The following is a 167273-nucleotide window of genomic DNA, read 5'->3' as shown; positions in this document are numbered from 1 at the left end:
GAGTGCCTCCAACGGCACCGGCAATGTGCTCGCGAACCTGATCACCGGCAACGACTCCGTGAACACGCTCGCCGGCGGCAGTGGCAACGACACACTCAACGGCGGCGCTGGCAGCGATACGCTGATTGGCGGCGCCGGAATGGACACTCTGGTCGGCGGCGCTGGATTGGACGTGTTCCGGTTCGCGTACACCCTCGGTGCCGCAAGCAACGTCGATCGCCTGAGTGACTTTGCCGCCGCCGACGACACCATCCAGCTGGAGAATGCCATCTTCACCGCAGTCGGCCCGACGGGAGAACTTGCCGGTGCGGCGTTTCGCTCCGGAACGAAAGCCGGCGACGCGAGTGACCGCATCATCTACGACCAAGTGTCCGGCCAGTTGTTCTACGACAGCGACGGCACAGGGGTCGGTGCACAGGTACTCTTCGCGACGCTCATCAGCGGGACTATTCTGAGTTCGGCTGACTTCGTCGTCACGTGAAAGCGCGCGGTGCGGCGATGCCGTGAGCCGATCGGACGTCGATCGACGACACACAACTGGGTATGAACTGCGGCTCCGGGTGGCGGACAACCATCAAGGGCCATGGATCGATCCGACGACTCGTTCCGGCGAGCCGAACAACACTGCGGCGACTTCCAGCGCGGCAGCACCTTGACGCAAGACCCGGGCTTGGGGTGTGATGCATTCCCTTGCCCTTCCAGCCCCACCCGTGACCACCACCCTGCCCCCGCTCGACACGCCGCTGCAACACCTGCTGCCCGCCGACGCCGAACAGGCCCTGCTGATCGGCCGCGCCTGGCTGCCCGAACAGGGCCCGAGCCCGGTGCTCGTGCGGCCGGACGCGGCCTGGGACCTGGCGCGCCTCGCCCCCACCGTCAGCGAGCTGCTCGAGCGCGACGGGCTCGTCGCCGAGCTGCGCGCCGCGCTGGCGGCCGGCACGCTGCCGAAGCTCGCCGACACGCCGGCACTGCTGGCCCACTCGCTGGCCGAGCCGCGCGACCGTAGCCGTGCCTGGCTGCTCGCGCCGTGCGACCTGCAGGCGGTCAAGGCTAGCGGCGTGACCTTCGTCGCCAGCCTGCTCGAGCGCGTGATCGAGGAGCAGGCGCGCGGCGATGCCGCCAGGGCGCAGTCGGTGCGCGCCGCGCTGCACGGCGTGCTGGGCGACAGCCTGGCCGACGTCGTGCCCGGGTCCGAGAAGGCCGCCAGGGTGAAGGAGGTGCTGCTCGCGCAAGGCGCCTGGTCGCAGTACCTCGAGGTCGGCATCGGGCCCGATGCGGAGATCTTCACCAAGGCGCAGCCGATGTCGGCCGTCGGCCTCGGTGCCGAGGTCGGGCTGCACCCGGGCTCGAGCTGGAACAACCCGGAGCCGGAGGTGGTGCTGGCGGTCACGAGCCGCGGCGAGACGGTCGGCGCGAGCCTGGGCAACGACGTCAACCTGCGCGATTTCGAAGGCCGCAGCGCGCTGCTGCTGGGCAAGGCCAAGGACAACAACGCGTCCTGTGCGATCGGCCCGTTCATCCGCCTGTTCGACGAGCGTTTCGGCATCGCCGACGTGCGACGCGCCGAGCTGGCGATGAGCGTGGACGGGCCCGAGGGCTTCCACCTCGACGGCCACAGCTCGCTGGCGAAGATCAGCCGCGACCCGCTTGCCATCGTCGCCCAGGCGATCGGGCCGAACCACCAGTACCCGGACGGGCTGATGCTGTTCCTCGGCACCATGTTCGCGCCGGTGCAGGACCGTTTCGGCCCCGGCCAGGGCTTCACCCACGCGCTCGGCGACGTGGTGCGGGTGGCCACGCCGCGGCTCGGCACGCTGGTCAACCGCGTGACGACCAGCGACCGTGCCGAGCCCTGGCGCTTCGGCACGGCCGCGCTGATGCGCAACCTGGCGCGGCGCGGCCTGCTCTGATCAGAGGCCCCCGGCCGCCTGGCGCTGCGCCGCCAGCGCACCGACCTGCTTGCCCATCGCCGTGCCAACCTCGGTCGAGAAGCGGTAGTGGATGCCGCCGTAGATGCGCGACACCGACACCTCGTTCACGAAGTCGTCCACGCTCGTCCAGCGGCGCGTGGCCCCCTGGGCGGTCGGGCTGCTGGTGGCGAGTTCCGGCAGCGCCGCGCTGCCCACCTCGGCCTGCAGGATGGTGCCCACCGTGCTGGCCAGGATGCTGTGCGCGCTCGGGTACTCGGGGTGCATCGGCGCGTCGATCAGCGACACCCAGCCCGCCTCGCCGGCATCGGCCGCGCCCTGGCGGATCGCCGTCACCGGGCGCCAGAAGCGGTAGTGGTACTTGGCCTCGAACACCGCGATCATCGCGTCGTCCATGGCCTGTGCCACCGTGGCGAACAGCCGCGCGTTGCGCGCCACGTCGCGCCCCGGCGCGAGTGCCACCGAGCGCACCACGCCGTGGTAGACCGGCGGCAGCGAGTAGTCCCAGAAGCGGCCGATCGCGGTCTGCTCGGGCGTGCGCGTCGTGCTGGCGCGCGCGCCCAGCGCCTTCACCTCGGCGAGGTCGCGCTGCCAGGTCGGGCTGGTCAGCGCCGGCGGCGCGGGCGGACGGAACTGCGCCGGGCTCTGCAGCAGCCAGGGCTTGCGCTGCGGCCAGGTGCTGGCGGCGGCAGCGGCCGTCGGCACCCAGTGGCCCGCGCTCGTCTGCGACGCGAAACGGTCCGGCGCGGCCGCGCCGTCGTCGGCCCGTGCGGCCAGCACGGCGGCGGCGGCCTGCTCGCCGGCCGCGATGCCCGCGGCCCGCGCCGGGGTGTCGGGCAGCGCGGCGAGCGCGGCCTGGTAGGCGGCCTGGATGCTGGCCTCCTGCGCCGGCATCAGCTTGAGCAGCGTGACGCGGTGCGCGGCGGCCACGGCGGCCTCCAGCGCGCCGCCGTTGCGCGCGAAGCCGGGGCGCCGACCGACCGCCTCCACCGCGTCGGCCGCGGCGGTCTGCACGATCGCCATCGCGCGCACCGCCGGCGGCGTGCCCATCTTCGATTCGGCCAGGATCGCCCCGGCCTTGATGTTCCAGTCGGTGATCACGTCGGCCCGGGCGGGCGGCAGCGCGGCGATCGCGGCGGCCAGCGCCAGGGCGGTGCGGGTGAGGTTCTTCATGTTCGTGCTCCTGTTCAGGCCTTGGTGACGATGATCTCGAGGTAGTCGCTCGGCACCACCAGCGTGCCGTCGCCGGCGCGGTTGAAGCGCGCCATCAGCTCGCCGAGGTCGTGCGCCAGCGCGGCCTGGCCGGCCGGCTCGAGCGCCGCGAAGGCCTTCAGCACCGGGCCGTAGAAGGTGCGGAAGATCTCCAGCCAGTGCTGCGGCGAGCGGTAGCGGAACGTGAACTGGCGCCGCTCGATCGTGATGTCGGCGGCCTGCGCGCCGAACAGCGCCTCGATGCGCTCGGGCGTGCCCCACAGTGCGGGCGACTCGACGCCGGCCGGCGGCGCCACGTGGCGACCGATGGTCTTGAACAGCTGGCCGATGAAGCCGTCGGGCGTCCAGTTGGCCAGGCCGATCTTGCCGCCGGCGCGGCACACGCGCAGCAGCTCGGCGCCGGCACGGCGCGGGTTGGGCGTGAACATCACGCCGAAGGTCGACAGCACGGCGTCGAAGGCGCCGTCGGCAAACGGCAGCTGCTCGGCATCGGCCTCGCGGAACTCGATGTCGAGCCGGTCGGCGGCGGCGCGCTCGCGCCCGCGCGCCAGCAGCGCACCGACGTAGTCGGTCGACACCACCTCGCACCAGCGGCGCGCGGCGGCCAGCGAGGCGTTGCCGTTGCCGGCCGCGACGTCGAGCACACGCTGGCCGGCGCGCAGGTCCATCGACTCGGCGAGGGTTTCGCCGACGATCTGCAGCGTGGTGCCGACCACGGCGTAGTCGCCCGAGGACCAGGCGGCTTGCTGGCGGGTCTTGATCGCGGCAAAGTCGGGGCCGGCCGCGGCGGTGGGGGTGGAAACGGTCATCGAGAGGCTCCAGGGGAAGGGTTGACGGCCCGCCCGGCGGCGGGATGTCCGGAACTCTCCGGCCCCTGCGTGGAACCCGGCATGGAAGCGCACGTGGAATCGACCGTGGAATCGTTCCCGGACCGGCCCGACCCGGCACCGCCCGGCGGCTCGCTGCGGCTGTGCCTGCTCGGGCCACTGACCGTCTGGCGCGGCCGGCAGGCGCTGGCGCTGCCGCCCTCGCGCAAGGTGCGCGCGCTGCTCGCCTACCTGGCGCTGGCGCCGCAGGGCGTGCCGCGCAGCCGGCTGGTCGAGCTGCTGTGGGACGGCCCGGACGACCCGCGCGGCGAGCTGCGCTGGTGCCTGAGCAAGCTGCGCGCGCTGCTGGACGCGCCGGGCCGCCCGGCCGTGCTCAGCGAGGGCGAGTCGGTGCGGCTGGCGCTGCCGGAGGCGGCCATCGATGCCCGGGCCCTGCTGAACGCCGCCGCCCCCGCCGATGCCGCCGGCTGGCGCCAGCGCGCCGCCGCGCTGGACGGCGAGTTCCTGCAGGACCTGGCCATCGAGCGCAGCGCGCCGTTCTCGGCCTGGCTGCTGGGCCAGCGGCGCCGCTTCCGCGAGCTGCACGCCGCGGCGCTGGAGGCGCTGGCGCGCGCGCTGCCCGAAGGCGACGACGAGGCCGTCGGTGCGCTCGAACGCTGGCTCGAGATCAACCCGTTCGAGCGGCGCGCGCACCTGGCGCTGTTCGGCGCGCTGGCCGCACGCGGCCGTCTGCGCGAGGGCGACGAGCACCTGGCCGCGGCCGCGCGCGCCTTCGAGGCCGAGTCGCAGGACTGGGCCCCGCTCGGGCGCGCCTGGGCCGAGGCCAAGGCGAGCCGCGGCCGGGCGCTGCCGTCGGCGCTGCCGGCCAGCGTGGCCGAGAGCCCGCTGGCGGCCACGCCGGCCGCGCTGCGGCGCGCCTCGATCGCGGTGATGCCGTTTGCCGACCCGGGCCGCCACGGCGACTCGCGCGGCGGCCTGGCCGACGGCCTGGTGCACGACATGATCACCCGGCTGGCCAAGCTGCGCAGCCTGTTCGTGATCGCGCAGGGCACGGTGTTCGCGCTCGACGAGCGCCGCATCGACGCCGACGAGGCCGGCCGCGCGCTGGACGTCGACTACCTCGCCAGCGGCACGCTGCACCGCGAGCCCGGGCGCATCGCAGTGGAGGTGCGCCTGGTCGAGGCGCGCAGCAGCCGCGTGCTGTGGGCCGACCGCTTCGCCAGCCCGCTGCAGGACACCTTCGCGCTGCTGGAGGAGATCGGCAACCGCATCGTCGCCTCGATCGCGCAGCAGATCGAGGTGGCCGAACGCAACCGCGCGGTGCTGCTGCCGCCCGGCTCGCTGGACGCCTGGGCGGCACACCACCGCGGCCTGTGGCACATGGTGCGCTTCAACCGCGCCGACAACGAGCAGGCGCACCACTTCTTCGCGCAGGCGGCCCGGCTGGACCCGACCTTCGCGCGGCCGCACGCCGGGCTCTCGTTCACGCATTTCCAGAACGCCTTCCTCGGCTGGGGCGATCGGGCGCAGGAGGTCGAGGCGGCCTACCGCTGCGCCGCGCAGGGCGTGCTGGCCGACGAGCGCGACCCGGCGGCGCACTGGGCGATGGGCCGCGCGCTGTGGTTGCGCGGCGCGCTCGACGCGGCACTCGGCGAGCTGGAGACCTCGGTCGAGCTGAGCCCGAACTTCGCGCTCGGCCACTACACGCTCGGCTTCGTGCGTGCGCAGTCGGGCGACCCGCGCGCCGCGATCCGCGCCTGCGACCAGTCGCGCGACCTGAGCCCGTTCGACCCGCTGCTGTTCGCGATGCTGGCCTCGCGCGCGCTGGCGCTGATGCGGCTGGGCCGCCACGACGAGGCAGCCGACTGGGCGGCCCGTGCGATCGCGCGGCCCAATGCGCATGTGCACGTGCAGTGCATCGGCGCGCACTGCCTGGCCTTGGCCGGCCGGCTCGACGAGGCGCGCCAGGTGGCGGCCTCGATCCGCGCCGCGCGGCCGGACTACCGGCTCGACGACTTCCTCGCCTCGTTCCGACTCGGCGAGGATGCGCTGGCGCTCACGCACCAGGCGGCGCAGCGCATCGGGCTGGATCTCTGAACGGGGCGTTCTACGCCTCGGCCAGCGATCTCAGGGTGGCCACCTGCCACGCGAACTCGGGCTCGAACGACGCCCGATCGGCGACCGCACCGTACCCTCCCATGGCATAGACGCTGGCGTAGGCAGCGTACTCGGCCGCCGCCAGCGCCTTGCCGGCCAGTGCGTTGGCCACCGCATAGGTGGCCGAGACTGCCGCATGGCCGCAGCCGTCGATGGAACGCGAGCCTTCGTGCCGATTGGCCAGGCGCGCCGCTTCCGCCGCTGCCTCCCGCAGGCGATCCGCCGACTCCGAGCCTTGCACCCGGCGGCCGAGCACCGCCAGGCACTCGAGGACGGCCGGCTCCTCCAGCAGGTGCCGGACGCGAATCACGCACGCGTATCCGAACTGCAGCCGCAGCGGGAGTTGGGCGGGGGCGTCGAGTCCGAGCTCCCGGGCCAGGCTTTCAAGGGGGTGGTTCATCGTGGCTCCCGAAGTGACCGGACGGCGCAACGGCTTCGCCCAGGACCTGGACCATGCCGCGCGGGCCCGGCTCGACGCGGCACCGCAGGCCCGCCGCCTCGGCCGTGCGCCGGACGCCGTCGGGTGAGAGCCGAAGCTTGGCATAGCTGCCGACCCTCATCGACCAGGTGGCGCCGGTCCGCTCATGCAGGATGTCGTGCACCAGCACCCGCGTGCGGCGCACCTCGAGGCCGCAGGTGAGGATCCGGTCCGCATCGCTGCGAACCGGGATGAAGCGCAGCTCACCCTGCGGCAGCTGCCGATAGTCCCTGAAGCTGGCCACGAACCGTCCGCCCGGGCGCAGCGACCGGGCCACGTCCTGCATCAGGCGCTCGACCTGCCGCAGGCTGCGCAGGTGCGGCAAGGTGTCGCCCATGCACAGGATGAGATCGGCCGGCCGGCGCAGGTGTGCGGTGAACCGCAGCAGGTCGGCTTCGACGGCCTCGGCCGGCCATCCCGCCACCTGCGCGCGCAGTTCGGCCAGCAGCTGCGCCGAGCGGTCCAGCGCCAGCACTTCGAAGCCGGCGAGCGCCAGCGCCATGCTGTGCATGCCGAACCCGGCACCGAGGTCCACCGCGTAGCCCGGCCGGGCGAGGAACGGCGCCATGTCCTGCGCCCCCAGCGCGAGTGCCTGCTCGATGCCGCCGACCATCCATGGGTAGATCGGTGCCAGGTGCCTGGCGTAGTGGTCGTGAACGGTGTTCATGGCGCGATGCACCGGTGGTCAGGTGGCAGGCCGCAGCGGCAGCGTCGCCCCCGCGCTGCGGGCAGCGTCGCGGCCAGCGGCCCGCGCGAACAGCGTGCCGGCCGTGCGGGCGATCGGCCGGCGCAAGCGCTCCACCGCCTGCAGCAGCGTGAGGTGCAGCACGTCGCGCTGGGCATGGCTGCCGCCGAGGCCGTGCGCCGTCGCCGTCAGGCCGGCCAGCAGGGTGATCGCCAGCGTGTGGTCGCCGCGGCCGAAGGCCGCCAGCGCCTGGCAGGCCGGCAGGCCCAGCTGCCGCGTGGTGCGGCCGTGGCGGGTGGGCCGTCCGGCCGCCGCCGCCAGGGCACGCAGCAGCCGGCGCGCCCGCCCCTCGTCGCGCGCCCCCACGAAGGCGAGCATCGCGTGTACGTCGCTGAAGCTGCAGTAGCCGTCGTCGATGTGCGCCGCCCAGGCCTGGGCCAGCGCCGGCCAGCGCGCGCCGACGTCGACGCCGCGCAGCGCCATGCGCCAGAGCAGGGCCGAGGCGTCGATCAGGTCCGCGAGCTCGCCGCTGCGCACCGCCGGGATCCCCTCGTCGTACAGGGCGAGGGCCTGCGCGGCCTCGCCCAACGCCAGGTGGAAGAGCGCCATGTGCCAGGTGCAGTGGGCGGCGACCACCGCGCTGGTGCGCCACACCGGGGCGTGCTCGGCCATCCAGCGCAGCCCGTCGGCGGCGCGGCCGGTGCCGTCGAACACGTGGGCCATCACGTGGTGGGCCCGGGCATCGGCCGGATGCAGTGCCAGGGCAGCGCGGGCCTCGCGTTCGGCGGCAGCGCAGTCGCCGCGCTCGACGAGGCCGAACGCATGCATGGCCCGCAGGGCATGCTGGCCGGGCCGCGTGCTGCCCGCCCAGGCCGGCAGCACCCGCGCCACTCGGTCGAGCAGCTGGTCCTGGTCGCCGCCGAGGTAGTCGAGGGAGTGCGCCACCTGCAGCGCCAGCAGGTCGTGCGGATCGTCGTGCAGCACCCGGTCGAGCAGGTCCTGCGCGCGCCGGTGGTCGTCGGCCAGCACGGCGCCGATCGCCTCGAGATGAAGCCGCTCGCGTCGCGAACCGGTGGGCAGCTGCATCGCCCGGGCGTAGGGCGCGGCGGCCCGGCGGACGCGCCGCGGGTCGCGGCTCAGCAGCAGCAGCCAGGCCTGCGTCGCGTGCGCCATCACGAACGCGGGGGCGGCGCGCACGGCGCGCGCCAGCAGCTCGTCGACCCCGCCGCGCCAGGCGCGGAAGGCGCAGAGCGCGCGCTCGTAGTGCAGCAGCGCCTCGGACGTGGCGCCGCTCGGCCACTGGCCCGGGGCCTGCCGGCTGTCGATGGCCAGGCTCACCATCGGATCGCCTCCGGCCCCCCGGCGCGCGCGGCGCACCGGGCCGCCGCGGCGGAGGGCGTGAAACCTGCCTGCATGTCGATCTCTCCTGTGCCGGGATGCGGACCCGTGCCGGGCCCGTTGCCGGCGCCGTTGGTGGCCGCGGCCGTCAGGCCACGGTGATGACGACCTCGGCGTACTCGCTGGGCACGACCAGGCCACGGCCGCCCCCGACGTCCAGTTCGTCCAGCAGCGCGCTGATGTCGCGTGCCAGCGCCTGCTGGCCGGCCGCGTCCAGCGCGCCGAAGGCCTTGTGGGTGGGGCCGTAGTACTCGCGGAAGACGGCCAGGAAATGCGCGGCCGACTGGTAGCGGAACGCGAAGTGCCTGCGTTCGATGCGCAGTTCACGCGCGCGCGGACCGAACAGCGCGGTCAGGTGCGACTCGCTGCCCCACAGCGCCGGCGAGCGCACGCCGGCCGGCGGCGCGACGTGGGCACCGATGATCTTGAACAGGCGGCCGATGAAACCTTCCGGGGTCCAGTTGGCCATGCCGATGCGGCCACCGGAACGTGTCACGCGCAGCATCTCGCGCGCGGCGGTGGCCTGGTCGGGCGCGAACATCACGCCGAAGGTCGACAGCACCACGTCGAAGCGGCCGGCCTCGTAGGGCAGCGCTTCGGCGTCGGCGACCTCGAAGCGCACGTTCGCCAGGCCTTCGGCCTCGGCCCGCCGCCGCCCCTTGTCGAGCAGGGCGGGCACGTAGTCGGTCGAGGTCACGTCGGCGAAGCGGCGTGCCGCGGCCAGCGTGGCATTGCCGTTGCCCGCGGCAATATCGAGCACCCGCTCGCCGGCGCGCAGGTCGGCGGCCTCGGCGAGGGTCTCGCCGACAATCTGCAGTGTCGTGCCGACGACGGCATAGTCGCCGCTGCCCCAGGTGGCCTGCTGGCGCTGCTTGATCGCGGCATAGTCCGGCGCGACGGCCGGGGCGGAGGAGGTGGGAGCCATGGTGGATTCCTTGCGGGTCGATGGGGACCGACGGGTCCGTCGGCGGTGTGGCCATGATTCCCGCGCGCGCCCGGCGGCGCTTCGCCCCGCGTCGCCCGACCTTGCTCGTGCGTCCGCCCACCCGCCGCAGGCGGCCCGATGAACGTGGCGGATCCGCTGTCCGACGTGCTGCGCAGCGTGCGGCTGCGCGGCTCGGTCTTCTTCCATGTCAGCTGCCGCGACGAGTGGGCGGCTCAGGCCCCGTCGTCGAAGGTGATGGGGCCGGCGGTGATGCCGGGCGCCGAGCACGTGATCGAGTACCACATGATCGTCAAGGGCGAAGGCTGGGTCGCCGTCGACGGCGAGCCGCCGCTGCGCCTGCGCGAGGGCGACATCGTCATGCTGCCGCACGGCGACGAGCACGTGGTCTCCAGCGCGCCCGGGGTGACGCCGGCCGATGAACGCGGCGACTGGCTCGTGCGCATGCGCGACGACCCCAAGCCCATTCCCGTCACCTACCGCGGCGGCATGTTCGAGGCCGGCCGGGGGCTCCCGCCCGACGAGGCGACGGCCGTCATCGTGTGCGGCTTCATCGCCGTGGACCTGAAGCCCTTCAACCCGCTGATCGAGGCGCTGCCGCGGCTGCTGCACCTGCCGGCCGAGGGCGTAGGGGCCTGGGTGGCGCCGATGCTGGAACACGCGGCTGCGGAAACCGGCGCCCGCCGCGCCGGCAGCGCCGCACTGCTGCAGCGGGTCAGCGAGATGGTGTTCGTCGACGGCGCGCGCCGCTACCTGGACTCGCTGCCCGCGCAGTCACGCGGCTGGCTGAGCGCGCTGCGCGACCGGCAGGTGGGGCGTGCGATCGCGCTGATGCACGGCGACCCGGCCGCGCCCTGGACGCTGGACGACCTGGGGCGCCGGGTCGGGCTGTCCCGCTCGGCGCTGCACGAGCGATTCGTCGCGCTGATCGGCATGCCGCCGATGCAGTACCTGACCAGCTGGCGCATGCAGTGCGGCGCGCGGCTGCTGCGCGAGAGCCATCTCAGCGTGGCAGCGGTGGCGCTGGAGATCGGCTACGACTCGGAGGCCGCGTTCTCGCGCGCGTTCAAGCGCGCCACCGGGCTGCCGCCGGCCACGTGGCGGCGCGGCCAGGCCGGCGCAGCCACACCGTCGGGCGCGGCCGGGCTCAGCGCGAGCGGCGCCGCGACGGAGCCGGATCGAAGCGGAACCGGGGCGAATCCTGCAGCCTCTGGACGATGAAGTCGATGAAGGTGCGCACGCGCCGCGGCAGGTTCCTGCGCTGCGCGAAGTAGAGGTGGAAGCCGACTTCCGGCCCCGGATGCGCCTCGAGCAGGGGCACGAGCCGGCCGGAGCGCACTTCGTCGGCGCCGGTCAGGCCGTCGATCAGACCGATGCCGACGCCGGCCAGCACGGCATCGAGTTCGACCTCCGAATCGTTCGCGCAGAACACCACCGGCAGGTCGATGCGCCGCATCTCGCCGTCGACGAGCAGCTGGCAAGGTGCGAGGCGCCCGGTCGTGGCGAGGCGAAAGCCGGTGCAGCGGTGCCGGGCCAGCGCGGCCACGTCGGCGGGCCGGCCGTGCCGCGACAGGTACGCCGGTGAGGCGCACAGGCGCTGCTCCACCGAGAACAGCCGGCGCGAGATGACCTGCCCGGTCGGGGCCGACCCGCCGCGGAAGCCGACGTCGATCTGTGCCGCGACGATGTCGGTGTAGTCGTCCTCGATGCGCAGGTCGAGCTGCACCTGCGGGTGCAGGGTCGAGAACTCGGCCAGCGGCGCCAGCAGGGCCTTGCGGGCGAAGCGCGGCGCGGTGATCCGCAGGGGCCCCTCGATCGCTTCGGTGCTGGCGCGCGCGCGGCCGACGGCCGCATCGATCGCGTCGAGCCCGGGCCGCACCGATTCGAGGAAGGCCAGGCCGTCGGTCGTCAGGCTGCTGCGCCGCGTGGTGCGATGGAACAGGCGCACGCCCAGGTGTTGCTCGAGTTGGCGGATCGCCTTGCTGACCGCCTGCGGCGTGATGGCCCGCGCGAGCGCCACGCGCTGGAAGCTGCCGGCCGCGGCGGCGTCGACGAAGAGCGTGATGGCGCGCAAGGTGTCCATGGCGGCAGGGTCGCATTCACAACCGTTGGTTGGTACTGAAACCGGATCGTAGGCCTACATGGATGTCAATCGCGGGCCTAGATTCACCGCGTGGGGACTGCTCGAGTCCTTCGTGGAGAACAACATGCACAGCTCGACGACGATCCATCCGACCGCAGCACGCCTGCCGTCGCGCCTGCGGTTCCCGGCACGCGAACCCATCACCTGGCTGACCGCTGCCTGGCAACGCTGGCAGACCCGTCGCGCCGCCGTCGCCCTGCGCCGCCGCGCGCTGGACCTCGTGGCCACGCACCCCAGCCTGGCAGCCGACCTGGCGGCCGCAGCCGGCTGCACGCTCGACGATCTCGCGAGCTGACGGACCGGGCCGGCGCGATGCCTGCGCGAGGGTGGAAGTCAGCGCACCAGCGCGGCCCGCGCCGCGGCCTCGACGGCCAGGTTCAGGGCGCGCAGCACCTCGGCCTCGAGGCGCCAGTGCTGCCAGTGCAGCGGCACGTCCAGCACCTGGCCGGGTGCCAGCTCGACCAGGTCGCCGCCGGCCAGCAGCGGCGCGACCAGCGCCTCCGGGTTCATGCCCCAGGCCAGGCCATGCAGTGCCGCGTGCACGAAGCCGTGCGTGCTCGGCACGCGGTGACGCGGCGGCACCGGCGGCTTGCGCAGCAGGCGGCGCAGGAAGCGCTCCTGCAGCCGGTCCTTCTCGTTGAACACCGCGCAGGGCGCGGCCGCCAGCGCGGACTCCTCCAGGCCACGCGGGAACCAGCGCGCCACGAAGGCCGGGCTGGCCACGGCGCGGTAGCGCATCGCACCGAGCCGGCGCACCGCGCAGCCCTGCACCGGCTGCGGCTCGGCCGTCACCGCGGCGATCACCCGGCCCTGGCGCAGCAGCTCGTGGGAATGGTCCTGGTCCTCCACCTGCAGCTCGAAGCCGACCGGGTGCACGCGCTGCACCTGCGCCAGCGCGGGCACGAACCAGGTCGCCAGCGAGTCGGCGTTGACGGCCAGCGCCAGCGGCAGCGCGGCCGCCGCGGCGCCGCGCGGGCGGCCCTCCGCTGCGGCCAGCCCGAACGGCGCCAGCGCCTGGGCCTCCAGCAGGGCGACCTGCTGCGCGTGGCGCTGCAGCGACTCGCCCGCCTCGGTGGCGACGCAGGGCGCACCACGCCGGATCAACACCCGGCCGAGGCGCTCCTCCAGCGCCTTGATGCGCTGGCTCACCGCCGAGGGCGTGACGTGCAGTGCACGCGCGGCGGCTTCGAAGCTGCCCTCGCGCAGCACGGCGGCGAAGGCGGCGAGCTGGCGGGAATCGAGCTGCATCAGTTCTGCTAATCCAGGATGAGAAAGTTTAGCTGGATCGATCCGGGGTACGGGCCGACACTGGCGTCATGTCCTTCGCCCTTCCCTTCGCCAGCGGCTTCGCCAGCTCGGCGGCGCTGATCGTGGCCATCGGCGCGCAGAACGCCTTCGTGCTGCGCCAGGGCCTGGCGCGTGCGCACGTGCTGCCGGTGGTGCTGCTGTGCGCCGCCTCCGATGCGCTGCTGATCACGCTCGGCCTGCTCGGCCTCGGCACGCTGGTGCAGGCGCACCCGTCCGCCCTGGAACTGGCGCGCTGGGGCGGCGCGGCCTTCCTGATCGCCTACGGCGCGGCGGCGGCCCGGCGGGCCGCATCGCCGCACACGCTGCAGGCGGGCGGCCGCGCCACCACCGACCTGCGCGCCGCCGTGGCCGCCTGCCTCGCCTTCACCTACCTGAACCCGCACTGCTGGCTCGACACGGTGGTGCTGCTCGGCGCCATCGGCGCACAGCAGCCTGCCGATGCTCGCGCCAGCTTCGGCTTCGGCGCGGTGCTGGCCAGCGCAGTCTGGTTCGCGGCGCTCGGCTACGGCGCCCGACTGCTGGCGCCGCTGTTCGCGCGCCCGCTGGCCTGGCGCCTGCTGGACGGCGCCATCGCGCTGGTGATGTGGGGCATCGCGGCGGCGCTGCTGGCCGGCGCCTGACCCCCCCGGGACGCGGGGCACGGCCCGTTGACTTCCGGTTTCGCGCGGCAGAGAGTGGTCTGCGCCGGCCGGTCTCGATCGGCCGGGCCGCATCTCACTGCGCCGTGCCGGGGAGGGAGCCATGGGTCGGATCCGCATGCTGCACCGCCTTGCCGCCCTGCTCGTCCTGGCCGCACTGGCGGCCTGCGGCGGGGGCCCGGCCGACGACGACGAGCAGGAAGCCGCGCCCGCGCCGGTCTCGGCCGACGGCCGCACCCCGCGCACGACGGTCGACGCGGCGATCGCCGCCGCCCGCGACGCCGGCGAGATCGACGCTCAGACCGCCCTCGCCTACCGCGTGTTCGCGCTGGCCGGCGACGCACGCCTGCCGGAGCGCTTCCGCCCCGCCGCCGACGCCGCGGGCGAGCCGATCGACGAGGTCGACGGCAACGCGGTGATCGCCGATCTGCGCCTGGCCTGGGAGGGGCTGTCGGCGTCCATGCGGCAGCAGCTCGCGCCTTTCACCTTGCGGCCGTCCGCCGCCACCGGCTGGGCGGGCGCCGACGCCGGGCGCGTGCAGGCGGCCGCCGTCGCGCGGCCGGCCTGCGCCGCCAACGCGACCTGGGCCAGCCTGCCCGGGGCGGTGGCACGCGTGCGGGTGTGGTACGACAAGTCGCGCACCGCTGACCTGACTCAGGCGCAGGCCATCGTCGCCGCGTTCGACGCCACCATCTGGCCGACGCTGGTCACGGGGCTGGGCTTCAAGGCGCCGCTGTCCGATCTCGCGCTGGCCTGCGACGGCGGCGACAACCGGCTCGACGTCTACATCGTCGCCGGCTTCGGCTCGCGCGGCGCGACCTATCCCGAATCGGCCTCGACGCGCCAGAGCAGCAGCTTCATCGTCGTGCGCAGCGGGCTGGCGGCCGGGGTGCTGCAGTACACCCTCGCGCACCAGTTCATGCACGCGGTGATGTGGTCCTACCTGATGGCGGCGGACCAGCTGAGCTACGGCTGGATGCGCAACGCGCTGGCGAACTGGGCCGTCGAGGCGAGCTACCCGGGCAACGCGACGCTGCTGGCCGACGCCAGCTGCCACATGAACTCGAACTTCCTGTCCATCACCAGCCGCGCCGCCGGGTCGTGCGCGGCGAGCACGACACGCACCCGCGACTACGGTGCCTACCTGCTCTACCAGTTCATCGGCCGCACCATGGGCAACACCACCGTGCGACAGCTGCTCGCCGCGACGACGACGCAGCTCAGCGCGCTCGCCGCGATCGAGGCCGTGCTGCCGGGCGGGCGGCGCGCGCTGTGGCCGAAGTACGCCAAGGCGCTGTGGAACCAGCCGCCGGTGACGAACGCCGGAAGGCCGGCGTTCCGCAACTGGGACGGGCTGACCACGGTTGCGGTGCTGGCGCCGGACCACCCGACGACGGTGAACGCGAACCTGGGCGGCGTCGCCGAGGCCTCGACCGCGCTCGCCAGCTCGGTGGCCAACGTGTCGACGCGCTACTACCGCTTCACCTTCAGCGACGTGGCGACCCGCTCGCTGATGGTCCGCAACACCTTCTACCCGCCCTACAAGGCCGGCAAGGCCGTCTCGGTGCAGGCACTGTGGCGCGCGGCCGGTGGCAGCTGGGTGGAGGAGGACTGGACCGCGAAGGAGTGGATCGGCTTCTGCCGCGACGCCAAGGCGCAGCGGCTGGCCGAGCTGGTGGTGATCGTGGCCAGCGCCGACATCGGCAGCACGACGCAGGTGGTCGCCGCGACCGCGCCGACGGTCAAGCGCAACAACATCGGCTGCTGGGGCTTCAGCGGCAGCGCCCGGCGTACCGACATCCTCGGCTCCTGGTCGTCCGGCACCATCACCGCCACCTCGACGCTGCTGTTCGACTACAAGCCCAACGGCCTGGCCTCGCTGCAGTACAACGACGCGGCCACCGGCCGGCTGCGCGTGCCGATCGCCGCGCCGCTGTTCCGCCGCGCGGCCTGGACGCTGAGCGAGGCCTACACGGAAAGCGGCTGCAGCTACCTGCTCAACGCCTCGGCCACCGACACCTCGATCGTGCTCGGCGGGCTGGCCTTCGGCAGCATCGTGATCAACAACTTCGCCGAGTCGCTGCCGGCCAGCCTGCGCGTGCAGCAGCAGGGCGTGGTCGGCAGCCGGCGCGGCGCCTACAGCATCGACGCCGGCTCGCAGCGGTTCGGCCTGCTCGGCAGCGTGAGCGGGCCGCAGCCCGATTGCGGCACGCAGTACGCCTCGGCGCCCGGCATGTTCGCGCTGACCCACACCGAGCCGGCGCTGGCTCCGGTGATCGGCCTCGACGGACGCCTGAAGGGCAGCTGGGCCGCCAGCTCGAGCCCCGATTCGGTCGTCTTCAGCTGGGACCTGGCGCCGCTGCGCGAACCCTGACAGGCGGCGGGCGCCGGCTTCAGCGCCCGGCCAGCGCGTCCTGCAGCAGTTCCTCGACCCGGTCGAAGTGCTCCATGAAGCTGCCCGGCCCGCGGGCGTCGAGCATGCCCAGCGCGGTGCGGCAGGAGTTCTCCTCGTGCTGGATCCACAGGCCCCAGACCGCCAGCGCCTCGCGGTTGCGCGCCACCGTGTCGACCAGCGACTTGGCGTAGGCCGGGTCGATGCCCGGGGTCTTGTTGACGAAGCCCGGGTAGCTGCTGGTCATCGAGTCGAGCTTGCGGATCAGGTCGGCGACGGCCGGAGATTCCGCCAGATAGGCCTGAATCGCCTCGCGCATCTGCGCCATGCGGTCGAGCATCTTGCCGCGCTGCTCGATCATGCGCGCCGCGCCGCGCGTGCGGCCCGACTCGCCGAGCGCCTCGACGGCGGTCTTGCGCGCCAGGCGCAGCTCGACCAGCGCGTCGCGGATGTCCTTGCCGGCATCGTCGAGGGCGCCGGCCGCTTCCTCCAGGCCGAGGCTGGCCGTCTCGATGGCCTGCAGCATCGCCAGGTCCTCGAGCGAGTGCAGCCGCGCCGTGGCCTGCTCGAGCTGGGCCTTCAGCTCGGCCAGGCGCGAGGTGGAGATCTCGTCGATCAGTTGCCCGCCGATGAACTTGGCGGCCTCTTCGGCCACCGCCTTCCAGTCCTGCTTGACCACCTTGATGGCGACGCCGAGCACGCCCTTCAGGCGGTTCTTCATCACCTCGATGCGCTTCTTCTCGGCCTCCACGTCGGCCTTGGCCTTCTCGACCACCCGGCCCTGCGCGGCCACCTGCTTGCGCAGCTCGGCCTCGTCGAGGGCCGAGACGGCCTTGCGCAGGGCCGCCTCGCGCACCCCGAACTCGCGCAGGGCGTTGCGCACCGCGGCCTCGGCCTTCACGTAGGCCTCGGACTTGTTGCGCACGTAGTCGCCCGGGCGGCCCGTGCTGCGCTGCCCGACGGCGCCGCCCTGCTGCTCCATCGTCTTGACGTCGACGGCGCTCTGGTCGGCCAGCTTCTGCACCGCGTCGAGGTGGCCGCGCCATTGGCGCTCGAGCCCGGAGAGCCCGGCGAAGCGCTGCTGCAGCGCGGCACCGTCGCGGTTCAGCTGGCCGCCGAGGGAGGAGTTCGAGCGGTTCAGCGGCCCGCTGCCGTCGGCGGCCATCAGCGCCATCAGCGTGTCGATGCGCGGGCCGGTCACCGGCGTGCCGAGCGTCTGCTCGACGATCTGTGCGCCGCCGAGCTCCAGCTGCGCCTGCGGCGCCTTGCGGCTTCCGGCGTCGGCGCCGGGCAGGGCTGCGGCGATCGCATCGGCCGCGCCGTTCATGCGCGCGGTCGGGCGCAGTCCGAGTTGGGCAATCAGGGACATGGACGTATCTCCTCTGGGGGTGCCACGCATTCCGGGCACCGGACCGGACAAGCTACGAGATCAACCGGCGGACGGACGCGCCCGGAGTGTCATTTCCCGATCGTCACCCACTGCACCTCGAGCCAGTTGTCGGCCCGGTGCACCGCCGTGACGTTGCTGCGCGCCGCCCAGGGGATCACCTGGCGGTGCAGCGGGATCACGTGCACGCCCTCCTTGTACTCGCGCAGCGCGGCCTTCACCAGCTCCTCGCGCTTCTTCGGGTCGCCTTCGGTGCTGGAGGCGGCCGCGAGCGCATCGAACTTGTCGTTCTTCACGCCGCCGAAGTTCCAGTAGCCCACGCCCTTCTCTCCGCGGTTGCGCAGCACCGGGGTGAAGGTGGTCTCGGCGTCGGTGATGGCGCCGCCCCAGCCGAGCATGTACATGCTGGTGTCCTGCTTCTCGATCTTCGGGAAGTAGGTCGCGCGCGGCATGCCGTTGACCCGCACCTTGACCTTCAGCTGCGCCCACATGCCGGCCAGCGCAATGCAGATCTCCTCGTCGTTGATGTAGCGGTTGTTCGGGCAGTCGAGCGTCACCTCGAAACCGTCGGCGAAGCCGGCCTCGGCCATCAGCTTGCGCGCCAGCGCCAGGTCGTAGGGCAGGCGCTTCTCGATCTCGGCGTCGTTGTAGGCCCCCAGCGGCGAGGGCGTCAGCCCGCCGGTGGGCACCGACAAGCCGTTCATCAGCTTGGTGCGCAGCGTCTCGATGTCCACCGCGTGGTAGAGCGCCTTGCGCACGCGCTCGTCCTTGAACGGGTTCCGGTCGCCGGGCACGCTGCCGTACAGCAGCTTGTCGCGGAACTGGTCCATGCCGATGAAGACGATGCGGTTCTCCGGCCCGTCGATGATCTTCACGCCGGCGGTGTTGCGCAGGCGCGGCACGTCGCGCGGGGCCGGGTCGAGCACGAAGTCGATCTCGCCGGAGACGAGTGCGGCCAGGCGCGTGGCGTCGTTGGCGATCGGCGTGAACACGATCTCCTGCACGTTGCCTTCGAACTTGCCCCACCAGGCGGGGTTGCGCTTGTAGACCGTCTTCACGCCGGGCTGCCGGCTCACCAGCATGTAGGGCCCGGTGCCGTTGGCATTCAGCGAGGCGTGGCTCTCCTCCTTGTTCTTGAAGTCGAGCGGCCGGGTCACCTTGTTCTTCTCGCACCAGGCCTTGCTGAGGATGAACAGGGTCTCGAGGTGCTGCAGGAAGATCGGGTTCGGCGCGGCGAGCTGGAACTCGACCGTCAGCGGGTCGACCGCCCTGGGCGTGCCCACCGCGCGTGCGTAGGCGTTGATCAGCGAGGTGTCCTGCGTGGCGCGACCGATCGAGAACACCACGTCGTCGGCGGTGAACGGCGTGCCGTCGTGGAACTTGACGTTCGGCCGCAGCTTGAAGCGCCACAGCGTCGGCGAGACCTGCTGCCACTCGGTGGCCAGTGCCGGGCCGATGCCCAGCTGCTTGTCGCGGTTGACGAGCTTCTCGTAGACCTGCGCATTCATCGAGTTGGTCAGCAGTTCGTTCTGCGAATGCGGGTCCATGGTCTGGGCGTCGCCCTGGCTGGCCCAGCGCAGCGTCTGGGCCGAGGCGGGCAGCGCCACCGCCAGCGCGGCGGCCAGCAGGGCCGAGGCGAGGAACTTGGTCATGCAGCTCACTCCGTGGATGCGAAGAGAGCCGCAGTGTAGTGAGATGGCTATGCCGCGGCCGGATACCCTTCCTCGGCCAGCGCCGCACGCACCTGCTCGGGCGGCGCGACGGTCTCGATCTGCACCTTGTGACTCGGCAGGTCGGCCTGCACACGCGCCTGCGCGTCGAGCTTCTGCACCGTGCTGGTGACGGTGCGCACGCAGTGGCCGCAGGTCATGTCGGGAAGGGTCAGTTCGATCATCGGAAACTCCTGGGGGAACGATGGCCACAGTCTGGCCCCTGACACCGTGGCAAGGTCAAGCACGCCGGTCAATCTCGCCGTGCTTGACTCTGACATGATGTCAAGGTCTACGCTGCGCGCATGGATACGACCACCACCTTGTCCCTGCCCGTCGAGGGCATGACCTGCGCCTCGTGCGTCGGCCGCGTCGAACGGGCGCTGAAGAAGGTGCCCGGCGTGGCCGCGGCCCAGGTGAACCTGGCCACCGAGTCGGCCGCACTCGAGCTGGACGGCCGCGTCGACCCGGCCACACTGGTGCAGGCGGTGCAGCGCGCCGGCTACGCCGTGCCCGAGGAGACGCTCGAACTCGCCATCGACGGCATGACCTGCGCCAGCTGCGTCGGCCGGGTCGAGCGGGCGCTGCGCGGCGTGCCCGGCGTGCTGGCCGCCACGGTGAACCTGGCCACCGAGCGCGCCTCGGTCACGCGGGCGCGCGGCGCGGCCGACAGCGCCGCGCTGCTGGCTGCGGTCCAGCGCGCCGGCTACACCGCCCACCCGCTGCACGCCGAGGCGCCGCCCGCTGCGCCGAAACACGGCGACGGCTGGAAGGTGCTGCTGGCCGGCGCGCTCTCGCTGCCGCTGACCATCCCGATGCTCGGCGACCTGCTCGGCCGCCACTGGATGCTCGACCCGCTGCTGCAATGGCTGCTCGCCACGCCGGTGCAGTTCTGGCTCGGCGCGCGCTTCTACCGGGCCGGCTGGGCCGCGCTGCGCGCCGGCACCGGCAACATGGACCTGCTGGTGGCGCTGGGCACCAGCGCCGCCTACGGCCTGAGCCTCTACCTCTGGCTGCGCGACCCCGAGGTGATGGCGCACCTGTACTTCGAATCCGCCGCGGTGGTGATCACGCTGGTGTTGTTCGGCAAGTGGCTGGAGGCACGCGCCAAGCGCCAGACCACCGAGGCGATCCGCGCGCTCGAGGCGCTGCGCCCGGCCAGCGCGCGGGTGCGGCGCGACGGGGTGGACAGCGAGATCCCGCTGGCCGAGCTGCAGGTCGGCGACCTGGTCGTGGTGCGCGCCGGCGAGCGGCTGCCGGCCGACGGCCGGGTCGAGGACGGCCGCAGCCATGTCGACGAATCGCTGCTGACCGGCGAGAGCCTGCCGGTGGCCAAGCAGGCGGGCGACCGCGTCACCGGCGGCGCGGTCAACGCCGAGGGCCTGCTGCTGGTGCGCACCACGGCGGTGGGTGCCGAGTCCACGCTGGCGCGCATCGTGCGGCTGGTCGAGTCGGCGCAGGCGAAGAAGGCGCCGATCCAGCGCCTGGTCGACCGCGTCAGCGCCGTGTTCGTGCCGGCGGTGATGCTCGCCGCGCTGCTCACGCTGCTCGGCTGGGGCCTGGCCACCGGCGACTGGAGCCACGGCCTGCTGAACGCGGTGGCGGTGCTGGTGATCGCCTGCCCCTGTGCGCTCGGCCTGGCCACCCCGGCGGCGATCATGGTGGGCACCGGCACCGCGGCGCGCCACGGCATCCTGATCAAGGACGCCGAGGCGCTCGAGCTGGCGCATGCGGTGACGACGGTCGCCTTCGACAAGACCGGCACGCTGACCGAGGGCAAGCCGCGCCTGGTGGCCGCCGAGCCGGCGCCGGGCAGCGGGCTGTCGCCCGACGCCCTGCTGGCGCTGGCGGCGGCGCTGCAGGCCGGCAGCGAGCACCCCCTGGCCGCCGCGCTGCGTGCCGCGGCCGGCGGCCCGCTGCCGTCGGCGCAGGACCTGCGCGCCCTGCCCGGCCGCGGCGTGGCCGGCACGCTGGACGGCCGCGCGCTGCAGCTCGGCAGCACGCGGCTGATGGACGAGCTCGGCGCCGCGCGCGGCCCGCTGGAGGCGCGCGCGCGGGCGCTGCAGTCAGAGGGGCGCAGCGTCTCGTGGCTCGCCGAGGCGGGCCCCGCGCCGCGCGTGCTGGGGTTGTTCGCCTTCGGCGACACGCTCAAGCCGGGCGCGCGCGAGGCGCTCGCGGCGCTCAAGGCGCTGGGCGTGCGCACGCTGATGATCAGCGGCGACAACGCCGGCAGCGCCCAGGCGATCGCCCGCCAGCTCGGACTGGACCACGTTCGCGAGGTGCGTGCCGAGGTGCTGCCGGGGCAGAAGGCCGAGATCGTCGCCGCGCTGCGCGCCGAGGCGGGCGACGGCAAGGTGGCGATGGTGGGCGACGGCATCAACGACGCACCGGCGCTGGCCGCGGCCGACGTGGGCATCGCGATGGCCGGCGAGCAGGGCGGCACGGACGCCGCCATGCAGGCCGCCGGCATCACGCTGCTGCGCGGCGACCCGGCGCTGGTGGCGCAGGCGATCGCGCTGTCGCGCCGCACCTCGGCCAAGATCCGGCAGAACCTGTTCTGGGCCTTCGCCTACAACGTGGTCGGCATCCCGCTGGCGGCCTTCGGCCTGCTCAGCCCGGTGGTGGCGGGCGCGGCGATGGCGATGTCCAGCGTCAGCGTGGTCACCAACGCGCTGCTGCTCAAGCGATGGAAGCCCCGGCCGTGACCATCGCGCCGGCCGCGCAGACTCCTAGCCCCTGCCGACCCGGCGCAGCACCTCGGGGCCGGCCCAGAGCTCGTCGAGGTGCGGGAACTTCCACTGCGCGTTGCTCTCGCGCCCGGCGATCGCGTCGTGGCAGCCCGGCGCGGCGAGATCGACCAGCTCGACGGCGATCGGCATGTTCGAGCGCGTCGAGAAGAACAGCTTGACCTTGGGCGCCACCAGCGAGCGTTCACCCTGCTCGACCACCACGCCGAGCTTGCCCGAGCGCATGCGCACCAGGGAGCCGATCGGGTAGATGCCCAGGCTCTTGACGAAGGCCTGGAAGATGTCGGCGTCGAATTGGCCCTGCCAGGACGCCATCTTGGCGATCGACTCGGCCGGGTCCCAGCCGCTCTTGTACGGGCGATTGGAGGTGATCGCGTCGTAGACGTCGCACACCGCCCCCATGCGCGCCACGCGCGTCAGTGCGTCGCCGCTGAGCCGGTCGGGGTAGCCGTTGCCGTCGGGCCGCTCGTGGTGGTGCAGGCACACGTCCAGCGTGATCGCGCCCACCGCCTTGCCCTCGGCCAGCAGGTCCGCACCCGCGCGCGGGTGCCCCTTCATGATCTCGTACTCGGCATCGGTCAGCTTGCCCGGCTTGTTGAGCACCTCCAGCGGCATGGCCGCCTTGCCCATGTCGTGCAGCATGCCCGCCAGGCCGATCTCGCGTGCCTGGCTCTCGTCCAGGCCGAGCTGGCGGCCCAGCGCGATCATCAGCGCGCACACCGCCATCGAGTGCATGTAGGTGTAGTCGTCGTGTGTCTTCAGGCGTGCCAGGCTGACGAAGGCCCCCGGGTTGCGCCACACCGAGCTGGCGATCTCGTCCACCAGCGGCAGGCACTTCTCGGTGTCCAGCGCATTGCCCATGCGGGCCTCGGCGAACATCGAGCTGAGCGCCTGGCGCGACTGGTTCACCAGCGCGGTGGCGCGCTGCAGCTCGCCGGCCAGCGTGTCGGCGGCCGGCGCCGCCGCGGCGGGCTCGGCCTCGCGGGCCGGCACGGACGGGGCCGGCGCGGCGGCACGCGCGTCGCGCCGCGGCGCCACGCCGGGCGGTTCGGGGACGTCCAGCCCCTTGGAAACGTCGATCCAGACCTCGCGCACCGTGCTGGCGCGCAGCTTGCGCAGATCCTCGGGATCACGCAGCACGAACTTGGTCTTCCAGAACGGGTGCTCCAGCCATGCACCGCACATGGCGTGCAGGTGCATGCCCAGGCGCACGTCCTGGACTTCGATCTTCTTGAGCATGGACGCCGAGGATTGGAGGTTTCCCCGGCGTTATCGGCCAAGCCCTGGCCGACTTGACCCGCCGATCAGCGGAAGCGGGACTCCGGCACGGTCTTCAGGTCGCTCGGCAGCGAGGCCAGGTAGCCGGCCATCTTCTTCAGCTCGGCGTGGCTGAACGGCTTGGCCATGCCGGCCATGATCGCGTTGCCGCGGCCGACCTGCGGGTTGCCTTCGGTCTGGTAGGCCTTCAGCGCGACGTACAGGTAGTCGGCGTGCTGGCCGGCCAGCTTGGGGTAGCTCGGGTCGATCGGCTTGCTGTAGTTGTCGCCGTGGCAGGAGGCGCAGTTGCCCTTGGTCAGCAGCGCGGCCACCTCGGCCGGCGGCGTGGCGCCCGAGGCGGCGGCACCCGACGGACCGGCATTGGCCGCGTAGAACGCCGCCAGGTCGGCCATGTCCTGGTCGGACAGCGACACCGCGATCGCGCGCATCGACGGGTGCTTGCGCTCGCCCTTCTTGTAGGCGTTCAGCGCCGCGACGATGTACTTGTCGCTCTGGCCCGAGATCATCGGCACCTTGTGGATCTCCGGGAAGCTCGCCTGGTAGCCGGGGATGCCGTGGCAGCCGATGCACATCGCCGCCTTCTTCTTGCCGGCCTCGGCGTCCTGGGCATGGGCGGCGGCAGCGAAGCCGGTCGCGAGGGTCAGAGCGATCAGGGCGGAAAGCGGCGTCTTCATGGTCGTGGCGGGCTGTGCTTGTCTCGGGCGCGGCGGATTATAGGGGGGCCCTTATACTGGCCTGAACACGTGTCAAGTCCGTCCCCGATGAAGTTCCAAGGCTCCTCCAACTACGTCGCGACCACGGACCTGATGCTGGCCGTCAACGCTGCCATCACACTCAAGCGCCCGCTGCTCGTCAAGGGCGAACCCGGCACCGGCAAGACCATGCTCGCCGAGGAAGTGGCCACGGCGCTCGGCCTGCCGCTGCTGCAGTGGCACGTCAAGAGCACCACCAAGGCGCAGCAGGGCCTGTACGAGTACGACGCGGTGAGCCGGCTGCGCGATTCGCAGCTCGGCGACGAGAAGGTCAAGGACATCCACAACTACATCGTCAAGGGTGTGCTGTGGCAGGCCTTCGCGGCCGAGCAGCCGGTGGCGCTGCTGATCGACGAGATCGACAAGGCCGACATCGAGTTCCCGAACGACCTGCTGCGTGAGCTCGACCGGATGGAGTTCTACGTCTACGAGACGCGCGAGCTGGTGCGCGCCCGGCACCGTCCGCTGGTGTTCATCACCTCGAACAACGAGAAGGAGCTGCCGGACGCCTTCCTGCGCCGCTGCTTCTTCCACTACATCAGGTTCCCCGACGCCGACACCATGAAGTCCATCGTCGGCGTGCACTTCCCGACGTTGAAGAAGGAACTGCTGGCCACCGCGCTGAAGAACTTCTACGACGTGCGCAACCTGCCCGGCCTGAAGAAGAAGCCGTCGACCTCGGAGCTGCTGGACTGGCTCAAGCTGCTGGTGGCCGAGGACATCCCGCTCGAGGCGCTGCAGAGCAAGGACGACAAGGTGGCCGTGCCGCCGCTGGTGGGCGCGCTGCTGAAGAACGAGCAGGACGTCTCGCTGTTCGAGAAGCTGGTGTTCATGCAGAGGCACAACCGCTGATGCAGCCGGTCGGCCCGGTCATCCTCGAACGGGCGCCGGTGCGGCTGGTCCCGCTGGGGCTGGAACACGAAGAGGGCCTGAAGACGGCCGCCGCCGACGGCGCGCTCTGGAACCTGCGCTTCACGTCCGTGCCCGAGCCCGAGGCCACCCGCGCCTACATCGAGACGGCGCTGCAGGGCCGCGCGCAGGGCCACCGCTTCGCCTTCGCGGTGCTCGACGCCGCCACCGGCGCGGTGATCGGCTGCACCAGCTACCACGACATCGTGCCGGCGGTGGAGCGGCTCGAGATCGGCTGGACCTGGTACGCCGCGAGCCGCCAGCGCAGCGCCGTCAACACCACCTGCAAGCTGCTGCTGATGCAGCACGCCTTCGAGACGCTCGGCGCGCAGCTGGTTGGCTGGCGCACCGACAACTACAACTTCGCCAGCCAGCGCGCGATCGAGCGGCTCGGCGCGCGCAAGGACGGCGTGCTGCGCCACCACGCGCTGCGGCGCGACGGCACGGTGCGCGACACGGTCATGTACAGCCTGGCGGCCGGCGAGTGGCCGGAGGTCAAGGCACACCTGCTGTGGCAGCTCGAGCGGCCGCGCTGAAACCGGGAGCGTTCATGGCGAAGAAGAAGAATGCCATCACCGTCGAGGACCTGTGGAAGTTCGACCGCGTCGGGGCGATCTCGCTCTCGCCCGAGGGCGCACAGGCGGTCTGCTCGGTGGGCAGCTACTCGATGGAGGAGAACAAGGGCGCCTCGGCGCTGTGGCTGCTGTCCACCTTCGGCGGCGGCCCGCGCCGGCTGACCCAGTGCGGCGAGAAGGACGGCGCGCCGGCTTGGTCGCCCACCGGCGAGCGCATCGCGTTCCTGGCGCGCCGCGAGCAGCAGGGCAGCAAGGACGAGAGCACGCAGCTCTACGTGATCGCGCCCGACGGCGGCGAGGCGCGCCGCATCAGCGACTTCGCGCCCGGCATCGAGGCGTTCAAGTGGTTCCCGGACGGCAGGCGCATCGCCTTCGCCGCCTGGGTCTGGCCCGAGCTGCGCGGCACGCGCGCGCAGGCCAAACGTGCCAAGGAATTCAAGGAGCGCAAGGAGACCGGCTACGCCACCGGCGAGGCCCAGTACCGCTACTGGGACCACCATGTGCCGATGGGCCGGGTCGCGCACCTGCACGTGCTGGACGTGGCCACCGGGCGCGTGACCGACCTGTTCGAGGGCACGCCCTACGAGCTGCCGCGCGCCGAGCTCGACGCGGCCGGCTTCGACGTCTCGCCCGACGGCCTGCATCTTGCCTTCGCCTTCGACCCGAACCCCGAGCAGCGGCTGGACCACTGCAAGGCATTGGGCGAGCTGAACCTGAAGACCGGCCGCGTGAACGTGCTGGCGCGTGATGCCGACTGGGACTTCGACGCCCCGCGCTACGGGCCGGACGGCTCGCAGATCGCCTTCACTGCGGCCCACCAGGGCAAGCGCCACACCATGCCGAGCCAGCTGGCGCTGCTGGACCGGCGCGCCCGCGGCAGCCGCTGGCAGGTGCTGAGCGCCGACTGGGACCACGCCGTGCACGCGCCGCTGCGCTGGAGCGCCGACGGCAGCGCCGTCTGCTTCACCGCCGAGGAACGCGCCCGCAACCACCTGTGGCGCTTCGACCTCGAGACGCGCCGCGCCAGCCGCATGGTCGAGGGCGGATGGGTGCAGCAGTTCGACCTGGCCGGCGACGTGGCGGTGACGGTGGCCGATGCGATGGACCACCCGGCGCGGGTGCACGCGCACCGCCCGGGCGAGCCGGCGCGCCGGCTCGAGCGCTTCAACGACACGCTGCTCGGCGCGCTGCGCCTGGGCACGCACGAGGAGGTGAACGTCGCCGGCGCGAACGGCGAGCCGGTGCAGATGTGGCTGGTCCACCCGCCCGGCTTCGACCCCAAGCGCAAGTACCCCGTGCTGCACGTGATCCACGGCGGACCGCACGCCGCCTCGGGCGACACCTTCCACTACCGCTGGAACCACCATGTGTTCGCGGCGCAGGGCTACGTGGTGGCGGCGATCAACTACCACGGCTCGAGCGGCTTCGGCTACGCCTTCCTCGACAGCATCACGCACCGCTGGGGCGAGCTCGAACTGCAGGACCTGGAAGGCGCCACCGACTGGCTGCTGAAGCAGCGCTGGGCCGACCGCCGGCGCGTGTTCGCCAGCGGCGGCAGCTACGGCGGCTACCTGGTCGCGTGGCTGAACGCGCATGCCAGGCCCGAGCGCTACCGCGCCTACGTCTGCCATGCCGGCTGCTTCGACTGGGTGGGCATGTTCGCCGAGGACGTCTACACCTGGTTCCCGCGCGAGCTCGGCGCCTCCTACTGGGACGACATGGCCAGGGTGCATGCGCAGAGCCCGCACGCCTTCGTGAAGTCCATGCAGACGCCCACGCTGGTGATTCACGGCGCGCTCGACTACCGCGTGCCCGACGCCCAGGGTCTGGCCTACTACAACACCCTCAAGGCCAAGGGCGTGGACGCCCGGCTGCTGTGGTTCCCCGACGAGAACCACTGGGTGCTCAAGCCGCGCAACTCGCGCCAGTGGTACGGCGAGTTCTTCGCCTGGTTGAAGCGGCACGATCCCGGGCCGAAGCGCTGAGTTTCGTCGGCGTGTATCCTCGGCGGCGGGAAGCGGTCCTGCCATGCTGATCAACTTCTTCTACGCGCTTCGCTCGGCCAAGCTGAAGGTCTCCGTCAAGGAGTACCTGACGCTGCTCGAGGCGCTGCAGGCCGGCGTGATCGACCAATCCGTCGACCAGTTCTACTTCCTCGCCCGCACCGCGCTGATCAAGGACGAGGCCCAGTACGACAAGTTCGACCGCGCCTTCGCCGCCTACTTCAAGGGCGTCGAGAGGGTGGCCGACTTCAGCCAGGACGTGCCGCTCGAGTGGCTGCGCAAGCAGCTCGAGCTCGAGCTCAGCCCGGAGGAGAAGGCGGCCATCGAGAAGATGGGCTGGGACGAGCTGATGGAGACGCTCAAGAAGCGCTTCGAGGAGCAGAAGGAGCGCCACGAGGGCGGCAGCAAGTGGATCGGCACCGGCGGCACCAGCCCCTTCGGCGCCTACGGCTACAACCCGCAGGGCATCCGCATCGGCCAGGACAAGGGCCGCAACAAGAGCGCGGTGAAGGTGTGGGACCAGCGCCAGTACAAGGACTACGACGACTCGCTCGAACTCGGCACGCGCAACATCAAGGTCGCGCTGCGCCGCTTGCGCCGCTTCGCGCGCGAGGGCTCCGAGGAGGAGCTGGATCTGGACGACACGATCCGCTCGACCGCCGCCAACGCCGGCTGGCTGGACATCAAGATGGTGCCCGAGCGGCACAACAAGGTGAAGGTGCTGCTGCTGATGGACGTGGGCGGCACGATGGACGAGCACATCCACCGCGTCGAGGAGCTGTTCAGCGCCGCCAAGAGCGAGTTCAAGCACCTCGAGTTCTACTACTTCCACAACTGCGTCTACGACTTCGTCTGGAAGAACAACCGGCGCCGCTACAGCGAGAAGACGCCGACCTGGGACGTGATCCGCAAGTACAACAAAGACTACAAGCTGGTGTTCGTCGGCGACGCGACGATGAGCCCGTACGAGATCCTGCAGCCCGGCGGCAGCGTCGAGTACAACAACGAGGAGCCGGGCGCCGAGTGGCTGCAGCGGCTCACGCAGGCCTTCCCCAAGTTCGCCTGGATCAACCCCGAGCCGCAGGGCGTGTGGGGCTACCGGCAGAGCATCGCGATCGTGCAGCAGCTGATGAACCAGCGCATGTTCCCGCTCACGCTGCAGGGCCTCGAAGGGGCGATGCGCCTGCTCGGCAAATGACGCCCGCCGCCGCGCGCCGCCTGCTCGGTGCGCTGGTGCTCGCGGCGCTGCAGGGCTGCGCGCTGCTGCCGGGCGGCGAGAAGCCGGCCGAGGCGGGCAGCGCGCCGGCGCAGCCGCTGTACCGCCTCGAGGTCGAGGCGCCCGACGAGCTGCGCGCGCTGCTGCTCGAGCACCTGGACCTGGCGCGCTTCCGCAATGCGCCGGCAACCGACGCCATCGACGACAACGAGCTGCGCCGCCTGGCCGCCGCCGCGCCCGCGCAGGCACGTGCGCTGCTCGAGACCGAAGGCCTGTTCGGCGCCACCGTGACGATCGCGCGCGAGGATCCGCCCGGCGCGCTGCCGCTGCTGCGCGTGACGGTGCAGCCCGGCGCGCAGGTGCGCGTGACGAGTGCCGAGCTGACGGCCCGCGGTGCGCTGCAGGATGCCGCACAGGCCGACCCGCAGGGCCCGGCCGCGGCGCAGCTCGCGGCGCTGCAGCACGACTGGCCGATGCCGCCGGGCACGCCGTTCCGCCAGGCCGACTGGTCGGCGGCCAAGAACGGCACGCTGGCGCGTGTGCGGGCGCAGGGCTACCCGGCCGCCGCCTGGGCCGGCACCCGCGCCCAGATCGACGTGCCGCGCCAGGCAGCGGCGCTGCAGCTCGAGCTCGACAGCGGGCCGCTGTTCACGCTCGGCCCGCTGGCCATCAGCGGCATCGAGCGCTACGACGAATCCGCGGTGCGTCACCTGGCCGGCTTCGGCCCCGGCACGCCGTACAGCGAGAAGACGCTGCTCGACTTCCAGGAGCGCCTGGGCAAGAGCGGCCTGTTCGAGGCCGCCACGGTCGACATCGACCCCGATCCGGCCCAGGCCGAGCAGACCCCGGTGCGCGTGCGCCTGCGCGAGCAGCCGCTGCAGCAGGCCACCACCGGCGTGGGCATCAGCGCCAACACCGGCCCGCGTGTCACGCTCGAGCACCTGCACCGCCGGCCGTTCGGGCTGGAGTGGATCGCGCGCAACAAGCTCGAGTACGGCTCGGACCTCAAGCGCTGGGAGGGCGAGCTGCTGTCCTGGCCGCTGGAGGGCCAGTACCGCAACCTGATCGCCGGCTCGTACGAGCGGCTGCGCTCGGGCGAGGAGCTGCGCACCGCCTCGAGCGCACGCATCGGCCGCACACTGGACACGCAGCGCCTGGAGCGGCTGTACTACGGCGAGCTGGTGCACGCGCGCCTGGACACGCTGGCCGGCAGCACGATCGCCGACGCGCTGTGGGCCAACTACCACTGGACCTTCCGCGAGGTGGACAGCGTGCTGCTGCCCACCGACGGCTACACGCTCGCGCTGCAGGCCGGTGCCGGCGAGGCGCGCGGCCGCAGGACCAGCGGCGTCACCGGCACGGCGCGCGACCAGGGTCCGTTCGCGCGGCTGTACGGCCGGCTGACCGTCTACAAGCCGCTCGGCGCCGCGTGGTACGGCGTGGTGCGCGCCGAGGCCGGCGAGCTGTTCGCGCGCGAGACGCTGGCCATTCCCGACCCGCTGCTGTTCCGTGCCGGCGGCGACGACTCGGTGCGCGGCTACGGCTACCGCGAGCTGGGGCCGACGGTGGACGGCGCGCTCGCCTCGGGCCGCGTGATGCTGACCGGCAGCGCCGAGGTCGCCCGGCCCCTGTCGGCGAAGCTGCCGTCGGTGTGGTGGGCGCTGTTCTTCGACGCCGGCAACGCGGCCAATACCTGGACCGCGCTGAAGCTGGCGCGCGGCTACGGCCTCGGCCTGCGCTGGCGCAGCCCGGTCGGCCCGCTGCGCATGGACCTCGCCTACGGCGAGGGACTGCGCCGGGTGCGGCTGCATGTCAGCGTGGGCATCGCGTTCTGACGCCGGCGCCGTGAACGCCCCCGCCACGCCCCCGCGTGCCCGCCTGCATGGCGTGCGCTGGCTGTTCACGCTGCTGCTCGTGCTGCCGCTGGCGGTCGCGGCCCTCGTCGCCTTGTCGCTGCGCAGCGAGGCGGGCACCGCCTGGCTACTGACGCTGGTGCCGGGGCTGCGGGTGACGGCGCCGCAGGGCACGCTGCTCGGGGACTTCGGCGCGCAGCGGGTCGAGATCGCATTGCCGCGCGGCGGCGCCGTGGTGATCGACGCGCTGCGCTGGCAGGGCCTCACGCTGGGCCATGGCAGCGGGGCCTGGCATGTGGCCGTCACGGTCGAGCGGCTCGAGGCCGCGCAGGTCGAGGTGCGGCCCGGCGCGAGCGACGGTGCGCCGCTGTCCGTGCCCGAGTCGCTGGCCTTGCCCTTCGAGCTGCGGGTCACCGCGCTGCGCGCCGGCCGCGTGAAGATCGTGCCGCTGGGCGACGAGCCGCTGCGCGACCTGCAGGCCGGACTGCACCTGGGCGCCGACGGCGGCGCGCTGCACCGGCTCGACGGGCTCTCGCTCGCCTACGGCACGCTGTCCGGCCAGGGTGGCGTGCGCCTGGCCAGCGCTGCACCGTTCGCCGTGCAGGCCGAGCTGGGCCTGCGCCAGGAGGGCGCGCTGGCCAACGCGCGCTGGCAGGCCTCGCTGCGCGCCGACGGCCCGCTCGCCGCGCTGCCGCTGGTGGCCACGCTGCGCGCCGAGCCCACCGCGCCGGGCACCGCCGCGCAATCGCTCGACCTGGACACCCAGCTGCGCCCGTTTGCCGCCTGGCCGCTGGGCGCGCTCGACGCCCGCGCGCAGGCGCTCGACCTGTCGGCCTTCGATGCGCGCCTGCCCCGCACCGCGCTGAGCGGCACCGCGCGGCTGGCCAGCGATGCGATGGACCGTCCGGCCCGCGTCGACCTGCGCCTGGCCAACGCCGCGGCCGGGCGCTGGAACGAGGCCCGCCTGCCGCTGCACGAGCTCCAGCTCGCGCTTCGCGCGCGGCCCGACGACCCGACCACGCTGGAGCTGTCGTCGCTCGAGGCCCGCCTCGGCAGCGCGGCGCAGCCGGCCGGGCGCGTGCAGGCCAGCGGCCGCTGGGCGCGCGACGGCTGGTCGCTCGACGCCCGGCTCGAGGAGGTGCTGCCGGCGCGCCTGGATGCCCGCGCGGCGGCGGTCCCGCTGTCCGGCCCGCTCGCGCTGCGCGGCGCGCCGCCGGGCGGCGCCTCCACCGAGCTCACGCTCACGGCCGAACTGGCCGGCCGCGCACCGCCGCGCCAGGGCAACACGGCGCTGGCGCTGACGCTCGACGCCCGCGCGCTGCGCGATGCGGCCGGTGACCGGCTCGAGCTGCGCACCGCGCGGGCCCGCGCCGGCGCTGCCTCGGCCACGCTGACCGGCAGCGCCGCCCGCAGCAGCGGCGCCGATGCGCCCTGGCGCCTGCAGGGCCAGGCCCGGCTCGAACGGTTCGACCCGCTGCCCTGGTGGTCCGGGCGCGAGGACTCACCCTGGCGCCGCGGCCCGCACCGCATCGACGCGAGCGGCGAGTTCGACCTGAGCCTGCCCGAGGCCGCGTTCGGCCGCGCGGCACTGGCGGACCGGCTGCTCGCGCTGCGCGGGCAGGCCACGCTGCAGCTGGCCGACAGCCTGCTCGCCGGCGTGCCGCTGCGCGGCCAGGCCCGCTGGCGCAACGCCGACGCGCAGACCGCAGCGGTGACGGCCGCGCTCGACTCGGGCCCCAACCGCGCCACGCTCGAGGGCCGCCTCACCGGGCGCGGCGGCGCGCAGGACCGATGGTCGCTGGTGCTCGATGCGCCGGCGCTGGCGGCCTTCGCCCCGGTCTGGGCGCTGCTGCGGCCGCCCGGCGGCGACGCTGCGCTGGCCGGCAGCCTGCAGGCCCGCGTGCAGGTCGACGGGCGCTGGCCGGCGCTGGCCACCCAGGGCGAGGCGAGTGCCAGCGCGCTGCAGGTGGACGGCACCTCGCTGCGCAGTGCGCAGGCGCGCTGGCGCGCCGGCCTGTCGCTCGACGCGCCGGTGGAGGCGCAGGCCGAGCTGACCGGCCTGCGCCGGGGCGGCATGGGCCTGGACAGCGCGCGCCTGAGCCTGCAGGGCAGCGGCCGCGCGCACCGGCTCGAGCTGCAGGCCCGGGTGCCGGCGCGGCCGCCGGCCTGGCTCGACACCTTGCAGCCGCCACGCGGCGGCCCCGCCGGGCCGGCCAGCCTGGCCACGCTGCAGGCCGAAGGCGGCCTGGTGGAGCGCACCGGCCAGGTGGACGGCTGGCGCGGCAGCCTGCAGCAGCTCGAGCTGCGCGGCAGCGGTGCCGACGAGCCCGCCTGGCTGCGCAGCAGCGCCGTCGGCCTGGAGGCCGGCGGTTTCGCGCAGGCGCCCTTGCGCCTCGAGCTGCAGCCCGGCCGCGCCGAGCTGCCCGGCGCGCTGCTGCGCTGGGAGCGCATCGCCTGGCAGGCCGCCGACGGCGCGGTACCGGCCAGGCTGGAGGCCCGGGCCGCGATCGACCCGGTGGCGGTGGCGCCGCTGCTGGCGCGCCTGCAGCCCGAGTTCGGCTGGGGCGGCGACCTGCGCGTCGGCGCCACGCTGGAGGTGACCAGCGCGCCGACGGTGCGGGCCGACATCGTGCTGCAGCGCGAACGCGGCGACCTGACGGTCACCGACGAGACCGGCACCCAGGCGCTCGGCCTGAGCGACCTGCGGCTGGGCCTGAACGTGGCCGACGGCGTCTGGAGCTTCACCCAGGGCCTGGCCGGCTCGACGCTGGGCGTGGCCGCCGGCGCCTTCGTCGCGCGCACCTCGCCGCAGTCGCTCTGGCCGGCGCCGGACACGCCGGTCTCCGGCGTGCTCGAGCTGCAGGTGGCGCAGCTCGGCACCTGGGGCCCGTGGGTGCCGCCGGGCTGGCGCCTGGCCGGCGAGCTGCGGGTCAGCGCCGGCATCGGCGGCACCTTCGCGGCGCCCGAGTACACCGGGGCGCTGCAGGGCCGCCGGCTCGGCGTGCGCAACTTCCTGCAGGGCGTGAACGTCAGCGACGGCGAGGTGGCGATCGCGCTGCAGGGCGCGACGGCGCGCATCGAACGTTTCAGCGCGCGTGCCGGCAGCGGCACGCTGGAGATCGGCGGCGAGGCCAGCCTCGGCGCGGCACCGCAGGCCCGGCTGACGGTGGCGGCACGCCAGTTCCAGCTGCTCGGCCGGGTCGACCGCCGCATCGTCGCCAGCGGTGACGGCCAGGTGCGCCTGGAACGCGAGCGGCTGCAGCTCGACGGCCGCTTCCGCGTCGACGAGGGCCTGGTCGACTTCACGCGCGGCGACGCGCCGAGCCTGGGCGACGACGTGGTGGTGCTGCGCGGCAACGGCCAGGGCGCCAAGGCGCCCGCCGGCCCCGCGCCAGGCGGCACGGCGGTGCGGCTGCCGAGCGTGGCGCTCGACCTGCGCGTGGACCTGGGCGACGCGCTGCGCGTGCGTGGCCGCGGGCTGGACACGCGCCTGGCTGGCGACCTGCACCTCAGCGCGCCGGGCGGCAAGCTGGCGGTGGACGGCACGGTGCGCGCGGTCGACGGCCAGTACGCCGCCTACGGGCAGAAGCTGGAGATCGACCGCGGCGAGCTGGTCTTCAACGGCCCGGTGGAGAACCCGCGCCTGGACATCGAGGCAACGCGCCCGAACCTGGACGTGCGGGTCGGCGTCGCGGTCACCGGCAGCGCGGCCAATCCGCGCGTGCGGCTGTTCTCCGAGCCGGAGATGTCGGAGATGGACAAGCTCTCCTGGCTGGTGCTGGGCCGCGCCAGCGACGGCCTGGGCCGCACCGACACCGCGCTGCTGCAACGTGCCGCGCTCGCGCTGCTGGCCGGCGAGAAGCAGGGCCCGACCGACCAGCTGCTGCAGGCGCTCGGCCTGGACAACCTGTCGGTCAGCCAGAGCGAGGGCGAGGTGCGCGAGACGGTGGTGTCGCTCGGCAAACAGCTCTCGCGGCGCTGGTACGTGGGCTACGAACGCAGCCTGACCGCCACCGCCGGCAGCTGGCAGCTGATCTACCGCATCGCCCAGCGTTTCACGCTGCGCGCGCAGTCGGGCGAGGACAGCTCGCTGGACCTGATCTGGACCTGGCGCTGGAACTGACTCGCGCGACCTAGAATCGCGCCCTCCCGCCGTAGTTCAATGGATAGAACGGCCGCCTCCTAAGCGGCAGATACAGGTTCGATTCCTGTCGGGGGGACCAGTTCAGGGGCCGAGGATGTCCAGCCAAGTCCGCTTTCCGTAGTGAATACGAGGTGCGGCAGCGAGCAAGAATCCGGGCTAGTCCAGCCAAGTCCAGTTGAAGCCTGGCACTCGTGGGGGTAGATTCAAGCCTCAGTTACCCACTACCCACGACGAGTTACCCCATGGCGCTGACTGACACGGCGATCAAGCGGGCCAAGCCGCAGGAGAAGGCCAAGCGCCTGTACGACAGCCTCGGCCTGTACCTCGAGGTGTCTCCCGCGGGCGGCAAGTGGTGGCGCTTCAAGTACCGGTTCGACGGCAAAGAGAAGCTGCTGTCGCTGGGCACCTACCCCGAGGTGAGCCTGGCCGAGGCACGCGAGAAGCGCGACAGCGCCCGCAAGCAGGTCGCTGCTGGCGTCGACCCGAGCGCTTCTAGAAAGGCCAACAAGGCCGCCCGCGCCGCCGCGGTAGCCAACAGATTCGAGGCTGTCGCCCGGCAGTGGCTCAAGCATCGCGGGCCGAAGTGGGCGCAGCACACGGCCGATCTGATCGAGGCCAGCTTCGAGAACCACGTCTTCCCGAAGCTGGGCCGCACGCCGATCGCGGACATCAAGCCCGCGGACGTGCGCAACGTGGTCAAGGCAGTAGAGGCAACTGGGGCCAGTGAGACCGCGGGCCGAGTGTTCCAGCGCATTCGGGCAGTGTTCCGCTACGCGATCCAGCACGAGCTTCTGAACGTTGACCCGACCTACTCGCTACGGTCCGACGAGATCCTGAAGGGCCACCGGGTGAAGCACCGCCCTGCCCTGTCGCAGGCCGAAGCGCCAGCGTTCTTGCGCAAGCTGGACAACTACGAGGGCGACCCAAGCACGAAGAATGCGCTTCTCCTGCTCATGCTGACCGCAGTTCGCCCCGGGGAACTGCGCGGCGCGCGCTGGGACGAATTCGACACCGAGCGTGCGCTGTGGCGCATACGTGCGGATCGCATGAAGATGAAGACCGAGCACTTGGTCCCTCTGTCGTCCCAGGCGCTTGCCGTGCTCGCCACTATGAAGCCGCTGACCGGTGGTGACGAGCTGGTGTTCCCTTCCCCCTTCTACCCCGGCAAACCGTTGAGCGAGAACACGCTGAACAGCGCCTTGGCGCGCCTGGGCTACAAGGGGACGGCAACGGCGCACGGCATGCGCACCCTGTTCTCGACGATCGCCAACGAACACGGGTTCGCGCCTGACGTGATCGAGAAGCAGCTAGCGCATGAGGAACGCGACGACGTGCGCGCGGCCTACAACAGGGCCATGCACCTACCGGAGCGGACCAAGCTCATGCAGTGGTACGCGGATCACTTGGACAAGCTGCGTGACGGGGCAGAGGTGATCCCGTTCAGGGCTGCCTGACCCTTTCAGGCAAGGCGGCCCGGCATGCTGCTGTCACAGCGAGCCGGGCCTAACCACCCACCACTAGGAAGGAGTGATGAATGGCTGACATCGATTCAAACACACTCGTCAGACTCGGCCGTCACGCTAAGGTTCTTGCCGCGCTGCAACATCTGTCGCACGGGGTTCATCATGCGTAGGGGTGGCTACTGTCCACCGCGACCTGAGCTCGTCGAGGGCGAACTGACCCTGCACATCGTTCCTCGACAAGGTGACTACTGGGAGGGCACGGCAGCGCAATTGATCGACGAAGGGTTGATTCCGGACGGGTTCGAGTGGCCTGGGGACACGGGGCCCCACACGTTCACGCACGCCGGTTTCGAATGCAGCATTCAGCGGCGGAGGCGGCCCGGCTCTGGTCGAGGCGCATGGGGCCACCACGACTGGTGGCAGGTATGCCGCTTGTGCGAGGGTCGCGGCGGGGACGAGGCAACGCTGTACCAGATGCAGGAAACATTGCGTCGGGAGTTGTGGCGCCGCGGGCCGATAGGGAGGGCCATGGTCGAGCGCACTCTCCTTGCGTGGCGAGACAAAGACTTTCAGGCCTTCAAGACCCGTTGGCTTGGCCTTCGTCCGCCACGGTGAAGGGCAGAACTGACGTGCCAACGAGCAGGAACAAGCTCGGGGCGAAAGGCTCGGGCAAGCTCGGCCGGCCGAAGCATTCAACAGATGCCGATTTGGAGAGGGACAATACCCTGATCGCTCGGGCCGTCTATGTGCTGGACGGTTGGGGCTTTGTGCTGATGCCTGGCGGCGCGGGACCGTCACCGCGCGGTGCGCTTGAGTGCGTCGCGTACGCCGCCAAGTCGGTGCTCAAGCGAAAAGACTCCAGTGGGCAGCCTCTTAGCCACAAGCGTGTCGAGCAGCTCTATCGGTCTTGGTGGCGAACGGAATACGACCGCTGGCACCGGAACACGTTGGTGGATCCACCTGACCCGAACGTGCCAACAACGCCGCCCGTCGATTGGAGCCGCTTCACACGCGAGTCAAGGCGCCGCCGAGTGCCGGGCAGCCTGGCAAGGCTGCCGTTAGCGGATATTGCGATGCACCTCTTGCTGCACGACGGATCGTGGGCTACCGCGGCAGAAGAAGAGGCGATCACCCTCGCGACCGGCTACACGGGCCCCGCGCCGGAGTTGACTCCTCGTACTCTGCAGAGGGAACTCGTCTACCCCATGCCGGCCCGTCTTCGCAAGACCATCAAGGCGGGACTCGCTCCGCGCCCGCGCGGCCGGAAAAGACGTAACAGACCAGTTAAGTAGCGAACGCGACGGCCCCTTCCTAAAGTGCTCCGGTCTAGTCTGACCCGGAGCAAAGATGGCAGAGTACGAACAAGCCCGTCCGAGCCGTGCAGAGCGTGCACAAGGCTTCGACGCGCTACCCGATTCGGCGCTGATCAGCGTCGACACCTGGGCTGCGATTCAGGGTGTCGCACGGTCGACGGCCTGGGCTCGGATCAAGACTGACCCGCAGCATCCGCGGCCGCTGCGCTTGTCACGCGGGTGTACTCGCTTGAAGGCGGGCGACTGCCGCGCGTACCTCGTGGCGAAGCAGGGCGGTGCCACAGCATGACCGCCGGCCGCACCTCTCTCTCGCCTGCCGACGATCCCGCCAAGGCAGAACTGCTCAAGCTCGCGCGGCGCCATTCCGTCAAGGTCAGGCTGCGCCGCGCCGCACGCCTGGCCGGCGAGCCCTTCGTGGAGCTGCGCAGTCGCCCGGGTGATCTGCAACTCGGCGTCTTCCGGGATTGCAGCGCTGCCTCACGCTTCTTGGCAGGGGGCGCACGCTGATGGGCGCCGCCTACCTCAACGAGCATGGGGCCCAGGAGGCGACGGGCGCGATTCAGGCGCAGCGCATCGTCGATGCGCTGCGTGACGGGCGCGTTTCGCCTGAGCAAGCGTGGATGCGGTTCGTAGAACTGGCGAGTGAGCACGGGTGGAAGTCAGCGGCCTGTCGGGCCTACCTGCTTGAGCTTTCCAAGCGGGCGACTGTCTGATCGTGTCTGCCGCCCACCCGTTGGCCCCGGTCGCCTGTGGCGTATCAGAGCCGACCATCTGGACCGCCGGCAACTACCTGCGCCAGTTCAAGCCGATCGAAAGTGTCATCGACGGGCTACCCGTACCGCGCGGTGGGCTCGTGTCGATCACCGGACCAACCGGGCACGGCAAGACCACGATCAGCGTGGCCCTTGAACTCGCTTTCGTGCGCGGCAGCAGGTTCGCCGGCCGCGAGGTGACGAAGGGGTCTGTGCTGGTGCTGGCCGGCGAGAACCCGGACGACTGGGCCATGCACCTGGCAGCGACGCTGCAGGACCAAGGTGTCGACCGCGCGGGCCTCTTCGACCACGAGACGAAGACTGCGCTACTCGTCGTCCCCGGCGTCTTCTCCGTGGCGTTCGGGCTCGACTACCTGCGCGAGAAGCTGTCGAACTGCGCCGGACCGCTGGTGGCCGTCGTCGTCGACACGTCCGCTGCCTTCTACCAGGGCGACGATGAGAACAGCAACACCGCCATGCGCGCCCATGCCTCTGCGCTGCGCGAGTTGTCCACCTTGCCCGGCAATCCGGCAGTGATCGTCCTATGCCATCCGACCAAGGGCGCGACCAAGGACAACCTGCTGCCGCGCGGCGGCGGCGCGTTTCTGGCCGAAGTCGATGCGAACCTGACGACGTGGAAGGACGACGCCGGGGTAATCGAACTCCACTGGGCCGGGAAGATACGCGGTGCCAACTTCGACCCGTTGCGCTTCGATCTCCACCAAGTCGAGCTTGCAGGCTTGAAGGACTGCCGCGGCCGGCCGATACACAGCGTCGCCGCCCGTCACCTCGCTGACGAGCGCGCCGAACAACTCGAGGCGCGCGAGCTGAACGATCAAGACCGGGTGTTGATTGCGCTGCGTCGAGATGCTGGCAGCCTCGCCGACCTGGCACGGGCCTGCGGGTGGATCAACGAAAGCGGGGAGCCGCTGAAGGCCCGCGCAGACCGCCGACTGAAGAAGCTGCACGCCCTCGGACTCGTTGAGCAAGACCGGAAGGGAAAGTGGCGTCTGACGACCAAGGGCCACAAGGACGCGGAGGCCCTTCCATGACCGATACGGTTGCCGAAACGTCTCGTTCGAAACGACAGGCCGAAACGGGTGTGAGACGAAACGCCGCAAACCCGCGCCATTGCTTGGTTTCCCGCGATACGGCAAGTGACACGCGGACCGAATTCTCGGCCGATACGTTCCATCCCATCCCTAGGGATGGAACGGTGAGACGGTGGCGCGCCAATGCCTGACGCCTGGGCCTTCCTCTGCTCCGTGCTGGCCGACCCCTCAGCGAGCCGGTTCCTCATCGAGCGGCTTGCGCGGCTGCCGGCAGTGGTGTCGTGCCATCGTGGAGAGGCACCGCGGCACAGGGATCCCGGCTTGCCCGACTTCCAGCACGCGGAGTTGTGGAAAGCGCTCGCGCGGGATGACGACAGGTGAGAGCGGGTACCACGGTTTCGGCACCTGCATCGCGCGCGTGCGCGCGCGGCGGGTTGTTGGACGTTGATGGAGTTGGCGATGGTTGTGGCGAGCCGGTGCGGACGCATTCGCTTGCTCTGGAAGGATCCGCATTCCCGGGCGTCAGTCAGTCGGAGCGGCCAAGTTACCCGGATAGCTACCCACGCAGCATCCTCGCACTTGACCTCGGCACGTCGACCGGCTGGGCGCTGCGCACGCCCGAGGGCCGCATCGTCAGCGGAACGGAGTCCTTCAAGCCGGGCCGGTTCGAGGGCGGCGGGATGCGCTTCCTGCGCTTCCGGCGCTGGCTGGCCGAACTCAAGACCACGGCCGAGCCGATTGGCGCTGCGTACTTCGAGGAGGTGAGGCGCCACGCTGGCGTCGACGCTGCGCACGCCTACGGCGGATTCCTCGCCACGCTCACCGCCTGGTGCGAACACCACCAGATTCCCTATGCCGGGGTTCCGGTTGGCACGATCAAGCGCCACGCGACCGGCAAGGGCAACGCCGACAAGGCCACGATGATCGCCGCGGCGCAGGCTCGCGGCTTCACGCCGGCCGACGACAACGAGGCCGATGCACTCGCGCTGCTGGCCTGGGCGATGGCGCAAGGGCCGGCGTGACTGTTCCGCTCTACGCCGATCTCGCGGCACGAGCAGCGATAGACGCGCTGCTGCGGGGATCCGCTTTGCCTCACGCCGACGAGGCCGCCGAGGTGTTGTCCCGGGCGCTGGACGCCTGGGCAACGCGCGCGCTGCACGGTCGCAAGAGTGCGCGCGTGCGAGCAGACCGCGCTGCCGCCGTGAATGAAGCGCTGAGCCTCCTGGCCGAGGGGCTCCCTCTGCATCGGATCCCGACACGGGATGCGGTCGAGTCCCTGCGCGAGCGAGCCAAGGCATTGCGGGTAGACCACCCGTACCACGCGCAAGTCGTCAATGAGACCGTGCTAAGCGACAAGAGGCTGGGTCAGTTCATACGGCGGAGGCGAGCCGAGAAGCTGGCCGAGTGCGCCGGTCTACTCGGTACCGAGTCGCACGGTATTTCGCCGAGACAGCAGGCAGACGGACCATTGCAGAACCTTAACTTCGACCTGAGCCATGACGGATGAAACCCTTCCCCCCGATGACGCCGCTGCCAAGGCTGCGCAGCAGGCCATCAGCGGAGCGCGCAAGACCAGCGGCCGGCGCGCGCGGGCCAGTCACGACGCGGATGTCTCAGCCGAGGCTGATCCGCCGGCTGCGGAGCAAACGCGGGTAGTCAAGTCGCTGGCGCCTCAAGTGGCCGAGTTCGTCACGGCGCGGCACCGCGCCTACGCGCCCGACGACATGACCGTCCACGATCTGACCGACCATCGCGCCTGGTTCGCTGGTTCGCAGCTCAAGCTGAACGACATCGTGGAAGTCGTCCACAGGGAGTGGTTCGCGATGTGCCTCGTCACCGACTGCGGCCCGGGCCGGACCATGGCAGAGGTGATCCTCTACCGCGACCTGTTGCGCCCGCAGTCGGACGCCACCCGCAAGGGCAGCGCGCTGCCCGATGGCTATGTGGTGCGGCTGTGCCCGCCGGGCTCCCGCAGCACGTTCGAGGTCTTCCGCCCGCACGACCAGGTTGTCATCTCGAGAGGAACCAAGCTGCACACCGAGCGTGAAGCCGAGCAGTTCGCGGTGAAGTTCAAGGAGGAACTGGTGCGGAGTGCGGCGCGGGCCGCGGCGAGCAAGCGCGGCAACTGACGTGGACCATTTCCCCGAAGGTGAGGCCCGAGTCGTTCGGGCCATCGTGCCGGAGCCCGCAGCGGGGCCCGACGCGCAGTCGCCGGAACCGAACTCGCTTCTACCGGACGCGGAACCGAGCGCTGAGGAAGCCGACCCGATGCAACTGCTCGCCGACGACGTCGCCCCAGCCGAGCACGACGCCGGATCTGCCGTCTACGACGACTTCGCCGGCCTGCTCGGCGACATCGGCGCGCCGCCGCAACTGATCGAGGCGATCGTCGACGGGTTCGCCGACACGGCGGACTACTCGGCGCGCGACGCCGAGGAACGCCGCGCAACCGAGACCGAACTGCGCGAGGTGTGGGGCGACCAGTACGGTGCCAACGTCGAGGCGATCCGCTCGTACCTCGAGCACGCACTGCCGCCCGGCGTCGGCAACCTTGTCATGAACGCCCGAGTCAATGGCCGCGCACTGCTTAACGACGTGGGAGTCGCCATGCACTTGCAGCAGGTGGCGGCATCCATGCCGGCTGTACGGTCGACAGGCGACCTGGCCCGCGACATTGCCGCGCTCGAGGCGGTGATGGGCGACGACCCGCAGCGCTACCGCCGAGACCTGGGCATGCAGGTTCGGCTGCGCGCGCTCTACCGGCAGAGGGGCTAGTGGCTGAGGTCATGCAGTTCAGTAGGTGCGCGGACGACGCTGAGCACAAGGCGGCTCTCGCTCGAGTGCGACGAATCATTGCGGGCATGCCACCGGCAATGATCGCCGAGCTTCTGGACATGCTCCGCCCCTGCGTGGGAACTCGCGACGAGTCGGAGACTGCGCTTGACGTTGTGTGGCGGATCCGGCGCATGGGCGTGGCCATGGCCGACCCCGAACTTGTCGTTGCCGAGTTCATTCGCATGGTTCGCGATGGCCAGACCAAGTGACTATTCCCGGGACCTGGCCGTCGAAATCGCATGGCGGTCGGCCGAGGGTAAGAGCCTCAAGACCATCTGCGAGGAGCGCGGTATGCCGACGCTGCGCACGGTGTTTCGCTGGCGTCGCGATCACCCGGAGTTCGATCGACTCCTACAGGCGGCGCATGCCGACAAGGCCGACATCCTGTTCGAGGAGATGATCGAGATCGCTGATGCCCCGGTGGCAGATGCGGCCGAAGCCGCGCGCGCTCGCAACCGCATTCAGGCCCGGCAGTGGGCCTGCGCCAAGCTCCGGCCCGATCGCTACGCAGAGCGTTCGGTCAACGCGCACGTCGTGCCCTCGGACCCGGAGAGGCCCTTCAGTGAGCGGACCCCGCGCGAGCGCATTGAGTTCGGCATGCACCTCGCCTTCATGCTTCGGCTGGCCGCCGAGGACATGCGGCGGGAGCGTGAAGGAAAGGCCTCGACCAATGCCTGAAAGCCTTCCTTCCCTGGACGCAGCGATCCGTCTACTGACCGGCGAAGCCGACGAGCCAACAACCCCGGCCGAGCCGTTGCCGGCGCCTGCTGCGCAAGCCGACGCCGCCCCGGTACGCGCACCGGCTCCGATCCTCGAGCGCCCGATTCCCGACGAGGATGGCGTGCCGTCGCGCTGGCGGCGACACATCCTGCCGGCCAGCGCCCTCCCTCCCGTCAACCGTGGCCGCGAGCCACTTTCAGCAAGGATCCGGCGTCACAGCCGGAAGTGAGACGCACATGGGTCAATACGCAGACCTACTTGACGAAGCCGTCGAGGCCACTCTCGCCGACACCGGCGGCGACGAATCGACCGCACGATCCGCAGTCGACTCGGCGGTCCAGTCCGTCCTGAGCGAGGACCGGACTGCGCTGCGCTCCTCCCTGTACGGCGCGGCGGGTGGAAGCCCCGACGAGGCGGCCAAGGCCGCGAAACTCGCGCGCACCACCGGCAAGCCAGGCGAGGTGATCCTGCGCAACCTGCGCGAGGTGGAGCGCCTTGCGCTGGTGGATGAACTCGAGCAGAAGGCGTTCGCCTCTCCTGCGCTCGCCAAGCGTATGCGCGAGGACCGGATCTTCGCGCAGCAGGCGCAGGATGACGCTGACACCCTGGGCGGCATCGAGACCACGATCCGCATGCTCAAGAACTTGCCCCCGGCGGCGGCGGCTGGCGTTCATCGCCTCGGTGGTGGCCTTTGGGGCGCCGCCGCCGCGCCTTTCGAGGTGGCCGGCCAGGCGTTCGGTGCGGCCGAGGCCGGCATCGCTCGGATGATGGGCGCGGACGGCTACGAGCCGAGCAACGTCGGTACGAAGGTCGGCGGCTTCCTGCTCAATGAGCAGCGTGCGGCCGATGCCGTTGCGCAGCGGGTCGGGCCGCAGGTTCCGACTGATGCAGGAGTGTTTGAGCGCGGTCTCTACAGCGGGGTGCAGTCCCTGCCGACTTCGGCGCTCGCGCTTTCGGTCGGGATGTTGCCAGGGGGGCAGAACGCGGCACTTGGCATCCTGGGCGCCACGCCCGGCGGCGCGTCGTTCGCCCGTGAGAGGTCGTCGCGCGCATGAGCCTCTTGAACTTCTACCAATTCGACGACGACACGGCAGCCGTGGCCGTCGACACGCTGGACAGCCGCGGCAGCGAGTCCGCAAAGATGCTGGTGCTGCCGCATCTGGGCGCGGTGATCGCCGGTCGTGGTCGAGCCGCTGTCTCCAAGGGCATCGCGGCCCGGGTCATGCAGTTCGCCAGCTTTGACCAGGCAGCCAACGAACTGGAGCGCGAGCTTGTCGAAGTTCACGATGCGCTTCCTGCGCACGACGAGGCCGCGGCTGCTTCGCTCGGCATGAGCGTGGCATCGCTGTACGAGCGCGAGTTCGGAACCGATGGCAGTGACGTGCGCTACCTCGGCGCGGAATGCCTGCTCGTGGGCCTGTCAGCACGCACGGGCCACATCGAGGCCACCTACATCAAGCGCGCCCGACCGGGTGCTTCTGCAGAGGTGCTCAAGCGCGCGGGGCTCGTGGTGAGTCCGCCAGAAGACGAACTGATCAAGGCCGCGCCGCTGATGCTTGCGACCGACACCGGCGCCTACCTGCTGGCCTCGCTTCAGCTCGAGCGCTGCGCCGAGACCAAGCGGCCCGGCTACGGCGGCCGGCTGCTGGTCGCGCGGATGAAGCGCGGCGAGGTCACGGTGCGGGATGTGGGCAGGCTCGAGCGCCAGGCCCACGCTACGCAGGCGCAGCGCGCCTCGTAGCCCCGGGTCCGGCTCAGGCGCGCACCGAGTCAGCACTCAGCGACGCGCCGGCCAACTCGCCCTCGGGATACAACACGGTGGCCTGGCGTTGGGCGTCTCCTGCGGCCTCGTTCGGATCAGAGAACGTGCGTTCGCAGTAGTGGACCTCGGGCCATGGGCGTGCATGGGTCGCGCCCAGCACAACTCGGCCGCGGAACCGCTGACGAAAGGCTAGGCGAGCCTGTTGCAGAAGAGGGAGTTGATTGCAGTTGGTCATGGTGTTGGAGGGGATGTGAGCGGACGACCCGCTCGGAACCCAGCGTAGAGGGAGCCGATCGCGGTCTATGTGGGGTATTCAGCACGGCGACAGCGGCGGTAGCCGCTCGATGTCGTCGTGGGCGCCTGTTGGCGAACTAGCCGGGTTCACGGGCGAAGATCTCGGCGGTGCTTCCGGAACATCGCCCTTCGCTTGGCGTGGGGCTTGCTCACACAAGGGTCAACGACGCAGGATGCACCAGTCTGGTGCAATCATCCCTTGATTGAGCGAAGACTTGCTGGAAACCCCTAGTACATCGACGGCAATGGCGCGTTGGACCCGTCATACTGCGCGCGACCCATCGACAGTGCGGCAGTAATGTGCCAACCGAACTCGATCCATCCTGAAGCGGCCCGCGAATATGACGACATTGCGGTCAATGGCAGCGCCACACAATGTGCGGTCGCTACGGCTGCATGGATCAACGCGCTACGCGCTTGCTGGAGAAGTAAGTCAACGAGTTATCCGCTCACGGCAACCTACTCGAAGGGGCCAGGGCAGCCTAGCGCGAATCTTCACATTGTGGAATCTGTAGTGAGGTCATTGCCCGTATTCGGGAGAGTCACAAAGGGCGTCGCGATTGCGGCGGTCTATGACGACGGCGCCCACAAGTGTCAAGACGTGCTCGCTTGCGACGTTTCCGCAAGCCCTTGGTGGCATGGGGACTACCCGCAGGCCCGTGCTGGCAGACGGCTGCCCTAACTCTCGATGGAGTGTTGTGATGGATCCGATCTCGCGCGAACAATTTGACAAGCTCTACCCGCCTGATCGGCGCAATCCGATGATGAGCTTCATCATCGAAAATAGCGGTGTCTATGAGGCCCTTCAGCAACTCCTCAACGATGCGCAAGAGCCGGGGAATATGTTCACCGCGACACTGCCGCCGCGACACGTTCCACTGGTTGGTGGAGAAACCCAGAGCGCCATCCTGATTGCGCTTGCCCGTGAGAACGGGCTGGAAGTTCGAGAGATCCCCGCGTGGAAGGGCATCAGTGGTGTGACTCTTGAAGTCCCCGGCAAACCCCTGAGTCTCACCGTCACTTACGAGTAGCGCCTCGTCTGCGGGCAAACCCGTGGACGCTCTATCGCTAATCGCGAACGCGCTCGAAGTTCTATCGGATATTGTCGGCGCTGTCGGCGCGCTGGTGTTGCTGGCTCCGACGGGCCGATTGATTGAAACCCGGCGTGAGCTCGAAGCAAGCCGACGGAGCCTGCAACTAGCCGAGAACGAGGGACAAGCTTCGCATCAGCAAATTGCACTCCTGCGCGAGCAGTTGCGCAGGGCCGACGAACGCGCTGACGAGTATGACCCGGTAGACAGGCGGAGGCTACGACAGGGGCTGGTGCTTGTCGCTGCCTCGTTTGCGATCAAACTCGGCTTTCACCTTCTCGACAAGGCGCCGCTCGATTGGCTTTTCGAGATGTTGCGATAGGCCTTTCGCCGCAGAGGCGAGCCGCTCCCGCTACAGACCCCGCTTGCCCTACAGGCTCCGGCGACGTGGGGGGCAATGGGTCACGGGCAGACGGCCCTTGTCGCTTGTGGGTAACACTTGGGGTAGCTGCCGAGCAACAGGCAACAGTTCCGAAGATTCTTTATAGGCAGCCACCGACGACGTTCGATTCCTGTCGGGGGGGCCACGACACGATCGGGGTGGAGACATGCGCTTTCGACGCGAGGCGGGACGTTCGGCCGGGCTGGCCGCAGCGCTGGTGCTGTGCGCTCTCGCACCGCTCGCCGGCCACGCCCAGCCGGTGGCCGACCGGCCGCTCGGCCTGCACGACGGCACGCCCCGCTGGCATGCGCTGACCCAGGTGCGCCTGGTGATCGCGCCGGGCCAGGTGGTCGAGCGCGGCACGCTGGTGCTGAAGGACGGTCTGGTGGCCGCCGCCGGCGCCGACGTGCCCGTGCCCGCCGGCGCACGCGTCTGGGCGCTGCCCGGGCGCACCGTGTATGCGGGGTTCATCGACCTGTCGACCAGCGTCGGCGTGCCCGCCGCGCTGCGCCGCGAGATGCCGGCACGGCCGCGCTGGGGCCTGGGCGCCGAACTGCCGCCGCCGCGCGACCGACCGCCCGCCGCCGCCGCACTGGTCGGGCGCTCGATCGCCGCGGCCAACCGCTTCGTGCGGCCCGAGCAGTCGATCGCCGAGCAGCTCGAGTTCAAGCCCGAGGACCTGCGCGCCCAGCGCGCGCTCGGCTTCACCGCCGTGCTGGCCGTGCCGGGCACGGGGGTGTTCCGCGGCCAGAGCGCGCTGCTGGCGACCGGCGAAGCCGGCGAGCCGGACGCGGTCGGCGCCGCCAAGGCGCAGGTGATCGCGGCCCGCGCGGCGCAGCACCTCGCCTTCGAGCTGGACCGCTCGGAGCGCGGCGACTACCCGCGCTCGCTGATGGGCGCGGTGGCGCTGGCGCGCCAGACCCTGCTCGATGCACGCTGGTACCAGGCCGCGATGGCCGCGACAGCCGCCGGCGGCGGCGAGCGCGTGCCGCCGGACAACTCGCTGCAGGCGCTGGCCGCCGTGCTCGAGCGCCGCCAGCCGGTGATCCACCACGCGCTCGACGAACTCGACCTGGCGCGCGCGGCGCGCCTGCGCACCGAGTTCGGCCTGCAGATGGTGCTGCAGGGCACCGGCCACGAGTACCGGCGCGCCGCCTGGCTGAAGGCGAGCGGGCTGCCGGTGATCGTGCCGCTGGCCTTTCCCGAGGCGCCCGACGTGTCCGACCCCGACACCGCGATCGACGTGCCGCTGCAGGCGCTGCAGCACTGGGAGCAGGCGCCGTCGAACCTCGCCCTGCTCGAGCGTGCCGGCGTGCCCTTCGCGGTGACGGCGGCCGGGCTGAAGGACCCGGCGCGCGAGTTCTGGCCGCGCCTGCGCCAGGCGGTGCGGCGCGGCCTGAGCCCGGAGCGTGCACTGGCCGCGCTGACCACGCAGCCGGCCGCGCTGATCGGCCAGTCGGCGCGGCTCGGCAGCCTGCAGCCGGGGCGCATCGCCAACGTCGTGGTGGCACGCGGCGACCTGTTCACCGACGCGCAGGCCGAGCCCGAGCTGCTGTTCGTCGACGGCCGGCCGCTGCCCAACGAGGCCTTCGAACGCGGCGAGCTGCGCGGGCGCTGGCAGGCCGAGGCGCCGGCCGAGGGCTTCGAGATCGCCGGCAGCGCCGCCGCGCCGCTGCTGCAGGGCGGCGCGCCCGGCCAGACCTGCGCGCCGCGCCGCCAGGGCCGTCAGTGGGTGCTGCGCCTGCCCTGCGGCGCCGGCGGCGACGCGGGCGCGACGGTGATCGCCGAGCTGCGCGGCGAGCAGCTCGTCGGCACGCGCGACGGCGGCGACGGCCGGCTGCAGCCCTGGAGCGCGCGCCGCATCGCGCCCGCACCGGCGGCGCCCGCACCGGCGCCGGAGACGGTGGCGCCACCGGACGGCAGCTACCCGGCCGGCGCCTACGGCGTGCTGCCGGCAGCGCGCCCGGCCGAGCTGCTGGTGCGCGGCGCGACGCTGTGGACGCAGGGGCCGGCCGGCCGCCTCGCCGAGGCCGACCTGCTGGTGCGCGACGGCCGCATCGCCGCGGTCGGGCCGAGCCTGCGCGCCGGCCCCGGCGCACTGGTGATCGACGCGCGCGGCAAGCATGTGACGCCGGGGCTGATCGACGCGCATTCGCACATCGCGATGAACCTCGGCTACAACGAGGCCAGCCACTCGGTGACGGCCGAGGTGCGCGTGGGCGACATCGTCGACCCGACCGACATCGGCATCTACCGCATCCTGGCCGGCGGCACGACGGTCTCGCACGTGCTGCACGGCTCGGCCAACACCATCGGCGGCCAGAACCAGCTGCTCAAGCTGCGCTGGGGCGAGGACGCCGACGCGCTGCGTTTCGAGGGCGCGGCGCCGACCATCAAGTTCGCGCTCGGCGAGAACGTCAAGGGCGGCTGGAACACGCCCGGCGCCGTGCGCTACCCGGCCACGCGCATGGGCGTGGAGCAGGTGCTGCGCGACGCCTTCGCGCAGGCGCGCGACTACCGCCAGGCGCGCAGCAGCTGGCGCGCCGGCAGCGGGCGCCCCGAGCCGCGCCGCGACCTGCGCCTGGAGGCGCTGGTCGAGGTGCTGGAGGGCAAGCGCCTGGTGCACGTGCACTCGTACCGCGCCGACGAGATCCTGATGTTCGTGCGGCTGGCGCGCGAGCTAGGCTTCACGGTGGCCGCGTTCCAGCATGTGCTAGAGGGCTACAAGGTGGCCGACGCGATCGCCTCGATCGGCGCCGGCGCCTCGACCTTCTCCGACTGGTGGGCCTACAAGATGGAGGTGCTCGACGCGGTGCCGGCCAACGCGGCGCTGCTGACGCGCGCCGGCGTGCTGACCAGCCTGAACTCCGACAGCGACGAGCTGGCGCGGCGCCTGAACGTCGAGGCCGCGAAGTCGCTGCGCCACGGCCTGTCCGAGCAGGAGGCGCTCGCGCTGGTGACCATCAACCCGGCGCGCCAGCTGCGCATCGAGCAGCGCGTCGGTTCGCTGGAACCGGGCAAGGACGCCGACTTCGTGATCTGGAATGGCCCGCCGCTGTCGACCTATGCCCGGGTCGAGCAGACCTGGGTCGACGGCCGGCGCCGCTTCGACCGCGACGAGGATGCCCGGCTGCGCGAACGCGCCGCCGCCGAGCGCACGCGCCTCGCCGCGCTGGCCCTGCGCGCGCGTGCCGCGGCCCCGCCGGCTGCGGCGCCGGCACCGGCCATCGCGGGCGAGCACCTCGGCGCACTGGCCTGGCGTCGCGGCTGGGCCGAGCTGGCGATGCTGCGCGAGGCCTATGCCGAGCAGGGCGGGTGGAACGAATGCACGGGGCACGCGCCATGAGGGCCGCCGCGTTGTTTCTCGCCACGCTGCTGGCCGCGCGCCTGGCGGCGGCCCAGACCCCGGCCGAGGAGGCGCCGCTGCTCGTGACCGGCGCGACGCTGCACACCGTTTCCGGGCCGGTGCTGGCGGGCGGCCGGCTACTGGTCGAACGCGGCCGCATCACGGCCGTGCTGGCTGCGGACGCGCCGCTACCCGCGACGCGCGGCCCGGCGCCGCGGGTGATCGACCTGGCCGGCAAGCATGTCTACCCGGGCTTCATCGCCGCCAACACGGCGCTCGGCCTGACCGAGGTGGCCTCGGTGGCCGCGACGGTCGACCATGCCGAGGCGGGGCCGGTGAACCCGCATGCACGCGCCGTGGTGGCCATCAATGCCGACAGCGAGCTGCTGCCGGTGGCACGGGCCAACGGCGTGCTGAGCGCGCTGGTGCTGCCGGGCACGGCGCCGGGCGGCTCGATTGCCGGGCGTGCGGCACTCATCCAGCTCGCCGGGCGCACCTGGGAGGAACTCGCGCTCGAGCCGGAGGCGGCGCTGCAGGTGGTGCTGCCGACCATGCGGCTGGGCCGCGAGCGCCTTGCGGCGGTGCCCGAGCCGCTGCAGCAGGAGTACACCCGCTTCGCCGCCGAGCGGCTGCGCCGCATCGAGGAGGCCTTCGGCGCCGCGCAGGACTACCTGCGTGCACGCGCCGCGGCACCCGAGCTGCCGGCCGACCAGCGCTGGGAGTCGATGCGCCCCTACCTCGCCGGGCAGCGCCCGGTGTTCGTGCTGGCCGACGAACTGCCGCAGATCCGCCATGCGCTCGGGCTGGCCGAGCGCTTCGGGCTGAAGCTGGTGATCGTCGGCGGCGCGGACGCCTGGCGCATCGCCGACGTGCTGCGCGAGCGCCGCGTGCCGGTGGTGATCGGCGGCGTGCTGGAGCTGCCGACACGGCGCGACGAGGACATCGACGCGCGCTACGCCCTGGCCGCGCGGCTGCACGCGGCCGGCGTCGAGTTCTGCATCGCGCGCAATGGCGACGTGTTCGGCGCGGCGAACGAGCGCAACCTGCCCTACGAGGCCGCCAGCGCCGCGGCGCACGGCCTGCCGCGCGACGAGGCGCTCAGGGCGATCACGCTCTACCCGGCGCGCATCCTCGGCGTGGCCGACCGGCTCGGTGCGCTCGCCCCCGGCCTGCTGGCCAGCTTCATCGTCACCGACGGCGACCCGCTCGAGGCGGGCACACGCGTCGAGCGGGTCTTCATCGCCGGCCGCGAGCTCGACACGGGCAACCGTCAGACGCGGCTGACCGAGAAGTACGCCCGCCCACCCGCGCCGCGCTAACCTGCGCGGTTCCGGTTCTGCACAGGAGAGCGCCATGGGCCGCACGCACCGCATCGCCGTGATCCCGGGCGACGGCATCGGCAAGGAGGTGATGCCGGAGGGCCTGCGCGTGCTGCAGGCTGCGGCGCGGCGCTTCGGCTTCGGGCTCGACCTGCAGCCCATCGAGTGGGCCAGCTGCGACTGGCACCAGCGCACCGGGCAGATGATGCCCGACGACTGGAAGCAGCAGCTCGCCGGGCGCGACGCGCTGTACTTCGGCGCGGTCGGCTGGCCGGCCACGGTGCCGGACCATGTGTCGCTGTGGGGCTCGCTGCTGAAGTTCCGGCGCGAGTTCGACCAGTACATCAACCTGCGCCCGGTGCGGCTGTTCGAGGGCGTGCCCTGCCCGCTGGCCGGGCGCAAGCCGGGCGACATCGACTTCCTGGTGGTGCGCGAGAACACCGAGGGCGAGTACACCAACCTCGGCGGCGTGATGTATGCCGGCACCGAGCGCGAGATCGTGATCCAGGAGTCGGTCTACTCGCGCCACGGCACCGACCGGGTGCTGGCCTACGCCTTCGAGCTGGCGCGCCAGCGCCCGCGCCGCCACCTGACCGTGGCCACCAAGAGCAACGGCATCGCGATCAGCATGCCCTGGTGGGACGGCCGGGCCGACGCCGTGCACGCCGGCTACCCGGAGGTGACGGTCGACAAGCAGCACATCGACATCCTGAGCGCCCGCTTCGTGCTGCAGCCGCAGCGCTTCGACGTGGTGGTGGCGAGCAACCTGTTCGGCGACATCCTGTCCGACCTCGGCCCGGCCTGCACCGGCACGATCGGCATCGCGCCCTCGGCCAACCTGAACCCGGAGCGGCGCTTCCCGTCCCTGTTCGAGCCGGTGCACGGCTCGGCGCCCGACATCTACGGCCGCAACATCGCCAACCCGGTGGCGATGATCTGGTCGGGCGCGCTGATGCTCGATTTCCTGGGCGAACGGGCGGCGCACGACGCGATCCTGCGCGCCATCGAGCGCGTGCTGGCCGAGGGCCCGCGAACGCCGGATCTGGGTGGCCAGGCCAGCACGACGGGCATGGGCGAGGCGATCGCCGACTTGATCTGACGTATCCCTAGGTATTGATCGGACGGCTTGCGGCCCGGGGGCGCCGGGGTCATCATGCGCCCGGATGTGACAAAGAGGTACAGGATGGCACGGCGCAAGGACGACAAGGAGCCGCCGCGGCTCGTCTGGCGCATCACCGCCGACGCGCCGCTGGGCGAGTACGTCGATCCGAAGATCGCGGCCCGGCCCAAGCGGCCGAAGACCGAAGGCGAGGAAGTGCGCGAGCGCAGCTGGCTCGGCTCCTCGCTGGAACTGCTCGGCGGCGTGCGCGTCAGCGAGACCCCGATGGAAACCCTGCCCGGCGAGCTGATCGACGAGTTCTTCAAGACGGACAAGAAGGACGAGCCCAAGAAGGGCTGAGCCTCAGGGCCTCCTCAGGCCGGCTCGGCGCGCAGCGAGCGCGACAGCAGCAGCACCGGCAGCAGACCCACCAGCACGATCGCCAGCGACGGCAGGGCCGCCTCGCCAAGGCGCTCGTCGCGGGCCAGCTGGTTGGCCACCACCGCCAGCGTGTCGCTGTCGAACGGGCGCAGCACGAGGGTGGCGGGCAGTTCCTTCATCACGTCGACGAACACCAGCAGCACCGCCGCCAGCGCCGCGCGGTTCAGCAGCGGCGCGTGAAGTTCGGCGAACAGGCGCCGGCGCGTGGCGCCGAGCATGCGGGCGGTCTCGTCGATGGCCGGCGGCACGCGTGCATAACCTGCCTCGACCGACTGCAGCGCCACCGCCGAGAAGCGCACCAGGTAGGCGTACATCAGGCCGAACAGGGTGCCGGTGACCAGCGCAGCCGCCCCGGCCTGCGGCCAGCGGGCCTGCAGCCAGCCCACCGGCAGCAGGATGCCCACCGCGATCACCGCCCCCGGCACCGCATAACCGAGCGACACGACCCGGGCACCGACCTGCAGCGCCGGGCTGTCGCGCAGGCGCAGGGCGAAGCCGAGCGCCAGCGCCACCGCGGTGGTCAGCAGCGCGGCGATGCCGGCCAGCTTGAAGCTGGTCCAGCACCATTGCGCGAAGCGCGCCAGCGGCAGCCCCATCTCGCCGTGCAGGGCCTCCTGCCAGAGCAGGCGCAGCAGCACCGCCACCGGCAGCACGAAGCCGAGCAGCACCGGCAACGCACACACGCCCACCGCGAGCGCGGCCGCACCGCCACTCAGCCGCAGCGGGCGCGCCTCGGCGCCATGCGCGGCGCCGCGGCGGCTGGCCGCGAAGCGCAGGCGACGCTGCGCGCGCCGCTCCAGCCACAGCAGCACGGCCACGACCAGCAGCAGCAGCGAGGCGAGCTGGGCCGCCGCATCGCGGTCGTTCATCACCAGCCAGGCCTTGTAGATGCCCGTGGTGAAGGTCTGCAAGCCGAAGTAGGCACCAACACCGTAGTCCGCCAGGGTTTCCATCAACGCGAGCGCGACGCCAGCGGCCAGCGCCGGCCGCGCCAAGGGCAGCGCCACCTCGCGCACGCGCCGCCCCGGCCCGGCACCGAGCAGCCGGGCCGCCTCCATCAACGGCACGGCGCGTTCGCCCAGCGCGGTGCGCACCAGCAGGTAGACGTAGGGGTACAGGCACAGCACGAACAGCGCGGCCGCGCCCCACAGGCTGCGCACGTCCGGCCAGAGCGCCCCCTGCGCGCCGGTGAGCGCGCGCAAGGTGGTCTGCAGCGGCCCGCTGTACTGCAGGAAGTCGGTGGCGGCGTACGCGAGCACGTAGGCGGGCATGGCCAGCGGCAGCAGCAGCGCCCATTCGAACACCCGCCGGCCGGGGAACTCGAACAGCACGACCAGCGCCGCGCAGGCCCCGCCGACCAGTGCCACGCCGAGCGCCACCACCAGCGCCAGCAGCAGCGACTGGGCCACGTAGCCCGGCAGCACCGTCTCGGCCTGGTGGCGCAGCACGGCCAGGCTGGCAGCGTCCAGCCCCAGCCAGGAGCCGAGCACACCCAGCACCGGCACGGCGAGCAGCAGGCACAGGACGAGGAGCAGGCGCGACATGCGGTGGGATCAGAACGTCACCGGCGCGGTCGGGCCTTGCCGTGGATCAATATGGTTGCGAACGATTCTCGTTTGATCGAACGCGCCGATATGATAGGTCCATGTTCCTGCAGATCGACCAGGCCTCGGTGCGCTACCCCGGCAGCACCGCGACACGTGCCGCCGTGGCGTCGGTGACGCTCGGGCTGCCGCGCGGCCAGCTCGGCGTGCTGATCGGCCCCTCGGGCTGCGGCAAGACCTCGCTGCTGCGTGCCGTGGCCGGGCTGGAACCGCTGGCACACGGGCGCATCGCGATCGACGGGGAGGTGCTGGCCGACGCCGCCGGCGGTCGCCACGTGCCGCCCGAGCTGCGCCGCATCGGCATGGTGTTCCAGGACTACGCGCTGTTCCCGCACCTGAGCGTGGAGGCCAATGTCGCCTTCGGCATCCGCCACCTGCCGGCGGCCGAGCGCCGGCGCCGCACCGCCGAGGTGCTGGACCTGGTCGGCCTCGGCCACGCCGCGCAGCGCGCTCCGCACCAGCTCTCCGGCGGCCAGCAGCAGCGCATCGCGCTGGCCCGGGCGCTGGCGCCCTCGCCGCGCCTGCTGCTGCTGGACGAGCCCTTCTCCAGCCTGGACGTCGACCTGCGCGAGCGCCTCGCACACGAGCTGCGCGGCATCCTGCAGCTGTCGGGCACGACCGCGCTGATGGTGACGCACGACCAGCTCGAGGCCTTCGCGGTGGGCGACCTGATCGGTGTGATGCACCAGGGCCGGCTCGAGCAGTGGGACGACGCCTACACGCTGTACCACCGCCCGGCGACCCGCTTCGTGGCGGACTTCATCGGTCACGGCGTCTTCGCGCCGGCGCAGATCGTCGCCGAGAGCGGCGGTGCGGCGGTGGTGCGCACGCCGCTGGGCGACCTGGTCGACCTGCAGGAATGCCCGCTGCCCGACGCCTATGCGGGCGGCCTGTGCGAGGTGCTGCTGCGCGCCGACGACATCGTGCACGACGACGCCGCGCCGGTGCGCGCGCGCATCGAGCGCAAGACCTTCCGCGGCTCGGAGTTCCTCTACACGCTGCGGCTCGAGGGCGGCGAACAGGTCGTGGCCCACGTGCCCTCGCACCACGACCATCAGGTCGGCGAGTGGATCGGCATCCGCGCCGAGGTCGACCACGTCGTGACCTTCGCCCGCGAACGCTCCTAGGCAACTGCGTCGAAAAGCACCGCCGGCGCGTGCAACTTTCCCGCCCCGGCCAAGCTCTCAGGCAGGGCCCGGTTTTATACTGGTCCGGCCTGGGTCTGCACAGGGCAGTACACGGGCGAACGCGCGGGGATAAGGGGTCGTCGAATGGGCAGCAAATTGAAGGTCGCGGGTTGGTTGGCGGTCGGCGCGGTCGCCGGCGCACTGACCACCATGCAGTTCCAGGCGATCGCCCGCAACCCGGTCTCCCAGCTCCCGCTGGAGGAACTGCAGCAGCTCGCCGCGGTGTTCGGCATGGTCAAGAGCGACTACGTCGAGCCGGTGGACGAGAAGAAGCTCATCAACGACGCGATCTCGGGCATGGTCTCCGGGCTCGACCCGCACTCCCAGTTCTTCGACAAGAAGAGCTTCAAGGAATTCCGCGAGGGCACCACCGGCAAGTTCGTCGGCGTGGGCATCGAGATCGGCATGGAGGACGGCCTGGTCAAGGTGGTCTCGCCGATCGAGGGCTCGCCCGCCTTCCGCGCCGGCCTGAAGAGCGGCGACCTGATCACCAAGATCGACGACACCCTGGTCAAGGGCCTGACGATGGACCAGGCCGTCAAGCGCATGCGCGGCGAGCCCAACACCAAGGTCGTGCTGCAGGTGTTCCGCAAGTCCGAGACGCGCAGCTTCCCGGTGACCATCGTGCGCGAGGAGATCCGTGTGCAGAGCGTGCGCGCGAAGCTGGTCGAGCCGGGTTACGCCTGGCTGCGGGTCAGCCAGTTCCAGGATCGCACGGTCGAGGACTTCGCCCGCAAGCTGGAAGACCTGTACAAGCAGGACCCGAACCTCAAGGGCCTGGTGCTCGACCTGCGCAACGACCCCGGCGGCCTGCTCGAGGGCGCGGTGGCGATCTCGGCCGCCTTCCTGCCCAGCGACGTGGTGGTGGTGACGACCAACGGCCAGATCGCCGACTCCAAGGCCACCTTCAAGGCCTCGCCCGAGTACTACCTGCGCCGCGGCGGCACCGACCCGCTGCGCAAGCTGCCCGAGGCGGTGAAGAAGGTGCCGCTGGTGGTGCTGGTCAACGAGGGCTCGGCCTCGGCCAGCGAGATCGTCGCCGGTGCGCTGCAGGACCACAAGCGCGCCACCGTCATGGGCGCCCAGACCTTCGGCAAGGGTTCGGTGCAGACGGTGCGCCAGCTCGGCCCCGACACCGCGCTGAAGATCACCACGGCGCGGTACTACACGCCCAGCGGCGCGTCGATCCAGGCCAAGGGCATCGTGCCCGACGTCATGCTCGACGAAACCGCCGAAGGCAACCTGTTCGCCGCGCTGCGCGTGCGCGAAGCCGACCTCGACAAGCACATCGCCAGCGGCCAGGGCCCGGAGCAGAAGGACGAGGCGCGCGAGAAGGCCCGCGAGGAGGCGCGCAAGAAGCTCGAGGAAGAGCAGCAGAAGAAGGCCGCCACGCCCAGGCCGCTGCCCGAGTTCGGCAGCGCCGAGGACTTCCAGCTCGCCCAGGCGCTGAACCAGCTCAAGGGCAAGCCGGTGCTGGTGAGCAAGACCGCCGTCGAGCGCAAGGCCGAGGCCACCACCAACAACTGAGCCCGACGCGGATTCCCCGCCCCGCCGACGCCCGCGCCACCGCGCGGGCGTTGTCATTCATGGGTATCCTGCCCGGATGGACGACGACCAGCTGCTGCGCTACTCGCGCCACATCCTGCTTGACGAGTTGGGCATCGAGGGCCAGCGCAAGCTGCTGGCCGCGCACGCGCTGGTGATCGGCGCCGGCGGCCTCGGTTCGCCGGTGGCGCTGTACCTCGGCACGGCCGGCGTCGGCACGATCACGCTGGTCGACCACGACACGGTGGACGTCACCAACCTGCAGCGCCAGATCGCCCACACGCTCGCCCGTGTCGGCCAGCCCAAGGTCCAGTCGGCGGCGCAGGCGATCGCGGCGATCAACCCGGACGTGCGCGTGGTGACGCTGCGCGAGCGCGCCGACGCCGCGCGGCTGGCCACGCTGGTGGCCGCGGCCGACGTGGTGATCGACTGCAGCGACAACTTCGCCACCCGCCAGGCCGTCAACGCGGCCTGCGTGGCCTGCGCCAGGCCGCTGGTGGCCGGTGCGGCGATCGGCTTCGACGGCCAGATCTCCGTCTACGACACGCGCGACGCCGCCAACCCCTGCTATGCCTGCCTGTTCCCGCCCGAGGCCACCTACGAGGAGGTGCGCTGCTCGACCATGGGCGTGTTCGCGCCGCTGGTGGGCATCATCGGCACGGTGCAGGCGGCCGAGGCGCTCAAGCTGCTGGCCGGCGTCGGCAGCTCGCTGGCCGGCCGGCTGCAGATGCTGGACGCGCGCACGATGGAGTGGCACGAGATCCGGCTCGGCCGCCAGGAGGCCTGCCCGGTCTGCGCCGCCCGGCCGCAGCGTTAAGCTGCGCACCATGGACAAGAAACTCGACCTCACCGCCCGCAACTTCCCGACGGCCGAGGAGGAAGCGGTCGTCGAGGCCGAAGCGGCGCCACCGTCGCGCTACGCGGGCCCCGAGAGCGCCTACCGGCTCGCCTTCACCGACACCGAGTTCCTGCTGCGCGAGGAACTGCGCCCGGTGCGCATGCAGCTCGAGCTGCTCAAGCCGGAGATGGTGCAGCACGAGCACGGCGTGACCTCCACCATCGTGATCTTCGGCAGCGCGCGCATCCAGCCGCCGGACGTGGCCCAGGCGCGCCTGGACGCGGCACGCCGCGACGGCGATGCCGGCGCCATCACACGCGCGCAGGCGCTGCTGGACATGTCGCGCTACTACGACGAGGCGCGCCGCTTCGCCGCCATCGTCACGCACAAGTCCAAGGAGCTCGAGACGCCGGTCTACGTGGTCACCGGCGGCGGCCCCGGCATCATGGAGGCGGGCAACCGCGGCGCCTTCGAGGTGGGTGGCAAGAGCATCGGGCTGAACATCGTGCTGCCGCACGAGCAGGAGCCCAACCCGTACATCACGCCGGAGCTGTGCTTCCAGTTCCACTACTTCGCGCTGCGCAAGATGCACTTCGTGATGCGCTCGATCGCGCTGGTGTGCTTCCCCGGCGGCTTCGGCACGCTCGACGAGCTGTTCGAGACGCTCACGCTGACGCAGACCGGAAAGTCGCGGCGCCGCCCGATCCTGCTGTTCGGCCGCGAGTTCTGGACCAAGCTGATCAACTTCGACTGGCTGATCGAGACCGGCATGATCGGCCCGGGCGACGTGAACCTGTTCCGCTTCGTCGAGACCGCCGAGGAGGCCTGGGGCGTGCTCGCCGCCGAGTACGGCTTCGACGCCCCCGACACCACCACCGGCGAGTTCGCCGACGACTGATGAACAAGCGAGTCAGCCTGATCGGCGCGCCGACCGACATCGGCGCCGGCAGCCGCGGCGCGAGCATGGGGCCGGAGGCGCTGCGCGTGGCGCAGATCCTGCCGGTGCTGCAGGGCCACGGCCTGGAGGTGCTCGACCGCGGCAACCTGGCCGGCCCGGCCAACCCCTGGCTGCCGCCGGTGGATGGCTACCGCCACCTCGACGAGGTGGTGGCCTGGAACCGCGCGGTGCACGAGGCGGTGCACGCCGAGCTGGCGCTCGGCCGGCTGCCCATCCTGATGGGTGGCGACCATTGCCTGGGCATCGGCTCGATCAGCGCGGTGGCACGCCATTGCCGCGAGACCGGCAAGCGCCTGCGTGTGCTGTGGCTGGACGCGCATGCCGACTTCAACACCAACCAACTGACCCCGAGCGGCAACATCCACGGCATGCCGGTGGCCTGCCTGTGCGGCCATGGCCCGCAGGCGCTGATCGAGATCGGCGGCCAGGTGCCGGCGATCCAGCCGAAGTGGATCCGCCAGATCGGCATCCGCAGCGTCGACCCGGGCGAGAAGCGCTTCGTGCACGAGGCCGGCCTCGAGGTGTTCGACATGCGCTACATCGACGAGATGGGCATGCGCCACACGATGGAGCTGGCGCTCGCGACGCTGGACTCGAACACGCACCTGCACGTCAGCTTCGACGTCGACTTCCTCGACCCGGAGATCGCGCCCGGCGTCGGCACCACCATCCCCGGCGGGCCGACCTACCGCGAGGCGCAGCTGTGCATGGAGATGATCGCCGACACCGGCCGCCTCGCCTCGCTCGACGTGATGGAGCTGAACCCGGCGCTGGACGTGCGCAACAAGACCGCGCTGCTGGCGGTGGACCTGATCGAGAGCCTGTTCGGCAAGAGCACGCTGATGCGCGAGCGGCCCTGAGCCTCACCCGCACGGCCCGTGGCGGCGCCGGAAGTCGCGCGGGTACTCGGGCGCTGGCTGCGCGAACACGCCGCGGGCGGCGCGGCGCGCCTGCTGCTCCTCCTCCGCGTACGGCCCGGCACGGCGCCCGAAGCGGGCATTCCAGGCCAGCCCCTGCGACACCAGCCAGGCGCCGACGTCCGCACCGTCGAGCTGCAACGTGCCGACAGCGCGGCCGTAGTCGTCGTGCGCGCGGGTGCGTACCGCCACGCGCCGGTGCAGCAAGCGCGCGGCCAGTGCGTCGCGTGCCGCCGCGCCGCCGGCCTGGCAGCGCTCGGGGGCGTCCAGGCCGTCCAGGCGCAGCTTGAACGGGGCGCGGCCGTCGCGCTTGACCCAGACCGTGTCGCCGTCGCTCACGTGCGTCACGTCGGCCGTGAAGGCCTGCGCAGCGCCCGCGGCCAGCACGAGCAGCAGGACGACCGCCCGCCTCACGCCGCCAGCACCCGCACCAGCCACCAGACGAACAGCCCGAACAGCGCTGCCCACAGCAGCACGATCGCCGCCGCGCCCCACCACAGCTTGGGCAGCCGCTCGCTCGAGACCTCCGCCTCGCGCAGGCGCGCCTCCCACAGGGGCTTGGGCGTGAGCTTCACCGCCAGCGCCACGCCCAACGGCAGCAGGATCAGGTCGTCGAGCTGTCCGAGCACCGGGATGAAGTCCGGGATCAGGTCGATCGGGCTGACCGCATAAGCCAGCACCGCCAGCGCCACCAGCTTGGCCGCGGTGGGCGTCTCGGCATGGCGGGCGAGCTTCCACAGCGCGATCAGGTAGGTCGCCAGCCGGGCGGCGTTGGCAAAGCGGAACAGGCGGGAGAGTCGCTTCATGGTCGGGTGTCGTGGTCGGCCTCGGCCGTTGCATCGCGGATGATGCGCGCCAGCCGGTCGGCCAGTTTCTCGTTGCTGAGCTTCTCGCGGAATCGTTCCACCATCAGCGGCAGCGAGAACGGGCTCGGCACCTTCAGCTCGACGAACTCCACCCGCTGCGCGCTCATGTGCCTCAAGGTGGCGGCGAGGCGCCGGATATCCAGCTCCTGGCTCAGCACCTCGCCCTCGGCCTGCGAGAGCAGCAGGTTGCCGGCGTCGTACTTGCGGAACACGTCGTAGAACAGGCCGCTGCTGGCCTGCAGCTGGCGTGTCGTCTTCGGCGCGCCGGGGTAACCGGTGAACACCAGCCCGGAAACGCGTGCGATCTCGCGGAAGCGCCGCTGCGCCAGCTCGCTCGAGTTCAGGCTCGCCAGCACGTCGGCCAGCAGCTCGCCGGTGTCGAAGGCGCGCCTGTCGAGCAGCGCGGCCATGTCCACCGCCTCCGCGCTGAGCAGCTCGAAGCCGTGGTCGTTGACGCTCATGCTGAAGGTGTTGGGCGAGTCCTTCGCGAGCCGCCAGGCCAGCAGGCTCGCCAGACCCAGGTGCACGTTGCGGCCCGCGAACGGATAGAGGTAGAGGTGGTGGCCTTCGCGCGAGCGGTAGCGCTCGATCAGCAGCGTCTTCGGCGTCGGCAGGCGCGACAGGCGCGCCTGCGTCGAGAGCATGGGCTGCGCGGCACGCATCTCCGGGTCCTCGATGTCGCGGATCCAGTCCGCCTGCGCGGCACTGGCCAGCAGCTCCAGCACCGCGTCGGCCAGCTCGGTCGACAGCGGCATCTTGCCGCCCGCCCAGCTCGGCACGATGCCGCGGCTCTTCGTCGCCTTCTTCACGTAGGCCGTCATCTCCTGCGTGCGCACGAATTCGAGCACCTTGCCGGCGAACACGAAGCAGTCGCCCGGGCGCAGGCGCGCGATGAAGCTCTCCTCCATCGCGCCGAGCCTGCTGCCGGAGAGGTACTTCACCTGCATCGTGCCGTCGCCCACGATGGTGCCCACCTGCAGCCGGTGGCGCTTGGCGATGCCGCGGTCGGGCACCCGGTAGACCCCGTCGACCAGCCTCACGCGGTGGTACTCGGGGTAGGCGCCCAGGCTGGCACCGCCGCGCTCGACGAAGGCGAGCGCCCAGTCGAACTCGGCGCGGCTCAGCGCGCGGTAGGCCCAGGCCGTGCGCACCTCGTCGTACAGCGCGTCGGCCGTGAAGCCGCCGCCGAGCGCGACGCTGACGAGGTGCTGCACCAGCACGTCGAGCGGCTTCTCCGGCGTGGCGCGTTTCTCGATGCGCCCCGCACGGGCAGCGCGGCGCGCCGCGGCGGCCTCGACCAGCTCCAGCGTGTTGGTGGGCACGATGGTCACGCGGCTCGGCCGGCCCGGCGCGTGGCCGCTGCGGCCGGCACGCTGCAGCAGCCGCGCGATGCCCTTGGGCGAGCCGATCTGCAGCACGCGCTCGACCGGCAGGAAGTCCACCCCCAGGTCGAGCGACGAGGTCGCCACCACCGCCTTCAGGCGGCCATCCTTGAGCCCGAGCTCGACCCACTCGCGCACGTCCTTGTCCAGCGAGCCATGGTGCAGCGCGACCAGGCCGGCCCACTCGGGCCGCTCCTGGATCAGCAGCTGGTACCAGGTCTCGGCCTGCGAGCGGGTGTTGGTGAACACCAGGGTGCTGGGGCTCGACTCGATCTCGGCGATCACCGGCTGCTGCATCTGCGCGCCCAGGTGGCCGCCCCAGGAGAAGCGGCCGGGCTCGAGCGGCAGCAGCGTGTCGATCACCAGGGTCTTGTCGATGCGGCCCTGCACCAGCACCGCGTCGCGGCCGCCGGTGAGCACCTGCTGCGCCTCCTCGAGGTTGCCGAGCGTGGCCGACAGGCCCCAGACGACGAGCCCGGGGTTCCAGCGCGCCAGCCGGGCCAGCGCGAGCTGCACCTGCACGCCCCGCTTGTTGCCCATCAGCTCGTGCCACTCGTCGACGATCACGGTGTGCACGCCGCCGAGTTCCTGCGCCGCCTGCTCGCGCGTGAGCAGCAGCGAGAGCGATTCGGGCGTGGTCACCAGCGCCTCGGGCAGGCGCCGGTCCTGCCGCGCGCGCTCGGCTGCCGGCGTGTCGCCGCTGCGCTGGCCCACGCGCCAGCCGGGCGCCACGTCGGCCAGCGGCAGGTTCAGCGCGCGCGTGGTGTCGGCCGCCAGCGCGCGCATCGGCGTGATCCACAGCACCTGCAGCGGCGCGGCCGGCCGGGCCACGCGGCGCTGCAGCGCGCCCATCCACACCGCGTAGGTCTTGCCGGCGCCGGTGGTGGCATGCAGCAGGCCGCTGCGGCCGGCGGCCAGGTGCGCCCAGACCTCGCGCTGGAAGTCGAACGGCTGCCAGCCGCGCGAGTCGAACCACTCCTGCGGCGTCATGCCGAGACGATCCACCCTTCGATCGGATCGACGCGCTCGGGCAGGCCGAGGCGCGGCTGCGTCGCGGCCCAGCCGGCCTGCAGCAGGCACAGCACGGCGTCGAGCCGGTCGCCGCTCGCGTCGGCCACCAGCGTGTCGCGCTGGGCGTGGCTGGCGCGCAGCCGCAGGCCGAGCCGCGTGCGGCCCTGCTCGAGCGCATCGACCAGGTCCTTGCGCGCGATCAGCCGCTCGGGCGTCTGCTTGGCGGCCGCGTCGTTCTTGTACGAACGCATGCCGATCAGCTCGCGTGCCAGCAGCCCCGGGTAGGCCTCGAGCGCCACGCGCGCCGGGTCGCCGGCGTGCAGGCCGGGCAGGTGCACGCCGGCCTCGATCAGCAGCGGCACGCCGGCGTGCATCATGAAGGCCACCGGCGGGTTGACCCACTTCATCGACGGCGACGAGCCGGCCGGCCCGTCGCAGGCGCGGTGCGCGAACTTGCCACCCGGTGGACGCGCAGCGCAGAAGGCGGCGAAGGTGTCGCGGATCGTTTCCCGGCTCAGCCCCGCGTAGTGGCGCATCAGCGGCAGCCACTCGCGCGGCCAGCCGAGCGACTCGACCAGTTCGCGCGGCAGGCCGAACGGGAAGTCGAAACCACCGACCCACGGCCCCGGCGCCTGCAGCCAGGCGGCGAAGCCGTCGAACGCCGCGTGTTCGTCGACGCGCTCGAGCCGCACCACGCCCTGCGCCAGCGTGCCGAGCGCGACGGTGATCGGCTTGCGGCGCGTCGGCCGGCTGGTGAAGTCGACGCCGGCCAGACGCACGGCGGGGCTCTCGGACAAGGGCATCGGGCAACGGTAGCACGCAGGAGAAGGTCATCCGGTGCTGGCGACAATCCGGGCATGACCCCGCTGCTGCGCCATCGACTGCTTGCCGGCCTGGCCCTCGCGGCCGCTCTGGTGCTGCTGGTGCTGGCCGGCCTGCGCGTGGCCGGCGCGCGCCTCGAGGCGGTGCTGGAGGAGGCGCTCGGCCCGCGCGCCCAGGTGGGCCGCGTCGCGCTCGGGTTGACCGGCCTGGAACTGCGCGACCTGCGCATCGCCGCCGCGCCGGGCTGGCCGGCGAGCGACGAGCTGCGCGCCGCGCGCATCCACCTGCGCCCGGCGCTGTCCAGCCTGTGGACCGGCCGCTGGACCATCGCCTCGCTCGAGGTCGACGGCGCCTACCTGAGCCTGCTGCGCACGCGCCAGGGCAGGCTGCGCCTGCTCCCGGCCCTGCTGGAGCGCCCCGGCACGGCAGGCGCGCCCGCGACCGCGGTCGAACTGGAGCAGGTGGTGCTGAACGGGGCCGCGATCGACTTCATCGACGCCAGCGTGCGCCAGCCGGCCCACCGGCTGCGCCTCGAGGCACTCGACGCGCGCCTCGGCCCGCTGGTGCTGCCGGCGCTGGACGAGGCGATGCAGATCGAGCTGCAGGCGCGGCTGAAGGGCCCGCACCGGGACGGCACGCTCGCGATCGCCGGCTCGCTCAATGCCGCGACGCGCGACGCGCAGCTCGAGAGCCGGGTGCACGGCGTCGACCTGCAGGCGCTGCAGCCTTACCTGCTGAAGGCGGACGAAGGCGGCGTCAAGCGCGGCACGCTGGACCTGGTGCTGGAGGCCAGCGTGCGCGGCCAGCGCCTGCACGCACCCGGCCGGATGACGCTGACCGGCCTGGAGCTGTCGCCGGCCGGCGGCCTGCTGTCCACCTTCGCCGGCGTGCCGCGCCAGGCGGTGCTGGCGGCGATGGCGCGCGACGGCCGCATCGAGCTGCGCTTCACGCTCGAGGGCCGGCTCGACGACCCGGCGTTCTCGCTCGACGAGAACCTCGCCACCCGCCTGGCCGGCGGTCTGGCCGAGGCCGTGGGCGTCAGCCTGGGCGGCGTGGTCGAGGGGGTCGGCGGGATGATCAAGGGGCTGTTCGGGCGCTGATCACGTGCCGATGCCCACCGGCCTGATCACCAGCTTGCCGTAGTCGCGGTTGTAGTCGTCCGTGATCTCGATCGCGGTCGGCACCGAGGTGCCCGAGTCGGCGGGCGTGAAGTTCAGGGTCAGCGTGCAGGTGGCGTCGGCCGCCAGGGTCGCGGGGCAGTTGTTCGTGAAGCTCCACTGGGTGTCGCTGCTGCCCGGGCCGGTGATGGTGAGCGTGTCGGTGGCGTTGCCGACGTTCCTGACCGTGTAGGTGCGGCTGGCCGTGTTGCCCACGGACGCGGTGAAGGTCGTGCTGGTGTCGCCGGTGAGGATCAGCACGCCCTGCGCCGGGCTCATGGCCGTGACGCCGGCGCCGGACAGGCCGACCACGATCGTGCCCTGCTCGGCGTTGCTGGCCACGCTCAGCGACCCGGCCATCGTGCCGGCGGCGCTGGGCTGGAAGTACACCGAGATCAGGCAGGACTCGCCCTCCTCCAGCGAGCTCGGGCAGGTCTCGCTCATGGTCACCGAGGTGCCGCTCACGCTGATGACGATGTTCTCCAGCGTCTCCACCGACGCGAAGCCGGCGTCGCTGTTGCGCAGTGCGAAGTCGAGCTGCTTGCGCGGGCCGGTGATCAGCGTGTTGCCGAATTCGCCGCCCGCGGCGCTCAGCGCCTCCAGCACCGGCTTGGGCTTGTCCGGCTCGGTGCCCATGCATCCACTCAGGCTCGCCGCCAGCAGCAGCAGCCACATCCAGTTCCTCGTCATCGTCACCTCCGGTTCAGGGCGCGATTCTGCACCGGCAGACGTGACGTTCCGTGTCGCTTCGTCACGCCGATTCGGGAGGCGCCAGCAGCGCCTCCAGCCGCTGCAGCGTGTCGGCCTCGTGCAGCGGCTTGTCGTGGCGGATGCGCAGCATGCGCGGGAAGCGCACCGCGATGCCGCTCTTGTGCCGGCTGCTGCGGTTGATGCCTTCGAAGCCGAGCTCGAACACCAGGCTCGGCCGCACGCTGCGCACCGGGCCGAACTTCTCCAGCGTGCTCTGGCGGATCACCCGGTCGACCTCGGCGAACTCGGCGTCGGTGAGCCCCGAGTAGGCCTTCGCGAAGGGCACCAGCTGCAAGGCGCCGGGCTGCGCCGGCTCGCGCCGCGCGATGGCCTCGAGCACCGCCTGCGCCTCGGCCGCATCGGCCGGGGTGCGGTTCCACACCGCGAAGGTGTAGTCGGTGTAGACGCTGGCGCGCCGCCCGTGCCCGGCCTGCGCGTAGACCAGCACGGCATCCGCCGAGAGCGGCTCGATCTTCCACTTCCACCACGTGCCCTCGGCCTTGGTGCGGCCGCTGCCGTAGCGCGCCTCGTGGTGCTTGAGCATGAAGCCCTCGACCCCGCGTGCGCGCGACTCGCCGCGCAAGGCGGCGAACGCGGCCCAGTCGGGCGCCTCGACCCGCGGCGAGAGCCGCAGCGGCGAGCGCGCGAGCAGTTCCTCGAGCCGGCCGCGCCGCTGCGCCTGCGGCTCGTCGCGCCGGTCGACGCCATCGGACTCGAGCAGGTCGTAGGCGATGAAGGCGACCGGCGCGTCGGCGAGCACCTTCTTCGTCAGCGTCTTGCGCCCGATGCGCTGCTGCAGCAGGTTGAACGGCGCCGGACGGTCGTCGTTCCAGACCAGGATCTCGCCGTCGAGCACCGTGCCGTCGGGCAGGCCCTGTGCGGCCGCGACGATCTCGGGGAAGCGCTCGGTCACCAGCTCCTCGCCGCGCGACCAGATCCACGCCTGCCCGGCGCGGCGCACCAGCTGCGCACGGATGCCGTCGTACTTCCACTCGACCAGCCAGCCGGCCGCCGGGCCGAGGCGCGCCTCGAGCGCATCGGCCGGCGCGTCCAGCGCATGGGCGAGGAAGAACGGATAGGGCTGGCCGCCCTCGATGCGCCCGGCCTGCGCCGGCGCGACCAGCGCCTCGAAGGCGCGTGCGTCGGGCCGCGCGCGTGCATCCGTGTACCCCATCATGCGCTGTGCCACCAGCTTGGCGTCCAGGCCCGCCTGTGCCGCCAGCGCGCGCTGCACCAGCAGCTTGCTGACACCGACGCGGAAGCCGCCGCCGATCAGCTTGACGAGCAGGAAGCGGCCGGCGGCGTCGAGCTCGTCCCACCAGGCTGCCACGTGCGCGGCCTGCTCCTCGGCCGGCGCACCGCGCAGCGGCAGCAGGCGCTGCTCGACCCAGGCCGCCAGGCCCAGGTCGCTGTCGCGCGCCGGCGGCGGCAGCACCAGCGCGATCGTCTCGGCCAGGTCGCCGACCGCCTGGTAACACTCCTCGAACAGCCAGTCGTCGATGCCGGCGCGGCGGCAGGCCAGCGCACGCAGCAGCGCGGTGGGCAGCAGCTGGCGCGGCTTGCCGCCGGCGAGGAAGTAGGTCGCCCAGGCGGCGTCGGCCGGCGCGGCGGTGGCGAAGTAGCGCTGCAGCGCGGCGAGCTTGGCATTCGTCGCGGTACTGGCATCGAGTTCGGCGAACAAGGCTGCGAACCGCTTCATGCCACGGCGTCCGGCTCGAGCCGGTCGTCCCCGTACTCGGTGGCGAACGAACCGGCCTGCAGGCCCTGCCCGGACAGCCAGCGCACCATCACGGCCTCGTAGCCGTGGGTGACGATCACGCGGCTCGCGCCGGTGGCGGCGATGGCGCGCTGCAGGCCCGGCCAGTCGGCGTGGTCGGAGAGCACGAAGCCACGGTCCAGGCCCTGGCGGCGACGCGTGCCGCGCAGCTGCATCCAGCCGCTGGCGAACGCGTCGGCGTAGCCGCCGAAGCGCCTGAGCCAGGGCGAGCCCTGCACGGAGGGCGGCGCGACCACCAGCGCACGCTGGAGCAGCGCCTTGTCGCTCACCTCGGTGCCGAGCAGGGTGGGCGGCAGCGCCACCCCGGCGGCGCGGTAGGCGGCGTTCAGCGCCTCGACCGCGCCGTGCACGACGATCGGCCCGATCGACGCATCGACGCCGGCGAGCAGCCGCTGCGCCTTGCCGAAGCTGTAGCCGAACAGCACGCTGGCGCGGCCCTCGGCAGCGTTGGCGCGCCACCAGGCGTCGATGTCGGCATAGACCTCGCGCTGCGGGCGCCAGCGGTAGACCGGCAGGCCGAAGGTCGATTCGGTGATGAAGCAGTCGCAGCGCACCGGCTCGAACGGCGCGCAGGTCGGGTTGTGGTCGTCGGCGCCGCTGACGAAGTAGTCGCCCGAGGCCACCCACACCTGCCCGCCGTGCTCCAGCCGCACCTGCGCCGAGCCGAGCACGTGCCCGGCCGGGTGCAGGCTGATGCGCACGCCGCGGTGCTCGACCGCCTCGCCGTAGGCCAGCGCCTGCAGCGTGACCTCGCCCAGCCGCGCACGCAGCACGCCCTCGGCCGGCGCGGCGGCGAGGTAGTGGGCGTGGCCGCGGCGCGCGTGGTCGGCATGCGCATGCGTGATCACGGCGCGGTCCACCGGGCGCCAGGGGTCGATGAAGAAGTCGCCCGGCGGGCAGTACAGGCCCTCGGGGCGCTGCACGACGAGGTCGGAGGACATGGCCGCATGCTAGCGGCGGCCACGCCTCCTAGGGTCGCAGGGAGCCAATGGCATCGAGCAGCACCTGGGCGCGCGTGCGGTCGAAGGGCGGCGCATCCAGCGGTGCGGCGAAGGGGCGCGGCTTGAAGGCGATCGACTCGCGCGAGCCGTCCGGGCGCGCCAGGCTGGCGACCCCGCCCGCGCCGCCGGGCAGCTCGAGCCGCTCGACCACGCCGAGCTCGGCATAGTCCATGCGCAGCGCCGGCCGGTGGAGCGGCCAGGCATCCACCCGGTCGACGAAGATCATCGCCTTGGACGTGACGACCACGGCGCCCGGCACCCAGCGGTCATCGGCCGCGCGCAGCGCGCCGAGCAGCCGTTCGTGGACCATCTCGCCGGCGACCAGCAGCGGTTGGACCGCCGCGTCGATGAGCAGGGTCTCGGGCCGCTCGGGCGTGGACGCGGCAGCGCAGGGTGCCGGCCGCGCACAGCCCCCGGCATCCAGGTGCGTGGCACGGTATCGGCCATCGCCGTCGAAGTAGACATAGCGCCGGCGATAGCGCAGCACGTCCGACGTCGAGAAGGCGTCCATCCAATACGGCCCTCCGACGACGAACAGCAGGTGACCCGGCGAGCGGTAGTCCTCCCAGGCCAGCCAGCTCCGGTCCGGCGCGAGGTCGTCGGGATCGCCCAGCACGAGGAGCACCTCCTGGAGAAGCGTCTCACCCGGTTGCCACGTCGCCGCAGCCGGATCATCGAGGTTGTCGCGCGCCCGGCTCGTGTCGCCCGGGATCGGCACGGCGCAGGCGGCGAGCAGGAGGGCCAGCGCGATCGGCAACGCACCGGCACGGGCGCGGCAGCGGCGACCCAAGTCAGTCCCCGCGCACCTTGACGAGCGCGTGCCGCGTCAAGGTGCCGCGCGAATCGAACACCAACACCAGGCTGCGCCGGCGGCTGTACTCGAACCAAGACTCCAGCGTCTCGACCGGATGCAGCCCGGTGCCGTCCTCGCCGAGCCGATAGGTGAAAACGACCCCACCCCCGGCAGCCGCGAACTGCCGCCCGGGCGGGCCGAGCCGACCGATGCAGTCCGCCAGCGTGCTGCTGCCGTCGACCAGCAAGCCGAGCTGCACTGCCGGCCGCGCCTGCCCGAAGGCGGAGCGGCCCAGCAGCAGGGGCAGCGTCAGGACGAGGCAGCGGCGCCGGCAGGACATCAGGTTCGATTCGAACAGGGGCTGCCGCGGCACGGCCTGAGATCCCTCAAGCGGGACACGCGACCGATGCTGGCGTCCGCCGATCAGTATTTCTTGCCGCTCACCAGCACCGCGAATCGCATCAGCCCGTAAGCCACCCAGTTGCCCACCCGCGTGAGCCAGGGGCGGCGGCGATGGCTGTCCATGTCGACCACCCGGCCGTGCTGCAGCGCGCGCAGCAGGTGGGCATGCAGCTCGCCGGCGAAGTCGTCGTCGCGCACGAACACGTTGGCCTCGCGCGCCAGCAACAGGCTGAACGGGTCGAGGTTGGAGGAGCCGACCGTCGCGAGCATGCCGCGCGGCGCGTCCATCACCGCCACCTTGGCATGCAGGAAGCTGGCCTCGTACTCGACGATGCGGATGCCGGCGGCGAGCAGCTGGTCGTACACCGCCCGGCTGGCGTGGTAGGGCATGAAGTACTCGTAGCGGCCCTGCAGCAGCAGCGTGATCTTCACGCCGCGCCGCGCCGCGCGCAGCAGCGCGCGCTGCAGCTGCACGCCGGGGATGAAGTAGGCGTTGGCGATCAGCACCTCGCTCCTGGCCTGCGCCAGCGCGATGCGGTAGGTGCCCTCGATGCGGCGGCGGAAGCGCAGGTTGTCGCGCAGCACCAGCGCGGCCACCGCCCCGCCCTGCTCCATCACGCTGTCGTGCGGGCCCTCGTCCATCCCGGCGCGGGCGGCCGCGCGCACCGCCCGCAGCGCGCCTTCCAGGTCGCGCTGGCGCGCCTCGCGCGCCACCTGCAGGCGCCACCACAGGCGGGTCATGGTGTCGTGCACGTCGGCCACCAACGGCCCGGTGACCCGCACCGCGAAGTCCAGCCGCGGCCGGGTGAGCTCGCCGTGGTTCGGGTCCCAGTAGTCGTCCAGCAGGTTGATGCCGCCGCAGAAGGCGAGTTCGCCGTCGATCACGCAGAGCTTGCGATGCAGCCGCCGCCAGGTGCGCGGCATCAGCAGGCGCCAGCCGCGCACCGGGTTGAAGACGCGCCAACGTACGCCGGCGGCGGCCCAGCGGCGCTGCCATTCGGGCGGGATGTCGCCGGTGCCCACGCCGTCGACCACCACGCGCACCGTCACGTGGCGCGCGGCGGCGCGCTCGAGCGCCTCGACCACCGGGATCACCGAGCGGCTGAAGTCGAGGATGTAGGTCTCGAGCATCACCTCGGCGCGTGCCGCGTCGATCGCCGCCACCAGCGCCGGGAACAGCTCGACGCCGCCGGCCAGCAGCGTGAGCTCGTGGTCCGGTCGCAGGGCCTGCTGCATCACGCCGGCGCCAGCTCCGCCAGCAGCGGCAGGTGGTCGGACATGCGCGCCCAGGCCGGACCGCGCGGCACCGTGGTGGACAGGCAGCGCAGCCCGCGCACGTAGATGCGGTCGAGCGAGAACACCGGCACGCGCGACGGGAAGGTGTTCAGCCGTGCCGGCGCCACGCCCTCGACCGCGGCGCGCGCCAGGCCGCAGCCGCGCATCGGCGCATCGAGCTTCTCGCCCCAGTCGTTGAAGTCGCCGGCCACGATCAGCATCTCGCCGGGCGGCACATGCGCTTCCACGAAGGAGGCGATGCGCTCGACCTGGCGCACCCGGCTCGCATGCATCAGCCCGAGGTGGGCGACGACGGCATGCAGGCGCCGTCCCTGCCAGTGCACCGGCACGTGCAGCAGGCCGCGCTGCTCGAAGCGGTGGTCGGACACGTCGTGGTGGCCGATGTCGCCCAGCGGCCAGCGCGACAGCAGCGCGTTGCCGTGTTCGCCCTGGCGCGTGACGGCGTTGGTGCGGTAGGCCACCTCGTAGCCCTCGGGCGCGAGGAACTCGGCCTGCCCCTCGCGCGGCCAGCCGAACCAGGTGCGCTCGAAGCGGCGCGCGTCGCCGTGGTGGAAGTGGCGCACCTCCTGCAGGAACACCAGGTCGGCGTCGAGCGCCTCGATGCCCAGGCCCAGGTTGTGGATCTCCAGGCGCTTGCCCGGGCCGACGCCGCGCACGCCCTTGTGGATGTTGTAGGTCGCCACGCGCAGCGCGTCGCCGTGCCCTGCGTGCGGGTGCGGGGTGAGCGGCCTCATGGCGCGACCGGCGGCAGGAAGCGCGGCAGCTGCAGGATCGCCTCCGCGTTGGAGAACGAGAAGCAGGCGTCGGCCGCCTCGCGCCAGGGCAGCCAGCGCCAGGCCAGGTGCTCGCGCGGGCTGAGCCTGACCGGGATGTCGCGCGGCACCGTCAGCCCGTAGACATGCTCGGTGTTGTGGGTGGTGCCGGGTGCGTAGCGGTGCGCCCAGACGGGAAAGATCTCGTAGACGTTGCGCAGCCGCCAGTCCACCAGCGCGCTGGCGGGCACGCGCTCGCCGCCGACCACGATGCCGGTCTCCTCGGCCACCTCGCGCACCGCGGTGGCCTCGAGCGGCTCGTCGGCATCGTGCTTCGAGCCGGTGACGCTCTGCCAGGCGCCGGGCTGGTCGGCGCGTTCGATCAGCAGCACCTCGCGCTGCGGGCTGTGGATCACCACCAGCACCGATTCCGGGATCTTGAACGGCTTGGCCATCTGCAGAAGCGACGAAGGGGCACGCGGCGTGCCCCTTCGATTCTGCATGAGCGGCTTCGGTACCGCCCGGCCGCCCGAAGGTACCGGGCGCCCCCCCCGGGGGGCCGCGAGCGCAGCGAGCTTGGGGGCTTCGCTCAGGCCGCCGGCATCGGGTTTCTCAGCCGGATGTGCAGCTCGCGCAGCTGCCTCTCGTCCACCGGGCTCGGCGCGTTGGTCAGCAGGTCCTGGGCGCGCTGCGTCTTCGGGAAGGCGATCACGTCGCGCAGGCTCTCGGCGCCGGTCATCAGCATCACGAAGCGGTCCAGGCCGATCGCGATGCCGCCGTGCGGCGGCGCGCCGTACTTCAGCGCATCGAGCAGGAAGCCGAACTTCAGCTGCGCCTCCTCGGCGCCGATCTTGAGCGCGCGGAACACCTTGCTCTGCACTTCCTCGCGGTGGATACGCACCGAGCCGCCGCCGAGCTCGATGCCGTTGAGCACCACGTCGTAGGCCTTGGCGATGCACTTGCCGGGGTCGGTCTCGAGCCAGTCCTCGTGGCCGTCCTTCGGGCTGGTGAACGGGTGGTGCACCGCGTTCCAGCGCTGCGCCTCGTCGTCGTGCTCGAACATCGGGAAGTCGATCACCCACAGCGGCTCCCACTGCCCCTGCAGCAGGCCGCGCGCCTTGCCGAACTCGCTGTGGCCGATCTTGATGCGCAGCGCGCCGATCGCGTCGTTGGCCACCTTGGCCTTGTCGGCGCCGAAGAAGATCAGGTCGCCGTTGACCGCGCCGGTGCGCGCCAGGATCTCGGCGATCGCCTTGTCGTGCAGGTTCTTGACGATCGGCGACTGCAGGCCCTCGCGGCCCTTGGCCGTGTCGTTGACCTTGATCCACGCCAGGCCCTTGGCGCCGTAGATCTTGACGAACTCGGTGTACGCGTCGATCTCGCCGCGGCTCATCTCGCCGCCGCCGGGCACACGCAGCGCGACCACGCGGCCGTCGGCGCTGTTGGCCGGGCCGGAGAAGACCTTGAACTCGACGTCCTTCATGGCGTCGGTCAGCTCGGTGAACTGCAGCTTGACGCGCAGGTCGGGCTTGTCCGAGCCGTACAGGCGCATCGCGTCGGCGTACTTCATCACCGGGAAGGCCGGCAGCTTGACGCCGATCGCATGCTCGAAGGTCGAGCGGATCATGCCCTCGAACATCGTGCGGATCTCCTCCTCCGTGAGGAAGGAGGTCTCGATGTCGATCTGCGTGAACTCGGGCTGGCGGTCGGCGCGCAGGTCCTCGTCGCGGAAGCACTTGGTGATCTGGTAGTAGCGGTCGAAGCCCGCCACCATCAGCAGCTGCTTGAACAGTTGCGGCGACTGCGGCAGCGCGAAGAACATGCCGTCGTGCACGCGGCTGGGCACGAGGTAGTCGCGCGCGCCCTCCGGCGTGCTCTTGGTGAGCATCGGCGTCTCGATGTCGATGAAGCCGTTGGCGTCGAGGAACTTGCGCACCTCCATCGCGACGCGGTAGCGCAGCATCAGGTTGCGCTGCATCTGCGGGCGACGCAGGTCGAGCACGCGGTGCGTCAGGCGCGTGGTCTCGGAGAGGTTCTCCTCGTCGAGCTGGAACGGCGGCGTGACGCTCGGGTTCAGCACCTCGATCTCGTGGCACAGCACCTCGACCTTGCCGCTGGTGATGTTGGCATTGGTCGTGCCAGCCGGCCGCTCGCGCACCTTGCCGACGATCTTCAGGCAGAACTCGTTGCGCACGCCCTCGGCGACCTTGAACATGTCCGGGCGGTCCGGGTCGCAGACCACCTGCACCAGGCCTTCGCGGTCGCGCAGGTCGATGAAGATCACGCCGCCGTGGTCGCGCCGGCGGTGCGCCCAGCCGACCAGGGTGACGGTCTGCCCCAGCAGGGTTTCGCTGACGAGGCCGCAGTAGCTTGTTCTCATGGGGTGTCTCCGGGGAGTTCGGGCGGGGCCGGCGGCATGCCACGCGCCGGCGCAGGCAGGGGTCAGTTTCGGGCCAGCGCGGGCGGCAGCGGCGGCGCGACGACACCCATCGAGATGACGTACTTGAGCGCCTCGTCGACGCTCATCGCGAGCTCGATCACGTCGGCGCGCGGCACCATCAGGAAGAAGCCCGAGGTCGGGTTGGGCGTGGTCGGCACGTAGATGCTGAGGTAGTCGCCGCTCAGGTGGTGCGCCGCCTCGCCGCCGGGCTTGCCGGTGACGAAGGCGATGGTCCAGGCGCCCTGGCGCGGGTACTGCACCAGCACCGCCTCGCGGAAGGCGTTGCCGCTGCTGGAGAACAGCGTGTCCGAGACCTGCTTGATCGAGCTGTAGATCGACTTGACGATCGGGATGCGGTGCAGCACCCGGCTGCCCTGGCGCAGCCACCACTGGCCGACCATGTTGGTGGCGAACATGCCGGTCAGCAGCAGGCCGATCAGCATCACGATCACCCCCAGGCCCGGAATGCTGCGCAGCGCCTCGAGCGGCTGCTGCGCGCCGGCCGGCAGCACCGCCTGCGAGGCGCTGAGGAACCAGCCGAACACGCCGTCGAGCAGGCCGAGCACGGAATGCAGCAGCCAGATGGTGATGGCCATCGGCAGCCAGACCAGCAGGCCGGCGAGCAGGTATTTCTTCAAGCGAGGCTTTCGTTGCGGCGCCGGGCGCCGTCGGGATGCGGGGTCAGTGGCAGGCGCAGCTCGCACCGCAGCCGCCGGCCGCCGCGGCGCCGGCGTCGCCGCCGGAAGTGCCGCCGCCTTCCGCCGGCTTGCTGTCGGCCGGCTTGGCATCGGCCGGCTTGGCGTCCGCAGGCTTCGCCTCGGCCGTCTTGCCGCCCGCGTTGCCGCCCTTGAAGTCCGTCACGTACCAGCCCGAACCCTTGAGCTGGAAGCCCGCGGCCGTCAGCTGCTTGCGGAACTCGCCGGCGCCGCAGGCCGGGCAGGTGGTCAGCACCGGGTCGGAGATCTTCTGCAGCACGTCCTTCGCGTGGCCGCAGGCGTCACAGCGGTAGGCGTAGATCGGCATGGCTAAACCCTTGATGCAAAACGGAAAAACGCGAATTATACGGCGCCTTCCTCAGTGCGTGGCCGGGTGGTGCGGGTGGGCATGGGCCGCCGCATGCTGCAAGGTGTGCTCGATCGAGTGGCCGCCGTGGCGGATGACCTGCGGCGCGAGCGACCCCAGCACCATGAAGATCGCCGAGGCGAACAGGCCCACCAGGTTGGGCGGCACCATCGCCTCGGGTGCGAGCACGGTCGCCCCGAGCCAGGCGCCGACGCCGAACACGATGGCCGCCAGCGCGCCCTGCGTGGACGCCTTCTTCCAGTAGGCGCCGGCCACGAGCGGCACGAAGGCGCCCACCAGCGTCACGTTGTAGGCGTTCTGCACCATCTCGTACATCGTGCTCTTGCTGTTGACCGCGAACAGCAGCGCGCAGGCGCAGAAGGTGACCAGGATGATGCGCAGCGTCAGCAGGAACTGCCGGTCGCCCATGTGCGGCACGAAGGGCCGCAGCACGTTCTCGGTGAAGATCGCGGTCGGCGCGAGCAGCGCGCCGCTGGCGGTGGACAGGATGGCCGACAGCAGCGCGCCGAAGAACATCACCTGCGCCCACACCGGCATCTTGCCCAGCACGAGGTCGGGCAGGATGCGCTGGATCTGGCGCGCGTCGTCGGAGTCGAACAGTTCCTTCAGGGACGAGTCGGCCACCAGCGCCGCATAGCCGATGAAGATCGGCACGAAGGCGAAGCAGAAGTAGATCACCCCGCCGAGGATGGTGCCGCGCACCGCGGTCTTCTCGTTCTTGGCGCTGGTCATGCGCTGGAACACGTCCTGCTGCGGGATCGAGCCGAACGCGAACGCGAAGAACGCCCCGGCCATGGCCCAGTACGCGGCCGCATCCATCTCGGCCGGGAACATCGCGAGCTTGCCGTCGGCCGCCGCCTGGCTGATGACCTTGCCGGCGCCGCCGGCCATGTCGCCCACCACCACCGCCACGAGCGTCAGGCCGATCACGATCACGACGGTCTGGAACAGGTCGGTGAAGGCGACCGACCACATGCCGCCGAAGATCGTGTAGACGAGCACGATGCCCGCGCCGATCAGGATGGCGTGGTTCAGTTCGACCGCGCCGCCCGACAGCACGTGGATCACCAGGCCCAGCGCCGTCATCTGCGCCGAGGTCCAGCCCAGGTAGCTGGCGGTGATCGCCAGGCTGGTCAGCACCTCGACGAACTTGCCGTAGCGGTGCTTGTAGAAGTCGCCGATGGTCAGCAGGTTCATGCGGTAGAACAGCCGCGCGAACAGCAGCGCGGCGAGCACCAGGCAGACCGAGGCGCCGAACGGATCGCCCGGGATGCCGTTCAGGCCGTCCTTCGCGAAGGTGGCCGAGACGGCCAGCACGGTTTCCGCGCCGAACCAGGTGGCGAACACCGTGGCCACGTTCATGTACAGCGGCAGGCTGCGCCCGGCCACCAGGTAGTCCTTCGAGTTGTGCACGCGGCGCGCCGCGATCAGCCCGATGGCGATGGTCACGGCCATGTAGAGGACGACGAAGGCGATCAGCACGGCAGGATCCTCGGCGAGAAGGGGTGGATCGGTCGAAAAACTGGCGCGCAGTTTAGCGGCGGAAGGGCCATGTCCGGCGCCGGGCCGCCCCAAGCCGGACGACGCCCCTCGGGGGCAGGAGCGAAGCGACTGGGGGGCCGGATCAGAGGGTGCGAAGCAAGACGAAGGCCAGCAGCGCGCCGGCGACGAACCCGGCCACCGCGACCACCAGTGCGCGCAGCATCCGCTGGGTGCGGCGCTGCTCCTCGACCAGCAGCTCCAGTGCGCGCAGTTCGGCCCCGGCCGGCCGCGCCAGCGCCTGGTGCAGCAGGCGAGGCAGTTCCGGCAGCAGCTGGGCGTAGCGCGGCCCCTCCTGCCGGAGCCGTTCGACCAGGCCGCGCCAGCCCACCTGCTCGTGCATCCAGCGCTCGAGGAAGGGCTTGGCGGTGGTCCACAGGTCGAGCTCGGGGTCGAGCTGGCGGCCCAGGCCCTCGATGTTCAGCAGCGTCTTCTGCAGCAGCACCAGCTGGGGCTGGATCTCGACGTTGAAGCGGCGCGAGGTCTGGAACAGGCGCAGCAGCACCTGGCCGAGCGAGATGTCCTTCAGCGGGCGGTCGAAATGCGGCTCGCAGACCGCGCGGATCGCCCCCTCGAGCTCGTCCACACGTGTCTCGCGCGGCACCCAGCCGCTCTCGACGTGCAGCTCGGCCACGCGCTTGTAGTCGCGCCGGAAGAAGGCGATGAAGTTGTGCGCCAGGTATTCCTTGTCGATCTCGGTGAGCGTGCCGACGATGCCGAAGTCGAGCGCGATGTAGCGGCCGAAGGTGGCCGGCTCGATGCTCACCTGGATGTTGCCCGGGTGCATGTCGGCGTGGAAGAAGCCGTCGCGGAACACCTGGGTGAAGAAGATCGTCACGCCGTCGCGCGCCAGCTTCTTGAAGTCCACGCCGGCCTCGCGCAGGCGCTCGACCTGGCTGATCGGCACGCCCTTCATGCGCTCCATCACGATCACGTTCTGGCGGCACAGGTCCCACACCATCTCGGGAATCTCGACCAGCCGCAGCCCCTGCATGTTGCGGCGCAGCTGCGCGGCATTGGCGGCCTCGCGCACCAGGTCGAGCTCGTCGTGCAGGTAGTTGTCGAACTCGGCCACCACCTCGCGCGGCTTCAGGCGCTTGCCGTCGGACGAGAAGCGCTCGACCCAGGCGGCCAGCGTGCGCATCAGCGCCAGGTCGTCGTCGATCACCGCCAGCATGCCCGGGCGCAGCACCTTGACCGCCACCTCGCGGCCGGACTGCAGGGTCGCGAAGTGCACCTGGGCGATCGATGCGGAGGCGACCGGCTCGTCCTCGAAGCTGGCGAAGACCTGCTCGATCGGCCGGCCGAAGGCCTTCTCGACGATGGCACGCGAGACGGCGGCCGGGAACGGCGGCACGCGGTCCTGCAGCTTGGCGAGCTCCTCGGCGAAGTCGGCCGGCAGCAGGTCGCGCCGGGTCGAGAGCACCTGGCCGAACTTGACGAAGATCGGCCCGAGCCGCTCGAGCCCGAGGCGCAGGCGCTCGCCGCGCGGCGCGTCGAGGCGGCGGCCGATCGTCAGCACCCGCACCAGCACGCGCACCCAGCGCTGCCGGAAGCTGCCGAGCACCAGCTCGTCCAGCCCGTAGCGAACCACCGTGACGCAGATGACGACCAGCCGGCCGAGGTGCCTCATCGCGGCGGTGCGGCTCCGGAGTCGCCGCCGCGCAGCCGCGAGGCCACGCTGCCGATCGTGCGCACCGCCTCGCGCAGCCCCGCGGCGATGCCCTGGCCGAGGCGAGCCAGCTCGCGTGCCGGCGCGTCGCCGACGATGCGGGCCAGGTCGTCCTGCACGTCCCAGCGCAGGTTGTCGAACAGCCAGTTGACGTCGGTCGCGAACTGCGCATCGCCGGCGATCTCGACCCGCGGGCGCTCGCCCGACAAGGTCTGCACCAGCGCGAGCGCGGGGTTGGAGGCATCGACGCCGACCCGCAGTTCGGGGGTCGCCGGCGGCTCCTGCCCGCACCACTCGAGCAGGCCGGCCGCGCTGATGCGGAAGGCCGTGGCAGGCAGCGGCGGCAGCAGGGAGGGCCAGCCGTCGAAGCGGATCTCGAGCAGGCGCCCGGTGTGAGGCCGCAGGCGTTGCTGCGCCGCCGGCTCCGAGGCGATCACGTGGTTCAGCAGCAACGTGACGCGCTCCATCACCGCCGCCGAGGCGAATGTTTGCAGGCTTTGCAGCATGATGACGCGATTGTAGGCAGAGCGTCACAGCGCCCCCCGCGAAGACGGGCCCCGGCGCACGGCACGCTGGGCGAGAATCGTCCGACACCTCTCCTGCCGCCCTGATGAGCGCTGCCGCGACCGTCCTGCTGACCGGGGCCACCGGTTACATCGCCTCCCACACCTGGCTTGCGCTGCTGGCCGAGGGCTTTCGCGTGGTCGGGCTGGACGACTTCTCGAACAGCTCGCCGCAGGTGCTGAACCGGCTCGAGCGGCTGTCCGGTCAGGTGCCGGAGTTCGTGCGCGGCGACGTCGGCGACGGGTCCGTGCTCGACTCGCTGTTCGGCCAGCGCCGCATCGACGCGGTGGTGCACTTCGCCGCCTTCAAGGCGGTGGGCGAGAGCGTGGCACAGCCGCTCGCCTACTACCGCAACAACGTCGGCGGGCTGGTCTCGCTGGCACAGGCGATGCAGCGCCACGGCTGCCGCACGCTGGTGTTCAGTTCCAGCGCCACCGTGTACGGCCGGCCGCAGACGCTGCCGATCCCCGAGGATGCACCGCTCACCGCCACCAACCCCTACGGCTCGACCAAGCTTGTGGGCGAGAACCTGCTGCGCGAGCTGCACGCCGCCGATGCCGACTGGCGCATCGCGCTGCTGCGCTACTTCAACCCGATCGGCGCGCACGAGAGCGGCCTGATCGGCGAGGCGCCGCAGGGCGTGCCGAACAACCTGATGCCCTACCTGACGCAGGTGGCCGTCGGGCGGCGCGCGCACCTGCGCGTGTTCGGCGCCGACTACGCCACGCCCGACGGCACCGGCGTGCGCGACTACATCCACGTGATGGACCTGGCCGAAGGCCACGTGGCCGCGCTGCGCCGGCTGCTCGCCCACACCGGCCTGCTGACCCTGAACCTCGGCACCGGTCGCGGCTACAGCGTGCTGGAGGTGCTGCGCGCGTTCGAGCGCGCCTGCGGCCGCGCGGTGCCCTACGAGATCCTGCCGCGCCGGCCCGGCGACGTCGATGCGATGTACGCCGATCCGTCGCGTGCGGCCGAGCTGCTGGGCTGGCGCGCCCGGCGCGACCTCGACACGATGTGCCGCGACGCGTGGCGCTGGCAGTCCATGAACCCGAACGGCTTCGATCCCGCCTCAGGCGGCCCACCCCGATGAACAAGAACACCTCTCCCATCGCCGTCCAGCCGGTCATCATGGCCGGGGGCAGCGGCACGCGGCTGTGGCCGCTGTCGCGTGCGCAGTTCCCCAAGCAGTTCCTCGTGCTGCAGGGCGAGAACAGCCTGTTCCAGCAGGCCGTGCAGCGCCTGGCCGGCCTGGCCGCGGCCGACCTGCAGGTGGCGCCCGCCTGCGTGGTGGGCAACGACGAGCACCGCTTCCTCGTGCTCGAGCAGCTGCGCGAGCTGGGCCAGAGCGGCGCGACGCTGCTTCTCGAGCCGGTGGGCCGCAACACCGCGCCGGCCATGACGCTGGCGGCGCTGCACGCGCAGCACAGCGGCACCGACCCGGTGCTGGTGGTCAGCCCGGCCGACCAGACCGTCACCGACGAGGCGGCCTTCACGCAGGCGCTGCAGCAGGCGGTGCGCGGCGCGGCGCAGGGCCAGATCGTGATCCTCGGTGTCACGCCGGACCGGCCCGAGACCGGCTACGGCTACATCGCCGCCGGCGCGGGCGACGCGGCCGGCCGCGCCGTCGAGCGCTTCGTCGAGAAGCCCGACCTCGCCACCGCGCAGCGCTACCTCGCCGAAGGCCACTACTTCTGGAACAGCGGCATGTTCGTGGTGCGCGCGTCGGTGTGGCTGGCGGCGCTGGAGCGCTTCCGCCCGGACATCCTGGCCGCCACGCGGTCCGCCTGGGAGCGCCGCAGCGTCGACGCGAGCTTCGTGCGCCCGGGCAAGGCCGAGTTCGCCGCGATCCCGTCCGAATCGGTGGACTACGCCGTGATGGAGCCCGTGGCCGCCGCGCCGGGGCGCTTCTCGCTGCGCATGGTGCCGCTGGACGCCGGCTGGAACGACCTCGGCGCCTGGGAGGCGGTCTGGCAGGTCGGCGCGAAGGACGAGGCCGGCAACGTCAGCCGCGGCGACACGCTGCTGCGCGACAGCCGCAACACGCTGGTGCACGCCACCAGCCGGCTGGTCGGCGTGGTCGGCATGGACGACGTGGTGGTGGTCGAGACACCCGACGCCGTGCTGGTGGCCGACCGCGCGCGCAGCCAGGAGGTCAAGCAGATCGTCGCCGAACTCGGCCGCGCCGGGCGCAGCGAGCAGAACCTGCACCGCCAGGTGCACCGCCCCTGGGGCTGGTACGACAGCATCGACGCCGGGGCACGCTTCCAGGTCAAGCGCATCCTGGTCAAGCCCGGCGCCAGCCTGAGCCTGCAGATGCATCACCACCGCGCCGAGCACTGGATTGTCGTCAGCGGCACCGCCGAGGTGACCTGCGGCGAGAAGAAGATCCTGCTGTCCGAGAACCAGAGCACCTACATCCCGCTGGGCGAGAAGCACCGGCTCGCGAACCCGGGCAAGGTGCCGCTCGAGATCATCGAGGTGCAGTCCGGCAGCTACCTCGGCGAGGACGACATCGTCCGCTACGAGGACACCTACGGCCGCACCACGTGAGCCCGGCCGCGTCGCATCACCCCGGATCGGGCGGGTACGGCGGCGTGCCCGCATCGCGCAGAATCCCCGGTTTGCCATGACCCACCCCTCTTCCAGCCTGCGGCCATGAAAATCCTCGTCACCGGCGCGGCCGGCTTCATCGGCATGCACGTCAGCCAGCTGCTGCTGGCCCGCGGCGACCAGGTGGTCGGCGTCGACAACCTGAACGACTACTACGACCCGCGCCTGAAGCACGCCCGCCTGGCGCGCCTGCAGCCGCACGCCGGCTTCCGCTTCGAGAAGCTCGACGTGGCCGACCGCGACGGCATGGACAGGCTGTTCCGCGCGGAGCGCTTCGACCGCGTCGTGCACCTGGCCGCGCAGGCGGGCGTACGCTACTCGCTGGTCAACCCGCAGGCCTACATCGACAGCAACGTCGTCGGCTTCACCAACATCCTCGAGGGCTGCCGGCATCACGGCGTGCAGCACCTCGTGTACGCGTCGAGCTCGAGCGTCTACGGCGGCAACACCGCGATGCCGTTCTCCGAGCACCACAACATCGACCACCCGGTCAGCCTGTACGCGGCCACCAAGAAGGCCAACGAGCTGATGGCGCACACCTACAGCCACCTGTTCGGCCTGCCGACCACCGGGCTGCGCTTCTTCACGGTCTACGGGCCCTGGGGCCGGCCCGACATGGCGCTGTTCCTCTTCACCAAGGCGATGCTCGCCGGCGAGCCGATCAAGGTGTTCAACCACGGCAAGATGGTGCGCGACTTCACCTACGTGGACGACATCGCCGAGGGCGTGGTGCGCGTGCTCGACCGCGTCGCCACGCCCGACCCGGCCTTCGACGCCGCCGCGCCCGACCCGGCGCGCAGCAACGTGCCCTACCGCGTGTTCAACATCGGCAACAACGCCCCGGTGACGCTGATGGAGTTCATCGAGGCCATCGAGGCCGCGGTGGGCCGCCCCGCGCTCAAGGAGTTCCTGCCGCTGCAGGACGGCGACGTGCCGGCCACCTACGCCGACGTGTCCGAGCTCGAGGCCTGGACGGGCTTCCGCCCGCGCATGCCGGTGCCCGAGGGCATCGGCCGCTTCGTCGCCTGGTACCGCGACTACTTCAAGCAGTGATCTGGGGTTGAGGGAGAAAAGCACATGACCACCATCGCCGTCATCGGCCTGGGCTATGTCGGGCTGCCGCTGGCCGTGGAGTTCGGCAAGAAGTTCCGCACGCTCGGCTTCGACCTCTCGGCCGAGAAGGTCGAGGCCTACGGCCGCCACGTCGACCCGACCGGCGAGGTCTCGAGCGAGGACCTGAAGGCCGCCACGCAGCTCGTCTGCAGCACCGACCCGAAGGTGATCGCCGAGGCCGACTTCATCGTCGTGGCCGTGCCCACGCCGGTGGACGACGCGCACCAGCCCGACTTCACGCCGCTGGTCAAGAGTTCCGAGAGCGTCGGCAGGAACCTGAAGAAGGGCGCGATCGTCGTCTACGAATCCACCGTCTACCCGGGTGCGACCGAGGAGGTCTGCATCCCGATCATCGAGAAGCATTCGGGCCTGCAGTGGAAGCGCGACTTCTTCGTCGGCTACAGCCCCGAGCGCATCAACCCGGGCGACAAGGAGCGCACCGTCACCAAGATCACCAAGGTGGTCTCGGGCGACACGCCGGCCACGCTCGCCAAGGTGGCCGAGGTGTACGGCGCGATCATCACCGCGGGCGTGTTCCCGGCCAGCAGCATCAAGGTGGCCGAGGCCGCCAAGGTGATCGAGAACACCCAGCGCGACCTGAACATCGCGCTGATGAACGAGCTGGCGGTGATCTTCCACCGCATCGGCATCGACACGCTGGAGGTGCTGCAGGCGGCCGGCACGAAGTGGAACTTCCTGCCCTTCCGGCCCGGGCTCGTCGGCGGCCACTGCATCGGCGTCGACCCGTACTACCTGACGCACAAGGCCGAGAAGCTGGGCTACAACCCGCAGGTGATCCTGGCCGGCCGGCGCATCAACGACAGCATGGGCAAGTACGTGGCCGAGCAGACCGTGAAGCAGATGATCGCGGCCGATCTGCCGGTCAAGGGCGCCGATGTCATCGTGCTGGGCATGACCTTCAAGGAGAACTGCCCCGACCTGCGCAACAGCAAGGTGATCGACGTGGTCAACGAGCTGAAGAGCTTCGGCGCCCGTGTGCACGTGCACGACCCGATCGCGGTGTCGGCCGAATGCGAGCACGAGTACGGCGTGACGCTCACGCCCTGGGAGCAGCTGCCGCGCGCCTGCGCAATCGTGGCCGCGGTGTCGCACCGCGAGTACCGCGAGATGGGCCTGTCGAAGATCGCCGAGAAGGCGGTGCCCGGCGCCGTGTTCGCCGACGTGAAGTCGGGCTACGCGCCGGCGGAGGTGGCCGCGCTCGGCCTGCGCTGCTGGCGCCTCTAGCCCTCTAGAGAAGGGCCTGCTGGCGTGCCAGGCGCCAGTCGGGCTCGCCGGCGCTGCGCGCCAGCATCCAGATCTCGCGGAACGGCGCGGCGTGGCGGCCGGGTCCTTCGCGCACCATGCCGCTGAACTCGACGCTCGCGAACTCGAGCGCGTCGAGCTTCTCGTGGGCCAGCAGCCGGGCCTCGAGCGACAGCACGTCGGTGCGGTTCGGCCCGGGGCCGCGCTCGGGCAGCTGGTCGAGCAGTTCGTCCAGCATGCCGTCGGTGGTCAGCGCCCGCAGGGCCTCGACGTCGCCGCGGTCCCAGGCCGCCTGCAGCGCCACGAAGCGCTCCCGCGCCATGGCGAGCAGCGCCTGCTCGGCGGCATGCGGCGACGACGGGCCCACGCCGCCCCGGCGTTGTGCCCACACCAGCGAGGCGACCACCAGCGCACCGACCCCGGCCAGCGCGAGCGGCGAGGCACCGCCGCGCAGCGCGGTCAGCGACGCGAGCGCCGCGCCCAGGCCGAGCGAGGTGCTCAGGGCGGTCAGCGCCGAGGCCTTGGCTGCCGGCACCGCCAGGCCCGCCGCCAGCAGCAGCGCGAGCGGCCGCAGGGCGCGCCGGGCACCCGGCCGGTTCAGCACTTGATCCCCGCGTGCAGCGCGACGATGCCCGCGCTCAGGTTGTGCACGTCGACGTGGCCGAAGCCGGCCGCCTTCATCATCGACTTCAGCGTGGCCTGGTCCGGGTGCATGCGGATCGACTCGGCCAGGTAGCGGTAGCTCGCCTCGTCCCCCGCGATCAGCCTGCCCAGGCGCGGCAGCACGTTGAACGAGTACCAGTCGTAGGCCTTGGCCAGCGGCGGCGCGACCTTGGAGAATTCCAGCACCAGCAGACGGCCGCCGGGCTTGAGCACGCGGCACATCTCGGCCAGCGCACGCTCCTTGTGCGTCATGTTGCGCAGGCCGAAGGCGACACTGACGAGGTCGAAGCGCTCGTTCGGGAAGGGCAGCGCCTCGGCGTCGCAGATCACGGTCGGCAGCACCAGGCCCTCGTCGAGCAGGCGGTCGCGGCCCTGGCGCAGCATGGCCTCGTTGATGTCGGTCAGCAGCACCGTGCCGCCCGGGCCGACGCGCCGCGCGAAGGCACGCGCCAGGTCGCCGGTCCCGCCGGCGATGTCGAGCACCTGCATGCCCGGCCGCAGGTTGGCCACGCCGACGGTGTAGGACTTCCACACCCGGTGCAGGCCCATCGACATGACGTCGTTCATCACGTCGTACTTCGACGCGACCGAATCGAACACGCCGCGCACGCGGCTGGCCTTCTGCTGCTCGTCGACCGTCTCGAACCCGAAATGCGTCTCGCTCATGGCGTGGCGATTCAATGGTGGTGGCCGCAGGCGCCGCCGGAGGCCGGCGCGGCCATCGGCGCGTCGCGGTCCATGCCGGCCTCGCGCAGGCGCTCCTCGTAGCGGGCCCACAGCGCGTCCTGCTGGTCGCCCAGGAAGTAGAGGTAGTCCCACGAGAAGATGCCGGAGTCGTGCCCGTCGCTGAAGCTCGGCTGCACCGCGTAGTTGCCCACCGGCTCGAGCGCGGTCAGCTCGACGTCGCGCTTGCCGGTCTGCAGCACCTCCTGCCCCGGCCCGTGCCCCTGCACCTCGGCGGACGGCGAATAGACACGCATCAATTCGAACGGGATGCGGAAGCTGCGCCCGTCGGCAAAGGCCACCTCGAGAACGCGGCTGTGCTGGTGCACCGTGATGCCGGTGGGCAATGGGGTATCGGGGTTCAGGCCGGCCATGGAAGGTCGCGTGGATCGCAGGCGCCGCAGTGTAGCGAACGCGCCCGGCGCGCTCGCATTGGGGACATCGATCACGCGGTCTTGTGCAGCGCCTGCGCCACCGCGGCATCGAGTGCCGGCAGCGGCAGCGCCAGGCGCCGTACCGCCGGCGGTATCACCTCGCGCTGCCGCGGCGCCCAGATCGCCTGCGGGAAATGGCTGTCCCAGTCGAAGCGTGCGATCACGTGCCAGTGCAGGTGCGGCACCATGTTGCCGAGCGCCGCGAGGTTGATCTTGGTCGGCGAGAGCTGCTCGAGCAGCGTGCGCTCCAGCGCCGCCACCAGCGCCATGCAGCGCCGCTGCTCGGCCGCATCGAGCTGCGAGAACTCGGCCACGTGGGCCTGCGCGATGACGCGGTAGAAGGCCGGGAAGTCCGCGTCGTCGACGCGGATCACGCGCCACTGCGCGTCCTGCCAGACGAGCGGGCCGCCGGCGTCGCGGCACAGGGGGCAATCGGGCCGGGCACTCATGCGCGGCATTATCGGCGCCGGCCGCGCCACTACACTGGCCCGACATGGAGCATGACGCCCCGCCCGCCGTGATCGGCCCGGAGCACGCCGCGCTGATGCGCCGGCGCGTCTCGATCATCGCGGCCACGCGCGACGCGTTGCACCGCCCGCACCTGATGCGCGCGCTCGGCTGCCGGCTCACGGCGGACCGGCGCGAGCTGACGCTGTTCCTGTCCACCGGCGCCTGCACCGAACTGCTCGACGACCTGCGCGACAACGGCCGCATCGCGGTGGTGTTCACCGAGCCCACGACCGACCGCAGCCTGCAGCTCAAGGGCGACGGTGCGTGCATCGAGCCGCCGGCACCGGGCGATGCGGCGCTGGTGGCGCACTACGTCGAGTGCTTCGCCGACGAGATCGCTCTGCTGGGCTTCGACCGCGTGCTGGTGAAGACGATGTTCCGCCACGAGCCGCACGAGCTGGTGACGGTGCGCTTCGAGCCGCGCGAGGCCTACGAGCAGACCCCCGGTCCGCAGGCCGGCGAGCGCATCCGGCCATGAGCGCGCCGGGCCGCTCCCCAGCGCGAATCCCGGAGCGCATTGCGCGGAGGGTCGTCAGGTGAGCGAGGCGCTCACGCTCGACCTGATCCGCCCCTGCCTGGAAGGAGCCATCCCGGGCGTGATGGCCACCTGCTCGGACGACGGCGTGCCCAACGTGGCCTACCTGTCGCAGGTGGAGTACGTCGACGAGCGCCACCTCGCGCTGTCGTTCCAGTTCTTCAACAAGACGCGCCGCAACGTGCTGGCCAACCCGCAGGTCGAGCTGCTGGTGGTCGACCCGCGCGACGGCACGCTGTGGCGGCTGCGCGCGCGCTACCTGCGCACCGAGACCGAGGGCCCGCTGTTCGAGCGCATGAAGGCCAAGCTCGCCGGCATCGCCTCGCACACCGGCATGGCCGGCGTGTTCCGCCTGCTCGGCTCGGACGTGTACGAGCTGACCGGCCTGCACGCCGTCAGCACGCCGGCGCTGCCGCCCCCGCCCCCGCCGCGCCACCACCTGGTGCGGCTGCGCCGCAGCGTCGAACGCCTGGCCGCCTGCACCGACCTGGCCGGGCTGGTGGAGGCCACGCTGGACACGCTCGCGCAGGAGCACGGCGTCACGCACGCGATGCTGCTGATGTTCGATGCGGCCGGCCAGCGCCTCTACACCGTCGGCAGCCGCGGCTACGGCAGCTCGGGCGTGGGCTCGGAGATCCCGCTCGATGCCGGGGTCATCGGCGTCGCGGCGCGGCTGCGCTGCGCGATCCGCATCAACCACCTGACGCTGGACTACGCCTACACGCGCGGCATCCGGGAGCGCCTGACGGCGCAGGGCGGCGCCGGCGCGCTCGAGTCGGAGATCCCGTGGCCCGGCCTGGCCGAGCCGCACAGCCAGCTCGCCCTGCCGCTGGTCTGCGCCGACTCGCTGCAGGGCGTGCTGTTCGTCGAGAGCTCGCAGGACATGCGCTTCGGCTGGGACGACGAGGACGCGCTGGCCGCCTTCGCGGCGCAGCTGGCCGCGCTGGTGCGAGGCTTCCAGCTGGTGGCCGAGGCGGGCGACGAGGGCCTGCCTGCCGCCGCCGCGCCGGCCGCGCCACGCCCGGCAGGCGCGCCGCTGCGCGTGCGCCACTTCGAGGCCGACGGCAGCCTGTTCCTCGACGACGACTACCTGATCAAGGGCGTGGCCGGCCGCATCCTGTGGCACCTGCTGGGCGAACATGCCCGCCAGGGGCGCAGCGAGTTCAGCAACCGCGAACTGCGCCTGGCGCCGCAGATCGGCCTGCCCGAGCTGGGCGACAACCTCGAGGCCCGGCTGCTGCTGCTGACGCGCCGGCTGGCCGAGCGGCGCGCCGACCTGCGCCTGGAGAAGACCGGGCGCGGGCGCTTCCGGCTCGTCGTCGGCCGCATGGTGCAGCTGCTCAGCGTGCCCCGCTGAGCAGGCCGAGCGGCCCGCCCCCGATCAGGGTCGCGGCGGAGGCGGGGTGGGAGGCGGGGTGGGAGGCGGGGCGCAGGCTCGTGGCGGACATGGCGGCTCTCGTCGGCTCGGCGCGTTCGTGACGCGGTGCGCCACTGTAGGAAGGACAGCGCCGGCGCGTTCGTCAAACTTCCTTGCGCCGACCCTCACGAAACCTTAAGCCCCCGTGCGGGGGAGGCGGCTCAGGCCGCGGCAGGCAGCACCGATTCGTCCAGCGTGCCGGCCACGGTCGGCCCGGGCTGGCACAACGCGTCGCGCCCGTCGGCCTTGGCGCGGTAGAGCTGGCGGTCGGCCTCCTCGATCAGCACCTCGAGCGTCTCCACGCTCTCGGCCAGGCCGGCCGCCCCCATCGACAGGGTGAGCCCGTGCGGCGCGGGCAGGCCGTCGATGGCGCGTTCCGCGAGCACCGCGCGCAGGCGCTCGAACACCTGGGCGATGCGCTCCGGTCCGGCGCCGGGCATGACCAGCAGCCACTCGTCGCCGCCGTAGCGGCCCAGGCGATCCTGGCCGCGCAGCACGCTGCGCCCCACGGCGGCGAAGGCCATCAGCACGCGGTCGCCCACCGCATGGCCATGCCGGTCGTTGACGGACTTGAAGTGATCCAGGTCGATCAGCGCGATCGACAGCGGCAGGCCGACGCGCCGGCAGACGCGGAACTGCTCCTGCGCGAAGGCCAGCACCGCGCGCCGGTTCGGCATGCCGGTCAGCTCGTCGCGCATCGCCAGCTCGGCCAGCCGGCGGCGGCGCCGCAGCACGCGCAGCACGAACCACAGCGCCAGGCCGAAGGCGCCGGCCAGCACCACCAGCGCCGCCCACAAGGCGCGCTGCTGGGCGTCGCGCGCGGCCAGCTCGAGCCGCGCGGCCTCGGCGCGGTGGCGCAGGTCGGCGAGTTCGGCCTCGCGCCGCGCCAGCTCGTAGCGCGCCTGCAGGCGCAGCACCTGCGCGTCGCGCAGCGACTGCTGGCCCAGGTCGACGGCCTGGGAGGCGCGCAGCAGCGCCGCATAGGCCTGCGCGTGCTGGCCCTGGCTGGCCAGCGCGGCCGCCACCGCACGCGCCAGGCGCGCCCGCTCCTGAGCCGGCATCGGCAGCGGCTCGAGCTCGCGGGCGCGGGCCGCCTCGGCCAGCACCTCCGGGCGCTTGAGCGCCGTCAGCGCCTCGATCGCCAGGCGCGCCGCGGTGGCCGCCCGCACCGGCGACTCGGCCGGCTGCAGCAAGGGTGCCACGCCGCGCACCAGCGCCAGTGCCTGCGCCGGCTCGCCCTGGGCCAGCCGCAGTGCCGCCAGGTCGAGCGTGACGATGGCCTCGCTGCTGCGGTCGTCGATCTCGCGGCTGCGGGTCAGCGCCGCCTCGAAGTAACGCGCCGCGGCATCGGGCCGCCCCTGCCGGTGCAGCGCGTTGCCCAGCTCCCACTCGATCCAGGCGCGCTGGAAGCGGGCCGTGCGCGCGCCCAGCACCGCCAGCGCGCGCTCGAAGTAGCTCTCGGTCGGCGCCTTGCCGCCCAGGTCGCCGGCCATGCCGCCGAGCGCGATCAGCGCCGCGGTCTCGAGGTGCGGCAGCATCAGCTCGCGGCCGCAGCGCTCGGTCTCCTCGGCGGCGATCCAGGCCTCGTCGAGCGCGTTGGTGTCGCGCAGCAGGAACAGGTCGGCCGCCGACACCTCGCACAGCAGGTGCACGTCGCGCAGCGGCACCGCCGCGCGGCGCAGCGCGACGTTGCGCTGCAGCAGCGCGCCCGATTCGCCGGTGCGGTAGGCCGCGCCGATCGCATAGGCCTCCAGCCAGAGGTGGTGGCGCGGCGTGGCCTGCGGCCAGCGCGCGAGCACGGCGCGGGCCTGCTCGACATTCTCGTGCGCGGCGCTGCTGCGTTCGAGCAGCGTGTGCACGCTGGCACGGCCCAGGGCCTGCCAGAACGAGCGCTCCGCGTCGTCGGTGGCGCTGCTGGCGCGCGCCAGCGCGGTGCGCGGGTCCTCGAGCTCGAGGTCGTGGATGCCGAGCAGCTCCGGCGGGTAGCCCTCGCTGCGCTGTGCCCCGGCCGCGAGGCTGGCCAGGGCCAGCAGACACGCCGCGACGGCACGCGGCCAGCGCGGCGGGTCGGATCGGTGCGTTGCGGGCGTCGGCATCGCCGGGATTGTGATTGGCGCAGGCCCGGATTCTCGCCGCTCGCGGCGGCGCCCTAAGATGCGCGCCGTCATCCACGACCGACCGCGCCGCATGAACGCCACCCTGACCCGCCGCCACGCCCTCGCACTGGCGGCCGCCCTGGCCACCCCGCTGGCCCACGCCGACAACTGGCCGCAGGGCAAGCCGATCCGCTGGGTGGTGGCCTATCCCGCCGGCGGCGGCTCGGATTTCCTGGCACGCCAGCTCGCGCCGCAGCTGGGCAAGCAGCTCGGCGCCAACCTCGTGATCGACAACCGGCCGGGCGCGGCCGGCATCATCGGCACCGACAACGCCGCCAAGTCACCGGCCGACGGCTTCACCATCCTGACCGGCGACAACGGCGCGATGGTGTTCCACGAGGCGATGTACAAGAAGATCCCGTACGCGCCGTCCGACTTCACGCCGGTGGGCTTCATGGCGCGTTTTCCGCTGATCGTCGCCGTGCACCCCGGCGCCGGCTTCGCCGACGGGCGGCAATGGCTCGACGCACTGAAGAAGAACCCGGGCCGGTTCAGCTACGCCTCCCCGGGCATCGGCAGCCCCCACCACCTGGCGATGGAGCTGCTGAAGAACCGCACCCAGACCTTCGTGGTGCACGTGCCCTACCGCGGCACGGCGCTGGCGGTGCAGGACGTGATTTCCGGCCAGGTGCCGATGATGGTGCTGGACACCGCGGCCGGCCTGCCGCAGATCCGCGCGGGCAAGGTCAAGGCGCTGGCGGTGATGTCGAGGAAGCGCATCCCCGCGCTGCCCGACGTGCCGACGCTCGACGAGCTCGGCATCAAGGACTTCGAGGTCACCGCCTGGCAGGGCCTGTTCGTGCCCAGGGGCACGCCCGCGGAGATCGTGAGCCGACTCTCGGCCGAGATGAACAAGGCCATCGTCGTGCCCGAGGTGCGCGCGAAGCTGGAGGACTTCGGCCTCGAAGTGACCCCCACCGACGGGCCGGCGCTGGCCTCCTTCATCCAGAAGGAGACCACCTTCTGGCACGCGCTCATCAGGGAGCGCAAGCTCTCCGCAGAGTGAGTCAGACCAGCACGCGCTCGATGCCCCCGGCGTTGGCGCGTGCCACGTACTCGGGCAGCCACTGCTCGCCGAGGATCTTGCGCGCCATCTCGACGACGATGTAGTCCGCCTCCAGCAGGCCGTTGGCGAGATCGTCGCCATAGCGCTGCAGACCCTGCAGGCAGCTCGGGCAGGAGGTGAGGATCTTCACGTCGCCCTGGGCCGGCACGGCGCCCGCGCCGCCTGCGGCGCCTTTCATCATCTCGCGCAGCGCGGCTTCGTCGCGGCGCAGTTCCTCGGTCTTGCGGAAACGCACCTGGGTCGAGATGTCCGGCCGCGTCACGCCGAGCGTGCCGCTCTCGCCGCAGCAGCGTTCGCTCTTGCGGACGTTCTCGCCCACCAGCGCTTTCACCGTCTTCATCGGCTCCTGCAGCTTCATCGGCGTGTGGCAGGGGTCGTGGTAGAGGTAGCCGCCGCTGCCCTCGAGCCTGATGCCCTTCTCGAGCAGGAACTCGTGGATGTCGACGATGCGGCAGCCGGGGAAGATGTCCTCGAACTTGTAGCCCTGCAGCTGGTCGTAGCAGGTGCCGCAGCTCACGACGACGGTCTTGATGTCCAGGTAGTTCAGCGTGTTGGCCACGCGGTGGAACAGCACCCGGTTGTCGGTGATCATCTTGTCGGCGCGGTCGTAGTCGCCGCTGCCGCGCTGTGGGTAGCCGCAGCACAGATACCCTGGCGGCAGCACCGTCTGCACGCCGGCATGCCACAGCATCGCCTGCGTCGCCAGGCCCACCTGCGAGAACAGCCGCTCCGAGCCGCAGCCCGGGAAGTAGAACACCGCCTCGCTGTCGGGCGTGGTGCTCTTCGGGTCACGGATGATCGGCACGTAGGCCTTGTCCTCGATGTCCAGCAGCGCGCGCGCCGTGCGCTTGGGCAGGCCACCGGGCATCTTCTTGTTGATGAAGTGGATCACCTGCTCCTTCACCGGCGGCAGGCCCACGGTGGCCGGCGGCCGGGCGGTCTGGCGCTTCGCGAAGGCGGACAGCAGCCGGTTCGCGCTGCGCTGCGCCTTGAAGCCGACATCGACCATCGCCGAGCGCATCAGCTTGATGGTCTCGGGCTGCGTCGCGTTGAGGAAGAACATCGCCATCCGGTTGCCCGGGCGGAAGCTCTTCTGGCCCATCTTGCGCAGCAGGTTGCGCATGTTCATCGACACGTCGCCGAAGTCGATCTTCACCGGGCAGGGCGACAGGCACTTGTGGCAGACGGTGCAGTGCTCGGCGACGTCCTCGAACTCCTGCCAGTGCTTGATGCTGATGCCGCGGCGCGTCTGCTCCTCGTACAGGAAGGCCTCCACCAGCAGCGAGGTGGCGAGGATCTTGTTGCGCGGGCTGTACAGCAGGTTGGCGCGCGGCACGTGGGTGGCGCACACCGGCTTGCACTTGCCGCAGCGCAGGCAGTCCTTGATGCTGTCGGAGATGGCGCCGATGTCGCTCTGCTGCATGATCAGCGACTCGTGGCCCATCAGGCCGAAGCTCGGCGTGTAGGCGTTCGTGAGGTCCGCCTTCAGCGCGGGGTCGCGCAGCAGCTTGCCCTTGTTGAAGCGGCCCTCGGGGTCGACGCGCTTCTTGTAGTCGGTGAAGCCGGCCAGCTCCGCATCGCTCAGGAACTCGAGCTTGGTGATGCCGATGCCGTGCTCGCCGGAGATCACGCCGTCGAGCCGGCGCGCCAGCGCCATGATGCGCGCCACCGCCTCGTGGGCGGTCTGCAGCATCGCGTAGTTGTCGCTGTTGACCGGAATGTTGGTGTGCACGTTGCCGTCGCCGGCGTGCATGTGCAGCGCCACCCACACGCGGCCCTTGAGCACCTGGGCGTGGATCTGCTGGCAGGCGTCGACGACCGGCGCCAGCGCGGCCCCGGCGAAGAGCTGCTGCAACGGCGCGCGGATCTGGGTCTTCCACGAGGCGCGCAGCGAATGGTCCTGCAGGTCGGCGAAGAAGCTGCGGCCGCTGGCCGGATTCGGCGCGTCGAGGTTCTGGAGCCAGTGCTGCCACAGGCCGCGCACCTCGCGCACCAGCGCGAGCGCCTGCTGCACCCGGTCTTCCAACAGTTCGGCGCTGGCGATCTCGTTGGCGTCGTCGGTCTTGCCCAGCGGCAGGCTGCCCTTGTCGAAGAAGGCCTCCAGCGCGTCGGCGAACTCGATCTTGTTGCGCAGGGAGAGCTCGATGTTGATGCGCTCGATGCCCTCGGTGTACTCGCCCATGCGCGGCAGCGGGATCACCACGTCCTCGTTGATCTTGAAGGCGTTGGTATGGCGGCTGATCGCCGCGGTGCGCTTGCGGTCGAGCCAGAACTTCTTGCGTGCCTCGGCGCTGACGGCCACGAAGCCCTCGCCGCTGCGCGAGTTGGCGATGCGAACCACCTCGCTGGTGGCGCGGGCCACGGCGTCGGCATCGTCGCCGGCGATGTCGCCGATCAGCACCATCTTCGGCAGCACCGCGCGCTTGCTCTTGGTCGCGTAGCCGACGGCCTTCAGGTAGCGGTCGTCCAGGTGCTCCAGGCCCGCCAGGATCGCGCCGCCGCGCTTCTGCTCGGCGAACATGAAGTCCTTGATCTCGACGATCGAGGGCACCGCGTCCTTCGGGTTGCCGAAGAACTCCAGGCACACCGTGCGGGTGTGCGCCGGCATCTTGTGCACCACCCAGCGGGCCGAGGTGATCAGTCCGTCGCAGCCTTCCTTCTGGATGCCCGGCAGCCCGGCCAGGAACTTGTCGGTGACGTCCTTGCCCAGGCCCTCCTTGCGGAAGGTGGCGCCGGGGATGTCGAGCCGCTCGGTCTTCTCGAGCTTCTTGCCGGTCGCGTCGAACCAGCGCAGCTCGAAGCTCGCGGTCGGGGCGTCGTGGATCTTGCCGAGGTTGTGGTCGAGGCGCACCACCTCGAGCCAGGTTGCCTGCGGCGTGACCATGCGCCAGGAGGCGAGGTTGTCCAGCGCCGTGCCCCACAGCACGGCCTTCTTGCCGCCCGCGTTCATCGCGATGTTGCCGCCGATGCAGGAGGCCTCGGCCGACGTCGGGTCGACCGCGAAGACGAAGCCGGCACGTTCGGCCGCGTCCGCCACGCGCTGGGTGACGACGCCGGCTTCGGTCCACACGGTCGGCACCGGTTGCGCCACGCCCGGCAACGAGGTCATCTCGACCTCGCTCATCGCCTCCAGCTTCTCGGTGTTGATCACCGCGCTGTTCCAGGCCAGCGGCACGGCACCGCCGGTGTAGCCGGTGCCGCCGCCGCGCGGGATGATGGTCAGCCCGAGCTCGATGCAGCCGGCCACCAGCGCGGCCATCTCGGCCTCGCTGTCGGGCGTCAGCACGACGAACGGGTACTCGACCCGCCAGTCGGTGGCGTCGGTCACGTGGGCCACGCGCGACAGGCCGTCGAACTTGATGTTGTCGCGGTCGGTGCGGCGCCCCAGCACCCGCACGACGCGCCGGCGCAGCTCGGCCATCGCGTCGAACTGGCGTGAGAAGCCCTCGACGGCGCTCTGCGCGGCCTCGAGCAGCTCGCCCACCAGGGCATCGCGCTCGCCGTCGGCCTGCGGCGCGCGGCGCGCCTCGATGGCGTGCAGCCGATGGTGCAGCGCGTCGATCAGCGCCTTGCGGCGCTTCGGGTTGTCCAGCAGGTCGTCCTGCAGGTAGGGGTTGCGCTGCACCACCCAGATGTCGCCCAGCACCTCGTACAGCATGCGCGCCGAGCGGCCGGTGCGCCGTTCCTCGCGCAGCCGGTTCAGCACGTCCCAGGCGCGCGTGCCGAGCAGGCGGATGACGATCTCGCGGTCGGAGAACGAGGTGTAGTTGTAGGGAATCTCGCGCAGGCGCGGAGCGGTGCCCTCGGTGGCCGGGCCGGTCGGGGCGACGGCGGCCAGCTGGGACAAGGTGGCGGGTGCGTTCATGGCGGTCGGGGGCTGGCGTGCCCCCGATCAGGCTGTCAGGGGCGAATCGTAGCAAAGGGCCGCATTCCCCTGCCCGCCGGCGCCCGCCCCCCTGGCGGGTTATCCCCGTTGCCGCGGGCGACGCACGCGACCATAAACGCGCCTGTCACAAGAGCCGTAGACACTGGCCGGCTGGCCCACGAGGCCTGTCACGAAACCATCACGGAGCCGTCATGAAGCCCTTCCGCATCGCCTGCACCGCCCTCAGCGCCCTCGCGCTGGCCGCCGCCCTGCCCGCCCGGGCCCAGACCGAGATCCAATGGTGGCACTCGATGACCGGCGGCCTGAACGACTGGGTCGTCGATCTGGCCAACGGCTTCAACGCCAGCCAGAAGGACTACAAGGTCGTGCCGACCTACAAGGGCCAGTACGACGAATCGATGACGGCCTCGATCGCCGCCTTCCGCGCCGGCAACGCGCCGCACATCGTGCAGGTGTTCGAGGTCGGCACCGCGACGATGATGGCGGCCAAGGGTGCGGTCGTGCCCGTCGGCCAGGTGATGGCCGACGCCGGCTACAAGTTCGACCCGAAGGCCTACATCTCCGCCGTCGTGGGCTACTACACGGCGCCCAACGGCCAGATGCTGAGCTACCCGCTGAACAGCTCGACCACGGTGCTGAACTACAACAAGGACGCGTTCCGCAAGGCCGGCCTCGACCCGAACAAGCCGCCGGCCACCTGGCCGGAGCTGGTGTCCGCCGCCGCCAAGCTGAAGGCCTCCGGCGTGGCCTGCCCGTTCACGACGAGCTGGCAGGGCTGGACGCAGCTGGAGAGCTTCTCGACCTGGCACAACACGCTGTTCGCCACGCACAACAACGGCTTCGGCGGCAACGCCGCGCGCCTGGCCTTCAACAGCCCGCTGCACGTGCGCCACATCGAGAACCTGGCCAACATGGCGCAGCAGGGCCTGTTCCACTACCGCGGCCGCGGCAACCTGGGCGACGCGCCGTTCTACTCGGGCGAATGCGCGATGGCCACCGCCTCGTCGTCGACCTACGCGAGCATCAAGAAGAACGCCAAGTTCGAGTTCGGCATCGCCCCGCTGCCCTACTACCCCGACGTGCCCGGCGCGCCGCAGAACACCGTGATCGGCGGCGCCTCGCTGTGGGTGATGTCGGGCAAGAAGCCGGCCGAGTACAAGGGCGTGGCCGCCTTCTTCAACTACCTCACCAGCCCCGAGATCCAGGCCAAGAGCCACCAGCGCACCGGCTACCTGCCGGTCACGCTGGCTTCCTTCGAGCTGACCGAGAAGTCCGGCTTCTACAAGCAGAACCCGGGCACCGACACCGCGGTCAACCAGATGATCCGCAAGACGACCGACAAGTCGCGCGGCGTGCGTCTGGGCAGCATGCTGCAGATCCGCGCCATCGTCGACGAGGAGCTCGAGCAGGTCTGGGCCGGCAAGAAGCCCGCCAAGGACGCGCTGGACAGCGCGGTCAAGCGCGGCAACGAGCTGCTCGAGCGCTTCGAGCGCGCCAACAAGTCCTGATCGCGCGATCTTGGCCGCCGAGAAACGCGTCGTCTTCCGCTCCGGCTGGCTGCCCTGGGCGCTGCTCGCGCCCCAGGCGGCCGTCATCGCGGTGTTCTTCTTCTGGCCGGCCGGGCAGGCGCTGCTGCAGTCGTTCCAGCAGTCCGACGCCTTCGGCACCTCGACCGAGTGGATCGGGCTGGAGAACTTCGCCCACCTCTGGAACGACCCGACCTACCTCGCGTCGTTCCAGACCACCGCGGTGTTCTCGGTGCTGGTGGCCGGGCTGGGCATCGCGATCTCGCTGCTGCTGGCGGTGTTCGCCGACCGGGTGGCGCACGGCGCGCTGGTCTACCGCACGCTGCTGATCTGGCCGTACGCGGTGGCCCCCGCGGTGGCCGGGGTGCTGTGGCTGTTCATGTTCGCGCCCTCGATCGGCATCGTCTCGTACGCGCTGCGCAGCATCGGTATCGACTGGAACCACCTGATCAACAGCGGCCAGGCGATGGCGCTGATCGTCGCGGCAGCGGTGTGGAAGCAGATCTCCTACAACTTCCTGTTCTTCCTCGCCGGGCTGCAGAGCATCCCGAAATCGCTCATCGAGGCCGCGGCGATCGACGGCGCGCGGCCCTGGCGGCGCTTCTGGACCATCCAGTTCCCGCTGCTCTCGCCGACCACCTTCTTCCTGTTCGTGATCAACGTCGTCTACGCCTTCTTCGACACCTTCGCGATCGTCGACGCGGCCACCCAGGGCGGTCCGGGCAAGGACACCGCGATCCTCGTCTACAAGGTCTACTACGACGGCTTCAAGGCGCTGGACCTCGGCGGCTCGGCGGCGCAGTCGGTGGTGCTGATGGTGATCGTGATCGCGCTGACGGTGGTGCAGTTCCGCTTCGTCGAGAAGAAGGTCAACTACTGATGATCCACACCTGAAATGAAACCCCCACGCTCACTTCGTTCGCTGCCCCCCGAGGGGGCGCGTCAGTGGCTTCGGGCAGTCGGGCGCCACTGACATGGTCGAACGCCGCCCCACCCTCGGCATCCTCGCGCACGTCGTGCTGATCGCCGGCGTCGCGCTGGTCGCGTTCCCGCTGTGGGTGACCTTCGTCGCCTCCACGCAGACGGCCGAGCAGATCCTGCAGGTGCCGATGTCGCTGCTGCCGGGCGACCGGATGGTCGAGAACTACCTCGCCGCGCTCGGCGGCACGGGCCAGGGCGCGGCGTCCAACGCGCCGGTGGGCCGCATGATGATGGTCAGCCTGATCACCGCGCTGGTCATCGCCTTCGGCAAGATCGCGATCTCGCTGCTCTCGGCCTTCGCGATCGTCTACTTCCGCTTCCCGCTGCGCCATGTGTTCTTCTGGGCCATCTTCATCACGCTGATGCTGCCGGTCGAGGTGCGCATCGGGCCGACCTACGCGGTGGTCGCCAACCTCGGCATGCTGAACACCTATGCCGGCCTGACCGTGCCGCTGATCGCCTCGGCCACCGCGACCTTCCTGTTCCGCCAGTTCTTCCTGACCGTGCCCGACGAGCTGGTGGAGGCGGCGCGCATCGACGGCGCCGGGCCGATGCGCTTCTTCATCGACGTGCTGCTGCCGCTGTCGGCCACCTCGATCGCGGCGCTGTTCGTCATCCAGTTCATCTACGGCTGGAACCAGTACCTCTGGCCGCTGCTGGTGACCACCGACGAGTCGATGTACCCGGTGGTGATCGGCATCAAGCGCATGATCAGCGGCGGCGACGCGGCGACCGACTGGAACATCGTGATGGCCACGGCGATCCTGGCGATGGTGCCGCCGGCGCTGGTGGTGCTGCTGATGCAGAAGTGGTTCGTCAAGGGCCTCGTCGACACCGAGAAGTAGAAAGAAGCGCATGGGAGCGATCAGCATCCGCGACGTGGTCAAGCGCTACGGCCGCGGCGACAAGGCGAACCAGGTGATCCACGGCGTGAACGCCGAGATCGCGGACGGCGAGTTCATCGTCATCGTCGGGCCCTCGGGCTGCGGCAAGAGCACGCTGCTGCGCATGGTGGCGGGGCTGGAGGAGATCAGCGGCGGCGAGATCGCGATCGCCGGACGCGTGGTCAACCACGTCGAGCCGAGCGAGCGCGACATCGCGATGGTGTTCCAGAACTACGCGCTGTATCCGCACATGAGCGTGTTCGACAACATGGCGTACGGGCTGCGCATCCAGAAGGTGCCGGTCGACGAGATCCGCGCGCGCGTGGACAAGGCGGCGGCGATCCTGCAGCTCGGGCCCTACCTGACCCGCAAGCCGCGCGAGCTCTCGGGCGGGCAGCGCCAGCGCGTCGCGATGGGCCGCGCGATCGTGCGCCAGCCGGAAGTGTTCCTGTTCGACGAGCCGCTGTCCAACCTCGACGCCAAGCTGCGCGCGCAGACGCGCCTGGAGATCCAGAAGCTGCACGGCGAGCTGGGCGTCACCTCGCTGTTCGTGACGCACGACCAGGTCGAGGCGATGACGCTGGCGCAGCGCATGATCGTGATGAACGCCGGCCGCATGGAGCAGATCGGCACGCCCGAGCAGGTCTATGCGACGCCGGCCACCACCTTCGTGGCCGGCTTCATCGGCGCGCCGCCGATGAACCTGGTGTCCGGGCGCGCCGAGGGCACGCGCTTCGTGCTCGAGGGCGCCGAGCTGGCCCTGCCCGCGCCGGCGCCGCGCGACGGTGCATTGATCCTCGGCCTGCGGCCGGAGCACACCGAGCTGCAGGCCCCCGGCAGCGGCTGGCCGTTCGCCGTCGATACCGTCGAGATGCTGGGCGCCGAGCGCCTGGTGCACGGGCGTGTCGGCAACGCGCCGTTCACCGTGCGGGTCGACGCGACGCTGGCCGCGCCGCGCGCCGGCGATGGTCTCGCGCTGCGCGCGAGCCCGGCGCACCTGCACTGGTTCGACGCGTCGACACAGCAGCGCGTCGGCTGACGATCGCTGCGGATCAGGCCGCCGCGGCCGCGGCGTTCGGCAGCGCCATCGGCTCCTCGATGCCTCGCACCCGCGCGTAGACCCGTGTGCTGCGCACCTCGCCGGTGGGCGAGAGGCTGTCGCCGCGCAGCAGCGCCTCGAGCGTGAAGCCGGCGCGCTCGGCCAGGCGCCAGCTGAGCCGGTTCGCGTCGTCGGTGCGGATCTCGACACGCCGCGCGGCCAGCTGGTCGAAGGCGAAGCGCACCAGCGCATGCACCGCCTCGGTGGCATGGCCGCGCCCGCCGAAGCCGCGCCGGCGCCAGTAGCCGATCTCGAAGCTGCGCAGCGCCCAGTCGATGTGGTGCAGCCCGATGCCGCCGATCAGGCTGCCCTCGCGGCCGAGCACGTCGCGCTCGAAGATGAACAGGTGCAGCTCCTCGCGCAGCAGGTAGCGGGCATGGGCGCGGCGGCACCAGGCCTCGCTCTCGGCCACGCTCTTGTCGGCGCGCGCCCAGGGCATCCAGGGTCGCAGGTCCTGGATCGATTCGCGCTCGGCCTCGTTGGCCACCGGGCCATCGCCCGGGCGCGGGCAGCGCAGGATCAGCCGTTCGGAGACGAGCTGCATCGGCAGGTCGATGAGCACGGGGTCCATGGTCCAAGTCCTCCTTGATCGTTCAGTTCGTGCCGAGGCGGCTGTCGCGCACCTCGGCCTCGGCGCCGAGCCAGTCGTCGACCGACTCGGGCAGTGGAAGCTCGCGCACGCGCCGGATCACCGGCACCTGCGACGCCACCAGCGCCAGCAGCAGCGCCGTGCCGCCGGCAAAGGCGAGCGCGCTCCGCAGGCCCACATGCTCCCCGAGCCAGCCGCCCAGCAGCGCGCCGGGGCCGGCCGGGATCAGGATCAGCCAGCGCATCGTGCTCGTCATGCGGCCCAGCAGCGGCTCGGGCGTCACCGCCTGGCGCAGCGCCAGGAAGTTGATGAACACCAGCACCGCACCGGCCGAGAACATCAGCAGCATCAGCGCGAAGGCCGAGACGCCCCAGCGGTCGGCCGGCGCCAGCGCGAGCAGGCACCAGCCCGCGCCGCACACCGCGAAGCCGAGCGTCAGGCAGGGCCCCGGACCGATGCGTCGGCTGATGCGGTCGCCCCAGATGCTCGCGAGAACCGTGCCCACCCCCATGCCGACATAGCTCAGGCCGACCTGGTGCTCGCTCAGGCCGAGCGTGCGGGTGGCGAACAGGATCTGCACCACGATGGCCGCGTGATGGCACATCTGCCACACACCCACCGCACAGGCCAGTGCCACCAGCAGGCGCTGGCGCGCGACGAAACGCACGCCGGCCTTCAGGTCGCGCCAGAAGTGGGCGTCGTGGCGCACCGCGCGGCGCTCGTCGACGACGATGCCGCGCAGGATCGTCGCGGAGACGACCAGCAGCGCTGCATCCACCAGCAGCGCGAGCGGCGCGCCGACCAGCTTGATCAGCAGCCCCGCGAAGCCCGGGCCGGCCACCTCGGCGCCCGAGGTCGCCAGCGCATTCTTCGCGTGCGCCTCGACCAGGCGCTCGCGCGCCACCACCTGCGTCAGCACGATCTGCGCGGCCGAGCCGGCGGTGGTGAACACGGTGCCGATCACGAAGGCGACGATGTACAGCCAGGGCATGGTCAGCCAGCCGAGCCACCAGGCCAGCGGCACGCTCGACACCACTGCGGCCAGCAGCAGTTCGCCGGCCACGTAGACCGGCAGCTTGCGCACCCGGTCCAGCCACACGCCCGAAGGCAGCGAGAACAGCACGAAGGGCAGGATCTCCATCGCGGTGAGCAGGCCCATCTGCGTGGGGCTGGCATGCAGCAGTACCGCCGCGGTGAGCGGCAACGCGAGCATGGTGACCTGGCCGCCGAAGGAGCTGATCAGGATCGAGGTCCACAGCCTGCGGTAGGTGACCTGGCGCAACAGGTCGTCGTGCGGCAGCAGGCCGTCGAGCCAGCGCCTCAGCCGCACGATGCGTCCCTCCTTGCCTTCCAGCAGCCATTCGGTCATGGCTTCCTCGTCTTTCTCTCGCGGCGGGCTCCGGTGGGAACCCTGGCGGGCCGTTGGGCCCGTTGACGGAGGAACTGGGGACACCCGATTCCTCCGCCGATCTCTCGGCGGGGGCCTCGGTGGAGGCGGGTGCCGAGAGGACTAGATGGCGCCGATGGCCCGCTTGGACGGGCGATTCGGCGCTGCGACGCCGAGCCACGACGCCAGGCCGAACGACGCGGCGCGAGGGCGGCGGCATACGGCGAGGTGGAGGGCGTGGCTCATGGCGTGGCGTGGGCGGGATCGAATGCGAAACATCCTAGCAGCCTCCCTGCGTGGCCTGCAATCGGTAGAACGTGGGATGCGGCGTCGACGCGCGATACCGGCAGTGCCGCCGCATGCCACCGGCAGCCGCCGCGCTTGCGCGGGCGGCGGGCCGGCGTGCAGCATGTGCGCCATGACACGTTCCCACCTCCTGCTGGCCGCCACGCTGCTGTTCGCCCTCGCGCTGCTGCTGCACGGGCCGATCCCGCAGTGGAGCAGCTACCACGACTTCGCCGACCGGCGCACCTGGTTCGCGGTGCCGAATGCAGCCGACGTGCTGAGCAACCTGCCCTTCCTGCTGATCGGCGCCTGGGCCTGGGCCGCGCTGCGCGACGTGCCGTGGCGACTGTTCGCGCTGGCGATCGGCGCCACCGCCTTCGGCTCGGCCGGCTACCACTGGGCGCCGGACAACGCCTCGCTGGTGTTCGACCGCCTGCCGATCGCGGCCGCGTGCGCCCTGCTGGTCTGCCTGTTCCTGGCCGAGCGCGTCGACCCGCGCTGGGCGCGCCCCGCCGTGCTGGCCGGGGCGCTGGTCGCGGCGGCGGCGTCGGTGCTGCTGTGGTGGGCGAGCGAAGAAGCCGGCCGCGGCGACCTGCGCGCCTACCTGTTCGTGCAGTTCCTGCCGATGGTGCTGGTGGTGGCCGGCCTCTCGATGCGCCTGCGCCCGCTGTCTGCCCACGCGGTGAGCGACGCTGCATGGTGGACGACGCTCGCGCTCTACGCTGCGGCCAAGGCCCTGGAGCTGGCCGACCATGCGGTGCTGCAGGCCAGCGGGGTGGTCAGCGGCCACACGTTGAAACACCTGCTGGCCGCCGCCGCGGCGGCCTGGCTGCTGCGCGCAGCGATCAGGAACGGTAGTCCGCGTTGATCTTCACGTAGTCGTACGAGAAGTCGCAGGTCCACACGGTGGCGTGGGCCTGGCCGCGGTTCAGCACGATGCGCACCGTCATCTCGGAGCGCTTCATGACCCGTGCGCCGTCCTCCTCGCGGTACTCGGGCCGGCGCCCGCCGCGGTGCACGACGTGCACGTCGTCGAGGAACAGGTCGATCTGCGACTGGTCGAGGTCGGCGATGCCGGCGTAGCCCACCGCCGCGAGGATGCGGCCGAGGTTCGGGTCGCTGGCGAAGAACGCCGTCTTGACCAGCGGCGAATGCGCGATGGCATAAGCCGCCAGGCGGCACTCTTCCTTCGTGCGCCCGCCGTCCACACGCACGGTGATGAACTTGGTGGCGCCTTCGCCGTCGCGCACGATGGCCTGGGCGAGTTGCTGGGCGACCTCGATCAGCGCGGCGCGCAAGGCCGCGCCGTCGTTCGATTCGACCTGGGTGATGGGCGCGTGGCCGGCCTGCTGCGTGGCGATCAGCACGAACGAGTCGTTGGTCGAGGTGTCGCCGTCGATCGTGATGCGGTTGAACGAGCGGTCGGCCGCCTCGCGCACCAGTTCCTGCATCAGCGCCGGGGCGATCACCGCGTCGGTGGCGATGAAGCCGAGCATGGTCGCCATGTTCGGCCGGATCATGCCGGCGCCCTTGCTGATGCCGGTGATGGTGACCGTCCGGCCGCCGATCTGCACCTGGCGCGAGGCCGCCTTGGGCACCGTGTCGGTGGTCATGATCGCCTCGGCCGCCAGCGCCCAGTTCGCGGGCCTGGCGTCGGCCAGCGCCGCCGGCAGCGCGGCCTCGATGCGCTCGTTCGGCAGCGTCTCCATGATCACGCCGGTCGAGAACGGCAGCACCTGCTGCGGCGTGACGCCCATCAGCGCGCCGAGCGCCGCACAGGTGGAGCGGGCTCGGGCCAGGCCGTCCGCACCGGTGCCGGCATTGGCATTGCCGGTGTTGACCACGATCGCGCGGATGCCCTGCCCGGCTGCCAGGTGCTCGCGGCAGACCTGCACCGGCGCCGCGCAGAAGCGGTTCTGCGTGAACACGCCGGCCACCGCGCTGCCCGCGGCGAGCCTGACGACCAGCACGTCGCGGCGATTCGCCTTGCGCACGCCGGCCATCGCGATGCCGAGTTCGACGCCGGCGACGGGGTGCAGATCGGCAGGGTTGGGGGCCGACAGGTTCACCGGCATGGCGCTCTCCCGGAATCGATCAGCCGCTCAGGCGAGCCGGCCGTGGCACTGCTTGTACTTCTTGCCGCTGCCGCACGGGCAGGGGTCGTTGCGTCCCACCTTGGGCACCTGGGCGGCGAGCGTGGCGACGTCGGTCTCCTCGGCCTCGCCGCCGTCCTCGGTGGGGTGGCGGTAGGTCACGTTGCTGATGCGCTCGGCCGCCTCCTCGATCGCCTCGGCGGCCTGGGCGGCCTCCTCCTGCGTCTGGATGCGCACGGTCATCAGCATGCGCGTGACCTCCATCTTCACCAGGTCGAGCATCTGCGAGAACAGCTCGAAGGCCTCGCGCTTGTATTCCTGCTTCGGGTTCTTCTGCGCGTAGCCGCGCAGGTGGATGCCCTGGCGCAGGTAGTCGAGCGCGGCGAGGTGCTCGCGCCAGTGCGAGTCGATCGACTGCAGCAGCACCATGCGCATGAAGGGCGTGAACTGCGCGTCGCCGACACGCTCGAGCTTGGCCTGGAAATGCGCGTCGGCGGCCTTGATCACCTTCTCGACCACGTCCTCGTCGGTGATGCTGCTGCTCTTCTCCACCTCGGCAGCCAGCGGTACCTCGAGCTGCCACTCCTCGCGCAGCGTCTTCTCGAGCGCGAGCAGGTCCCACTGCTCCTCGACGCTGTCGGCCGGCACGAAGGTGCGCACCACGTCGGTCATCGTGCTGGCGCGCAGGTTGGCGATCTGCTCGTTCAGGCTCTGCGCCTCGAGGATCTCGTTGCGCTGCTGGTAGATGACCTTGCGCTGGTCGTTGGCGACGTCGTCGTACTCGAGCAGCTGCTTGCGGATGTCGAAGTTTCGCGCCTCCACCTTGCGCTGCGCGCTCTCGATGCTGCGCGTCACGATGCCGGCCTCGATGGCCTCGCCGTCGGGCATCTTCAGCCGCTCCATGATCGCGCGCACGCGGTCGCCGGCGAAGATGCGCATCAGCGGGTCGTCGAGGCTCAGGTAGAAGCGCGAGGAGCCCGGGTCGCCCTGGCGGCCGGAGCGGCCGCGCAGCTGGTTGTCGATGCGGCGCGACTCGTGGCGCTCGGTGGCGATGATGCGCAGGCCGCCCTGCGCCTTGACCTTCTCGTGCAGGCTCTGCCACTCGTCCTGCAGCTGCTTCGCGCGCGCGGCCTTCTCCTCGGGCGGCAGCGACTCGTCGGCCTCGAGGAACTGGATCTGCTTCTCGACGTTGCCGCCGAGCACGATGTCCGTGCCGCGGCCGGCCATGTTGGTGGCGATCGTGATCACGCCCGGGCGACCCGCCTGCGCGACGATCTGCGCCTCCTTCTCGTGCTGCTTGGCGTTGAGCACCTGGTGCTCGAGCTTGGCCTTCGTCAGCAGCGCCGAGACCTTCTCGGAGTTCTCGATCGAGGTGGTGCCCACGAGCACCGGCTGGCCGCGCTCGTGGCAGTCGCGGATGTCCTTGGTGACGGCGTCGTACTTCTCGCGCTCGGACTTGTAGACGAGGTCGAGCTCGTCCTTGCGGATGGTCGGCCGGTTCGGCGGGATCACCACGGTCTCGAGGCCGTAGATCTCCTGGAACTCGTAGGCCTCGGTGTCGGCCGTGCCGGTCATGCCGGACAGCTTGCCGTACATGCGGAAGTAGTTCTGGAAGGTGATCGAGGCGAGCGTCTGGTTCTCGCTCTGGATCTTCACGCCCTCCTTGGCCTCCACCGCCTGGTGCAGGCCGTCGCTCCAGCGCCGGCCGGTCATCAGTCGGCCGGTGAACTCGTCGACGATGATCACCTCGCCGTTCTGCACCACGTAGTGCTGGTCGCGGTGGTACAGGTGGCGCGCGCGCAGGGCCGCGTACACGTGGTGCATCAGCGTGATGTTGGCCGGGTCGTACAGGCTCGCGCCCTCGGCCAGCAGCCCGGCCTGGGCGAGGATGGCCTCGGCGTTCTCGTGGCCGGCCTCGGTGAGGAAGACCTGGTGGCTCTTCTCGTCCACCGTGAAGTCGCCCGGCACCTTGACGCCCTCGCCGGTGCGCGGGTCGGCCTCGCCCTCCTGGCGCTTGAGCTGCGGCACCACGGCGTTGATGCGCACGTACAGCTCGGTGTGGTCCTCGGCCTGGCCGCTGATGATCAGCGGGGTGCGCGCCTCGTCGATCAGGATCGAGTCGACCTCGTCGACGATCGCGTAGTTCAGGCCGCGCGCGACGCGGTCGGCCGTGTCCTGCACCATGTTGTCGCGCAGGTAGTCGAACCCGAACTCGTTGTTCGTGCCGTAGGTGACGTCGGCGGCGTAGGCGGCCTGCTTGTCCTCGCGCGGCATCTGCGGCAGGTTCACGCCCACCGACAGGCCGAGGAAGTTGTACAGGCGCCCCATCCACTCGGCGTCGCGGCGGGCCAGGTAGTCGTTGACCGTGACGACGTGAACGCCCTTGCCGGAGATCGCGTTCAGGTAGACCGGCAGCGTGGCCACGAGCGTCTTGCCCTCGCCGGTGCGCATCTCGGCGATCTTGCCGTTGTGCAGGGCCATGCCGCCGATCAGCTGCACGTCGAAGTGGCGCATCTTCAGCGAGCGCTTGCCGGCCTCGCGCACGGTGGCGAAGGCCTCGGGCAGCAGCGCGTCGAGCGTCTCGCCCTTGGCGTGGCGGGCGCGGAACTCGTCGGTCTTGGCCTTCAACGCCTCGTCCGACAGCGTCTCGAACGTCGGCTCCAGCGCGTTGATCTGGGCGACGACACGCCGGTACTGCTTCAGCAGGCGCTCGTTGCGGCTGCCGAAAATGGAGGTGAGGAGCTTGGGCAACATGCGACGACGGCGGCGGCGTTCTTCTGAGGGGGCTCGCCGGCCCCGCAGCCACCGGCCGCGGCACGACGGCGCACGTAGGTCGGCATCTGGGGGCGCACCTTGCCGATGCAAGGCGCGCGGCGTTCAGCCAAAGCCTGTAAGTTTACTCCGCGACCGCCAGGCGCCGTTGGCGGCGCCCCGCCTTGGCCTGGGCGCCCGGCTCGCCGCCGGCCAGGAACTTGGCCGGGTCCTGCGGCACGCCGTCGACCAGCACCTCGAAGTGCAGGTGCGGCCCCGTCGAGCGGCCGGTGTTGCCTACCTCGGCGATCGTCTGCCCGCGCTTGACGATGTCGCCGGCGCGGGCGAGCAGCCGCGACGCGTGGGCATAGCGGGTGACCAGGCCGTTGCCGTGGTCGACCTCGATCATCTGGCCGTAGGCCGGGTGATGCTCGGTGTTGAGCACCACGCCGCCGGCGGCGGCCATGATCGGCGTGCCGACGTCGCTCGGGAAGTCCAGCCCGGTGTGCAGCGCGGCCCGGCCGGTGAACGGATCCTCCCGGAAGCCGAAGCCGGATCCGATCGTCCCGGCCACCGGTGCGCTGTTCGGGATCGTCAGCGCATGCAGGCGCGACTCCATCAGGCGCGATTCGATCAGCGTGAACAGGTCGGTGCTGCGATCGGCGGTTTCGTCGAGCGAGTCGATGATCCCGGTCAGCTGCTCCAGCGTGGCGGCCTGCGGCGGCACGTACGGCCCGCCCTGCGCGCCGCCGGCCGACGCCGCCGTGGCCGGGCGCAGCGGCTTGAGTTCGTCCGCCTTGACGCCCGCCAGCCCGGCGACCCGGTCGCCCATGGCCTCGAGCTTGACCAGCTTCGCCTGCATCTCGCCGACCTTCTGCGCCATCGCGTCGAGGTTGGCGCGCAGGAAGCGGTCGCGCTGGGCGAACTCGTCGCGCACCACCAGGCGCACGATCTGGCTGACCACCGGCCAGCCCTCGCGTGCGGCCTTGAGGAAGACGAAGTGGTAGATCGCGCCCGACAGCGACATCAGCACCACCACCAGCGCAAACAGCGCGAGCGCGGCCTGCCAGCGATTGAAATGCATCACCCGCGTGCGCGCCAGCGTGCCGTGCGTGATCATGATCTGCATCGCTACACTCCAGTCGTGAGTCCCAACCACCTCAAGTCCCCTCCGCTGGTGCCGGACTCGATGCCGGTGGCGGAAGCCCTGCGTCGCAGCGCGCCGCTGGCGGCCTTGCGCGAGCGGCTGAAGGAGTCGGGTGAGCGGTTCGAGGCCATCCGGGCCAGCCTCCCCCCGGGGCTCGCGAATCAGGTCGCGCCGGGGCCGGTCGATGCCGAGGGCTGGTCTGTGCTGGCGGCCAATGCCGCGGTGGCGGCCAAGCTGCGCCAGCTCAGGCCCCGACTGGAAGCGATTCTTCAGCAGCGGGGCTGGCAGGTTAGCGCAATCCGCATCAAGGTTCAAACGCCCTGACAGGACGTTTCAACCCTTTCCGGCGCACCGCCGCAAACCGGGCCGGAGCGTGACATGGTGCCGGCTGTCCGAATCGAACGGACGACCTTCCGCTTACAAGGCGGGTGCTCTACCAACTGAGCTAAGCCGGCACGGCCACCGGGGGCGCCGCAGTATAGGCGCGCTGCTACTTGATGCGCTTGAGCGAGGGCCGTCCGCCGGAGGGCGGCTCGGGCGGCTCCGTGGCCCCCTCGGCGTCGCCCCGCGAGCCTCCGTCGGTGACCGCCAGGTGAGGCGGCGTGCGCGGAGCGGCGGCGGCCGCGTCGAGCGGCGCCGGCTGCATGCCCGCGGGCGCCTCGGAGGGCACGGGGAAGGCCATGCCCTGCCCGTTCTCGCGCGCGTAGATCGCGATCACGTGGTCGACCGGCACCACGATCTCGCGCGAGACCCCGCCGAAGCGGGCCTTGAACTCGATGTACTCGTTGCCGAGCTTGAGCGCGCTGGTCGCCTCGAAGCCGACGTTGAGCACGATCTCGTTGTTCTTCACGTACTCCACCGGCACCTGCACCGAGCCGTCGACGAACACCGCGATGTACGGGGTGAAGCCGTTGTCCGTGCACCAGTCGTGCAGCGCCCGGATCAGGTACGGGCGGGTCGAGGTGCCGGTGCCGGCGCTCGGCGGGGTGCTCATGCCGGCCAGTCTACTTCCGCATCACCTTCTCGGACGGCGTCAGCGCCTCGATGTAGGCGGGGCGGGAGAAGATGCGCTCGGCGTACTTCAGCAGCGGCACGGCGTTCTTCGACATGTCGATGCCGTAGTAGTCCAGGCGCCACAGCAGCGGGGCGATCGCGACGTCGAGCATCGAGAAGTCGTCGCCCAGCATGTACTTGTTCTTGACGAAGATCGGCGCGAGCATGGTCAGCCGGTCGCGGATCTGCGCGCGCGCCTTCTCGAGCTGCTTGTCGTTGGGCTTGATGCCGCGCGACTCGAGGATGTTGACGTTGCTGAACAGCTCCTTCTCGAAGTTGAACAGGAACAGCCGCACCCGCGCGCGCGCCACCGGGTCGCCCGGCATCAGCTGCGGGTGCGGGAAGCGCTCGTCGATGTACTCGTTGATGATGTGCGACTCGTACAGGATCAGGTCGCGCTCGACGAGGATCGGCACCTCGTTGTACGGGTTCATCAGCGCGATGTCCTCGGGCTTCGCGAACAGGTCCACGTCGCGAATCTCGAAGTCCATGCCCTTCTCGAACAGCACGAAGCGGCAGCGGTGCGAGTAGGGGCAGGTGGTTCCGGAATAAAGCACCATCATGGCGCGCTCTCCTTGCGGGAGTCCAAAGACACGAACGCAGCGGGCCCCCTGGCGGGCGGCGCCGCTGCGCGGCGGCCCGTCGGCGCGCTCACGCCGGCGGGCACGGGAGGGTTCACTTCACGTCTTTCCAGTAGGCGGCGTTCAAGCGCCAGGCGATCACGGTGAAGAAGGCGAGGAAGAGCAGCACCCAGACACCGATGCGCACGCGCTGGCCGGCGGCCGGCTCACCCATCCACTGCAGGAAGGCCACCAGGTCGCCGACCGCCTCGTCGTACTCGCGCGGGTCGAGCTGGCCCGGCGTGAGCTGCTCGAAGCCGGCGAAGCGGTGCACCGTCTTGCTCGGGTCGTGCGGGTCCTTCTCGTCGACGAACTTCGCGACGCGCTGGCCCTGCAGCTCCCACAGCACATGCGGCATGCCGACGCTCGGGAACGCGAGGTTGTTCCAGCCGGTGGCCTTGGTGTCGTCGCGGTAGTAGGTGCGCAGGTAGGTGTACAGGTAGTCGGCGCCGCTGCCGCCGGCACCGGCGCGCGAACGCGCGATCAGCGTCAGGTCGGGCGGCAAGGCACCGAACCACTCCTTGGCCTGCTTCGGGTCGAGCGTGACCTTCATCGTCTCGCCGACCTTGTCGGTGGCGAACATCAGGTTCTTCTTGATCTGCTCTTCGCTCAGGCCGATGTCGCGCAGGCGGTTGTAGCGCATGTAGCCGGCTGAGTGGCAGTTCAGGCAGTAGTTGACGAACAGCTTGGCGCCGTTCTGCAGCGCGGCCAGGTCGTTCACCTTGCCTTCGGGGAACTTGTCCCAGTGCGCGCTGCCGCCGGCCGCGGCAGCGCCGCCGGCGAGGCCGAGGGCGAGGAGCAGGGAAAGGAGGATCTTCTTCATGGTCTCGTTCTTCCCTGGCATCAGTGGGCAGCGAAGGTCACGCGCTCGGGCACGGGCTTGCATTCGCCCAGCCGGCTCCACCAGGGCATCAGCAGGAAGAAGCCGAAGTAGAACAGCGTGCCCACCTGCGACACGCGCTCGCCGATCGGCGAGGGCGGCTGCACGCCGAGGTAGCCCAGGATCAGGAAGTTGATCACGAACACGGCGTAGACATACTTGTGCCAGCCCGGGCGGTAGCGGATCGACTTCACCGGGCTCGCATCCAGCCAGGGCAGGAAGAACAGGATGATCACCGCGCCGCCCATCACGACGACGCCCCAGAACTTGGCGTCGATGCTGAGCATCAGCGCGACGACCACCAGCGCGGCGATCACCACCGCACCCTTCAGCGCCGCGGAGACCTTCGCCTTGGCCACGCCGAGCAGCGCGCCGAGCAGCACGCAGGCCACCAGCACGTACATCATCTCGCTGGTGATGGCGCGCAGCATCGAGTAGTACGGCGTGAAGTACCACACCGGCGCGATGTGCGCGGGCGTCTGCAGCGGATCGGCCGGGATGAAGTTGTTGTACTCGAGGAAGTAGCCGCCAAGCTCGGGCGCGAAGAAGATGATCGCGCTGAACACGAACAGGAACACCGCCACGCCCATGATGTCGTGGATCGTGTAGTACGGGTGGAACGGGATGCCGTCCAGCGGATGGCCCTGTGCATCCTTCGGCGCCTTCGGCCCCTTGATCTCGACACCGTCCGGGTTGTTCGAGCCGACGTCGTGCAGCGCCAGCAGGTGCGCCACGACCAGGCCGAGCAGCACCAGCGGCACGGCGATCACGTGGAAGCTGAAGAAGCGGTTCAGCGTCGCGTCGCTCACGACGTAGTCGCCGCGGATCAGCAGCGCCAGGTCCGGCCCGATCAGCGGGATCGCGGAGAACAGGTTGACGATCACCTGCGCGCCCCAGTAGCTCATCTGGCCCCAGGGCAGCAGGTAGCCCATGAAGGCCTCGGCCATCAGGCACAGGAAGATCGCGCAGCCGAAGATCCACACCAGCTCGCGCGGCTTGCGGTAGCTGCCGTAGATCAGCCCGCGGTACATGTGCAGGTAGACCACGACGAAGAACGCGCTGGCGCCCGTCGAGTGCATGTAGCGGATGATCCAGCCGCCGGGCACGTCGCGCATGATGTACTCGACCGAGGCGAAGGCCAGCGCCGCGTCGGGCTTGTAGTGCATCACGAGGAAGATGCCGGTGACGATCTGGATCACCAGCACCAGCATGGCCAGCGAGCCGAAGAAGTACCAGACGTTGAAGTTCTTCGGAGCGTAGTACTCCGACATGTGCTTCTTGTATTCCGAGAAGGCGGTCGGGAACCGGTTCTCGAACCAGACCGTCACCTTCTGGGCCACCGGTGCGTCGGCGGGAACTTCCTTGAATTCAGCCATGGTCGTGCGTCCGGGTCCTGGGGGTTAGGCCTTCTTGTCCTCGCCGATCAGCAGGCGCGTGTCGGACAGGTACATGTGCGGCGGCACCTCGAGGTTGTCCGGCGCGGGCTTGTTCTTGAACACGCGGCCGGCCATGTCGAAGGTCGAGCCGTGGCAGGGACACAGGAAACCGCCGGCCCAGTCGTCGGGCAGCGAGGGCTGCGCGCCAGGCTGGAACTTGTCGCTCGGCGAGCAGCCCAGGTGCGAGCAGATGCCCACGGCCACCAGCACCTCCGGCTTGATCGAGCGGTGCTCGTTGCGCGCGTACTCCGGCGTCAGCTCGCCCGGGTTGCGCTGCGATTTCGGGTCGGCCAGCTGGGCGTCCAGCTTGGGCAGCTCGGCCAGCTGCTCGGGCGTTCGCCGCACGATCCACACCGGCTTGCCGCGCCACTCGACGGTGAGCTTCTCGCCCGGCTTGAGTGCACTGATGTCGACTTCGACGGCCGCACCGGCGGCACGGGCGCGCTCGGAGGGCTGGAAGCTGCTGACGAAGGGCACGGCGGTGAAGCCGACCCCCACGGCACCGGCGCAACCTGAGGCGATGAGCCAGGTGCGCTTGCCGCTGTCGACGGGGCTGTCACTCATGAAGGTCCTCGGGGAGTTTCTCTGGGATTCGCTGCGGATCAGGGTCAACCCGGCATTCTAACGGACACGTCAAGCCTCCCCGGCCGGCTTGACTTCCGGACGATCGCAGGAATACTGCCGCACCCCGATCACAAGTCACCGCGCCGCCGGCGCACTTCAACGAGAGAGGAGATCACGATGGGATTCGCGACCGAATTCAAGGAATTCGCGATGAAGGGCAATGTCGTCGACCTGGCGGTCGGCGTCATCATCGGAGGCGCCTTCGGCAAGATCGTCGACTCGATCGTCGGTGACCTGATCATGCCCATCGTCGGCAAGCTGCTCGGCGGGCTGGACTTCTCGAACTACTTCATCCCGCTGGCCGGCCAGACCGTGACCAACCTCGCGGATGCGAAGAAGGCCGGCGCCGTGTTCGCGTACGGCAGCTTCATCACGGTGGCGATCAACTTCGTGATCCTCGCCTTCATCATCTTCATGATGGTCAAGCAGATCAACCGGCTGAAGAAGGAGGCGCCGGCGGCCCCGCCGGCCCCCGCCGCTCCGCCGGAGGACATCGTGCTGCTGCGCGAGATCCGCGACGCGCTGAAGAAGTAGTCCGCGGCCGTCAAGCCGGCAGCCGCCGGGCCGGCGTGACGGACCGCACAACGGGCGGCCGTTCTTTGGGCTCATACTTCGCTGCCGCCCGTGCCTCGGGCGGGGCACGCACGCGTGCGTTTCCAGCCAGCCGATGAGCCCGATCGATCCCCGCCAGCAGGCCGCGATGGACGCGGCCGTCAACCTGATCAAGAACGCCGTCGCCCAGGTGGTGGATCGGGTGGCGGACCTGCTCGGCACGCTGTCGCTGTCGGCCACCCGCATCGCCGAGCGCGACCTGCTGCTGTCGACCCAGTTCGAGCTGCGGCGCGGCATGGCCTCGTTCCACCTGACCTTCCGCGAGACGCTGCGCGAGAGCATCGCCAAGGACCTGGCGCCGCGCGAGGACGGCCGGCGCCGCCTGGAGGTGACCGACTGGACGTCGCTCAGCCTCGTGGGTGACCAGGAGGTCGAGGAGCAGCTCCATTCCGGCCGCATCGCCCAGGCCATCCTGCAGGAAGCCGAGTGGGAGCAGCGCGACGTCGCCGCCCACCTGGGTTCGCTGCTGCGCACCGGCCGGCCCGACGAGGACCGCAGCCCGCTGCGCCCGCAGGTGGTCGGTGCGGCGCTGTACCGCGCCATCGAGTCGACCACCAAGGACGGCGAGTCGCGCAAGCTGCTGGCGCGCGAGCTCGGCCAGGCCGTGGCCAAGGCGATGAAGCAGTGCTACGCCGACATCGCGCGCGACCTGCAAGGGCGCGGCGTGCAGCCGCTCGGCCTGAACCCGCGCATGGGCGACGGGCCCGGCTTCCACCTGCCCGGCGCCGGCAACTCCGGCTACTCGACGCTGCGCGACAGCGGACACGGTGGGCACAGCGGGCACAGCGGCTACACCAGCCACCCCGGAAGCTTCGACCCGGGCAGCGGCGGCGCGCCCGCGGGCGCGGCCGTGCCGTCCTGGCGCGGCGGGCCGGGGCTGGCCGGCGTGCCCGGCAGCGGCCATGGCGGCTACCCCGCGCCAGGCATCGGACGCAGCGGCGGGCATGGCTCGGCGAACGAAGCACTCTCGCCCGGCGCCCGCGCACGCGCCGACGCCCAGCTGATGAACCTGCTGCGCCGCCTGACGGCGCTGGCCAGCCGCCCGGGCGAGTTCGACGACGTGCCGGCGATGCCCGACGTGGTGCTGCCCGGAACGAGCGGCCGTGGCGGCCTGGGCGGGGCCCTGGCCCCGGGCGGCCACGGCTTCGGTGCCGGCGCGGACGAGGCCGCGCTGCACGGCGGGGTGGCGGTCAACCTGATCCGGGCACACCGCGACGAGCTGCTGCAGGCCTCGGCCGGCAAGCTCGACCACATGGTCATCGACGTGGTCGGCAGCCTGTTCGACCAGATCCTGGCCGACCCGCGCGTGCCGCCGCAGATGGCGCGCCAGATCGCGCGCCTGCAGCTGCCGGTGCTGCGCGTCGCGCTGGCCGATGCCACCTTCTTCTCGTCGCGACGCCATCCGGTGCGGCGCTTCGTCAACCGCATCGCCTCCCTGGCGCTGGCCTTCGATGAGTTCGACGACGGCCCGGGCAAGCAGTTCCTCGACCGCGTGCGTTCGCTGGTGCAGGAGATCGTCGAGGGCGACTTCGACCAGATCGAGCTCTACAGCGCCAAGCTCAACGAGCTCGAGCGCTTCATCGCCGATCAGACGCAGGGCGAGGTGCAGGCCAGCCCGGCAGCGACCACGCTGGAGAACAAGGAATCCGAGCTGCGCATCCAGCAGCGCTACATGCTGCAGCTCACCGCCGCGCTCAAGCCGATCCCGCTGGCGCCCTACCTGCGCGAGTTCCTCTCGCAGGTGTGGAGCCAGGCGCTGGTGCTGGCGGTGCGGCGCGACGGGCCGGCCTCGGACCGCTTCCAGCGCTTCAAGCGCGTCGCACGCGACCTGGTGATGAGCGTGCAGCCCAAGGGTTCGCCGGCGCTGCGCAAGAAGTTCCTGATGCAGCTGCCGCCGCTGATGAAGGACCTGAACGAGGGCATGGCGCTGATCGGCTGGCCCGAGCCGGCGCAGAAGGCCTTCTTCGGCCAGCTGCTGCCGGCGCACGCCGAGTCGCTCAAGGCGGCGCCGCTGTCCGAACTCGACCACAACCTGCTGGCCAAGCAGATCGAGGGCATCTTCGCGACGACCGTGCCGGGGGTCGAGTCGCTCTCGGTGGCCGACATGGTGCCGGAAGCCGAGACCGCCCTGGTCGAGAAGCGCTTCACGGCCGAGGAGGCCAAGCAGGTCGGACTCGTGCCCGAGAGCGCGGTTGACTGGAATGGCCAGGTCGACATCGAGGTCGGCGATCCGGCCGCCCCCGATGCCCCGGCCGGCGCCGACGTGGAGGCCGAGCTCGAGGCGGGCGATTCGGCGCCGGTCGACCTCGGGCTGGACATCGACCTCGGCCTGTCACCGGCCGAACCGGCGGAGCCGACGCGCGGCCCGCAGCTGATGGACCACGTCAAGCTCGGCTTCGCCTACCAGATGCTGCTGAAGGACCAGTGGCAGAAGGTGCGGCTCACCTACGTCAGCCCGGGCCGCAGCTTCTTCGTCTTCTCGCACGGCAAGAAGCACCAGGAGACGATCTCGATGACCGCGCGCATGCTCTCGCGCATGTGCGAGACCGGTCGCATGCGCGCCTACGAGAGCAGCTACCTGATCGAGCGGGCGACGGCGCGGGCGCGCAAGCAGCTCGCCGCGCTCAAGGTGCCGGCGACGCGGCACTGAGCCCGGGCGCCGCGGCGCCCGCCAGGACCCGCGCCATCCTGACCGCCGCCGCGAGGCTGGACGCATCGGCCACGCCGCGCCCGGCGATGTCGAACGCGGTGCCGTGGTCCGGGCTGGTGCGCACGAAGGGCAGGCCGAGCGTCACGTTCACGCCCTGCTCGACGCCGAGGTACTTCACCGGGATCAGCCCGTGGTCGTGTGTCATCGCGACCACGAGGTCGAACTCGCCCGGGTGGGCCGGTGGCGCGTGGCGGGCGCGCATGAACACAGTGTCGGGCGCGAACGGCCCGCGTGCATCGATGCCCTCGGCACGCGCCGCCGCCACCGCCGGCGCGATGATGCGGATCTCCTCGTCGCCGAACAGCCCGCCCTCGCCGGCATGCGGGTTCAGCCCGGCCACCGCGATGCGCGGCCGCGGCTGGCCCCAGCGCGCCGCGGCCGCATGCGCGATGCGGATGGTCTCCAGCACGGCCTCGAAGGTGACGGCGTCGACCGCGCTGCGCAGCGACTGGTGGATCGTCACCAGCACCGTGCGCAGCTCGTCGTTGGCCAGCATCATGCGCACCGGCGCCGGCGTGCCGCCCGAGGCGGCCAGCGCCTGCAGCATCTCGGTGTGGCCGGGGTAGCCGATGCCGGCGGCCGCCAGCGCCTCCTTGTGGATCGGCGCGGTGACGATGCCGGCCACGGCACCGGATCGCGCCAGCGTCACCGCCTGCTCGATGCAGCGCGCCGCGGCGGCGCCGGCCCGGGCCTCGACGCCCCCGGTCGGCAGCTGCGCCAGGCCTTCCGGCAGGCCGCGCACCGGCAGCACCGCAATGGCGCGCGGCGGCACACCGCCCAGATCCTGCGGCGACTCGAGCACCGCCACCGCCTGCAGCGCGCCGACCAGCCGCGCCGCGGCACGCATCACGCCGGCATCGCCGAGCACCAGGCAACCGTCGGCCGCCCCGTCACGGAACAGCTTCGCGATGATCTCCGGCCCGATGCCGCAGGCATCGCCCATCGTGATCGCCAGCGGCAGGCGGCCCGCGCTCACGCCGGATTCTCGATGTCGATGAACTCGTGCTCCAGGCCGAAATGCTGCGCCACCTGCGCCGCCACGGCCGGTGCGCCGAAACGCTCGCTGGCATGGTGGCCGCAGGCCAGGAAGGCCACGCCGGTCTCGCGCGCGTAGTGCGCCTGCGGCTCGGAGATCTCGCCGGTGATGTAGGCGTCGGCCCCGGCCGCGATGGCCGCCTCGAAGTAGCCCTGGGCGCCGCCGGTGCACCAGGCGATGCGCCTGAGCGGCCGGCCGTCGCCCTCCACCACCACCGGCGGGCGGCCGACGCGGAACTGCAGCAGCGCCGTCAGCGCGGCCAGCGTGAGCGGCTGCGCCGGGCTGCCGATGAAGCCGAGGTCCTGCTCGCCGAAGCGTCCGTCCGGCACCAGCTTGAGCTTGGCGCCGAACTGCGCGTTGTTGCCGAACTCCGGGTGCGCATCCAGCGGCAGGTGGTAGGCGAACAGGTTGACCTGGTGCGCCAGCAGCTTCTCGACGCGCGCCTTGAGCCAGCCGGTGAGGCGGCCGTCCTGCCCCTTCCAGAACAGGCCGTGGTGTACCAGGATGGCATCGGCCTGCGCCGCGATGGCCGCCTCGATCAGCGCCAGACTGGCCGTGACGCCCGAGACGATCTTGCGGACCTCGGGTTTGCCCTCAACCTGGAGACCGTTCGGCCCATAATCCCGGAAACGCCCCGTGTCCAGCAGGACGAAGAGGTGCGATTCGATCTCGGAGCGAAGGGCCATGGAACGGTCTTTCGAGTGGGGCTCAGATGCGCAGGACCTGGCTGATTTTCTCGCAAGCGGTGACGGTCGCCGTGGCAGTGTTGTTCGTCGTCGCGACGCTCAAGCCGCAATGGCTGCCGCGTGACGGCGCCTGGCCGGTGCCGGCCGTGCCGGCGGTCGCGCCACCGCCCACGCCGGCCGTGGCATTGCCGGCGCCCGCGCCGGCCGGCTCCGCGCCGGCGGCGAGCTACGCCGCCGCCGCACAGCGGGCCACGCCCTCGGTGGTGAGCATCACCGCGCGCAAGGCACCGCAGCGCTCGGCGCAGTCCAACGACCCCTGGTTCCGCTTCTTCTTCGGCGACCGTGCCGAGCAGTTCTCGCAGCCCCAGGTCGGCCTCGGTTCGGGCGTGATCGTCACGCCGGACGGCTTCCTGCTGACCAACAACCACGTCATCGAAGGCGCCGACGACATCGAGGTGCAGCTCGCCGACGGCCGCACCGCGACGGCCCGGCTGGTGGGCACCGATCCGGAAAGCGACCTGGCGGTGCTCAAGGTCGAGCTCGAGCGGCTGCCGGCGATCGGCTTCGGCGACGCCGACGCGCTGCAGGTCGGCGACGTGGTGTTGGCCATCGGCAACCCGTTCGGCGTGGGCCAGACGGTCACGTCCGGCATCGTCAGCGCGCTCGGGCGCAACCAGCTCGGCATCAACCTGTTCGAGAACTTCATCCAGACCGACGCGGCCATCAACCCCGGCAACTCCGGCGGCGCGCTGGTGGATGCGCGCGGCAACCTGATCGGCATCAACACCGCGATCTACTCGCGCAGCGGCGGCAACATGGGCATCGGCTTCGCCATTCCCGTCAGCACGGCGCGCCAGGTGATGGACGGCCTGATCAAGGACGGCCAGGTGACGCGCGGCTGGATCGGCGTGGAGCCGCGCGACCTGACGCCCGAGATCGCGCAGACGCTGAATCTGCCGATCCGCCAGGGCGTGCTGATCACCGGCGTGCTGCAGAGCGGCCCGGCCGCCGAGGGCGGCATGCGGCCGGGCGACGTGGTGGTGAAGATCGGCGACCGGCCGGTGGCCAACACCGCCCAGCTGTTCAATGCGGTGGCGGGCCTGCGGCCCAACGAGACGGCGGTGGTCGGCGTGCAGCGCGGCGAACGCGCGCTCGAGCTCAGCATCAAGGTCGCCCAGCGGCCCAAGGCGCGCACGCGCCAGCCGCAGTGACCCGGCCGCGCGGGTGCCTCAGGCGCCCGGCTGGCCTTCCTCGGCCGGTGCCCGGGTGTGTTTGATGAACAGCTGGGCCGCGACGATGCCGAACTCGTAGAGCACGACCAGCGGGATCAGCAGCGAGAGCTGCGAGATCACGTCCGGCGGCGTGACGATGGCCGAGACGATGGCCGCGGCGACGACGAAATAGCCCCGCCAGGCGCGCAGCTGCACGATCGACACCACGCCCAGCCGCGCCAGCACCACCACCGCCACCGGCACCTCGAAGGCGATGCCGAAGATCAGGAACAGCGTCAGCACCGTGCCGAAGTACTGCTCGATGTCCGGCGCCGCGCTGACCGAGCTCGGGGCGATGCTGACGATGAACGAGGTCAGCGCCGGAATCACGACGAAGTAGCAGAAAGCGACGCCGACGAAGAACAGCAAGGTGCTCGAGACCACCAGCGGCAGCACCATGCGCTTCTCGTGCGAGTACAGCCCCGGCGCGACGAAGGCCCAGACCTGGTAGAGCAGGTAGGGCAGCGCCACCAGGAAGGCCGACATCAGCGTCATCTTCAGCGGCACCAGGAAGGGCGAGAAGACGTTGGTGGCGATCAGCTTGGTGCCCGGCGGCAGGTGGCTGGTCAGTGGCTGGGCCAGCAGGTCGTACAGCGCATTGATGCCGGGCCACAGGCACAGCGCACCGAACACCACGGCCAGCGCGATCAGCGACTTGACCAGCCGGTCGCGCAACTCCATCAGGTGCGAGACGAACGGCTGTTCGGTGCCCGCGAGTTCGTCGGGCTTCTCGTCGGGCGACGTGCTCATCGCCGCCTCAGGCGCCCGGCCGCGGCGGCCGGAAGCGCGCCACCCGCGCCGCGCCAGATTGGGCCTTGCCCCGCACGCCGTGGCGCTGCTTGTACCACTGCGGCACCGCGCCGCGCTTGACGCGCCAGTTCTTCTTCGGCGGCTTGTACTCGGGCACGGGCGTGGCCAGGGTGTCGGACGAGGATGCGGAGGTGTCGGTCAGCCCGGCGGTAGCGTCCTGCCAGCTGCGGTCGAGCTCGGCCGTGGTCTGGTGGATCTGGCTGGACACCGACTGCTCGACGTCGCGCGCCGCCTCCTCGACCTGCGTCTTCATCTTCTTCAGCTCGTCGAGCTCGATCGAGCGGTTGACCTCGGCCTTGACATCGGCCACGTAGCGCTGCGCCTTGCCCAGCAGGTGCCCGACGGTGCGCGCCACGCGCGGCAGCTTCTCCGGGCCGATGACGATCAGCGCCACCGCCCCGATCAGCGCGAGCTTGTCGAAGCCGAAGTCGATCATGCAGCGGCAGGCCCAGGTCCGCGGCTCAGGACTTGGTCTTGGCCTCGACGTCCACGGTGTTGGGGTCGGCGGCCTTGTTGGCCGTCACCTGCTGCGCCGGGTTGGCCGGCGGCGTCTCGCCCGCGGCGCCGTCCTTGATGCCGTCCTTGAAGCCCTTGACGGCACCGCCCAGGTCCGAGCCCAGGTTCTTGAGCTTCTTCGTGCCGAACACCAGCAGCACGATGACCAGCACGATCAGCCAATGCCAGATGCTGAATGAACCCATGTCTACTCTCCAGCCGGCGACCATGCCGGCAAGCCTTTGATTCTAGGGGAGGGTCCGGGTTCGCCCGTGCGCGGCGCGCGGTTCAACCCTTGGCCCAGGGGCGCGGTCCGCCCATGACGTGCATGTGGACATGCTGGACTTCCTGGCCGCCGTCATGGCCGGTGTTCACCACGATGCGGAATCCGTTCGTCACCCCGAGCTGGCGCATCAGCACCGGCGCCAGCGCGGTCATGCGGCCGAGCATGGCGGTGTGCGAGGCGTCGGTGTCGTACATCGTCGCGATGTGCTGCTTCGGGACGATCAGCACGTGCACCGGCGCCCAGGGCGCGATGTCGTGGAACACGATCAGCTCGTCGTCCTCGTGGGCCTTGCGGCTCGGGATCTGCCCCGCCACGATCTTGCAGAAGATGCAGTTCGGATCGGCGCTCATCTCACACCACCATCGGCTTGCCGTCGTTCCAGTTCAGGAAGCCCTTGACGATGCGGTAGACGCACCACACGAAGTTGGCGAACAGGATCGCGAAGCCGACCAGCAGCCACACCGTCAGGAAGCCCAGCACCGCCCACAGCAGGCCCCACCAGAAGGTGCGGATCTGCCACGTGAAGTGGCTCTCGTAGAGGGTGCCGGCGGCGTCGTCGCGCTTCACGTAGTTCATGACGATCGCGACGATGCCGGTGAAGCCGACGAACAGGCTGCAGGCGTACAGCACGTAGATGATCATCGTGAGCTGCTTCAGGCTCTCGAGTTTGGCCGCGTCGGGCGCCGGTGCCGGGGCGGTCTGGATGACGTCGTTCATGTCGGCTTGTCCTCCTTGTCGCGGGATTGTGCCTTGCGCAGCGCGAACTCCTCGAGGCCCGACAGCCCCTCGCGGCGGCGCAGCTCGGCCAGCACCTGGGCGGGCGCCAGGCCGTGCGCGGCCAGTGCGACCAGACTGTGGAACCACAGGTCGGCCACCTCGTAGACGATCTTCTCCGGCACGCCGTCCTTGCAGGCCATCACCGTCTCGGTGGCCTCCTCGCCGATCTTCTTGTAGATCGCGTCGCCGCCCTTGGCGAACAGGCGCGCCACGTAGCTCTTGTCCGGATCGCCGCCCTTGCGGGACTCGATCACCGCGGCCAGTCGCGCCAGCGTGTCGTCGGAGGTGTCGCTCACTTGTAGATCCGTTCCGGGTCGACCAGCACCGGCTCGACCTCGTGCCAGGCGCCGCCTTCGAGCTTGTGGAAGAAACACGAGTGGCGCCCGGTGTGGCAGGCAATCGACGGTTGCGCGGGCTCGTGGCCGAGCTGCGTGACCTTGAGCAGCACCACGTCCTTGTCGCAATCGAGGCGCAGCTCGTGCACCTTCTGGAAGTGGCCGGACTCCTCGCCCTTGTGCCACAGCCGCCCGCGCGAGCGGCTCCAGTAGACCGCCTCGCCGAGTTCGGCGGTCTTCGCCAGCGCCTCGCGGTTCATGAAGGCGAACATCAGCACGTCGTTGCTGCCGACCTCCTGCGCGATCACAGGCACCAGGCCCTGCGCATCCCACTTGACCTCGTCGAGCCAGTCCATGCGGGCAGTGTAGTCAGGAATCGTGGTGCGTCGCGCCGGCGAAGCCGCGCTCCTGCGCGAACCAGGCCAGCACCGGCACGGTGCCGGGCAGCACCGGAGCGACCTGCACCGGCAGCTGCTGCCAGGCCATCGCCTGGCGCTCGCGCATCTCGAAGGTCCCCGTCCAGTCGAACACCTTGCAGAAGTGCAGGCGAACGCGCGCATGCGGGTAGTCGACCAGCTCCACCTTCCAGGGCGTGGCGGCGCCGATGGTGATGCCCAGCTCCTCGTGCAGTTCACGCCGCAGCGCCTGCTCGACCGTCTCGCCCGGCTCGAGCTTGCCGCCCGGGAACTCCCAGTAGCCGGCGTAGACCTTGCCGTCGGGGCGCGAGGTGAGCAGGAAGCGGCCGTCGGCGTCGATCAGCACGCCCACGGCAACGTCGACCGGGGTCCGCTCAGTCGGCGTGATGGCGTCCGGCATAGTCCCTGGCGAACTGATAGGCCACGCGCCCGGACCGCGAGCCGCGCTCGAGGGCCCACACCAGGCTCTCCTGCCGGGCCGCCACGATCGCCGCGTCGTCGACGCCGAAGCCGCGCAGCCACTGCGCGACGATGGCCAGGTACTCGTCCTGCGAGAACGGGTAGAAGCTGATCCACAGCCCGAAGCGCTCGGACAGCGAGATCTTCTCCTCCACCACCTCGCCGGGGTGCACCTCGCCGTCCTCGGTGTGCTGGTAGGTCAGGTTCTCCTTCATGTACTCGGGCAGCAGGTGGCGCCGGTTGCTGGTGGCGTAGATCAGCACGTTGTCCGAAGCCTGCGCGACCGAGCCGTCGAGGATGGACTTGAGCGCCTTGTAGCCCGGCTCGCCCTCGTCGAAGCTGAGGTCGTCGCAGAACACCACGAAGCGCTCGGGGCGCTCGGCCACCAGGTCGACGATGTCGGGCAGGTCGGTCAGGTCGGCCTTGTCGACCTCGATCAGCCGCAGGCCCTGCGGCGCGAACTCGTTCAGGCAGGCCTTGATCAGCGAACTCTTGCCGGTGCCGCGCGCGCCGGTCAGCAGCACGTTGTTGGCGCCGTGGCCGGCGACGAACTGCGCGGTGTTGCGCAGCAGGCGCTCCTTCTGCGGCTCCACCTCGACCAGGTCCGCGAGGCGGATGGTGGCGACATGCTTCACCGGCTCGAGCACGCCCGAGCCGCCGCGCTTGCGGTAGCGGAAGGCGATCGAGGCGGACCAGTCGGGCGCGGCGGGCGGGTGCGGCAGCACGGCCTCGAGCCGCGCGAGCAGCGCCTCGGCACGGGCGATCAGCGAGTTGACATCGGGCATGCCCGCGAGTTTACGAGGGCAGTTCGCGCAGCTCGTCGTCGGCGATCACGAACACCCGGTCGGCCGGGCCGCGCTCGAGCGCGTGCATGCCGGTGAAGCTGCCGAACGCGGGCAGCACGCCGACACGCTCGCCGAGATGGAAACACGGCAGGCGCAGCCGGTCGTGCGCGCGCCCGCCGAGCGCGACGCACGGGTGCAGATGGCCGGCCAGCACGTAGGCCGCCTCGTGCGGCTGCGGGTGATGGCACAGCGCAATGCCGCCGTCGAGGTGTGGCTCGTCGACCACCTCGATGCGCAGCGAGGCCGGCGGGTCGCCGGCGCGGTCGTCGTGGTTGCCGCGCACCAGCAGCAGATCCAGTGCGGCGTGCCGCTCGCGCCAGCGCGCGAAGGCAGACAGCGTGGCGGCGGCATGCGAGCGCGCCGAGTGCAGCAGGTCGCCGAGGAACACGACGCGCTGCACGCCGTGGCGCTCGACCAGGCCACTCAGACGCGCCAGCGTGTCGCTGGTCGTGCCGCGCGGCACGGGCACGCCGAGCGCGCGGAAGCTCACGGCCTTGCCGATGTGCGCGTCGGCCACCAGCAACGTGTGCGATTGCGGCAGCAGCGCCGCCTTCTGCGGCAGCAACACCAGCGGCCGGCCACCGACCTCGATCGTGACCATCGCGGGACGGACGGGACTCAGGCGACGAACAGCGCCAGCGCGGCGTCGAGGTGTTCGGTCGGGCTGCGCTTGAAGCCCGAGCGCGCGTAGCGGTGCAGCCGGCCGACCGCGAAGGCGGTCAACGCGGAGGCGCGCGCATTGGCGTCGACCGTCGGCGTGGCCGAGCCGGCCGTTTCGGCCAGGCTGCGCAGGCTCTGGCGCAGCTGCGATTCGATGCGCTCGAAGAACTGGTTCATGCGCGCGAGCAGGCGGTCGTTCTCGAACACCAGCGCATCGCCGACCATGACACGTGTCATGCCCGGGTTCTTCTCGCCGAACTGCAGCAGCACGGTGATCACCTTGCGCACCTGCACCGCGGCATCGGCCTCGCGCTCGACGATCTGGTTGACGAGCGTGAAGACGCTGCTCTCGATGAACTCGATCAGGCCCTCGAACATCTGCGCCTTGCTCGCGAAGTGGCGGTACAGCGCCGCTTCGGAGACATCCAGCTTGGCGGCCAGCGCCGCGGTGGTGATGCGCTCGGCCCCGGGCTGCTCGAGCATGCTGGCCAGGGTCTGCAGGATCTGGATGCGGCGCTCGCCCGGCTTGGGGCGCTTGCGCGTGGGGGCCGCAGCAGCCACCGGCTCCTCGGCCAGCGCATCGGCAGATGCCGCCGGGGGTACCACCGTGGCGTCGGTCTCGACAGGAGGAACTGACGCCGGATCGGTGGAGTGGCTCATCGCAAGGCGCGTAACGTCTGCAGCGACTTGATTCTGGCACACACGTACCGGGGACAGAGGCAAGGGTGAACACCAACTTTCGGCGTCTTCCGGCCGTCGTTGATTCCGTCACGCAAAGTGCCCTTGAACCTTCCGTCGAGGTAGCGCTGCATCCACACCGTGCGCATGCCCAGCCCGTACGCCGCCTTCTGGTGCTGCAGCGTGTCTTCCACCAGCACGCAGTCGGCGGCGCGCAGCTTCAGCCGCGCCAGCAGGTGGCGGAACATGCGCGCGTCGGGCTTGGGCCGGGGCTCGCCGAACATCGTCATGTCCTCGATGCTGAGCACGCCGTCGAAGGCGCGCGTCAGGCGCAGCGCGTCGAGCACGCGCAGCGCATAGGCGCGCGGAGCGTTGGTCAGGATCAGCTTGCGGCCGGGCAGCCGGCGCAGCGCGGCGCGGTCATGCGCACTGGTGCGCAGCCGGCTCTCGAGCCCCGGCAGGCGATGCGTCTGCTCGAGGAAATGCGCGGCCTTCACGCCATGGTGGCGCACCAGGCCGAGCAGCGTGGCGCCGTAGCGCTGCCAGTAGTGCACGCGCAGCGCAGCGGCAGCCGGCGGCGCCAGCCCGAGGTGCTCGATCATGTAATCCGTCATCGCCTGGCTGGTGGGCGCGAAGGCCGCATGGCTGGCGTCGTGCAGCGTGTTGTCGAGGTCGAACAGCCAGGTGATGCGGCCGCGCTTCACCGCAGCTCCGCGACGACATAGTGCCCCGGCGCCGGCGCCGCGGGGCGGATCTCGTGCAGTGCCTGCACGCGGTGCGGCACCGGGTGGGCGAAGCGCGGACCGTCGAACACGAAGGTGTGGAACTCGCCGTTCTCGCCGCAGGCGTCCACGCCCTCGGGCAGGTCGGCGATGAATCCGGCGTCGAACTCGCGGCCGCAGAACTCCGCCGCCAGGAACCGTCGATCCACGCAGACCACCCGCGCGCGGTAGCCCAGCGCCAGCAGTTCGTCGACCAGCGCGCGGCGTGGCGCCTGCCACAGCGGCAGCACGGCCTGCAGGCCGGCGCCCGCACACACCTTTTCCTCCCAGTCGCGGTGCGGCTGCAGGTCGATGTCGCCGAACAGGCCGTGCGTCAGGCCCTGCGCCGCGAAGGCGCGCAGCTGTTCGGTGAACACCGCCTCGTAGTCGGCCCAGCCGGCGCGTCGCATCACGAGCGGCAGCCCGAGCGAGTCGGCCTGGGCCTGCATCAGTGCCGGCGGGATCGCGTGCGAGCGCGAGCGCTCGCCGGTCTCGTCGAACATCGCCAGCAGCACTTCGACGCGCCAGCCCGACCCGAGCGCGCGGTGCAGCGCGAGCATCGAGTCCTTGCCGCCGCTCCAGCTGAAGAACGCGCGCCCGCCCACCTCAGTGGGAACGAATCATCGTTCCGTAGGCCTGGTCGGTCAGCACCTCCAAGAGCATCGCGTGCGGCACGCGGCCGTCGATGATGTGCACGGTGTTGACGCCGTTCTTGGCCGCATCCAGCGCCGAGCCGATCTTCGGCAGCATGCCGCCGCTGATCGTGCCGTCGGCGAACAGCTCGTCGATCTCGCGGGCCGAGAGGTTGGTCAGCAGCTTGCCGGCCTTGTCGAGCACGCCCGGCGTGTTGGTCAGCATCATCAGCTTCTCGGCCTTCAGCACCTCGGCCAGCTTGCCGGCCACCACGTCGGCGTTGATGTTGTAGTTCTCGTTGTCCTTGCCGAAGCCCAGCGGCGAGATCACCGGGATGAACTGGTCGTCCTGCAGCGCCTTCACCACGCTCGGGTCGATCGATTCGATCTCGCCGACCTGGCCGACGTCGTGCTCGATGCTCGGGTCCTTCTGGTCGACCATCTTCAGCTTGCGCGCGCGGATCAGCCCGCCGTCGCGGCCGGTCAGGCCGACCGCCTTGCCGCCGGCGGCGTTGATCAGGCCGACGATGTCCTGCTGCACCTGGCCGGCGAGCACCCACTCGACCACCTCCATGGTCTCCTCGTCGGTGACGCGCATGCCCTGGATGAAGGTGCCCTTCTTGCCGACCTTGGCCAGCGCCTCGTCGATCTGCGGCCCGCCGCCATGCACCACCACCGGGTTCAGGCCCACCAGCTTGAGCAGCACCACGTCCTCGGCGAAGTCCTGCTGCAGCGACGGGTCGGTCATCGCATTGCCGCCGTACTTGATGACGATGGTCTTGCCGTGGAACTTGCGGATGTAGGGCAGCGCCTGGGCCAGGATCTCGGCCTTGTCGCGCGGCCCGATGTGGCTAAGGTCGTGCAGCGCCGTGGACGAGGCAGAATTTCCACTCATGGCAGGTGATCTCCGCAGTATTGATGCAGTGCGGCAAATTGTAGGCGCCGCGCTGGCGGCCGCTGCCGCACTGCTGGCCGGCTGCGCATGGCAGCCGGGGCTCGGCAACGGCCGCACGCCCTCGGTCTACCAGGACGAGCGCTTCCAGCCCGACGAGACCTTCTCGCGCCTGTTCGATGCCGGCGTAGCCGACACGTGCGAAGCCGCGCGCCGCGCGCTGCTGAGCCAGGGCTACGTGGTGAGCACGGCGCGCCCGGACGTGATCAACGGCAGCAAGCGCTTCCAGCCCGAGGGCGCGGTGCACATGGAGATCAGCTTCACCGTGGTCTGCGTGCCCGAGGGCGCCGGCGGCGCGGTCTCCACCGCCTACGTGTCGGCCCAGCAGGACCGCTACGTGATCAAGCGCGCCTCCACCAGCGCCGGGCTGGGGGTGGGCGCGCTGGGCTCGATCTCGGTGCCGCTGTCCTCGAGCGAGGAGTCGCTCGTGAAGGTCGGCTCGGAGACGATTCCCGCCGGTCCCTTCTACGACCGCTACTTCGCGCTGATGCAGCGCCTGCTCGCCGACCTGCGCGACACCCCGCACTGACGCCGCACCGGCATCCTAGAAGTGGATGCCGCGCATCATCTGCTGCAGCGCCACCGCCTCGGCGCTGAGTTGCGGCTTGGCGCCCTTCTCGCCCTTGGCCGCCTCGCTGTCGGGGAACATGCGGAAGCTGGTGTTCATCACGATCTGCGCCACGCGCGGCGCCACCGCGTGCAGCAGTTCGCCGAAGTTGCCCAGGCGCGTGGCGATGCGCACCGGCTTGTCGATGCAGGCCTGGGCGATCATGTCGGCCGCCTCCTCGGGGCTGAGCGTCGGCACGTTCTGGTAGATCTTGGTCGGCGCGATCATCGGCGTGCGCACCAGCGGCATGTTGATGGTCGTGAAGGTGACGCCGACGTCGGCGTACTCGCTGGCGGCGCAGCGTGTCCAGGCGTCCAGCGCCGCCTTGCTGGCCACGTAGGCCGAGAAGCGCGGCGCGTTGGTCAGCACGCCGATCGAGCTGATGTTGACCACGTGGCCCTTCTTCTTGGCCACCATGCCCGGCAGCAGGCCCATCGTCACGCGCAGGCAGCCGAAGTAGTTCAGCTGCATCGTGCGCTCGAAGTCGTGGAAGCGGTCGTAGCTCGACTCGATCGCGCGGCGAATCGAGCGCCCGGCGTTGTTGATCAGGAAGTCGACGCCGCCGTGCTGCTCGTGCAGCGCCTTGATGAACTCGGCGCAGCTCGCCTCGTCGGCGATGTCCACGCTGTAGCTGTGCACGGCCGCGTCCTTGCCGGCGAAGGCCTTGATCTCCTTGACGGCCTCGGCCAGCTTGTCGGCATCGCGCGCGCAGATGATCGTCACCGCGCCCGCCTGGGCGAACTTGCAGGCCGCCGCCAGGCCGATGCCCGAGGAGCCGCCGGTCACCAGCACGACCTTGCCGCCCACCGTGCCCTTGAGGCTGCGGTCGATGAAGAGCGCCGGGTCGAGGTGGCGCTCCCAGTAGTCCCACAGCCGCCAGGCGTAGTCGTGCAGGTTCGGGCACTCGATGCCGCTGCCCTTGAGCGCCGCGTCGGTCTCGCGCCGGTCGAAGCGGGTCGGGTAGTTGACGAAGCTGAGGATGTCCTCGGGCAGGCCGAGGTCCTTCATCACCGCGCGGTAGACACGCCGCACGGGCGCCAGCGCCATCAGCCCCTTCTTCACGCTCTTGGGGATGAAGCCCAGCAGCGCCGCGTTGACGAACAGGTTCATCTTCGGCGCGTGCGCGGCCTTGGAGAAGATGTCGAGCACGTCGCCGACCCGGTAGCCCACCGGATCGACCAGGTGGTAGCACTTGCCGCTGGCGTGGTAGTGGTGGCTGATGTGGTCGAGCGCGGCGACGACGAAGTCCACCGGCACGATGTTCACGCGCCCGCCTTCCAGGCCGATGCTCGGCATCCACGGCGGCAGGATCTGCCGCATGCGCTGGATCAGCTTGAAGAAGTAGTACGGCCCGTCGACCTTGTCCATCTCGCCGGTCTTGGAGTCGCCCACCACCAGCGCCGGGCGGTAGACCGTCCACGGCACCTTGCACTCCTTGCGCACGATCTTCTCGCTCTCGTGCTTGGTCATGAAGTACGGGTGGTCCAGGCCCTCGGCCTCGTCGAACATGTCCTCGCGGAACACGCCTTCGTACAGGCCCGCGGCGGCGATCGAGCTGACGTGGTGGAAGTGCTTCGCGTCGATCGCCTTGGCGAACTCGACCGTGTTGCGCGTGCCGTCGATGTTGGCGCGCACCTGGCTCTCCTCGTCGGCCTTGAGGTCGTAGACCGCGGCGAGGTGGTACACGTGATCGATCTGCCCCTTCAGCGCCTTCAGTGCCTCGGCACTCACGCCGAGCTTCTTGCCGGTGAGGTCGCCGTACACGGGCACGGCGCGCGCCTTGCTCACGCCCCAGTAGGCGAGCAGTTCCGGCACCTTGCCCTCGGACTCCGGGCGCAGAAGGAAGTGCACCACCGCGCCCCGGCGCGCCAGCAGCGTCTTGACGAGTCGCCGGCCGATGAAGCCGGTGGCACCGGTGACGAAATACTGCATGCGCGAGTCTCCTCTGAACGGTCTATCGATGAACGGGTTTGCACCTATTCTTGTCGAAAGCCCCTGGCGCGACGCTGCGCGCTTACCCGGAGCGGGCCGCCCCGGGCGTAGAGCCGGATCACTAGAGAATTAGGCTGCTTCCTCGACAGGGGGTGCCTATAGTCGATACGCATCGAACCACGCGAAGGACACGTACACCATGGTCAAGAAGCTCAAGCAGATGGCGCAGAAGAAGGCCACGTCGAGCGGCAGCCTGCTCGACAACGCGCTGGCCGGCTCGGTGAAGGATTCCGCCCAGCAGATCTGGCTGGCCGGCATGGGCGCCTTCTCGAAGGCGCAGGAAGAAGGCGGCAAGGTGTTCGAGGCGCTCGTCAACGAAGGCCTGTCGCTGCAGCGCAAGACCCAGGCGGTGGCCGAGGAGAAGCTCGGCGCCGTCACCAGCAAGATGAGCGGCATGGCCGGCGAAGTGCAGGCCAAGGCCGGCCAGCACTGGGACAAGCTCGAGACGATCTTCGAGGAGCGCACCGCCAAGGCGCTGAACAAGCTCGGCGTGCCCTCGGCCAAGGACGTGGAAGCGCTGATCAAGCGCATCGACGAACTGAGCGCGCAGGTGGCCAAGCTGTCGGGCACCGCGCCGGCGAAGAAGGCCCGCGCGACGGCCACGAAGTCCAACGGCGCCGCCAAGCCGGCCGCCAAGCGCGCCGCGGCGCGCAAGTCGGCCGCGGCCTGAGTTCAGCTGCGCGTTCCGAGGAAGTACTTGCGCTGGAGTTCGGCCGAGAAGCCGAACACGCCGGCGGAGAAGCTGGCGGCGGAACAGACCTTGCCCGGCTTGTCCGGGTGGGTCTTGAGCGCCAGGTAGACCCAGCCGACATCGGGCTTGCGCCACAGCACGATCGCGCTGACCGCCGAGCCGTCCCGGCCGAAGGCCGGGTAGCGCTCGAGCAGCGCGGCCTGCACGCCGTCGCGGTCGGCGTCGTCGAGCACCACGCTGTCGCTGCCCGCGTTGAGCTGGTAGCGCTCGGCGCCGACGCAGGTCTCCAGCGCCACGGCCGGCCCCGGCGCGGGCATGAACGCCTGCCCGAACCCCGTCGGCGACAGCGTGCCGAGCACGAGGAGGCAAGCGCCGGCCTTGACGGGGCTCATGCGCCGCAGTCTAGACGCCCGCCCCGAAACCTGCAGCCCCCGCCGGCCTAGACTGAGCCATGGTTTCCCCGCAGCAGTTGCCCCCTCGGCGACGGGCCCGCATCGGGCTCGCGCTGGCCGGTGGCGGGCCGCTCGGCGCGATCTACGAGATCGGCGCGCTGTGCGCGCTCGACGAGGCCATCCCGACGCTTCGCCTGGCGGATTGCCAGGCCTATGTCGGCGTGTCGGCCGGCGGCTTCATCGCGGCCGGGCTGGCCAACGGCATGAGCCCGCGCGAGCTGTGCAGCTCGTTCGTCGAGAACGAGGGCGCCGCGCACGACATCTTCGAGCCCTCGGTGCTGATCCGCCCGGCCTGGGGCGAGTTCGCGGCGCGCCTGGCCTCGCTGCCGCGCGTCGCGGCCGAGGCCCTGTGGGTCGGCGGCGTGAAGCGCCGCTCGCTGACCATGCTGCTCGAGCACCTCGGCCACGCCTTGCCCACCGGGCTGTTCTCGAACCGGCGCGTCGACACCCAGCTGCGCCGCCAGTTCGCGCTGGCCGGGCGCAGCAACGACTTCCGCGAACTCCGGCGCAAGCTGGTGCTGGTGGCCACCGACCTCGACAGCGGCGAGAGCGCCCCCTTCGGCCAGCCCGGCTGGGACCATGTGCCGATCTCGCTGGCGGTGCAGGCCAGCTCGGCGCTGCCCGGGCTGTTCCCGCCGGTGGAGATCGATGGGCGCTACTACGTCGACGGCGCGCTGAAGAAGACGCTGCACGCCTCGGTGCTGCTCGACGAGGGCCTGGACCTGCTGATCTGCCTGAACCCGCTGGTGCCCTTCGACGCGACCCGCCCGCCGCGCCACCGCGTGCTCTCCAGCGGCGAGGTGCAGATCCCGCGCCTGGTCGACGGCGGGCTGCCGGTGGTGCTGTCGCAGACCTTCCGCACCCTGATCCACTCGCGCCTGGAGCTCGGCATGAAGGGCTACGAGCGCAGCCACCCGGACACCGACATCCTGCTGTTCGAGCCCGACCAGCGCGATCCGGAGATGTTCCTCGCCAACACCTTCGGCTACTCGCAGCGCCGCTGGCTGGCCGAACATGCCTACCAGCGCACGCGCGAGCAGCTGCGCTCGCAGCGCGGCGCACTGGCGGCGCGGCTGGCCCGCCACGGCCTCGCCTTCGACGACGAGGTGCTCGACGACCGCCAGCGCCGCCTGCTGCGCCGGCCCGAGCGCCAGGTGCCGGTGCGCAGTGCGCCGGCGCATGCGGTCAAGCGCCTCGACGAGGTGCTCGACGACCTCGAGCAGGCCCTGGCGCGGCGCTGAGGCTCAGAACACCCAGAGCAGCGCCGCCGTCATCGTCAGGTAGCGCGCGAACTTGCCCACCGCCATGTAGGCCACGCAAGGCCAGAACGGCAGGCGCAGCCAGCCGGCCACGGCACACAGCGGGTCGCCGACGATCGGCAGCCACGACAGCAGGCAGGCCTTGGCGCCGAAGCGCTTGAGCCACTGCAGCGCGCGCGCCTCCGACGGATGGTGCTTGACGCGTTCATAGGCCTTCTCGGCGCCATAACCCATCCACCAGGTGACGGCGCCGCCGAGCGTGTTGCCGGCGGTCGCGACGAGCACGGCCGGCCAGAACAGCTCGGGGTTGAGCTTGACGAGGCCGAACACGGCCGGCTCCGAGCCCATCGGCAGCAGCGTGGCGGAGACGAAGGCGACGACGAAGACGGTCGACAGCCCGTGCTTGGGAAGGGCCAGCCAGGCCAGCGCGGCGTCCATCCAGACTTCCATGCCGCGCGATCATAGGCAGCGGTGCTTGACGTCGCGCAGCCCGGGCCATCGAGGGGGCGCCGCTATACTCCTGCCTCCTTTTTCGGCAGCCTTCCCCCCTCTCCCACCCATGCGCATCGGCCACGTCACGCTGGCGAACCGGCTGTTTGCCGCCCCGATGGCCGGGGTGACCGACCGCCCGTTCCGCCAGCTGGTCAAGAAGCTCGGCGCGGGCTACGCGGTCAGCGAGATGGTGACCTCGCGGCGCGACCTGTGGGCCAGCCTGAAGACCAGCCGCCGTGCCGACCACGCCGGCGAGGCCGCGCCGATCGCGGTGCAGATCGCCGGCACCGAGGCGGCCATGACGGGCGAGGCGGCGGCCTACAACATCGACCGCGGCGCGCAGATCATCGACATCAACATGGGCTGCCCGGCCAAGAAGGTGTGCAGCAAGTGGGCCGGCTCGGCGCTGATGCAGGACGAGCCGCTGGCCACCCAGATCATCGAGGCGGTGGTCGCGGCCTGCGCGCCGCGGCGCGTGCCGGTGACGCTGAAGATGCGCACCGGCTGGTGTGCCAGCGAGCGCAACGCGGTGCGGCTGGCGCGCATCGCCGAGAGCGCCGGCGTGGCGATGGTGACGGTGCACGGCCGCACGCGCGAGCAGGGCTACAAGGGCGAAGCCGAGTACGACACGATCGCGGCGGTGAAGGCGGCGGTCGCCATCCCGGTGGTCGCCAACGGCGACATCGATTCGCCCGAGAAGGCCCGGGCCGTGCTGCAGGCCACCGGCGCCGACGCGATCATGATCGGCCGCGCCGCGCAGGGCCGGCCGTGGATCTTCGGTGACGTCGCGCACTACCTCGAGCACGGCACGCACCGCGCGGCGCCGGCCACGCGGCAGGTCCGCGCCTGGCTGCTCGAGCACCTGCACGACCACTACGGCCTGTACGGCGAACACTCGGGCGTGCGCAGCGCCCGCAAGCACATCGGCTGGGCCGTGCGCGGCCTGCCCGGCGGCGAGGCCTTCCGTGCGCGCATGAACCTGATCGAGACCTGCGAGGAACAGGTCCGCGCGGTGGGCGACTTCTTCGAAGCGCTCGCCGTCGATCACCCGCGGCTGCCCGCCACGAGCGGCGCGGCCCACGACGACACCCTCGAACACAACCCATGAGCAAGAAGCACATCGAGGAGTGCATCCGGGAGAACCTGGAGAGCTACTTCAAGGACCTGCGCGGCGTCGAGCCGACCGCGATGTACGAGATGATCCTGCGCGTCACCGAAAGGCCGCTGCTCGAGGTGGTGATGAAACACGCCGAGGGCAACCAGAGCCGCGCCGCCGAATGGCTGGGCATCAACCGCAACACGCTGCGGCGCAAGCTGCTCGAGCACAAGCTGATCAAATGACCACCGCGCTCCTCTCCGTTTCCGACAAGACCGGCGTCGTCGAGTTCGCCCGCGGCCTGCATGCGCTGGGCGTGAGGCTGCTGTCCACCGGCGGCACCGCCAGGCTGCTGGCCGAGGCCGGCCTGCCGGTCACCGAGGTGGCCGAACACACCGGCTTTCCCGAGATGCTCGACGGCCGCGTCAAGACGCTGCACCCGGCCATCCACGGCGGCCTGCTGGCGCGGCGCGACCTGCCGGCGCACATCCAGGCGCTGAGCGCCCATGGCATCGCCACCATCGACCTGCTGGTCGTCAACCTCTACCCGTTCGAGGCCACGGTCGCCAAGCCCGGCTGCACGCTGGAGGACGCGATCGAGAACATCGACATCGGCGGGCCGGCGATGGTGCGCTCGGCGGCCAAGAACTGGAAAGACGTCGCGGTGCTGACCGACGCGACGCAGTACGACGAGGTGCTGGCCGAACTGAAGGCCGGCGGCATCAGCGACAAGACCAGGTTCGCGCTGTCGGTGGCGGCCTTCAACCGCATCAGCAACTACGACGCCGCGATCAGCGACTACCTCTCCTCGCTGCAGGCCGACGGCTCGCGCAGCGCCTTCCCGGCCCAGGCCAACGGCCGCTTCGTCAAGCTGCAGGACCTGCGCTACGGCGAGAACCCGCAGCAGCGTGCCGCCTTCTACCGCGACCTGCACCCCGCGCCCGGCTCGCTGGCCACCGCGACGCAGCTGCAGGGCAAGGAGCTCTCCTACAACAACATCGCCGATGCGGACGCGGCCTGGGAGTGTGTCAGGAGCTTCGAGGCCGGCGCCTGCGTGATCGTCAAGCACGCCAACCCCTGCGGCGTGGCGCTGGGCGCCAGCCCGGCCGAGGCGTACTCGAAGGCCTTCAAGACCGACCCGACCTCGGCCTTCGGCGGCATCATCGCCTTCAACCGCGAGCTCGACGCGGCGGCCGCCGCGCTGGTGGCCAAGCAGTTCGTCGAGGTGCTGATCGCGCCCTCGTTCACCCCCGAGGCGCGCGCGGTGTTCGCCGCCAAGGTCAACACGCGGCTGCTCGAGATCGCGCTGCCGCCCGGCGGCGACACGCCCTGGCTGCAGGGCCGCAACGCGCAGGACGTCAAGCGCGTCGGCTCGGGCCTGCTGATCCAGGACGCCGACAACCGCCAGGTCACGCGCGCCGAGCTGAAGGTGGTGACGAAGAAGCAGCCGACACCGGCGCAGCTCGACGATCTGCTGTTCGCCTGGACGGTGGCCAAGTACGTCAAGAGCAACGCGATCGTGTTCTGCGGCGGCGGCATGACGCTGGGCGTGGGCGCCGGGCAGATGAGCCGGGTCGACTCGGCCCGCATCGCCTCCATCAAGGCCGGCAACGCCGGGCTGTCGCTGGCCGGCTCGGCGGTGGCCAGCGACGCGTTCTTCCCGTTCCGCGACGGGCTGGACGTGGTGGTCGACGCGGGCGCCGGCTGCGTGATCCAGCCCGGCGGCTCGGTGCGCGACGAGGAGGTCATCGCGGCGGCCGACGAGCGCGGCATCGCGATGGTGCTGACGGGCGTGCGCCACTTCAGGCATTGAAGCTGCCGGAGGCCACGGGCCTCGTCCTCGCCTTCCTCGCCCGCCTCATCACCGGCGCGCAGGGCCACTGGTACGGCAGCCCGCCCAAGGCCGAGCAGCGCATCTACTTCGCCAACCACCAGAGCCACTTCGACTGGGTGCTGATCTGGGCCGCGCTGCCGCGCGACCTGCGCGCGATGACGCGCCCGATCGCGGCGCGCGACTACTGGACCGCCTCGCCGCTCAAGCGCTGGCTGACCGGCGAGGTGTTCAACGCGGTGTACGTGTCGCGCCAGCGGACCGACGACGAGGACCCGCTCGAGCCGCTGGTGGAGGCGCTGCGCCGCGGCGACTCGCTGGTGATCTTTCCCGAAGGCACGCGCGGCTTCGCGGCCGACCCGGCGCCGTTCAAGGCCGGGCTGTACCACCTGGCCGAGGCCTTTCCGGACGTGCCGCTGGTCCCGGCCTGGATCGACAACGTGCAGCGCGTGATGCCCAAGGGCGAGGTGATCCCGGTGCCCATCCTGTGCTCGGTGACCTTCGGCGCGCCGCTGGCCCTGCAGCCGGGCGAGGACAAGCGCGCCTTCCTGGAGCGGGCGCGGCAGGCCGTCATCGCGCTGCGCCACATCCGCTGACATGGGCACCCTGCGCGAACTCGCCGTCTCCCAGCAGATCGCGCTGCTGTTCGTCGCCCTGTTCGGGCTGCTGACCATCGTCACCGTGGTCACGGTGGCGCGTTCGGTGCGCGAGCGCACGCCCGACGACGAGGACCGCTTCGGTCGCTTCGTGCGCGACCTGCGCGCCGTGTGGCTGGCCACGGTGCTGTTCTGGATCGCCTGGATCGCCGGCGCGGCGGTGTCGACGCTGCTGTTCGGCGTGCTCTCGTTCGTCGCGCTGCGCGAGTTCGTGACGCTGACGCAGACCGCGCGCGCCGACCACCGCAGCCTGCTGCTGGCCTTCTTCGCGGTGCTGCCGCTGCAGTACCTGATCGTCGCGACGCGGCACTTCGACCTGTTCACGGTGTTCGTGCCGGTCTACGTGTTCCTCGCCATCCCGGTGGTCAGCGCGTTCGGCAACGACCCGCAGCGCTTCCTCGAGCGCACCGCGAAGATCCAGTGGGGCATCATGGTCTGCGTGTACGGCATGAGCCACGCGCCCGCCCTGCTGCTGCTGGACCTGCCGCGTTATGCCGACCGTGGTGCCTTCCTGGTGCTCTACCTGGTACTGGTGGTGGCCGCGGCGCAGATCGCGCAGGAGCTGGCCAGCCGCTGGCTGCGCCGCCGCCCCGTGGCGCGCGCGATCAGCCGCTCGTTCTCGTGGCGCGCCTGGTGGTGCGGCACCCTGGCGGCCGGGTTCGTCGGCGCGCTGCTGTACTGGGCCACCCCGTTCAAGCCCGTGCCGGCGCTGGTGATGGGCTTCCTGGCCGGCGGCGCGGGCACGCTGGGCGAGTTCGTGATGAAGGCGCTCAAGCGCGACGCCGGCGTGCGCAACTGGGGCGGCAAGGCCTCGGTGACCGGCGCCGTCGGGCTGCTCGACCGTGTGGCACCCTTGTGCTTCGCGGCGCCGGTGTTCTTCCACTCCGTGCGCTGGTACTTCGGCGTCTGACTCTGACGGAGCGTCCACGCGGCATGCGGATCCTCGGCATCGACCCCGGCCTGCGCACCACCGGCTTCGGCGTGATCGAGGCCGATGGCCCGCGCCTGGCCTACGTGGCCAGCGGCACCATCAGCACCGGCGCGGTGGACGTGGGCCAGCTGCCGGCGCGGCTGAAGATCATCTTCGAGGGCGTGCGCGAGGTGACCGCGCGCTACCGGCCCGACTGCGCCTCGCTGGAGATCGTGTTCGTCAACGTCAACCCGCAGTCCACGCTGCTGCTCGGGCAGGCACGCGGCGCGGCGCTGGCGGCGCTGGTCTCCAACGACCTGGCCGTCTCGGAGTACACCGCGCTGCAGATGAAGAAGGCGGTGGTCGGCCACGGCCAGGCGCGCAAGGAACAGGTGCAGGCGATGGTCGCGCGGCTGCTCGCGCTGCCCGGCGAGCCGGGCAAGGACGCGGCCGACGCGCTCGGCCTGGCGATCTGCCACGCCCACGCCGGCGCCTCGTTCGCGGCCCTGTCGCGCAGCACGACGCTGGCGCGCCGCGCGCATGCGCAGTACCGCAAGGGGCGCAGCTACTGACGCGTCGGCGCGGTCAGGGCTTGAGCGTCTTCATGTGGGCCACGGCCTTCTTGGCCATGCCCTCGGCGAGCGTCTCGGCCAGCACCTCGACGTCGCCGGAGGCCAGCTTGCCGGGCTTGGCCAGCTCGGCGGCGCCGTTGCCCGACAGCGTCGCGCCCGAGGCGCTGGCATTCATCACCAGCAGCGTGGTGGCCAGCTTGCCGGCGAACTTCTTGCCGTCCTTGTCGAGCGCGCCGCTGAACTCGGCACTGAGCATCCAGCGCGGCGCCTTCTTGTCCTTGGCGGCATCGGTGGTCAGGGTGCCGGAGCCCTTGACGGCCTTCTCGACCGTCTTCTCGATGATGGCGATGGCCGCCGAGGCAAACTCGGACTTGGCCTTGACGGAGATCTCGACGGGGATCTTGTCGCTGGGCATGCGTGTGCTCCTTGGCAGGGGTGACCGGGGGACATACGGCGCGATGATCCACAAAGTTGCGACAATCGCCCCCCTATGTTTGCTTTGTACGAGGAGGCCGGCAAGTTCCACGCCGGCCGGGTGATGACCGAGGCGGAGAGCTCGCTGCAGATCGAGCTCGAATCGGGCAAGCGCGTGAAGGTCAAGTCCGCCAACGTGCTGCTCAAGTTCGACAAGCCGCAGCCGGCCGAGCTGCTGGCCTCGGCGCGCCACCTCGCGCTGGACATCGACCTGGACCTGGCCTGGGAATTCGCCCCCGACACCGAGTTCGGCTTCGCCGACCTGGCGCGCGACTACTTCGACGCGCAGGCCGGCGTCGAGAAGCAGGCCGCCGCGCTGTTCCGGCTGTTCGAGGCGCCGCACTACTTCCGCCGGCTCGGGCGCGGCAACTTCAAGAAGGCGCCGGAGGAGACGGTCAAGGCGGCGCTGCTGGGCATCGAGCGCAAGAAGCAGCAGGCCGCGCAGATCGAGGCCTGGGCCGGCGAGCTGGTGGCCGGACAGTGCCCGGCGCCGATCCGCGAGCAGCTCTACAAGATCCTGTTCAAGCCGGACAAGAACGCGGCCGAGTACAAGGCGGTGGTGGCGGCGGCCAAGCAGTCCGGCCGGGCACCGCTGGAGTTGCTGAAGGCCGCCGGCGCGATCGACTCGCCCTACCAGTTCCACTGGCGGCGCTTCCTGTTCGACAACTTCCCCAAGGGCACGGCCTTCGCGGCGCTGGCCGCGCCGCCGGTCAAGGAGGCCCTGCCCACGGCGGCGCTGCAGGCCTTTTCGATCGACGACTCGGCCACCACCGAGATCGACGACGCGCTGTCGGTGCAGGGCCTGGGCACGGGCACGGTGGTGTTCGGCATCCACATCGCGGCGCCGGGCCTGGCGATCGGCGCCGAGTCGGCACTCGACAAGCTGGCACGCGAGCGCCTGTCGACCGTCTACATGCCGGGCTGGAAGCTGACCATGCTGCCCGACGAGGTGGTGCAGGCCTACACGCTGACCGAAGGGCGCGACTGCCCGGCCGTCTCGCTCTACGTCACGCTCGACGAGGCCACGCTCGAGGTGCGCGGCAGCCAGACGCGGCTCGAGCGCGTGCCGATCGTCGCCAACCTGCGCCACGACCGGCTCGACGCGGTGATCACCGAGGCGGCGCTGACCGGCGCCGCCCCGGCCGACTACCCGTTCGCCGCCGAGCTGGCCTTCGCCTTCCGCCTGGCCCAGCGGCTGAAGGCGCAGCGCGAGCTGGCGCGCGGCAAGCCCGAGACCTTCAACCGGCCCGACTACAACTTCCGGCTCGAGCGGCCCGAGGGCGACGCGGGCGAGCCGCGCGGCGACGAGACGGTGCACATCGGCGTGCGCCAGCGCGGCGCGCCGCTGGACCTGATCGTCGCCGAGGCGATGATCCTGGCCAACAGCACCTGGGGCGGCTGGCTGGCCGAGTGCGGCGTGCCCGGCATCTACCGCAGCCAGGCCAGCCTGGCGCCGGGGGTCAAGGTGCGCATGGGCGTCAGGCCCGCGCCGCACGCCGGCATGGGCGTGGCGCAGTACACCTGGGCCACCTCGCCGCTGCGGCGCTACGTCGACCTGGTCAACCAGTGGCAGATCATCGCCTGCGCGCGGCACGGCCGCACCGCCGCGCTGGCCGCGCCGTTCAAGCCCAAGGACGCGGCGCTGTTCTCGATCATCTCGGCCTTCGACGCGGCCTATGCGGAGTACAACGGCTTCCAGTCGGCCATCGAGCGCTACTGGACGCTGCTGTACCTGACGCAGAACGGCGTCACCGAGCTCGATGCCGCGGTGCTGAAGGATGGCCTGGTGCGCGCCGACACCCTGCCGCTGGTGTTCCGCGCGCTCGGCGCCGACGGCCTGCCGCGCGGCGCGCGCGTGCGCGTGCGCGTCACCGGCACCGACCTGCTGACGCTGGATCTGCACGCCAACGTGCTGCAGCGCCTCGACGACCCGGGCACCACCGCCGACGACGCGCCGGTCGACGAGGCGGACGTGGAGGAAGGCGTCGAGGAAGCGGCCGCGGGCGCGCTGACCCTGGCCATCGACGTGGCCGAGGACGGTGCCGCGGAGCCGGCCGCCGACCTGCCGGCCCCGGCCGCCTGAGGCAGACCATGGCCCCGCCGCGCCGACGCCGCCGCCTCTCGACGCTGCAGCTCGCGCTGCTCTTCTCCTTCGGCGTGCACGCCGCGCTGCTGGGCGTGCGTTTCGTCGACCCGGAGGGCTTCAACCGCGTCTTCAAGGACACGCCGCTCGAGGTCATCCTGGTCAACACGCGCTCCGGCGAGGCGCCGGCGCAGGCACAGGCGATCGCGCAGGCCAACCTGCAGGGTGGCGGCACGGCCGACCAGGGCCGCGCCACCTCGCCGCTGCCGCCTTCGGCCACCGTGCAGGTGGGCGACGCGAACGAGGACGCGCACCGCCAGATCGAGCAACTGCAGGAGACCCAGCAGCAGCTGCTGGCGCAACTGCGCCGCGAGCTCGCGCTGCTGCCGCCGCCGGACCCGCGGCGCGACCAGGGCTCGCCCGAGGAGCGCGCGCAGGAGGAGCGGCGCCGCCAGCTGATCGAGCTGCTGGCCGAGATCGAGAAGCGCATCAACGAGGAGAACGCGCGCCCGAAGAAGCGCTTCATCGGCCCGTCGACGCGCGAGGAGGTCTACGCGCTGTACTACGACGCGCTGCGCCGCCGCATCGAGGAGCGCGGCACGCGCAACTTCCCCGAGTACCAGGGCAAGAAGCTGTACGGCGAGCTGGTGATGAACGTGACCATCGACGCCGAGGGCCGCGTGCTCGAGACCGAGATCGTGCGGCCCTCGGAGTCCAAGATCCTCGACCGCCGGGCGCTGGCCATCGTCAAGGCCGCCGCGCCCTTCGGCCCGTTCAGTGCCGCGATGCGGCGCAAGGCCGACCAGCTGGTGATCACCTCGCGCTTCCGATTCACGCGCGAGGAAGGCCTCGAAACCTCGCTGTCCAACGCGCAATGAGCGATCTCGCGACCACTCCGCCCGGCGGCCCGGTGGACCGTTATGCCGTCGTCGGCCATCCGGTCGAACACAGCCAGTCGCCCTTCATCCACGCCGAGTTCGCGCGCCAGACCGGCCAGGCCCTGCACTACGGCCGGCTGCTGGTGCCGCTGGACGACTTCGCCGGTGCGCTGCGTCGATTCGTGGCCGACACGGCCGGCGGCCCGGTGCGCGGCTGCAACGTCACGGTGCCGTTCAAGTTCGAGGCGGCCCGCCTGGCGACGCGGCTGACCGAGCGCGCCCGCCTCGCCGAGGCGGTCAACGTGCTGTGCTTCGACGGCGACGACTGGCTGGGCGACAACGCCGACGGCATCGGCCTGGTGCGCGACATCGAGCGCAACGCCGGCGTGCGGCTGGCCGGCGCGCGCGTGCTGCTGGTGGGTGCGGGCGGCGCGGCGGCCGGGGCGCTCGGCCCGTTGCTGCAGGCCGGGCCGGCCGAACTGGTGATCGCGAACCGCACCGTGCCCCGGGCCGACGCGCTGGTGCAGCGCCACCGTGCCATGGCCGGCGCGGTGCAACTGCGGGCCGCGTTGCCGGCCGAGGCCGGCACCGGCTTCGACGTGGTGGTCAACGCCACGGCGGCGAGCCTGCAGGGGGCGGACATCCCGGTGCCGCCGGGCGTGTTCGCGCCCGGCGCGCTGGCGCTGGACATGATGTACGGTCCGGCCGCCCGCGGCTTCATCGGCTGGGCCGAAGCCCAGGGCGCACGCGGGCGCGACGGGCTGGGCATGCTGGTGGAGCAGGCCGCCGAATCGTTCGCGCGCTGGCGCGGCGTGATGCCCGACACCGCGCCGGTGCTGGCGGCGCTGCGCGCGCGCCTGGCGGCCGCTGCCCGATGAGGCCGCTCTGGACGGCGCTGTGGCGCCTGGCCGCGCTGTGGGTGCTGGCGGCGCTCGCACTGCAGCTCTACTTCCTGCTGCGCATCGCCTTGATGACGGTGATCGATCCGCAATCGACGACCTTCCAGCGCTCCGAGGCCTGGCGGCTGCTGGTCGAGCAGCACCGCATCGCCTGGGCGCAGCAGTGGGTCGACTACGAGCGCATCTCGCCGAACCTCAAGCGCGCGGTGATCGCCTCGGAGGACGCCGCGTTCGCGGACCATGGCGGGATCGACTGGGACGCAGTCGAGAAGGCCTGGGAACGCAACCAGCGCGCCGAGGCACGCCAGGAGAAGCTGGCCGAACAGGCCGAGCGCCGCGCCGCACGTGCCCGCGCCGGTGCGGCGCCGCCGGCCACGCTGGCGCCGGCCAAGCTGGTGGGTGGCTCGACGATCACCCAGCAGCTGGCCAAGAACCTGTTCCTCGCCGGCGAGCGCAGCCTGGCGCGCAAGGGGCAGGAGTTCGTGGTCACGCTGATGCTCGAGGCACTGCTGTCCAAGCAGCGCATCCTCGAGATCTACCTGAACAACGTCGAGTGGGGCGAGGGGCTGTTCGGCGCGCAGGCCGCGGCGCGCTACTACTTCCGCACCGACGCCGCCACCCTGGGCGCCATGCAGGCGGCGCGCCTGGCGGTGATGCTGCCGGCGCCCAAGCGCTTCGAGAAGCGGCCGGCGTCGGCCTACGTGATCGGCCGGGCCGGCACGGTGGCGGCGCGCATGGGCGCGGTCGACCTTCCCTGACCGAGGGTCGGCCTCGGCTGCCTAGAATTTCCCCATGTCCCTGAGTGCAGAGATTGCGGCGGCCGCGGCGCGCCTGGTCGTCGAGGAAGGCATGGAGTACGGCCCGGCGAAACGCAAGGCCGCCCGGATGGTCGGGCGGCATTCGGTGCGCCCGGCCGAGCTGCCCGACAACCTGACGGTCGAGGACGAGGTGCGCAGCTACCTCGAGCTGTTCTGCGCCGACACCCAGCCCGCCGAGCTGGCGGCGCTGCGCCGTGTGGCGGCCGACTGGATGGAGCGTCTGGCGCCGTTGCGGCCGCACCTGACCGGCGCGGTCTGGCGCGGCACGGCCACGCGACTGTCGGCGGTGCACCTGCAGCTCTTCTGCGACGACCCGAAGCAGGCCGAGCTGCTACTGCTGGATCGTCGCATCGCCTACGAGGTCGACAGTCCGCCCGGCAGTGACGGCCCGTCCGTGCTGACCGTCACGAGCCCCTGCGCCGAACTCGGCGAGCGGGTCACCGTGCACCTGAGCGTGCTCGACCACGACGACCTGCGCGGCGCGCTCAAGCCGGACGCTCGCGGCCTGAGCACCCGGGGCGACCTCGCCGCGTTGCGGCGCCTGGAGGCCCGGGCATGAACCGGCGGCTGCTGATCGGCACGGTGGCCGCCGCCGCTGCCGCGGCTGGCGCCGGGGCGGCCTGGTGGCGCCTGCGCCTGCAGGACCGGCCGTTGCCGGCCGACTTCTGGACGCTGCGCTTCGAGCGCCCGGAAGGCGGCGAGTTGGTGCTGGCCGATCTGCGTCAGCGTCCGCTGCTGGTCAACTTCTGGGCCACCTGGTGTGCGCCCTGTCTGAAGGAACTTCCGCTGCTGAACCAGTTCCAGCGCGAGCACGGCGCGACCGGCTGGCAGGTCGTGGGCCTCGCGGTCGACGGGCCGACACCGGTGCGCGAATTCCTGGCCAAGCGTCCGCTGTCCTTCCCGGTCGGCCTGGCCGGGCTGGACGGCACCGAACTCGCGCGTGCGCTGGGCAACGACGTCGGCGGCCTGCCGTTCTCCGTGCTGATCGACCGCGCAGGCCAGGTTCGCGAGCGCAAGCTCGGCGCCCTGGTGGAGGCCGACCTGGGCCGTTGGGCCAGCCTGGGCTGACGCACGCAAGCACCAACCTGCCTTCTTGTCAATTGCTACCAAACTTCACCAAAGCGCGTAAAGTCGCGCTCTTCTTGGGCTGAACCCTGGCCAAAAGGGTAGTTTCATCAAGGCGTCCGGACGAGGCGTCGAACGTTGAGGACCTCCCGTTTCAATGCGCCGGCGCGGCAGCGCCAACAGACGGCGACCATCACTACAGCGCGACGTTGAGCGCCGCTGCCTGAAGTTGACGGCAGTTCGGCGCATTCGCCGCGGACAAGACACGCTGGGCCCCGAGGCCCGATGGAGTGAAGCATGGACCTGCGCAAGCTGAAGACCCTGATCGACCTGGTCTCCGAGTCGAACATCTCCGAACTCGAGATCACGGAAGCCGAAGGCAAGGTGCGCATCGTGAAGGCCGATCGCAGCGCCGCGCTGGCCACGGCAGCGCCGGCGGTGGTGGTTCCCGCACCGGTGCCGGCCGCGGCGGCAGTGCCGGCTCCGGCCGCGGCGGCAGCGGCCACGCCGGCGGCGGCACCGGCGGAGACCGGCCACGTGGTCAAGTCGCCGATGGTCGGGACCTTCTACCGTTCGTCCAGTCCGGGGGGCAAGCCCTTCGCCGAGGTCGGCGACGCAGTCAAGGAGGGCCAGCCGATCTGCATCATCGAGGCGATGAAGATCATGAACGAAATCGAGGCCGACAAGTCCGGCACGATCGTCAAGGTGCTGTGCGAGAACGGCCAGGCGGTCGAGTTCGGCCAGCCGCTGTTCGTGATCGAGTGAGATCAGGGCGATGTTCAAGAAGATCCTGATCGCGAACCGGGGCGAGATCGCCCTGCGCATCCAGCGGGCTTGCCGCGAGATGGGCATCAAGTCGGTCGTCGTCTATTCGGAGGCGGACCGCGACGCGAAGTACGTCAAGCTCGCCGACGAGGCGGTGTGCATCGGCCCTCCGCCCTCGGCGCAGAGCTACCTGAACATGCCGGCCATCATCTCGACGGCCGAGGTGACCGACGCCGAGGCGATCCACCCCGGCTACGGCTTCCTGTCGGAGAACGCCGATTTCGCCGAGCGCGTCGAGCGCAGCGGCTTCGCCTTCATCGGGCCGACGCCGGAGTCGATCCGCATCATGGGCGACAAGGTGTCGGCCAAGCAGACGATGATCAAGTCCGGCGTGCCCTGCGTTCCCGGTTCGGAGGGCGCGCTGCCGGAGGATCCGAAGGAGATCATCCGCATCGCGCGCAGCATCGGCTACCCGGTGATCATCAAGGCGGCCGGCGGCGGTGGCGGGCGCGGCATGCGCGTGGTGCACACGGAAGCCGCGCTGATCCACGCGGTGCAGACGACGCGGGCGGAGGCCGGAGCGGCGTTCGCGAACCCGGCCGTCTACATGGAGAAGTTCCTCGAGAACCCGCGCCACATCGAGATCCAGGTGCTGGCCGACCAGCACAAGAACGCCGTCTGGCTGGGCGAGCGCGACTGCTCGATGCAGCGCCGGCACCAGAAGATCATCGAGGAGGCCCCGGCGCCCGGCATCCCGCGCCGGGTGATCGAGCGCATCGGCGACCGCTGTGCCGCCGCCTGCAGGAAGATCGGCTACCGCGGCGCGGGCACCTTCGAATTCCTGTACGAGAACGGCGAGTTCTACTTCATCGAGATGAACACGCGGGTGCAGGTGGAGCATCCGGTGACGGAGCTCGTGACCGGCATCGACATCGTGCAGATGCAGATCCGGGTTGCCGCCGGCGAGAAGCTGCCCTTCGCGCAGCGCAACATCCAGATGCGCGGGCATGCCATGGAGTGCCGCGTCAATGCCGAGGATCCGTACAAGTTCACGCCCTCGCCGGGCCGCATCACGATGTGGCATCCGCCCGGCGGCCCGGGCGTGCGCGTCGACTCGCATGCCTACACGAACTACTTCGTGCCGCCGAACTACGACTCGATGATCGCCAAGATCATCGTGCACGGCGACACCCGCGAGCAGGCGCTCGCGCGCATGCGCATCGCGCTGTCGGAGACCGTGGTCGAGGGCATTCTGACCAACATCCCGCTGCACCGCGAGCTGATGGTCGACGCGAAGTTCGTCGAAGGCGGCACCAGCATCCACTACCTGGAAGGCTGGATGGCGCAGCACAAGCGCTAGGCCGCGATGGTCGAACTGCAGCTGCTCGTGCCGCAGCCCCTCGTCGAGCCGGTGTCCGACGCGCTGATCGGCGAACTTGGTGCGCTGTCGGTGTCGGTCGAGGATGCCGACGCCGACACCGACGCCGAGCGGCCGCTGTTCGGCGAACCCGGGCAGCCCGCGCCCGCCCCAGCCTGGCAGCGCTCGGGGCTGCGGGTGCTGTTCGCACTGGAGGACGATGCAACCGACGCGGCCGCGTTGCTGCTGGCACAGGACTGGGCGGCCGGCGTGCATGTCACCGGCCTGGCGGTAGTGCCGGATCAGGACTGGGTGCGCCTGACACAGACCCAGTTCCCGCCGGTGCAGGTGACGGGTGACTTCTGGATCGTGCCGAGCTGGCACGAACCTCCGCCGGGCGCGCGCACGGTCATCCGGCTCGATCCGGGCCAGGCCTTCGGCACCGGCACCCATCCGACCACCTTGATGTGCCTGCGCTGGATCGCCGCCCACGCCGGCGACGCGGCCCGGCGCTGGAGCCGGGTGCTCGACTACGGCTGCGGCTCCGGCATCCTCGCCATCGGCGCCACGCGGCACGGCGGCGCGGGGGTCGATGCGGTGGACATCGATCCGGCGGCCGTCGAAGCCACCCGCGCGAACGCCTTGGCCAACGGCGTCGCGCTGCGCTGCGGTGGCCCGGAACTGGCCCAGGGAACCTACCCGCTGGTGCTGGCCAACATCCTGGCCGCGCCGCTGAAGCTGCTCGCCCCGCTGCTGTGTTCCCACCTGGCGCCCGGCGGCGACCTGGTGCTCGCGGGGATCCTCCGCAGGCAGGCCGACGAAATCGCCGCCGCCTATGCGCCGTGGCTGGACCTGGCCGTGACCGACGAGCTCGAGGGCTGGGTCCTGATGTCGGGCCGCAGGAGCGGCGCAGACGCCATGGCATGATTTCGCCATGAGCCTGGCCACCCGATGCACGTCCTGCGGAACGGTCTTCCGCGTCGTGCAGGACCAGCTGAAGGTGTCCGAGGGCTGGGTGCGCTGCGGGCGCTGCGATGCCGTCTTCAACGCGCTCGAGGGCCTGTTCGACCTGGACCGCGACGCGCCGCCCGAATGGACTGCGCCGCCCGCGCCGGCCGGCGCCGCGGTGGTCGATCTCCAGGTGGGCGACGCCGACGACGGCCCGTCACTGGAACGCGACCCGTCGCTGGTCGACCGGATCGACGAGCAGATCTTCGGCGCGCGGCGATCCGCCTTCGGTGGACTGACGGGAATCGGCCGGGGCGAACGCGGCGACGACTTCGCCGATGCACGCTTCGACTCGGTGCCGCCGGACGACGCGGCACTTGCACTCACGCCGCCCGGCGCGGCCGACGTCGAGTCCGAACCATCGGTCGTGAAGGACGCGGAGGCACCAGGCTTCGTGCGCGACGCGGAGCGGCGGACGCGCTGGGAAGGATCGGGCATGCGGAAGCTGCTGGCGCTGTCGGCGCTGCTGCTCGGTGTCCTCCTGGCCGGCCAGGTACTGCACCAGCAACGCGACGAAGTGGCGGCGCGCTGGCCCGCCACCCGATCGGCGTTCCAGGCCTGGTGCGGCTGGACGGGATGCGAGCTGTCGGCACCACGCCGCATCGCGGACCTGTCGGTCGAGAGCACGGCGCTGACACGCGGCGGCAACACACCGGACACCTACCGCTTTTCGGTCGTGCTGCGCAACCGGGCCGGTCTGCCGGTTGCATTGCCGTGGCTGGAGCTGTCGCTTACCGACGCGAACGGCGAGCTGGTGGCACGCCGGGCCTTGTCGCCAGGCGAGCTGCATGCGACCTCGACACACGTGGCCGGCGGCGCCGAATTCACCCTCAGCGCCCAGCTCGCCGCAGGGACCATGCGAATCGCGGGTTACACCGTGGAACTGTTCTATCCCTGATGCGCCGCGTGGCAGTGCATCCGCACCCTCTGGAGATCCGATGGCAGCCTTGATCTGCGGCTCACTGGCCTACGACACGATCACGAACTTTCCCGGGCGCTTCGCCCAGCAGATCCTGCCCGATCAGGTGCATATCCTGAACGTGTCGTTCCTGGTCCCGACGCTCAGGCGGGAGTTCGGCGGTTGCGCCGGCAACATCGCCTACACGCTGTCGCAGCTGGGCGGCGAGCCCGTCGTGCTGGCCACGCTGGGTGCCGACGGCGGCGAATACCTGCAGCGGCTGCAGTCCTGGAATGCGACGACCGATCACGTCCGCGTGATCGAGGACAGCTACACGGCGCAGGCGATCATCATCACCGACGCGGACAACAACCAGATCACCGCCTTTCACCCCGGGGCCATGCAGCAGGCGCACGTCTCGCCGGTGCCGGCGCGCGACGATCTGCGCATCGCGATCGTGGCGCCGGACGGGCGCGAGGCGATGGTCCAGCATGCGTCCCAACTGGCCGCCGCGGGCGTGCCTTTCGTGTTCGACCCGGGGCAAGGTCTGCCGATGTTCGACGGCGCGGAGTTGTCGAACTTCCTGAGCATGGCCACCTGGGTGGCGGTCAATGACTACGAGGCCCGGATGCTCTGTGACCGCGTCGGTCGTTCACTGTCGGAGCTGTCCCGGTCGACGCTGCGCGGCATCGTCGTCACGCTCGGCGCGGACGGCTGCGACATCTGGCGCGATGGTGACCGCATCCACGTCCCGGGGGTGGCGGCCGAGGAGATCGTCGATCCCACCGGCTGCGGGGACGCATTCAGGGCCGGCCTGCTCTACGGGCTCGAGAGAGAATGGCCACTCGACCGATGTGCCGCCCTGGGCAACCGCCTGGGCGCGGCCAAGATCGCGTGCCGTGGCGGACAGAACCATGCCGTGCCGCACCGACTGGTGACTGAGTGAAGTGAGCCGGGCCCCTGCGGGCCCGGCTCGGGCAGGACGGCGTTGGGGGCAACAAGAGTCGCCCCGCGCCGTCGTGCCATCAGGGCTTGGTGCCCGTGGGGAACGGCCAAGCGGCTTGTGGTGTAAGCGCCGACTTGACCGCAGGGGCTGCAGGAGCCGCAGGCGCCTTCTTCGCAGCCGCCTTCTTCGCCGCGGCCTTCTTCGCCGGGGCCTTCTTGGCAGCGGCCTTCTTCGCCGGGGCCTTCTTCGCCGCGGCCTTCTTCGCCGGGGCCTTCTTCGCCGCGACCTTCTTCGCCGGGGCCTTCTTCGCCGCGGCCTTCTTCGCCGGTGCCTTCTTCGCCGCGGCCTTCTTCGCCGGGGCCTTCTTCGCGGCAGCCTTCTTCGCCGGCGCCTTCTTGGCCGCAGCCTTCTTCGCAGTTGCCATCACACTTCTCCTTGATCAAGTTGAGAAAAGACCACACAGCCCTTCAAACACAACTGCCGCATGGCCATTCACCGTCCCCGACTGCCCAGGAGGGGCGCCGCGATCCGGTGAACAGGGTACGGCCCGGCAACCTGCTGCGTGGCAGGCCATCTCGGACCGAGGATCTTGATCTCGCTGCGTGTCGGTGCCGCCGGCCAGCGGCCTCGGCGTCAATCCCAGGACAAGGCGCCGCCGGACTGGTACTCGATCACGCGCGTCTCGAAAAAATTGCGCTCCTTCTTCAAGTCGATCATCTCGCTCATCCAGGGGAACGGGTTCTCCTCGTTCGGGAAGAGCGCTTCCAAACCGATCTGCATTGCGCGCCGATTGGCGATGTAGCGCAGGTAGCCCTTGAACATCGACGCGTTCATGCCGAGCACGCCGCGCGGCATGGTGTCCTCCGCGTAGCGGTACTCCAGATCCACCGCCTTCAGGAACAACGCCTTGATGCCCGCCCTGAACTCCGGCGTCCACAACTGCGGGTTCTCGAGCTTGATCTGGTTGATCAGATCGATGCCGAAGTTGCAGTGCATGGACTCGTCGCGCAGGATGTACTGGTACTGCTCGGCCGCACCGGTCATCTTGTTCTGGCGACCGAGCGCCAGGATCTGCGTGAAGCCGACGTAGAAGAACAAGCCTTCCATCAGGCACGCAAACACGATCAGCGATTCGAGCAACTTCCGATCGTTCTCGGGCGTCCCGGTGCGGAAGTCCGGGTCCATGATCTGCTCGATGAAGGGCAGCAGGAACTCGTCCTTGTCGCAGATCGAGGCGATCTCGTGGTACGCGTTGAAGATCTCGCTCTCGTCGAGTCCGAGCGATTCAACGATGTACTGGTACGCGTGCGTGTGAATCGCCTCCTCGAAAGCCTGGCGCAGCAGGAACTGGCGGCATTCGGGGGCGGTGATGTGCCGGTAGGTCCCGAGCACGATGTTGTTGGCGGCCAGCGAGTCTGCAGTGACGAAGAAACCGAGGTTGCGCTTGACGATGCGCCGCTCGTCCTCGGTGAGTCCGTTCGGATCCTTCCACGTCGCGATGTCGCGCGACATGTTGATCTCCTGCGGCATCCAGTGGTTCGCACAGGTGGCGAGGTACTTCTCCCAAGCCCACTTGTACTTGAACGGAACCAGCTGGTTCACGTCCGTCTTGCCGTTGATGATGCGCTTGTCGGCAGCGACGACACGCCGCGTGCTGGGTACCACTGCCTCCGACGCCGCCGAACGCGGTTCGGCGCTGGGTTGCGAACCTCGCGAGCTCGTCGACGGTTGAACCGGCGCGAGACGCGGGGCAGGAGCAATCGAAGGCTTTACCTCGTCTTCCCAAACAAGCATGGTCACGTCCTGAACGTTCGAATTATCCGAGTGTTGCGCAAGAACACCAAGCACTTATTGACTTTTGGCCGGAGTGCTTGTTGCGGGCTTGCATCGAAGAAGCGCTGCGAGCATCGACGCCGCGGTCACTGACAGGCCTCGCAGGTCGGGTCGTCGATCGCGCAGAACTTCACCTCGGGCTCGGCGGCCGCGAGCTCGATGCTGCTCGGCGCGTTCGACACGGCATTCAGCTGCCCCGTCTTGACGGTGGACTTCTCCGCATGCGTCGCTCCCACCGTGCGCAGGTAGTAGGTCGTCTTCAGCCCGCGCAGCCAGGCCAGCTTGTAGGTCTCGTCGAGCTTCTTGCCCGAGGCGCCGGCCATGTAGATGTTGAGTGACTGCGCCTGGTCGATCCACTTCTGGCGCCGCGCCGCAGCCTCGACCAGCCACTGCGTCTCGATCTCGAAGGCCGTCGCGTACAGCGCCTTCAGCTCCTCGGGCACCCGGTCGATGCGGCGCAGCGAACCATCGAAGTGCTTCAGGTCCATGACCATCACGTCGTCCCACAGGCCGAGCCTCTTCAGGTCGCGCACCAGGTACTCGTTGAGCACGGTGAACTCACCCGACAGGTTGGACTTCACCGACAAGTTGCCGAACGACGGCTCGATCGACGCGCTCACGCCGATGATGTTGGAAATGGTCGCCGTCGGCGCGATCGCCACGCAGTTGGAGTTGCGCATGCCGTGCGCCGCGATGCGCTGGCGCAGCGCGTCCCAGTCCATCGTGCTGCTGCGGTCGATCTCGACATAACCGCCGCGCGACTGCGCCAGCAGGTCGAGCGAGTCCTGCGGCAGGATGCCGCGGTCCCACAGCGAACCGCGGTAGCTCGAGTAGCGGCCGCGCTCGGCGGCCAGCTCGGTCGAGGCCCAGTAGGCGTGGTAGCAGACCGCCTCCATCGAGCGGTCGGCGAACTCGACCGCCTCCTGCGAGGCATAGGGCACGCGCAGTTCGTGCAGCGCGTCCTGGAAGCCCATGATGCCCAGGCCGACGGGCCGGTGCCGCAGGTTCGAGTCGCGCGCCTTCTTGACCGCGTAGTAGTTGATGTCGATGACGTTGTCGAGCATGCGCATCGCGGTGGCGACCGTCTTCTTCAGCTTGGCCTGGTCGATGGCACCGTCCGTCAGGTGGTGCGCCAGGTTCACCGATCCGAGGTTGCAGACGGCGATCTCGGTGTCGCTCGTGTTCAGCGTGATCTCGGTGCACAGGTTGCTCGAATGCACCACGCCGACATGCTGTTGCGGCGAGCGCAGGTTGCAGGCATCCTTGAAGGTGATCCAGGGGTGGCCGGTCTCGAACAGCATCGAGAGCATCTTGCGCCACAGGTCCTTGGCCGGCATGCGCTTGAACAGCTTGATCTCGCCGCTGCGCGTCTTCTCCTCGTAGCGCAGGTAGGCCTCCTCGAAGGCCGTGCCGAACTTGTCGTGCAGGTCCGGGCAGGTGGAGGGCGAGAACAGCGTCCAGTCGCCGCCTTCCATCACGCGCTTCATGAACAGGTCCGGGATCCAGTTCGCGGTGTTCATGTCGTGCGTGCGCCGGCGGTCGTCGCCGGTGTTCTTGCGCAGCTCGAGGAACTCCTCCAGGTCCAGGTGCCAGCTCTCCAGGTAGGCGCACACCGCGCCCTTGCGCTTGCCGCCCTGGTTGACGGCCACCGCGGTGTCGTTGACCACCTTCAGGAACGGCACCACGCCCTGGCTCTTGCCATTGGTGCCCTTGATGTGGCTGCCCAGCGCGCGCACGTTGGTCCAGTCGTTGCCCAGGCCACCGGCGAACTTGGACAGCAGCGCGTTCTCCTTCAGCGCCTCGTAGATGCCCTCCAGGTCGTCCGAGACGGTGGTCAGGTAGCAGCTCGAGAGCTGCGAGCGCCGCGTGCCCGAGTTGAACAGGGTCGGCGTCGAGCTCATGAAGTCGAAGGTCGACAGCACTTCGTAGAACTCGATCGCGCGCGCCTCGCGGTCGATCTCGTTGAGCGCCAGGCCCATCGCGACGCGCATGAAGAAGGCCTGCGGCATCTCGATGCGCACGTCCTTGACGTGCAGGAAGTAGCGGTCGTACAGCGTCTGCAGGCCGAGGTAGTCGAACTGCAGGTCGCGCTCGGCCTTCAGCGCCGCGCCGAGCTTGGCCAGGTCGTACTGCAGCAGCTTGTCGTCCAGCAGTTCGGCCTGCACACCCTTCTTGACGAACTGCGGGAAGTAATCGACGTAACGCGCCGGCATCTCCGCCTGGGTCACCTCCTCCCCGAGGATCTCGCGGCGGATGGTGTGCAGCAGCAGGCGTGCGGTGGCGCGCGTGTAGCCCGGGTCCTTCTCGATCAGCGTGCGGGCGGCCAGGATCGCGGCCTTGTACACCTCGTCGATCGGCACGCCGTCGTACAGGTTGCGGCGCGTCTCGGCCAGCACCGGCTCGGCCTTCACCTCGGCGCCCAGGCCCGCGCAGGCCGACTCCACCAGCGCCTGCAGACGCGCCAGGTCCAGCGGCACACGCTGGCCGCGGTCGGTGACGTGCAGCGCCGGCTCCGCCGGCGCCGCCTTCTGGCCGGCGCGCGCACGCTCCTGCGCCCGGCGCTCGCGGTACAGCACGTAGGCGCGCGCCACCTCGTGGTGCCCGCCGCGCATCAGGCCGAGTTCGACCTGATCCTGCACATCCTCGATGTGGAAGGTGCCGCCGCCCGGGCGCGAGCGCAGCAGTCCGCGCACCACCGATTCGGTGAGCGTGTCCACGGTCTCGCGCACGCTGGCCGAGGCGGCGCCCTGCGTGCCGTGCACGGCCAAGAAGGCCTTCATCAACGCCACCGCGATCTTGTTGGGCTCGAACGAAACCACGGCGCCGTTGCGACGGATGATCTGGTACCCCTGGTAGGCCGATGCGGCCGCCGACGACGCACCGGCCGCGCCGTGCAGGCTGGGTGGGACAGAGCTCATCGGTGACTGAACGGCTTGCATGGGTTCCCCTTGTTGGAGCGCTTCGGTGGTCGTCATGGAATCGAGCGGATGCACGCTGGAGGCAGGTGTCGGTGGGTGTCGATCAGCGTTCGCGGCGGGACACGCGGCAATTGCCGGGCGGGTCCTGCGGCTGTCGAGCGGGCGCGGAGGATAGCACGACGGAACACTATATCTGGGGCCCGAAGGTGCTTCAAGCACTAGCGGTAGTGTGCCGTCGGTGTGGCCCCAATGCCTCAGAACGGCCGCAGGCCGCGCCATTGCTCGCGCCGCGGCGATGCTGCAACCGCACATGCGGTTGCATCGGTTCACATCTCGGGAAAGTCCCAACCGGCGGTGGCGGGCAGTGCGCGCACGCGTGCCCAGTCGAAGCCCGGGCCGGGGTCGCGCTTGCGGCCGGGCGCCACGTGCTCGTGTCCGGCCATGGCATGCAGCGGGTAGCGTCGCGCTAGCGCGTCGACGAGGCGCGCCAGCGTGACGTACTGCACATCCTCGAACGGCTCGCCTTCCAGGCCCTCAAGTTCGATGCCGATCGAGAAGTCGTTGCAGTTCTCGCGGCCGCGCCAGCTCGAGCGACCGGCATGCCAGGCGCGGCGCTCGCACGAGACGAACTGCAGGGCGCGCCCGTCGCGCCGTATCACGAAGTGCGACGAGACCTCGAGCCCGCGGAACGTCGCGTAGTACGGGTGGGCGCCCCAATCGAGCCGGTTGGTGAACAGCCGCTCGATCGAGTCGCCGCCGTACTCCCCCGGCGGCAGGCTGATCGAGTGCAGCAGCAGCAGCTCGATGGCCGCGCCGTCCGGCCGCGGCCCGTGGTTGGGCGAGCTGCGGCGCGCCGCGCCGCTCCACCAGCCCCGTCGCCAGCGTGCGGCCGCGCTCACTCGGGCGTGCTGCCGTCGCGTTCGACCAGGCTGGTCTCGCCGCCCACGTTCACGCCCAGGCGCGCCATGCGGTAGCGCATCTGCCGCAGCGAGAGACCGAGGCTCGCGCCGGCCGCGGTGCGGTTGAAGCGGTGACGCTCGAGCGCGCGCACGAGGATGTCGCGCTCCACGTCATCCAGGTAGGTGGCCAGGTCGCTGGGCAGCGGCTCCTCGGTCGGCAGCGCCGGGGCCGGTATGCCCGGCGCGGGCACCCGTTCGTCCAGCGGCGTTGGCGCCGAGCCGACCGCCTCGGCCATGTAGGACTCGGAAACCAGCGCGTCGGGCAGGCCCAGGTCCGCCACGCCGATCGCCTCGCCGCTGGACAGCGCCACCGCCCGGTGCAACAGGTTCTCGAGCTCGCGCACGTTGCCCGGGAAGCGGTAGCGCCCCAGGTGGGCCAGCGCCTCGCGCGTCAGGCGCGGCGGCGGCGAGACGCCGGCGTCCTGCGCGATGCGCTCCAGCACGCGCTCGGTGATCGCAGTCAGGTCCTCGAGCCGCTCGCGCAGCGGCGGCACCAGGATCTGGATCACGTTGAGCCGGTAGTACAGGTCTTGGCGGAAGCGCCCGGCCTGCACCTCGGCGCCCAGGTCCTTGTGGGTGGCGCTGAGCAGGCGCACGTTGACCGGCTGCTCGCTGACCGCGCCGACCGGACGCACCGAGCGCTCCTGGATGGCGCGCAGCAGCTTGCTCTGCATCGACAGTGGCAGGTCGCCGATCTCGTCGAGGAACAGCGTGCCGCCGTCGGCGGCCTGGAAGAAGCCGCCGCGGTCCTCCGCCGCACCGGTGAACGCGCCCTTGCGGTAGCCGAAGAACTCGGCCTCCAGCAGCTGCTCCGGGATCGCGCCGCAGTTCACCGCGACGAAGGGCGCCGCGGCGCGCGCGCTGATCTCGTGGATCGCGCGCGCGACGAGTTCCTTGCCGGTGCCCGATTCGCCGTTCACCAGCACCGGCGCCATGCTGCGCGCCACCTTCTCGACCAGCGCGCGCACCTGGTGCATTGCGGCCGACTGGCCGGCCATGCGCCGCAGCGCCGGGCTGGAGGGGCTCGCCGGCGGCGCGGCGGGCGGCCGCGCGGCCCGTGCCGGCGCGGGCCCGCCGTGTTCGGACGGCAGCGACGCCGGATCGGTGGTCGGCACCGGCCCGCCGCGGCCCAGCGCCGAGGCGATCACCGCGCGGAACTGCTTCAGGTCGACCGGCTTGGTGAGGTAGTCGTAGGCACCGGCCTTCAGCGCCTCGACCGCGTTCTCGGCCGAGCCGTAGGCGGTGATCACGATCGCCTTCTCGCGCCGCCCGGTCTCCTCGAGCTTGCGCAGCAGGTCGAGCCCGGTGCCGTCGGGCAGCCGCATGTCGGTGATGACGGCGCTGTAGGTGCGGTCCTTCAGGTGCAGCAGCGCCTCCTCGACGGTGCCGGCGGTCTCGACGTCGTAGCCCTCGCGCAGCAGCGTCAGCTCGTAGAGCGTGCGCAGGTCGGGTTCGTCGTCGATGACGAGCAGGCTGAAGTGCGACGCGGAGGTCATGAGGTCAGGTGCAGTCGCGCCTCGTTGTCGGCCAGCGGCAGCCGGCGCATCACCACGAAGAATTCGTTGCCGTGCGGATCGCCGGGCGGCCGGGCGCGGTAGTCGATGCTCGCGCCGTAGCGTTCGCACAGCTCGCGGCAAATATACAGGCCCAGGCCGGTGCCGCGGCTGCGCGTGGAGAAGAAGGGTTCGAAGAGGTAACGCTCGACCTCCGGCGGGATCGGCGCGCCGTCGCTGGCCACGCCCAGGAAGGCGGTCTCGGCGTCGCGCGACTCGAGCCGCAGCAGGATCGCGCCGGGCGCGTCGCTGGCATGGCGGCGCGCGTTGTCCAGCAGGTTGACGAGCACGCGTCGCAGGTGCTCGGCGTCGAAGGCCACGCCCAGCGGCTCGCCCGGCAGCTCGACCCGCAGCACGCTGCGCTCGCCCAGGCCGACGCCGGCCGCCCGGGCCCACTCGCTGCACACCGCGGCCACCTGCGCGGTGGCATCGATCAGCACCTCCTCCTGCGGCAGGCCGGGGGCCACCTCCATCACGTCGTCGACGATGCGCTTCAGGCGCTCGACGTTGTCGGCGATCATGCGCATCAGGCGGCGCTGCGCCGGATCGGTGCTGTCCTCGGCCAGCAGCGCGTTGGCCTGCGCGATCGCCGCCAGCGGGTTGCGGATCTCGTGCGCGATGCCGGCCGACACGCGCCCCATCGCGGCCAGCTTCTCCTGCCGGCTGCGCGCCTGCATGTTGCGCACGTCCTCGAGGAACAGCACGCAGAACTCCTCGTTCGCCTGCGCCGCGCGCTGGCGCGTGAAGCGCACGCGCACGCGCAGCGTGCGGGCCAGGCCGGGTTCGAACTCGAGCGTCACGTCGCGGCCGGCCTCGGGCCAGCTCGATTCGACGAAGGCCCGCTCGACCGTGGACACCAGCTCGCGCCAGGCGTCCACGCCGCGCAGCTGGAACGGCGCCGGCCGGCACATGCCCTCGGGCGCGAGCAGGCGACGTGCAGCCGGGTTGGCCGCGCGCACGCGACCGCGCCGGTCGACCACCAGCACGCCGTCCTGCATCTCCTCGATCACCAGGCGGTTCAGCGCGGCCTGCTGGCGTGCCATCTCCATGTTGCCGCGCGCCGTCAGCTCCTCGCGCGCCAGTCGCCCAGCCAGTTCGCCGGCCAGCACGGTGATGACGAAGAAGCCGGCGCTGGCCAGGCCCGCCTGCGTCAGCAGCTGCGTCATCTGCCCGCCGGCCAGCACCGACCGCCAGGCGCTGCCGAACAGGATCAGCGTCACCGCCGCCGCGGTGGCCAGCGCCTTCAGGCGCGGGGTCAGCACACCGGCCATCAGCACCGGCAGCACCAGCAGCGCCACGTAGTTCAGGCTCGAGCCGGGCGTCAGCACGTGCAGCGCGCTGAAGCACACCAGGTCGACGCCGATGGTGGCCAGCCAGAGCGGGTTCCAGAACTCCGCCAGCGCCTTCGGCTCGACCGTGCCGCGCTTGGGCAGCAGCCACATCGTCAGCGCCAGCGCGCCGTAGGCCACGCTGACCAGCGCCGCCGGCAGCGACGGCCGGCTGCCGAACAGCCCTGTCGCCGCCAGCGCCAGCGCCAGCGCGACGCCGAGCGCGGCCCGCGCGCCGATGAAGGTGCGGAAGATGCGGTCGAAGGCGCTCTGACCGGCGCTGACGATGCGCTCGGCCTGGCGCGAGAACAGGCGCGAGTCGAGCGAGGCCGTGGCCGGCGCCGGGCCGGTGTCCAGCGGCACCGGTCCGCTGGTATGGGCGGTGTCCTCGCCGATCTGGGTGTCTTCGGCCGACTCGAACGCGCCGAACCAGGACTCGTCGGCGGTCGGGCGGCGCCGGCTGCCGCGACGCTCGGTGCCGGTGGCCGAGGTACTCATCGCGAGGCCTCAGGCGTCCGGGTGGCTGCGCTCGTACTCGGCACGGTGCGCCTCGCCACAGAACACGCCGCCGCGCCCGGGCAGCGCCTCGTCACGCGGCAGGTGCACGCCGCACTGGGCGCAGGCCACCACCGGGCGCGAGCCGCCGGCCTCGCGTGCCGGCCCGGGCGGCGGCTCGGCAGCGCGGCGCTTGCCGCGCAGCAGCCACAGCAGCACCAGCACCACGACGATCAGCAGCACGAACTTCAGCATCGCGCGGGCATCCCTCAGGCCGGTGGCGGGCGCTGCAGCAGCACCTCGAGCACGAAGCGCGAGCCCACGTAGGCCAGCAGCAGCAGCCCGGCCCCGGCATACAGCCAGCGCGTGGCGCGCGGCCCGCGCCAGCCGAACGCGCGCCGGCCCGCCAGCAGGCCGGCAAACACCAGCCAGCCGAGCATCGAGAACACCGACTTGTGGTCCCAGCGCCAGGGGTTGGCAAACCACACCCCGAGCAGCAGCGCCAGCGACAGCACCACGAAGCCCGCCGCGACGAAGCGGAAGGTCAGCCGCTCCAGGCGCAGGAGCGGCATGCCGGCCGGCAGCGCCGGCTCGGGCGCGGCCACGCGCTGGCGCAACTGATGTTCGGCGCGGTTCAGCATCGCGCCGTGAAGCACGGCCGCGCCGAACAGCCCGTACGAGGCGATGCCCAGCACCCAGTGCAGCGGCGCCCAGCGCGACACCGCGTGCGGCCGGAACTCGCCCGGGAACACCCAGGCCAGCACCACCGTCACCACGCCCAGCCAGGCGAGCGTGCGCCGCACGCCCGGCAGCGGCACGAAGCGGCTCTCGATGCCGTAGACCGCGAGCACCAGCCACACCGTCACCGACAGCGCCGGCGCGAAGCCGAAGCGCGCACCGAGCGCGGCGGTGCCGAGCCCGGCGGTGTCGACCACGATGGCCACCGCATGCGCCAGCCAGGCCGCCAGCAGCGTCGCGCGCAGGGCCGGCGCGAAGCGCTCCCCGATCAGGGCGGCGGCCAGGTAGGCCGTCAGTGCGACGATGCTCGGCAGACCCAGCAGCAGGGCCTCGGCTGTCGCGCCCGGGTCGCCGGGAGCGAACGATAGAATCATGGCCACAGTGTACTTTCGCCACCCGCGGCCTCGCGCCCGTCGGCGGCGTCCCCCATGGCCTCCACCCTCGCCGAACGCCTCGGTCGTGTCGTCAAGACGATGCGCGGCCAGGCCCGCATCACCGAGAGCAACGTGCAGGACATGCTGCGCGAGGTGCGCGTGGCGCTGCTCGAGGCCGACGTCGCGCTGCCGGTGGTGCGCGACTTCATCGCGCGGGTCAAGGACAAGGCGCTCGGCGCCGAGGTGGTGGGCTCGCTCACGCCCGGCCAGGCGCTGGTGGGCATCGTGCACCGCGAGCTCGCCGCGACCATGGGAGAGGTCGATCCGGCCAGCGGCACGCTCAAGGGCCCGGCCGACCTCGACCTCGCGACGCAGCCGCCGGCCGTGATCCTGATGGCCGGCCTGCAGGGCGCCGGCAAGACCACCACCACCGCCAAGCTCGCGCGCCACCTGATCGAGAAGCGCAAGAAGAAAGTGCTGACGGTCTCGGCCGACGTGTACCGTCCGGCTGCCATCGAGCAGCTCAAGACCGTGACGGCGCAGGCCGGGGCCGAGTGGTTCCCCTCGTCGGCCAGCGACAAGCCGCTGGCCATCGCGCAGGCAGCGCTCGACTACGCCCGCCGCCACTACGTCGACGTGCTGCTGGTCGACACCGCCGGCCGGCTGGCGATCGACGCGGCGCTGATGCAGGAGATCGCCGAGCTGCACGCGGCGCTCAAGCCGGTCGAGACGCTGTTCGTGGTCGACGCGATGCAGGGCCAGGACGCGGTCAACACCGCCCGGGCCTTCAAGGAGGCGCTGCCGCTGACCGGCATCGTGCTGACCAAGATGGACGGCGACGCGCGCGGCGGCGCGGCGCTGTCGGTGCGCCAGGTGACCGGCGCGCCGATCAAGTTCGCCGGCATCAGCGAGAAGATCGACGGCCTCGAGGTGTTCGACGCCGAGCGCCATGCCGGCCGCGTGCTCGGCATGGGCGACATCGTCGCGCTGGTCGAGGAGGTGCAGAAGGGCGTCGACGTCGCGGCGGCGCAGAAGCTCGCCGAGAAGGTCAAGGCCGGCGACGCCTTCGACCTGAACGACTTCCTGATGCAGATCTCGTCGATGAAGAAGATGGGCGGGCTGTCCGGCCTGATCGACAAGCTGCCCACGCAGCTGACGGGCGGCAAGACGCCCCAGCTCGGCCAGGCCGACATGGACCGCGCCGAGCGCGACGTGCGTCGCATGGAAGGCATCATCTGCTCGATGACGCCGCTGGAGCGTCGCAAGCCCGAGCTGATCAAGGCCACGCGCAAGCGCCGCATCGCCGCCGGCGCCGGCGTTCAGGTGCAGGACGTCAACCGCCTGCTCAACCAGTTCGAGCAGATGCAGGGCATGATGAAGAAGATGAAGGGTGGCGGCCTGATGAAGATGATGAAGCGCATGGGCGGCATGAAGCTGCCCGGCGGCCCTCGCTGACACCCCCGCAACGATGCAGACCTGGCAGATCGTCGCCCTCGTGATCCTGGCCGTGCTGGTGCTGGCCTGGCTGGCGCTGCGCAATCGCGGCACGACGGCCGAACGCGACGAGGGCGCGCGCATCGACACGGTGGCCGGCTGGCCGCCGACCGCCACCCGCATCATGACCTCGGCCGAGCGCCTGGCCTACAGCGTGCTCGTGCGCGCCGCGCCGGGCTACCTGGTGCTGGCGCAGGTGCCGCTGGCGCGCTTCCTGAAGGTGCCGACCCGCCACTCCTACTCGGAGTGGCTGCGCCGACTCGGCAACCAGTGCGCCGACCTGGTGCTGTGCGACATGAGCTCCGAGGTGGTGGCCGTGATCAGCATCCAGCCGCCCGCGGACCGCACCAGCGATCGCGCGCGCAAGCGCCAGCTGCGCATGGCGCGGGTGCTGCGGTCCGCCGGCATCCCGATGCACGTGTGGACCGACAACGCCCTGCCCTCGGTCGATGCGGCGCGCGAGATGGTGCTGCCCAAGAAGGCGGCGGCCGAAGCCGGCCCTGCGGCGCTGGCACCGGTGGCCGACACCCGCATCCGGCCGTCGCGCCCGACGCCGCTCGACGAGCCGGACCGCGACACCTCGGGCGACGAGGTGATCGAGATGCGCGAGCCGCCGCCCTCGACCTGGTTCGACGAGTTCAACTCGGGCCCGACACCGCTGCAGCCGGGCAAGCGCGAGCGCTGACGCGCCCTCGACGCGCCGCGGGCCGCGCGCGTCAGTCCAGCAGCGCGTGCGCGAACTCGCGCGCATCGAAGGTCTGCAGGTCCTCGAGCTTCTCGCCCACGCCGATGAAGTAGACCGGCAGCGGCTGCGCCCGCGCACGCGCCCACAGTGCGAGCGCGGCGACGGCGCCGCCCTTGGCCGTGCCGTCGAGCTTGGTGATCACGAGACCGGTGAGCTGCAGCGCCGCGTCGAAGGCCTGCACCTGCGCCAGCGCGTTCTGGCCGGTGTTGCCGTCCACCACCAGCAGCACCTCGTGCGGCGCGCCCTCCTGGGCCTTGCCGATCGTGCGGCGGATCTTCTTCAGCTCCTCCATCAGGTGCGCCTGCGTGGTGAGGCGGCCGGCCGTGTCGGCGATCACCACGTCGCAGCCGCGCGCCTTGCCGGCCACCACCGCGTCGAAGGTGACGGCGGCCGGGTCGCCGCCCTCCTGGGCGACGATCTCGACGCGGTTGCGGTCCGCCCACACCGCGAGCTGCGCCCGCGCCGCGGCGCGGAAGGTGTCGGCCGCCGCCAGCAGCACCTTCTGCCCGCCGTCGGCGAGGTGGCGCGTCAGCTTGCCGATGCTGGTGGTCTTGCCCGCGCCGTTGACGCCCACCACCATGATCACCGTCGGCTGCTGGCCGCCGATCTCCAGCGGCCGCTGCAGCGGCGCGAGCAGCTCGGCGAGACCGTCGGCGAGCAGCGCCTTCACCGCGGCCGGCTCGGTGGCCTTGGCCTCCTTGACGCGGCGCTTCAGGTCGTCGAGCAGGTAGGCGGTGGCCGGCACGCCGGCATCGGCCATCAGCAGCGCGGACTCGAGCTCCTCGTACAGCGCGTCGTCGATCTTCGTGCCGGTGAAGACCTGCGCGATGCTGCTGCCGGTGCGGCGCAGGCCCTGGCGCAGGCGGCTGAACCAGCCGGCGCGCTCGGGCTCGGCGGCGGCCGGCGCGGCGCTCGGTGCCGCATCGGGCGTGGCGGGGGAACCCACCGCCGGCTCGGCCGGTGCGGCGGGTTTCTTGCGGAAGAAGCTGAACATCGGGGGCGGGGCGGTGGCGAGGGGGTCACTCCGCCTCCGCGACGCGGATATAATGGCGGGCTCAGGCGCTTTAGCTCAGTCGGTTAGAGCGACGGAATCATAATCCGCAGGTCCGGGGTTCGAGTCCCTGAAGCGCCACCAAAATCCCCGCCATGCCACCACGCGGCCTCAGCCGCTGGTCACGAAGTGCACGGCCAGCGCGAGCGCGATCGCCGCGAGCAGGAAGTTCAGCCAGACCCCGACCTCGGTCCAGTAGGGCCGCGGGATTTCCTTGTCGCCGAGGCCGCGCACCACGTTGCGGAACTGCAGCGCCGAGATCACCGCGACCACCGCGCCGGTCAGCAGCAGCGCCACCCCGAGCCAGAGCGAGAAGCCGCGCTGCGAGGGCGAGAGCGGCTGGTTGGACACCATGCGCAGGAACAGGCCGAAGCGCTCGACCACGAAGCCGAAGCCCATCAGCGCGATGGCGCTGCGCTGCCAGGCCAGCAGGGTGCGCTCGGCCGCGAACAGGACACGCGGGTCGTCGAGATAGGACATCGGCGGCGGGCCCCGGTCCGGCGCGAGCCGAGCGCCGGCTCAGGACACGGTCGCTTCGTCGCTGCGGCTGTCGCCCTTGTTGTCCTTCCAGCTGATCGAGACCTTGTCGCCGGCCTTGGCGCCCTTGATCGTGAACTGCAGGAACGGGTTCTTCGCCACCGAGGGGCCCCATTGCGCCGTCATCACCGGCTTGCCGTTGTGCGACGCGCTCACCTCCTGGATGAACCAGGCGGGGACCGGCTTGCCGGCGCTGTCCTTGCGCTGGCCGGTTTCCATCTCGTGGCTCATCAGCACGCGCACGGTGGTCTTGTCGCCCTGGGCCTGGGCGCGGATGCGCATCGGGTCTGCCATCTGAGTTCTCCTGGATGCCCCCGCCTCAGCCGCCGCAGCCGCCGAGGGTGACCTTGATTTCCTTGGCGGCGTAGAGCACCTTGCCGTCGCCGGTGATCGCCACGGCGAACACGTTGGACGACTGGCCCATCTTCACGCGCGTGGCGATGTTCGGCTCCACCGCGTCGGTCACGTCGAACAGCGCGGCCAGCATGTTCGGGTTCTTCTCGACCAGCAGCAGCAGGCGCTTGACGCCCGGCAGCGTGCTGGCCGCGCCCACGGGCACCACGGCGCCGTTCTCGGCGATGTCCGGGCCGCTGAGCGTGACGTCCTTGCTCTCCGCGGGCGCCGCATGGCCGAGCGCCTTCATCAGCTCGGCCATCGACTTCGCCTCGAACGCCGCCTGCGACCAGGCCGCCTGCGCCGCCCTCGGCAGCAGCCCCAGGCCGGCCAGCGCGGCGGCCACGGCCGCGCCACGAACCAGTACGTCTCGACGATGGGTCATGGCGCATGTCTCCTTGCGAACGCCGTTCGACGACCATGGATCGTGAACGCCACGGCCGCGAAACCCCATTACCCAGATGGGCTATCGGGCCTCACCCATCGCGGTAATAGACGTTGGCCGCCCCCGCCGCGCTAATAGCCGGGAGTTGCGCTGGAGACATGCATGAACTTCGACAAGGAATTCGACGCCTCGGGGCTGGCCTGCCCGTTGCCCATCGTCAAGACGAAGAAGTCGCTCGCCGACATGGCCTCGGGGCAGGTGCTGCGCGTCGTCGCCACCGACCCGGGCTCGGTGTGCGACATGGCCGCCTTCGCCGAGCAGACCGGCAATGCGCTGCTGCACTCGGGCACCGAGAGCGGCAAGTACGTGTTCTTCCTGAAGAAGGCCTGAGGCGATGCCGGCCAAGAAGATGGCGATCATCGCCACCAAGGGTGCGCTGGACATGGCGTACCCGCCGCTCATCCTCGCCTCGACGGCGGCGGCGCTCGGCTGGGAGGTGCAGGTGTTCTTCACCTTCTACGGCCTGCAGTTGCTGCGCAAGGACCTGAGCGGCATCGCCATCAGCCCGATCGGCAACCCGGCAATGCCGATGCCCGTGCCGATGCCGGTGATCGTCTCGGTGCTGCCGGGCATGGAGGCAATGGCCACCTCGATGATGAAGGCCAAGATGAAGAAGAAGGGCGTGGCCTCGCTCGAGCAGCTGCGCGACCTGTGCCAGGAAGCCGAGGTCAAGTTCATCGCCTGCCAGATGACGGTGGACCTGTTCGAGTTCAGCAAGGACGATTTCATCGGCGGCATCGAATACGGCGGCGCGGCCACGTTCATGAAGTTCGCCGGCGAGACCGACGTCTGCCTGTTCATCTGAAGCCCGCCGCGCACGACCGGCGCAGACCGGCGGCGCGAGGAGACACCGCGTGAAGAGACTGCTCGCGGCGCTGGCCGCCCTGCTGCTCGCGCCCGCCTGCCTGGCGATCGGGCCCTACGTCGAAGGCGAACCGCTGCCCGCCGGCGAACTGCCCGCGCTGATGGGCCGCCTCGAGCAGCGCCTGCGCGACGACGGCTTCACCGTGGTCGGCCGCCACCTGCCGCCGGGGCTGCCGAAGCACGGCAGCCTGGTCGTCACCGATCCGGCGCTGACGCAGGCGGCGCGCCGTGCTGGGGGCAGTGCCATCCTCGCCGCGCCGATCCGCATCGGCGTGCGCAGCGACGGCAGCGTGTCGTACATGAACCCGGGCTACTGGGGCCGCGCCTACCTGCGCGGCGGCTTCGACGCCGCCGAGCCCGCGTTGCAGGCCGTGCGCGCCCGCCTGGCCCACGCGCTGGGCGAGCGCGGTGCGTTCGGCGGCGACGTTCCCGAGGCCGAGCTGCCCGCCTACCGCTACATGATCGGCATGGAGCGGATCGACTCGCCGCGCCACGAGCTGAACGGCTTCGCGAGCTTCGACGAGGCGCTCGGCACGGTGCGCGCCAACCTCGCCCAGGGCCTGGGCGGCACCTCCGCCGTCTACGAGATCGTGCTGCCGGAGGCGAAGCTGGCGGTGATCGGCGTGGCGATGAACGATCCCGACAGCGGCGAGGGCTGGTGGGCCGGCCGGATCGGCCCGGACCACGTGGCCGCCCTGCCCTACGAGATCTACATCGTCGACGGCAAGGTGTACGCGCTGTACGGGCGCTACCGCATCGCACTGTCCTGGCCCGCGCTCGGCATGGGCCAGTTCATGCGCATCGTGCGCGCGCCCGACCTCATCCACACCACCCTGGGCCGGCTGGCCGGCGCGGGAACGCGCTGAGGGCGACACGGCCGGAAGGAACCGAGATGGAACTCGCCACCAACCCCGCCGTCGTCGTCGTCGCAGGCGGCTTCGCGCTCGCCTTCATCTTCGGCGCGGTGGCCAACCGGTCCAACTTCTGCACCATGGGTGCGCTGTCCGACGTGGTCAACATGGGCCACTGGGGGCGCATGCGCATGTGGCTGCTGGCCATCGCGGTGGCCATCGTCGGCGCCAACGCGCTGGCGCAGGCCGGCCTGGTGGACCTGGGCAAGAGCATCTACCAGCGGCCCAGCCTGAGCTGGCTCTCGCTGATCGTCGGCGGCACGCTGTTCGGCGTCGGCATGTCGCTGGCCGGCGGCTGCGCCAACAAGAACCTGATCCGCGTCGGCGGGGGCAGCGTGCGTTCGCTGGTGGTGCTGACCTTCCTCGCGATCTCGGGCTACATGACGCTCAAGGGCCTGTTCGGGCAATGGCGCGCCGCCTGGCTCGACCCGGTCGCGCTCGACCTGACGCGCTTCGGCTGGGCGGACCAGGGGCTGCCGACGCTGCTGGCGGCCGCCGGTGTCGCGCCGACGCTGGCGCGCCTGGTCGCCGCCGGCGCACTCGCGCTGGCGCTGCTTGCGTTCGTGTTCGCCGACCGGCGCTTCCGTGCCAACCCGACGCAGTGGCTGGGCGGCCTGGTGCTGGGCATGCTGGTGGTGGGCGGCTGGTACGTCAGCGGCCACCTCGGCTTCGGCGAGAACCCGGAGACGCTCGAGACCGGCTACTTCGCCACCAACACGCGCACGCTCGAGTCGCTCAGCTTCGTCGCCCCGCTGGCCTACGGGCTGGAGCTGCTGATGCTGTGGACCGACAAGTCGCTGCACCTGAGCTTCGGCATCGCCTCGGCGCTCGGCGTCGCGCTCGGCTCGGCCGCCTGGGCCCTGGCCACGCGCAGCTTCCGCTGGGAAGGTTTCGCCTCGCTGGCAGACCTGCGCAACCAGCTGGTCGGCGCGGTGCTGATGGGCTTCGGCGGCGTCACCGCCACCGGCTGCACGGTGGGCCAGGGGCTGACCGGGGTGTCGACGCTGGCGCTCGGGTCCTTCCTTGCGCTCGCTTCGATCATGCTCGGCGCGGTCGCGACGCTGAAGTACATCACCTGGCGCGCCGAGCGCGAGGAGTGAAGGATGAAACCACATGCCCTGCCCGTGATGCTGGCCATGCTGTGCCTGCCCGCCGCCGCGCAGGACGCCTGGGTCGACGAGGCGCGCCGCGTCGCCGCCTCGGTGCCGCCGAAGCTGGCCGCGGTGCTCACCGCCGAGATCGAGCGCGGCGGGCCGGCCCATGCGATCGGCGTGTGCCGCGAGGAGGCGCCGACGCTGGCGCGCGCCGCGTCGCAGGAGTCCGGCTGGAGCGTGCGCCGCGTGTCATTGCGCGAGCGCAACCCGAAGGCGGTGCCGGATGACTGGGAACGTGCGGCGCTGGAAGACTTCGACCGCCGCGCCGCTGCCGGCGAGAAGCCCGCCACGCTGGAGCGCGCCGAGATCGTGCAGCAGCCCGGCGGCGCGGTGATGCGCTACATGCGCGCGCTGCCGGTGGCAGAGCTGTGCACCACCTGCCACGGCAGTGCCGAGCGCATCCCTGCCGAGGTGCGCGCGCGGCTCGCCGAGCTGTACCCGCAGGACCGGGCCACCGGTTACGCGGTGGGCCAGATCCGCGGCGCGATGACGATCAGCAAGCCGCTGCGCTGACGGGCGGCGCCGCCTCACGGCCCGCAGACGGCCGCCGGCGAGCCCAGCAGCAGCGCGATCGGGCGGCCGGCGCCGCTGCCGTGCCGGGCATGCAGTGCCAGCACCTGCGCCGCGAGGTCGTCGAAGTGGCAGTCCCCGGCGGCGCAGGCCTGCTGCA

161 protein-coding genes, 3 tRNA genes and 1 pseudogene (1 of these 165 running past the window's edge) are annotated in these 167273 nt (G+C 71.1%); 83 read left to right on the top strand and 82 right to left on the bottom strand.

The genetic code is table 11. The features are described 5' to 3' along the window. Both D9C15_RS34510 and D9C15_RS22300 read left to right on the top strand, forming a co-directional pair. A pseudogene (locus D9C15_RS34510) lies at positions 1-481 on the top strand (hypothetical protein); the annotation flags it as partial. A gap of 229 nt (positions 482-710) precedes the next feature. Continuing rightward, entirely contained in the window at positions 711-1910 is a 1200-nt protein-coding gene (locus D9C15_RS22300; protein WP_240668522.1) for a fumarylacetoacetate hydrolase family protein, read from the top strand. Here the strand turns inward: D9C15_RS22300 and D9C15_RS22295 are convergent, their stop codons facing one another. After that, positions 1911-3101 carry a vanadium-dependent haloperoxidase gene (locus D9C15_RS22295; RefSeq protein ID WP_128000663.1) on the bottom strand — a complete coding sequence of 397 codons (1191 nt, stop codon included), beginning with the start codon at positions 3099-3101 and terminating at the stop codon, positions 1911-1913. It abuts the gene before it with no gap. Between the two features lie 14 nt (positions 3102-3115). Next, complete coding sequence (locus D9C15_RS22290) at positions 3116-3949, bottom strand: class I SAM-dependent methyltransferase (protein WP_128000662.1); 834 nt, start codon at positions 3947-3949, stop codon at positions 3116-3118. 81 nt (positions 3950-4030) lie between these two features. On the opposite strand from D9C15_RS22290, the gene D9C15_RS22285 reads away from it, so the two are divergent. Then, positions 4031-6064 carry a transcriptional regulator gene (locus D9C15_RS22285; RefSeq protein ID WP_240668521.1) on the top strand — a complete coding sequence of 678 codons (2034 nt, stop codon included), beginning with the start codon at positions 4031-4033 and terminating at the stop codon, positions 6062-6064. 10 nt (positions 6065-6074) lie between these two features. On the opposite strand, the gene D9C15_RS22280 is transcribed toward D9C15_RS22285, so the two are convergent. The 4 genes from D9C15_RS22280 to D9C15_RS22265 all read right to left on the bottom strand — a co-directional run bounded on the left by D9C15_RS22280 (position 6075) and on the right by D9C15_RS22265 (position 9610). Beyond that, positions 6075-6524, bottom strand: coding sequence for a hypothetical protein (locus tag D9C15_RS22280; protein WP_128000661.1), 450 nt, complete (start codon positions 6522-6524; stop codon positions 6075-6077). Then, a complete protein-coding gene (locus tag D9C15_RS22275; RefSeq protein ID WP_128000660.1) occupies positions 6508-7269 on the bottom strand; it encodes a class I SAM-dependent methyltransferase in 762 nt (253 codons plus the stop codon). The genes D9C15_RS22280 and D9C15_RS22275 overlap by 17 nt, the downstream gene beginning before the upstream one ends. Before the next feature lie 18 nt (positions 7270-7287). Beyond that, positions 7288-8628, bottom strand: coding sequence for a tetratricopeptide repeat protein (locus D9C15_RS22270; RefSeq protein WP_128000659.1), 1341 nt, complete (start codon positions 8626-8628; stop codon positions 7288-7290). Positions 8629-8773: 145 nt separating this feature from the next. Further along, positions 8774-9610 carry a class I SAM-dependent methyltransferase gene (locus tag D9C15_RS22265; RefSeq protein WP_128000658.1) on the bottom strand — a complete coding sequence of 279 codons (837 nt, stop codon included), beginning with the start codon at positions 9608-9610 and terminating at the stop codon, positions 8774-8776. A 138-nt stretch (positions 9611-9748) separates the two neighbouring features. On the opposite strand from D9C15_RS22265, the gene D9C15_RS22260 reads away from it, so the two are divergent. Further along, positions 9749-10849, top strand: coding sequence for an AraC family transcriptional regulator (locus tag D9C15_RS22260; protein WP_128000657.1), 1101 nt, complete (start codon positions 9749-9751; stop codon positions 10847-10849). On the opposite strand, the gene D9C15_RS22255 is transcribed toward D9C15_RS22260, so the two are convergent. Continuing rightward, positions 10776-11711, bottom strand: a complete 936-nt coding sequence (locus tag D9C15_RS22255; RefSeq protein WP_128000656.1) for a LysR family transcriptional regulator — start codon at positions 11709-11711, stop codon at positions 10776-10778. The two genes, D9C15_RS22260 and D9C15_RS22255, sit on opposite strands and share 74 nt — an antisense overlap. Before the next feature lie 58 nt (positions 11712-11769). On the opposite strand from D9C15_RS22255, the gene D9C15_RS22250 reads away from it, so the two are divergent. Next, on the top strand, positions 11770-12066 hold the full coding sequence (locus D9C15_RS22250; protein WP_128000655.1) for a hypothetical protein: 297 nt from the start codon (positions 11770-11772) through the stop codon (positions 12064-12066). Positions 12067-12104: 38 nt separating this feature from the next. Here the strand turns inward: D9C15_RS22250 and D9C15_RS22245 are convergent, their stop codons facing one another. Next, positions 12105-13019 carry a LysR family transcriptional regulator ArgP gene (locus D9C15_RS22245; protein WP_128000654.1) on the bottom strand — a complete coding sequence of 305 codons (915 nt, stop codon included), beginning with the start codon at positions 13017-13019 and terminating at the stop codon, positions 12105-12107. 68 nt (positions 13020-13087) lie between these two features. Between D9C15_RS22245 and D9C15_RS22240 the strand changes: the two genes are divergently transcribed. Both D9C15_RS22240 and D9C15_RS22235 read left to right on the top strand, forming a co-directional pair. After that, positions 13088-13699, top strand: coding sequence for a LysE/ArgO family amino acid transporter (locus D9C15_RS22240; protein ID WP_128000653.1), 612 nt, complete (start codon positions 13088-13090; stop codon positions 13697-13699). Between the two features lie 121 nt (positions 13700-13820). Further along, positions 13821-16091: a hypothetical protein gene (locus tag D9C15_RS22235; protein WP_128000652.1), complete on the top strand. Its 2271-nt coding sequence runs from the start codon at positions 13821-13823 to the stop codon at positions 16089-16091. A gap of 19 nt (positions 16092-16110) precedes the next feature. Here D9C15_RS22235 and D9C15_RS22230 read toward each other — a convergent pair whose 3' ends face one another. The 3 genes from D9C15_RS22230 to D9C15_RS22220 all read right to left on the bottom strand — a co-directional run bounded on the left by D9C15_RS22230 (position 16111) and on the right by D9C15_RS22220 (position 19390). After that, positions 16111-17478 (bottom strand): hypothetical protein, encoded by a 1368-nt coding sequence (locus D9C15_RS22230; protein ID WP_128000651.1) that lies wholly within the window; start codon positions 17476-17478, stop codon positions 16111-16113. A gap of 89 nt (positions 17479-17567) precedes the next feature. Further along, on the bottom strand, positions 17568-19148 hold the full coding sequence (locus D9C15_RS22225; protein ID WP_128000650.1) for an ABC transporter substrate-binding protein: 1581 nt from the start codon (positions 19146-19148) through the stop codon (positions 17568-17570). A gap of 47 nt (positions 19149-19195) precedes the next feature. After that, the gene (locus D9C15_RS22220) at positions 19196-19390 is read right to left on the bottom strand and encodes a heavy-metal-associated domain-containing protein (RefSeq protein ID WP_128000649.1); all 195 of its coding nucleotides are present in this window, start codon (positions 19388-19390) and stop codon (positions 19196-19198) included. A 120-nt stretch (positions 19391-19510) separates the two neighbouring features. Here D9C15_RS22220 and D9C15_RS22215 point away from each other — a divergent pair, with 120 nt between their 5' ends. Further along, positions 19511-21910 (top strand): heavy metal translocating P-type ATPase, encoded by a 2400-nt coding sequence (locus tag D9C15_RS22215; protein WP_128000648.1) that lies wholly within the window; start codon positions 19511-19513, stop codon positions 21908-21910. Positions 21911-21934: 24 nt separating this feature from the next. Here D9C15_RS22215 and D9C15_RS22210 read toward each other — a convergent pair whose 3' ends face one another. Together D9C15_RS22210 and D9C15_RS22205 are read right to left on the bottom strand one after the other, a co-directional pair. Beyond that, positions 21935-23191: an HD-GYP domain-containing protein gene (locus D9C15_RS22210; RefSeq protein WP_128000647.1), complete on the bottom strand. Its 1257-nt coding sequence runs from the start codon at positions 23189-23191 to the stop codon at positions 21935-21937. A gap of 65 nt (positions 23192-23256) precedes the next feature. Then, positions 23257-23904, bottom strand: a complete 648-nt coding sequence (locus tag D9C15_RS22205) for a c-type cytochrome (protein ID WP_128000646.1) — start codon at positions 23902-23904, stop codon at positions 23257-23259. Between the two features lie 87 nt (positions 23905-23991). Between D9C15_RS22205 and D9C15_RS22200 the strand changes: the two genes are divergently transcribed. The 25 genes from D9C15_RS22200 (at position 23992) to D9C15_RS22085 (ending at position 52470) form a co-directional block, all read left to right on the top strand. Then, complete coding sequence (locus tag D9C15_RS22200; RefSeq protein ID WP_128000645.1) at positions 23992-24834, top strand: AAA family ATPase; 843 nt, start codon at positions 23992-23994, stop codon at positions 24832-24834. Then, positions 24834-25427, top strand: coding sequence for a GNAT family N-acetyltransferase (locus D9C15_RS22195; protein WP_128000644.1), 594 nt, complete (start codon positions 24834-24836; stop codon positions 25425-25427). Before D9C15_RS22200 ends, D9C15_RS22195 begins: the two co-directional genes overlap by 1 nt. Before the next feature lie 14 nt (positions 25428-25441). Continuing rightward, entirely contained in the window at positions 25442-27451 is a 2010-nt protein-coding gene (locus tag D9C15_RS22190; RefSeq protein ID WP_128000643.1) for a S9 family peptidase, read from the top strand. 43 nt (positions 27452-27494) lie between these two features. Further along, the gene (locus D9C15_RS22185; RefSeq protein WP_128000642.1) at positions 27495-28667 is read left to right on the top strand and encodes a vWA domain-containing protein; all 1173 of its coding nucleotides are present in this window, start codon (positions 27495-27497) and stop codon (positions 28665-28667) included. Then, positions 28664-30520: an autotransporter assembly complex protein TamA gene (locus tag D9C15_RS22180; RefSeq protein ID WP_128000641.1), complete on the top strand. Its 1857-nt coding sequence runs from the start codon at positions 28664-28666 to the stop codon at positions 30518-30520. The genes D9C15_RS22185 and D9C15_RS22180 overlap by 4 nt, the downstream gene beginning before the upstream one ends. A 10-nt stretch (positions 30521-30530) precedes the next feature. Next, positions 30531-34661: a translocation/assembly module TamB domain-containing protein gene (locus D9C15_RS22175; protein WP_128000640.1), complete on the top strand. Its 4131-nt coding sequence runs from the start codon at positions 30531-30533 to the stop codon at positions 34659-34661. 25 nt (positions 34662-34686) lie between these two features. Continuing rightward, a tRNA-Arg gene (locus D9C15_RS22170) sits at positions 34687-34761 on the top strand. A gap of 163 nt (positions 34762-34924) precedes the next feature. After that, the gene (locus tag D9C15_RS22165; protein ID WP_128000639.1) at positions 34925-36136 is read left to right on the top strand and encodes a tyrosine-type recombinase/integrase; all 1212 of its coding nucleotides are present in this window, start codon (positions 34925-34927) and stop codon (positions 36134-36136) included. A gap of 1607 nt (positions 36137-37743) precedes the next feature. Then, the gene (locus D9C15_RS22160) at positions 37744-37965 is read left to right on the top strand and encodes a hypothetical protein (protein ID WP_128000638.1); all 222 of its coding nucleotides are present in this window, start codon (positions 37744-37746) and stop codon (positions 37963-37965) included. After that, on the top strand, positions 37965-38171 hold the full coding sequence (locus tag D9C15_RS22155; protein WP_128000637.1) for a hypothetical protein: 207 nt from the start codon (positions 37965-37967) through the stop codon (positions 38169-38171). The genes D9C15_RS22160 and D9C15_RS22155 overlap by 1 nt, the downstream gene beginning before the upstream one ends. A gap of 2 nt (positions 38172-38173) precedes the next feature. After that, positions 38174-39262 carry an AAA family ATPase gene (locus D9C15_RS22150; RefSeq protein WP_164886812.1) on the top strand — a complete coding sequence of 363 codons (1089 nt, stop codon included), beginning with the start codon at positions 38174-38176 and terminating at the stop codon, positions 39260-39262. 569 nt (positions 39263-39831) lie between these two features. Next, the gene (locus tag D9C15_RS22145; protein WP_128000678.1) at positions 39832-40284 is read left to right on the top strand and encodes a crossover junction endodeoxyribonuclease RuvC; all 453 of its coding nucleotides are present in this window, start codon (positions 39832-39834) and stop codon (positions 40282-40284) included. Further along, the gene (locus D9C15_RS22140; protein ID WP_128000635.1) at positions 40281-40769 is read left to right on the top strand and encodes a hypothetical protein; all 489 of its coding nucleotides are present in this window, start codon (positions 40281-40283) and stop codon (positions 40767-40769) included. Before D9C15_RS22145 ends, D9C15_RS22140 begins: the two co-directional genes overlap by 4 nt. Then, positions 40759-41391 carry a hypothetical protein gene (locus D9C15_RS22135; protein WP_128000634.1) on the top strand — a complete coding sequence of 211 codons (633 nt, stop codon included), beginning with the start codon at positions 40759-40761 and terminating at the stop codon, positions 41389-41391. Before D9C15_RS22140 ends, D9C15_RS22135 begins: the two co-directional genes overlap by 11 nt. 139 nt (positions 41392-41530) lie before the next feature. Beyond that, a complete protein-coding gene (locus D9C15_RS22130; protein WP_128000633.1) occupies positions 41531-42037 on the top strand; it encodes a hypothetical protein in 507 nt (168 codons plus the stop codon). Positions 42038-42135: 98 nt separating this feature from the next. Next, positions 42136-42306, top strand: coding sequence for a hypothetical protein (locus D9C15_RS33490; protein ID WP_164886811.1), 171 nt, complete (start codon positions 42136-42138; stop codon positions 42304-42306). Then, complete coding sequence (locus D9C15_RS22125) at positions 42290-42775, top strand: terminase small subunit-like protein (RefSeq protein ID WP_375138813.1); 486 nt, start codon at positions 42290-42292, stop codon at positions 42773-42775. The genes D9C15_RS33490 and D9C15_RS22125 overlap by 17 nt, the downstream gene beginning before the upstream one ends. 278 nt (positions 42776-43053) lie before the next feature. Then, complete coding sequence (locus tag D9C15_RS22120) at positions 43054-43872, top strand: LPD22 domain-containing protein (RefSeq protein ID WP_128000631.1); 819 nt, start codon at positions 43054-43056, stop codon at positions 43870-43872. Beyond that, positions 43869-44558, top strand: coding sequence for a hypothetical protein (locus D9C15_RS22115; protein WP_128000630.1), 690 nt, complete (start codon positions 43869-43871; stop codon positions 44556-44558). The genes D9C15_RS22120 and D9C15_RS22115 overlap by 4 nt, the downstream gene beginning before the upstream one ends. Before the next feature lie 1016 nt (positions 44559-45574). Beyond that, entirely contained in the window at positions 45575-45904 is a 330-nt protein-coding gene (locus D9C15_RS22110) for a hypothetical protein (RefSeq protein ID WP_128000629.1), read from the top strand. Between the two features lie 22 nt (positions 45905-45926). Next, the gene (locus tag D9C15_RS22105) at positions 45927-46286 is read left to right on the top strand and encodes a hypothetical protein (protein WP_128000628.1); all 360 of its coding nucleotides are present in this window, start codon (positions 45927-45929) and stop codon (positions 46284-46286) included. Positions 46287-46512: 226 nt separating this feature from the next. Next, on the top strand, positions 46513-49692 hold the full coding sequence (locus tag D9C15_RS22100) for an amidohydrolase family protein (protein WP_128000627.1): 3180 nt from the start codon (positions 46513-46515) through the stop codon (positions 49690-49692). After that, positions 49689-51011, top strand: coding sequence for an amidohydrolase family protein (locus tag D9C15_RS22095; protein ID WP_164886810.1), 1323 nt, complete (start codon positions 49689-49691; stop codon positions 51009-51011). The genes D9C15_RS22100 and D9C15_RS22095 overlap by 4 nt, the downstream gene beginning before the upstream one ends. 34 nt (positions 51012-51045) lie before the next feature. Then, complete coding sequence (locus tag D9C15_RS22090) at positions 51046-52110, top strand: tartrate dehydrogenase (RefSeq protein WP_128000625.1); 1065 nt, start codon at positions 51046-51048, stop codon at positions 52108-52110. A gap of 84 nt (positions 52111-52194) precedes the next feature. Next, positions 52195-52470, top strand: coding sequence for a hypothetical protein (locus D9C15_RS22085; RefSeq protein WP_128000624.1), 276 nt, complete (start codon positions 52195-52197; stop codon positions 52468-52470). Between the two features lie 14 nt (positions 52471-52484). On the opposite strand, the gene D9C15_RS22080 is transcribed toward D9C15_RS22085, so the two are convergent. Further along, entirely contained in the window at positions 52485-54095 is a 1611-nt protein-coding gene (locus tag D9C15_RS22080) for an ABC transporter permease (RefSeq protein WP_128000623.1), read from the bottom strand. Positions 54096-54196: 101 nt separating this feature from the next. On the opposite strand from D9C15_RS22080, the gene D9C15_RS22075 reads away from it, so the two are divergent. The 5 genes from D9C15_RS22075 (at position 54197) to rocF (ending at position 59543) form a co-directional block, all read left to right on the top strand. Continuing rightward, a complete protein-coding gene (locus D9C15_RS22075; RefSeq protein WP_128000622.1) occupies positions 54197-55282 on the top strand; it encodes an ABC transporter ATP-binding protein in 1086 nt (361 codons plus the stop codon). A 144-nt stretch (positions 55283-55426) separates the two neighbouring features. Beyond that, positions 55427-56869 (top strand): S41 family peptidase, encoded by a 1443-nt coding sequence (locus D9C15_RS22070; RefSeq protein WP_128000621.1) that lies wholly within the window; start codon positions 55427-55429, stop codon positions 56867-56869. Positions 56870-56945: 76 nt separating this feature from the next. Continuing rightward, positions 56946-57704, top strand: coding sequence for a HesA/MoeB/ThiF family protein (locus D9C15_RS22065; protein WP_128000620.1), 759 nt, complete (start codon positions 56946-56948; stop codon positions 57702-57704). Positions 57705-57714: 10 nt separating this feature from the next. Continuing rightward, positions 57715-58623 carry an LOG family protein gene (locus D9C15_RS22060; protein ID WP_128000619.1) on the top strand — a complete coding sequence of 303 codons (909 nt, stop codon included), beginning with the start codon at positions 57715-57717 and terminating at the stop codon, positions 58621-58623. Further along, positions 58623-59543, top strand: a complete 921-nt coding sequence (gene rocF, locus D9C15_RS22055) for an arginase (protein ID WP_128000618.1) — start codon at positions 58623-58625, stop codon at positions 59541-59543. The genes D9C15_RS22060 and rocF overlap by 1 nt, the downstream gene beginning before the upstream one ends. Positions 59544-59546: 3 nt before the next feature. Here the strand turns inward: rocF and D9C15_RS22050 are convergent, their stop codons facing one another. From D9C15_RS22050 to D9C15_RS34140, 4 genes are read right to left on the bottom strand one after another with little or no spacing between them, the layout of a single operon-like run. Next, positions 59547-60014: a thermonuclease family protein gene (locus D9C15_RS22050; protein ID WP_128000617.1), complete on the bottom strand. Its 468-nt coding sequence runs from the start codon at positions 60012-60014 to the stop codon at positions 59547-59549. Next, positions 60011-60406 (bottom strand): YkvA family protein, encoded by a 396-nt coding sequence (locus tag D9C15_RS22045; RefSeq protein WP_128000616.1) that lies wholly within the window; start codon positions 60404-60406, stop codon positions 60011-60013. The genes D9C15_RS22050 and D9C15_RS22045 overlap by 4 nt, the downstream gene beginning before the upstream one ends. Next, entirely contained in the window at positions 60403-62838 is a 2436-nt protein-coding gene (locus D9C15_RS22040) for a ligase-associated DNA damage response DEXH box helicase (RefSeq protein WP_240668519.1), read from the bottom strand. Before D9C15_RS22040 ends, D9C15_RS22045 begins: the two co-directional genes overlap by 4 nt. Then, positions 62835-63662, bottom strand: coding sequence for a DUF429 domain-containing protein (locus D9C15_RS34140; RefSeq protein WP_240668517.1), 828 nt, complete (start codon positions 63660-63662; stop codon positions 62835-62837). Before D9C15_RS34140 ends, D9C15_RS22040 begins: the two co-directional genes overlap by 4 nt. A 54-nt stretch (positions 63663-63716) precedes the next feature. Between D9C15_RS34140 and D9C15_RS22035 the strand changes: the two genes are divergently transcribed. After that, positions 63717-64781 carry a DUF748 domain-containing protein gene (locus D9C15_RS22035; protein ID WP_128000614.1) on the top strand — a complete coding sequence of 355 codons (1065 nt, stop codon included), beginning with the start codon at positions 63717-63719 and terminating at the stop codon, positions 64779-64781. On the opposite strand, the gene D9C15_RS22030 is transcribed toward D9C15_RS22035, so the two are convergent. The 14 genes from D9C15_RS22030 to D9C15_RS21965 all read right to left on the bottom strand — a co-directional run bounded on the left by D9C15_RS22030 (position 64782) and on the right by D9C15_RS21965 (position 78849). Continuing rightward, positions 64782-65528 (bottom strand): choice-of-anchor D domain-containing protein, encoded by a 747-nt coding sequence (locus tag D9C15_RS22030; protein WP_128000613.1) that lies wholly within the window; start codon positions 65526-65528, stop codon positions 64782-64784. Between the two features lie 61 nt (positions 65529-65589). Beyond that, the gene (locus D9C15_RS22025) at positions 65590-67287 is read right to left on the bottom strand and encodes an ATP-dependent DNA ligase (RefSeq protein WP_128000612.1); all 1698 of its coding nucleotides are present in this window, start codon (positions 67285-67287) and stop codon (positions 65590-65592) included. Next, positions 67284-68306, bottom strand: a complete 1023-nt coding sequence (locus tag D9C15_RS22020; RefSeq protein WP_128000611.1) for a ligase-associated DNA damage response exonuclease — start codon at positions 68304-68306, stop codon at positions 67284-67286. Before D9C15_RS22020 ends, D9C15_RS22025 begins: the two co-directional genes overlap by 4 nt. A gap of 28 nt (positions 68307-68334) precedes the next feature. Then, on the bottom strand, positions 68335-69123 hold the full coding sequence (locus D9C15_RS22015; protein ID WP_128000610.1) for a hypothetical protein: 789 nt from the start codon (positions 69121-69123) through the stop codon (positions 68335-68337). A gap of 34 nt (positions 69124-69157) precedes the next feature. Continuing rightward, positions 69158-69532, bottom strand: a complete 375-nt coding sequence (locus D9C15_RS22010) for a hypothetical protein (RefSeq protein WP_128000609.1) — start codon at positions 69530-69532, stop codon at positions 69158-69160. Between the two features lie 50 nt (positions 69533-69582). Then, positions 69583-70797 carry a cardiolipin synthase ClsB gene (clsB, locus tag D9C15_RS22005; protein WP_128000608.1) on the bottom strand — a complete coding sequence of 405 codons (1215 nt, stop codon included), beginning with the start codon at positions 70795-70797 and terminating at the stop codon, positions 69583-69585. Then, on the bottom strand, positions 70797-71591 hold the full coding sequence (locus tag D9C15_RS22000; RefSeq protein WP_128000607.1) for an endonuclease/exonuclease/phosphatase family protein: 795 nt from the start codon (positions 71589-71591) through the stop codon (positions 70797-70799). The genes clsB and D9C15_RS22000 overlap by 1 nt, the downstream gene beginning before the upstream one ends. Beyond that, positions 71588-72112 (bottom strand): dihydroneopterin triphosphate diphosphatase, encoded by a 525-nt coding sequence (gene nudB / locus D9C15_RS21995; RefSeq protein ID WP_240668515.1) that lies wholly within the window; start codon positions 72110-72112, stop codon positions 71588-71590. Before nudB ends, D9C15_RS22000 begins: the two co-directional genes overlap by 4 nt. Positions 72113-72198: 86 nt before the next feature. Beyond that, a complete protein-coding gene (gene aspS, locus D9C15_RS21990; RefSeq protein WP_128000606.1) occupies positions 72199-73989 on the bottom strand; it encodes an aspartate--tRNA ligase in 1791 nt (596 codons plus the stop codon). A 62-nt stretch (positions 73990-74051) separates the two neighbouring features. Beyond that, entirely contained in the window at positions 74052-74687 is a 636-nt protein-coding gene (locus D9C15_RS21985; protein WP_128000605.1) for a DUF502 domain-containing protein, read from the bottom strand. A 43-nt stretch (positions 74688-74730) separates the two neighbouring features. Beyond that, the gene (locus tag D9C15_RS21980) at positions 74731-75072 is read right to left on the bottom strand and encodes an FmdB family zinc ribbon protein (protein ID WP_128000604.1); all 342 of its coding nucleotides are present in this window, start codon (positions 75070-75072) and stop codon (positions 74731-74733) included. Between the two features lie 51 nt (positions 75073-75123). Continuing rightward, entirely contained in the window at positions 75124-76614 is a 1491-nt protein-coding gene (locus D9C15_RS21975) for a high affinity choline transporter 1 (protein ID WP_164886809.1), read from the bottom strand. Positions 76615-76756: 142 nt separating this feature from the next. Then, positions 76757-78304 (bottom strand): ubiquinone biosynthesis regulatory protein kinase UbiB, encoded by a 1548-nt coding sequence (gene ubiB / locus D9C15_RS21970; protein ID WP_128000603.1) that lies wholly within the window; start codon positions 78302-78304, stop codon positions 76757-76759. Next, positions 78301-78849, bottom strand: a complete 549-nt coding sequence (locus tag D9C15_RS21965) for a hypothetical protein (protein WP_128000602.1) — start codon at positions 78847-78849, stop codon at positions 78301-78303. The genes ubiB and D9C15_RS21965 overlap by 4 nt, the downstream gene beginning before the upstream one ends. A gap of 104 nt (positions 78850-78953) precedes the next feature. Here D9C15_RS21965 and galE point away from each other — a divergent pair, with 104 nt between their 5' ends. From galE to D9C15_RS21945, 4 genes are all read left to right on the top strand, one after another. Next, positions 78954-80000, top strand: a complete 1047-nt coding sequence (galE, locus tag D9C15_RS21960) for a UDP-glucose 4-epimerase GalE (protein WP_128000601.1) — start codon at positions 78954-78956, stop codon at positions 79998-80000. Next, positions 79997-81460 (top strand): mannose-1-phosphate guanylyltransferase/mannose-6-phosphate isomerase, encoded by a 1464-nt coding sequence (locus tag D9C15_RS21955; RefSeq protein ID WP_240668513.1) that lies wholly within the window; start codon positions 79997-79999, stop codon positions 81458-81460. Before galE ends, D9C15_RS21955 begins: the two co-directional genes overlap by 4 nt. 105 nt (positions 81461-81565) lie before the next feature. Beyond that, positions 81566-82573, top strand: coding sequence for an NAD-dependent epimerase (locus D9C15_RS21950; RefSeq protein WP_128000600.1), 1008 nt, complete (start codon positions 81566-81568; stop codon positions 82571-82573). Between the two features lie 24 nt (positions 82574-82597). Further along, positions 82598-83878 carry a nucleotide sugar dehydrogenase gene (locus D9C15_RS21945; RefSeq protein ID WP_128000599.1) on the top strand — a complete coding sequence of 427 codons (1281 nt, stop codon included), beginning with the start codon at positions 82598-82600 and terminating at the stop codon, positions 83876-83878. A 4-nt stretch (positions 83879-83882) separates the two neighbouring features. Here the strand turns inward: D9C15_RS21945 and D9C15_RS34135 are convergent, their stop codons facing one another. The 4 genes from D9C15_RS34135 to D9C15_RS21925 all read right to left on the bottom strand — a co-directional run bounded on the left by D9C15_RS34135 (position 83883) and on the right by D9C15_RS21925 (position 86165). Further along, the gene (locus D9C15_RS34135) at positions 83883-84500 is read right to left on the bottom strand and encodes a Tim44 domain-containing protein (RefSeq protein WP_240668511.1); all 618 of its coding nucleotides are present in this window, start codon (positions 84498-84500) and stop codon (positions 83883-83885) included. Continuing rightward, positions 84494-85225 carry a bifunctional demethylmenaquinone methyltransferase/2-methoxy-6-polyprenyl-1,4-benzoquinol methylase UbiE gene (gene ubiE, locus D9C15_RS21935; protein WP_128000598.1) on the bottom strand — a complete coding sequence of 244 codons (732 nt, stop codon included), beginning with the start codon at positions 85223-85225 and terminating at the stop codon, positions 84494-84496. The genes D9C15_RS34135 and ubiE overlap by 7 nt, the downstream gene beginning before the upstream one ends. An 11-nt stretch (positions 85226-85236) precedes the next feature. After that, positions 85237-85656: a gamma-butyrobetaine hydroxylase family protein gene (locus D9C15_RS21930; protein ID WP_128000597.1), complete on the bottom strand. Its 420-nt coding sequence runs from the start codon at positions 85654-85656 to the stop codon at positions 85237-85239. A 71-nt stretch (positions 85657-85727) separates the two neighbouring features. After that, positions 85728-86165, bottom strand: a complete 438-nt coding sequence (locus D9C15_RS21925; protein WP_128000596.1) for an HIT family protein — start codon at positions 86163-86165, stop codon at positions 85728-85730. A 44-nt stretch (positions 86166-86209) separates the two neighbouring features. On the opposite strand from D9C15_RS21925, the gene D9C15_RS21920 reads away from it, so the two are divergent. Beyond that, positions 86210-86704: a pyridoxamine 5'-phosphate oxidase family protein gene (locus tag D9C15_RS21920; protein WP_128000595.1), complete on the top strand. Its 495-nt coding sequence runs from the start codon at positions 86210-86212 to the stop codon at positions 86702-86704. A 58-nt stretch (positions 86705-86762) separates the two neighbouring features. Next, positions 86763-88118, top strand: a complete 1356-nt coding sequence (locus D9C15_RS21915) for a pyridoxamine 5'-phosphate oxidase family protein (protein ID WP_205854871.1) — start codon at positions 86763-86765, stop codon at positions 88116-88118. 221 nt (positions 88119-88339) lie between these two features. Here the strand turns inward: D9C15_RS21915 and D9C15_RS21910 are convergent, their stop codons facing one another. After that, positions 88340-90274, bottom strand: coding sequence for a tetratricopeptide repeat-containing diguanylate cyclase (locus D9C15_RS21910; RefSeq protein WP_164886808.1), 1935 nt, complete (start codon positions 90272-90274; stop codon positions 88340-88342). A gap of 91 nt (positions 90275-90365) precedes the next feature. Here D9C15_RS21910 and D9C15_RS21905 point away from each other — a divergent pair, with 91 nt between their 5' ends. Next, entirely contained in the window at positions 90366-91340 is a 975-nt protein-coding gene (locus tag D9C15_RS21905) for a Bug family tripartite tricarboxylate transporter substrate binding protein (RefSeq protein ID WP_164886807.1), read from the top strand. A 1-nt stretch (position 91341) separates the two neighbouring features. On the opposite strand, the gene D9C15_RS21900 is transcribed toward D9C15_RS21905, so the two are convergent. Beyond that, a complete protein-coding gene (locus D9C15_RS21900) occupies positions 91342-95265 on the bottom strand; it encodes a DUF3683 domain-containing protein (protein ID WP_128000592.1) in 3924 nt (1307 codons plus the stop codon). A gap of 212 nt (positions 95266-95477) precedes the next feature. On the opposite strand from D9C15_RS21900, the gene ugpB reads away from it, so the two are divergent. From ugpB to D9C15_RS21880, 4 genes are all read left to right on the top strand, one after another. Then, positions 95478-96794, top strand: coding sequence for a sn-glycerol-3-phosphate ABC transporter substrate-binding protein UgpB (gene ugpB, locus D9C15_RS21895; protein WP_128000591.1), 1317 nt, complete (start codon positions 95478-95480; stop codon positions 96792-96794). A 10-nt stretch (positions 96795-96804) separates the two neighbouring features. After that, positions 96805-97692, top strand: a complete 888-nt coding sequence (ugpA, locus tag D9C15_RS21890) for a sn-glycerol-3-phosphate ABC transporter permease UgpA (protein ID WP_128000590.1) — start codon at positions 96805-96807, stop codon at positions 97690-97692. A 94-nt stretch (positions 97693-97786) separates the two neighbouring features. Beyond that, a complete protein-coding gene (gene ugpE, locus D9C15_RS21885) occupies positions 97787-98638 on the top strand; it encodes a sn-glycerol-3-phosphate ABC transporter permease UgpE (RefSeq protein ID WP_128000589.1) in 852 nt (283 codons plus the stop codon). A gap of 10 nt (positions 98639-98648) precedes the next feature. Further along, positions 98649-99716: a sn-glycerol-3-phosphate import ATP-binding protein UgpC gene (locus D9C15_RS21880; RefSeq protein WP_128000588.1), complete on the top strand. Its 1068-nt coding sequence runs from the start codon at positions 98649-98651 to the stop codon at positions 99714-99716. Positions 99717-99729: 13 nt separating this feature from the next. Here D9C15_RS21880 and D9C15_RS21875 read toward each other — a convergent pair whose 3' ends face one another. Both D9C15_RS21875 and D9C15_RS21870 read right to left on the bottom strand, forming a co-directional pair. After that, the gene (locus tag D9C15_RS21875) at positions 99730-100347 is read right to left on the bottom strand and encodes a GNAT family N-acetyltransferase (protein ID WP_240668509.1); all 618 of its coding nucleotides are present in this window, start codon (positions 100345-100347) and stop codon (positions 99730-99732) included. A 22-nt stretch (positions 100348-100369) separates the two neighbouring features. Next, positions 100370-101734, bottom strand: a complete 1365-nt coding sequence (locus D9C15_RS21870; RefSeq protein ID WP_128000587.1) for an MFS transporter — start codon at positions 101732-101734, stop codon at positions 100370-100372. Between the two features lie 436 nt (positions 101735-102170). On the opposite strand from D9C15_RS21870, the gene D9C15_RS21865 reads away from it, so the two are divergent. After that, positions 102171-102905, top strand: coding sequence for an alkaline phytoceramidase (locus D9C15_RS21865; protein ID WP_128000586.1), 735 nt, complete (start codon positions 102171-102173; stop codon positions 102903-102905). On the opposite strand, the gene argJ is transcribed toward D9C15_RS21865, so the two are convergent. The 3 genes from argJ to D9C15_RS21850 all read right to left on the bottom strand — a co-directional run bounded on the left by argJ (position 102883) and on the right by D9C15_RS21850 (position 108010). Further along, entirely contained in the window at positions 102883-104112 is a 1230-nt protein-coding gene (argJ, locus tag D9C15_RS21860; RefSeq protein ID WP_128000585.1) for a bifunctional glutamate N-acetyltransferase/amino-acid acetyltransferase ArgJ, read from the bottom strand. The genes D9C15_RS21865 and argJ overlap by 23 nt on opposite strands. Before the next feature lie 27 nt (positions 104113-104139). Next, positions 104140-106884, bottom strand: coding sequence for a preprotein translocase subunit SecA (secA, locus tag D9C15_RS21855; RefSeq protein ID WP_128000584.1), 2745 nt, complete (start codon positions 106882-106884; stop codon positions 104140-104142). Positions 106885-107026: 142 nt separating this feature from the next. Next, positions 107027-108010 carry a M23 family metallopeptidase gene (locus D9C15_RS21850; protein ID WP_128000583.1) on the bottom strand — a complete coding sequence of 328 codons (984 nt, stop codon included), beginning with the start codon at positions 108008-108010 and terminating at the stop codon, positions 107027-107029. A gap of 15 nt (positions 108011-108025) precedes the next feature. Between D9C15_RS21850 and D9C15_RS21845 the strand changes: the two genes are divergently transcribed. Continuing rightward, on the top strand, positions 108026-108352 hold the full coding sequence (locus D9C15_RS21845) for a DciA family protein (RefSeq protein ID WP_240668507.1): 327 nt from the start codon (positions 108026-108028) through the stop codon (positions 108350-108352). A 55-nt stretch (positions 108353-108407) separates the two neighbouring features. Here D9C15_RS21845 and D9C15_RS21840 read toward each other — a convergent pair. From D9C15_RS21840 to petA, 6 genes are all read right to left on the bottom strand, one after another. Further along, positions 108408-108483, bottom strand: a tRNA-Thr gene (locus D9C15_RS21840). Positions 108484-108518: 35 nt separating this feature from the next. After that, positions 108519-109022 carry a ClpXP protease specificity-enhancing factor gene (locus tag D9C15_RS21835; RefSeq protein ID WP_128000582.1) on the bottom strand — a complete coding sequence of 168 codons (504 nt, stop codon included), beginning with the start codon at positions 109020-109022 and terminating at the stop codon, positions 108519-108521. Between the two features lie 10 nt (positions 109023-109032). Then, a complete protein-coding gene (locus D9C15_RS21830) occupies positions 109033-109644 on the bottom strand; it encodes a glutathione S-transferase N-terminal domain-containing protein (RefSeq protein WP_128000581.1) in 612 nt (203 codons plus the stop codon). 112 nt (positions 109645-109756) lie between these two features. Next, on the bottom strand, positions 109757-110524 hold the full coding sequence (locus D9C15_RS21825; protein ID WP_128000580.1) for a cytochrome c1: 768 nt from the start codon (positions 110522-110524) through the stop codon (positions 109757-109759). A 20-nt stretch (positions 110525-110544) separates the two neighbouring features. Continuing rightward, positions 110545-111957, bottom strand: coding sequence for a cytochrome b (locus tag D9C15_RS21820; RefSeq protein ID WP_128000579.1), 1413 nt, complete (start codon positions 111955-111957; stop codon positions 110545-110547). A gap of 24 nt (positions 111958-111981) precedes the next feature. Further along, on the bottom strand, positions 111982-112581 hold the full coding sequence (petA, locus tag D9C15_RS21815) for a ubiquinol-cytochrome c reductase iron-sulfur subunit (RefSeq protein WP_128000578.1): 600 nt from the start codon (positions 112579-112581) through the stop codon (positions 111982-111984). Positions 112582-112758: 177 nt separating this feature from the next. Between petA and mscL the strand changes: the two genes are divergently transcribed. Together mscL and D9C15_RS21805 are read left to right on the top strand one after the other, a co-directional pair. Next, entirely contained in the window at positions 112759-113175 is a 417-nt protein-coding gene (gene mscL / locus D9C15_RS21810) for a large conductance mechanosensitive channel protein MscL (protein ID WP_128000577.1), read from the top strand. A gap of 133 nt (positions 113176-113308) precedes the next feature. Continuing rightward, a complete protein-coding gene (locus D9C15_RS21805; protein WP_128000576.1) occupies positions 113309-115903 on the top strand; it encodes a DUF1631 family protein in 2595 nt (864 codons plus the stop codon). Here the strand turns inward: D9C15_RS21805 and pdxA are convergent. Together pdxA and D9C15_RS21795 are read right to left on the bottom strand one after the other, a co-directional pair. After that, positions 115878-116939 carry a 4-hydroxythreonine-4-phosphate dehydrogenase PdxA gene (pdxA, locus tag D9C15_RS21800; RefSeq protein WP_259372612.1) on the bottom strand — a complete coding sequence of 354 codons (1062 nt, stop codon included), beginning with the start codon at positions 116937-116939 and terminating at the stop codon, positions 115878-115880. The two genes, D9C15_RS21805 and pdxA, sit on opposite strands and share 26 nt — an antisense overlap. Then, positions 116936-117685, bottom strand: coding sequence for a Nif3-like dinuclear metal center hexameric protein (locus D9C15_RS21795; RefSeq protein ID WP_128000575.1), 750 nt, complete (start codon positions 117683-117685; stop codon positions 116936-116938). Before D9C15_RS21795 ends, pdxA begins: the two co-directional genes overlap by 4 nt. A gap of 26 nt (positions 117686-117711) precedes the next feature. Between D9C15_RS21795 and D9C15_RS21790 the strand changes: the two genes are divergently transcribed. Continuing rightward, entirely contained in the window at positions 117712-118896 is a 1185-nt protein-coding gene (locus D9C15_RS21790; protein ID WP_128000574.1) for a S1C family serine protease, read from the top strand. A gap of 18 nt (positions 118897-118914) precedes the next feature. Here the strand turns inward: D9C15_RS21790 and tatC are convergent, their stop codons facing one another. The 14 genes from tatC to argB all read right to left on the bottom strand — a co-directional run bounded on the left by tatC (position 118915) and on the right by argB (position 127005). Continuing rightward, positions 118915-119706, bottom strand: a complete 792-nt coding sequence (gene tatC / locus D9C15_RS21785) for a twin-arginine translocase subunit TatC (RefSeq protein ID WP_128000573.1) — start codon at positions 119704-119706, stop codon at positions 118915-118917. Between the two features lie 7 nt (positions 119707-119713). Further along, positions 119714-120202 carry a Sec-independent protein translocase protein TatB gene (gene tatB / locus D9C15_RS21780; RefSeq protein ID WP_128000572.1) on the bottom strand — a complete coding sequence of 163 codons (489 nt, stop codon included), beginning with the start codon at positions 120200-120202 and terminating at the stop codon, positions 119714-119716. Between the two features lie 25 nt (positions 120203-120227). Then, on the bottom strand, positions 120228-120467 hold the full coding sequence (gene tatA / locus D9C15_RS21775) for a Sec-independent protein translocase subunit TatA (protein WP_128000571.1): 240 nt from the start codon (positions 120465-120467) through the stop codon (positions 120228-120230). A gap of 82 nt (positions 120468-120549) precedes the next feature. Next, complete coding sequence (locus D9C15_RS21770; protein ID WP_128000570.1) at positions 120550-120897, bottom strand: histidine triad nucleotide-binding protein; 348 nt, start codon at positions 120895-120897, stop codon at positions 120550-120552. A 1-nt stretch (position 120898) separates the two neighbouring features. After that, complete coding sequence (locus D9C15_RS21765; protein ID WP_205854870.1) at positions 120899-121264, bottom strand: DUF4870 family protein; 366 nt, start codon at positions 121262-121264, stop codon at positions 120899-120901. Beyond that, the gene (locus tag D9C15_RS21760; protein WP_128000569.1) at positions 121261-121620 is read right to left on the bottom strand and encodes a phosphoribosyl-ATP diphosphatase; all 360 of its coding nucleotides are present in this window, start codon (positions 121618-121620) and stop codon (positions 121261-121263) included. The genes D9C15_RS21765 and D9C15_RS21760 overlap by 4 nt, the downstream gene beginning before the upstream one ends. Continuing rightward, positions 121617-122015: a phosphoribosyl-AMP cyclohydrolase gene (gene hisI, locus D9C15_RS21755; protein WP_112188115.1), complete on the bottom strand. Its 399-nt coding sequence runs from the start codon at positions 122013-122015 to the stop codon at positions 121617-121619. Before hisI ends, D9C15_RS21760 begins: the two co-directional genes overlap by 4 nt. A gap of 13 nt (positions 122016-122028) precedes the next feature. Further along, positions 122029-122475, bottom strand: a complete 447-nt coding sequence (locus D9C15_RS21750) for an NUDIX domain-containing protein (protein WP_128000568.1) — start codon at positions 122473-122475, stop codon at positions 122029-122031. After that, positions 122450-123319 carry an ATP-binding protein gene (locus tag D9C15_RS21745; protein WP_128000567.1) on the bottom strand — a complete coding sequence of 290 codons (870 nt, stop codon included), beginning with the start codon at positions 123317-123319 and terminating at the stop codon, positions 122450-122452. The genes D9C15_RS21750 and D9C15_RS21745 overlap by 26 nt, the downstream gene beginning before the upstream one ends. Positions 123320-123329: 10 nt before the next feature. Continuing rightward, on the bottom strand, positions 123330-123980 hold the full coding sequence (gene pdeM / locus D9C15_RS21740; protein WP_128000566.1) for a ligase-associated DNA damage response endonuclease PdeM: 651 nt from the start codon (positions 123978-123980) through the stop codon (positions 123330-123332). A 17-nt stretch (positions 123981-123997) separates the two neighbouring features. Beyond that, the gene (slmA, locus tag D9C15_RS21735) at positions 123998-124699 is read right to left on the bottom strand and encodes a nucleoid occlusion factor SlmA (RefSeq protein ID WP_128000565.1); all 702 of its coding nucleotides are present in this window, start codon (positions 124697-124699) and stop codon (positions 123998-124000) included. Beyond that, on the bottom strand, positions 124696-125421 hold the full coding sequence (locus D9C15_RS21730; protein WP_128000564.1) for a pyrimidine 5'-nucleotidase: 726 nt from the start codon (positions 125419-125421) through the stop codon (positions 124696-124698). Before D9C15_RS21730 ends, slmA begins: the two co-directional genes overlap by 4 nt. Then, a complete protein-coding gene (locus tag D9C15_RS21725) occupies positions 125418-126083 on the bottom strand; it encodes a Dph6-related ATP pyrophosphatase (protein ID WP_240668505.1) in 666 nt (221 codons plus the stop codon). Before D9C15_RS21725 ends, D9C15_RS21730 begins: the two co-directional genes overlap by 4 nt. Position 126084: 1 nt before the next feature. After that, the gene (gene argB / locus D9C15_RS21720) at positions 126085-127005 is read right to left on the bottom strand and encodes an acetylglutamate kinase (RefSeq protein ID WP_128000563.1); all 921 of its coding nucleotides are present in this window, start codon (positions 127003-127005) and stop codon (positions 126085-126087) included. A gap of 28 nt (positions 127006-127033) precedes the next feature. Between argB and D9C15_RS21715 the strand changes: the two genes are divergently transcribed. Beyond that, positions 127034-127591: a DUF2242 domain-containing protein gene (locus D9C15_RS21715; RefSeq protein ID WP_240668503.1), complete on the top strand. Its 558-nt coding sequence runs from the start codon at positions 127034-127036 to the stop codon at positions 127589-127591. A 15-nt stretch (positions 127592-127606) separates the two neighbouring features. Here D9C15_RS21715 and D9C15_RS21710 read toward each other — a convergent pair whose 3' ends face one another. After that, complete coding sequence (locus tag D9C15_RS21710) at positions 127607-129601, bottom strand: SDR family oxidoreductase (RefSeq protein ID WP_128000561.1); 1995 nt, start codon at positions 129599-129601, stop codon at positions 127607-127609. A 199-nt stretch (positions 129602-129800) separates the two neighbouring features. On the opposite strand from D9C15_RS21710, the gene D9C15_RS21705 reads away from it, so the two are divergent. After that, a complete protein-coding gene (locus D9C15_RS21705) occupies positions 129801-130331 on the top strand; it encodes a phasin family protein (protein WP_128000560.1) in 531 nt (176 codons plus the stop codon). Between the two features lie 2 nt (positions 130332-130333). On the opposite strand, the gene D9C15_RS21700 is transcribed toward D9C15_RS21705, so the two are convergent. Continuing rightward, positions 130334-130744: a hypothetical protein gene (locus D9C15_RS21700; RefSeq protein WP_128000559.1), complete on the bottom strand. Its 411-nt coding sequence runs from the start codon at positions 130742-130744 to the stop codon at positions 130334-130336. 59 nt (positions 130745-130803) lie between these two features. Between D9C15_RS21700 and D9C15_RS21695 the strand changes: the two genes are divergently transcribed. Then, positions 130804-132045, top strand: a complete 1242-nt coding sequence (locus tag D9C15_RS21695; protein WP_128000558.1) for a patatin-like phospholipase family protein — start codon at positions 130804-130806, stop codon at positions 132043-132045. 3 nt (positions 132046-132048) lie between these two features. Here the strand turns inward: D9C15_RS21695 and D9C15_RS21690 are convergent, their stop codons facing one another. Next, on the bottom strand, positions 132049-132513 hold the full coding sequence (locus D9C15_RS21690; RefSeq protein WP_128000557.1) for a YqaA family protein: 465 nt from the start codon (positions 132511-132513) through the stop codon (positions 132049-132051). Positions 132514-132622: 109 nt separating this feature from the next. Here D9C15_RS21690 and dusB point away from each other — a divergent pair, with 109 nt between their 5' ends. From dusB to ruvC, 6 genes are read left to right on the top strand one after another with little or no spacing between them, the layout of a single operon-like run. Continuing rightward, entirely contained in the window at positions 132623-133663 is a 1041-nt protein-coding gene (gene dusB / locus D9C15_RS21685; protein ID WP_128000556.1) for a tRNA dihydrouridine synthase DusB, read from the top strand. Then, entirely contained in the window at positions 133660-133896 is a 237-nt protein-coding gene (locus tag D9C15_RS21680) for a helix-turn-helix domain-containing protein (RefSeq protein ID WP_128000555.1), read from the top strand. Before dusB ends, D9C15_RS21680 begins: the two co-directional genes overlap by 4 nt. Next, entirely contained in the window at positions 133893-135464 is a 1572-nt protein-coding gene (gene purH, locus D9C15_RS21675) for a bifunctional phosphoribosylaminoimidazolecarboxamide formyltransferase/IMP cyclohydrolase (protein ID WP_128000554.1), read from the top strand. Before D9C15_RS21680 ends, purH begins: the two co-directional genes overlap by 4 nt. Further along, positions 135461-136078, top strand: coding sequence for a lysophospholipid acyltransferase family protein (locus D9C15_RS21670; protein WP_128000553.1), 618 nt, complete (start codon positions 135461-135463; stop codon positions 136076-136078). The genes purH and D9C15_RS21670 overlap by 4 nt, the downstream gene beginning before the upstream one ends. A gap of 1 nt (position 136079) precedes the next feature. Further along, complete coding sequence (locus D9C15_RS21665) at positions 136080-137048, top strand: phosphatidate cytidylyltransferase (protein ID WP_128000552.1); 969 nt, start codon at positions 136080-136082, stop codon at positions 137046-137048. A 23-nt stretch (positions 137049-137071) separates the two neighbouring features. Further along, entirely contained in the window at positions 137072-137620 is a 549-nt protein-coding gene (gene ruvC / locus D9C15_RS21660) for a crossover junction endodeoxyribonuclease RuvC (protein ID WP_128000551.1), read from the top strand. A 13-nt stretch (positions 137621-137633) separates the two neighbouring features. On the opposite strand, the gene D9C15_RS21655 is transcribed toward ruvC, so the two are convergent. Next, positions 137634-138035, bottom strand: a complete 402-nt coding sequence (locus D9C15_RS21655) for a hypothetical protein (protein ID WP_128000550.1) — start codon at positions 138033-138035, stop codon at positions 137634-137636. Between the two features lie 75 nt (positions 138036-138110). On the opposite strand from D9C15_RS21655, the gene D9C15_RS21650 reads away from it, so the two are divergent. The 11 genes from D9C15_RS21650 (at position 138111) to D9C15_RS21600 (ending at position 148811) form a co-directional block, all read left to right on the top strand. Continuing rightward, the gene (locus D9C15_RS21650) at positions 138111-140177 is read left to right on the top strand and encodes a ribonuclease catalytic domain-containing protein (RefSeq protein WP_128000549.1); all 2067 of its coding nucleotides are present in this window, start codon (positions 138111-138113) and stop codon (positions 140175-140177) included. A gap of 8 nt (positions 140178-140185) precedes the next feature. Then, positions 140186-141055, top strand: coding sequence for an energy transducer TonB (locus D9C15_RS21645; protein WP_128000548.1), 870 nt, complete (start codon positions 140186-140188; stop codon positions 141053-141055). Continuing rightward, complete coding sequence (gene aroE, locus D9C15_RS21640) at positions 141052-141933, top strand: shikimate dehydrogenase (RefSeq protein ID WP_128000547.1); 882 nt, start codon at positions 141052-141054, stop codon at positions 141931-141933. Before D9C15_RS21645 ends, aroE begins: the two co-directional genes overlap by 4 nt. After that, the gene (locus D9C15_RS21635; RefSeq protein ID WP_128000546.1) at positions 141930-142712 is read left to right on the top strand and encodes a transglycosylase domain-containing protein; all 783 of its coding nucleotides are present in this window, start codon (positions 141930-141932) and stop codon (positions 142710-142712) included. Before aroE ends, D9C15_RS21635 begins: the two co-directional genes overlap by 4 nt. 34 nt (positions 142713-142746) lie before the next feature. Beyond that, positions 142747-143331: a hypothetical protein gene (locus tag D9C15_RS21630; protein WP_128000545.1), complete on the top strand. Its 585-nt coding sequence runs from the start codon at positions 142747-142749 to the stop codon at positions 143329-143331. Then, positions 143328-143840, top strand: coding sequence for a TlpA family protein disulfide reductase (locus D9C15_RS21625; protein WP_128000544.1), 513 nt, complete (start codon positions 143328-143330; stop codon positions 143838-143840). Before D9C15_RS21630 ends, D9C15_RS21625 begins: the two co-directional genes overlap by 4 nt. Positions 143841-144134: 294 nt before the next feature. Beyond that, a complete protein-coding gene (accB, locus tag D9C15_RS21620) occupies positions 144135-144602 on the top strand; it encodes an acetyl-CoA carboxylase biotin carboxyl carrier protein (protein ID WP_128000543.1) in 468 nt (155 codons plus the stop codon). A gap of 10 nt (positions 144603-144612) precedes the next feature. After that, on the top strand, positions 144613-145962 hold the full coding sequence (gene accC, locus D9C15_RS21615) for an acetyl-CoA carboxylase biotin carboxylase subunit (RefSeq protein ID WP_128000542.1): 1350 nt from the start codon (positions 144613-144615) through the stop codon (positions 145960-145962). A 6-nt stretch (positions 145963-145968) separates the two neighbouring features. Then, complete coding sequence (prmA, locus tag D9C15_RS21610; protein WP_128000541.1) at positions 145969-146886, top strand: 50S ribosomal protein L11 methyltransferase; 918 nt, start codon at positions 145969-145971, stop codon at positions 146884-146886. A 7-nt stretch (positions 146887-146893) separates the two neighbouring features. After that, positions 146894-147865, top strand: a complete 972-nt coding sequence (locus tag D9C15_RS21605; protein WP_128000540.1) for a zinc-ribbon and DUF3426 domain-containing protein — start codon at positions 146894-146896, stop codon at positions 147863-147865. A gap of 40 nt (positions 147866-147905) precedes the next feature. Continuing rightward, complete coding sequence (locus D9C15_RS21600) at positions 147906-148811, top strand: carbohydrate kinase family protein (RefSeq protein ID WP_128000539.1); 906 nt, start codon at positions 147906-147908, stop codon at positions 148809-148811. Positions 148812-148890: 79 nt separating this feature from the next. Here D9C15_RS21600 and D9C15_RS21595 read toward each other — a convergent pair whose 3' ends face one another. The 8 genes from D9C15_RS21595 to D9C15_RS21560 form a co-directional block, all read right to left on the bottom strand. Continuing rightward, positions 148891-149235, bottom strand: coding sequence for a histone H1-like repetitive region-containing protein (locus D9C15_RS21595; protein ID WP_128000538.1), 345 nt, complete (start codon positions 149233-149235; stop codon positions 148891-148893). Positions 149236-149444: 209 nt separating this feature from the next. Further along, positions 149445-150605 carry a ribonucleotide-diphosphate reductase subunit beta gene (locus tag D9C15_RS21590; RefSeq protein WP_128000667.1) on the bottom strand — a complete coding sequence of 387 codons (1161 nt, stop codon included), beginning with the start codon at positions 150603-150605 and terminating at the stop codon, positions 149445-149447. A 125-nt stretch (positions 150606-150730) separates the two neighbouring features. Then, entirely contained in the window at positions 150731-153562 is a 2832-nt protein-coding gene (locus D9C15_RS21585) for a ribonucleoside-diphosphate reductase subunit alpha (protein WP_240668501.1), read from the bottom strand. Positions 153563-153888: 326 nt separating this feature from the next. Beyond that, positions 153889-154461, bottom strand: a complete 573-nt coding sequence (gene ampD / locus D9C15_RS21580; protein ID WP_128000536.1) for a 1,6-anhydro-N-acetylmuramyl-L-alanine amidase AmpD — start codon at positions 154459-154461, stop codon at positions 153889-153891. Then, positions 154458-156017, bottom strand: coding sequence for a sigma-54-dependent transcriptional regulator (locus D9C15_RS21575; protein ID WP_128000535.1), 1560 nt, complete (start codon positions 156015-156017; stop codon positions 154458-154460). Before D9C15_RS21575 ends, ampD begins: the two co-directional genes overlap by 4 nt. Next, positions 156014-157900 (bottom strand): sensor histidine kinase, encoded by a 1887-nt coding sequence (locus D9C15_RS21570; protein ID WP_128000534.1) that lies wholly within the window; start codon positions 157898-157900, stop codon positions 156014-156016. Before D9C15_RS21570 ends, D9C15_RS21575 begins: the two co-directional genes overlap by 4 nt. Before the next feature lie 9 nt (positions 157901-157909). Continuing rightward, entirely contained in the window at positions 157910-158152 is a 243-nt protein-coding gene (locus tag D9C15_RS21565) for a PP0621 family protein (RefSeq protein WP_240668499.1), read from the bottom strand. A gap of 14 nt (positions 158153-158166) precedes the next feature. Next, entirely contained in the window at positions 158167-159009 is an 843-nt protein-coding gene (locus tag D9C15_RS21560) for a cytochrome C assembly family protein (RefSeq protein ID WP_128000533.1), read from the bottom strand. Positions 159010-159063: 54 nt separating this feature from the next. On the opposite strand from D9C15_RS21560, the gene ffh reads away from it, so the two are divergent. Both ffh and D9C15_RS21550 read left to right on the top strand, forming a co-directional pair. After that, positions 159064-160464 carry a signal recognition particle protein gene (gene ffh / locus D9C15_RS21555; RefSeq protein WP_128000532.1) on the top strand — a complete coding sequence of 467 codons (1401 nt, stop codon included), beginning with the start codon at positions 159064-159066 and terminating at the stop codon, positions 160462-160464. Positions 160465-160477: 13 nt separating this feature from the next. Beyond that, entirely contained in the window at positions 160478-161188 is a 711-nt protein-coding gene (locus tag D9C15_RS21550; RefSeq protein WP_128000531.1) for a DUF2726 domain-containing protein, read from the top strand. Between the two features lie 31 nt (positions 161189-161219). On the opposite strand, the gene ftsY is transcribed toward D9C15_RS21550, so the two are convergent. Further along, on the bottom strand, positions 161220-162242 hold the full coding sequence (ftsY, locus tag D9C15_RS21545; protein WP_128000530.1) for a signal recognition particle-docking protein FtsY: 1023 nt from the start codon (positions 162240-162242) through the stop codon (positions 161220-161222). 64 nt (positions 162243-162306) lie between these two features. Here ftsY and D9C15_RS21540 point away from each other — a divergent pair. Then, positions 162307-162383 (top strand) — tRNA-Met (locus D9C15_RS21540). A 27-nt stretch (positions 162384-162410) separates the two neighbouring features. Here D9C15_RS21540 and D9C15_RS21535 read toward each other — a convergent pair. The 3 genes from D9C15_RS21535 to soxY are packed head-to-tail and all read right to left on the bottom strand — an operon-like array spanning position 162411 to position 163614. Then, positions 162411-162779 (bottom strand): YidH family protein, encoded by a 369-nt coding sequence (locus D9C15_RS21535; RefSeq protein WP_128000529.1) that lies wholly within the window; start codon positions 162777-162779, stop codon positions 162411-162413. 39 nt (positions 162780-162818) lie between these two features. Further along, positions 162819-163130, bottom strand: a complete 312-nt coding sequence (gene soxZ / locus D9C15_RS21530; RefSeq protein WP_128000528.1) for a thiosulfate oxidation carrier complex protein SoxZ — start codon at positions 163128-163130, stop codon at positions 162819-162821. Between the two features lie 25 nt (positions 163131-163155). Then, entirely contained in the window at positions 163156-163614 is a 459-nt protein-coding gene (gene soxY / locus D9C15_RS21525) for a thiosulfate oxidation carrier protein SoxY (RefSeq protein WP_128000527.1), read from the bottom strand. 162 nt (positions 163615-163776) lie between these two features. On the opposite strand from soxY, the gene D9C15_RS21520 reads away from it, so the two are divergent. From D9C15_RS21520 to D9C15_RS21500, 5 genes are read left to right on the top strand one after another with little or no spacing between them, the layout of a single operon-like run. Beyond that, positions 163777-164004 carry a sulfurtransferase TusA family protein gene (locus D9C15_RS21520; RefSeq protein WP_128000526.1) on the top strand — a complete coding sequence of 76 codons (228 nt, stop codon included), beginning with the start codon at positions 163777-163779 and terminating at the stop codon, positions 164002-164004. Between the two features lie 4 nt (positions 164005-164008). After that, complete coding sequence (gene dsrE2 / locus D9C15_RS21515) at positions 164009-164479, top strand: sulfur carrier protein DsrE2 (protein ID WP_128000525.1); 471 nt, start codon at positions 164009-164011, stop codon at positions 164477-164479. 49 nt (positions 164480-164528) lie between these two features. Then, the gene (locus tag D9C15_RS21510) at positions 164529-165404 is read left to right on the top strand and encodes a DUF302 domain-containing protein (protein ID WP_205854869.1); all 876 of its coding nucleotides are present in this window, start codon (positions 164529-164531) and stop codon (positions 165402-165404) included. A 26-nt stretch (positions 165405-165430) separates the two neighbouring features. After that, positions 165431-166549: a YeeE/YedE family protein gene (locus D9C15_RS21505; RefSeq protein ID WP_128000524.1), complete on the top strand. Its 1119-nt coding sequence runs from the start codon at positions 165431-165433 to the stop codon at positions 166547-166549. Between the two features lie 3 nt (positions 166550-166552). Next, positions 166553-167116, top strand: a complete 564-nt coding sequence (locus D9C15_RS21500; RefSeq protein WP_128000523.1) for a Tll0287-like domain-containing protein — start codon at positions 166553-166555, stop codon at positions 167114-167116. 14 nt (positions 167117-167130) lie between these two features. Here D9C15_RS21500 and D9C15_RS21495 read toward each other — a convergent pair whose 3' ends face one another. Then, positions 167131-167273, bottom strand: partial view of an Sfum_1244 family protein gene (locus tag D9C15_RS21495; RefSeq protein ID WP_375138814.1) — the 3' portion only. 919 nt of this gene lie beyond the right edge of the window; the window shows 143 of its 1062 coding nt (coding positions 920-1062); its start codon lies beyond the right edge, outside the window — the gene reads right to left on this strand; its stop codon occupies positions 167131-167133.

Source organism: Piscinibacter defluvii, assembly GCF_004011805.1.
Taxonomy (GTDB): domain Bacteria; phylum Pseudomonadota; class Gammaproteobacteria; order Burkholderiales; family Burkholderiaceae_C; genus Piscinibacter; species Piscinibacter defluvii.
This window is presented reverse-complemented; position numbering and strand designations above follow the sequence as displayed.

What these genes read in the sequence shown, in the direction of transcription:
- D9C15_RS22295 (WP_128000663.1), bottom strand. Translation starts at nt 3,101, where the DNA reads ATGAAGAACCTCACCCGCACCGCCCTGGCGCTGGCCGCCGCGATCGCC.
- D9C15_RS22290 (WP_128000662.1), bottom strand. Translation starts at nt 3,949, where the DNA reads ATGACCGTTTCCACCCCCACCGCCGCGGCCGGCCCCGACTTTGCCGCG.
- D9C15_RS22285 (WP_240668521.1), top strand. Translation starts at nt 4,031, where the DNA reads ATGGAAGCGCACGTGGAATCGACCGTGGAATCGTTCCCGGACCGGCCC.
- D9C15_RS22280 (WP_128000661.1), bottom strand. Translation starts at nt 6,524, where the DNA reads ATGAACCACCCCCTTGAAAGCCTGGCCCGGGAGCTCGGACTCGACGCC.
- D9C15_RS22275 (WP_128000660.1), bottom strand. Translation starts at nt 7,269, where the DNA reads ATGAACACCGTTCACGACCACTACGCCAGGCACCTGGCACCGATCTAC.
- D9C15_RS22270 (WP_128000659.1), bottom strand. Translation starts at nt 8,628, where the DNA reads ATGGTGAGCCTGGCCATCGACAGCCGGCAGGCCCCGGGCCAGTGGCCG.
- D9C15_RS22265 (WP_128000658.1), bottom strand. Translation starts at nt 9,610, where the DNA reads ATGGCTCCCACCTCCTCCGCCCCGGCCGTCGCGCCGGACTATGCCGCG.
- D9C15_RS22260 (WP_128000657.1), top strand. Translation starts at nt 9,749, where the DNA reads ATGAACGTGGCGGATCCGCTGTCCGACGTGCTGCGCAGCGTGCGGCTG.
- D9C15_RS22255 (WP_128000656.1), bottom strand. Translation starts at nt 11,711, where the DNA reads ATGGACACCTTGCGCGCCATCACGCTCTTCGTCGACGCCGCCGCGGCC.
- D9C15_RS22250 (WP_128000655.1), top strand. Translation starts at nt 11,770, where the DNA reads ATGGATGTCAATCGCGGGCCTAGATTCACCGCGTGGGGACTGCTCGAG.
- D9C15_RS22245 (WP_128000654.1), bottom strand. Translation starts at nt 13,019, where the DNA reads ATGCAGCTCGATTCCCGCCAGCTCGCCGCCTTCGCCGCCGTGCTGCGC.
- D9C15_RS22240 (WP_128000653.1), top strand. Translation starts at nt 13,088, where the DNA reads ATGTCCTTCGCCCTTCCCTTCGCCAGCGGCTTCGCCAGCTCGGCGGCG.
- D9C15_RS22235 (WP_128000652.1), top strand. Translation starts at nt 13,821, where the DNA reads ATGGGTCGGATCCGCATGCTGCACCGCCTTGCCGCCCTGCTCGTCCTG.
- D9C15_RS22230 (WP_128000651.1), bottom strand. Translation starts at nt 17,478, where the DNA reads ATGTCCCTGATTGCCCAACTCGGACTGCGCCCGACCGCGCGCATGAAC.
- D9C15_RS22225 (WP_128000650.1), bottom strand. Translation starts at nt 19,148, where the DNA reads ATGACCAAGTTCCTCGCCTCGGCCCTGCTGGCCGCCGCGCTGGCGGTG.
- D9C15_RS22220 (WP_128000649.1), bottom strand. Translation starts at nt 19,390, where the DNA reads ATGATCGAACTGACCCTTCCCGACATGACCTGCGGCCACTGCGTGCGC.
- D9C15_RS22215 (WP_128000648.1), top strand. Translation starts at nt 19,511, where the DNA reads ATGGATACGACCACCACCTTGTCCCTGCCCGTCGAGGGCATGACCTGC.
- D9C15_RS22210 (WP_128000647.1), bottom strand. Translation starts at nt 23,191, where the DNA reads ATGCTCAAGAAGATCGAAGTCCAGGACGTGCGCCTGGGCATGCACCTG.
- D9C15_RS22205 (WP_128000646.1), bottom strand. Translation starts at nt 23,904, where the DNA reads ATGAAGACGCCGCTTTCCGCCCTGATCGCTCTGACCCTCGCGACCGGC.
- D9C15_RS22200 (WP_128000645.1), top strand. Translation starts at nt 23,992, where the DNA reads ATGAAGTTCCAAGGCTCCTCCAACTACGTCGCGACCACGGACCTGATG.
- D9C15_RS22195 (WP_128000644.1), top strand. Translation starts at nt 24,834, where the DNA reads ATGCAGCCGGTCGGCCCGGTCATCCTCGAACGGGCGCCGGTGCGGCTG.
- D9C15_RS22190 (WP_128000643.1), top strand. Translation starts at nt 25,442, where the DNA reads ATGGCGAAGAAGAAGAATGCCATCACCGTCGAGGACCTGTGGAAGTTC.
- D9C15_RS22185 (WP_128000642.1), top strand. Translation starts at nt 27,495, where the DNA reads ATGCTGATCAACTTCTTCTACGCGCTTCGCTCGGCCAAGCTGAAGGTC.
- D9C15_RS22180 (WP_128000641.1), top strand. Translation starts at nt 28,664, where the DNA reads ATGACGCCCGCCGCCGCGCGCCGCCTGCTCGGTGCGCTGGTGCTCGCG.
- D9C15_RS22165 (WP_128000639.1), top strand. Translation starts at nt 34,925, where the DNA reads ATGGCGCTGACTGACACGGCGATCAAGCGGGCCAAGCCGCAGGAGAAG.
- D9C15_RS22160 (WP_128000638.1), top strand. Translation starts at nt 37,744, where the DNA reads ATGACCGCCGGCCGCACCTCTCTCTCGCCTGCCGACGATCCCGCCAAG.
- D9C15_RS22155 (WP_128000637.1), top strand. Translation starts at nt 37,965, where the DNA reads ATGGGCGCCGCCTACCTCAACGAGCATGGGGCCCAGGAGGCGACGGGC.
- D9C15_RS22135 (WP_128000634.1), top strand. Translation starts at nt 40,759, where the DNA reads ATGACGGATGAAACCCTTCCCCCCGATGACGCCGCTGCCAAGGCTGCG.
- D9C15_RS22130 (WP_128000633.1), top strand. Translation starts at nt 41,531, where the DNA reads ATGCAACTGCTCGCCGACGACGTCGCCCCAGCCGAGCACGACGCCGGA.
- D9C15_RS33490 (WP_164886811.1), top strand. Translation starts at nt 42,136, where the DNA reads ATGATCGCCGAGCTTCTGGACATGCTCCGCCCCTGCGTGGGAACTCGC.
- D9C15_RS22125 (WP_375138813.1), top strand. Translation starts at nt 42,290, where the DNA reads ATGGCCAGACCAAGTGACTATTCCCGGGACCTGGCCGTCGAAATCGCA.
- D9C15_RS22120 (WP_128000631.1), top strand. Translation starts at nt 43,054, where the DNA reads ATGGGTCAATACGCAGACCTACTTGACGAAGCCGTCGAGGCCACTCTC.
- D9C15_RS22115 (WP_128000630.1), top strand. Translation starts at nt 43,869, where the DNA reads ATGAGCCTCTTGAACTTCTACCAATTCGACGACGACACGGCAGCCGTG.
- D9C15_RS22110 (WP_128000629.1), top strand. Translation starts at nt 45,575, where the DNA reads ATGGATCCGATCTCGCGCGAACAATTTGACAAGCTCTACCCGCCTGAT.
- D9C15_RS22100 (WP_128000627.1), top strand. Translation starts at nt 46,513, where the DNA reads ATGCGCTTTCGACGCGAGGCGGGACGTTCGGCCGGGCTGGCCGCAGCG.
- D9C15_RS22095 (WP_164886810.1), top strand. Translation starts at nt 49,689, where the DNA reads ATGAGGGCCGCCGCGTTGTTTCTCGCCACGCTGCTGGCCGCGCGCCTG.
- D9C15_RS22090 (WP_128000625.1), top strand. Translation starts at nt 51,046, where the DNA reads ATGGGCCGCACGCACCGCATCGCCGTGATCCCGGGCGACGGCATCGGC.
- D9C15_RS22085 (WP_128000624.1), top strand. Translation starts at nt 52,195, where the DNA reads ATGGCACGGCGCAAGGACGACAAGGAGCCGCCGCGGCTCGTCTGGCGC.
- D9C15_RS22080 (WP_128000623.1), bottom strand. Translation starts at nt 54,095, where the DNA reads ATGTCGCGCCTGCTCCTCGTCCTGTGCCTGCTGCTCGCCGTGCCGGTG.
- D9C15_RS22075 (WP_128000622.1), top strand. Translation starts at nt 54,197, where the DNA reads ATGTTCCTGCAGATCGACCAGGCCTCGGTGCGCTACCCCGGCAGCACC.
- D9C15_RS22070 (WP_128000621.1), top strand. Translation starts at nt 55,427, where the DNA reads ATGGGCAGCAAATTGAAGGTCGCGGGTTGGTTGGCGGTCGGCGCGGTC.
- D9C15_RS22065 (WP_128000620.1), top strand. Translation starts at nt 56,946, where the DNA reads ATGGACGACGACCAGCTGCTGCGCTACTCGCGCCACATCCTGCTTGAC.
- D9C15_RS22060 (WP_128000619.1), top strand. Translation starts at nt 57,715, where the DNA reads ATGGACAAGAAACTCGACCTCACCGCCCGCAACTTCCCGACGGCCGAG.
- rocF (WP_128000618.1), top strand. Translation starts at nt 58,623, where the DNA reads ATGAACAAGCGAGTCAGCCTGATCGGCGCGCCGACCGACATCGGCGCC.
- D9C15_RS22045 (WP_128000616.1), bottom strand. Translation starts at nt 60,406, where the DNA reads ATGAAGCGACTCTCCCGCCTGTTCCGCTTTGCCAACGCCGCCCGGCTG.
- D9C15_RS22040 (WP_240668519.1), bottom strand. Translation starts at nt 62,838, where the DNA reads ATGACGCCGCAGGAGTGGTTCGACTCGCGCGGCTGGCAGCCGTTCGAC.
- D9C15_RS34140 (WP_240668517.1), bottom strand. Translation starts at nt 63,662, where the DNA reads ATGCCCTTGTCCGAGAGCCCCGCCGTGCGTCTGGCCGGCGTCGACTTC.
- D9C15_RS22035 (WP_128000614.1), top strand. Translation starts at nt 63,717, where the DNA reads ATGACCCCGCTGCTGCGCCATCGACTGCTTGCCGGCCTGGCCCTCGCG.
- D9C15_RS22030 (WP_128000613.1), bottom strand. Translation starts at nt 65,528, where the DNA reads ATGACGAGGAACTGGATGTGGCTGCTGCTGCTGGCGGCGAGCCTGAGT.
- D9C15_RS22025 (WP_128000612.1), bottom strand. Translation starts at nt 67,287, where the DNA reads ATGAAGCGGTTCGCAGCCTTGTTCGCCGAACTCGATGCCAGTACCGCG.
- D9C15_RS22020 (WP_128000611.1), bottom strand. Translation starts at nt 68,306, where the DNA reads ATGTCCTCCGACCTCGTCGTGCAGCGCCCCGAGGGCCTGTACTGCCCG.
- clsB (WP_128000608.1), bottom strand. Translation starts at nt 70,797, where the DNA reads ATGCAGCAGGCCCTGCGACCGGACCACGAGCTCACGCTGCTGGCCGGC.
- D9C15_RS22000 (WP_128000607.1), bottom strand. Translation starts at nt 71,591, where the DNA reads ATGAGGCCGCTCACCCCGCACCCGCACGCAGGGCACGGCGACGCGCTG.
- nudB (WP_240668515.1), bottom strand. Translation starts at nt 72,112, where the DNA reads ATGCAGAATCGAAGGGGCACGCCGCGTGCCCCTTCGTCGCTTCTGCAG.
- aspS (WP_128000606.1), bottom strand. Translation starts at nt 73,989, where the DNA reads ATGAGAACAAGCTACTGCGGCCTCGTCAGCGAAACCCTGCTGGGGCAG.
- D9C15_RS21980 (WP_128000604.1), bottom strand. Translation starts at nt 75,072, where the DNA reads ATGCCGATCTACGCCTACCGCTGTGACGCCTGCGGCCACGCGAAGGAC.
- ubiB (WP_128000603.1), bottom strand. Translation starts at nt 78,304, where the DNA reads ATGAGGCACCTCGGCCGGCTGGTCGTCATCTGCGTCACGGTGGTTCGC.
- D9C15_RS21965 (WP_128000602.1), bottom strand. Translation starts at nt 78,849, where the DNA reads ATGCTGCAAAGCCTGCAAACATTCGCCTCGGCGGCGGTGATGGAGCGC.
- galE (WP_128000601.1), top strand. Translation starts at nt 78,954, where the DNA reads ATGAGCGCTGCCGCGACCGTCCTGCTGACCGGGGCCACCGGTTACATC.
- D9C15_RS21955 (WP_240668513.1), top strand. Translation starts at nt 79,997, where the DNA reads ATGAACAAGAACACCTCTCCCATCGCCGTCCAGCCGGTCATCATGGCC.
- D9C15_RS21950 (WP_128000600.1), top strand. Translation starts at nt 81,566, where the DNA reads ATGAAAATCCTCGTCACCGGCGCGGCCGGCTTCATCGGCATGCACGTC.
- D9C15_RS21945 (WP_128000599.1), top strand. Translation starts at nt 82,598, where the DNA reads ATGACCACCATCGCCGTCATCGGCCTGGGCTATGTCGGGCTGCCGCTG.
- ubiE (WP_128000598.1), bottom strand. Translation starts at nt 85,225, where the DNA reads ATGAGCGAGACGCATTTCGGGTTCGAGACGGTCGACGAGCAGCAGAAG.
- D9C15_RS21930 (WP_128000597.1), bottom strand. Translation starts at nt 85,656, where the DNA reads ATGGCCGGCCTGAACCCCGATACCCCATTGCCCACCGGCATCACGGTG.
- D9C15_RS21925 (WP_128000596.1), bottom strand. Translation starts at nt 86,165, where the DNA reads ATGAGTGCCCGGCCCGATTGCCCCCTGTGCCGCGACGCCGGCGGCCCG.
- D9C15_RS21920 (WP_128000595.1), top strand. Translation starts at nt 86,210, where the DNA reads ATGGAGCATGACGCCCCGCCCGCCGTGATCGGCCCGGAGCACGCCGCG.
- D9C15_RS21910 (WP_164886808.1), bottom strand. Translation starts at nt 90,274, where the DNA reads ATGCCGACGCCCGCAACGCACCGATCCGACCCGCCGCGCTGGCCGCGT.
- D9C15_RS21905 (WP_164886807.1), top strand. Translation starts at nt 90,366, where the DNA reads ATGAACGCCACCCTGACCCGCCGCCACGCCCTCGCACTGGCGGCCGCC.
- D9C15_RS21900 (WP_128000592.1), bottom strand. Translation starts at nt 95,265, where the DNA reads ATGAACGCACCCGCCACCTTGTCCCAGCTGGCCGCCGTCGCCCCGACC.
- ugpB (WP_128000591.1), top strand. Translation starts at nt 95,478, where the DNA reads ATGAAGCCCTTCCGCATCGCCTGCACCGCCCTCAGCGCCCTCGCGCTG.
- ugpE (WP_128000589.1), top strand. Translation starts at nt 97,787, where the DNA reads ATGGTCGAACGCCGCCCCACCCTCGGCATCCTCGCGCACGTCGTGCTG.
- D9C15_RS21880 (WP_128000588.1), top strand. Translation starts at nt 98,649, where the DNA reads ATGGGAGCGATCAGCATCCGCGACGTGGTCAAGCGCTACGGCCGCGGC.
- D9C15_RS21875 (WP_240668509.1), bottom strand. Translation starts at nt 100,347, where the DNA reads ATGGACCCCGTGCTCATCGACCTGCCGATGCAGCTCGTCTCCGAACGG.
- D9C15_RS21870 (WP_128000587.1), bottom strand. Translation starts at nt 101,734, where the DNA reads ATGACCGAATGGCTGCTGGAAGGCAAGGAGGGACGCATCGTGCGGCTG.
- D9C15_RS21865 (WP_128000586.1), top strand. Translation starts at nt 102,171, where the DNA reads ATGACACGTTCCCACCTCCTGCTGGCCGCCACGCTGCTGTTCGCCCTC.
- argJ (WP_128000585.1), bottom strand. Translation starts at nt 104,112, where the DNA reads ATGCCGGTGAACCTGTCGGCCCCCAACCCTGCCGATCTGCACCCCGTC.
- secA (WP_128000584.1), bottom strand. Translation starts at nt 106,884, where the DNA reads ATGTTGCCCAAGCTCCTCACCTCCATTTTCGGCAGCCGCAACGAGCGC.
- D9C15_RS21850 (WP_128000583.1), bottom strand. Translation starts at nt 108,010, where the DNA reads ATGCAGATCATGATCACGCACGGCACGCTGGCGCGCACGCGGGTGATG.
- D9C15_RS21835 (WP_128000582.1), bottom strand. Translation starts at nt 109,022, where the DNA reads ATGAGCACCCCGCCGAGCGCCGGCACCGGCACCTCGACCCGCCCGTAC.
- D9C15_RS21830 (WP_128000581.1), bottom strand. Translation starts at nt 109,644, where the DNA reads ATGATGGTGCTTTATTCCGGAACCACCTGCCCCTACTCGCACCGCTGC.
- D9C15_RS21825 (WP_128000580.1), bottom strand. Translation starts at nt 110,524, where the DNA reads ATGAAGAAGATCCTCCTTTCCCTGCTCCTCGCCCTCGGCCTCGCCGGC.
- D9C15_RS21820 (WP_128000579.1), bottom strand. Translation starts at nt 111,957, where the DNA reads ATGGCTGAATTCAAGGAAGTTCCCGCCGACGCACCGGTGGCCCAGAAG.
- petA (WP_128000578.1), bottom strand. Translation starts at nt 112,581, where the DNA reads ATGAGTGACAGCCCCGTCGACAGCGGCAAGCGCACCTGGCTCATCGCC.
- mscL (WP_128000577.1), top strand. Translation starts at nt 112,759, where the DNA reads ATGGGATTCGCGACCGAATTCAAGGAATTCGCGATGAAGGGCAATGTC.
- D9C15_RS21805 (WP_128000576.1), top strand. Translation starts at nt 113,309, where the DNA reads ATGAGCCCGATCGATCCCCGCCAGCAGGCCGCGATGGACGCGGCCGTC.
- D9C15_RS21795 (WP_128000575.1), bottom strand. Translation starts at nt 117,685, where the DNA reads ATGGCCCTTCGCTCCGAGATCGAATCGCACCTCTTCGTCCTGCTGGAC.
- D9C15_RS21790 (WP_128000574.1), top strand. Translation starts at nt 117,712, where the DNA reads ATGCGCAGGACCTGGCTGATTTTCTCGCAAGCGGTGACGGTCGCCGTG.
- tatC (WP_128000573.1), bottom strand. Translation starts at nt 119,706, where the DNA reads ATGAGCACGTCGCCCGACGAGAAGCCCGACGAACTCGCGGGCACCGAA.
- tatB (WP_128000572.1), bottom strand. Translation starts at nt 120,202, where the DNA reads ATGATCGACTTCGGCTTCGACAAGCTCGCGCTGATCGGGGCGGTGGCG.
- tatA (WP_128000571.1), bottom strand. Translation starts at nt 120,467, where the DNA reads ATGGGTTCATTCAGCATCTGGCATTGGCTGATCGTGCTGGTCATCGTG.
- D9C15_RS21770 (WP_128000570.1), bottom strand. Translation starts at nt 120,897, where the DNA reads ATGAGCGCCGATCCGAACTGCATCTTCTGCAAGATCGTGGCGGGGCAG.
- D9C15_RS21765 (WP_205854870.1), bottom strand. Translation starts at nt 121,264, where the DNA reads ATGAACGACGTCATCCAGACCGCCCCGGCACCGGCGCCCGACGCGGCC.
- hisI (WP_112188115.1), bottom strand. Translation starts at nt 122,015, where the DNA reads ATGGACTGGCTCGACGAGGTCAAGTGGGATGCGCAGGGCCTGGTGCCT.
- D9C15_RS21750 (WP_128000568.1), bottom strand. Translation starts at nt 122,475, where the DNA reads ATGCCGGACGCCATCACGCCGACTGAGCGGACCCCGGTCGACGTTGCC.
- D9C15_RS21745 (WP_128000567.1), bottom strand. Translation starts at nt 123,319, where the DNA reads ATGCCCGATGTCAACTCGCTGATCGCCCGTGCCGAGGCGCTGCTCGCG.
- pdeM (WP_128000566.1), bottom strand. Translation starts at nt 123,980, where the DNA reads ATGGTCACGATCGAGGTCGGTGGCCGGCCGCTGGTGTTGCTGCCGCAG.
- slmA (WP_128000565.1), bottom strand. Translation starts at nt 124,699, where the DNA reads ATGAGCCACTCCACCGATCCGGCGTCAGTTCCTCCTGTCGAGACCGAC.
- argB (WP_128000563.1), bottom strand. Translation starts at nt 127,005, where the DNA reads ATGAGTGGAAATTCTGCCTCGTCCACGGCGCTGCACGACCTTAGCCAC.
- D9C15_RS21710 (WP_128000561.1), bottom strand. Translation starts at nt 129,601, where the DNA reads ATGCAGTATTTCGTCACCGGTGCCACCGGCTTCATCGGCCGGCGACTC.
- D9C15_RS21705 (WP_128000560.1), top strand. Translation starts at nt 129,801, where the DNA reads ATGGTCAAGAAGCTCAAGCAGATGGCGCAGAAGAAGGCCACGTCGAGC.
- D9C15_RS21700 (WP_128000559.1), bottom strand. Translation starts at nt 130,744, where the DNA reads ATGAGCCCCGTCAAGGCCGGCGCTTGCCTCCTCGTGCTCGGCACGCTG.
- D9C15_RS21695 (WP_128000558.1), top strand. Translation starts at nt 130,804, where the DNA reads ATGGTTTCCCCGCAGCAGTTGCCCCCTCGGCGACGGGCCCGCATCGGG.
- D9C15_RS21690 (WP_128000557.1), bottom strand. Translation starts at nt 132,513, where the DNA reads ATGGAAGTCTGGATGGACGCCGCGCTGGCCTGGCTGGCCCTTCCCAAG.
- dusB (WP_128000556.1), top strand. Translation starts at nt 132,623, where the DNA reads ATGCGCATCGGCCACGTCACGCTGGCGAACCGGCTGTTTGCCGCCCCG.
- D9C15_RS21680 (WP_128000555.1), top strand. Translation starts at nt 133,660, where the DNA reads ATGAGCAAGAAGCACATCGAGGAGTGCATCCGGGAGAACCTGGAGAGC.
- purH (WP_128000554.1), top strand. Translation starts at nt 133,893, where the DNA reads ATGACCACCGCGCTCCTCTCCGTTTCCGACAAGACCGGCGTCGTCGAG.
- D9C15_RS21665 (WP_128000552.1), top strand. Translation starts at nt 136,080, where the DNA reads ATGGGCACCCTGCGCGAACTCGCCGTCTCCCAGCAGATCGCGCTGCTG.
- ruvC (WP_128000551.1), top strand. Translation starts at nt 137,072, where the DNA reads ATGCGGATCCTCGGCATCGACCCCGGCCTGCGCACCACCGGCTTCGGC.
- D9C15_RS21655 (WP_128000550.1), bottom strand. Translation starts at nt 138,035, where the DNA reads ATGCCCAGCGACAAGATCCCCGTCGAGATCTCCGTCAAGGCCAAGTCC.
- D9C15_RS21650 (WP_128000549.1), top strand. Translation starts at nt 138,111, where the DNA reads ATGTTTGCTTTGTACGAGGAGGCCGGCAAGTTCCACGCCGGCCGGGTG.
- D9C15_RS21645 (WP_128000548.1), top strand. Translation starts at nt 140,186, where the DNA reads ATGGCCCCGCCGCGCCGACGCCGCCGCCTCTCGACGCTGCAGCTCGCG.
- aroE (WP_128000547.1), top strand. Translation starts at nt 141,052, where the DNA reads ATGAGCGATCTCGCGACCACTCCGCCCGGCGGCCCGGTGGACCGTTAT.
- D9C15_RS21635 (WP_128000546.1), top strand. Translation starts at nt 141,930, where the DNA reads ATGAGGCCGCTCTGGACGGCGCTGTGGCGCCTGGCCGCGCTGTGGGTG.
- D9C15_RS21630 (WP_128000545.1), top strand. Translation starts at nt 142,747, where the DNA reads ATGTCCCTGAGTGCAGAGATTGCGGCGGCCGCGGCGCGCCTGGTCGTC.
- D9C15_RS21625 (WP_128000544.1), top strand. Translation starts at nt 143,328, where the DNA reads ATGAACCGGCGGCTGCTGATCGGCACGGTGGCCGCCGCCGCTGCCGCG.
- accB (WP_128000543.1), top strand. Translation starts at nt 144,135, where the DNA reads ATGGACCTGCGCAAGCTGAAGACCCTGATCGACCTGGTCTCCGAGTCG.
- accC (WP_128000542.1), top strand. Translation starts at nt 144,613, where the DNA reads ATGTTCAAGAAGATCCTGATCGCGAACCGGGGCGAGATCGCCCTGCGC.
- prmA (WP_128000541.1), top strand. Translation starts at nt 145,969, where the DNA reads ATGGTCGAACTGCAGCTGCTCGTGCCGCAGCCCCTCGTCGAGCCGGTG.
- D9C15_RS21605 (WP_128000540.1), top strand. Translation starts at nt 146,894, where the DNA reads ATGAGCCTGGCCACCCGATGCACGTCCTGCGGAACGGTCTTCCGCGTC.
- D9C15_RS21600 (WP_128000539.1), top strand. Translation starts at nt 147,906, where the DNA reads ATGGCAGCCTTGATCTGCGGCTCACTGGCCTACGACACGATCACGAAC.
- D9C15_RS21595 (WP_128000538.1), bottom strand. Translation starts at nt 149,235, where the DNA reads ATGGCAACTGCGAAGAAGGCTGCGGCCAAGAAGGCGCCGGCGAAGAAG.
- D9C15_RS21590 (WP_128000667.1), bottom strand. Translation starts at nt 150,605, where the DNA reads ATGCTTGTTTGGGAAGACGAGGTAAAGCCTTCGATTGCTCCTGCCCCG.
- D9C15_RS21585 (WP_240668501.1), bottom strand. Translation starts at nt 153,562, where the DNA reads ATGAGCTCTGTCCCACCCAGCCTGCACGGCGCGGCCGGTGCGTCGTCG.
- D9C15_RS21575 (WP_128000535.1), bottom strand. Translation starts at nt 156,017, where the DNA reads ATGACCTCCGCGTCGCACTTCAGCCTGCTCGTCATCGACGACGAACCC.
- D9C15_RS21570 (WP_128000534.1), bottom strand. Translation starts at nt 157,900, where the DNA reads ATGAGTACCTCGGCCACCGGCACCGAGCGTCGCGGCAGCCGGCGCCGC.
- D9C15_RS21565 (WP_240668499.1), bottom strand. Translation starts at nt 158,152, where the DNA reads ATGCTGAAGTTCGTGCTGCTGATCGTCGTGGTGCTGGTGCTGCTGTGG.
- D9C15_RS21560 (WP_128000533.1), bottom strand. Translation starts at nt 159,009, where the DNA reads ATGATTCTATCGTTCGCTCCCGGCGACCCGGGCGCGACAGCCGAGGCC.
- ffh (WP_128000532.1), top strand. Translation starts at nt 159,064, where the DNA reads ATGGCCTCCACCCTCGCCGAACGCCTCGGTCGTGTCGTCAAGACGATG.
- D9C15_RS21550 (WP_128000531.1), top strand. Translation starts at nt 160,478, where the DNA reads ATGCAGACCTGGCAGATCGTCGCCCTCGTGATCCTGGCCGTGCTGGTG.
- ftsY (WP_128000530.1), bottom strand. Translation starts at nt 162,242, where the DNA reads ATGTTCAGCTTCTTCCGCAAGAAACCCGCCGCACCGGCCGAGCCGGCG.
- D9C15_RS21535 (WP_128000529.1), bottom strand. Translation starts at nt 162,779, where the DNA reads ATGTCCTATCTCGACGACCCGCGTGTCCTGTTCGCGGCCGAGCGCACC.
- soxZ (WP_128000528.1), bottom strand. Translation starts at nt 163,130, where the DNA reads ATGGCAGACCCGATGCGCATCCGCGCCCAGGCCCAGGGCGACAAGACC.
- soxY (WP_128000527.1), bottom strand. Translation starts at nt 163,614, where the DNA reads ATGACCCATCGTCGAGACGTACTGGTTCGTGGCGCGGCCGTGGCCGCC.
- D9C15_RS21520 (WP_128000526.1), top strand. Translation starts at nt 163,777, where the DNA reads ATGAACTTCGACAAGGAATTCGACGCCTCGGGGCTGGCCTGCCCGTTG.
- dsrE2 (WP_128000525.1), top strand. Translation starts at nt 164,009, where the DNA reads ATGCCGGCCAAGAAGATGGCGATCATCGCCACCAAGGGTGCGCTGGAC.
- D9C15_RS21505 (WP_128000524.1), top strand. Translation starts at nt 165,431, where the DNA reads ATGGAACTCGCCACCAACCCCGCCGTCGTCGTCGTCGCAGGCGGCTTC.
- D9C15_RS21500 (WP_128000523.1), top strand. Translation starts at nt 166,553, where the DNA reads ATGAAACCACATGCCCTGCCCGTGATGCTGGCCATGCTGTGCCTGCCC.